This is a genomic window from Desulfoluna butyratoxydans, assembly GCF_900699765.1.
Classification (GTDB): domain Bacteria; phylum Desulfobacterota; class Desulfobacteria; order Desulfobacterales; family Desulfolunaceae; genus Desulfoluna; species Desulfoluna butyratoxydans.
Genome location: NZ_CAADHO010000009.1, coordinates 57,672 through 252,265, shown reverse-complemented (window position 1 = coordinate 252,265; position 194,594 = coordinate 57,672). Strand labels below are relative to the sequence as shown.

Annotated in this window: 134 protein-coding genes, 3 tRNA genes, 1 pseudogene and 1 riboswitch (1 of these 139 only partly in view); of the genes and pseudogenes, 95 read left to right on the top strand and 43 right to left on the bottom strand. The window is 59.0% G+C overall.

Annotated elements, in window-relative coordinates; all coding sequences use genetic code 11:
- Positions 1-1,057: 1,057 nt before the first annotated feature.
- Positions 1,058-2,155, bottom strand: a complete 1,098-nt coding sequence (locus MSL71_RS21170) for an ABC transporter ATP-binding protein (protein ID WP_180144485.1) — start codon at positions 2,153-2,155, stop codon at positions 1,058-1,060.
- Between the two features lie 428 nt (positions 2,156-2,583).
- Between MSL71_RS21170 and ugpB the strand changes: the two genes are divergently transcribed.
- The 4 genes from ugpB to MSL71_RS21150 all read left to right on the top strand — a co-directional run bounded on the left by ugpB (position 2,584) and on the right by MSL71_RS21150 (position 6,524).
- On the top strand, positions 2,584-3,900 hold the full coding sequence (ugpB, locus tag MSL71_RS21165; RefSeq protein WP_180144482.1) for a sn-glycerol-3-phosphate ABC transporter substrate-binding protein UgpB: 1,317 nt from the start codon (positions 2,584-2,586) through the stop codon (positions 3,898-3,900).
- A 101-nt stretch (positions 3,901-4,001) separates the two neighbouring features.
- Positions 4,002-4,892, top strand: coding sequence for a sn-glycerol-3-phosphate ABC transporter permease UgpA (ugpA, locus tag MSL71_RS21160; protein WP_180144479.1), 891 nt, complete (start codon positions 4,002-4,004; stop codon positions 4,890-4,892).
- Between the two features lie 12 nt (positions 4,893-4,904).
- A complete protein-coding gene (locus tag MSL71_RS21155; protein WP_180144476.1) occupies positions 4,905-5,825 on the top strand; it encodes an ABC transporter permease subunit in 921 nt (306 codons plus the stop codon).
- 99 nt (positions 5,826-5,924) lie between these two features.
- Positions 5,925-6,524, top strand: coding sequence for a histidine phosphatase family protein (locus MSL71_RS21150; protein ID WP_180144473.1), 600 nt, complete (start codon positions 5,925-5,927; stop codon positions 6,522-6,524).
- A 28-nt stretch (positions 6,525-6,552) separates the two neighbouring features.
- Here MSL71_RS21150 and MSL71_RS21145 read toward each other — a convergent pair whose 3' ends face one another.
- Both MSL71_RS21145 and MSL71_RS21140 read right to left on the bottom strand, forming a co-directional pair.
- On the bottom strand, positions 6,553-7,044 hold the full coding sequence (locus MSL71_RS21145) for a dihydrofolate reductase (RefSeq protein ID WP_180144470.1): 492 nt from the start codon (positions 7,042-7,044) through the stop codon (positions 6,553-6,555).
- Positions 7,045-7,180: 136 nt separating this feature from the next.
- The gene (locus MSL71_RS21140) at positions 7,181-7,540 is read right to left on the bottom strand and encodes a hypothetical protein (RefSeq protein ID WP_180144466.1); all 360 of its coding nucleotides are present in this window, start codon (positions 7,538-7,540) and stop codon (positions 7,181-7,183) included.
- Between the two features lie 692 nt (positions 7,541-8,232).
- Between MSL71_RS21140 and MSL71_RS21135 the strand changes: the two genes are divergently transcribed.
- A complete protein-coding gene (locus MSL71_RS21135; RefSeq protein WP_180144462.1) occupies positions 8,233-8,838 on the top strand; it encodes a hypothetical protein in 606 nt (201 codons plus the stop codon).
- Between the two features lie 10 nt (positions 8,839-8,848).
- Here MSL71_RS21135 and MSL71_RS21130 read toward each other — a convergent pair whose 3' ends face one another.
- Complete coding sequence (locus MSL71_RS21130; RefSeq protein WP_180144459.1) at positions 8,849-9,319, bottom strand: polyhydroxyalkanoate synthesis regulator DNA-binding domain-containing protein; 471 nt, start codon at positions 9,317-9,319, stop codon at positions 8,849-8,851.
- 548 nt (positions 9,320-9,867) lie between these two features.
- Here MSL71_RS21130 and MSL71_RS21125 point away from each other — a divergent pair.
- Together MSL71_RS21125 and MSL71_RS21120 are read left to right on the top strand one after the other, a co-directional pair.
- Complete coding sequence (locus tag MSL71_RS21125; protein ID WP_180144456.1) at positions 9,868-10,485, top strand: TetR/AcrR family transcriptional regulator; 618 nt, start codon at positions 9,868-9,870, stop codon at positions 10,483-10,485.
- 117 nt (positions 10,486-10,602) lie between these two features.
- Positions 10,603-13,275: a hypothetical protein gene (locus MSL71_RS21120; protein ID WP_180144453.1), complete on the top strand. Its 2,673-nt coding sequence runs from the start codon at positions 10,603-10,605 to the stop codon at positions 13,273-13,275.
- A 95-nt stretch (positions 13,276-13,370) separates the two neighbouring features.
- On the opposite strand, the gene queF is transcribed toward MSL71_RS21120, so the two are convergent.
- From queF to MSL71_RS21095, 5 genes are all read right to left on the bottom strand, one after another.
- Complete coding sequence (gene queF, locus MSL71_RS21115; RefSeq protein WP_246317854.1) at positions 13,371-14,189, bottom strand: NADPH-dependent 7-cyano-7-deazaguanine reductase QueF; 819 nt, start codon at positions 14,187-14,189, stop codon at positions 13,371-13,373.
- Positions 14,190-14,420: 231 nt separating this feature from the next.
- Positions 14,421-15,080, bottom strand: a complete 660-nt coding sequence (queC, locus tag MSL71_RS21110; RefSeq protein ID WP_180144450.1) for a 7-cyano-7-deazaguanine synthase QueC — start codon at positions 15,078-15,080, stop codon at positions 14,421-14,423.
- A gap of 3 nt (positions 15,081-15,083) precedes the next feature.
- On the bottom strand, positions 15,084-15,713 hold the full coding sequence (locus MSL71_RS21105) for a 7-carboxy-7-deazaguanine synthase QueE (protein ID WP_246317845.1): 630 nt from the start codon (positions 15,711-15,713) through the stop codon (positions 15,084-15,086).
- Positions 15,714-15,723: 10 nt separating this feature from the next.
- The gene (locus tag MSL71_RS21100) at positions 15,724-16,122 is read right to left on the bottom strand and encodes a 6-pyruvoyl trahydropterin synthase family protein (RefSeq protein ID WP_180144435.1); all 399 of its coding nucleotides are present in this window, start codon (positions 16,120-16,122) and stop codon (positions 15,724-15,726) included.
- Positions 16,123-16,506: 384 nt separating this feature from the next.
- Complete coding sequence (locus MSL71_RS21095) at positions 16,507-17,745, bottom strand: CinA family nicotinamide mononucleotide deamidase-related protein (RefSeq protein ID WP_180144432.1); 1,239 nt, start codon at positions 17,743-17,745, stop codon at positions 16,507-16,509.
- 841 nt (positions 17,746-18,586) lie between these two features.
- Here MSL71_RS21095 and pta point away from each other — a divergent pair.
- From pta to MSL71_RS21060, 7 genes are all read left to right on the top strand, one after another.
- Entirely contained in the window at positions 18,587-20,695 is a 2,109-nt protein-coding gene (gene pta, locus MSL71_RS21090; RefSeq protein WP_180144429.1) for a phosphate acetyltransferase, read from the top strand.
- A 155-nt stretch (positions 20,696-20,850) separates the two neighbouring features.
- A complete protein-coding gene (locus tag MSL71_RS21085) occupies positions 20,851-22,056 on the top strand; it encodes an acetate/propionate family kinase (protein ID WP_180144425.1) in 1,206 nt (401 codons plus the stop codon).
- Between the two features lie 271 nt (positions 22,057-22,327).
- Positions 22,328-23,140, top strand: a complete 813-nt coding sequence (locus MSL71_RS21080; protein ID WP_180144421.1) for a DUF2628 domain-containing protein — start codon at positions 22,328-22,330, stop codon at positions 23,138-23,140.
- Positions 23,141-23,445: 305 nt separating this feature from the next.
- Positions 23,446-25,263 carry an acyl-CoA dehydrogenase gene (locus tag MSL71_RS21075; protein ID WP_180144418.1) on the top strand — a complete coding sequence of 606 codons (1,818 nt, stop codon included), beginning with the start codon at positions 23,446-23,448 and terminating at the stop codon, positions 25,261-25,263.
- Positions 25,264-25,432: 169 nt separating this feature from the next.
- Positions 25,433-25,948: a hypothetical protein gene (locus tag MSL71_RS21070; RefSeq protein ID WP_180144415.1), complete on the top strand. Its 516-nt coding sequence runs from the start codon at positions 25,433-25,435 to the stop codon at positions 25,946-25,948.
- A 92-nt stretch (positions 25,949-26,040) separates the two neighbouring features.
- A complete protein-coding gene (locus tag MSL71_RS21065; protein WP_180144412.1) occupies positions 26,041-26,775 on the top strand; it encodes an AzlC family ABC transporter permease in 735 nt (244 codons plus the stop codon).
- Entirely contained in the window at positions 26,762-27,085 is a 324-nt protein-coding gene (locus MSL71_RS21060) for an AzlD domain-containing protein (RefSeq protein WP_180144408.1), read from the top strand. Before MSL71_RS21065 ends, MSL71_RS21060 begins: the two co-directional genes overlap by 14 nt.
- Here MSL71_RS21060 and MSL71_RS21055 read toward each other — a convergent pair.
- The 3 genes from MSL71_RS21055 to MSL71_RS21045 all read right to left on the bottom strand — a co-directional run bounded on the left by MSL71_RS21055 (position 27,078) and on the right by MSL71_RS21045 (position 29,492).
- Positions 27,078-27,887, bottom strand: coding sequence for an MBL fold metallo-hydrolase (locus MSL71_RS21055; protein ID WP_180144406.1), 810 nt, complete (start codon positions 27,885-27,887; stop codon positions 27,078-27,080). The two genes, MSL71_RS21060 and MSL71_RS21055, sit on opposite strands and share 8 nt — an antisense overlap.
- Before the next feature lie 8 nt (positions 27,888-27,895).
- Complete coding sequence (locus tag MSL71_RS21050; RefSeq protein ID WP_180144403.1) at positions 27,896-28,831, bottom strand: 4Fe-4S dicluster domain-containing protein; 936 nt, start codon at positions 28,829-28,831, stop codon at positions 27,896-27,898.
- Positions 28,832-29,054: 223 nt separating this feature from the next.
- Positions 29,055-29,492 (bottom strand): MarR family winged helix-turn-helix transcriptional regulator, encoded by a 438-nt coding sequence (locus tag MSL71_RS21045; RefSeq protein WP_180144396.1) that lies wholly within the window; start codon positions 29,490-29,492, stop codon positions 29,055-29,057.
- Between the two features lie 560 nt (positions 29,493-30,052).
- On the opposite strand from MSL71_RS21045, the gene MSL71_RS21040 reads away from it, so the two are divergent.
- From MSL71_RS21040 to MSL71_RS21010, 7 genes are all read left to right on the top strand, one after another.
- Positions 30,053-32,371: a sigma 54-interacting transcriptional regulator gene (locus MSL71_RS21040; RefSeq protein WP_180144392.1), complete on the top strand. Its 2,319-nt coding sequence runs from the start codon at positions 30,053-30,055 to the stop codon at positions 32,369-32,371.
- 372 nt (positions 32,372-32,743) lie between these two features.
- Positions 32,744-34,105 carry a thiolase family protein gene (locus MSL71_RS21035; RefSeq protein ID WP_180144389.1) on the top strand — a complete coding sequence of 454 codons (1,362 nt, stop codon included), beginning with the start codon at positions 32,744-32,746 and terminating at the stop codon, positions 34,103-34,105.
- Between the two features lie 36 nt (positions 34,106-34,141).
- The gene (locus MSL71_RS21030) at positions 34,142-34,996 is read left to right on the top strand and encodes a 3-hydroxyacyl-CoA dehydrogenase family protein (RefSeq protein WP_180144386.1); all 855 of its coding nucleotides are present in this window, start codon (positions 34,142-34,144) and stop codon (positions 34,994-34,996) included.
- Positions 34,997-35,025: 29 nt separating this feature from the next.
- Positions 35,026-36,198, top strand: a complete 1,173-nt coding sequence (locus tag MSL71_RS21025; RefSeq protein ID WP_180144382.1) for an acyl-CoA dehydrogenase family protein — start codon at positions 35,026-35,028, stop codon at positions 36,196-36,198.
- Between the two features lie 73 nt (positions 36,199-36,271).
- A complete protein-coding gene (locus MSL71_RS21020; protein ID WP_180144379.1) occupies positions 36,272-37,249 on the top strand; it encodes a CoA transferase subunit A in 978 nt (325 codons plus the stop codon).
- A complete protein-coding gene (locus tag MSL71_RS21015; RefSeq protein WP_180144376.1) occupies positions 37,246-38,055 on the top strand; it encodes a CoA-transferase subunit beta in 810 nt (269 codons plus the stop codon). The genes MSL71_RS21020 and MSL71_RS21015 overlap by 4 nt, the downstream gene beginning before the upstream one ends.
- A 471-nt stretch (positions 38,056-38,526) precedes the next feature.
- Positions 38,527-39,957: a glycoside hydrolase family 5 protein gene (locus MSL71_RS21010; RefSeq protein ID WP_180144373.1), complete on the top strand. Its 1,431-nt coding sequence runs from the start codon at positions 38,527-38,529 to the stop codon at positions 39,955-39,957.
- A 118-nt stretch (positions 39,958-40,075) separates the two neighbouring features.
- On the opposite strand, the gene MSL71_RS21005 is transcribed toward MSL71_RS21010, so the two are convergent.
- Positions 40,076-41,431, bottom strand: coding sequence for a sigma-54 interaction domain-containing protein (locus tag MSL71_RS21005; RefSeq protein WP_180144370.1), 1,356 nt, complete (start codon positions 41,429-41,431; stop codon positions 40,076-40,078).
- 759 nt (positions 41,432-42,190) lie between these two features.
- Positions 42,191-44,101: a TonB-dependent receptor plug domain-containing protein gene (locus MSL71_RS21000; protein WP_180144367.1), complete on the bottom strand. Its 1,911-nt coding sequence runs from the start codon at positions 44,099-44,101 to the stop codon at positions 42,191-42,193.
- Positions 44,102-44,371: 270 nt separating this feature from the next.
- Positions 44,372-44,564, bottom strand: a riboswitch (cobalamin riboswitch).
- 1,092 nt (positions 44,565-45,656) lie between these two features.
- On the opposite strand from MSL71_RS21000, the gene MSL71_RS20995 reads away from it, so the two are divergent.
- Both MSL71_RS20995 and MSL71_RS20990 read left to right on the top strand, forming a co-directional pair.
- A complete protein-coding gene (locus tag MSL71_RS20995; RefSeq protein WP_180144364.1) occupies positions 45,657-47,654 on the top strand; it encodes a HAMP domain-containing methyl-accepting chemotaxis protein in 1,998 nt (665 codons plus the stop codon).
- Positions 47,655-47,940: 286 nt separating this feature from the next.
- Entirely contained in the window at positions 47,941-49,101 is a 1,161-nt protein-coding gene (locus MSL71_RS20990; RefSeq protein ID WP_180144361.1) for a succinylglutamate desuccinylase/aspartoacylase family protein, read from the top strand.
- Between the two features lie 130 nt (positions 49,102-49,231).
- On the opposite strand, the gene MSL71_RS20985 is transcribed toward MSL71_RS20990, so the two are convergent.
- Together MSL71_RS20985 and MSL71_RS20980 are read right to left on the bottom strand one after the other, a co-directional pair.
- Positions 49,232-51,034, bottom strand: coding sequence for an SUMF1/EgtB/PvdO family nonheme iron enzyme (locus tag MSL71_RS20985; protein WP_180144358.1), 1,803 nt, complete (start codon positions 51,032-51,034; stop codon positions 49,232-49,234).
- Between the two features lie 83 nt (positions 51,035-51,117).
- Positions 51,118-53,430 (bottom strand): autotransporter outer membrane beta-barrel domain-containing protein, encoded by a 2,313-nt coding sequence (locus MSL71_RS20980; RefSeq protein ID WP_180144348.1) that lies wholly within the window; start codon positions 53,428-53,430, stop codon positions 51,118-51,120.
- 550 nt (positions 53,431-53,980) lie between these two features.
- Between MSL71_RS20980 and MSL71_RS20975 the strand changes: the two genes are divergently transcribed.
- Positions 53,981-54,556, top strand: a complete 576-nt coding sequence (locus MSL71_RS20975; protein ID WP_180144345.1) for a porin family protein — start codon at positions 53,981-53,983, stop codon at positions 54,554-54,556.
- A 255-nt stretch (positions 54,557-54,811) separates the two neighbouring features.
- The gene (locus MSL71_RS20970) at positions 54,812-55,936 is read left to right on the top strand and encodes a DUF6765 family protein (protein ID WP_180144342.1); all 1,125 of its coding nucleotides are present in this window, start codon (positions 54,812-54,814) and stop codon (positions 55,934-55,936) included.
- A gap of 107 nt (positions 55,937-56,043) precedes the next feature.
- Here MSL71_RS20970 and MSL71_RS20965 read toward each other — a convergent pair whose 3' ends face one another.
- Positions 56,044-56,232 carry a hypothetical protein gene (locus tag MSL71_RS20965; protein ID WP_180144339.1) on the bottom strand — a complete coding sequence of 63 codons (189 nt, stop codon included), beginning with the start codon at positions 56,230-56,232 and terminating at the stop codon, positions 56,044-56,046.
- Positions 56,233-56,513: 281 nt separating this feature from the next.
- On the opposite strand from MSL71_RS20965, the gene mgtE reads away from it, so the two are divergent.
- From mgtE to MSL71_RS20950, 3 genes are all read left to right on the top strand, one after another.
- On the top strand, positions 56,514-57,893 hold the full coding sequence (gene mgtE, locus MSL71_RS20960) for a magnesium transporter (RefSeq protein ID WP_180144336.1): 1,380 nt from the start codon (positions 56,514-56,516) through the stop codon (positions 57,891-57,893).
- Positions 57,894-58,356: 463 nt separating this feature from the next.
- Positions 58,357-59,985: an ABC-F family ATP-binding cassette domain-containing protein gene (locus tag MSL71_RS20955; RefSeq protein WP_180144332.1), complete on the top strand. Its 1,629-nt coding sequence runs from the start codon at positions 58,357-58,359 to the stop codon at positions 59,983-59,985.
- A gap of 279 nt (positions 59,986-60,264) precedes the next feature.
- The gene (locus tag MSL71_RS20950) at positions 60,265-60,888 is read left to right on the top strand and encodes a flavin reductase family protein (RefSeq protein WP_180144329.1); all 624 of its coding nucleotides are present in this window, start codon (positions 60,265-60,267) and stop codon (positions 60,886-60,888) included.
- Between the two features lie 403 nt (positions 60,889-61,291).
- Here MSL71_RS20950 and MSL71_RS20945 read toward each other — a convergent pair whose 3' ends face one another.
- Complete coding sequence (locus tag MSL71_RS20945) at positions 61,292-65,500, bottom strand: acyl-CoA dehydratase activase (RefSeq protein ID WP_180144326.1); 4,209 nt, start codon at positions 65,498-65,500, stop codon at positions 61,292-61,294.
- 1,100 nt (positions 65,501-66,600) lie between these two features.
- On the opposite strand from MSL71_RS20945, the gene MSL71_RS20940 reads away from it, so the two are divergent.
- From MSL71_RS20940 to MSL71_RS20810, 27 genes are all read left to right on the top strand, one after another.
- Positions 66,601-67,017, top strand: a complete 417-nt coding sequence (locus MSL71_RS20940; RefSeq protein ID WP_180144322.1) for an ATP-binding protein — start codon at positions 66,601-66,603, stop codon at positions 67,015-67,017.
- On the top strand, positions 67,014-68,576 hold the full coding sequence (locus MSL71_RS20935) for a formylglycine-generating enzyme family protein (RefSeq protein ID WP_180144319.1): 1,563 nt from the start codon (positions 67,014-67,016) through the stop codon (positions 68,574-68,576). Before MSL71_RS20940 ends, MSL71_RS20935 begins: the two co-directional genes overlap by 4 nt.
- A complete protein-coding gene (locus tag MSL71_RS20930) occupies positions 68,573-68,905 on the top strand; it encodes an STAS domain-containing protein (protein ID WP_180144317.1) in 333 nt (110 codons plus the stop codon). Before MSL71_RS20935 ends, MSL71_RS20930 begins: the two co-directional genes overlap by 4 nt.
- A 4-nt stretch (positions 68,906-68,909) precedes the next feature.
- Positions 68,910-69,650, top strand: coding sequence for a sugar transferase (locus MSL71_RS20925; RefSeq protein ID WP_218951096.1), 741 nt, complete (start codon positions 68,910-68,912; stop codon positions 69,648-69,650).
- A 1-nt stretch (position 69,651) separates the two neighbouring features.
- Entirely contained in the window at positions 69,652-71,139 is a 1,488-nt protein-coding gene (locus MSL71_RS20920) for a nucleotidyltransferase family protein (protein ID WP_180144314.1), read from the top strand.
- A gap of 130 nt (positions 71,140-71,269) precedes the next feature.
- Positions 71,270-72,616 (top strand): O-antigen ligase family protein, encoded by a 1,347-nt coding sequence (locus MSL71_RS20915; protein ID WP_180144311.1) that lies wholly within the window; start codon positions 71,270-71,272, stop codon positions 72,614-72,616.
- A 46-nt stretch (positions 72,617-72,662) separates the two neighbouring features.
- The gene (locus MSL71_RS20910; protein WP_180144306.1) at positions 72,663-73,703 is read left to right on the top strand and encodes an SLBB domain-containing protein; all 1,041 of its coding nucleotides are present in this window, start codon (positions 72,663-72,665) and stop codon (positions 73,701-73,703) included.
- A 45-nt stretch (positions 73,704-73,748) separates the two neighbouring features.
- On the top strand, positions 73,749-75,920 hold the full coding sequence (locus tag MSL71_RS20905; RefSeq protein WP_180144303.1) for a GumC family protein: 2,172 nt from the start codon (positions 73,749-73,751) through the stop codon (positions 75,918-75,920).
- A gap of 1 nt (position 75,921) precedes the next feature.
- Positions 75,922-76,506: an acyltransferase gene (locus MSL71_RS20900; RefSeq protein ID WP_180144300.1), complete on the top strand. Its 585-nt coding sequence runs from the start codon at positions 75,922-75,924 to the stop codon at positions 76,504-76,506.
- Positions 76,503-77,693 (top strand): glycosyltransferase family 4 protein, encoded by a 1,191-nt coding sequence (locus MSL71_RS20895; RefSeq protein ID WP_180144297.1) that lies wholly within the window; start codon positions 76,503-76,505, stop codon positions 77,691-77,693. Before MSL71_RS20900 ends, MSL71_RS20895 begins: the two co-directional genes overlap by 4 nt.
- Complete coding sequence (locus MSL71_RS20890; RefSeq protein WP_180144293.1) at positions 77,690-79,270, top strand: lipopolysaccharide biosynthesis protein; 1,581 nt, start codon at positions 77,690-77,692, stop codon at positions 79,268-79,270. Before MSL71_RS20895 ends, MSL71_RS20890 begins: the two co-directional genes overlap by 4 nt.
- On the top strand, positions 79,255-79,863 hold the full coding sequence (locus MSL71_RS26750; RefSeq protein ID WP_281374539.1) for an acyltransferase: 609 nt from the start codon (positions 79,255-79,257) through the stop codon (positions 79,861-79,863). The genes MSL71_RS20890 and MSL71_RS26750 overlap by 16 nt, the downstream gene beginning before the upstream one ends.
- Positions 79,860-82,076, top strand: coding sequence for a glycosyltransferase (locus MSL71_RS20880; protein ID WP_180144290.1), 2,217 nt, complete (start codon positions 79,860-79,862; stop codon positions 82,074-82,076). Before MSL71_RS26750 ends, MSL71_RS20880 begins: the two co-directional genes overlap by 4 nt.
- Positions 82,057-82,368, top strand: coding sequence for a hypothetical protein (locus MSL71_RS20875; RefSeq protein WP_180144287.1), 312 nt, complete (start codon positions 82,057-82,059; stop codon positions 82,366-82,368). Before MSL71_RS20880 ends, MSL71_RS20875 begins: the two co-directional genes overlap by 20 nt.
- A gap of 3 nt (positions 82,369-82,371) precedes the next feature.
- The gene (locus MSL71_RS20870) at positions 82,372-83,334 is read left to right on the top strand and encodes a glycosyltransferase family 2 protein (RefSeq protein ID WP_180144285.1); all 963 of its coding nucleotides are present in this window, start codon (positions 82,372-82,374) and stop codon (positions 83,332-83,334) included.
- 68 nt (positions 83,335-83,402) lie between these two features.
- Entirely contained in the window at positions 83,403-84,233 is an 831-nt protein-coding gene (locus MSL71_RS20865; RefSeq protein ID WP_180144283.1) for a DUF4114 domain-containing protein, read from the top strand.
- A 117-nt stretch (positions 84,234-84,350) separates the two neighbouring features.
- On the top strand, positions 84,351-86,291 hold the full coding sequence (locus tag MSL71_RS20860; protein WP_180144281.1) for a tetratricopeptide repeat protein: 1,941 nt from the start codon (positions 84,351-84,353) through the stop codon (positions 86,289-86,291).
- Positions 86,288-87,112, top strand: a complete 825-nt coding sequence (locus MSL71_RS20855; protein ID WP_180144279.1) for an exosortase/archaeosortase family protein — start codon at positions 86,288-86,290, stop codon at positions 87,110-87,112. Before MSL71_RS20860 ends, MSL71_RS20855 begins: the two co-directional genes overlap by 4 nt.
- Entirely contained in the window at positions 87,109-87,642 is a 534-nt protein-coding gene (locus MSL71_RS20850; protein WP_180144277.1) for a hypothetical protein, read from the top strand. Before MSL71_RS20855 ends, MSL71_RS20850 begins: the two co-directional genes overlap by 4 nt.
- On the top strand, positions 87,630-88,217 hold the full coding sequence (locus MSL71_RS20845; protein ID WP_180144274.1) for an exosortase-associated EpsI family protein: 588 nt from the start codon (positions 87,630-87,632) through the stop codon (positions 88,215-88,217). The genes MSL71_RS20850 and MSL71_RS20845 overlap by 13 nt, the downstream gene beginning before the upstream one ends.
- A complete protein-coding gene (locus tag MSL71_RS20840; RefSeq protein ID WP_180144271.1) occupies positions 88,207-90,069 on the top strand; it encodes a diguanylate cyclase in 1,863 nt (620 codons plus the stop codon). Before MSL71_RS20845 ends, MSL71_RS20840 begins: the two co-directional genes overlap by 11 nt.
- 41 nt (positions 90,070-90,110) lie before the next feature.
- Positions 90,111-90,707, top strand: coding sequence for an acyltransferase (locus tag MSL71_RS20835; protein WP_180144260.1), 597 nt, complete (start codon positions 90,111-90,113; stop codon positions 90,705-90,707).
- A gap of 136 nt (positions 90,708-90,843) precedes the next feature.
- Positions 90,844-91,353, top strand: a complete 510-nt coding sequence (locus tag MSL71_RS20830) for a serine O-acetyltransferase (RefSeq protein ID WP_180144257.1) — start codon at positions 90,844-90,846, stop codon at positions 91,351-91,353.
- Positions 91,350-92,342, top strand: a complete 993-nt coding sequence (locus MSL71_RS20825) for a glycosyltransferase family 2 protein (protein ID WP_180144254.1) — start codon at positions 91,350-91,352, stop codon at positions 92,340-92,342. The genes MSL71_RS20830 and MSL71_RS20825 overlap by 4 nt, the downstream gene beginning before the upstream one ends.
- Before the next feature lie 68 nt (positions 92,343-92,410).
- Positions 92,411-93,973 (top strand): WecB/TagA/CpsF family glycosyltransferase, encoded by a 1,563-nt coding sequence (locus MSL71_RS20820; protein ID WP_180144252.1) that lies wholly within the window; start codon positions 92,411-92,413, stop codon positions 93,971-93,973.
- A 109-nt stretch (positions 93,974-94,082) separates the two neighbouring features.
- Positions 94,083-94,904, top strand: coding sequence for a cytidylate kinase-like family protein (locus tag MSL71_RS20815; protein WP_180144248.1), 822 nt, complete (start codon positions 94,083-94,085; stop codon positions 94,902-94,904).
- Positions 94,905-95,101: 197 nt separating this feature from the next.
- Complete coding sequence (locus MSL71_RS20810) at positions 95,102-95,923, top strand: cytidylate kinase-like family protein (RefSeq protein ID WP_180144245.1); 822 nt, start codon at positions 95,102-95,104, stop codon at positions 95,921-95,923.
- Positions 95,924-96,018: 95 nt separating this feature from the next.
- Here MSL71_RS20810 and MSL71_RS20805 read toward each other — a convergent pair whose 3' ends face one another.
- From MSL71_RS20805 to MSL71_RS20790, 4 genes are all read right to left on the bottom strand, one after another.
- Positions 96,019-98,076 carry an alpha-amylase family glycosyl hydrolase gene (locus MSL71_RS20805; RefSeq protein WP_246317844.1) on the bottom strand — a complete coding sequence of 686 codons (2,058 nt, stop codon included), beginning with the start codon at positions 98,074-98,076 and terminating at the stop codon, positions 96,019-96,021.
- Complete coding sequence (locus MSL71_RS20800; RefSeq protein ID WP_180144239.1) at positions 98,054-99,568, bottom strand: glycogen synthase; 1,515 nt, start codon at positions 99,566-99,568, stop codon at positions 98,054-98,056. The genes MSL71_RS20805 and MSL71_RS20800 overlap by 23 nt, the downstream gene beginning before the upstream one ends.
- A gap of 191 nt (positions 99,569-99,759) precedes the next feature.
- Positions 99,760-104,025 carry an amylo-alpha-1,6-glucosidase gene (locus MSL71_RS20795; protein ID WP_180144236.1) on the bottom strand — a complete coding sequence of 1,422 codons (4,266 nt, stop codon included), beginning with the start codon at positions 104,023-104,025 and terminating at the stop codon, positions 99,760-99,762.
- 120 nt (positions 104,026-104,145) lie between these two features.
- Positions 104,146-106,605 (bottom strand): glycogen/starch/alpha-glucan phosphorylase, encoded by a 2,460-nt coding sequence (locus tag MSL71_RS20790; protein WP_246317843.1) that lies wholly within the window; start codon positions 106,603-106,605, stop codon positions 104,146-104,148.
- Positions 106,606-107,488: 883 nt separating this feature from the next.
- Here MSL71_RS20790 and MSL71_RS20785 point away from each other — a divergent pair.
- From MSL71_RS20785 to trpA, 7 genes are all read left to right on the top strand, one after another.
- Positions 107,489-108,967, top strand: a complete 1,479-nt coding sequence (locus MSL71_RS20785; RefSeq protein ID WP_180144233.1) for an anthranilate synthase component I family protein — start codon at positions 107,489-107,491, stop codon at positions 108,965-108,967.
- Positions 108,968-109,025: 58 nt separating this feature from the next.
- Positions 109,026-109,595 (top strand): anthranilate synthase component II, encoded by a 570-nt coding sequence (locus MSL71_RS20780; RefSeq protein WP_180144230.1) that lies wholly within the window; start codon positions 109,026-109,028, stop codon positions 109,593-109,595.
- A 109-nt stretch (positions 109,596-109,704) separates the two neighbouring features.
- Positions 109,705-110,721 carry an anthranilate phosphoribosyltransferase gene (gene trpD, locus MSL71_RS20775; protein WP_180144228.1) on the top strand — a complete coding sequence of 339 codons (1,017 nt, stop codon included), beginning with the start codon at positions 109,705-109,707 and terminating at the stop codon, positions 110,719-110,721.
- A 200-nt stretch (positions 110,722-110,921) separates the two neighbouring features.
- Positions 110,922-111,713 (top strand): indole-3-glycerol phosphate synthase TrpC, encoded by a 792-nt coding sequence (trpC, locus tag MSL71_RS20770; protein ID WP_180144226.1) that lies wholly within the window; start codon positions 110,922-110,924, stop codon positions 111,711-111,713.
- A 285-nt stretch (positions 111,714-111,998) separates the two neighbouring features.
- Positions 111,999-112,679, top strand: a complete 681-nt coding sequence (locus MSL71_RS20765; protein WP_180144223.1) for a phosphoribosylanthranilate isomerase — start codon at positions 111,999-112,001, stop codon at positions 112,677-112,679.
- Complete coding sequence (trpB, locus tag MSL71_RS20760) at positions 112,654-113,859, top strand: tryptophan synthase subunit beta (RefSeq protein WP_180144220.1); 1,206 nt, start codon at positions 112,654-112,656, stop codon at positions 113,857-113,859. The genes MSL71_RS20765 and trpB overlap by 26 nt, the downstream gene beginning before the upstream one ends.
- Positions 113,859-114,653: a tryptophan synthase subunit alpha gene (trpA, locus tag MSL71_RS20755; RefSeq protein ID WP_180144217.1), complete on the top strand. Its 795-nt coding sequence runs from the start codon at positions 113,859-113,861 to the stop codon at positions 114,651-114,653. Before trpB ends, trpA begins: the two co-directional genes overlap by 1 nt.
- Positions 114,654-115,089: 436 nt before the next feature.
- On the opposite strand, the gene MSL71_RS20750 is transcribed toward trpA, so the two are convergent.
- Together MSL71_RS20750 and MSL71_RS20745 are read right to left on the bottom strand one after the other, a co-directional pair.
- The gene (locus MSL71_RS20750) at positions 115,090-115,734 is read right to left on the bottom strand and encodes an NAD(P)H-binding protein (RefSeq protein ID WP_180144214.1); all 645 of its coding nucleotides are present in this window, start codon (positions 115,732-115,734) and stop codon (positions 115,090-115,092) included.
- Between the two features lie 123 nt (positions 115,735-115,857).
- A complete protein-coding gene (locus MSL71_RS20745) occupies positions 115,858-116,490 on the bottom strand; it encodes a nitrite/sulfite reductase domain-containing protein (protein ID WP_180144211.1) in 633 nt (210 codons plus the stop codon).
- Positions 116,491-116,994: 504 nt separating this feature from the next.
- Here MSL71_RS20745 and MSL71_RS20740 point away from each other — a divergent pair.
- The 7 genes from MSL71_RS20740 (at position 116,995) to MSL71_RS26745 (ending at position 130,227) form a co-directional block, all read left to right on the top strand.
- Positions 116,995-120,033: a ligand-binding sensor domain-containing diguanylate cyclase gene (locus tag MSL71_RS20740; protein WP_180144208.1), complete on the top strand. Its 3,039-nt coding sequence runs from the start codon at positions 116,995-116,997 to the stop codon at positions 120,031-120,033.
- Positions 120,034-120,355: 322 nt separating this feature from the next.
- The gene (locus tag MSL71_RS20735) at positions 120,356-122,938 is read left to right on the top strand and encodes a molybdopterin-dependent oxidoreductase (protein WP_218951095.1); all 2,583 of its coding nucleotides are present in this window, start codon (positions 120,356-120,358) and stop codon (positions 122,936-122,938) included.
- Between the two features lie 4 nt (positions 122,939-122,942).
- Complete coding sequence (locus tag MSL71_RS20730; RefSeq protein WP_180144195.1) at positions 122,943-123,671, top strand: 4Fe-4S dicluster domain-containing protein; 729 nt, start codon at positions 122,943-122,945, stop codon at positions 123,669-123,671.
- Positions 123,668-124,816, top strand: a complete 1,149-nt coding sequence (gene nrfD, locus MSL71_RS20725; RefSeq protein ID WP_180144192.1) for an NrfD/PsrC family molybdoenzyme membrane anchor subunit — start codon at positions 123,668-123,670, stop codon at positions 124,814-124,816. The genes MSL71_RS20730 and nrfD overlap by 4 nt, the downstream gene beginning before the upstream one ends.
- Positions 124,817-125,025: 209 nt before the next feature.
- On the top strand, positions 125,026-125,691 hold the full coding sequence (locus MSL71_RS20720; protein ID WP_180144189.1) for a TorD/DmsD family molecular chaperone: 666 nt from the start codon (positions 125,026-125,028) through the stop codon (positions 125,689-125,691).
- A gap of 292 nt (positions 125,692-125,983) precedes the next feature.
- Positions 125,984-127,678 (top strand): hypothetical protein, encoded by a 1,695-nt coding sequence (locus tag MSL71_RS20715; protein WP_180144185.1) that lies wholly within the window; start codon positions 125,984-125,986, stop codon positions 127,676-127,678.
- A gap of 422 nt (positions 127,679-128,100) precedes the next feature.
- The gene (locus tag MSL71_RS26745) at positions 128,101-130,227 is read left to right on the top strand and encodes an HRDC domain-containing protein (protein ID WP_180144182.1); all 2,127 of its coding nucleotides are present in this window, start codon (positions 128,101-128,103) and stop codon (positions 130,225-130,227) included.
- A 535-nt stretch (positions 130,228-130,762) separates the two neighbouring features.
- Here MSL71_RS26745 and MSL71_RS20705 read toward each other — a convergent pair.
- A complete protein-coding gene (locus MSL71_RS20705; RefSeq protein WP_180144179.1) occupies positions 130,763-131,488 on the bottom strand; it encodes a class I SAM-dependent methyltransferase in 726 nt (241 codons plus the stop codon).
- Positions 131,489-131,708: 220 nt separating this feature from the next.
- Between MSL71_RS20705 and MSL71_RS20700 the strand changes: the two genes are divergently transcribed.
- Positions 131,709-132,698, top strand: a complete 990-nt coding sequence (locus tag MSL71_RS20700) for an HDOD domain-containing protein (protein ID WP_180144495.1) — start codon at positions 131,709-131,711, stop codon at positions 132,696-132,698.
- 6 nt (positions 132,699-132,704) lie between these two features.
- Here MSL71_RS20700 and MSL71_RS20695 read toward each other — a convergent pair whose 3' ends face one another.
- Positions 132,705-135,857, bottom strand: coding sequence for a caspase family protein (locus MSL71_RS20695; protein WP_180144176.1), 3,153 nt, complete (start codon positions 135,855-135,857; stop codon positions 132,705-132,707).
- Between the two features lie 487 nt (positions 135,858-136,344).
- Between MSL71_RS20695 and MSL71_RS20690 the strand changes: the two genes are divergently transcribed.
- On the top strand, positions 136,345-137,334 hold the full coding sequence (locus MSL71_RS20690; RefSeq protein ID WP_180144173.1) for an HDOD domain-containing protein: 990 nt from the start codon (positions 136,345-136,347) through the stop codon (positions 137,332-137,334).
- Positions 137,335-137,478: 144 nt separating this feature from the next.
- On the opposite strand, the gene MSL71_RS20685 is transcribed toward MSL71_RS20690, so the two are convergent.
- The 7 genes from MSL71_RS20685 to MSL71_RS20655 all read right to left on the bottom strand — a co-directional run bounded on the left by MSL71_RS20685 (position 137,479) and on the right by MSL71_RS20655 (position 146,316).
- A tRNA-Glu gene (locus MSL71_RS20685) sits at positions 137,479-137,556 on the bottom strand.
- 26 nt (positions 137,557-137,582) lie between these two features.
- Positions 137,583-137,660, bottom strand: a tRNA-Asp gene (locus MSL71_RS20680).
- 24 nt (positions 137,661-137,684) lie between these two features.
- Positions 137,685-137,760, bottom strand: a tRNA-Phe gene (locus tag MSL71_RS20675).
- Between the two features lie 113 nt (positions 137,761-137,873).
- The gene (locus MSL71_RS20670) at positions 137,874-139,397 is read right to left on the bottom strand and encodes an arylsulfatase (RefSeq protein ID WP_180144169.1); all 1,524 of its coding nucleotides are present in this window, start codon (positions 139,395-139,397) and stop codon (positions 137,874-137,876) included.
- A complete protein-coding gene (locus MSL71_RS20665) occupies positions 139,387-139,788 on the bottom strand; it encodes a DUF4345 domain-containing protein (protein ID WP_180144166.1) in 402 nt (133 codons plus the stop codon). The genes MSL71_RS20670 and MSL71_RS20665 overlap by 11 nt, the downstream gene beginning before the upstream one ends.
- A 520-nt stretch (positions 139,789-140,308) precedes the next feature.
- Entirely contained in the window at positions 140,309-142,468 is a 2,160-nt protein-coding gene (locus tag MSL71_RS20660) for an amidohydrolase family protein (protein WP_180144164.1), read from the bottom strand.
- A 671-nt stretch (positions 142,469-143,139) separates the two neighbouring features.
- Complete coding sequence (locus tag MSL71_RS20655) at positions 143,140-146,316, bottom strand: hypothetical protein (RefSeq protein ID WP_180144162.1); 3,177 nt, start codon at positions 146,314-146,316, stop codon at positions 143,140-143,142.
- A gap of 403 nt (positions 146,317-146,719) precedes the next feature.
- Between MSL71_RS20655 and MSL71_RS20650 the strand changes: the two genes are divergently transcribed.
- Complete coding sequence (locus MSL71_RS20650) at positions 146,720-147,088, top strand: hypothetical protein (RefSeq protein WP_180144160.1); 369 nt, start codon at positions 146,720-146,722, stop codon at positions 147,086-147,088.
- Between the two features lie 51 nt (positions 147,089-147,139).
- Here the strand turns inward: MSL71_RS20650 and MSL71_RS20645 are convergent, their stop codons facing one another.
- Both MSL71_RS20645 and MSL71_RS20640 read right to left on the bottom strand, forming a co-directional pair.
- The gene (locus MSL71_RS20645) at positions 147,140-149,128 is read right to left on the bottom strand and encodes a methyl-accepting chemotaxis protein (protein ID WP_180144158.1); all 1,989 of its coding nucleotides are present in this window, start codon (positions 149,126-149,128) and stop codon (positions 147,140-147,142) included.
- A gap of 142 nt (positions 149,129-149,270) precedes the next feature.
- The gene (locus MSL71_RS20640; RefSeq protein ID WP_180144156.1) at positions 149,271-149,450 is read right to left on the bottom strand and encodes a hypothetical protein; all 180 of its coding nucleotides are present in this window, start codon (positions 149,448-149,450) and stop codon (positions 149,271-149,273) included.
- An 806-nt stretch (positions 149,451-150,256) separates the two neighbouring features.
- Here MSL71_RS20640 and MSL71_RS20635 point away from each other — a divergent pair.
- On the top strand, positions 150,257-151,939 hold the full coding sequence (locus MSL71_RS20635) for a sulfatase-like hydrolase/transferase (protein ID WP_180144154.1): 1,683 nt from the start codon (positions 150,257-150,259) through the stop codon (positions 151,937-151,939).
- A gap of 349 nt (positions 151,940-152,288) precedes the next feature.
- Here MSL71_RS20635 and MSL71_RS20630 read toward each other — a convergent pair whose 3' ends face one another.
- Entirely contained in the window at positions 152,289-152,705 is a 417-nt protein-coding gene (locus tag MSL71_RS20630) for a ribosomal maturation YjgA family protein (protein WP_180144152.1), read from the bottom strand.
- 1,626 nt (positions 152,706-154,331) lie between these two features.
- On the opposite strand from MSL71_RS20630, the gene MSL71_RS20625 reads away from it, so the two are divergent.
- From MSL71_RS20625 to MSL71_RS20605, 5 genes are all read left to right on the top strand, one after another.
- Positions 154,332-154,619 carry a hypothetical protein gene (locus tag MSL71_RS20625; protein WP_180144150.1) on the top strand — a complete coding sequence of 96 codons (288 nt, stop codon included), beginning with the start codon at positions 154,332-154,334 and terminating at the stop codon, positions 154,617-154,619.
- 422 nt (positions 154,620-155,041) lie between these two features.
- Positions 155,042-156,169, top strand: coding sequence for an ABC transporter ATP-binding protein (locus MSL71_RS20620; RefSeq protein WP_180144148.1), 1,128 nt, complete (start codon positions 155,042-155,044; stop codon positions 156,167-156,169).
- A gap of 9 nt (positions 156,170-156,178) precedes the next feature.
- Complete coding sequence (locus tag MSL71_RS20615) at positions 156,179-156,835, top strand: ABC transporter permease (RefSeq protein ID WP_180144146.1); 657 nt, start codon at positions 156,179-156,181, stop codon at positions 156,833-156,835.
- Between the two features lie 6 nt (positions 156,836-156,841).
- Entirely contained in the window at positions 156,842-157,573 is a 732-nt protein-coding gene (locus MSL71_RS20610; RefSeq protein ID WP_180144144.1) for an ABC transporter permease, read from the top strand.
- A gap of 22 nt (positions 157,574-157,595) precedes the next feature.
- Positions 157,596-158,507 (top strand): glycine betaine ABC transporter substrate-binding protein, encoded by a 912-nt coding sequence (locus MSL71_RS20605; RefSeq protein WP_180144141.1) that lies wholly within the window; start codon positions 157,596-157,598, stop codon positions 158,505-158,507.
- A 116-nt stretch (positions 158,508-158,623) separates the two neighbouring features.
- On the opposite strand, the gene MSL71_RS20600 is transcribed toward MSL71_RS20605, so the two are convergent.
- Complete coding sequence (locus MSL71_RS20600; protein WP_180144139.1) at positions 158,624-159,325, bottom strand: NYN domain-containing protein; 702 nt, start codon at positions 159,323-159,325, stop codon at positions 158,624-158,626.
- 288 nt (positions 159,326-159,613) lie between these two features.
- On the opposite strand from MSL71_RS20600, the gene MSL71_RS20595 reads away from it, so the two are divergent.
- Together MSL71_RS20595 and MSL71_RS20590 are read left to right on the top strand one after the other, a co-directional pair.
- Complete coding sequence (locus tag MSL71_RS20595; protein ID WP_180144137.1) at positions 159,614-160,252, top strand: sulfite exporter TauE/SafE family protein; 639 nt, start codon at positions 159,614-159,616, stop codon at positions 160,250-160,252.
- 48 nt (positions 160,253-160,300) lie between these two features.
- On the top strand, positions 160,301-160,447 hold the full coding sequence (locus MSL71_RS20590) for a hypothetical protein (RefSeq protein WP_180144135.1): 147 nt from the start codon (positions 160,301-160,303) through the stop codon (positions 160,445-160,447).
- A gap of 501 nt (positions 160,448-160,948) precedes the next feature.
- On the opposite strand, the gene MSL71_RS20585 is transcribed toward MSL71_RS20590, so the two are convergent.
- The 3 genes from MSL71_RS20585 to MSL71_RS20575 all read right to left on the bottom strand — a co-directional run bounded on the left by MSL71_RS20585 (position 160,949) and on the right by MSL71_RS20575 (position 165,410).
- Positions 160,949-161,821, bottom strand: coding sequence for a methylenetetrahydrofolate reductase (locus MSL71_RS20585; RefSeq protein WP_180144132.1), 873 nt, complete (start codon positions 161,819-161,821; stop codon positions 160,949-160,951).
- 366 nt (positions 161,822-162,187) lie between these two features.
- Entirely contained in the window at positions 162,188-163,906 is a 1,719-nt protein-coding gene (locus MSL71_RS20580) for a methyl-accepting chemotaxis protein (RefSeq protein ID WP_180144129.1), read from the bottom strand.
- A 577-nt stretch (positions 163,907-164,483) separates the two neighbouring features.
- Positions 164,484-165,410, bottom strand: a complete 927-nt coding sequence (locus MSL71_RS20575; RefSeq protein WP_180144127.1) for a transposase — start codon at positions 165,408-165,410, stop codon at positions 164,484-164,486.
- Positions 165,411-165,600: 190 nt separating this feature from the next.
- Here MSL71_RS20575 and MSL71_RS20570 point away from each other — a divergent pair, with 190 nt between their 5' ends.
- The 15 genes and pseudogenes from MSL71_RS20570 to MSL71_RS20500 all read left to right on the top strand — a co-directional run bounded on the left by MSL71_RS20570 (position 165,601) and on the right by MSL71_RS20500 (position 191,917).
- Entirely contained in the window at positions 165,601-167,130 is a 1,530-nt protein-coding gene (locus MSL71_RS20570) for a DUF2868 domain-containing protein (protein ID WP_180144125.1), read from the top strand.
- Between the two features lie 71 nt (positions 167,131-167,201).
- Positions 167,202-168,602 carry a GTPase/DUF3482 domain-containing protein gene (locus tag MSL71_RS20565; RefSeq protein WP_180144123.1) on the top strand — a complete coding sequence of 467 codons (1,401 nt, stop codon included), beginning with the start codon at positions 167,202-167,204 and terminating at the stop codon, positions 168,600-168,602.
- A 326-nt stretch (positions 168,603-168,928) separates the two neighbouring features.
- Positions 168,929-171,205 (top strand): mechanosensitive ion channel family protein, encoded by a 2,277-nt coding sequence (locus tag MSL71_RS20560; protein ID WP_180144121.1) that lies wholly within the window; start codon positions 168,929-168,931, stop codon positions 171,203-171,205.
- 281 nt (positions 171,206-171,486) lie between these two features.
- Positions 171,487-174,201 carry a response regulator gene (locus MSL71_RS20555; RefSeq protein ID WP_180144119.1) on the top strand — a complete coding sequence of 905 codons (2,715 nt, stop codon included), beginning with the start codon at positions 171,487-171,489 and terminating at the stop codon, positions 174,199-174,201.
- A 313-nt stretch (positions 174,202-174,514) separates the two neighbouring features.
- Complete coding sequence (gene gap / locus MSL71_RS20550) at positions 174,515-175,507, top strand: type I glyceraldehyde-3-phosphate dehydrogenase (protein ID WP_180144117.1); 993 nt, start codon at positions 174,515-174,517, stop codon at positions 175,505-175,507.
- A 235-nt stretch (positions 175,508-175,742) separates the two neighbouring features.
- The gene (locus MSL71_RS20545) at positions 175,743-176,945 is read left to right on the top strand and encodes a phosphoglycerate kinase (RefSeq protein ID WP_180144111.1); all 1,203 of its coding nucleotides are present in this window, start codon (positions 175,743-175,745) and stop codon (positions 176,943-176,945) included.
- 223 nt (positions 176,946-177,168) lie between these two features.
- Entirely contained in the window at positions 177,169-178,734 is a 1,566-nt protein-coding gene (locus tag MSL71_RS20540) for a glycerol-3-phosphate dehydrogenase/oxidase (protein ID WP_180144109.1), read from the top strand.
- Between the two features lie 216 nt (positions 178,735-178,950).
- Complete coding sequence (pyk, locus tag MSL71_RS20535; RefSeq protein ID WP_180144106.1) at positions 178,951-180,354, top strand: pyruvate kinase; 1,404 nt, start codon at positions 178,951-178,953, stop codon at positions 180,352-180,354.
- Between the two features lie 122 nt (positions 180,355-180,476).
- Entirely contained in the window at positions 180,477-181,751 is a 1,275-nt protein-coding gene (gene eno, locus MSL71_RS20530) for a phosphopyruvate hydratase (RefSeq protein ID WP_180144104.1), read from the top strand.
- 953 nt (positions 181,752-182,704) lie between these two features.
- Entirely contained in the window at positions 182,705-183,412 is a 708-nt protein-coding gene (locus MSL71_RS20525; RefSeq protein WP_180144102.1) for an MIP/aquaporin family protein, read from the top strand.
- 163 nt (positions 183,413-183,575) lie between these two features.
- Positions 183,576-185,068 (top strand): annotated as a pseudogene (glpK, locus tag MSL71_RS20520) (glycerol kinase GlpK).
- A 233-nt stretch (positions 185,069-185,301) separates the two neighbouring features.
- Positions 185,302-186,048 (top strand): triose-phosphate isomerase, encoded by a 747-nt coding sequence (tpiA, locus tag MSL71_RS20515; RefSeq protein WP_180144100.1) that lies wholly within the window; start codon positions 185,302-185,304, stop codon positions 186,046-186,048.
- A 15-nt stretch (positions 186,049-186,063) separates the two neighbouring features.
- Positions 186,064-187,581 (top strand): 2,3-bisphosphoglycerate-independent phosphoglycerate mutase, encoded by a 1,518-nt coding sequence (gpmI, locus tag MSL71_RS20510; RefSeq protein ID WP_180144098.1) that lies wholly within the window; start codon positions 186,064-186,066, stop codon positions 187,579-187,581.
- A gap of 399 nt (positions 187,582-187,980) precedes the next feature.
- Complete coding sequence (locus MSL71_RS20505; protein WP_218951094.1) at positions 187,981-189,684, top strand: ABC transporter substrate-binding protein; 1,704 nt, start codon at positions 187,981-187,983, stop codon at positions 189,682-189,684.
- Between the two features lie 10 nt (positions 189,685-189,694).
- Positions 189,695-191,917 carry a methyl-accepting chemotaxis protein gene (locus MSL71_RS20500; RefSeq protein WP_180144096.1) on the top strand — a complete coding sequence of 741 codons (2,223 nt, stop codon included), beginning with the start codon at positions 189,695-189,697 and terminating at the stop codon, positions 191,915-191,917.
- Positions 191,918-192,431: 514 nt separating this feature from the next.
- Here the strand turns inward: MSL71_RS20500 and MSL71_RS20495 are convergent.
- The 3 genes in view from MSL71_RS20495 to MSL71_RS20485 are tightly spaced (at most 60 nt apart) and all read right to left on the bottom strand, a layout consistent with a single transcriptional unit that may run on beyond the window.
- Positions 192,432-193,124, bottom strand: a complete 693-nt coding sequence (locus MSL71_RS20495; RefSeq protein WP_180144093.1) for an aspartate/glutamate racemase family protein — start codon at positions 193,122-193,124, stop codon at positions 192,432-192,434.
- Between the two features lie 60 nt (positions 193,125-193,184).
- Entirely contained in the window at positions 193,185-193,787 is a 603-nt protein-coding gene (locus tag MSL71_RS20490; RefSeq protein ID WP_180144091.1) for a hypothetical protein, read from the bottom strand.
- A 24-nt stretch (positions 193,788-193,811) separates the two neighbouring features.
- A protein-coding gene (locus tag MSL71_RS20485) for a DMT family transporter (protein ID WP_246317840.1) crosses the window boundary here: on the bottom strand, positions 193,812-194,594 show its 3' portion. It continues 135 nt past the right edge of the window; the window shows 783 of its 918 coding nt (coding positions 136-918); the start codon falls outside the window, past its right edge; it ends in the stop codon at positions 193,812-193,814.

Genomic DNA, 194,594 nt, shown 5'->3' with positions numbered 1-194,594 from the left:
TATCCCAGTTTCTTTCTCGAGTTCCTTTACAGGAATATTCTCCGGTGGCGACATACGTTGAATGAGCTCTGCCTTGTATGCTGGGGAATAGTGATTCATAACTTTTCCAAATCCGCCTCGCTTTGTTTTATACAATTTCATACGAGGCGACAACTACCCTGACACAGGGGGATGGATGGGGCGTTTGCGGTGCGCACGGCGCACCCTACGGGACACCGAGCAGCATCGCGGGCTGTAGGATGCGGCTCCCTCACCAGGTGGCGTTTCGAGGGGCAGTAAATCGGTGACGCAAAAAAACAAAGGGCGCCATGACTTCGGTCGGTTTCTATGGATGGAGCGTTTGCGGTACGCACTGCGCACCTACGGGACACCGAGCGGTATCGCGGGCTGTAGGGTGCGGCTCCCGCACCGGGTGGCGTTTCGAGGGGCAGTAAATCGGTGACGCAAAAAACAATAGGGCGCCATGACTTCGGTCGGTTTCTATGGATGGGGCGTTTGCGGTACGCACGGCGCACCCTGCGGAACACCGACCGGCATCGCGAGCTGTAGGGTGCGGCTCCCGCACCGGATGGCGTTTCGAGGGGCATTAAATCGGTGGCGCCAAAAACAAGGGGCGCCATGACGTCGGTCGGTTTCTGTGGATGGGGCGTTTGCGGTGCGCACGGCGCATCCTGCGGGACACCGAGCAGCATCGCGAGCTGTAGGGTGCGGCTCCCGCACCGGATGGCGTTTCGAGGGGCAGTAAATCGGTGACGCAATAAACAATAGGGCGCCATGACGTCGGTCGGTTTCTATGGATGGGGCGTTTGCGGTGCGCACGGCGCACCCTGCGGAACACCGAGCAGCATCGCGAGCTGTAGGGTGCGGCTCCCGCACCGGATGGCGTTTCGAGGGGCATTAAATCGATGACGCAAAAAACAATAGGGCGCCATGACTTCGGTCGGTTTCTATGGATGGGGCGTTTGCGGTGCGCACGGCGCGCCCTACGGAACACCGTGCGATTTCAGGGATATGGGCGTGACGGCCCCTATTCCCTATTCCCTATTTTCCTACCCCCTCAATAAATCGCCTTGGTGGACTCAGCGTCAAAGATGTGCAACTGATTGAGGTTGGCTTCCACGCGCACAGCGTCTCCGGGGCTGACGACCCTGCGGCCGTCGCATTTGGCAAGGACCCTGGCGCCGCCCAGGTCCACGTGGACGTGGGTTTCGTTGCCCAGGGGCTCCACCACATCCACCACGCCGGGGAGTTTCCAGTCGTCCGGGAAGCGACCCTCACCGCTTTCAAGGGTCAGGTCTTCGGCGCGGATCCCCACAACCACCTCCTGACCGGGGGCAATGCCTGCGCCTTCTTTTTCCGGAATGGGAAGGCTCACCTCACCCTCAAACACAAGGGAGAGGCCCCCTGCCACGCCTTTGACCACTGCGGGGACCAGGTTCATGGGAGGGCTGCCGATAAAGCCCGCCACAAAGGTGTTCACGGGATTTTCAAAGAGCTCCAGGGGCTTGCCCTGCTGAACGATATGCCCGTCTTTCATCACCACGATGCGGTCCCCCAAGGTCATGGCTTCCACCTGATCGTGGGTGACGTAGATGATGGTGGCATCCACACGGCGATGGAGTTTCTTCATCTCGATGCGCATCTGGGTCCTGAGCTTGGCGTCGAGGTTGGAGAGGGGCTCGTCAAAGAGAAAAATATCGGGCCTGCGCACAATGGCCCGGCCCATGGCCACGCGCTGGCGCTGGCCGCCGGAGAGCTGGGAGGGCTTGCGGTAGAGAAACTCTTCCAGCCCCAGGATGGCCGCCGCCTCTTCCACGCGACGCTTGATCTCCTCCTTGGGCCTTTTTTTGATTTTCAGGCCAAAGGACATGTTGTCAAAAACGTTCATGTGAGGGTAGAGGGCGTAATTCTGGAACACCATGGCCACGCCGCGATCCTTGGGGGCCAGGTCGTTGATCACCTTGTCCCCGATGGACATGGTCCCGTCCGAAATCTCTTCGAGGCCGGCGATCATCCGCAGGGTAGTGGACTTGCCGCAGCCGGAAGGGCCCACAAACACCACAAACTCCTTGTCCTCGATATCGAGATTGATGCCGTGCACCACCTCGGTCCTGCCATATCTCTTCACCACATCTTTTATCTGAAGACGAGCCATATCCTGTCCTGTTCTGAAAGCACCCCGCACGGGTCGGAGCTTCTTGTCATCGGCCACCGGCACAGGCCCGCTTGCGCCGGCCGCCATGCCATGGAAAAAGATCCCGCATCTCTCCAAGGGGTCTTAGCAGGAATGGCGCAACCGAAACAATAAAAAAATCACGTCCCCCCGCACCACCCGCATCCCGAGCCCCCCGGAGGGAAGACAACTGTGCATACGAAATTTTTTACCACCCGAAAACAAGGGAGCGGATTTTAAAATCAATCCCTGCCGCGGCCCCCGGCCCGGTGCGGCAACAGGGCCCTTCCGGGGCTGATTATGCCTTGACGCTCCCCCAAAATCGCCATACCCTGTGTGCGGCATAACCAGTAGCGGTTACAATCAATCAGGCGTTATTTCAGAACGACCCACGATGAGGAGGAGAAGAGATGGTTCTTCGAAAATGGTTAGCAACACTTACTGCGGCACTGATCCTTGCCCCCGCAGCAGCCATGGCCAAACCCGTCACCATTGAATGGTGGCATGCCATGAGATCTGCTCGCGGCGAAGTGGCCAACGAAATCATCAAGCGATTCAATGAGTCCCAGGACCAGTACCGTGTCGTGGGCACCTTCAAAGGGAACTACGACGAGACCCTCAACGCAGGGATCGCCGCCTTCCGGGCAAAAAAACAGCCCCATATCATGCAGGTATTCGAAGTGGGCACCCAGACCATGATGCTCTCCGGCGTGGTCTACCCCGTGTTCCAGCTCATGAAGGACACAGGCAACGACATCGACTGGTCACGGTACCTCCAGCCCATTCTCTCCTACTACATGAACGCCGACGGCGAACTGGTTTCCATGCCCTTCAACTCGTCCACACCGGTCATGTACTACAACAAAGAGCTCTTCAAAAAAGCGGGCATTGACACCGTCCCCGTCACCTGGGACGACATGGGCGTGGCCACGGGCAAACTCCGTGCCGCAGGGGTCGACGCCGGTATGGTCACCGCCTGGCAGTCCTGGGTTCAGGTGGAGAACTACAGCGCCATCCACAACATCCCCTTTGCCACCAGAGCCAACGGCTACGAAGGCCTTGACGTGGAGCTCACCATCAACAACCCCCAGATGGTCAAGCACGTCACCCGCCTCCGGGACTGGGCCAAGGACGGCCGATTCGTCTACTCCGGCCAGAAGTACCAGGGCCCCAAGGCCGAGTTCCTCGCCCAGAAAGCCGGGATCTACATGGACTCCATCAGCGGCATCGCCAAGCTGAAGAAAGCGGCCCAGTTTGACTGGGGCGTGGCTCCCCTTCCCGTGGAAGCGGACATGAAAGAGCCCCAGAACAGCATCATCGGCGGGGCCTCCCTCTGGGTACTCAGGGGCCACACCAAGGAAGAGTACAAGGCCACGGCCGCCTTCCTGAAGTTCATCTCCACCAACGAGATCCAGGAGTACTGGCACAAGCAGACCGGCTACTTCCCCGCCACCATCGACGCCTACGAAAGCCTCAAGGCCAAGGGCTACTACAAGGCCGACCCCAAGCAGGAAGTGGGCATCAAGCAGCTCAAACGACGGGACCCCACCAAAATCTCACGGGGCCTGCGCCTCGGCAGCTTCACCCAGATCCGCAACATCATCAACGAAGAGCTGGAGCTGGTGTGGAACGGCAACAAGACCCCCCAGGAAGCCCTGGACGCGGCGGTCAAGCGTGCCAACATCAAACTGAAATCCTTTGCCAAAACCTACAAGAAGCGGTCCTAACCGCATCTAAAGGTTTAACAGACACCGCCCCGGATCCGGCCCCTGCGGCCGGGCCCGGGGCCTTCGTGCGTTGACGTATTACCCCAAAAGCCACAGGCCCCATGCAAAAACGATCGGTTTTCAATTCAAGGTACCTGCCCTACGTGCTGATCCTTCCACAGGTTCTGGTCACGTTGACTTTTTTTTACTGGCCCGCCGCCCAGGGACTGGTGCAATCCTTTCTCCTGAGCGACCCCTTCGGGATGTCCAACACCTTCGTGTGGTTTGAGAACTTTACGGCGATCTTCACCGATCCCCTCTACCTCAAGTCCATCGGCATCACCATTGTCTTCAGCCTCACCACCGCCTTTGTCTCCATCTCCCTGGGGATGATCATCGCCACCCTGGCCAACCGGGCCACGCGGTGCAAGGCCCTGATCCGGACCATGCTCATCTGGCCCTACGCCGTGGCCCCGGCCATCTCCGGTGTCCTCTGGCTTTTTCTTTTGCACCCCTCCTTCGGGGTGGTGGCCCTGGCCCTGAAAAAGTGGTTCGGGTTCAACTGGAACCCGGTGCTCAACGGCAACGACGCCCTGGCCATGGTCATCATCGCCAGTGCCTGGAAAGAGATCAGCTACAACTTCGTCTTCTTCATGGCCGGACTCCAGGCCATTCCCCATTCGCTCATCGAAGCGGCCTCCATGGACGGCGCCTCCCCTTTCCGGCGGTTTTTCGCAATCACCCTGCCGCTGTTGTCCCCCACCCTCTTTTTCCTGACCGTCATGAACATCATCTACGCCTTCTTCGAGACCTTCGGGGTCATCCATGCGGTCACCCAAGGGGGCCCGGGCGGGGCCACCAACACCCTGGTCTACAAGGTGTACCAGGACGGATTCGTTGGGCTGGACATGGGCTCGTCCGCTGCCCAGTCCGTGATCCTGATGATCCTCATCGTCGGAGTCACCGTGTTCCAGTTCAAATTCATCGAAAAAAGAGTCCAATACGCGGGGTAATAAAGGCACATCATGGTTGAAAAAACACCCATACTCGATTTTCTGACCTACGTTTTTCTGATCCTGGGCATCGTCATCGTCGGCTTTCCCATCCTCTACGCAGGCATTGCCGCGTCCCTGCCCCTGGAAAAGGTCTCCATGGTCCCCATGCCCCTGGTTCCCGGGGATCAGTTTTTCGTCAACATGAAGCTGGCCTGGACCCGCGGGGATCTCTCCACCCAGCTCTTCAACTCCCTGATCATGGCCTCGGGCATCACCCTCGGCAAGATTTCCGTTTCCATGCTGGGGGCGTTTTCCATCGTCTACTTTGACTACAAGCTGCGCACCGTGGCCTTTGTCACGGTATTCTGCACCCTGATGCTGCCGGTGGAGGTGCGCATCCTGCCCACCTACGAGATGGCCGCCAACCTCTTCGGCCCCCTGCAGCCCCTCTGGGACATGCTGCACCTCAACAGCGTGGTGAGCTGGTTTGCAGGGCACGATGTGGAGGTCTCCCTCAACTGGAGCCTTCTGGACAGCCACACCGGCCTGATCCTGCCCCTGGTGGCCTCTGCCACCTGCACCTTCCTCTTCCGGCAGTTTTTCCTCACCGTGCCGGAAGAACTCTGCGAAGCGGCCAAAATGGACGGGGCCTCCCCCATGACCTTCTTCTGGAAGGTGCTGTTGCCCCTGTCCAAAACCAACATCGCCGCCCTGGTGGTCATTGAGTTTGTTTACGGCTGGAACCAGTACCTCTGGCCCCTGCTCATCACCACCAACCCCAAGATGCAGACAGCGGTCATCGGCCTGCAGAACCTCATCCCCCTTGCCGACGACCTCCCCGAGTGGAACATCGCCCTGGCAGGGGCCCTCATCGTCATGCTGCCGCCCATCGTGGTGGTCCTGGCCATGCAGAAGTGGTTCGTCAAAGGCCTGGTGGACTCGGAAAAATAGCCCCGGACCTTATCCGTCACAAACTCCCAGGGCGCGGCACACCATTCGGTATGCCGCGCCCTGCTTCTTTTTTCTCACACAGCATAAAGGCAACCCCACATGATCACCCTTCCCTTTCACACCAACCGCTACTTCATTTTACGCCACGGCCACAGCACAGCCAATGAACAGGGCCTCATTGTGAGCAGCCCGGAAAACGGTATCGGCAACTGGGGGCTCTCGGAGACCGGCAAGGAGGAGGTGACCCGCTCCGTAACCCGTGCCGCCGACGAGGGGCTCTTCAACAGCCTCATCAAACCCGTGGTGGTCTGCTCGCCCTTTCTCCGCACCATGGAGACCGCCGACATCGCAGCCAAGATCCTCAAGGCGGAGCGGTTCTCCGACGCCAACCTGCGGGAGCGCTTTTTCGGGGAGTTTGATTTAAAGGAAAGCGGCCTCTACGAAAAGGGATGGGCCTTTGATGAGACAAACCCGGATCACACCGAGTTCGGCGTGGAGAGCGTCAGCTCCGTTGCCGCCCGCATGGTGGAGGTGGTGAAACGTACGGGGCGCCGCTACAATGAAAAGGACATCATCCTGGTCACCCACGGGGATCCGGGCCAGATCCTCCAGTGTGTGTTCGACGGCATCGATCCGGCAAAACACCGCAGCATATCCCCCCTGGAGACCGCCGAAATCCGGCCGGTCCCCAGCAGGTAAAACACACCGCGCAAAGTGCCGGGGCCCATCAGGCGCCGGCGGCTGCGGGGTCTTTCTGGTAGATGGTATAGGTGTAGGGAGTCTCGGCGGGATACGCCTGGGAAAAAACCGGTGTGAAGGTGTCGGGAATCTCGGGCATGAAAATATCCCCGGCGGGTGTGGCGTGGATATGGGAGATGTGAAGGGTGTCTGCCAGGGGAAGGGTCTCCCGGAAGATTTCGCCGCCCCCGGCCACCATGAGCCGTCGCCCCCCTGCGCAGCCCGCCTCAACGGCCTCCTCAAGGGTGGTGCACACCAGGCATCCGGGGGCTTTGTAGGAGGCATTGCGCGTCAGGACAATGATCTGCCTGCCCGGCAGGGGGCGCCCGATGGTCTCCCAGGTTTTCCTGCCCATGAGCACGCTGTGATGGTAGCTCACCGCCTTGAACAGAGAAAGCTCCCCTTCGATATGCCAGGGAATATCGGCACCGTTGCCGATGATCCCGTTGTCCGCCACCGCGACGACAATTGAAATTTTCATGTGTACCATCCCTTCATCACCCGTATAAAGCCCAACAGCACCCTTGACGGGCCCGGGAACATCCCGCGCCGTGTGCCGTCTCTCCCCTATACCACCCGGGCCGGGCCGTGTCGAGGAGACGGGTCCGTGATACCGGCTATTTGATGATCTGGATCCCCATGGTGTGCATCCGGGCCATGCGACGCTGGCCTTTGTTTCCCCGCGTCACGGACAGCACGCGGTTCACCAGCTCCAGCAGTTCCCGGCACAGGGGCCGAAACGAATGGATGGAGCAGGTCGACGGATCCAGCAGGGTGCCGTAGCGATGCAGCAGGGTGATTCCTTTCACCCCTTCGGTGAGCTCGTCGATGGACTCCACCACCTCTTCGGCGACATCCTGAAACAGATCGATGTCCACCACATCGTAGAGGATCGACACAAGCTGCTCCCTGAGCTGCTCGAAGTCGCGGCGTTTTCCTGTGGCCAGCTCCAGTGTTCGGTAATATCGTGTCTTCACATGTCTTCCGACGCTATCGGATAAAATATCCATACGGCCTCCCGTCCGGGGCGAGGTTGTCTGTGATGCATGGGCCGTTTGCACGGCTCGCGGCATCGGTACCGGCATGAACGTCAGCGATGAGTGGCTTACACGAATGGGAATGGGGAAACGGATACGTTTGAACAAATAATGGTCGCGAAAATACTCAGCGATTGCTCTTCAGGGGCCTGGAAACGCACAAGGATTTCCACGCCCCTCGCTGTCGCGGGCCAAACCATATATCGAACGTTGAATGCAAGTGCATGGTGATGGGGGTACATCCGGCGGTCTATGCATACAGTATACGTCGGAAGCGGAACGTTAAGCAAGGCCGCAAAAAAATCTGCGGACTAACCCGGATATTTCACGAGTCGAGTGCACCGCATATTCAAGGCCTCAGAGCTGCAGATATCGTGGTTTACCTCAAAGCTCTGATAACGCAGAAGATGGGTGCACTCGGTCCGCCCGAAGGGTGAGAAAATCAAACAGCAAACGTCGATTTACAGTTTCAAAACAGCCAACATTTTCATTATAGCCACCTGAAACAACGGTATTTTTTCTTTGGCTGGTTATTTTCTCATGAAATGTCCGGACTAAAGCTGGCCCTCTCCCCGGCCGAGATGATAACAAAGGGAGCCGAACCGACAACCGCAAGCCGTGGGATAAAAAAGATGACAACCGAGAAGAACGAAACCGCAGACGGCCCCAAACCCAAAAAGCGCAAAAAAAAGATACTCCTGCCCATTGCGGTCGTGCTGCTCATTGCGGGCCTCGGTGCAGGGGGCTGGTTTGGATACACCACCTTTTTCAAATCTGGCTACCCCCGTCAAACCCTGGAATACGTGGACCTCGACGACAGTGTCCTGAAATTCTCCTGGGCACGGCTCCCCGATGTCTATCACCTTATGGTCGACGTCAACGCGGAGATGGCCCTCATGAAAAATGAAATCAAGCGGATCAGACGGGTGGGCAAGGCCTACCCCAGGCAGGAAAAAATCGTGGCATCGGAGATCAAACGGTGGGAGCGGAGTGTGCAAAAACTTTCAGGACAACTCCGCAGGTTCCAGGGCCAGGTGGAAGCCCTCTACGTAACATTCCGGGTAAACCCTGAAAAGGGACAGGCCGCCATACGGGAAAAGGGCCCGGCCCTTGCCTCGGCCTTGCAGGAGGCTGTCAACGGTGTGCGAAGCCAAACCGCCGCCCTTGGAGCGGCCCGGGTGGCCCCCACGGGGATCAAGGGGGTCATTGCACAGATCAAAAACCGTTTTTTTCACTAGGGTGTCCGCTTCAGGGCTCTCCCTTCTCCCCGGGCTCTTTTCTGCCTGTGTGGAAAAAGGGAAAAGGTGAGGCTTTGGCCAGATCGTCCACGGATCGCCTCGCCATCTCGGTAAACTCCGAGCTGAAATGGAGCACCTTCTTGAATTGATCGTCAAAGGCTTTCCGCTGCTTGACGTAACTGTCGATGGTCTGAGACAGGTGGAGGTCGAAAAAATCCCCCATCATGTTGTCACCGTACCGAAGCATCAGGTGAAGCAGATGAACGGGGAGAAAAAACTTTTTGTTCTTTGCTTCTTCCACAAGGATCTGGGTGAGGATATAGGCCGTTACGTCATCCCCTGACCCGGCCTCCACCACCTTCACATCCCTTCCGCTCCGGATGATCTCGGCAAGCTGCTCCAGGGTGATGTACGAGCTCTCGGATGTGTTGTAGAGGCGCCTGTTGCTGTACTTTTTCACCACCACGGTCTCTTCAGCCATTGTCTCTCCCGCCTGGGTTATCGGTCGATAAGTGCTATACCCTAAAATTAAAATAATGACACACAACGACGCTCTGCATCAAACGCGTTATGTGTTGAAGCAACGATCAAAACATCATGCTGAGGACTTATGGGATAATCCCGTCCTGGGTAATTTAATCCTGGCATGGCCCTAAGTTGAAAGGCCCCCGAATCGGCGACCCTTTGTGTACTATATGTCAGCCCATCGGGGAATGCAATTGACATCGGCGGCCTGTTTCCTTTATTGATAAAAGAGTGTTTTAATAAAATTACTTCGTTTGTTTTAAACAATTTTGTTTTTACCTATCGCAAATTCCTTTATAGTGAAGCACAAACGCCCCTGACCGTCTGCTTATTGAAGCGGCCGGCAGGCGAAAACCCGCCTAACAGACGGTACCCTCCCGAATAACAGACACCATGCGGGTACCTTGAAGCACAGTTGATCAGGAACCGGATGACGAAACAGCCTTCCTCGCGAAAACAATACCATGTCAGCCCACTTGGACCCCGGAACAGGAGAAACCGACCATGGCGAAATCTGTCCTGAAGCAGCTCAAAGAGCATGAACGTGAAGTCCGAAGACAATTGATTATCAACGCAGCAAAAAATCTCTTCAGCCAGAACTCATTCCACGAAATCGGTATGAGGGACATCGCCAATGAGGCGGGAATCTCAGTTGCATCGCTTTATCAGTACTTTCCAAGCCAGGACGACCTGTTCGTGGAGATCCTTACCAACGACATCAACAAGATCAAATCGCGCCTCTGGGAAAGCCGTCGCGAACTGGACGATATCGCCATCGACATCGTCAACTTCCTTGTGGACAACGAGGATATCTTCCAGATGATGAGCCATTTCATGATCAAGGGCGAAAAAAACCCGGAGACACTTCGCAAGTTCAACGTCATCCAGGTCCTCTTTCTGGACATGCTGGACAGGGCCCTGGCCAAGGCCGGTGAAGCCCATCCGGTCAGCTACTATTCCCATGCCTTTTTTGCCTCCCTTTTCGGCAATGTCATCACCTTCCGAAACTATCCGTCAAGCGACGCCTCTTCCCACAGGGAAAGCCTTTATCACGTGGCAAGGATTACTGCCAAAGCCTTCCACGACACCCTGGTCACAGAGGAAAAAGCCATAACCTTCTGAGGACGTGTATAAATGCAATGATCACACATCAAACCTCTTTTATTAGAGTAAACATTGTTATATAATCGATTTTCTTCAGTGCCGACGTACCAAATCTACCGGACAAGGAGAAAATCCGTGACCATACGCCTGATCCTGCTCACAGCTGCCGCCATCTGTCTCCAAGCCGCCACCGCTTTCGGGCTCTGGGACTATGAGCCCCCCGCCGTCTCCACGCCACCCCTTATGGGTTGCTGGTCCGATGATACCGTCTCCTATGCCGTGGGGTTCGACGGCGCTGCCTTCCGCCATTCAGGGGGCTCCTGGTCGGACATCTCCGACGGCACCCTCTCCGGTGCCGTGCTCTTTGCCGTCCACGCCACCCCATGGGGAACCGTGTATGCCTCAGGCTACCGCCTCGGCCCCCCGCTGTTCGACTCCAACAACGACGGAACCATCAACGCCGTAGACACCCAAAGCAAGTACGGCGTGATCTTTCGCTACACCGGATCCACCTGGGAGGAGCTCAACACGCAGTACGGACCGGAGTCCCCCTATTTTGCATCCTCCTTTACAGGCCTGTGGGTTGACGAAAACGGTGTGGTCTACCTGTCCGGGGGGAAACAACGCTCGGCAACCGACACAACACCTGCCGGGGTTCTCCTCTCCTTTGACGGCGCCTCTTTCCCCCCCCTGATCGGGGCATCTCAAGAACTTCCCAACATGTACGCCATCAACGGCTTCGGTTCCAAAGCCTATATTTCCAGCGCCGGAGGCCTTGTCATTGAACTGAACACCGGCACAAACGCACTCACCCCCTTAAACAGCGGCGGGCTCAGCCTCGACTTTCGAGGGGTCTGGCAAACAGCGGACAAAACCCTTTATGCCGTGGCCGAAGCCACCTACGGGTACATCCTCCGATACCACGCCACCAAGGGCTGGCAGCAAATGGCCATCGACAAAGAGGATCGCCCGCCCCTGTTGTGCATTAACGAGGGCAACGGGCTCCTCGTGGCTGCCGGGAGCTACGGCAAGGCGTATTATCTGGACACCGACAACGACGTATGGAAGGAGATGCTCACAGGCACACAGAACGACATCAACTGCCTCAGCGCAGCAGAGGACGGCCTCCTGGCTGCCACCAACACGCCCTCCGGCTCCACCACCACCCCAACGGGCGCCCTGTACCGCATGACGGAAGCAGAGCCGAACACCGCTTACATCCTGGCGGATCAACCCACAGGCATCGGTGTCAAAGTGGACGGCACCTACACCCATGAGGTCATCCTCTACGACTTTGCCCTGGGGGACATCTGGAAGCGGGAATGGCGTTTCAACACCGGCATAGATGACCCCGTGCCCTCTTACGGGGTTCTCTACTCTTCCACCCCGTCAGGGGCCACCACCGCCCTCTACATTACCGGCGAAGGCGGAGAAGAGAGCAACCGGGAGCTGCGTATTCATCCCTGCACCGGATGCACGCCCCACCTGGAGGTCTCAGGGGATGTCATCCACCTGACCGTCAACTCCGGGGTCACCACCCAGAACCAGATCAAAGAGATCCTTGAACAGAGCCACGCGGTCTCTGAGGTATACCCCCGACACGGCACCAGCCCCTGGGAGGTCTCATCCAAGGATTACGACAGCGTCCAGCTTACGGGAGGACGCAATAACGAGGACATCTTCGTCAACGAAGAGACCAAAGGCGATGACTACTACCTTGCCGTCCACCGGTTCAAGGGAGTGGGAGAATGGCACCCGGAGCTCATCGTGTATCGGGAAAACATCGCCTACATTGACGGTATGATCAAGCTATGGGGGCACAGGACCCAGGAGCCGGGGCCCACCGTCACTATCCAAGACACCGGGGAAACACCGGCGTCGGAATCTGCAACGGGCGTCCTGGGCGACCTTATCAATATCACCGCCCCTCCCGGCGTAAGGGGAAACATCGAGGTACGTCTCGAAAGTCCCGCACCATCAGATGAGGTGACCTCCACCTTCTCTTCAGTGTACAACACCCTTACTGTCCACATCCGTAACGGTACCACCACCATCCAGGCCATCATCGACCACCTGAACACCCTGGACGATACCATTGCGTCGGCGTCCTTTAAATCGGACAACGGCAACATTTCCGACAGCAGCAGCCCCTGGCTTGACGAATACGAAACAAGCGTCACCCTGGCAGGGGGGACCAACCACGCAGAGGGCGAGTACGACGAGGCAAGCAACACGGTCACCCTCACCATTGACAGCGGCATCACCACCACCACGGACATGGCCATCGCCCTTTCCGAGGTATGCAGGGCCCCCGAAGACAAAGAGACCCGAATCTTTGATAAAGTAAACGATCTGGTTGCCTACAAAATCTGGGACACTGACGAACGCACCGACACAGTGAGCCTTACCGGCATCTCCACGAAACCCGCCAGCACCACCGTCCGGGTCTTTCCCCCGGAGGACCTTGATTTCAAGCATACCCCCGAGAGCGCCAACCTCTCGGCAACGGTCACCTTTACAGACAAGTCCAACCCGGACCTGGGCATCTCAAAATGGCAATGGGAAATTTTGCGCATCGTGGACGGCGAATACAAAACCGAAGCCCACGCCACCAGTGAGAGCGGCTCTGCGGAGATATCTGTTTCGGAACTCGGGAAATACGACATCAGGATGCGTGTTGTGACCAAGGACGGGTCCTATCTTGAACAGGTCAAGGAAGATGCCCTTAAAATAAACGGAAAACACGCCGGAGACTCCAGCCTGGGCGGCGCCAACGGCTGTTTCATCGGATCGTTACCCCGCTTTTGACACAACGATTTATCACACCGACACATAAAAAAAGCCCCCCTTACGGAGTCGCTCCGAAGGGGGGCTTTTCATGTCGTGAAAAGTGGGTTTATGTCCTACTGACGCACAAGGCGGCGGTTGGGAAACGCCGTGGGTGAACTGCTCCGGCACGGGTTGATGTCCAGGCCGCCCCGTCGGGTAAACCGCCCCACCACCGTAAGGGCCGTGGGGGCCAGGCGGGCCATGATGTCCGTGTAGAGGGTCTCCACACAGTTCTCGTGGTAGCCCGTGTGGGTCCGAAACGAAACAAGGTAGGCAAATAGCGCGGTCTCGTCGATCTTTTTCCCGGAGTAGGTGATCTCCACCGTGGCCCAGTCGGGCTGGCCGGTCACCGGGCAGTTGGTGCGCAGGATATGGGAGCACAGGGTCTCGTCCGTGACGTCACCGTCCCCGTGGGCCAGAAGGGAGGCGTCCACCTCATAGACATACGAATCGGCTTCATGGTGATCGATGCACCGCCCACCTGCGCGATGCGTCCCCAGGGCTTCGGTGTCGTCGCACCCGAACAGGGAGACCGTCACCTCCCCTTCCGCCACCCTGGAAAGATCGCCCGCCATGGCCTTCCTCACCGCCTCAGGGCTCTCAAACCGGCTCATGTTAAAGGAGTTCAGATAAAGTTTCAGGGACTTGGACTCCACAATGCACCGACTGGTGGCCGGAACCCTGATCTCGGCCACCGAAGAGACGGGTTTGCCCTTACCGTCCAGCCAGGAGAGTTCCCAGGCCGTCCAGATGTCTTCGCCACAAAAGGGAAGCGCCTTCCCGTCCAACCCCAAAGCCCCCCGGCCCAGGGACCGCTCCACCGGAAACAGCTGGGACGGGTCGTAGGTAAAGGTGTATCCGATTTTCTTCCCCAAGGGGTTTTCCGTTCTCATACAAACTCCCATCATGGATAAAAAAAAGCCTCCGGCGGCCCTGCCGGGGGCCAAACGTTTAAAACGTCTGACAAACAAGTTCTAAGGACGATGTTGGTTCACTCGAGCGTCATTGGTAGCCACGGGCACAGCCCGTCAGCGAATGTGTAAGGGTGAGGAACGATCCCTGGAGCATTCGCGAACCTGGGGTGCAGGGGCTCAGCCCCTGCCCGCCGGAGGCATCGTTTCCAGCTATGCCAGGTATGTCGTCGGATCGAGGCCTTCGTCAAAGCGCAGGGCATACTTGCGCTCGTCGCAGGCGCCGCAGGTGCCGCAATGGGCGGTGCCGCCTTTGTAGCAGGTCCAGGTGGCGGCAAAGTCCACGCCCAGGGTGCGGCCCAGATCGCCGATTTCCCGCTTGTCCAGCTGGGCAAAGGGGAAGGCGATGGTCACCTGGCCGTCGGTGCCGAGGTGGATGGCCTTGCCCAGGGCCTCGTTGAACTCGGGGCGACAGTCCGGGTAGATGAAGTGATCCCCTGCGTGGGAGGCCAGGACCACCTGGCGCGCGCCCACGGATTCGGCGTAGCCCGCGGCAATGGAGAGCATGATGCCGTTTCTGAACGGGACCACGGTGCTCTTCATGTTCTCGGAGTCGTAGGCGCCGTCGGGCACCTCCTCCCCGGATTTAAGGAGGCTGGAGTCAAAGAGCTCGTTGATGAAGGGGAGCGGCACCAGGGTGTGGGTCACCCCCAGATGATCGCACATGGCCTTGGCCATGGGAAGCTCGCTGGCGTTGTGCTTGGAGCCGTAGTCAAAGCTGATGGCCACGCATCGCTGGCCTTTGGACAGGCAATGGGCAAGAAGGACGGCGGAGTCCATGCCGCCGGAGAGGACCACAACGGTTTCATACATGGGTCAGATTCCTTTTTTGGTATCAAAGGCGAGGATGTGAAGACGGCTTGCCATGCGATAGCCCATCTTGACGCAGTGGTCCCAGACCAGGGGCATGTTTTCAACCTGCTCGTCCCGGGTCATGCCCAGGGGCATGAGCCACACCCGGTCTTTATCCAGGGCGTGGTCCGCCACAAAGGCGTCAATGAGGCCAAGGGTCCCTTGGCTGGCCACGAACTTGAGATGCCGCGCCCGGGCAACGCTTGTCCGGTCCACGTGCCAGGAGCCCTCCAGATACTTGGGCGAGAGGATCACCTCCCCCCTGATGTCTTCGGGCACAGGCACCTTGCCCGAGGTCTCGTACTGCACGGCAAAGCCCAGCTTAGACAACACCCGGTCCAGCTCCCAGAGGCCTTCCTCCCACTGACGCAGGGGCTCGCCCCCGGTGATGACCACAAAGCCAAGCCCACTCTCCTTGGCAGCCGCCGCAAGGTCCGAAACCGACACCTCGGTGCCCTCGTCCCAGGCCCCTTTGGTGTCGCACCAGGGACACAAGGGCGGAACGCAGCCTGCCAGGCGGATGAAGAAAGCGGGTCGCCCGGTGTGGGGTCCCTCTCCCTGGAGGGAGGCAAACATTTCATGGAGTCTCAGCATGGGCATCGCCTTACGCCGTCACCGTGGCCCAGGAGTCCGGGGTCTCGTAGAGCCGCACCTCTTTTAAGGTGAGCCCGTGGAATTCCGGCGCCTCGGACAGGGTCTTGAAGATATGGAGCACCATGTTCTCGGCCGTCACCGGCAGGTTCTCGTACTCGGGGAGTTCGTTTAAATTGGCGTGATCGTAACGGTCCACGATGCGCTCCTTCACCAGGCCCTTGAGCTCGGTGAAGTTCAGGATCATGCCCGACGCATCCAGGGGACCGGCCACCGTCACCCTGAGGGTGTAGGTGTGTCCGTGAAAGGCCGCGCACTTGCCGTAAAGGGCCTTGTTCTCTTCTTCGGAAAAATCGTGACGGCAGAGCTTGTGGGCTGCGTCAAATCGGAACTCTTTGGTAATGGAAAGCATGGGCCACCTTGGTCACCGCCACACGTGCAGGAAGAAGCCCGGCAAACCATCCTATGATTGGATCAAGAAAGGGTTACACGAAGGGGCCACAACCGGCTGCGCGGTCAGTGAGGGAGAATTTATTGTGCGGGATGCCTCTCGTCCGCATGGGCTTATTTCTTGTAAAAAAAGCCCCATCCATAAAAACCGCCGAGGCCAACACCACGGCAGATCCATTCTTTACTATACAACAACGCGCCTTTGTATCACAGCCCGGGCCAATTGGAAATGGGGAAAAAGCAGGGGATAGGGAAAATTAGGTCATAGGTTAATTAGGTTATGGATGCTCATTTTTATGACCTGCCCCCCCCCCTATGACCTGTTTTCCCTATCACCTGCTTTCCCTCATTTCAGGGTCCGCCTCACCAGGTCCAGGGCTTTAAACGCAAACACCCGCTTGTTCATGTGGCGGTCTTTAAAAGGGGAGACAAACCGGTGCGTCTCGGTGCCCGCCTCCGTGGCAACACCGATCCAGACGGTGCCCACGGGTTTTTCGTCGGTGCCGCCGGAGGGCCCTGCGATGCCGCTGGTGGCAACGCCGATGTCGGCGCCGGAGACACGCCTTGCCCCTTCAGCCATCTCGGCCACGGTCTCGGCGCTCACCGCCCCCCAGGTTTCAAGGGTATGCCCTGAAACGCCCAGCACCTTCTCCTTGGCGCTGTTGGCATAGGTGACGGCCGAAAGGAAGAACCAGTCCGAGCTCCCCGGAACATCGGTAAGGAGGTTTCCGATGAGGCCGCCGGTGCAGCTCTCGGCCACTGCAAGGGTTTTCCCGGCCCCTTTCAGAGAGGCGGCCACGGCCTCGGGCATGGAGAGACCGGCCTCCGAGACCACATACCCATCCAGGCGCTTCAAGGCTTCTGCCGAGGCAGCCTCCTGGCGTTGGGCCAGTCCGGCATCTGCCCCTGCAAACGCCCAGATCTTCACCTCAATGACGGGAAAGGAGGCCCGATAGCCCACATGGACCCCGGGAAACCCGGCCTCGATGCCGGAAATCCGCTCCCCCACCACAGACTCGGGAAGCCCGAAGGTGGTGATGGCGGTCTTGACCAGACGGCTCCCTTTGGGCTGCATCCCGGAGATGGCGGGCGTCACCGACTCGGTCATCAAAAATCGCATCTCCCGGGGCACCCCGGGCAGAAACCAGAACCGGGTGCCGGAGAGCTCCAGGGAAAAGGCCGGGGCCGTGCCCACGGGGTTGGGAATACAGGCAGCTCCCTTGGGAAGGCGGGCCTGCTTGAGGTTCGATGCGGGCACCGGCGCCTTGCGGCCTTCAAAATAGGCGGCAACGGAGGCTGAGGCCACAGGGTCTTCCACCAGGGGGACCCCGGCGGATTCGGCAGCGGCCCGGGTGGTGAGATCATCTTCCGTGGGCCCTAGGCCGCCGGTCACCACTGCCACATCGCACCGCCCCGCCACCCGGGAAAAAACCTCTTTCAGGGCGGACAGATTGTCCCCCACGGAAAGGTGCCGCACCACCTCCACGCCCAGCTCGCACAGCTGCTCTGAAATCCAGGCGGCGTGGCTGTCCACCACCTCCCCTTTGAGAATCTCCTCACCGGTTGTGATCACCATCGCTCTCATTCGTGTCGTCTCCTTTCACCGGTGGCACGGGCCGCCCTTTTAGATGGGGGAGACCCGGCACCTGCCCGCAGGCATCTTATTCGTGCAAAATCACAACGCCACTGCCCTTTGGCGTGGGCGCTCCGGTTACTTTATGCCAACCGTGGCGGGGACGCAAACCCCAATAACGGCCCTGAGTTCCCCCACCGGGCATAAGGAACCGTATCCTCCGATTTCGGTTGGTCATCCCCCCGTTTTATGGTAAATTGCCCCTCGTTGGTTGATTCCGGCGTGCATATTTTACCGAACGTTCAATATTTTAGGATTGGGCACCGGTGGCACCCGGTGGACCCCGACTGCTTTACCGGGTCGGCCCAACCCCCCGTTGGGCCGACCCGGTAGAGCGCACAAAACGCGCCACAGGTTGACCATCCGCTGGTCGCATCCCCTCGCGAGGACTTTGCCATTTGAATGTGGAAAACCGCCTGCATGACGGTGCTCCCATTTGACGCAAGCCCCCCTGGCTTTCGAACACAACGGAGATCTTTAGCCGGTGACGCCAATAATAATCAGGCTGTCATTCAACGGAAACAAACGCTTGCAAGGGTTCCAAAAGGTGGACTCCGTGTCCGTATTTTCGCACTATCCTTTGCCTTTTTAGCGAGTTACCGGAAGCTCACTGGAAAATTGTTGCTTGTTTCGACCACATGAAGTATGAGACTATTTTCCCCTGAGGCGTTGTCAAAACGCCCCGAACACTCGTGTTAAGGTTCCGTTTTTAAATTGCAAAATACGATTGATACGGCACGTCGTGCCTTTACATGTATAGTGTTGCGTTACCAGTAATCAAGGAAATAGGCGTATGGCAAAGAGTCTTTACATCAGCACAACCAACGCCAGGAGCGGAAAATCAACCATCGTTCTTGGTATCATGCAGCTTCTCTTGAGGGACCTGCACAACGTTGGCTTTTTCAGGCCCATCATCAACCCCGTGGACGGCGAGCGCGACTACGACACCGATCTGGTCCTCTCCCACTTCTACCTCGGCATGAGGTACGAAGACACCTACGCGATGACCCTGGACGAAGCCAAAAAACTCGTCAATGCCGGCAAACAGAACCAGATGATCGAGATCATTCTCAACAAGTACAAGCAGCTTGAAGAGAAGTATGATTTCGTTCTCTGCGAGGGCATCGATTTCGTGGTGGGCAACGAAGCCTTCACCTTCGACATCAACGCCGTGGTTGCCGCCAACATGGGCTGTCCCGCCCTGGTTGTCACCAACGGGCACAGCGCCACCATCGATGAAATCGTGAGCCTGAACCACCTGGCCATGGAAGATCTCGAGGACAAGGGAGTTGATATCCTCGGCATCATGGTCAACCGTGCAGATGCCTCACAGACCGAGATCATCCTTGAGACCCTCCAGAAGGACATCAAGGTGGACAACTGCTCCTTCCACGTCATCCCGGAAGACAGCAACCTCATGAAGCCCACGGTGGCGGATCTGCAGAAATGGCTGGGCGCCGATGTCATCTACGGCAAAAAGGCCATGGACAAGATGATTGACGGCTACGTCATCGCCGCCATGCAGATCAACAACTTCCTCAACTACATCAAGGAAGACAGCCTCGTGGTCACCGCAGGAGACCGGACGGACATCATCCTGAGCGCCATGGCGTCCCGTCTCTCCAATGCCTACCCCAACATCTCCGGTATCCTCCTCACCGGCGGCATCGCCCCGTCCGAGAGCATCCAGAGGCTGGTGGAAGGCTGGGAAGGGATCCCCGTTCCGATCCTTCTCGTCAAGGACCCCACGTACCCCACCATGCGGAACCTGAACCACGTGCACGCGCGGCTCGAGTCCAGCAACCCCAAAAAGATCGCCTCCGCCCTGGGCCTCTTTGAAGCCCATGTGGACACCCAGGAGATGCGCAGGAAACTCATCGAGCGCAAATCCGTCAACGTCACCCCCCAGATGTTCGAGTACAACCTCATCCAGAAGGCCAAGAAGAACAAGCAGCACATCGTCCTGCCCGAAGGCACCGGCGAGCGTATCCTGAACGCCTGCGACATCCTCCTGCGCCGCGACGTCTGTGAAGTGACCCTCCTCGGCAAAGAGTCCGAAATCCAGGCCAAGATCTCCAAGCTCGGCCTCGACCTGGCCGGGGCCCACATTGTGGAGCCCACCAAGAGCCCGCTCTACGAAGAGTACGTCAACGATTTTTATGAGATGCGCAAGAACAAAAAGGGCATGAACCAGGATGTTGCCCGCGACCTCATGAGCGACGTGACATACTTTGCCACCATGATGGTGCACAAGGGCCACGCCGACGGCATGGTCTCCGGTTCCGTGAACACCACGGCCCACACCATCAAGCCCGCGTTCCAGATCATCAAGACCAAGCCCGACGCCTCCATCGTCTCGTCCATCTTCCTGATGTGCCTGAAGGATCGCGTCCTGGCCTTTGGTGACTGCGCGGTCAACCCCACTCCCAATGCAGAACAGCTCGCTGAAATCGCCATCGGATCCGCCCAGACCGCCGAAATCTTCGGCGTCGACCCCAGGGTGGCCATGCTCTCCTACTCAACCGGGTCTTCCGGCAAAGGTGCCGAAGTGGAGAAGGTGATTGAAGCGACCAGCATCGCGAAGGAGCGCTGCCCCGATCTGCTTCTCGAAGGTCCCATTCAGTACGATGCCGCCATCGATCCGTCTGTGGCGCGAACCAAACTGCCCGACAGCAAAGTCGCCGGTCAGGCTACGGTCTTCATCTTCCCTGATCTCAACACCGGGAACAACACCTATAAAGCGGTACAACGCTCCTCCGACCAGGTGGTTGCCATCGGCCCCGTACTCCAGGGCCTCAACAAACCGGTCAACGACCTGTCCCGAGGCTGCACCGTACCCGACATCGTCAATACCGTGGCCATCACCGCCGTTCAGGCGCAGGCGGCCAAAGGTCTGGTTTAGGTTACAGGACCGGCACACCATGCACGGGCAAGGGCGCCCATAAACCATGAACGCCCTTTACCCGCACGGTCCGCAGTTCGAGGAACATCCCCCAGGGTGCCATTCACCCGGGCGTTCCATTCAACGATTTTTCTGTTACAAGGTAAAATTCTATCATGAAAGTATTGGTTATTAACGCTGGCAGCTCATCCCTCAAATACCAGCTCCTCGACATGGAAAATGAAGCCGTTATGGCCAACGGCATTGTAGAACGTATCGGTGAAACCGTGGGCAAGCTTACCCACAAGGCCTTCCCCGACACCGACAACGAGAAAAAAGTGGTCAAGGAAGAAGAGATCAAGGATCACAAGATCGGCATGCACATGGTGCTGGACCTCATCACCGGCTCCGAAGCCGGCGTGATCTCCGACCCCAAAGAGATCGACGCCATCGGCCACCGCGTGGTTCAGGGCGGCGAATCCTTCACCAGCGCCTGCGTGGTTGACGGCCCCGTCAAGGTTGCCATTGCGGACAACAACCCCCTGGCACCCCTGCACAACCCCGCCAACCTCATGGGCATCGAAGTGGCCGAAGAGCTCTTCCCCGGCACCCCCAACGTGGCGGTATTCGACACCGAGTTCCACTCCTCCATGCCCAAGGAAGCCTTCCTCTACGCCCTCCCCTACGACTACTACAAAGAGCTGCGCATCCGTCGTTACGGTTTCCACGGCACCTCCCACAAGTACGTCTCCCGTAAAGTGGCCGAGTGCATGGGCAAAAAGGCCGAGGACATCAACGTCATCACCGTGCACCTGGGCAACGGCTGCTCCATGGCCGCTGTGGAAAAAGGCAAGTGCCAGGACACCTCCATGGGCATGACCCCCCTTGCAGGCGTCATGATGGGCACCCGAAGCGGTGACATCGACCCCGCCATCGTGGCCTACATCGCTGAGAACAAAGGCATGAGCGCTTCCGAGGTGGACTCCCTGCTCAACAAGCAGAGCGGCCTCAAAGGCGTATGCGGCCTCAACGACATGCGTGACATCCACTCTGCCGTTGAAAATGGCGACGAGATGGCCAAGCTGGCCCTCGACATGTTCGCCTACCGCGTCAAAAAGTACATCGGTGCCTACACCGCCGTTCTCGGCAACATCGATGCCATCGTCTTCACCGCCGGTATCGGCGAGAACGACGACATCACCCGCGCCCTCATCTGCGAGAACCTCTCTGGCCTGGGCATTGACATGGACTTCGACAAAAACAACGGTCGCAAGGGCGAGCCCACCGCGGTTCACACCGACGCCTCCAAAGTTCAGGTCTGGGTCATCCCCACCAACGAAGAGCTCCAGATCGCCCAGGAAGCCGTGGAACTGCTCAAGTAAGTTTCCGCTTCCCCGTCACATGACGGCGGCATGATCAAAAGAAAAGGCTCGAAAGGACCCCTTGTCCCTTCGGGCCTTTTTTTATGCCCTGCCCGTTACGCCGTAAGGAGCACTGCAGGGTTGACGCAAAAAAGACGTTGGCATACATACAGATCACTTTGTACAATAAAAGACGCCGTGCCAGAGGGGAGAGTTCCCTGTGGCGCATCGCAAAACCAAACGCCAGGGTCGTTCACCGACGAGCGCAGACACACCGATGGGAGGAAACACGTTGAAAGAGCTCTATGTGGTCCTGTTTGAAGGAAAAGTCAGGGAGCGTGAGAGCAAACGGGAGGTCAAAAGCAGGCTGATGGACTGTTTCAACATGGGCCAGGCAGCCATAGACCGCCTCTTCTCCGGACAGCGCGTCATCGTCTTTCGGAGTGAGGACCGAGCCAAGACCGACGACTTTGCCAAGCGCTTTGCAGAGACCGGCGCCCTCTGCCGCATCGAGGTGGATTTCCGGGAAGAGGCGGAAAAAGAGCCCCCCCTGGAAAGCAGCCAGCAGCCCGAAGAGGAGCACCGGGCCGAGGACGTTCACTGGGAGGACGACGGGGCCGCCTCATCCCTGGACGCCTCCCCCCTGCTGCCCCTGTGGCAAAGCTTTGCAGGCCCCCGCGGGGAGTGGTATGCAGAAAAATTCAAGCTCTTTTCCAAGGACGGGCGCACGGCCTTTGCCCCCTCCTGGAACTGGGGAGCCTTTCTCTTTGGTATTGTTTGGCTCATCTACCGTAAAATGTACGGCCTGGCCATTCTCTTTTTCGGCATCTCCGCAGCCGGTATCGTCATCCCCGGTGGCAGCCTTGCTGTCTCCTTTTTTTTCGGGGCCTTTGCCAATTTTCTCTACTTTCTCCACGTCAAGAAAAAGGTCGACGCCATCATCTCCGCCAGCGACCAGATCGACCCCAACCTGGCCATGGAGCGTATCGGAGGTGTCAACCCCATCCCCAAGGTCCTGGCCATCTTCCTCATCATGATGGGTGTCATGGCCTTTATAGGAACCTACCTCTTCGACCTGAGCGAACTCACCCCCCATCTCCAGTAAGGAGTCCGGTGCCCCCCTGGGGGTGCCGGGCCGACACTTCTTCCTTGACAGAAAAAATGAAAATCCTCTAGTCTGATATCAGCGCCATACGGTCCCCTTGCGATCCCATTGCACACCTCCCCGCCTCCCCCGGAAGAATACGCGGCATCCGCCCAGGACGAACCTCTTCCTGACCTTCAGGTCTCCCCACATTCAATGATACCGCTTCCAGGCTCTTCCCCAACAAGACCCGATGCGCATTGGCACCCCCGCTCCAGGGTGGCTCAGGCCCTCTGTTTTTATCATCCATTTCCCAGGAGGTAAGCATGGCAGCTCAATACGTTGCAGACAGACGGGACATCGATTTTGTGTTGTTTGACCAGTTTGACGCAGAGTCGCTGACACATCACCCGATATACGCCGACTTCAACCGGAAGACATTTGAAATGGTGATCAACGAGGCCAGGAAATTCGCCCTCAAGGAGCTGCTCCCCACCTACGGCCTGGGGGATCGCCAGGGGGTGCAGTTCGACCGGGGAACGGTCACGCCGCCGGAGTGCTTCCGGCGTCCCTTCGAGCTGTTCCGAGAAGGTGAGTGGCTGGCCCTGTCCGAAGAACCGGAGGTGGGGGGCCAGGGACTCCCCTTTCTCGTCAGCAACGCTGCCGGGGAGTACCTTATCGGCACCAACTTTGCCTTCTCCAGCTATGCCATGCTGGGCCACGGCGCCGGTAAAATGATCGAGCGATACGGCACCGAACACCAGAAAGACCTCTTCATGAAAAAACTCTACTCCGGGGAGTGGACGGGCACCATGCTCCTCACCGAACCGGACGCGGGCTCCGACGTAGGTGCCCTCACCACCTCAGCCACCCCCAACGACGACGGCACCTGGTCCATATACGGCACCAAGGCCTTCATCACCTCGGGGGACCACGACCTCACCGACAACATCATCCACCCGGTGCTGGCCCGTATCGAAGGGGCCCCTGCCGGAACCAAGGGCATCTCCATCTTCCTGGTCCCCAAGATCTGGGTTAATGAGGACGGATCCCTGGGCGAGCCCAACGACATTGTCTGCACGGGCATCGAAGAGAAGATGGGACTCCACGGCAGCGCCACCTGCAGCATGTCCCTGGGAAGCAAGGGCACCTGCCGCGGCCTGCTCCTGGGAGAGGCCAACAAAGGGATGCGCATCATGTTCACCATGATGAATGAAGCCAGGCTCGGTGTGGGGATCCAGGCCTTTTCCCACGCCTCGGCCGCCTATCTACTGGCCCTGGAATACGCCCGCACCCGCAAGCAGGGGCGCGCCGTGGAAGAGGCCCTGGACCCTACGGCCCCGTCCGTGCCCATCATCGACCACCCGGATGTCCGGCGCATGCTCCTTGAGATGAAATGCTGCGTGGACGGCATGCGGAGTTTTGCCTACTACATCGCCCTGCTCATGGATCACCACCGCATGGGCGCCTCCCCGGATGACCAGGAGATGGCCGATGACCTTGTGGGGCTTCTCACCCCCGTGCTCAAGGCCTACAACGGCATCAAAGGCTACGACGTGTGCACCAAGGCCATCCAGGTGTACGGCGGGGCCGGTTACCTCCGGGACTACACCGTGGAGCAGATCTCCCGGGACTGCAAGATCGCCTCCATCTACGAGGGCACCGACGGAATCCAGGCCATGGACCTGCTGGCGCGGAAACTCGGCATGAAAAAAGGGCAGGTTTTCATGGAGCTGTTGGCCCGCATGAACCGCACCGTCGAAGAGGCAGCCGAACTCGACGCCACCCGGCCCCTCACCGAGGGGGCCTCCAAACTCGTCAGCCGACTGGGCGATTGCGCCATGGCCATGGGTAAGAGCCTCCTTGAAGGCAACCTCCGAACAGCCTTTGCTCACTCCGTGCCCTTCCTTGAAATCATGGGTGATGCGGTCATGGCCTGGATGCTCCTCTGGCGCGCCGTAGCGGCTGCCAGAACCCTTAAGTCCGGGGCCAAAAAAAAGGATATCCCCTTTTATAACGGCCAGATCAAGGGAGCCGAGTTCTTTTTCAGCAACCTCCTGCCCGTGACCATGGGCAAAATGGAGGCCCTCACCGCCCTGGGGGATGCGGCCGTCACCATGGAAGATAAAGGCTTCGGAGGGTAAGAGGCAGGCGAAACCTGCCGTCTCTTTTCCATGGCGCCTGTGCTCAATTCCTGTGACAGGCCGGCGCATTGTCTGCTATGGTTCAATCACTACCCAAAAATAAGGAAAACGCCTATAATCAATGTCGTCAGACGTGCTTCAAACCAGGCTTTCAGCCGGAAGGGACCCGATGAAAACCAACAGAATCAGTGCATCTCAAGAGCGCCTTTTACTATTCATCACTGCTGCGGGAACTTTTCTTATTTCCGGCCGATTCGACCTGTTTGAGCGTATTGTGGACATCACAAACACCTATGAGGCCTTTGAACTCGATGAATTCATCATGGTGTGCATCGTGCTGGTGTTCTGCCAGGCCATCCTCCTGCACCGTAGATGGTCCAGCCTGAAGCAGGCCAAAAAGAGCCTTGAAAGCCGGAATACGGAACTCCGGGAAGCCCTGACCGAGATCAGGCAACTCAAGGGCATCATCCCCATCTGCGCCTCCTGCAAGAAGATACGGGATGACCAGGGCTACTGGCACCAGGTGGAGGCCTACCTCAGCGCCCACTCCGAAGCGCGCTTCAGCCACGGCATCTGCCCGGCCTGCATGGACACGCTCTGCAGGACCATGGACGAGGAGACCGTTCTCCCTCCCGGCTCCAAACCGCCCCCCACAGATCAGCACGCATCCCCCGCCAAGGATTGACTTAGGTACCACTTTCGATTATGTAGCTTTTTTATAGCAATCAAGCCGCCCGTCGGGCGGCTTGCCACGTTTTACAGCAGGTAGATATCATTATGAGTGTTGCATTACAGGACGAAGAGTCCGGCGTCTCCCCGGTAGAAAAGTCCGCGTTGGTCCAGGGCCTCCTGGCCATCTGGCCCATCTGCGTCGGATACATCCCCCTGGGGCTGGCCATGGGGGTCCTGGGAGAAAAGGCGGGGCTCACCCCCGTTCAGGTCTGTTTCATGTCCCTCTGCGTCTTTGCAGGCAGCGGACAGTTCATCGCGGTCTCCATGATCACGGCAGGGGCCTCCATCCCCGCCATCGTCCTGACCACCTTTATCGTCAACCTGCGCCACCTGCTCATGAGCTCCTCCCTGGCCGTCCACTACCGGGGGGCCTGCCGCAAGAAGATCACCATGCTCAGCTACGGCATCGTCGACGAAACCTTTGCCGTCAACTTAAACCAGCTGAAAAACGGCCCCTGGGAGGTCGACAAGGCCATCGTGGCCAGCTACGCGGCCTTCTTCTCCTGGGTGGCGAGCACCACCGTGGGATGCTTTTTCGGACGCTTCATCCCGGAAAACGCCTTTGGCCTCAACTACGCCCTGACGGCCATGTTCATCACCCTGCTCATCTACCAGCTCAACGGCCCCATCTTCACCCTCACCGCCGTGATCTCAGGGGTCGTAGCCGTGGGACTCTCCCTGGTCATGCCGGGCAACGCCTACATCATCATCGCCACCCTTTTTGCCGCCACGGCCGGGGTGATCATCAAAAAACGGAGGCCCGCCCGTGGAAACCACTAGCTTTGTCCTTCTTATCCTCGGCATGGGCCTTGTCTCCTTCATCCCCCGATGGGTGCCCCTTTTCTTCCTCTCCAAGCGGCAGCTGCCGCCCCTGCTCATCGAGTGGCTGGAGCTGATCCCCGTCTCCATCTTAAGCGCCCTGCTGGTCCCGGCCCTGGTAACCCAGGGAACCCCCAGGGTCTTTGCGCCCTTCTCCATTGAGATGGCCGTGGCCGTACCCACTTTCATCTTTGCCTGGTACACGAAATCCTTAGGGGGAACCCTTGTGGTGGGAATGCTTCTCTACTGGGGTGCGGGCCTGGTTATGTAAGGGTGCAGGTGAGGCACTGCCGCACCAGATTCTCACTGCTCATGTGATTGCAGGAAATATACCCCACGAGCCCTTTTTTGCCGAACAGGGTCCGCGTGATCTCTGTCGGAGAGTGCCCCTCGTCGTGCAGCCCCCTCACCTTGTGGATGAGCTCCAGGTAATACGTCAGCTTCTTTTCCAGCATCCGGTGCCCGTCGGCCACAACGCCCTTGTGGGCGCAGAAAAGGGTCTCCACATCGTAGTCCAGAACGGCCTTCAGGCTTTTCAGATGCCCGGTAAGATCTTCATCGGCCCTGAACATCCTGACCCTGGGTGCAAGGAAAAGATCCCCTGTAAAAAGCCACTTTCTGTCCGGTTCCCAGAAACAGACATGGTCCGGAGAGTGCCCCGGGGTATGAATGGGCACGAGGGTGTGGCCGCCATCCGTTGCTACGGCCTTGGCCAGGGGCTCCGGCGATACCCTGGGGGTGCTCCCCCAAAAAACCTTCTGGTACATCCGAATGGAAAACCCCTCCCGCAACAAATCGAAACCTGCCGGGTGCGCATAGACAGGTGCGCCGGTCATCCGAGAAAGAAAGGCCGCGTTGCCGCTGTGATCCTCATGGTGATGGGTGAGAAGAATCTGACGGACCGGCCTCCCCTTGAAAAACCGGGCCACAGCCTTCTGATCGTTGGGCGGGCCTGTGTCGATCACCGTCTCGCCCAGGCAGAACATATGCACCGTTGAGTTGTCTGCCAGATTGTATTTGCCGACCTTTACGCCGGTCACGGAGTCATGGGTAAACGTACGGATAACACTCATAAGTCACCTCATTTCTGCTGCATGGACAGTTCGAAGACATCGCTGGCATTGGGGGACGCCTGCTCCATCAGGTGCTGCTTGCTGCCTGCAACCAGCCTGAACAAAAGAACAGAGGGCACCATGACGGCATGGATGTACACAAGGGACAGGGCCAGCCGGACGGGCCCGGGCTCACGGTCCTGCCTCACGCGATGGGGAGTAAAGGCCATCTCCAGGCAACCGGACGGGCAGGCTGACGCGCAGTGACTGCACCCCAGACACCTGTCCGGATCGACCCGAACACCGCTGCCTGACACCTCCAGAGCTCCCACAAGGCAGGCCGACGAGCAGGAAGCGCACCCCGTGCAGGCAGCCGAGTCACAGACAGGAAGGTACGGACCGGAATGATAAATGGGCACCCCGTACTCATACCGCATCTTCATGGCAATGCAGCAACAGGTGCAGCACATGCAGATATTGTTCTGGTACGGCTGGATGCAGGACTCCAGGGAGAGGACCAGCCCCTTGTCATAGGCGTTTCGTAGAATCGCAAGGGCATCGGCCCTGGAGAGGCTCTTGCCGCCTTTCATCTCTTTTCGCAGGGAGGCCGTGTGGTTGATGCGCAGGCAGGTATAAATCGGGGCACTGCAGCTCTTCTCCTCTGCCACCACTCGGCAGGGGCAGGGATCCACATACAGGTCGGTGGCCGTTTCGATGACGGCTTCCATCTCTCTTAAGGGAAAGACAAGGGAGTTGGTATGAAGGTAACGGTAGTAAAGATGAAGCCCTTTTTTGACAAACCGGCCCACCACGGGAAGCTGCGCCAGGGTCCCGGTGAAATGGTAGAACCGGATGGCATCCATGGTACCGGGCAGGTACCGTTTCAGAAAGTTCGTTCGAACCTTGCCGGTGTTGTCCACAACGTCCAATGCTTCGGATGTATGAAGTCGTCTGATTGATCCCATCCCATGCCCTCCCAAACATGAATAGTTCATGAATAAGCGCGATTCAGACAAATATACCGCCTTGCAACAACGTGTTTCGACCAAGGCCATCACCAACGGCAGTGCATAAGCTGCCGCTGTCAATACCCAGCACCACAACATATCCGGGCAGGAATCGTGAAATCATCCCTCCCATCCCTTCAATTTGTTTTGTTACAAACAAAATAACCCCAGACCCCACGGATCAGCTCCGCTTCAGGTTGCCCTCGATCTTGTCCATGAGAAGGAAGAGGATGTCTCTCTCCTCACGGCTCATGTCCTGAAAGAGCCTCTCCTTGAGCCCGGCAGAGATCCGGGCCATGCTCTCCATGTGCTTTTCCGCCTGCAACGTCAGGGACACCCGCACCTTGCGCTTATCGGAGGGGTCCGGTTCTTTTTGAACATACCCCTTGATTTCAAGTTGATGGATGATGGTGGAGACCGTTGATTTGTCCTTGTAGGACTGTGCGGCAATGTCCTTGACGGACACCGGCCCCCTGGTGTGGACGATGTAAAGAATATCGCCGAAGGACGGGGGAAGATCCTTTACCCCGGCCCTGGCCATCTCCTCTTCCAGGAATGAAAAGGCGAGCTTGCGGATGACGCTGAGCTTGTAGACAAAATGCGAATCTGATGTTTTCATAATTTGTTTTGTACCAAACCAAAAGAAAGGCCGTCAACGGAAAATTCGCCGGTACCCGCCCCCCACCCTGAGCCCCAGGATTGAAAGCGGCGCCACACGTGGTCGAATCACCACATATCGTGCACGCTCTTTTCCCAACCCGCAATACACCATGATTCAAGCATGTTGCATCCAGAAAGTTCTCCCCGCAGCCCAGAGGGCCACCGACCATGGGGCGATCTGTTCACATGACCTGCCCCTGTCCCGGGCACGCCAACGCGGCCCGGGCCCCCGCCACATGGCACCCCTGGGGTCGCCCCCCACCTGTGGAATACTATTTGCTATGCTTATCAAACAGTGTTTATGATATGTTACACGGTTTCAACACCGACGCGCCCCATATCCTGCATGGTGCCGTCCTGCCCCATACAGGAAGCCGCGGCCAGCTCTTCGCCTCCCTTTACAACGCCTTTTTCCGGCAACACAACGCTCCCAGGCCGCACCCGCCGTCCCGTGACGGTGCCCGACACGACCCGACCATGTGTTCTCGCTCTTTTCAACCCCACGGTAAGGATTCCACCATGATCACATCCGTTGATGTCAGCAAGAATGACCTGATGAAGGAGTTGGGAAAGATGAACCGGTTTATCAAGATTCTCAGCCGGTGCAAAAAAGCCTTTATCCATGAAAAAAACGAACAAAGCCTGTTAAATGAAATCTGCCGGATCATCGTGGAGGTGGGCAGCTTTCCCTTTGTATGGATCGGGTTTGCCGAAGCCGGTGAGAAAAAACCGATCCAGCCCGTGGCCACCTGCGGCTACGAAGAGGGGTTCCTCGGCTCCATTGCCCCTTCCTGGGCCGAGGGTATCGACAACCCGCCCCCCATGGGAACAGCCATCCGCACCGGCAACGTCTGCACCATCCCGGATATCCGGGCCACGGACACGGCCCCCTCCTGGCAGTACGAGGCCATCTTAAGGGGGTTCGGTTCCGTGGTGGCCTTTCCCCTGATCTCCGACGGCCATACCCTGGGGGCCATCTCCATCTATGCAGGGGATGCCCACGCCTTTGAGCCGGAAAAAGTCGACCTGTTGCGGGAACTGGCCAACGACATCACATGCGGGGTCCTCAACCTCAGGTCCCGGGCCGAGGGAAGCCACATCAAAGAGGTGCTCAAGGAGACCGAGGCCAAATACAGCGGAGTCCTGGAAAACACGGGCACCGGCACGATCCTTATTGAGACCGACAGCATGATCTCCTTTGCCAACGCCACCTTTGAGACCTACAGCGGCTACACCGCCGAAGAGCTCATCGACCGGATGAAATGGTCCGACGTGATCCACGCCGACGACCGGGCCAGGCTCTCCCGTTACCATGTCTGGCGGCGCAGCGAACCGGGACGGGCGCCGGACGTCTACGAATGCAAAATGATCACCAAGGACCGCACCGTCAAAAACATGCTGATGAAGGTGGGCATGGTCAAAGGCACCCAGATCAGCATCGCCTCCTTCATGGACATCACCCACGCCAAGCTGGCCGAGGATCGCCTTAAACAACGGGAGTCCCAGCTCCGGGCCATCATCGAAAACTTCGACGGCATGATCTACATCCGGGACAAGGACCACCGCATCGAGTTCATGAACACCCCCCTCATTGAATTCCTGGGAGAAAAAGCCCGCGGAAAGCAGTGCCACAAGGTGATCTACGGCCTGGACACCCCGTGCCCCTGGTGTGACAGCCGCTCCCTGCTCAAGGGAGAATCCGTCAAGAAAGTGCTGAAATGCCCGAAAAACGATCGCTGGTACGACTCGGTCATCTCCCCCATCCACGGTTCCGACGGCTCGGTGACCCGCATCCAGGCCATCATCCGGGACGTCACCGAACAAAAAAACGCGGAAGAGGCGCTTTTGGAGAGGGAAAAAGGCCTCAGGCAAGAGAACATCCGCCTGAAATCCACCATGAAGGACCGCTACAAATTCGGAGACATCGTGGGCAAGAGCCAGGCCATGCAGGATGTCTACGAGCTCATCCTGAAATCCGCGGCCAGCGACGACCATATCATTATCTACGGAGAGTCCGGCACGGGCAAAGAGCTCGTGGCAAAGGCCATCCATGACGCCAGCGGCAGGTCCGACAAGCATTTCGTGCCCGTCAACTGCGGGGCCATCAACGAAAACATCATCGAGAGCGAGTTCTTCGGCCACAAAAAAGGGGCCTTCACCGGCGCGGACCGGGACCATGAGGGATTTCTGGACAAGGCAGACGGGGGCACCCTCTTTCTGGATGAAATCGGAGAGATCGGGCTCAACATGCAGGTGAAGCTCCTGCGGGCAATCGACGGGGGCGGGTTTACCCCGGTGGGAAGCAACACCCTTAAGAAACCCAACATCCGCATCGTCTCCGCCACAAACCGCAACCTGTTGGAAGAGGTGAAGAAAAACAGGATGCGAGAGGACTTTTTTTACAGGATCCATGTGATCCCCATCCATCTGAAGCCCTTAAGGGAGCGCAAAGAGGACCTTCCCCTTCTCATCGAGCACTTCCTCAAGCACTTTTGCCCCACCAGCAAGGTCCCCCCGGTCACGGGGAAATTCCTGGAGGCCATCACCCACTACGACTGGCCCGGCAACGTCCGGGAGCTCCAGAACGCCTTGCGCCGTTTCATCTCCCTGAAAGAGCTTAACTTCAGCAGCGGCATCACCCCGGCCGGTTCCCCTGGCCAGGCCGGCCCCCCCGATGACTTCACAGACTTGAAAACCGTCATGGATGCCTTTGAAAAGCAGGTGCTCACCCAGGTTCTGCAACAATGCCACTGGCACCGGGAGCGTGCCGCTGCAAAGCTCAAGATCCATCGCAAGACCCTCTTCGGAAAGATGAAAAAATACAGCCTCATGGTTTGAGCCCCCCTTCAGGGCTGCCGCACACCCTGCGGCAGCCCCCTCCTTGTCCCTACCGACAACTCCCCCGTCACCCCCGGACACCTGCCACCCCATAACGCCCGAAGCCCCGCCACGCACCAAAACCTCGTTCTTTCAAGACGTTGAATCCTAACAGCACACCTGTCCCGTGGCATAAACACCCCGAAGCGCCCCGGATAGATTCCGCCCCAAAATCCACAGTAAAACCTTATTATCACAGCGGATCCATACAAAGACCAAACAATTGGCACGGGTCCTGCTCTTTCTCAGTGGGCAACGGCTCCCGCGATCCACACCCCGGGAGGACCGCATCAAAAAAGAACATCCACCCTCAACCCCAAACAGGAGCGGGATATGTCTGACTTTGTCCAAACACTTGAAATCAAGAGAAAAGACGTTTACAGGGACGCCCCCATCGCCGGATTCGGCCAGCGAAAGGCCGAGTTCAAGGGCACGGGCAAAAAAATCGACAACCGGTTCAAGCATCACCGGGACGTCGTCATCGTGGAGGCATGCCGGACCCCCTACGGGGTCATCGGCGGCCAGCTGAAACAGTACGATGCCCCGGAGCTTGGTGCCATGGCCATCAAGGAGGTGCTGAGGCGCATGGAGGGCAAGGTGGCCCCCGAGGAGATCGACTACGTCATCATGGGCCAGGTGGTCCCAGCGGGCTGCGGCCAGGTCCCCGGGCGCCAGGCCACCATCCTGGCCGGACTCCCGGAGTCCGTCCCTTCCATCACCGTCAACAAGGTCTGCTCCTCGGGCATCAAGACCATCGACCTGGCCGCCCAGATGATCCAGCTGGGCCGGGCCGACATCTGCATCGCGGGGGGCCAGGAGAGCATGAGCAACTGCCCCTACGCCCTGCCCAACATGCGGTTCGGCCAGCGTATGGGCCTGCCCAGCGGCGAGACCCGGGATCTCATGGTCTACGACGGCCTGTGGGACGCCTTTTACAATCGGCACATGGCCATCCACGGCTCGGAAACCACCGATGAATTCGGGTTCTCACGGCAAGAGAACGATGAATGGGCCCTTCACTCCCAGACGGCGGCGGTTGCCGCCATGGCAGCCGGAAAGCTCGACGACGAGATCTTCCCCGTGGCCTACCGAAACGGCAAAAAGCCCGATGTGATGACACAAGACGAAGGCCCGCGCCCCACCACCACCCTGGAAGGCCTGTCCAAGCTGCCCCCGGTCTTCGGCCACACAAGCACGGTCACCGGCAAACCGGGGAGCGTCACCGCGGGCAACGCCCCGGGGGTCAACGACGGAGGAGACGTCTGCCTTCTCATGAGCCGGGAAAAGGCCGACGAGCTGGGCCTCAAGCCCCTCTTCTCCATTGTCGACTACGCCGAGGTCTCCCAGCCCACCAAAGACATCGCAACAGTCCCGGGGCTTTCCATCAAAAAGGTCCTGGACCAGAACAACCTCACCTGCGACGACGTGGACCTCATTGAGATCAACGAAGCCTTTGCCGCCGTGGCCCTGGTGAGTGCCCGCTCCATTCTGGGCCTTTCCAAGGAGAAGATGCTGGAGAAGGTCAACGTCAACGGCAGCGCCATCGCTTACGGCCACCCCATCGGGGCCACCGGAGCCCGCATTGTCATGACCCTGGCCTACGAGCTGAGACGAAGGGGCGGCGGTATCGGCGTCTGCGGCATCTGCTCCGGACACGCCCAGGGCGATGCCATGCTGATCCGCGTGGAGCCCTGACACCTGTTCACATCCAACCAAACGGAGGTTTTACCCATGGAAATCAAAAAAATCATGGTCATCGGCGCTGGCCAGATGGGGGGCGGCATTGCCCAGGTCGCAGCGCAATCGGGATTTGACACCGTGCAGTACGACATCAACATGGATCTGGTGGACAAGGGCATGACGGCCATGGACAAGAACCTGTCCCGCAGCGTGGCCAAAGGCAAACTAACCGAAGAGGAGAAACAGGCCGTGCTCGGGCGCGTCACCTGTTCCACCAGCCTGGAGGATGCCGCGGACTGCGACCTTGTCATCGAAGCCATCGTGGAGAATCTGGAGATCAAGGCAAAGGTGTTCGAAGAACTCGATGCCACGGCCCCGTCCCACGCCATCCTGGCCACCAACACCTCGTCCCTTCCCATCACCCGCATCGCCGCCTGCACAAACCGGCCGGAAAAGGTCATCGGCATGCACTTCATGAACCCGGTGCCCGTCATGAAACTCGTGGAGATCATCCGAGGCGTCGCCACCACCGACGAGGTGTGCCGCACCATCATCGAGACCTCCGAAAAGATGGGCAAGGTGGCTGTGGAGTGTAAGGACGTGCCCGGTTTTGTCTCCAACCGGGTCCTCCAGGTCATGATCAACGAAGCCCTCTGGGAACTCTACGAGGGCGTGGCAACGGCCGAGGGCATCGACAACATCATGAAGCTGGGCATGAACCACCCCATGGGCCCCCTGGCCCTGGCCGACCTCATCGGCCTGGACACCATCCAGGCCATCCTGGGCGTGCTCCAGGATGGCTACGGGGACCCGAAATACCGCCCCTCCCCCCTGCTGACCCAGTACGTCAACGCGGGCTGGCTCGGCAGAAAAACCGGCAAGGGCATCTACGACTACGCGGACTGACCCGTCACCTTCAGCAAAAAGGAGTCACCATGGGATTTCAACTCAGCAAAGAGCAGCAGATGATCCAGCAGATGGCCAGGGAGTTCGCCCGGAAGGAGCTGGCGGAAAAAGCCGCCGAGCGGGACAAAACCCATGAATACCCCGCAGACAGCCTGAAGAAAATGGGGGAACTGGGACTGCTGGGCATGCTTGTTTCCGAAACATACGGCGGGGAAGACATGGGCACCGTGGCCTACTCCCTGGCCCTGAGCGAGATCGCCTACGCCTGCGCCTCCACGGCCGTGATCATGTCCGTACACAACTCCATCTGCTGCGGAAGCATCGAGCGATTTGGCTCCGAAGAGCAGAAGGAGACCTTCCTCCGGCCCATGGCACAAGGTGAATTCATCGGGGCCTTTGCCCTCACCGAACCGGAAGCGGGATCCGACCCCCAGTCCATGAGCTGCACAGCGGAAAAAAAGGGGGATGAGTACATCATCAACGGCACCAAGCGATTTATCACCAGCGGCAAAAACGGCGGAGTCACCATCCTTCTTGCCCGCACCGCCCCCACGGGCAGCAAGGGGATCTCCGCCTTTCTCATCACCCCGGACCTCCCCGGCTTTGAGGTGGGGCGGGTGGAAGACAAGATGGGCCAGTGCGCCTCGGACACCGTGGACTTAAACTTCACGGACTGCCGCGTGCCCGCATCGAGGCTGCTGGGCAAGGAAGGAGAAGGGTTCCTCGTAGCCATGTCCGGCCTGGACGCCGGTCGCATCGGCATCGCCTCCCTGGCCCTGGGCATCGGCACGGCGGCCCTGGACGAGGCCAAAAAATACGCAAAAAAAAGGGAGCAGTTCGGCAAGCCCATTTCCGAATTCCAGGGGCTCCGGTGGATGCTGGCCGACATGGCCATGGATGTGGAGGCGGCCAGGCTCCTGGTCTTGAACGCCGCCGCCACCAAAGAACGGGGTGAGCCCTGCACGGCCCAGGCTTCCATGGCCAAATGCTACGCCTCGGAGATGGCCCAGCGCGTCACCGGCCAGGGAATCCAGATCCACGGCGGCTACGGCTACACCAAGGAGTATCCGGTGGAGCGTTTCTACCGGGATGCGCGCATCACCACCATCTACGAGGGCACCAACCAGGTGCAGCGCATCGTCATCGCCGATGCCCTGATGAAGGACAAGAAGAAAAAACGGACGAGCAAAACAGCGGCGTAAGACCCAAAAGGGGCGATCCCGCATGCCGCGGGACCGCCCGTGCCATCACCCCGTTCATCGCAAGGAGAGTACGATGGGTAAACCACAACACATCGGTTTGACCGAGGCCGTCGGCCTGATCCGTGACGGCGACATGCTGACTTTCAGCGGGTTCACCATCTGGCGCCGCCCCATGGCAGCCATCTACGAGCTCATCCGCCAGAAAAAACGGGACCTGCACCTGGTGGAGGTCAACGGCGGCACCCACAGCGACCTGCTCATCGGCGCCGGGTGTGTCAAGATCTGGGAATCCTGCTGGATCGGCCATGAACTCTACGGCAAGATCGGAGCCAACCTTGCCCGAAAGGCCGAAGCAGGGGAAGTGGTCATCGAAGACTACTCCCACGTCCAGATCCTGGCCCGCATGACCGCAGGCTCCATGGGCCTGCCCTACCTTCCCACCTATGCCAGCCTGGGCACCGACATGCTCAATCCCGCCTACGATCATTTGGGGCAATTGGGACTCCGGGACGGCACCCACGATAAAATTCCCAAGCTCAAAGCAGCAATCGTGGACGACCCCTTCTACGACAGCCAGCTCCTCCATGTGCCGGCCTGCAACCCGGACTGGTGCATCGCCCACGTGCAGATGGTGGGGGACGAAGGCACCGTCCGCATCGACGGGCAGACCTACTCCGACGCCGAAGCCATCAAGGCCTCGGACAAGGTCATCGTCATCGCCGAGCAGGTGGTCACCGAAGAGTTTATCCGAAGGGACCCCACCCGCAACCTCGTGCCCGGTCACCAGGTGCACTACATCGTGGAACTCCCCTGGGCGGGGCACCCCACGGGATGCTACGGCCAGTACGAGACCGACGGCGAATTCATCCGCGATTTTTTCAACGCCACCCGCACCCAGGAAGGCCTCGACACCTGGGTGGAGGAGTGGGTCACGGGGGTCGACGACTTTGACGGATACCTTGAAAAAATCGGTGTCCGGCGGCTCAAAACCCTGAAGGCCAACCCGGCCTTCGGCTACTCCACCCGGGTCAAAAGGGGGACGCGATCATGACAGCACCCAACTACGTCAAAAACGGGGAATTCAAACCCATGGACCTCCTTGCCGTGGCAGCGGCCCGGGAGGTCAAAGACGGAGACATCGTCTTTGCCGGGACCGGCCTGCCCATGCTGGCCATCATGCTGGCCCAGCACAACACCTCCCCCAACGCGGTGTGCATCTACGAGGCGGGCAGCGTGGACGGCCGCCCCATCTCCCTGCCCACCTCGGTGGGGGACGCCCGGTGCAGCTACCAGGCCTCCATTGCCTCGGGCCTCACCGACGTCTTCAACCAGCTCCAGCGCGGGGTGGTGGACCTTGCCTTCCTGGGCGGTGCCGAGGTGGACCGATACGGCAACGTCAACACCACGGGCATGGGCGCCTACGGCATGGTCCCGGAAAAGCGACTCACGGGCAGCGGGGGGAACTCGGACATCAACGGCCTGGCCCGCAAGACCGTCTTTATCATGCCCCAGGAGAAAAGACGGTTCAAAGAGCGCATCGACTACATCACCTCACCGGGGTGGCGCATCCCCAAGTGGCCCTCGGGCGAGCTGGTCCCCAAAAAAGAGGTGTACAACCGGGCCTTTCGCGGAGGGCCGTCGGCGGTGATCTCCAACATGGGGGTCTTCCGCTTCGATGAAAACGGCGAGATCTATCTGGACACCTACCACCCCGGCACCACACCCAAAGAGGTGAAGGCCCACTGCAGCCTGGACCTGAACATCTCACGGGTGAGCGGAGAGACCGAGCTGCCCACCTACGAGGAGCTGGAGCTGCTCTACAACGTCATCGACCCGGAAGGGATCTTCCTTCAGTAGTGAGGGCCGGTGCACGAGCCCCCAAAAAATGTGCCGCAGCGATGGTTTTCCACGGAGGAAACGAACCGCTGCGGCACGTTTTTCGTCCCCGCCCGTATCCTTTGGCGTCCGCTATACCAAACACGCGCCCGCACAAAAAAACAAGCCTCACCACTTGCGACAACCCGGGGAAACGGTTACATTTTTTATCAACAATCCATAAACAGATCATCTCATTATTTCGCCCTTAAAATCCGTTTCCGCCCTGCCTGCCCCATTCTTCATTCGCCCATCCCCACACAAATCGACAGAACGCGGTATTCCAGACACGATCTCTTTAAAGACACTCCTTGCGTCCCTTGAGCCCTTCGTGAAGCCGGGCTCCGGCACGCTGCCCGTCCACGGCCCCATGGGCCTGCCGAGGCTGCTTGCCCTGCCCCCCCTTGTCCGGGCCACCGACCCGGATCAACACCTTCTTTCAAGGAGAACACCATGCCGTCAAAAAACACCACCCAGCTTGAGACCTCTGTGGAGGTTGCCAACCAAAATGAAAACTGGACCCTCTTTGAGGTGACCGTCACCAACACCCTTTCCACCCCACTGGACGCCGAGGACTGCACCCTGGAGGTGACGGCAGACGCCGCCATCATCCAGGACTTTAAGTCGGCCTGGGTGGAACTGGACATGGAGGTCTACGCCGCCACAGCCGGGACCACCCTCACCATCACCCTGGAGGCTGAGGAAGATCCCGTCATCATCGCTCCCGGCGACTCCTTTGTCATCGGCTTTGACTTTGACCAGGGTGACCTCACCGAAGAGGATCTCACCTGCACGGCCACAGCGGACCAGGGAGCAGGCGAGTCCCCCGTCCCGGACACGCCCTCCACCCGAGGAGCCCTCTTTGTGGGGACCGACGGGCGCCTCAAGGGGGAAGACGGTGATGACATCCTCCTCCTTGGCATGAGTTCCCACGGATACACCTGGTACGGCGAGTTCCTCAACCCCCACAGCATGGAACAGATTCCCTCGGTGTTCAGCGGCAACCTCGTGCGCGTTGCCATGTACACGGCAACCGAGGACGACACGGGATATCTCGACTTTGCCCCTACGGGCCAGGCGAACCTGCGGGAAGAGATCAAAACCAGGGTTCAGGAGGCCATTGATGCGGACCTCTATGTCATCATCGACTGGCACCTGCTCTATGACTTCACCTACGGGGTCCAGCCCTTTCCGTCCCGGGACTTCTCCGGCACCGTGGAGATGGACCCGGAGGAGTGGAAAGCCCATGCCATCGGCTTCTTCGAAGAGATGGCCCGGACCTTCGGAGAGAGCCCCAATGTGCTCTTTGAAATCTTCAACGAACCGAACTACTCCACACCGGACAACTCGTCGGGCGCCCCCCTTTACACCTGGGAGGACATGAAAGGGACTGCAGAGGAGATCATCGACGCCATCCGGGAAACGGGGGCGCAGAACGTCATCCTCGTGGGCACGCCGGAATGGTGCCAGCGCCTGGACCAGGTCGTCGACAGCCCCATCGAGGACCGGGAGAATATCATGTACAACCTCCACTTTTACGCCAAAGAGCACCTGCCCGAGCCCGGCCAGCACGTCTTCAACATGTTCCAGACAGCCATGGACGACGCGCTGCCCGTTTTTGTGACCGAATTCGGCACCACCATGGCCGACGGCGGCCAGGGGGTGGGCAAAGCCGAAACCGAGGGCTGGCTCAGTGCGTTGAACGACAACAACGTGAGCTACGCAAACTGGAGCCTCAGCAACAAAGACGAGGATTCGGCGGCCCTGGCCACTTCGGCAGAGCCGGACACGTGGGGAGCGGGCGACCTCTCCCCCTCCGGAGGAACCATCGCCGAACTCTACGCGGCCAGGCCATCGGGAGGCGTGATAAAGCGGGCTGTTTAGCCAAACACAGCCCCTCCCAACGGGCAGGGGCTGTCACCAGATTGTGACGAATCGAAAGAACCGCCAGGAGAGAGGAAGGGGCGGTGGCCACAGGGCAGAATGAGTCGACGAGCCGGGGTCACCGCCTCTTTTTGCGGCCCATGGAAAGGCCGTGTTTTTGGAGTTTTCTTACCACACTGGACTGGTCTATCCCCAGGTAGTCTCCCACCTCGCGGGTGGTGCGGTGCATGTCCACCGCCTGACGAAGAATCTCTTTTTCGTAAGCATCCATCTTCCCCTTCAGGTCCTTTGGGGAGTCGCCGGAACGTTCCGGCCCCTTCAGGACCCACGGCGACCCTTGCTGCAGGTCGCATTCGCCGAGGACAACGATCTGGCGTGCGATGTTCTTGAGTTCCCGGACGTTGCCGGGAAAAGGATAATCATACAGCTGGTCGAGAAGGCACTGGGAGGGATAGCGGCACAGCCGGTATTGCCTGTTGTACCGTTCAATATAGTGGTCCAGGAGCCCTGCGATGTCTTCGGGGCGCTGACGCAGGGAGGGAATGGTGAGGGAAAACCCGTTGAGGCGGTAGTAGAGGTCCTCGCGAAAGCACCCCTGTTTCACGAGGGTTTTGAGGTCACAGTTGGTGGCGGCCACCACCGTACAGTCCACCTTCTGCACCCGGGTACTGCCCAGGCGCGTTACCTCAAAGTCGTCAAGATACTTAAGGAGCTTGGCCTGGAGGGGCAGAGGAAGGGTCCCGATCTCATCAAGGAACAGGGTCCCGCCGTGGGCGGCCTCAAACAGGCCCTCTTTACCCTGGGCCCTGGCGCTGGTAAAGGCACCTCCGTCATACCCGAAGAGTTCGGACTCCAACAGGTTTTCGGGTACGGCTGCGCAGTTCAGCTGCACAAAGGGGTGCTCTCTGCGCCTGCTCTTTTCATGGATCAACCGGGCAAGGAGCCCTTTGCCGGTCCCCGACTCCCCCAGGACCAGAAGGCGCGAGACCCCGGCATCGGCCAGCTTGAAACTTCGCTTCAGCAGGCGACGGTACAGCGGGCTCTTTGCCACCACCTCGTACCTGCCGAGGGACACCACCCCGGGGTCTTCAAAGGACTCGCCGAACCCGGCCCGAATCCGGTTCACCTCGGAAAGGGCCGCCTCATCGCTTAGGTGGGAGATCTCCTTCTCCTTGACGACGATGCGAACGATCTCCCCCCGGTCGTTGACATATGGAGTCCCGGTGTTGATGGTGCGCACCCCCGTCCGCAGGGATGCCGCCTGGGTCACCCCCTGGCTCCGGCTCCGAAAGATGTCATGGGCCACGGAGCGATCGTAAAGGCCGTTCTGGATCAACTCAATATAGCACCGGCCGATAAGAGAGTCCGCCCGGATGCCCCCGAGTTCCTCGGCTTTCTTGTTCACGGCGATCACGCGGCCAAAAGCGTCCCAGATCCAGATTCCGTCCGAAGACGAATGCAATATGTCCTCCATCCTCACCATCCCCAGCATCAAACGAGGCAGGACTCCCCCAAATCCGGCCCATCAAACAAAAAAAGTCAAAAAACAGATCTCCATAAGGCAGGCAATATATCTACTTCCGTCCGCAGAGTCAATCGCCCCTTCCTTACCCGGTAACATAAAAATCCATGCAAGCAACACACTGATTATAAAGATGGTTCCCTGAACCATCACTCTTCCCGACACCGTCCTTTGCCCTCCCCGCAATTCTTGACAAAAACCCTCAAGAATTACTTTTTCTGACGCACCCCACACACACGCCAAACAAGCCCCAGCCCATCCCCGCCAAAAAGCAGGGTATTCCGTGGCAGCCCTTTCCGCACGCATCAACATGGCATGGAGAAGCCTGCGCCCACAAAGGGCCTTGCCCTTGACGTCGGTGGATTGAAAAGCGTTTATCGGAGTTGAAAAAAGGAAGAAGAGGGAGGGCATCCCGGGGCGGAAAGCGGCCAGGACGGAGCCCCCGCCCAAGGCACGATGCCCTGGGCGGGGACGCCAAAGAAGAAAGGACGAACCCGAATAGTTCACGGGTCAAGGGCACCCATATTCGGGTCAGGGCCATGCCAAGAATAAATGACACATGACGGGATCATCCCATAGGTCCTCAGCATGATTTTTTGATCGTTGCTTCGACACATAACGAATTTATGGCGGAGTATCGTTATGTATTATTATTTTAGGGCATAGCCCTTATTCTCTTTCATGTGATCGTTTTCCCATGAACGATCCGGGTTAAAAGATCAACTCATACCCGAGCTTGTAGGTCCGCTCCAGGTCATAGTACTCGTAATGCCTTGTCTTGCCGGGCGTGTTGTCCCCCCAGGTCACCACGGTGTCGTCGAACATGTTGTCCACACCAAAGGTGAGGTATCCCTTCCAGCAGGCCAGCTTGCCCGCAAAGTGAACCGGGTTGTAGCTGGGGAGGTTCCTCTCCCGCTCCCGCAAGATATCCACGGCAAGATTAAGGATCAGCGGTTCGGTGACATAAGAAGCCCCCACCGAGGTCTGGAACTCAGGGGCAGCCTGGTACTCTTCCCCATCGGTGTCTTCGGCCGTGGTATCAGCCAGGTAGCCAGCCACGTCAAAGGATACGGCATCCAGAAACGAGGCCTGGTTCACAAAGGGATAAAAGGAGGTCTCCCACTCCACCCCCGTGGACTCATAGTCTCCCACGTTGAACTTGGTGGCATCATCGCCCACGGTCATGGTCTCGATCTTGTCTTCGTAGGTCATGTAAAAGCCCGCCAGGCGAACCCTCATGTAGTCGTTGTCGTACTTAATCCCGGCCTCGTAGGTCCACCCGCTCTCGGGATCAAGATCCGGGTTACCCGTCAGGGCATCACCCTCATAGTACAAATCGTTAAAGGTGGGGGCTTTGAAGGCCTTTCCGGTGTTGGCAAAGAGATTCAGACCGGATGAGACCCGGTACGTCACCCCGGCAGAAGGCAGAAAGATGTCGTAGTCTTTGTTGTCGCAATCCCCGTAAATCAGCTGCTCACGGAACCCCAGCACCACGGTGAGGGCATCGGCAAAGGTCTTTTTCGCCTGCACAAAGGCTGAAATGTCGTCCCGGTGATGCCTGCCGTATTTTTCGCTGTAATCGGCACCCCGATAGACATAATCCGCCCCGGTGGTCAGCTCCACACCTGCCAGATTGGCCCGGTAATCCCCCTGCACCCCGTAATTGTAGTTCTTGTTGCGCTCCTCGGTGAGCCCTTTACTGGTAAGCTCTTCCCGGTCCAGCTGGTCCAGGTATCCGAAGGCCTTGAGCCTGACGTGCTCCTTTTCAAAGCGAAGATCGGCAAAGTGCTTGAGGTGCTCCTGCTCCGTCTCCTTGACCACCCCACCCGCATCCTTGTTTTTGGTATACCCGGTGGTGCTGATGCTCCCCAGGTAATCAAAGTAGAGACCGTCGACCAGGGTGGCGTTGAGGTTCAGGCCGCCGCTGTCCACGGCGTCCCGCGCGTAGGAATAATTTTTGGCAGGGGACTCGGGATAGGTGGTCTGTGAAATCTTGTCCACAGCGTCCAGGTGGGCATAAGAGACCCCGACATTCACACGGGGGCTGCTCACCTCGGCGCTGGCCGTGCGATGCCCGTGGGACCCTGCCTCCACGGCAACGGATGTTCTTGTATCCCCGGCGTTCTTCTTGGTGATGATGTTCACCACGCAGGCCATGGCGTCGGCTCCATACAAGGTGGAGGCGGCGCCTTTCATCACCTCCACCCGCTCGATCTGCTCCAGGGGAATCATGTCCAGATCGTACCCCTGACCGGCGGCGCCCTGGACCGGACAGCCGTTAACCAGAATCAGGGTGCCCTTGGAGATTCCCCGGGCCGTGATCTCACTGTTCATGCCGCCGAAGGAGACCCCCTGGGGCCCGAAGGATTTATAGGAAAATCCGCCTTTCCGCCTCAGGGCCTGGGCCAGGTTGTCCGCCCCGGTCTCCATGAGCTCTTCCGAGGAGTACATGGTGACAAACCGCGGGCTCTCCTTTTCCCCGGTGGGAAACCGCTCGGCGGTAACCACGAGTTCATCCAGGGACTCTCCTGCGTTTGCGGCTGCGGGCACAAACCCTGCGGCGCATAAGGCAATGGCTGCCACACCCGTACAGGCCAGGTGCTTCACATGACGTTTCAACATACCTCGTTCCTCACATCCTTTGATGGTTAAATCAGCATGCATGGAGAAAAGAGGCGTGCGTTTCCATCCGGTCCCCATACATACCCGGGAAAAGAGCGACTCGCCCCCTCCCCCAAACACCCGTGGCCCAAAAGCCACATACCGTGCAGGTCTTTTTCTCCCCGGTGCAACCAGCGCCGGGGAACAAAAAAACCCACACAGAGCAAAGCCTGTGTGGGATACCGTTTTCATTCCACAATGCACTTTTCCACCCTTTTCCACGAGTGAAAAATCTACCCAGTTATTCAGGTAAGTCTTCTGACTTCCGGATCGATCTAATGGCCGCGCCTTCCCGTTGATTTTCAACAGTGGCATGTCTGCGGCGTTCGTCCCCGGTTACAGCGGCGGGCCCGTTCCTGATTTGCACAGGATTCCTTGTTATGCAGACCATGCACCGGCCCGCACCTGAATAGTATGTCCGAAATGACCAGGGCCATTTCTATAGAATGTGAGCAAAACTATCCTACCGTCATCGAGATGTCAATGCATTCGTGCAGTACTTAAGGAAAACAGGCCATGGCAGTGCCCTTAAAAATAATAGTAACTATTCAGCTTATGTTTGCCTCCGGCGGCCCTGCCGGGGGCAAACCTTTTGAAAAGTTTGACAAACAGGCCTTGACAGCTTTGGGATGAATTTCAGGGATTTTGACTGTTCTAATCTTTCAACCGGAAAGTTTTTTGCGGAGCTTTTTTTCAAAAAAGCGACCCGCCGGAGGCAAGCTGAATAGTTACAAATAATACATAACGATACTCCGCCTTACATTCGTTATGTGTCGAAGCATCGATCAAAAAATCATGCTGAGGACTTATGGGATGATCCCGTCATATGTAATTTATTCTTGGCATGGCCTTATGGGAAACGCCCCTTACCTGTCAATGTGCCCTTCCACATTGACGGGTGCAGCGTTGAATCCAGCCAAAGCGCGCACTCACCCCGCCTATCCAACTGAATAAAAAGCGAAAACCGCCAGAGCAGACCTCGTTTCCAATGTTACTTACAATGGAATAGGAATATCGGCCCTGTCAAATCCTCACTTTTTTACTTTTTTCTATTTGACTGTCACCTCGAGTTGGGCTATTAGCTCTCCTGATTTTTATAAGATATTTCATAAAACAGAACAAACCCTACGAAAGGACACAACAACCCCTGGCCGGGAATCTGGGTAAAAGATCGAAACACAGACCGCAGCCGCCTGTCTGCCATGTTCCCACACGCCTGCCCATTAATTCTTCACGACTCGTCAACCAACCCTGGGAATCAAAAACCACACCGCCACACCGCTTAATGGCTGCCCCGCGAAGAACGCGTTGCCTGCCTTTTCTTCGGATACCCGTGTCTCGGTTTTTCAACCCTTTGACAGCTTTTCAGTAAAAAAACGATGGACACCGCCCTGTCTCGAGCCATGGCATCGGCACGCGCTTCGACAGCCACCCCGATCTGCGGACGTGTGCGCGGAGTGTGTAACCGCTCGTTTGCTGGTCTGCGGAACACCCCTTGATTTAGGAGAATATCCCCATGAACACCCTGAAAAACATGACCCTTCAATCCAAGCTCATACTGGGATTTACCACGGTACTGGGCCTGCTGGCCGCCACCACCCTGATGGGAATCGTCGCATTGAACAATGCATCCAGCGGCTTTACGGAATACCGGGAGATGGCCCGCAACGCCAACCTTTCAGGCCGCATTCAGGCCAATATGCTCATGACGCGAATGAACGTCAAAGAGTTCCTTATCTCCGGAAACGAGACCAACCGGGAAGAGTTCATGGGTTACTATGAAAAAATGGATGATTTGCTGGAACGGGCAACCGAGACCATCAACCACCCTGACCATGCCGCCAAAATCCGGGAAATCGACGCCTCTGTCAGCCGCTACAACGAAGCCTTTATCAAGGTGGTCGATCTCCAGAAGCAGGAAGAAAAAGTCATCGGAGACGTCCTGAACCCCAGGGGCAAGGCCATGGAAACCCTGCTCGCAGAGCTTCTGGAGTCGGCCAACCGAAAAGGCGACACCGAAATGGCCTATGGTGCAGGGGTTGCCATGGAGCACATGCTCATCGGAAGGGTTCACAGGACAGCCTTTTTCGTCAGCAATGCCAGATCCGACGCCGACCGGGTGGTCTCCGAATTTGATTTGATGCAAGGGGCCCTGGACCGCCTGGCAAAAACAGGGGCACCCACCACGGATCTTTCCAATATCCAAAGGGAAAAAGACCTTTACCTGAAAGGCTTTTCCCAGGCCCTCTCCCTTCGAGACTCCCGGAACCAGGTCATTGAGGGCACCCTGGACCGTATCGGTCCTGAGGTGGCTCGCCTCATCGATGAAATCAAGCTCGACATCAAAGGGGTCCAGGACCAGATCGGCCCCCGCCTGAAGGTTTCCAACCACCGGGGGATCGTCCTGATCATCGCCACCAGCGCAGGGGCCCTCATCATCGGCATCCTCATTGTCATCGGCCTGACCCGAAGCGTCCTGAGGCAGCTGGGCTGCGACCCCGCAGAGATTGCGGAGGTGGCCCGCAACATTGCCGGAGGCAATTTCCTCATCACCTTTACCTACGACAAAAACAACAAGCTCCACGGCGTCTACAAAGACATGGAGACCATGGCCATCAAACTCCGGGAGACCTTCACCAACATCCGGTCCGGGGTGCACACCCTCACCTCCGCCACCGAGGAGCTCGGCACCGTGTCGACCCAGATGGTGTCCGGCTCAGCCGAAACCTCCGGCAAATCCAACGCCGTGGCCGCAGCCGCCGAAAAAATGAGCGCCAACATGAACTCGGTATCGGCTGCCACGGAACAGTCCGCCACAAACATCAACATGGTGGCCGCCGCCTTAGAGGAGATGACCGCCACCATCAATGAAATCGGCAGCAACACGGCCACGGCCCGAGGGATCAACGACGACGCGGTTGTCCTCTCCCGCACGGCTTCCACCAAGGTCGATGCCCTGGGAAAATCGGCCCATGAAATCGGCCAGGTCACCGAAGCCATCAAAGAGATCTCCGAACAAACCAACCTTCTTGCCCTGAACGCAACCATCGAAGCCGCACGGGCAGGCGAAGCGGGCAAAGGCTTTGCCGTGGTGGCCGGTGAAATCAAGGAGCTGGCGGTGCAGACCTCCGAGGCGACCCACAAGATCAAGACCCGCATCGACGGGATCCAGGGCGCCACCCAGGACGCCATCATTGAGATCCAGGGCATTTCTGATGTCATCACCAAATTGAACGAGCTGGTCACCACCATTGCCTCGGCCATCGAAGAGCAGTCGGTCACAAGCAAGGAGATCGCCGACAACATTGCCCAGGCCTCCAGGGGCAATCAGGACATCACGGAAAGCATCGCCCACAGCGCCGCTGTCGCAGGCGACATCACCCATGACATCAACCAGGTCGACCATGCCGCGGGCGTGATGTCAACCAACAGCACCCAGATCGGCGACAACGTGGAAAAACTGAAAAACCTCTCCGACCAACTCAAGCAGATGGTGGACGTGGTCAAATTCTGATCGGCGCAAAAAAGCGAAACGGGGAGGCAAGGCCAAGCCCCTCCCCGTTTCGCAAAGCCCTGCCACAAACATCAACATCCCGAAAAAGAATAGACACTTCCGGCAGAAACAGGGTACAAAAGGACACGTTCCCGGTCCCGCCGCCGGCCAGTACCACACGCGCCCACGGCCCCCTGTCACTCAAAAAAGCGCCACGCAGTCCCCACCCGCCTGCAAACTGGACGGAATCGGCTCCCCCGCCACTGCCGTTGAACACGAAGCAACACCTGAAGCATCAAGGAGGATTATGAAAACCCACTGGCTGCTTTTCCTGATTCTGTGCCTTGCCTTTCCCGCCCTTGCCACAGAAACCATCACCGACAAGAGCGAGGCCGAGCCCCCCGCAGCGCCCCCTCCGGCCCATGAAGCAAAACCCATCAAGGAGACATTCAAGGCCCCCACGACCAAGCCTTTCAAGATCATCGGCGAGACCGTCGAGCCGGGCACCATGAAAACCCTGAAATGGTTCTCTGTGCAGGCACCGGGCGGGGTGACGGTGGGAACCCCCGTCATCGTCATCAACGGTGCAAAGCCGGGCCCTGTCCTGGCACTGACTGCCGCCATCCACGGTGACGAGCTCAACGGCATCGAGATGATCCGCCAGGTGGTGCACAACATCGACCCAAAAAAATTGAACGGGGTGGTGGTGGGGATGCCCATCGTCAACCTTGAAGGGTTCTGGAGGCGGGACCGCTACATCGGCGACCGAAGGGACCTCAACCGCTACTTTCCCGGCAACCCCAAAGGATCCTACCCAAGCCGTGTGGCCTACGCCCTGTTCACGGACATCATCGACCGGTGCGACATGCTCATCGACATCCACACCGGTTCCTTCTTCCGGGAAAACCTGCCCCAGCTCCGCGCCGACTTTGCCATGGACGAAGTGGCCGATCTCACCAAGCACTTCGGCGACCTGACCACCCTTCAAAGCATCGCCCCGGAAGGCAGCCTCAGGGATGCGGCCACGGACTCGGGCATCCCCGCGGTGGTCATGGAAATCGGCGGCCCCTTGAGCCTGGAGCCCGACAAGGTAGCCACCGGCGTCAAGAGCATCCGGACCTTCCTGAAAAACGTGGGCATGGTGGAAAAATTCAAATTCCTTCCCTCCCCACAGCCTGTGTTTTACGGCAGCGAGTGGGTACGGGCCGAAGCCGGGGGGATCCTCATGAGCAAAGTCAAGCTCGGGGCATCCGTCAAAAAAGGGGACCTCCTGGCCGAAATCATCAACCCGGTCACCAACGTGGTGCACCAGACCCTCTCCCCTCTCAACGGCACCATCCTGGGGCGTGCCCAGAACCAGTTCGTCAGCCCGGGCTTTGCCCTCTTCCGGGTGGGTATCCGTCACACGCCTGAGGAACTTAAGGAGCAAAGCCGCGCGGAGTCGGCGGAGGTCGATACAAAGGAATAGATGAAAAACAAAAACACCCCGAAAGCGGATTGCTCATCCTGACAAAAAACACCGCAATCGGTTGAGAAAGGGGAGCAGCCCCGTTCGTTTTATCAAGAGTATTGGGTACCCCCCTTTTGACTTTAAGAAGTTATCTCAAATCTGCTGCAAGCCGAAAGCCAACCAAATAGCTCCCAGCCCCACTTCCGGCACGGCTTGCAGAACGACTGTATCTCTGACCCTGGGACCAGTTCCCCCCCCGAACACAATGCTCCTCTCCAGTCGTCACAATATCATCTTCGGGAAACCTTTTCGGCTCCGTCCCCAAATGTTCTTGCCAAGTGTCTACAACCCATTCTGCTACGTTCCCATGCATATGATAAAGGCCCCAGGAATTTGGTTGAAAGTCTTTATCTTTCACGTTACTGGGACCTGTTCTGTCAGCAGGACTGCCCCCGAACCGAGCCTCACCAATCTTAAGCTCATATCCATCGCCTATGGCAAAAGGAGTGACTGTCCCTGCCCTCGCGGCGTACTCCCATTCCGCTTCTGTGGGGAGCCTGAATGTGTACAGAGTACTTTTCGTATTTAACACATCGATGAATGCCTGAACCGCCTCAAACGAAACGCTCTCCACGGGACATTTTGTTGTGTCATCGGGATAAATCACCGACGGCCCTCCTGGCCAAAAAGGAGGCAAATTATTTTTTGATTGGCACTCTGAAGGATTTTCACCCATCACAGCCTGCCACTGTTCCTGTGTGACTTCTGTCGTCGCAATGTAAACCCCTTGGGTGAGTTCCACCTCATGAAGGTCTTCCTGATCATGCCTTCCTGATTCACTCACGGGCGACCCCATCCTGAATGTGCCCCCCGGAAGTGCTGCCATTTCAAATGCTACAGAAAGTGCATTCGTGGGAGGATCTAAAAAGATAGTCACGGGTTCATGGATAATTTTCTCCCCCAGAAAAAAAACAACCATGGCACCACTGGGTTCACTTTCCGATCCCCACCCTGACGCGACAACAACAAAATAGTAGGTGGTATGTTTTTCGAGGCCATCCACGATGGTACAGAAACTCTTCGTTGTCTCTACAGCATTTTCGCTGTCAATCCCCGCCCCCTGATCTTTGGACCAGTAAATGGTGTAATATTCTGCCCCGGGCACGTCATCCCAAGTAAGCTCCACAGCATCATCCACCGGCTTAGCAAAAACATGCCGCGGGGCTTGAAGGATCCCGGATTTAGCCGTCGCATCAACCCTGTCGACACGGGTTGAATAATCGACCTTCTCGTCCCCCGTCACAGCAATGTCATAATAATACGTCTTGCCATACTCCACCTTCTGGTGAAGCCACTCTGTCTCCGTGATATTCGATTCCATTTGCCACTCGCTTTCCGCCAAGTCCGGATCATCGGACCAATACACGGTGTAGCTCCGGGCACAGGGCACCGCCCCCCAACCGACCGCAATGCCGTCACCCTGTGAAACGGCTCTAAAATGCCTTGGAAAATCCAATGTGCCGGCACTGGCAACGGTCGCAATAACGTCAGAGGGTTTGCTGTTATATGAACCGTCTTCCGCCACAACCACATAGTACAGCTGCTTGCAGAAACAGGTATTTTCATGGATCCAGCTCGTCCCTTTGATGCCCCTGACCGGAATCCATTCAGCGCCTTTCGTGCTTTTTACCCCACCAAAGGGCCCTGGAGTCTCCGACCAGTAAACCGTATACTGGGTCGCGCCGGGCACGGCTTTCCAGGAGAGGCTGACAGCTGACTCCTTTTCGGCCACCGTGACGTCCTTAGGCTGTTCGAGCACCGACACCCCACTGCCCGACTCCGCACCGGGAGTGGCCCCGCGGCCACACCCTGTAATTAAAAGAATTGCCAACGTCAGTATCAACCGCATCGCTGTCATGTATCCGCGATATTTCATCCTTGTTCCCTTCATTCTACCTTCCTTCAATCCCACATGCTGTGGGCATCCATTTCAAAACGATGCTTGTCTGGATCCCCTGGCCTGTGTCGTACCTGTTAAAACGCCACCTGAAAATTCACCCACCCGCGGTGCCGGGTCATCTCATCGTTGATGCGGCCGGAGTAGCCAAGTGCAAGGGACGTATCACCCCAAGTCATCTCAGCGCTGAACTGCGCCCCAAAGGCAGAATTGTCCTGCCGATCTGAAAGGGTTGCCTGCTGATCTGCAAGGGCCATTGTTCCGGTAACCTTTCCACCGGTGAGGACCTGCTCGGCAAAAAGACGGAGCCGGGGTTCGATGGCGATGTCCCCTGCTTCCAGAAGCCCCCTCCAGTTGATGGCGGTTTCCACAAAGAGTTCCTGCTCGTCCAGCACTCCGTAGCGTGTACCCATCCAACTCATATGATCCATGACAAAGGCGTCCTGGTGCGCCCACTCATGCCGGAGACCGATTTCAGGGGCCAGAACGCTCCCTGGAGCAGGTCGAAAAACGTAAGTACCAGCCAGGCGAGTGATCACCCCCTGGGTTTTGTAGTCGCCTTCTTCCTGGTTTTCAGGGGCTTTATCCTCAAAATCATGGGTGGAATAAAAAAAAGTGGAGGAAAGGCGCAAAGAGGTATTTGCGGTAATCCGGCGAAGCCCCTGAACCCCGAGGGCTGCATGGGTCATACGGGTCTCCCTGTCCTGATACCTTGCCGGGTCAAAATCCAGGGATCCGCGATCGAGGACAAAGTGGACCCCTGCCAGGGTGTCCCGCCCCCAGGCGCGGGTCCCGCCGCCGCAAAGCCCTCCGTCCTTGGCGTCATACCCGTCGCCATGGCCCTTGCTGGCGTATGGCATGACAAAAAGGGTGCGCGCCCGGGGGCCGTCACCTCTCTTTCGCGTCCCCTGCCCCATGCCCGCGGCCATGAAGGCTTCGTCCGCCATGGCTATGCCTTGGTTCATCACCTCCAAGGTTTGCCGGAAAGACTTTATGGCGGGGTTAAACGCTGGGGCATAACGAAACAGGATGGATTCGTTTCCGTTGAGGCCCACTACGGCAATGTCTTCGGAGAACAACCCTTCAACACGAGAAAACCTGTGGGTTTCCCCCGAGACAGCCCCATCGATTTGATACGGGGTTTCAAAAAGCGTGCTCTCGTCGATACGGACATGAAGGGCAGCATCCGAAAGATCAAACGAACCGGTGGCAGAATGACCCCAGACACCATTGAGCACCGACGTATCCTCGGAAAAGAGGACTTCGTACTCCTTGACCACCAGCCTGCCGTCTGCGGCGTAGACAGCATAAGCCCGGGCATCGCCCGAATCCGAGGCGGCCCGGGCATCCACCATGCCGGTGGAATAGAGATCCGCATCTCCTGTGGACACAATCCCATAGGACCGTGCCTTTCCGCGGGATTGAGAGAAAACAGAAATCGAGCCGGTGTTGACAATCCGGCTGCCTGTGCTGCCCATAAGACCGTAAGCGAGGGCCTCAGGGTTGTCCCCGGTGTCACCGCCCCGGGCCGTTACCGAAACCTCTCCGGTGTTGACAACCGCAGCCCCTTTGTCGCCAAAGAGCCCCATGGCCTGACTTCGTACTGTCCCCGACGCAGACGGGGTTCCCAAAGCCCCTGGGTCATCAAGACGTTCCCCGGATACAAAAGAAACAACGCTGCCGGTGTTAAGCATCATCGACCCGGCCTCGCCATACATACCGCAGGAGACAACATCCGTTTCCATGGGTGAGGTGTTGGAATGAAGACGCATGCCTCCGGTGGCCGTGGCTGAAATTCGCCCGGTGTTCACGCCGACGGCGCGCGTATCACAATACATTCCGTATGCACGGCCCCGGGTCCGATAGGTGGCATCCGGGCCTGCGGCAAGATCTCCCAACCCAGAGGAAACAGCGATATCCCCACGGTTCAAGGCCAGGCATACAGAGGCCCCTTCCCCGGGATCTGCTGCGGGGATTGAAAAAGCGAGCTGGCCGGAACGGGTTGCCCAGATCCCGCAGGATAGCACCACCAGATTGGCCCCCACGTCGGCATGCCTGCCATCCGTAGACAGCCGCACCGACTCGCCGGAGGCACCGGCATCAATACGCCCCTCATTCAGGGCGATGCCGCCGTTCAGCACGCTCAGTCCAAAGGCCTTGGCCACCGAATCCACCCGCCCAACGTCCTCCATGGCAGGGTATTGCGCCCTCAGGGTGACAGACGCGTTGTTCTCAACAAGAAGATCATCCCCCCCAACACAGATGCCGGACGCATACACAACCCCTTCGCTGGTCCGAGCCCCAAAAAGCGGGACCCCTTTTTTTTCTACGGCAATGTCCTCATCGTGAATAAAAACACGGCCGAAATACGCCCCATGCAAAGCCGACAAATCAGTATCCGACGGCACAAAATCAGACCACTGCCCGGGAAGCAGCGGATCACTGCCTAAGTATTGCTCCGAGGCACTCCCCGGGGTGCAAAGAAGGCAGATACCCAACGCAGCGACAAGACCCAACGCAAACCGATTCGACAAACGGCCCCCCTCTTCGTAAAAAGTTTATTACAACAAATTAAGTCAAAAACTGACGTTGTATTTCAGAGAGGACTTCCCGTGTCAACAAAATACTAACTATTTTTTAGATAAATATTGAGACCCCATTACAAAGCACCTGATTTCCAGAACCTTACGCCGTAAAAAATTAAATTTTAACCAAATTTTGGCGTTTTTTTGGCGAATTTTTAACAAACAGAGCACCAAATGAAATATTACTCAAAACCCAAAATGAAACATTGCTTCGACTTACCTTTTTTGCTATCACCTCCTTTTTTACGAAGTTAAAGTTTACTGATAGGAAATATCAAAAAACAGCAAGTCACATCACACCGGCCTCAGCCATGTGACCGCTGACATGCAATCAACCACCAAAAAAAGGTCACCCATGAAAAAAAGTTTCAAAAGCCTGCTGCTGTCGTTCTGTGCCATCTTTGTCATCTCTCCATGTTACGCCATGGAAGAAACCACATCACCGTGGTCCTTTGGGGTCGGAGGATCAAACCTGCATGAGAACATTGATACCGGATCAAACGGCATCGATTTCGACGAAAGCGTAGGGTTTAATGTCAGGCTGGGATATCGGGTAAGCGATTCCCTTGAAGCGGAAATCGACTACCTATACATCGACGGGTTTGACGGCAGTGTTGCAGGTATCGAAGCCTTTGAACTGGACGGCTATGCAATCACCGCAAACGCAAAGTGGTACCCGAGCAAAGGAAAGGTACAACCCTATTGCCTGGTTGGAGCCGGGTTTGCCGATCTCACAGCCAGTGTGGATTTTCTGGATACCCATGATGCAGAATCGGACTGGGGAACCGTGCTCCGTGCGGGAGCCGGGGTGGACGCCTACATCTCTGAAAAAGTGTTCTTCTTCGGGGAGATCTCATACTACCTCACCTGCGGGGACATTGACGACAACGACTTCATGCCCATGACCATCGGCGTCAAACGGACATTTTAAAAGCACCCCAAGGGGTGCTGGTGCCCAAAGAGCAAGCACCTCCTTTTTCACCTGGCCCCCCTTGGTTTTCACAAAACGTTACACCCTCATCCCCCCATCTGAATTCAGTGAAGTCCTTGAACCCCACTCCCCCCTCCCCATGCCATACCACTTGACCAGCGAATCAACTCACAGAATTTGCAAAACAGGATTGACACAAAAAGAACATTGATACCATAACGGTCACATCATTAACTTTCTTCCACCGGAGAACCCATGAAAATTGACGCCCACTACTACGGCATCCTGGCCTTCTGCAGGGCCTGCGGCTTCACCAAAGAGGCCGCGGGAACCATCGCCTATGCCTCCCAGTACGTCGACGACGCCAAGATCAACCACATGGTCCTGGCCAAAAAGCCGACGGATGTGGAGCCGGAAACCATCGACGGCAAACCGGCCTTTTTCAACATGGCCACCTGCCACTCTTACGCCCGGCTTGCCACCTACAACTACGACTCCATGACGGGCAACACCTGCGCCTTTCACTTTGTGCCGGGATGCGATGGGAAAAGCTTTACCCGCAAGCTGAGGTGCAAGGAAAACTCCCCCATCATCAGGCCCATCCTGGAAAAAGCCAAAGAAGAAAACGACCTTGTAAAGTTGGGCATGGTCCTTCACGCCTACGCCGACACCTTCTCACATCAGGGGTTCTCCGGACTTTTGAGCAAGGTCAACAGCATCGAAAACCTCTCGGCCACCACCAAAATGCCCCTTGTGCCGGTGCACGTCTTTAAAAAATGGGTGATGCAGCTCCAGAAAAGCAAACTCGGGGACACCTTTGACCGGGCCCTGCACGCCATGGCTCCGGCCTACGGCCACGGCAGGGCCTTGAGCTGCCCCGACGAACCCCACCTCACCTGGACCTACCACTACGACTACAGCGACAATTTTTCCTCCCAGTTCAAACAATCCAAAGCAATCAACCCCGACCGCTTCGAAAGGGCCTTCACGAAGATCCACGGGCACCTTACGGACTACCTTGAAAAGCACCCTGAATACAAAGACCCCGGGGTCGGCCTCACGGACCTCACGCCCCTGTTCGACACCCTCCTTGGCGTGCACACCGACAAAAAACGGGTCAAAAACTGGCAGAAGACCATGGTCCGGCTCAACCTTCTGGACGCATCGGACCCCATGCTCAGCTACGATAGGTTCCGCTGGCTCAAGGCGTCCTTTTCCAATTTCTCGGTAAAAGCCTACGACAAACGGAAGGTGGAAGGAGCCATCCCCGCCCCGGACTTTGCCGAGGGCAACTGGTACCGCTTTTACAAAGCGGTGCACTGGTACAAGGACCATTTTTTCAGGCTTGCGGAAAAAGAAGGGGTGACCATCCCCAGATAACTAAGGAGCCCCCGGCGCCCTGCCGGGGGCCAAACTTTTGAAAAGTTGGACAAACAGGTTTCGTTTTTTGGGCGCACGCATCAACCTTGCATACCCCCCCTTCTTTATTATGTTTTACCGAAAAGTTTTTGCAGAGCTTTTTTCAACAAGCGACCCGCCGGAGGCAACTGAATTGTTACATGCGTTGGCCCTGCGAAAAACAAAGGTTTGGGTTGCAGAAACCGGTGCATGGTGCTATGGTCGCCACCGTTTTTGCCCGGTGGTGTGTTTCCGGCAGGGGTGTCCCCTTCCTTCATGCAACCTTTTTTCCGGGCACGGGCGGTTTGCCCTACGGCAGGCCATCATCACGTGACCATGCACACTCTGCACGACAGAGCAACAGATCACTTCACAGGAACAGGAAATGAACGATTCGGAAGGCGGCAGTCAGCCCGCTCCTGAAAAGACATCACCACGACTCCGACCGCTCTGCGATCCCTTTCCAAAGGCACGCCCCGTCACGCCCTTAGCGTAATTCCCGGGTGACCCTTTCTTCAGGGTAACGCGCGCGGCGCGGAACCCATCAGGGAGGTCCACCATGAAAAACCCGCTCCTCGTCCCTGAGCTGCGAGATTACCTTGAATCCGACAACCGTGAGGCCCTGGGCCTCTTTCTGGAGAGCGGACACCCGCGCGTCATCGCCGACTTTCTCTCCGCCCTCACCCCCAAAGAGGCCTGGCAAATCCTTGAAGCGGGAGAGCTATGCCTTGCCGCCGAGATCTTCTCGGAAATGGATGACTGGTTCCAGGCGGATGTTGCCGAAACCCTGAGCCGCCACGAACTGGCCTGCCTGGTAACCGAGATGTCCCCGGACGACCGGGTGGACCTTCTCAGCCGTATTCCCGAAAACAGACGACTCCGAATCCTCTCCGCCCTGGCGGTGGCCGAGCGGGAAGACATCCGAAAGCTCTCCTCCTACCACGAGGGAAGCGCAGGCTCGGCCATGACCTCGGACTACGCCACCCTCTCCCCGGACCTCACGGCGGCCGACGCCATCGACAAACTCCGAAGGGAAGCCCCGGACAAGGAGACCATCTACTATGCCTATGTGGTGGATGAAGAGCGCAGGCTCATCGGCTTTGCATCGCTGAAGGACCTGATCCTGGCCCCGGCCCATGAGCCGGTAAGGGAGATCATGAACGAAGGGGTGATCTCGGTGCGGGCCACGGACGACCAGGAGTTTGCCGCGCGCCAGATCCAGAAGTACGGGCTCATCGCCCTGCCGGTGATCAACGGCGGGGACGCCCTGGTGGGCATCATCACCCACGACGACGCCATCGACATCATCACCCAGGAGCACACCGAAGACCTTGAAAAATTCATGGCCATCCAGGGGAGCCACGATGCGGCCTCCTACCTGCGCACCCCGGCCCTGACCCATTTCAGGAACCGCGTCCTCTGGGTGGTGGGCCTGGCCGCAGCAGGCCTGGTCTCAGGAGGGATCCTCCATCACTTCGAGGCCACCTTGAGCCACCTCATGATCCTGGCCCTCTACATGCCCATGCTGGCCGACACCGGCGGCAACACAGGCAGCCAGTCCGCCACCGTGGTGATCCGGGCCCTGGCGTTGGGAGAGATTACATCCAGGGACATCCTCAAGGTCCTGGGCAAAGAGTTTAAAATCGCCCTGATGCTGGCGGCCGTGCTGGCCGGTGTGGCCTGGATAAAGATCCAGCTCCTCTCCGGCGGCAGCCCCATCCCCGGAGGCTTTACCCTGCCCCAGGTGGGCGGTGTCATTGTCCTGGCTCTCTCCGTTCAGGTGCTCACCTCCACCCTGGTGGGCGCCCTCCTCCCCATGGGCGCAGCCGGTTTGCGCCTGGACCCGGCCGTGGTGGCCAGCCCGGCTTTGACCACAGTGGTGGATATCACCGGGCTCTTTATCTATTTCACCTGTGCACGGGTGCTTTTGGGGGTGTAAGGCAGGCGATAGGGAAAACAGGCCATAAGAAAAGCAGGTGATGGGTTATAAAAAACGCACAGTAACGATTCAGCTCAAAAAAAAACAGCCTCCGGCGGCAAGGTGTGCCACCTTGAAAGCAGATAGCAGCTGTGTTTTGCCCCTCGTTCCTCGGGTCAAATCACATCCGCCTTTAAAGTAAAAATTCACGCAAAAAGATTTTTTAAAACCTGTTTGTTAAACTTTTTAAACGTTTAGCCCCCGGCAGGGCCGCCGGAGGCATGGGCTGAATAGTTACAACGCACATTCCCTATTTCCTATGGCCGATTCCCTTTTTTTCCTGTCACCTGGCTTGCCTTGCCCATTGCGGCGCTTCATGGTACGCTCCGCATCCTTGTAAAATGACGCATCATCCCGGGATGATCGGCGGGCGTGCCTGCCCTTTGACCCGGCTTTCTGATACACTGAACCACGGACTCTTTCCATGATCCACTTAACCAACATCACCCGGCAGCACGGCAACCAGATCCTCTTTGACAAGGCGAGCCTCCAGATCCTCTCCGGCTCCCGTACGGGCCTGGTGGGCCCCAACGGGGCAGGCAAATCCACCATTTTCCGCCTGATCACAGGGGAAGAGGAGGCCGACGGGGGCGAGATCTCCATCGGGAAAAAAACCACCATCGGCTACTTCTCACAGACCACCGGGGAGATGGCGGGCCGTACGGCGTTGGAAGAGGTACTCGCCGCCGCCGGGAACATTGCCGAGCTGGCCGCGTCCATCGCCGAGATGGAGGAGGCCATGGCCGTTCCCATGGGCGACGACGAGATGGCCGCCCTCCTGGAGCGCTACGGCAATGCCGTGGAAGAGTTCGAAAACCGAGGGGGCTACGACCTGGAGCCACGGACTCGGGCCATCCTCACGGGCCTGGGCATCGGCCCTGCGGACCATGACCGAAGCGTGGAGGCCTTCAGCGGTGGCTGGAAGATGCGCATCGCCCTGGCCGGTATCCTTCTTGTCAACCCGGACGTGCTGCTGCTGGACGAACCCACCAACCACCTGGACGTGGAGTCCATTGTCTGGCTCGAAAACTGGCTGGTCTCAGAGTTCAAGGGTGCCCTTCTCATGACCTGTCACGACCAGGAGTTCATGAACCGCGTGGTAAGCCGTACCGTGGAGGTGGCCAATCGCACCCTCACCACCTACGGGGGCAACTACGACTTCTACTTAAAGGAACGGGAAATCAGGCGCGAACAGCTCATGGCAAGCTACCGCCGCCAGCAGGAGATGCTGGCCAAGGAGGAGGAGTTCATCGCCCGGTTTGCCGCCCGCGTCTCCCATGCCGCCCAGGTGCAGTCCCGCATCAAGAAGCTGGAGAAGATCGAGCGCATCGAGCTGCCACCGGAGCAGCGCACCATGACCTTCGAGTTTGCCGAGCCGCCGCGCTCCGGCGACGACGTGGTGGCCATCGACAACCTGGCCAAGTCCTGGCCCAAGGAGGACGGCTCCGAGCAGTCGGTCTTCGGCGGGGTCTCGGGCATGGTGCGCAGGGGGGACAAGATCGCCGTGGTGGGTATCAACGGCGCCGGGAAATCCACCTTTTTAAAGGTCATGGCAGGCCAGACCGAGGCCTCGGCAGGCGACCTCACCATCGGTGCCAACGTACACACCGGCTACTTCAGCCAGCACGCCATGGACATCCTCGACCCGCAGAAGAGCGTCTTCGACACCGTGCAGGATGCCCTTCCCACCGCAGGCATCGGGGTGATCCGAAACCTCTGCGCCGCCTTTCTCTTCTCCGGGGACGACGTGCACAAAAGAATCGACATGCTCTCCGGCGGTGAAAAGAGCCGGGTGGTCCTGGCCACCCTGCTGGCACGCCCGTTGAACCTGCTGATCCTGGACGAACCCACCAACCACCTGGATATCCAGTCCCGGGAGATCCTGCTGGAAGCACTCAAAACGTTTACGGGCACCGTGGTCCTCGTGAGCCACGACCGCCACTTCCTGCGTGCCCTGGTCAGCCGGGTGTTTGCCATCGACCACGGGGAGATGATCCCCTACGAGGGCGACTACGACTACTACCTGGGCAAGTCCGCCAGTCAGGGAGAATAAAAAGCCTCCGGCGGCCCTGCCGGGGGCCAAACTTTTAAAAAGTTTGACAAACAGGTCTTAAGCAAGCCTTTCCAGGCTCCGCCGGAGGCACGCTGAATAGTGACAAAAAAATTTGAATACATATCATTTTTAAAGGCGGATGTGATTTGACCCGAGGAACGAGGGGCAAAGCGCATCCGCAACCTGCTTTCAAGGTGGCGCACCTTGCCGCCGGAGGCTTGTTTTTCTATCCACGTTAACCATAGAGGGCACCACCCCAACCCACGCAAAGGTAACCCCATGGCCAAAGTAAGCTGGAAACCCGGCACCATGATCTACCCCCTTCCCGCCGTCATGGTCAGCTGCGGCGAGACCGAAGCAGAGTACAACATCATCACCGTCGCCTGGACCGGGACCATCTGCTCGGACCCGCCCATGTGCTACATCTCCGTCCGGCCCAACCGCCATTCCTACGAGATCCTGAAACGCACCGGCGAGTACGTCATCAACCTCACCACCGAAGAGCTGGCCAAGGCCACGGACTGGTGCGGGGTCCGCTCCGGCAAGAAATTCAACAAGTTCGACGCGATGCACCTCACCCCAGGCAAAGCCGAAAAGGTGAATGCCCCCATCATCAGCGAGGCGCCCTTGCACATCGAGTGCCGGGTCAAGGAGATCGTACCCCTGGGCACCCACGACATGTTCATCAGCGAAGTGGTCAACGTCATGGCCGACACCCGCTACCTGGACGAAGAGACCGGAGCCTTTCACCTGGACTGGGCCAAGCCCATCTGCTACGCCCACGGCCAGTACAGGGGCCTGGGGAAAAAGCTCGGGAAATTCGGGTTTTCCGTGGAGAAAAAGAAAAAAAAGATGGGGTCTCCCCTGCAAGGGGTGAAAAAAAGGGGGAAGGCTAAGGGCTAAGGGCTAAGGGCTAAGGGCTAAGGGCTAAGGGCTAAGGGCTAAGGGAAAAATAGCCATGGAGGCTTTGTGGCGCAAGGCAGAAAGGGTGCTTAATCCGGTAAGTGTCACCTCGTAAAATTCAGCCCAATATAACACAGACCGCAGGGATGACGTTGACCGGTCTTGTTGTGGCGTTTGTAGGGTGTGCTTGCGCACCATGTGCTGGGAAAACCGACGTCTTTTGCCTTGTCCATGCTGCGTAAAAAGCCCACCCGCCAATGATTTTTCATGACCGTTGCGATGTCTCTGCGGTGCGCTAGCGCACCCTACCTCACATCCCCGACACCGTAGGCACGCGTTAAAACGAAAGGCCGCCGTTTGTGTCCCGCCAGGGACACACGGCGGCCTTTTTGTTTTCAGGTTATCAGGCGCTGGCCCGCCGAGTATTTTCGGCTTTCCTCGGGTACTTCAGGTAGGGGATGATCTGGCGGTTCTTGTTGCCGCCGGTGCCGTCGTAGGTCACGCAGACCACGGGCACGCCGGTGACCGCCTCAATGGTCTCGGTCATGGACTCGGTGACCAGGGAGGCGCAGCAGAAGGCCGGGCTGGTCTGGACAAAAAGGCCCACATCCGGGTAGTGCTTCTTGATGTAGTGGACTTTGAGGATATTGTCCATGGACTCCCCGGTATTCTCCATGGAGAGCTTGTACCGGGCCAGGATCTTCTCCGGGTCGTCGGTGTAGGTGTGGTGCACATCCGGCAGCACCCGCTCAAAATACCGGAGGTATCGCCGTTCCAGGGTGTTCATGGCCGCCAGAAGGGGCTTGTAGGAAATAAGGCTCATGTATTTGCCTTCGGCAAACCACTTCCTGAAATACTTTTCCGCGATCATCTTGGCGTACTCGTTGTACGGGGTGGTGATGGCCTCGCCGCCGTGGGCTTCAATGACCCGGATCAGGTCCTGGTTCATCACCTTGTTGTCCCGCACGTAAAGGTCTCCGAAGATGGCCACCTTGATGCGCTCTTCCTTTCGGGTCTCGATACCTTCGAAAAGCTCGGTCACCTGGATGACGGCGCTCTCCTTGGTGCGGTATCCGGCCATGGCGTCGCAGAGGATCTCCATGGACCGCTCGGCCACTTTGTCCGTTGCCCCCTCTACCGCCTCATAGGGCCGGACCCTGCAGATCATCTTCCGCAAAAGCCCCCCGAACAGATAGGCAAAGTAGGTGTTCACCCCCGCACGGATGGAGATATCGATGAAGGAGAGCTCTCCCACAAACACACCGGCCTCTTCCATCCCCCCGCCATGGGCCTTGAGGTGGCTCTTGATAAAATGGGGGTAGAGCTTGATGTTACAGGCCAGCTCCGAATGGGACATCCAGAGCACGGTGTCGGCCGGGTTGAGTCGGTTCTGCTCCATGCACTCGATGAACCCCTGGGCGATGGCGTTCACCGGAATACACTGGCCCGTGTTGAACTTCAGGCTCTGCTGGATGGTGGCCGGGGTCTCCTCGATGAGGTAGGTGGTGTACCCTTCCCGCCTCAGGTTCTCGGCCAGGAGGCGGCAGGTGATGGCGTCCCAGTTGGGGATCACCACGTTCTTGTTCCGCATCTCCTTGGTCAGGTCCGGGTTCACCACGGAGTAATCTCCGGAGCCTGCCCTGTGGGCCTGGGTGTAGTGGTTCTTAAAGGAGCGGATGGCCGCTTCGATGCGGGTTTCATACCCCACGCTGGAATCGTGCTCGTCAAGCTCCAGGATCAGGTACGGCTTGTTGTTGGCCTCCATCACCTTTTTGAAGGCATCGATGATAAAGGAGTCCGGGGCGCACTTGAAAGAGGTGACGAACACCGGGTAAATACCGGGGATCCCTGCGGCGGTCTCCGCGGCCTCCAGGATCTTGGCCGCGTAGTTCCAGTGCAGTTCGTCAAGCATGGGACGAATTTTAACCGGGTCTCCCTTGGGCAGCATGTCCTGGTAAAAGGACTTCACGCCCCGCTCGGCAAAGATATCGGGAATGCGGTTGTTGGCCTGGCGGGACAGCACCGTGTAGGGTCGCCCCAGGAGCACCACCGAGAGGTTCTCCCGGGGTTCAAACTCTTTTTCGTAGAGCCCTTTCAGGTTTTTCCGGGCCTCCTTCATGAACTCAGTGGCCTTGTTGTACGCGGTGGAGACCTCGAAAAAACTCACGGGCTGTTTCGTCACCTGCTTGAGCATCCGGTAGAGCCGGTACCGGGTATGGAACCCCGAATAGAGGTACTTCAGCGTGGGAGTCAGCAGCTGGGCCTTGCCCCCCAGGGCCGAGGCCGAAAGCACGGCCGGAGAGAACTGGGTGTAGTAGCAGTACTGGCGCCTGCCCCCCTTTTCCGGGTTCTTGTTCTCGATGTAATAGGGCAGAAAAATAAAATCCGCCTTGTCCACCAGGTGGGACACATGGCCGTGCAGGGCCGTCATGGGCGCACAGAATTCGGCACCTGTGAGGTTTTTTCCTTCCTTGACCGCCGCTTTAAACCCTTCGCTGGTCACGGTGCGAATGGAAAGCAAAGAGAAAAACCGCTTCCAGAAAGGCAGGTCTTCCCGCAGGTGAAGGGCTGCCGGGATGCCCACGATCTCGTCATGGCGATACGAGGTGGGCGACTCCACCCGAAGCAGCTTTTTGCGGGCCTTGAGGAGGTCAAACCCTGCCTTGTTGCTGCTCACAAAGGAGGTAGACTCGTAATCGCGGCCGCAGAGGAACCCGTAGGCCACCTTCTCCCCGGCCACATCGGCCACGGTGATCTTGCACTTGTTATTACAGAGGGAGCACACCTCGGAGGTCACGGCAATGTGCTCTTTGTGGAGCCCCGTGCCCCGGAAGGTGGTGGCAGACGCGCCTTCGTCAAGAAGGGTCAGGGCCGTGCCCAGGGCCCCGGTGAGATGGCAGAACTTGGACACCAGGATCTTCTTGTTCAGGCGCTGCTCAAAGGCCGCCACCAGGGCCTTGTTCTTGGCCGTGGCGCCCTGGAAGAAGATCACCTCGCCGATGCGCCCCTCTTCCGCCACCTTGATGAGGTAATTTTCACGCACGGAATGCAGGGCCGAGGCCAGCACCTCGTCCACGGAAAACCCGCAGGCCAGGTAGTGGTTGATGTCCCGCTCCATGAAAACCGTACAGCGATCGCTGCTCATGGGGGCGCGAACCCCCAGGGTCCGCCGGGAGTAGGACCGCACGTCGCACCCCAGTTTCAAGGCCTGCTCCTCGATGAAGCTGCCGGTGCCCGCCGCGCACACGTTGTTCATCACTGAGGAGGTGACCATCCCGTTTTTCAGGGTGGTGAACTTGGCGTCCTGGCCCCCGATCTCGATGATGGTGTCCACCTCGGGGTTGAGTTCGCAGGCAGCCCGGGCATGGGCGGTGATCTCATCCAGGGCCAGGTCCGCTCCCACAATACGCCCGATGAACTTACGGCCCGAACCCGTGGTGCCCGCCCCCTTCCAGTCAAAGGCGACCCCAAGCTTTTTCTCTACTTCTTCCACCGCCTCAAAAATGCCTGACACCGCATCCACAGGGCGGCCTGAGGTGCGGGTGTAAAACCCGGCCACCACCTGTTTTGACTCATCCACCACCACCGCCTTGGTGCTGGTGGAGCCGATGTCGATGCCCAGGAACGCGGGCAGGGTTTTCTCCGTCGGCGTCTCGTAGACATCCACCTCCACAAAGCTCTTGAGGCCGTCATGTTCAAAGGGCAGATCGTAACTTGAAACGCTTGAGAAATCTGGATAATCAGACAGGTGCAGTTCCAGGGGCGGGTAGTGGTACTCCTTCACAAAGGACTCCTGCTGCTGCACGCCCCCGGGGATAGAAATAGGCTCGGCGTCGCAGGCAATGGCCCCAGCGGCCAGAAACTCCAGGGCAGCGCCCACGGCGCCGTAGTAAAGGGCCATCTCATCGGTGACAAAGGGGACCCCGGCGATGGACTCCAGGTGACCGGTCACCGCGCGGTTCAGGGCCACGCCCCCCACAAAAAGCACAGGGTCTTTTTGCTCGCGTGAGGCAAAGACGGTGTCGGCGATATTTTTGGCCAGGCCGTGGCAGAGGCCGTCGCAAATCTCAGCAAGGGAATACCCCTCCTGCTGGGCATGGATAAGATCGGTCTTGGCAAACACGGCGCACCGGGAGGCGATCTCGGGAAACTCTCCGTTGCTCTCTTCGGCGATGCGGGAGAGCTCCTCGATGCCGGACAGATTGAGGCGCCCGGCCTGCTGGTCCAGAAAACTCCCCGTACCCGCGGCACAGGACGTATTGCCACGGGTGTCCACGTAATTGCCCTTGTCGTCAAAGCGGATCAGGGCAAACTGCTCGCCCCCCACGGAGAGCACGTTGCGTGCTTCGGGGTGAAGGTGTTTTGCCGCATGGATCAGGCTGATACGCCCGTCAAACCGTCGATTGGCCTTGATCAGGGAGGGGGTGGTGTCTGTGGCTGCCACTGCGGCAATGCGGCTATCTGAGAAGGCCTGCAAAAGGGTCTCCACTGCCGATGTCATCTCGCCTTTGTGCTGCAGGCTGACTTTTTTCACAATCTGCCTGTCGGGAGTCATCTCGACGGCTGTGGCCGATACGGATCCGATATCCAATCCAAGAATGTTCAGTGTCATATGTGTGGTCCCCAGCGTGAATGGTTCGTTCTGTTCCAACGGGATAAGGAACGTTCAACCCGGACATCTCACAGCAACACACCGTAATAACGCCATGTCACTTCAGATGAATCGTTTTCTCATGAAGTATCCGGGGTAAGGGCTCGGGCACCCCCTTGTTAAGGAAGGATTCTCTTCTCCTGCCGTCGTCGCATCGCAAGAAACCAGCAAAACGGACAGAGGAAAACCCTGCATGGAGATAAAGGGAGGGGTGCTTGCGTGTTCGAGTGTGAGCCCTCAAGTCTCTGCAATCGTCTGTTGCCGGCGCCGTCGGTGATATGACGGCCGCAACAAAGGGCGCCCCGTAAAATAAGGATTCATGGGCCGTACGAGAGAATACGTACCACTTTTAGAATACGTATTCTACACTCCGGCACGTATCTGCACAAGCTCTTATCGGGCTCAGAGCCCCCGAAAGAGGCTGCCCGCCAGCGACAGCCCCATGACAACATCTTAATTTCACGGAAAATTACAACAAACACCACCGCCCTGCGGAAAAACCTCTTCCCTGCCTGTGGAGGTATGCTTGCAGGCAGGGTATACGTAAAGTCGCCGTACATTCCCGAAAGGGGTCGTCCCACCCACAGCAAACAATGATGCATTGACCGACCATACCGAAAGGTTGATTTATGAAGAAATTGCCAGTAATATAGAGACATTCGTTTATCAACCCATCATCATCCATTCTGATATACCTTAATACCCGTTGCCCGCAGAAACCATAGTAGACATCGCCCCTTTCACCCGCGGCAACCCCACGTCCTCTTTCCATGATGCGTTGGTAATCAATGTTCTTTTGCTCTCCGGTCAGTTTCCTTTTTGGGGCAAGGCCCCGTTAAGCACATAAACACATGCATTCCGACACGCTTGAAAAACCGCCTATGTCTATCTGGCCACCAGATCCGAAGGCTTTTCCCAGGGGCGAGTCCCCCTTGTGTAAAGCAAAGGGCGGAGCTATAGTCATTGATCATGCCTGCAAAAAGGCGCAGTCATTCTGGCACAGTGCCCCAGACAATCGCCCATTCACCCATCAGCCCCATACGCCACGGACATAAAATGCGATGCCCGGACCGGGACCCATCATCAACGAACAATGCCTTGACGTCACCAGCGACCTGAACGTCCTTTCCGACGTGCGCCGCTTTCTGAGGGACGTCTTCGCCGGCATCGCCGACGACCCCGTCAACCGCATGGAGCTGGCCGCCAACGAGGTGGCGGCCAACATCATCCGGCATGCGTACAAAGGGGCACCCGGCCACGCCATCGTCATCCGGGCCCAGGTGGGCCCGGACCGCATCTGCGTCAGCTTCTTTGACCACGGCGCCCCCTTTGACCCGGAACAGGTCCCGGCGCCCCTCTTCGACGGCTCCCAGGAGGGGGGATTCGGGCTCTTTATCGTCTCCGAGGTGGTGGATGAGTTTCGATATCTCCCAAGCGCGGAGGGAAACCGCACCACCCTCTGCATCTTTCTGCCATGACCCGATGCCCAAAGGCCCTCGCCCTGTTGATCCTTATGTGTCTCTTCGCCCCGGAGAGCCCGGTGGCCGACACCGACCGCCCCCTTTCCGACGAGGAGATCCTTGAGGCCATCGACATGCCGGAGGGGACCTTCCTGGGCCATGCCTCGGAAGCCCAGGCCCGGAAGCTGGCCGCCCTTTTGTGCAACCATCACAACAGCGCCATGGAGCACCTGGCAAACCTGGAAGACGCCACAAAACACACAGAGGTCAAGCGCCTTATCCGGGAAAACCTCATGGTTGCCCAACGCATCCTCGGACACATCGAAAAAACGGCCAAGCACCAGGGCACCGGCGAGCTGACTCTTTTTTACGACACCGGCGCCGACAGCTTTGCCGAAAACAGCCTCCAGCACAGGCGCCTGGTCCGTTTTCTGGATTACCTGGCACGGGAGAGCAAAGGACGCTCCCTCCTTTTCATCAGCATCGGCAGTGCGTCGACACCGGGCACAGAAAAGGAGAATCTGGCCCTCTCCGCCAGGCGTGCCCACTTTCCCAAACGCTTTATCGACCACTACCTTGTGAACACCCCCCACGGATTTTACGAAATCTACGGCACGGGGGAAGCAGGCAGCCCGGAAACCGGGACCCCGGCCATCCACAGCCGACATCAGCACACCCGCCTCATCGCCTTTTATGCCAAACGTGCCCCCCAGGGACCTGCATTGTCGGCGCCCCCTGTGTCCCAGGCATCACCCGATGCATCCCAGGCCGCCCCGGACACCGCCGTACGAACCGACACCGAAGAGCGATCTTCCACGGAAGCCGACGCCAGCACTCTCCTCGGCATGGAGTTCGCCTGGATCGCCCCGGGCACCTTCACCATGGGCAGCCCCAAGGATGAACCGGGGCGGGACCCCGACGAAACACAGAACCAGGTGACCCTGACCCGGGGCTTCTATATGCAAACCACGGAGGTGACCCAGGGCCAGTGGGATGCCCTCATGGAACACAACCCCTCCTACTACAAGGAGTGCGGAGCCAACTGCCCGGTGAACCGCGTCTGCTGGACAGACGTCATGGAGTTTATCCAGCGGCTCAACGCCATGGAGGAGGCGGAAGGATTTTACCGGCTCCCCACGGAGGCGGAGTGGGAATACGCATGCCGGGCGGGAAGCCCGGAGGCCTTTGCCAACGGCCCCCTGCTGGAGCTTGCCTGCGCCTACGACACCAACATGGACCACATGGGCTGGCACATCGGCAACTCCGGAACCCGTCTCCACATGGTGGGCCTGAAGGCAAAGAACAGCTGGGGCCTCTACGACATGCACGGCAACATCTGGGAGTGGTGCATGGACTGGGAAGGTCCCTACGGCGACCAGCCCCGCATCGACCCGCAGGGACCGTCCACGGGAGACCGCAAGGTCATCCGGGGGGGGAGCTGGAGCAGTGACGACCGGGACTGCCGATCCGCCAACCGCCTCTTCGTCACCGAGTGCAACCGCAACGCCGGCATCGGTTTCCGGCTGGTGATGGATAAACAAGAGTCATCTCTCACACAACAAAGAAGGGCCCCATGAAAATCCATTCCGAACCCATCAACGATGTCGTTGTGGTGGACATCCTGGCCGACTCCCTTGACGCCGGGAACACCCGTGAGTTCAGGGAAGCCATCACCCCCCTGATCACCTCGGGTTCCACCCTTGTCCTCAACCTTGAGAGCGTCCGGTTCCTGGACAGCTCCGGGTGCGGGTCCATCCTCTCCTGCCTGCGCCAGCTCAACGCCAACGACGGGGACCTCAAGGTATGCGGCCTCCAGAAACAGGTACGCGCCGTCTTCGAGCTGGTGCGTATCCACCGGATCATCGACATTTTTGAGAACCGCGACGAAGCCATCAGACAGGCGTAAGCCCATGGACGCCTCCCCGGACACAGACGGAAGACGGCGCACCGAACTCATCGAAGAGCTCTATGGCCTTTACGGCAAAGGGACCCTTCGCATGCGCCTGCGTTTTGCCCGAAAAAAGTACGCCTGGGTGACCGTCACCGGCGGGGCCAGGGCCATCAAGCGCGGCTTCGACCTCCTGGTCGCCCTTTCCGCCCTGCTCCTGCTTTCGCCCCTTTTTCTCGCGGTGACCGCGGCCATCCGGCTCACGGACAACGGGCCGGTGCTCTACTGGCAAAAACGGGTGGGCAAGTGGGGGCGGGAGTTCCCCTTTCCCAAATTCCGATCCATGGTGGTGAACGCAGACACCGCCAAGGATGCGATCCTGGACCAAAGCGATCACGAGGAGAGCATCACCTTTAAAATGAAAAAAGACCCCAGAATCACCGGCATCGGCAGGATCATCCGAAAGCTCAGCATTGATGAGCTTCCCCAGCTCTGGTGCGTCCTCAAGGGAGAGATGTCCCTTGTGGGGCCCAGGCCGCCGTTGCCCCGGGAGGTTGCCCTCTACACCCTGGCCGACAGGCGACGCCTGGACGTCACCCCGGGCCTCACCAGCATCTGGGCAGTGAGCGGTCGGGGAGACATCCCCTTTGACCGCCAGGTGGAGCTCGACCTTCAGTACATCGAGAGCCGCAGCATCGCCACAGACCTGAAAATCCTGCTCAAAACCATCCCGGCGGTCCTCTTCGGGCGAGGGGCGTACTGAAATGAAGGCCCTTGTCATCGCCACGCGCGGGGTGGACCACGCCCCTGTGCTCTCCGAGCGATTCGGGGCGGCCATGCTGCCCCTTCTTGACCGCCCCTTCCTTCAGCACCAGGTGGAATCCCTGGTGCGGTGGGGTGCCACGGAGATCGAGTTTGTCCTGTCCCACCGTCCTGAAAAGGTGGAGGCCTTTTTCGGCACCGGGGAGCGTTGGGGGTGCCGGTTCCGGTACCACCTCGTGCGGGACCCGGAGCACCCGTACCGCCCCCTGGTCGATGCCCTGGCCTCGTCCCGTGAAGAGCCCCTCATCCTGGCCCACGGCGAGGCCCTCCCGCTGGTGAAAAAGCTGCCTGAAGCCCAAGACGCCCCCTTACTCCTCATTCACGGAGAGGAGCCCGGCATGCAGTGGACGGGCTGGGCGGTGTTTCCAATCGAATTCGGTATGGTCATGGAGGTTCCCACGGATGCCACCGCCCTCGAAGCGGCCATTCTCAATGCCGGGGCCAGGGAAGAGACCCTTGCCACCGTACTGACGGTGCGGGACCCGGCCACGCTCCTTGGGGCCACCCGAACCCTTCTGGACCGGGGCGTGCCCCACCTCATGCACGGCGCCCGGGAGGTGGAGGACAGTGTCTGGCTCTCCCGGGATGTGGGGATCCACCCCACGGCCCGCATTACCCCGCCGGTCTACCTGGACGAGGGGTGCCGCATCGGCAGGCTGGCTGAGATCGGCCCCTACGCGGTCCTGGCCAAAGGATGCGTGGTGGATGAAAAAACACGTATTACAGGTTCCATGGTCCTGGCCATGAGCTACATCGGCAAGGACCTTTCACTGGAAAACTCCGTGGTGGACAAAAACTGCCTGGTCAACACCTCCATCGGCTCGGAGCTCACCGTCACCGATGCCTTTATCATCGGCAACCTGGCCGAAAACGAACTCCGGCATCGCCTATCCAGGCTGGGATCACGGCTGGCGGGCCTTCTGCTGCTGGTACTTTTTGCCCCCCTGCTCCTCATCACCCTGATGATCCTTACCCTGTCCAGAAAAGGTCCCTGCCGACCGCATCGAAACGTGGTGAGCCTCCCCACCCTGGCCGACGAAACCCACTGGCACACCTTTGCCTTTGCCACCTGCGAGGCCCAGGGACCGGACCCCGCCACCTGGGAGGCCCGGTGGTGGCACTTCTTCCTTGTCTTTCTCCCCGGTCTCATCCACGTGGCCGGAGGCCGCATGCGACTGGTGGGCATAGGCCCGCGAAGCACCGACGCCATCCGGGCCCTGCCCGAGGACTGGCGCCAGATCACCCTCACGGGCAAAGGGGGCCTTGTCACCGAGGCCATGCTCCACTTCGGGCCCTGCCCCGACGAAGACGAACTCTACGCCGCCGAAACGGTCTACACCGTCTCCTCAGGCTTCCTCTACGACGCAAAACTCCTGCTCAAATACGCAGGCCAGCTCCTGGGCGTCATCCCACGCCCCAGCTCTTCCTGACCCTGAACACCTCCCCATTCCCCTTCACCTCTCCCGAATCTCTATCCCCCTGTTCCCCCATCGTCTGTTTTTCCTATTTCCTATTTCCTGTTTTCCCTATCACCTGACTTACCTGATTTACCCACTTCCCATGGATAAAACCGTCCTCTTTCCCCTGATTGTCAGCGCCATCCTCCTTGCGTCCCGCTCGCCCCGGGAGGTCTTCATCCTCTCGTTCCTGCCGGCCCTCACCTTCTTTCCCGCCTACTTCAACGTCAAGGTGGTCAGCGGGGTACCCGAGCTCTACTTCTGGTCCGCGGCCCTGGTCCCCATCCTGGCATCCTGGGCCATGAAGGGGTTTGACGGGTACGATTATCACTGGATGGACCTGTTTATCTTTGCCTACGTTTTCGCCATCTTCTTTGCCCAGTGGAGCAACAGCACCTACAAAATTTCCCAGAAGATCCTCTTCAACAACGTCATGGGGATCTGTGTTCCCTACATGCTGGTTCGAAGCTACGCCGTGGACCGAAAAGCCCTTATCTCCCTCATCCGCGCCATGACCGTGGTGGGGGCCGTGGTGGCCTTTTTCAACGCCATTGAATTCCGTATGTTCGTCAACCATTTCGACGAGCATTTAAGGCGCCTCTGGCCCACCTACGTGGTCTGGGACACCGGCATGGTCATGAGCCGGTGGGGTTTTAAACGGGCCCTGGGGCCCTTTTCCCACCCCATCGTGGCCGGGTATGTCTTTGCCCTCATCGCCCCTTTGGCCATCTGGTGCTACAACCAGGGTCACTACCCCACCAAACGCAAAGGACAGATCATCGTGGGGCTCAATGTTCTGGGGATGCTCGTCTCCATCTCCCGGGCCCCCATCATCGGATTTATCCTGGGCCTTGCCGTCATCTACTACGGGTGGAACAAAAACCGGGCCGCCATCCTCACGGTGGTCTCCATCGTCGGGGCGATCCTTTTGATGGTCATCGTACCCAAGTTCATCGACTACATCTCCGTCACCCGCGCCACGGCCACCACCGAGGCACAAAGGAACGTGGCCTATCGAAAGGAGATGTGGGAGGCCTACAGCGAGGTGGTCATGGAGCGTCCCTACGCAGGGTGGGGCCGCTTTTCCGTGCCGTCGGTGAAGGGAATGAAATCCATTGACGCCGAATACCTGGGCGTGGCCCTGGCCTCAGGGGTCATTGCCCTCTTCTTCTACCTCGTCTTTCTCTTCGGCATGCTGATCCGCATGATCCTCTACGCCCAGAAGACAGCCTGGGACGACCCCTGGGGGCGGCTGGCCTGGTGCCTCATTGCCGGCTGGGTCTGCGCCATCTTCTCCCAGGGCACCGTCTATTCCGGGGCCCAGAGCGTCCAGTACCTTTACATGCTGGCCGGCATCGGCCAGATCCTCATCCTCACCCGACCCCGGGAAACAGCACCGGAAGCCCAGGAATCGGTGCCCGCCCGCTTCGGTTTTGCCCGCATCATCTGACTCAAGCGCCCCGCCGTCCATCGAACCTGTCCCGAAAGGTCCCCCTATGCCCCAGGCCCCTCGCCGCCCTTCCGCAAACCGCGCTCTCCTGGCCGCAGCAATGCTCCTTGTCTCGATCTGCGCCTGCGGCCCCAAGCCTTTGGAAATCCCCGACGACACCCCCTTTTCCCGCAGCAGCTTCCGCACGGAGATCCCCTTTGCCGACCCCGAGGTGATCCGGCTCCACGAGGCCAACCTCACCCACGAGTACATCATCGGCTCCGGGGACCTGCTCACCGTGGACGTCTGGAACCGCCCCAAGCTCTCCGGGGAACACGTGGTGGGGCCTTACGGCAACATCACCCTGCCCATGCTGGGGGAGTTCAAGATCGGAGGCATGAACCGAAAAAAGGCCTCCACCATCATCACGGATCTCTACCGGGAGTTCTACGAAGAGCCCATCGCCACGGTAAAGATCATCAAATACATGAACAACCGGGTCTATGTTCTCGGAAGGGTAGCAAATCCGGGGGTCATTCATTTCAGCGGCCAGGCCACCCTCCTGGAAGCCCTGGCCATGGCAGGGGGCCTTCCCACCCGGGATAAAACCATCTTTCTCTCCAAATGCTACATCGTCCGCGGCAAAAATCAGATCATCTGGATCGACCTGTTGAAGCTCCTGCAGCGGGCCAACCTCAAGCTCAACATCAGCCTGGCCAACAACGACATCATCTATATTCCGGAGTCCATGGACGCCGCGGTCTTTGTCATGGGGGAGGTGGAGAACCCCGGTTCCTACCAGATCCAGACCACAGGCCTCTCCATACTGGACGCCATCAACCTGGCGGGTGGCCCCACCGAGGACGCCCAGACCGACGAAATCCGTCTCATCCGGGAGATGGAAGAGCAGGAGGGAGTGAAAACCATCGACATGGACATGATGCTGGCCACGGGCAACCTGAGCGACAACTTCCTGCTCCTGGACAACGACATCATCTATATCCCGAGAAAAGGGATCGCCACCTTCAACTATTACCTGCGCCAGATCGACCCGTTCCTGCGTACCTTCATCAGCGGCACCATCATCCACGACACCTTGACAGACTGACCCCACGTCCCATGCCCCACCACACCCATCGAGGCCGCCCCTGCCATGGATACACCGGAAAACAAACCTGTCCCGGCCTTTCCCGCCAAGCCCATCGATCCGGTGGGGAGCCTCCTCAACCACCTGCCCATGGTGTGCCTTATCGCCCTGACCATCCTGGCCCTGGGCGTTCCGGCGGTCTGGCTCAAGGTCAAGCCCGTCTATTACAGCGAGGCGGTCCTGAAGATCGAACCGGTGATCCCGAAGATCCTCTACGGCAAGGAAGAGGCCTCCATCACCCCCTACTACGACGACTATGTGCGGACCCAGATCAACATCGTCAAAAGCTACGCCGTCCTCTCCATGGCCATCGAAGAGGTGGAAGAGACGGGCACAAACTGGAAATTCCCGGATGAAACCATGCAGCAGGCCGTGGACCGCCTGGCCATGCGCCTGGCCATCAAGCAGCTCCGGGACACCCAGCTCTTTTCCCTCTCCATGTTCAGCCGCAGGGGACGGGGGCTTGCCGAAATCCTCAACGCCGTCTCCGCGGCCTACATCGAGCACACGAGGTTGGAACGGTTCAACAAGGACGGCTCCAGACTGGGGTTTCTCAAGGGCAGGCGCGAAGAGCAGGAGAAGGTCCTGGCGGAAAAGTACGCCGTGCTGGAAAGCATCTCGGCCAAGTATGCCGTGGGAATCACCGATGAGAAGAACATCTACGTCTACCTCCAGGCCGTGGTGGATCTCACCCAGCAGCTGGTAAAGGCCAAGACGCGGCGCATTGAGACCCAGACCCGGCTGCGGGAGCTGCAAAACCAGATGGTCAAACTCCAGCAGCTGGACATCTCGGCGGATGTGGACGACTGGGTGGAAAAAGACTGGGCCACCCGGGACAACCGCATCCAGCTCTCCCGAAAGCTCCAGGACATGCGCCTGACCCTGTCCGGGGTCAACGAGAACCACCCGGACAGAAAAGAGTACGAAGAGAACCTTACCCGGCTCTACGAGGTCCAGGAGAACCTCCTCAGGCGTGCAGGAGAGGTGGGGGAAAAGGTCATCCGGGGTAAGCTCCTCTCTGACCAGCGAAAAAAAATCCTGGAAGAGGAGATGCTCTTTGCCTCGGCCCTGAGCGCCGAACAGCGGCTCATCGAGGAGCTCACCGCCGCGGAGCACAAGGCCACGGATGTCAACACCCAAATGATGAAGGCCTCCACCCTCAGACGGGAAATCGACCGCCTCCAGGACGCCCTGCTCCGCATCGAAGAGCGCATCGACCAGATCGAGGTGGAGTCCCGCTCACCGGGCCGGGCCAGCATCCTTACCCGGGCCAAGAGCCCTGAAAAGCCCGACACGGGCAAGCGGGTCAAGATGGCGGTGATGGTGATCCTTTTCAGCTTCTTTGCCGGCATCGGCTACGCCGTAATCAAGGATAAAATCGACCCGCGCCTTCGAAGCATCCAGGACATCCAGCGGATTTTGGGGTTTCCCCCCACCGGGCACATCATGGACGCCGTCCAGGACCAGGGGGCAGCGGAAGACCGCCACAGAATGTGCCTGGACACGCCATTTTCGCGAATCTCCGAGCAGTTCAAGGAGATCGCCTTCTCCATCGCCAAAGAGAACACGGAGCACCAGTCCCGGGTCTACAACGGCCTCTCCCTCAACGGCAAGCAGGGGGTCTCCACCTTTCTCCTCAACACCCTCACCGCCCTGCCCGGCATGGCCAAGGGCAAGATTTTTGTGGACCTCAACGTCTGGAGCCCCGTGAGCCGGGACCTGTTTCCCGAGGACACCCTGGGGCTGTGGGATGTGCTGGAGGGCCGCTGTGATCTGCAGGACGCCATCATCACCGACAGCGATTTTCCCTTTCATATCCTCCCCTTCGGCAACTGGCCGGGCACGGACAAAAGCATCTTCCAGGAGATCGGCATGGCTCCCATGATCGAGAGCCTTCGGTGCGATTACGACTACATCATCCTGGACTCCTCCCCCTTGTGGCTCTCCACGGACGCCCGGTTCCTCACCCACATCTCGGACGTCACCATCCTAGTGGTGGAGTCCGGCTCCGTGGTGGAAAAAGAGCTCGCACGGGCCGTTCATACCCTCGACCGTCTGGAGGTCAAGGCCATCTCCGTGGTCCTGAACCGCGTCAGCTTCCAACGGGGACGGTACTACCGGGAGGCCATGGACAACTACTACCGCCAGGTAAAAACCTCGTTTCAAGGGACGGGATAACATGAAGACCCTCATCGACAAAATCCGCCTTCGGTTTTTCATCCCAAGCGGCTTTCCCTACGCCCGGTACCTCAAAGAAAAGGGGGTGCTGAGGCGCCAGGGATCAGGCTGTTTCATCGCCAAAAACGCTGGTCTGCCGGACGGCTACCTCACCGCCGTCGGCGACAACGTCTGGATCACCGACGGCTGTCAGATCCTCTGCCATGACGCATCGGTGATCATGCTCAACGCCCGGGACGCCTCCCACCTGGACCGTGTGGCCCCCATCACCATCGGGGACCACGTGTTCCTCGGCAACCGCACCACCGTGCTGCCCGGCATCACCGTGGGCAGCAACGTCATTGTCGGGGCGGGCTCCGTTATCACCCGGGACATCCCCGACGGGGAGGTCTGGGCAGGGAACCCTGCCCGCCGCATCTGCACCACGCAAGACTATCGGGATCGAATCCACACGGCCACCGAGTCCCTGCCCTGGTCTTCCCTCCTTGCCGGGGAAGGCCCCCACATCTATGACCCGCACCGTGAGGCCGCACTTCGCAAAGCCCGCGTGGCCCATTTCTTCACCGATGACGAGGCGCCCCAATGACCCATTCCCCGCAGCCAGACCAGGACCTGCGCCAGGCCCCTGCCCGGCTCCGCATCGCCGTGGTCAGCCCCGGAGATCCCCGGGACCGGCGCACCTGGTCCGGCTCTACCTACTTCATCGTCAAGGCCCTGGAGCCCCTTGCCCAGTCCCTGACCTGGATCGGCCCCCTGGCCGTGCCCCATCAGCGCATAAAAAAACGGCTGGCCGCCATCCGCCGCCGCATCACCGGTCTCCGCACCTACCCGGAACGCACCGTCAAGGCGTCCCAGTACTTCGGCAGGCGCATCGACCGGCACCTGGACCGGGGAGAATTCGACCTGCTCCTGGCCCCTGCGGCCAGCGTGGAGGCGGCCCACATCGAAAGCGACATTCCCCTGGTCTACATCTCCGATGCCACCTTTGCCCTCATGCAGGAGGTCTACCCCATTTTTTCGTCCATGGGAAAAGCCGCGGTCACGGAGCACCGATTTGAACAGGCCGTCATCGACCGGGCCGACCTGCTGGTCTATCCGTCCCACTGGGCCGCACGGTCGGCCATGCACTCCTACGCCGCGGACCCGGACAAGGTGCGGGTCATCCCCTTCGGCGCCAACCTGGACACCTCGCCCGTAAGGGAAACCTGCCTCGGCAGGCACATCAAAGACCGCCTGGAGCTTCTCTTTCTGGCCAAGGAGTGGGAACGAAAGGGAGGGGAGATCGCCTTTCAGACCCTGCTGGATCTCCTCGAACACGGCGTGGACGCCCGGCTCACGGTCTGCGGCACCGTGCCCCCTGCCCCCTTCCGCCACGAGCGCATGACCGTGATCCCGTATTTGAACAAAAACATCCCGGACCAAAGGGCCCGATTCGACGAGGTGCTGAGCCGCTCCCACCTCTTGCTTTTGCCCACCCGGGCCGAGTGTTACGGGGTGGTCTTCTGCGAGGCCGCCGCCTACGGGTTGCCCGTTTACGCCACGGATGTCGGGGGCGTGGGCACCATCGTGGAAAACGGGGTCAACGGCCACCTGCTTCCCCCGGCGGCAGGCGGCGCCGACTTTTCCCGCCTGATCCGGGAGACGGCCCTGGACCCTTCCACCTACATGCGCCTGAACACCGAAAGCAGGCGGCGCTATGAAGAGCGCCTCAACTGGGATGCCTGGGGACACTCCATGGCAGCCGAAATCTCACGGATCCTGTCCAAACCATGAACGACAAAGAGAACCTCGCCAGAACCGTCTCCCGGAACTCGTTGTTCACCATCATCTACAACGTCTGGTACTTAGGGAGCCGCCTTGTCCTGACCCCTTTGATCCTCTCCTACATCACCATCGAGGAGTACGGGCTCTGGGCCTACTGCTTTGTGGTGCTCTCTTACCTGGCCTTAACCGCCTTCGGCTTCAACAACACCTACATCCGGTATGCCGCCGATTACCGGTCCCGGGGGGAAGACCACAAGGTCAACCAGCTCCTCTCCACGGGTATCGTCTCCATGCTGGGGGTGGGGCTCCTCCTGTTTCTCCTCTTTCTGCCGGCCCTTCCCTTCCTCATCCCCGCCCTGGGCATCGACCCGGAGCTCAACCAGACAGCCCACCGCCTCTTTGTGGGCACCGCCGCCATCTTTGTCCTCAACTTCAGCCTGGCCGGGTACCAGTGCGTGCTGGAGGGCGAACAGAAGATTGCCCTGGTACGGAAAATCCACCTGGTCGCCTCGGTGGTGGAGCTCATCCTCCTGCTCCTCTTTTTCCGCATGGGCATGGGGGTCTTTTCCCTGCTCTGGGCCTATGGTATCCGCTTCGGTCTCATCATCCTCTCCACCATTGTCTTTGCCCACCGGGTGTTTCCTTTTCTCTCCGTGCGCTTTCGACACCTCCGCCTAGAAGCCCTCAAGGCCTTCGGCAATTTCGGCGGCAAGATGAGCCTTCTGGGCCTTCTGTCCCTTCTCATCAACTCGGTGGACCGCATCTTTATCACGCGGATGCTCCACCTGGGCCCTGCGGGCCTCTACGAGATCGGGCGCAAACTCCCCAACATCGGCATGATGCTCCCGTCGGCCGTGGCCGGGACCCTCATGCCCGCCGCTTCTCACCTGGAGGGAAGCGGGCTCCACAGAAAGCTCCGAGGCATGTACCTGCGGGCCACCCGTTACATCATGCTGCTTTCGGCCCTGCCCTACGCCTTTCTCATCTTTTTCGCCCCCCAGATCATCGAGGTGTGGGTGGGGCCGGGGTACGAGGGCCCGGCGCGGGTGATGCAGATCCTGGCTTTGGGAACCCTCATCAATCTCTTCACCGGCTCCGGCACCGCCTGCGTCCGGGGCATGGGGCTCCCAGGCTACGAGATCCGGTACATGGCCATCTCCGCCGCCATGCTCCTTGCCCTCACCCCGGTGTTCATCCACCTGGCGGGCCTGGAAGGCGCGGCCTGGTCCTACACCCTGGCCCAGGCCACAGGCTCCATCTACTTTTTGTTCGTGGCCAACAGGCTGTTCGAAATCCCCTGGAAAACCTTCATGTCCCAGACTGTGCCCCCGGTGCTGATCCTCTTTGCAGCGGGGATCCCCGGCCTGTTTCTCTGCCAAAACATCTGGGCTTACGGGGCCTCCTCCCGGTGGTCCGGCCTCTTTCTCCTGGCCCTCTTCGGCTGTGTCCACCTGCTCCTGGCCGTGCTGTTGCTGCTGCTGGCGCGCCACCGCCTGTTGACCCCGGAAGAAAAAGCCAGGCTGGCAGAGATCACCCCCCCGAAACCCATGATCCCGTTGTGGAGCCGACTATGGAGTCCCCCATAAAACAACACCTCCGAAACATCTCCCTGGGCGTGCTCAGCCGCCTGATCCGCTTCGCGTCTCCCACAAGCCTCGCCCTGCCCCGCCACCTCTACACGGCCCGGTTCATGGCCCGGATCCCCGGCACCGACCCGTCCACCCAGTGCGACGGACCCGTCCGCGTCATCGGTACCGGACGCATCGCCCTGGGCAAAGGGTGCCGCATCGGCAGGGAGTGCGAGTTCACCACCGAAGAGACGGGAAAAATCATCCTGGAAGACAACGTCCGCATCAACCGGGGTACCACCCTCGCCAGCTATGCCCAGGTCCGCATCGGCACCTTTGCCATCATCGGCGAGTTCACGTCCATCCGCGATGCCAACCACGGCACGGAGATGGGCACCCCCATGCGCCTGCAACCCCACACCGCAACGCCCATCACCATCGGCCGGGACGTCTGGATCGGTCGGGGGTGCTGCATCCTGCCCGGGGTCACCATCGGCGACGGCGCCATCATCGGCGCCAACAGCGTGGTCACCAAGGACATCCCCCCTCACACCCTGGCAGCCGGGGCTCCGGCCACCGTGCTCCGGGAAAGACAAAAAGGGTCCCCATGAAAGACAAGATCGCATACCTGGCCCCGGAAATCCCGGCTCTGTCGGCCACCTTTGTCACCGGAGAACTCCTGGAGATGGAGACCCAGGGATTTTCCGTGTTGCCCATCTCGGTGCACCGCCCCACGTCCCCGGCCACCGGCCGTGACGCGGAGCGGCTGGGCCGCGTCACCTGCTATCTCTACGACCAGTCGGGATTTTCCCTGTTCTGGTCCCACCTCAAACGGGTGGCAACCCGGCCGGTGAGGTACGCCAAATCCATCAACCTCCTGGTACGGGACCTGATTCGGGTGGGCCCTTTCTCCCGGACGGCCGCCGGGCTCTGTTACCGCTGGGCCAGGGCCTCCAACCTGGCCGACATCCTCGATGCCAACCGGTGTGAGCACCTGCACACCCACTTTGCCCACATCCCCACGGACCTGGCCATGTACGCCTCGGTCATGGGCAGGGTCCCCTTCAGCTTTACGGCCCACGCCAACGACCTTTTTGAACGGGCCTGGCTGCTGAAGGAAAAAGTCACGCGGGCCGCCTTTGCCGCCACCATTTCCGAGTTCAACCTGCGCTACCTCATCTCACGGGGAGCGCCGGAAAAGGCCATCCACGTCATGCGCTGCGGGGTCGATCCGTCCCTCTTCGAGGCCAGGCCCCCCAAGGAACTTGCCGCGCCGCCCCTTTTGGGCAGCATCGGCCGCATGGTGGAAAAAAAGGGGTTCCACCAGCTCATCAAGGCCTGCGCCATCCTCAAGCGACAGGGCATCGCCTTTCACCTGGAGATGGCTGGCCACGGCCCCATGAAGGAAGCCCTCCAGCAACGGGTGCTGGACCTGGGCCTCTCCGCGGAGGTCACCTTCAAGGGGGCCCTGCCCCATACGGAGGTGCCGGGCTGGCTGGCCGGTCTCGACGCCTTTGTGCTCCCCTGCAGGCGGGACGAGCAGGGAGACATGGACGGCATCCCCGTGGTGCTCATGGAGGCCATGGCCTCCGGGGTTCCGGTGGTTTCCACGGCCATCTCAGGCATCCCCGAGCTCATCGACGACGGCACCTCGGGCCTTCTCTGCGAACCGGACAATGAGGACGACCTGGCCGAATCCCTCAAGCTCCTGCTGGCCCACCCCGAGCTGCGAAAGAGCCTTGCCCAAAACGGCCGCGGCAAGGTGGAGGCGGAGTTCCACCAGGAGGCCAACACCGCCGCCCTGGCGCGGCTGATCCGGCGGGCCTCGTTTCCCCGGCCCTTTCCCCCCCGGCAAAAGGGGCCCATCGGCAACCCGCCCCGCTACATCGTGGTCTCGCCGGTGCGCGACGAAGAGGCGTACCTTCCGGCCACCATCGCCAGCATCGCGTCCCAGACCATTCCCCCTACCGAATACATCCTGGTGGACGACGGCTCCACGGACAGCACCGCCGACATCATCCGGGAAGCGGCCAAAACCCACCCCTATATCCGGTACGTCAGGCGATCCAACCGCGGGGAGAGAAAAGTGGGAGCCGGGGTCGTGGAGGCCTTCTACGACGGATATGCGGCCATCGTCGCCACATCCTACGACTTCATCTGCAAGATGGACGGAGACTTGACCGTCGGCCCCACCTATTTTGAGACCCTGTTCAACCGCTTTCGCCAGGATCCTTACCTGGGGGCGGCCAGCGGAAAGCTCTTCCTTGATCTGGGGGACGGCCGGATGGTGGAAGAGCGCATCACCGACGAAAGCGTCCTGGGCGGGGTCCTGTGCCTCAGCCGCAGCTGCTTTGAAGCCATCGGAGGCTTCACCCGCCAGGTGATGTGGGACGGTATCACCTTCCACCGGTGCCGCATGGAGGGCTACCGCACCCGCAGCTTCAACAACCCGATCCTGCGGATCACCGACCACCGGATCATGGGATCGTCCCACAAGAGCATCTACCACGGCCGCCTGCGCTGGGGCTGGGGCCAGTACTTCATGGGCACCCATCCCCTCTACATCCTCGTTGCCGGGCTGTACCGTGTCATCGAACGCCCCTTTGTCATCGGAGGGCTTCTCATCATCGCCGGGTACCTCCAGGGCTGGGTTACACGGACCCGCCAGTACAACCACCCCGGATTCAAGGCATCCTTAAGGGCCTGGCAGATGGAACGCCTCAAGCTGGGCAGACGTCTGGAGGTGCTGCCGGAACCCAGCGGCCCCATGCCGACGGACCCCGTGGGCCAGCAGGAGACCGCCGATGCGAACCATCCCTCCTGAAGCGGACAGACAGCCCCCCGCAGCGGACCAGCCAGCCGAGCGGGAGCTCATCTTCCGGCTCATCCTCCCGCTGAGGCTCTTTGGCGACGTTTTTTTCCTGGGAATCCTCATGGGGCGCGATCCGGGCCCGGGAGTCTCTCCCGAGCAGGGGCGGCTCAAGGGGAACATCACGGCCGCCGCCATCCTCATCCTGCTGTTGTGTGTGGTTCTTTCGGGGAGTTTTTTTCTGCTCTATCTCATCAAGGCCCTGCTGGGCCTCGACCTCTTTACCGACGCCCACCTCCTGGAGTGACCCATGGCACAAAAAACAGACCTGTCCATCATCGTCGTCTCCTTCAACACCTGCGAACTGACCCGGAAGTGCCTGGCCTGCGTGCGGGACCACGGCGGAGAGGTCAGGCGCGAAATCATCGTGGTGGACAACGCCTCCACCGACGGCTCCCCGGAGATGATCGAGGCCGAATTCCCGGAGGTCACCCTCATCCGGCTGCCCGTCAACGTGGGCTTTGCAGGGGGCAACAACCCGGGCATGAAAAGGGCTTCGGGGCGCTACATCCTGCTGCTCAACTCCGATGCCTTCATCGAAGACGGCGTCCTTGAAAAAACCATGGCCTACATGGACGCCAACCCCCGCACCGGAATCCTGGGATGCCGCCTCACCAACCCGGACGGCACCCTGCAGCCCTCGGCACGGAGCCTGCCTGGGCCCATCAACAAATTCTTCCACATTTCAGGGCTTGCCGCGCGATTTCCAGCATCCCGCATTTTCGGCAAAGTGGACTACACCTGGTGGGACCACAGCACCCCCCGCAAGGTGGGCTGGGTGGTGGGGGCCTTCTTCCTCATCCGCAGGCGAACCATGGAGACCATCGGCTTTCTGGACGACGGCTACTTCCTCTACTTTGAGGAGATCGACTACTGCCTGGCCGCCCAGAGGGCTTACTGGGACGTCGTCTTCTACCCCCACGCCTCAGTGGTCCACATCGGGGGGCAGAGCACCCTCAAGACCCCCGGGCGTATCTCCACCCACGGACGCCAGAGCCTTGCCATCCGCATCGCCAGCGAGTGCAGGTATTACCAGAAATGCTACGGCCGGATGCGCCTTTTGGCCGCCATGGCCGTGGAGTACCTCTGGAACGGCCTGATCCGCCTGAAACACACCCTTTCTCCCACACGGGAGTCGCCGCAGAAAAAAGCCGATGCCGCGGCCATCATGGAGCTGATCCTCAATCAGTTGAGACGCCCTTTCAAACCTTAAAAGAAACATCCGGGTTCCCTGAGCGTTACCCGACCCAAGCCATAAACACACGTTTTAAGGATACCATCATGAACCATATGACACGTTGCGCCATCCTGGGCCTGCTCCTGCTGGCCCTGCCCACCCCAAGCCCGGCCAAGGAGTCTCCTATCCAGTCCTTTGCCAGGCCCTTCGGCCTGGACATCGCGGGCCCCGTCATGCGGGCCGCCTCCGATGAGCGTTCCACCCTCTTTCAAACCGACGTCCTGCCCTCCATGAACGCATGGATCAACACCAACCTGGGGGAAAACGTCACCATCAACGACACCACGAGCATCGCCCTGGATCCCTCAAACCTCGCCATTTCCACCGAATCTGAGGCCCGGATTTACTTCGTGGGCGAAGGGGCAGGGTACAAAAACACCCTGGGTTACAATACCGAAGGGAGCGGCATCAGCTCCGGGGACCCCCAACTCATCTTCCCCGACGCCACCAGCCGCATCTCCTCCTACGACCCGGGCCCGGGAAGCTCCGAATCCCGGAGCCGCTGGTACCCCCTGTATCCCGGAGACTTCGTGGACATAGGGAACCTTGAGGCCAACACCCAGCTCGACTTTTTCCTCATCGCCAACGGCGCCAGGGGCGGCACCATGACCTACTCCACGGACACCTCCATCAACCCCGACGGCATCGACCACGTGGTGGCCTACGCCATGCCCTCCAGCCCCTACCTCCTCGTGGGGTTTGAAGACCTGTACGGCGGCGGAGACCGGGACTTCAACGACCTGCTCTTTGCCGTGGACATCGGAACGGCCAACGTGGCGGCCCTGGCCTCTGTCCCGGAGCCCGCCACCCTCCTGACCCTTGTCTCGTTCCTGATCATAGCCTTCACCGTCCACCGCAAAAAGCAGGCCGCCTGACCACAACCCGATGCACCCCGTCAGCATGGCCGGTCCCGTAAATTCGTGCGAGACCAGGGACAGCGAGCCCCCATCACCCTTTTGCCTGTTGCGTAAAGCCTTTCACACGGAGGCGTCATGAAAAAACGAAACACAGTGATCTCTGTCGTTGGTGTCCTTGTCCTTCTGATCATCCTGGTGGGACTCGGCAGCGCTGTCTGGCGCAGCCACGCGCAGGAGAAACGGACCACCGAGACCCTGAAACGGGCCGAAGCCCTCCTCACCGAAGAGAAGCCCCTGGAGGCCCTGGCCATGATGCGGCGCGTCCTGCCCCAGGACTCGGACAGCCTGCAGGAGCAAAAGGCCACCCTGGAAATCAGGGCCCACCTCGCCATGCGAAACGTCCCGAGGCTCCTGCACCTGTACGACCGACACCCCCACCTCTTTCTGCCCCATGAGGAGGCGGCCCTCTTTGTCTGCCGGGCCCTGCTCCAGACGGGCAACAAAGAGCCCTACGATGCCCTCCGCAAGGGCTGGAAGGGCCGGGAAACCAATGCCGGGGCCTGGCTGGCCCTGGACGTGGACGCCCTTCTGGTGGAAGGAAAACGGGACGCCGCCCTTGCCCTGCTCAACGAAGAACGCCCCGATGTGGACACCGAAACAGTCCGGCTGATTCGCCTGGCCCTTCTCAGCGCCCCGGACCATTTGGAAGAGGCCTGGGGCTACCTGGAAGAGGCCTCCCTGCTGGCCCCTTACAACAGCGACATCCGCCTCTTCCGCGCCCAGATCCTGGAGCAGCTCGAAAAACCGGCCGAGGCGCGGGTGGAATATGTGGCGGCCCACCTCGCCGAACCGGACAACCCACGGGTCAGGGACCAGCTGGCCGAATTCTACCGACGCCAGGGCAACCCGAACCTGGCCCTGGCCACCTGGGAAGCGGGCCTGAGCCCGACGGCTCCGGGCTATCTCTGGCTCAAGGCCATGTTCTGGAGTCGCATGGTCACCCCCCTGGACCGGGACTGGACCCAGGCCACCTACCCGGAGGAGCGTCTTACCCCCCTTCTGGTCTGGTTCGGCAACCTGCCTGCCACAAGCCTGTGGAGCAACGAAACCTTTTTCCAGATCCCCGATCGCAACCTCTTCCTCTCCACCCGCCAGGAGCTCTTCTGGATGCGGGTGGTGGACCACCTTGCCCGTGACCAGGAAAACCAGGCTCTGCTCCTGCTGGAACGAAACCCCTTTAAAGCCCGCTCCTGGAACCCGGAAATAGAAGAAGCCCTGGTGGCGGCCCTGCGGTTTCGAAAATGGAGCACCTTCCCCCGAGAGCCCATGGGGTCGCTGTCCGCCGACAGCCCACATCCCCTGTTCCGTCAACTGGGCAGCGACACCGCCGAGCCCTCTCCTGAGCTGGCGGCTCTCATCAAGAGCCCGGAAGCATTCTCCGCCATCTTCCTTGCCGGTGGCTGGCTGGAGGCGGCCCTTCTCCTTCACCGCATGCCTGAGATTCCCGAAAATTTTCCGGGCTGGGTCGCCTACGGCCTGACCCAGGCCATCCGTTACAACCGAAGCACCGAAGAGGCCTTAGCCTTTGCCGCCAGGCAACCCCAGAGCCCGGCACTCACCGTCCTGACCGGTGAGCTGCTCTTGTCTGAAAACCGAACCGACGACGCCATGGAACGCCTGACCGAACTGGCAAAAGCCCCTTCGGATGCGGGATTTCGTGCAGCCTGGCTCAAAACCATGGTCCATCTGGACCGGGGAGAAATTGAGGCGGCCGAACAGACCCTCTCCGACCAGCCGAGCCTTGCCGGGAGCCTTACCGGCCAGGAACTCCTGGCACGCATCGCCATTGCCAAAGGCGACCCCGAACAAGCCACACGCCTCTACACCGAGGTGATGACGGAATCAGCCGAAGCCAAAGTGTGGCTTGCCAGACAGGCCTTTGCAGACAAACGCTGGGATGAGGCGCGTCGCCTCACCACCGAGCTCAACGCCCTTTATCCCGACAGCCTTCAGTTCCGGGCAAACCTCGCCGCCATTGCGGAGGCCGAAGGAAAAAGCGATGAGGTAGAGCCATGAACCGACCTCGCACCCGCCCTGTCATTCCCATGCTCCTGGCCCTCTGTTTTGTCCTGATCTGGCTCCAGGACACAGGGTGGGCTCAGTCCTTCTCGGACACCGTGCCCGTCCTGGCTGCCCTGCCCCTGTTTTACTGGCTGGGCAGGCCCTGGCAGCTTTCCGGGGATCCGTCACCTCCGTCAAGTCCCTTTCTTCTTGTGGGTATTGCCCTTTTTGCCCTTGGGCTTATCACCGGAGTCGCCCTGTTTCCCGCCCTGGGCTGGACAGCCTTTCTCTGGAGCTGGCTCTCTCCCCGCCTTGACCCGTCAGCCCGGCGCAGGGTGATGAAACTCATGCCCCTTCCCATCATGGCCTTTCCCTGGCTCCTGCTGGACGGACGCCCCGTGGGGTGGTGGTTCCGCCTGAGCGGTGCCGAAGCCACCGAGGGGGTCTTCACCCTCCTGCAGCTGGATGTCCTCCGCCAGGGAACCCGGCTCCTCGTGGAAAATCTTCCCGTGGATGTGGCCCCGGCCTGCTCCGGCCTCAACACCCTCCAGGCCATGCTCATTGCCGGCATCGCCCTGGCCTATCTGGAGTTGGGCGCAACCCGTCTCTACTGGGTCGCCCTGCCCCTGCTCGTGGTGGCGGCCTGGGCGGCCAACACCCTGCGCATCATCGCCATCACCGGAACAGCCCTGGCCTTCGACCCGGAAACCGCCATGGGCGTCTTCCATACCCTGGGCGGGTGGCTGGTCCTGATGGTGATGTTCCTGCTCTGCTTTGGAACGTTTCGCTTCCTGGCAACCCATGCGCCCCTGGCTGCCGGGGAAGGCGCCCCATGAAACAGCCCCCCGATGCGTCAGGTACCGCCAAGGACAACGGGCTCTGGGACCTCCTCGTTCGCCTGCGCCTCGCCGAGGCCACGGTCTTTGCCTACTGCCTGTGGCACGCACGGGACCTGCTTGCCGCCTGGCAGCGAAGCCCCCATGATCGCCTAGGCTGGCTGGCCCTGTTTATCTGGGGCCTCCCCATCCTCTGCCGGGGCCGTCACCTGGAAAAGGGCCGACCGCTGGGCCAGCCCCATCTCCTTGCCCTGGGTCTTTTTCTCTCCTTCATCGGGGAACTCGGTTCCCTCAACCTTCTCAACCACCTGGGACTGGCCTCGGCCCTTGCGGGCCTTGTGGGCCTCACCCCCCGGCAGCTCCCCTGGGTCGTGGCCGCCATCAGCTGGATGCCTCTGCTGGGATGGGTGGGCAGCCATCTGTTTCCTTTCATGGTCCTGCCCATGCGACTGGCCCTTGCAACGGCAGGGACCGGTTTCTTTTTCCTTTCCCCGGCCCCCCCACCGGAGGCTGCGCCGTGTCCAACCTGACCCGTATTCTCCTTGTTCTGGCCGTTGTCATCGCCCTGGCCTTCGGCCTGGCCTCGGCAAAACACGCCCACCGGGAGCAGCCCTCCCGCCTGGACCATCTGCCCATCAACGGATCCGGGTATGCAGGAAGGGACCTCTCCCTCACACCGACGGAGCAGTCGGTCTTCGGCAATGCCCGTGTGGTCAAGCGGCTTTATCACTTCGGCAGGTTCCCCTTTGTGCTCATGGCCATCGACGGCTCCAGGTACCGTCACGCAGTCCACGACCCCACCTACTGCTTCCGGGGCATGGGCTGGGAGGTGGCGCACCGCAGCCCCATCCCCATGGAAGGGGGAGAGGCATGCCTGCTCACCCTTGCAAGGGACGGAAAAAAACGGCGGGTCCTTTACTGGTTCACCAACGGGGCCACACGCCACAGCTCCGTGGTCCGGTACTGGATCCAGACAACCCTGAGACGCCTTACCTTCGGCCTTTCCGGACCGGAACCCCTCTTCGTCGTCATTCAGCCCGCAGGGGATTCAGCGCCCCCGTGGCACCGGGTCATCCATCATTTCGGGCCGGTCCATGACCTCTGATAAAAACGTCTCCACATCCACCGACATGCCAGAAAAGCCTATGCGCATCAAAAAATTCAGCGAATGGCAGATTCTCAGCAAAATCATGGCCATCTCCATCATCAGCGTCGCCCTGCTGGTCCTGGTCATCCTGGGTTATTTCATGCCCCTTGCGGAGAAAAAAATGCTCGCCGAAAAAAAAGAGGGGCTCAAAAACGTCGTGGATACCACCTTCGGCATGTTCCAGGAGTATGCGGACCTCATCAGGGAGGGAAAAATCAGCAAAACAGAGGCGAAAAAACAGTTTGCCCGACGCCTCAGGCCCCTTCGATTCAGTGAAAACAGTTATTTCTGGATCAATGACGTTGACTCCACCATGGTGATGCACCCCATCATGCCGGAACTTGAGGGAAAAAACCTCAACGACCGGAAAGACACCAAAGGCAACCTCCTGTTTCAGGACTTCCTGCGGGTCAGCAAGGCAAACGGTGCCGGATACGTGGACTACATGTGGGCCAAGGCAGGAAAAGAGAAGCCGGTTCCCAAGCTTTCCTATGTCCGGCTCTACGAACCCTGGGGCTGGATCCTCGGCAGCGGCATCTACATCGATGATGTCTACGAAGACATCAACCAGCTGCGCCTCTTCCTGCTGACCAGTGTTGTCCTGTTCGCAACCCTCACCATCACCCTTGCGGTTTTCATCGGCACCGGCATTACCCGCCCGCTCCAAAAGGTCATCGAAGGGCTTCAGGACATTGCCGGGGGCAAGGGGCGTGCCGGTCTCACCAAACGCATCGCCATCACCTCCATCGATGAAATCGGCATGCTCTCCACGGAGTTCAACAGCCTCATGGACGCCATCAACAGCCTGGCGGTCTTTAAAAACGTCATTGAAGAAGACGACTCCCTGGAGGAGGTTTACCAGAGGCTCGGTGACCTGTTCACGCAGACCATCGGCATCCCCCGCTGCTTTATCTTTCAGGTGGTCAGTTCAAAGAGCAAACTGGAGCTGACCTACCCCGGCCCCTTTGACAGGGAGGAGATGGTGTGTGCCCAGCAGATCCTGGATGACAATTCGCTCTGCAAGGCAAAGCGCACCGGTCACCTGATCACCTCCACCCACTTTCCCGCCGTGTGCAGGCAGTTCGATCCCCAGGCAGAAGAGCACCACTACTGCATTCCCATTGTGGTGGGCGGCGCCACCGTTGCCGTGGTGCAGCTTCTCTTCCCGGAACCCATCGGCCAGGAGGAGATCAAAGAGAGGGAGACAAAACTCTTCAAGGCAGAGCAGTACATCAACGAATCCCTTGCGGTCATCGAAACCAAACGGCTGATGAACTCCCTTCAGGACGCGGCCCTCATCGACCCCCTCACCGGGCTTTACAACAGGCGCTACCTTCAGGAATACACGGAAAAAATCGTGGCGGGCGTCCTGAGGCGGGGAAAAAACATCGGGCTGATCATGTGCGATCTCGATTACTTCAAGCAGGTCAACGACACATACGGCCACCACGCAGGGGACCTCGTCCTGCAGGAGACCGCCAAAACCATCGCTCAAAGTGTCCGGGACTCAGATATCGTCATCCGTTTTGGCGGCGAGGAGTTCCTGGTGGTCCTCCTTGACATCAACGACGGCGAGAGCATCGACATTGCGGAAAAAATCCGGTTGAAGGTCCAGCAGGTGAAGTTCCGGCTCCCCGATGGTGTCATTCAAAAAACCATCAGCCTCGGCGCAAGCGAATTTCCCAAGGACACGGACACGCTGTGGAGCTGCATCAAATATGCAGATGTGGCGCTCTACCGGGCCAAGGAAGAGGGTCGCAACCGGTGTATCCGGTTTCTCGCGGAGATGTGGACAGAGGACCAGATCTGACAACAGGCCCATGCCGTGGCGGAACCAGAAGGACATGCCCCATGAAATTCACCCAGAAAATCATGCATATGACGCGCAGGTTGAGACTCCTGGCCGACAAGGGGTATTACCCGGCCTACCTGAGGCACCAGGGGGTGCGCATCGGCAAAGACGCCGTGATCCTCTACCCGTCTTACATCGACGGCCGCATGCCCTACCTTGTGGAGATCGGGGACAACGTGGTCATCAGCCTCAATGTCACCATCCTGACCCATGACGCCACCAGCGCCTGGGCCGGTGACCTCATCAAGGTGGGACGGGTCACCATAAAAGACCATTGCTTCATCGGAGCCGGGAGCACCATCCTCTGCAACACCACCATCGGACCCAATGCCATCGTGGGTGCAGGCTCCGTGGTGAGCCGGGACATCCCGCCGGACACGGTCTACGCAGGCAGCCCGGCCCGGTTTGTCTGCTCCATGGAGGAGTTCACCCGCAAGAGCCGAGAGGCCGCAACGCACCGCCCCCTTATGGAGGGACGCCATTTTCAGCACCCCTATATCCCCCAACAGCAGAGGGACGCCCTGAAACAAAGCCTGGACGAGGGGTTCGGGTATTTCTGTGCGAGGTTGCCGGATACAAAAGAGGCTAAGGGCTAAGGGCTAAGGGCTAAGGGCTAAGGGCTAAGGGCTAAGGGCTAAGGGCTAAGGGCTAAGGGCTAAGGGCTAAGGGAAAATAGCGGGATAGCCGGAGCTGTCAAGGAAAACCGCACGAACCCGACACAGGCGGAATATCATGTTTGACAACATCCGGGCGGACCTTGCCGCCCACAAGGGAGACTGGGGATCCCAGGGTTTCTGGGCCATGGTCATCTACCGTTTCGGGAGGTGGCGATACACCATCGGCAACCGCTGGCTGAGGATGCCCTTCTCCCTGCTCTACAAAATCGCCTTCAAGGCCGTTCAGGTGGTGGCGGGCATTGAGCTGCCCTGCGAGGTCAACGTAGGCAAAGGGTTCCGCATCGACCATTTCGGCGGGGTGGTGGTCAGCGGGTTCGCCTCCTTCGGAGACCATTGCGTCATCCGCAACGGGGTCACCGTGGGGCTGCGGCGCACCGACGAGCCCGCGGCCCCGTCCATCGGAAACCATGTGGATATCGGCACCGGAGCCAAGGTACTTGGTGCCATCACCATCGGCGATCATGTGGAGATCGGAGCCAACGCCGTGGTCATCCGGGATGTGCCCTCCCACGCCATTGCCGTGGGAATACCCGCCCGCATCATCAAAAAAGGAGGCACCACATGACCCGTCCCCTCCCCAACATCGGTGTGGTGATTATCGGCATCAACGTCTCCCGGTATATCGACGGATGCATCCGCTCGGTGCTCTCCTGCGACTATCCCGCAGAGAAACTGGAGATCATCTATGTGGACGGCGGCTCCGACGACGGGAGCCCGGAGCTGGCCGAAACCTTTGAGGCCGTCAAGGTGATCCGGCTGGACCACCCCCACCCCACACCGGGCCGCGGACGAAACGCGGGATGGCGGGCATCCTCCGCGCCCCTGATCCAGTTCATGGATGCGGACACCACCCTGGAGCCGGGCTGGTTCCGGGCGGCCCTGCCGCACCTGAAGGACCGGACCCCTTGTGTCTGCGGATTCAGGCGGGAACGCCATCCGAAACGCAACAGGTACCACCTCCTCACCGAGATGGAGTGGGGCTACGAAGAGGGGCCCTGCCGCTACTTCGGCGGTGAGGTGCTCCTCTACCGATATGCCCTGGAAGAGACCGGCGGGTTTGATGAGGAGCTCGTGGCCGGAGAGGACCCCGAGCTGAGTCGCCGAATTCGCAAAACAGGCTGGGAAATCCTGCGGCTTGCCGCCCCCATGAGTACCCACGACATCAACATGAGCACCTTCGGGCAATACCTCAGGCGAGCCTATCGAAGCGGCCACGCCTACGCCGAGATCGGCCTGAAGTTTGCCGCCAGCTCCGACCCCCTCTGGCTGCGGGAACTCCTTCGGATCTCGGTACGGGGAGGGCTTCCACCGGCTCTCATGGCAACGGGCCTTCTTACCGGGTATCCCCTTATGGGCCTTGCCGCGGCCCTGCTCATTGCCGCCAAGCCATTTTATACCCTGAACCGCATTGCCCGCAGGTTCCGCTGTTCCATGCCCCAGGCCCTTGTCTATGCCGGTCACTCTGCCTTTGTGGTCTTTCCCCAGTTTGCCGGGGTCATCCGCTACCTTGCGGGCCGCCTCCTGGGCCGCCCCCTGCACAACACCCGCGGCTGACCCCCACTCACCACTCACCTCTCACCACTCACTATTCACTGTTCACCATTAACCAACCAAAGGTCACCATGCACCCCACCGACACCGTCCTGATTTTAGGAATCCCCCTGGACAACCTCACCATGGAGGAGACTGTCGACCGTATCCATGGCATGGTTGCCGCCTACCGCGGCGACGGGAAACCCAGGCTCGTCGCCACGGTCAACGTGGATTTTCTCGTCAACACCCTCAGCTGGTTTTCCGACGCACCCCGCCACCCCGAGCTCCTGGGTATCCTCCAGCACGCCGACCTCGTCACCGCCGACGGCATGCCCCTGGTCTGGGCCAGCCGCCTTCTGGGCAACCCCTTGAAGGAGAGGGTCACCGGGGCCGACCTCGTTCCCAAGCTGGCCCTTGCCTCCCCCGGAAAAAAACTCTCTCTCTATTTTCTTGGGGGACGTGGCGAGGTGGCCAGACAAGCCGCCGAATGCCTGAAAAAGAAAAACCCCGGCATGATCATTGCCGGGGTGGACTCGCCCTTTGTCCACATTGAAGGGGAAAAGCTGGCCGAGGCCGATGAGGACGACACCGAGGTCATCGAGCGCATCAATGAAGCCGAACCGGACATTTTGCTGGTGGCCTTCGGAAACCCCAAGCAGGAGGCGTGGTTCCACCGCAATCGCCATCGCCTCAAGGCGGCCGTCACCATCGGCATCGGTGGCACCTTCGAGTTCATCACCGGCAGCGTATCCCGGGCACCGGTGTGGATGCAGAACGCCGGGCTCGAGTGGGTGTACCGCTTCATCCAGGACCCCAAGCGCCTCTGGAAACGCTACATCATCGGCCTGTTGAAATTCTCCGTGATGGTCCTGCCCATCATCATACAGGACCGATGGAAACGACTCCGGATGGGAGGCCCGAAAAGCGACGCGTCCGAGCCCCCGGCGCCCCAGGGAGATACCCCCCTTAAAAACGAACTCAACGTGGTGCCCCTGCCCAACGAACTCGACGCATCGGTGGTGGCCGAGCTGAAGCAACAGCAGGAAGAGTGGCTGGCCCACGGCAACGGCCTGGTCCTTGATTTCCGCAATGTCCGGTTCATCGACTCGTCGGGGTTGGGGTTTCTTCTGGGCCTCTGGAAAAAAGGCTCTGCCAGGTACGCGGGGTTTCACATGGCCGGGGTGCAGCCCCCTGTGATGAAAACCCTCAAGCTCAACCGGGTGGCGTCCCTGCTCTCTGAGCACATGGTGGACGACCTCGAGGAGATCGTAAACTCCCAGCAGTCACCGGCCCTGCACCGACCGTTTTACCATACCCTGACATCCTCGAAAAAAGCCCGTGAACTCCAGCTCTACGGAGCCCTGGACGCAGCGCAGATGCAGGGATTCGACACCAAAAGGCTTCTAAAAGCCGTGGCCTCCCGCCACCTCATCATGGACCTGACCCACCTCAACTTTGTGGACAGCACGGGCCTTGTTCTTCTGCTCAAAATAAAAAAAACCGTTGCGTCATCCGGCCACACCTGTCTTACTTGTGGTGCCAATACACATGTTACCCAAATGCTCCGTGTCACGAGACTGGACCATTTTTTCCCCTCTCTGCAGGACATCCGGAAGGCAAGGGCCGTCCTGGATGAAACCATCCTCTCCTGAGACCGTACTCCGGGCCCTGCACCCCGGGACCCCAGCCTGAAAACACAGCGCCCTCTCACAGGCGGCAGTCCTGTCTGTCCCGCCTTAACCACGCATGCAAGGAGGTGCCATGTCCATCATCACAATATCCAGGTCGTTCTGCAGCAAAGGGAGTCTTGTTGCGGAAAGAATCGCCGCCGCCATGGGGTATGACTGCATCTCGCGGGAGATCCTCCTGGAGGCATCCGAACAGTTCAACGTCCCGGAGATCAAGCTGGCCCGGGCCATCCACGACGGGCCGTCCGTGTACGACCGGTTCTCCCACGGCAAGGAGTGCTACATCGCGTTCATCAAAGCGGCCCTGCTCAACCGCCTTAAAAAAGGAAACGTCGTCTACCACGGGCTGGCCGGACATTTTTTTGTCCAGGACATTCCCCACATCCTGAAGATACGCCTCCTTTCGGACATGCAGACACGCATCGCCGATGAGATGGCCCGGGAACAGGTCACCGAGGAGATCGCACGTAAACGGATCGCAAAGGATGACAAAGAACGCTGCAACTGGAGCCACCACCTGTACAAAATAGACACCCGGGACCCCGAACTCTATGACTTAAGCATCAACCTGAGGCATGTCTCCGTGGAAGATTGCGTCACCATCATCCGAAACACCGCTGACCTGGCCTACTTCCGGGAATCCGGCGAAACAAAAAACCGGTTGGAAAACCTGGCCTTGGCCGCTACGGTCCGGGCTTCCCTTGTGAATCGGTATTACAACGCCGAGGTGACCACCCGAGAAGGAAGCGTGGTCATCAAACTGCCCGACCCGGTGACCAAGGTCGACAAGACAAAGGAAGAGATCAGGGCCCTCCTGACGGAGATCAAAGGCATCAAGGACATCTACATGGACATCAAGTCCAGCTCCATGCCGCGGACAGCCATGCACAAATAAGCGCGGAAAAACCACCGAGCCCGGGTATTTCATGCAAAAGGGTGCAACCGACTCGTGAAATATCCCGGCGAGGAGACCCGCCGTTTGCAGGGCGCTGAAAAAAAGCGAAAATTTTCCATTGAAATTACCGTGTTCCGCGCCTATGATGCGCCCCTTGATAGACAAGCAAACTCATTTCTGACCCTTGGAGACGCACAATGCCCATTGTTACCCTGTCCAGTACATCCCAAATAAAACGCAAACTTATCGCGGAACGCATTGCCGAAAGGCTCGGCCACACCTGCATGTCCAGGGAGGTAATCCTCGAGGCATCCGAACAGTACAATGTTCCGGAAATCAAGCTCGCCAAGGCCATCCACGACAGCCCCACCATCTTTGAGCGACTGTCCAACGGCAAGGAACGGTACATCGCCTTTTTCCGAACCGCCCTTTTGAACAACCTGAAGCAAGGCTCCATTGTCTACCACGGCATTGTGGGGCATTTTTTCGTTCAGAGGGTTCCCCATGTCCTGAAGGTGAAAATCATCGACAGCATGGAAAACAGAATCAAAGAGGAGATGGAGCGGGAAGACGTGCCTGAAAACGTGGCGAGAAAACGTGTTCTCCAGGAAGACAAGGAGCGCTACAACTGGTGCTCGTCCCTGTACAAGATGGATACCCGGGACCCGGAACTCTACAACATGGTCATCAACTTAGAGCGCATCTCTGTGGATGACTGCGTGGACATCATCTGCCACACCCTTGAAAAAGAGTCCTTCAAAGATACCGAAGATGCGGAAAAACAGCTGAGCGACATGGCCCTGACGGCCACGGTCAAGGCAGCCATCGTCCAGAAATACAGCGAAGCCAAAGTGACGTCCCACAACGGCAACGTGGTCATCACCATGGACCCGCCCGTGGCACAGATCCCCAAAAAGAAACGGGACATCCGCGCCCTGACCTGCGGCATCGAGGGGATCAAACACCTGGAGCTGGACCTCAAGGCCAAGACGATTCCGCGAACGCCGATGCATAAATAATTTAGTGAATAGTGAATTATAGCGTGGAGGGTTACTAAGCGATCTTTTTTTTTGCATTTACCTGCTTTTTCCACTCACTACTTACCACTCACTACTCACTGTTTTTTCAGCACCATCGCCGTCCGGGCGGGCAGATAGGTATAGATCCGGTGCCCGCCCTTGGCGTCGGGGAACGAAAAGAAACGCTGCTCCTCTTCGATGCGGCCCTGGCCCCCGAAATGACGGGCGTCGCTGTTCAGGTGCATGTTGTAATCACCGGGGCTCACGGACACGGGATGGTCCACCCAGGACTCGGTGGGATGAAAGTTGAAGATATAGACCATGGCTCCCCTTTCAAAGGCGAGCCATTTTTTTATGCGCGAAATCCCCAGGAGCCGGATGGGGGCCTCGCCAAAAAGACCGCCATCTTGGATAAGGGCCGTCATGGCCCGGTCAAAGCTTGCCAGAAAGGGGTATTTCAGGTCCGTGTTGTCCACCAGGCTCCACTGCCGCCTGGCATAATGACCGGACCAGTCGTTGCCGTGGCGGGGAAAATCGATCCACTCCGGGTGACCGAACTCATTGCCCATAAAGTTGAGATACCCGCCGCTGGCCGTTGCAAAGGTGATGAGGCGAATCATCTTGTGGAGGGCCATGGCCCGCTCGATGAGCGGATCGGTGTCGTCTTTTCCCATGTGATCGTACATGGCAGCCCCGGCCATGCGGAAAAAGTGGGTCTGGTCCCCCACCAGAGCCTGGTCATGGGATTCGGCATAGCTGATGGCAGGCTCCCTGTGGCGCCCGTTGGTCAGTTCGTACCAGATCGTGTCGAGGTTCCAGGACTCATCGGGCACCTCCTTGATTAGCTTGGTCCAGAGATCGGGAAGCCCCATGGCAAACCGGTAATCAAACCCGGTTCCCCCGAGCTCCCGGGGAAGGGCCAGGCCCGGCATGCCGCTCACATCTTCTGCAATGGAAAGGGCCGAGGGACGAATCTCGTGGATCAATCGGTTGGCAAGGGAGAGATAGACCAGCGCCTCTTCGTCCACTTCGTCCCCGTAATAGTCGTCATACGACGTGAAGCACCGGTTCATGCCCCGGTGGTGGTAAAGCATGCTGGTGACCCCGTCAAACCGAAACCCGTCCAGGCGATACGTCTCCAGCCAGTACCGGCAGTTGGAGAGAAGAAACCGGACCACCCCCTCTTTTCCGTAGTCAAAACAGCGTGAATCCCACCCCTCGTGATGCCCCCTGCTGCCGTCGTGAAAATAGAGATGCGAGGAACCGTCCTGGCGGCTCAAGCCCTCCACCTCGTTGCCCGCCGAGTGGGAATGAACCAGGTCGATGATCACCCGGATCCCCATGCCGTGGGCGGTGTCCACAAGGCGCATAAAGGCTTCGGGGGTTCCGAACCGGGACGAGACGGCAAAGTAACTGGTCACGTGATACCCGTAAGACCCGTAATAAGGATGCTCCAGGATCCCCATCAGCTGAATCGTGTTGTACCCCGCCTTTTTGATGCGGGGCAGCACATGATCCGTGAAATGGTCGAAGCCGGCCACGTCGCCTTTCTCCCCGGCCATGCCCACATGGGCTTCGTACACCAGGGGGGGGACGCCCTCTTCGATCATGGGCCGGTTCCGCCACACATAGGGCTCCGGGCGCCATGCCTGGGCGTTGAAAAGAAGGGTCTCGGGATCCTGAACCACCCGATGGGCATGGGACGGAATGCGGTCCCCTGAGCCCCCTTCCCAGTGGATGCGGAACCGGAACAGGGTGCCGTGGGGCATCTCCTCTTCGGGAAGAGTGATCTCCCAGATATCCGACCCGTATCGGCGCGTGAGGGCATACTCGGGCCTCTCCTGCCAGTCGGAAAACGCCCCCACAAGATACACGGCCGTGGCATTGGGCGCCCACTCCCCGATTCGCCAGGAGCCCCCTTCGTACCTCGGACCATAGACAAGGTGGGTATCGGCAGCGTCCCTGAGGCTCCCGTGCCGGGACAGAAGCTTTTGGGCAAGGCTCACCTTTTCCAGGCGTCTCACCAGTACCGATCCGTAGGGTTTCAGCCAGGGATCCAGGCTGATGAGGGTCGCGGCCAGTTCTCCGGCATGGTCCAGGCCCGTACAGCTGTACCCGTTTCCCGTTTCGCTACACAATAAAGGGCCGTTCAAGCATCGTCTCATAAAGGTCAATGTACCTGTTCGCCGTTACGGTGTGATTGAAGGTCCTGCGACTCTCATCCATGATGCGGACAATCTGGGATCGTTTGAAGGCCTCGGGTTTCCGCCAGAAGGCCATGGCCTCATCAACGGCCCAGCGCAGACCGCAGGAGTCGTAGGAGTTGAACAGAAATCCATTGCCCGTTCCCTCCTCGGCATTGAGGTGGGTCACGGTGTCGTGAATCCCGCCGGTGTCGCAGGCCACGGGCAGGGTGCCGTACAGGGGGCCGATCATCTGGGGCAGACCGCACGGCTCGAACCTTGACGGCATGAAGAGAAAGTCCGACGCCGCATAGGCCAGCCGGGAGAGGGACTCCTCAAAGGGGGCCAGAGCCACCCGGGACTGCAGGTTAAAGGTCCGGATGATCCTCTCGAAATGGGGCTTGAACGCACCGTCGGCAACCATCACCACCTGCATGCCGTCATGCCAGTAGTGGGACAGGGTCTCGTAGAGGATCTCCGCCAGGAGACCGCATCCCTTCTGCAAAGGATCCAGCCGGGACGGCCAGAAAAAGAGGGGCGCATTGTGATCCGCCGTGAGCCCCAGCTTCTCCTGGAGGTGGATCTTGTTGGACCGCTTGCCCGCCTTATGGCTTTCTGCGGTATAATTCCGGAAGATGGCCGTGTCGGTTTCCGGGTCGCAGGTGTCGTCCGGGGCGTTCAGGATCCCGGCGGCACATCCCGCGTGCCACTTGTTGGCCAGCTCCTGCCGCAGCTGACTTGTGACCATGTCGTGGCCGCCATGGACAATCTCCCGGAAAAAGGTGGGACTCACCGTGTTCACATAATGGGAAGCAAACACCCCGCTCACCAGGTAATCCACGGGGATGGTGTCCCGGGACGCCTCATAGTTCCCCGGAGGCCGGGTAAAATAGAGGTGCTGCCAGAAGTCCGCCGTATCGATGCCCCGGTCTTCGATGGTGGCCATCACCGTCTCCCGGCTGTGGACATTGTGCAGGGTAAAAAGGCAGGGAATTCCCACCCGCCTGGCCATGGCGGGAATCAGCCCGGTCATCCAGTCGTTGCAATGGATCAGGTCCGGCTTCACCCTCGGGATCACGTTGTTGATCACCTCTCGCTGAAAGGCCAGGGAGATCTTCACGTCTTCCCCGTTGTACCCCGAATAGATCTGATCAAGGTAGAAAAAAGCCCTGTCTTCGGCCAGATGGATCCGGTCGCTGGTGATGGAGTTCCGGATCCGATCCACCTCCTCGTCAAAATCGTTTCGCAACTGATCCCTGAAAATCGCCCTGTAGTTGGGCAGGGTCACGTGGACATCTCCCCCCTGTTCGTAGAGCGCCCGAATAAGGGAAGACGAGACATCCGCCAGCCCCCCGGCCTTGGCGTGCATTTTGTCCGCCCCCTCCCCCATGCCTGCGGGAAGGTACGTAATCTCAGGCGTAACAATAAGCACCCGGGGCGTTTTATTCCGAGATGTGGGCATGTTGATTTTCTCCGGCGGCGGCGAAGGGAGCCACCTGGGCAATGGGTTTGGAATCACGTTTTGGAAACCGCCCTGCCGATAGTGACGATGCGCAGGGGCAGCATTCATGCAAAGGTTGGTCAAACCATATCCTCCTGGGCAATGGGGCCGATACCCTCCGGTGAGGTCCGATCCCCCTGATAATAAAGGTGTCAATCGCTGCTGAGCAGAGTCTTGACCCGGAGCCACTCGCTGACGCTCCAGGCCTGGGCGTCGCAACCGCGTTGGACGTGGGGTACGCTGCCGTCCATGATCTCCGGGAGATGGCCGTAGCACCCGGACAGGACCTGGTGCAGAGGTTCGTGAAGCAGGGACAGGGCTGTTTTTCGCCCGCCATCCCCAAACGCGCAAAACCAGGCCTCGCAAAAGAGAGGATACAACCACCCCCATGCGGTGCCGTTGTGGTACGCGGGTTTGCGCTCCCGCTCTTCGTCTCCCTGGTACACCCCCTGGTAGGGGCGATGGGGATCGTTGAGGGGCAGGCCTTCCCAGGTAAGGGGCAGGGGATAGGCCACATGCCGGTCCGCAAGGCTCCGCATCGCTCCGGGTACCACCAGTTCCCTGCAGGCCTCCACCACCTTCCGGGCCCGAACCGGGTCCTCCACCACCCCCAGGGTAACGGCCAGAAGCTGGTTCGGACGCAGATGGTCGTCAGCCGCGGCCTGCACCGCAGGCACGGGCGTCTCCGCATGCAGACAATCGCTGAGCGCCCCTGTGGCGTTGCATGTAAACAGATCGAGAACCGATGTCTGAACATTTCGCGCCAGGGCCAGCCAGGCCGCCCCCCCCTCTTTGTCCATCCGCCCCAGCCCCGTGAGTGTCCGGTACCAGAGGGCCTGTATTTCAATGCAGTACCCGGACCGGGGCGTGCACGCAGGATGATCGGTGTCCATCCAGGTAAAATGGGCGGGACTGAAGACCAGGCCGGACAAGGGATCCGTGACAATGCCGTTGGGTGTTCCGTCTGAATAGTGCCGGGCGATGGAGAGCAGGATCTCCCTCAGGGGGCGGCCCCCCATGTCCAGCTCAAAAAAGCTCTCGTCTCCGACGGCCTCGGCCGCTTCAAAGGCCGCCACGGCAAACCACAGGGGCGCGTCGGTGGTATCCCTGTTGCCCGTGTTTCGCCCCAGGATCATGTTGGGCAGGGTCCCCTTCTCCTCGAACTGCCCGAACTGGGTCAGCACGGCCGTGGCGTCCCCGTGACGCCCTGCTGCCAGGAGCCCCCGCACACAGATGAGGGAATCACGCCCCCAGTCCAGGAACCAGGGGAACCCGGCAATCACCGATTTGTGCTCTTCACGATGCACCAGGTATGCGGAGAGGGATCGGTCCATCAGCGCATCGGGGGTAAGCTCGAGTTCGCCGTCATCCATCACAGGCCCCGCCCGGGAATAGAGGGGTGACGCGGCCTTCGGCACCACCTGACCGTCCACCACCGTGCTGTCTCCCTGGCAGAGCATGGTCTCCATGTACCCGGGACTGAAAAGGTCGGTGGTGGCATCGAGTCCCCGCTCCTGCTCCAGGGGCAGGGGTACCATGTAGTCCCACTTGGGCGATGCATGATAGCTCCCGTCACTTAAGGTCAGGGCAAATCGGTGTCCCCCTGCCAGGTCAAAGAAAAACCCTCTTTTTTCCGTGACGATCCGACTGGGCCACTGGGTTTCCGGACCGGTGTACGCCTTGGTGGTGTGATGAAAGCTGCGGTCCTCGATATCGGGCCTCAGGATCAGCCCCACGGGCTCTTCCGCCTCCAGCATCCGGCCAAAGGAAGCCGCTGTCCGGCGAAAGCAGAGGCGGGTGCGGTTCTCCCCCTCCACGCCTTCGATGCGCATCTCCACCTGGACCAGCTTGCCGTTGCCCACCGGCACCAGGTAAGTCCAGAGCCCCACCATGCCCTTGCCCGTCCTGAACCTCTCCAGATACTCCAGGGCCAGGGGAAAGGAGAAACCGCCGTAGGTCACCCAGGCCCTGCACCGCGTCCAGACCACCCGCCGGTCTTCGGGACACGCCGGGTTGAGGTTTGCCGCCAGCAACGCATCGTACTTGCTTGTCAGGCGTTCCCTTTCAACAGGAACGCGGACCAGCGCCCCCCTGCCGTTGGACCCGATGACGATGGAGGGAAAAGGATGGTCCCCACGGACAAACTGGAGGGGAAGGCGCTTGGGCTCCCGGGCGGTGAGGTAACGGATGCCGCCGGTTCCGTTGTGTATCCCGTCGGGGGCGTAAAGGGTCAGGCAAAGCCGCCCGTGTTCGGTTTCCCCCCTGTCCCGCCTCGGCATGAAAAGGGCGGTCACCTCCCCGGAGGGCAACCGGATTCCCGTCTCCGCACCGCAGGTCTCTGCCCCCACCTCCCGCACCACCCGGAACGGATGGGGACAACACACCATCAGAAAGTGATCGGGGGGCACCATCACCTCCCGATGCCTATCCATGGGCCAGCGCCACACCACGGTCCGCGTCTCCATGGAAAAGGGATTCTCACGCCTCAGGTACCCTTCGGGATCCCGGGTAAAGTGCCCCACAGCGTCGTCAATGGAAAAGTCCGAGCAGTCCGTCAGGCCATGGTAAAAGGTGTGAACCTTCAGGCAGGCCGCCGCCAGAATCTTTCGGTGCAGGTGCTCGGGCCACACCGAGGGTGCCCGGCCATGGGTGGCCACGGCCTCCACATCCCCTGCGTCCGGTGTCAGGCAGAGCACTTCCCCCGGGGCCAGGTCCAGGGCAACCCCTCCGGCCCGCGGGGTGACAACCACCCTCTTCCCGGTGAGCAGGTCCCAGAACGGCCCCCGGGACAACGTATCGGCCGACCAGGAGGCCATGGCAGGCGCCCTGCAGTCGGTGTTGGCCACCACCCAGAGGCTTTTGTCCGTTGCGTCATGGTCTCGACGCACCACCACGGTCTCCTCGGATGCAGAGTCCAGCACCGAGAGTTCCGTGCCTTCGTAGTAGCAGGGATGGTGTTTCAGAATCGTTGCAAGACGCGCCAGGTGATCCACCAGGTTTTCCCGGCTCCCCCAGTTGAGCCCCGAGGAGCCGTGCACGTCGATCTTCTCCGTGGCCAGCCACTCCACCCCGTTGGCAAACCCGAAGCTGCCGTTGCAGGAGAGAAGAGCGCACAGGGCGGTCCTGTGTCGGGCGTAGCACGAGGAAACCGCGGCCAGGCGATTGTTGTCATGGGTCTCGGCAAAATTGACCAGAAGCCCATCTTCCCGGGAAATCCCGGCAAGTTCCCGGAGGTAGTTTTCCACGGCCCTTTTGTCTTCGTTCTGGAAGAGCTCGGAGTAGCCCCAGTCAAACCCGCAGCGCCCCAGGATCTCCCGTGTGGCGTCGATGCCCCCGCCCAGCCCCTCCAGCAGGAAAATGGTATGGGGATAGGCCGCCCGCACCGTGCGCACCACCTGGATCCAGATCCGCGGGGGGATCATGTACCCGGCATCGCACCGGAACCCGTCCACACCCCGGTGGCACCAGGTGAGAAAGGCCTCGGTGAGGTGATCGGCCACCCCGGGGCTGGAGTGATCCAGCTCTGTGAGGTCCGCCCAGACCACCCCCCAGGCACCCGGGGAGACGATCTCGCCGTCGGCCCTGCGAAGCAGCCACTCCGGGTGTGCTTCATGGACCCATGCAGCCCAGCCCGTATGGTTGGCAGCCAGGTCAAGGATCACCTTTGCACCGCGTTCGTGGATGGCATCCGTCAGATCCGTGAACTGCTCCACAGGGGTTCTTTTGCGATCGAATTCCGCCAGAGAAGGCTCCACCCCCGTAAAACTCAAGGCAGCGTACGGGCTGCCGAAGCGCCCCATCTTTCCGAAGGTGGTGGGCAAAGGATTCACCGGCAGGAGCTGGATCACGTTGCAGCCCAGCCTGCCGATGATAAAATCGAGGTGACGCGCAAAAGACCGGAAAGTCCCGGACGGAGGGATCACGGTGTGGCCTTCCCGCTCCAGGCGGGCCGTGGCCTCGGCACAAGGCTCTGATGCCTCGCGTTCAAGGAGCATGGAGGGACCGAACTGTCGCAAAAAAGCGTTGTATATAATGGAGGAACAGCATGTGGCAGCCGGCTTGGCATGAATCTTCACGTTGCCGCCCTGCACCCAGAGGATTCCCCCCGCCTGCTTCACGCAGCAGGTGGCCTCGAAGTACCCGGCTTCGGTCACCGGCAGGGTGAGGACAAAACGGCCCTTGCCCGCCGGAATCATGGGAATGTCCCGCCAGGCGTTTTCCGGATAGGCGGGGCAGGCTTCCTCCACCTCCGGAGCGGTAAACCCCAGGTTTGTGCGCACCACCCCTTCCCCGCCTTCCCCCTCGCCCAGACGAAGGTCAAAGACAAGGATCTCCCCTTCGTAGCGTACCAGGGAACTGCCGGGTGTCGGTGTCTGGGTCAGCGGACCGACCGATTTCCTTGTACCGGATAGATTCATGACAGCCTCGGATGCGGATCGTTGGGTCGCGGGATCGACAGGTTGAAGGTGAACAGGGTGACGGCTCGGCCCGTTTGGAGAGTCCACAAAAGCACGGGCAATTACGCGGGACACATCAGGTTACTGGGCAGGGCTCACCCCCCAGATGTCCCGGGCGTACTCCAGGATGGTGCGATCGCTTGAAAAGGTTCCGGTGTGGGCGATATTCTTCACCACAAGCCCGGCCCACTTTCGCGTATCGAGAAAGCAGCGGTCCACCTCCTGCTGGATCAACAGGTAAGACGAGAGATCGGCCAGGTGATAATACATGTCCCGACCGTAGAGCAGGTGCTCAAAAATCCAGGTAAACAGGCCGGGGTCCTTGGGGCAGAAAAGATTCCCGGTGAAGGCGTCGAGGATCCGCTTGACAGCCGGATCGTTTTCGTAGATGTCCCAGGGGTTGTACTCCCTTCCCTCGCGAAGGGAACGGATCCCTGCCACATCGTGGCCGAAGATGAAGATGTTGTCCCGGCCCACCTCGTTCATGATCTCGATGTTGGCCCCGTCGCAGGTGCCCACGGTAAGCGCCCCGTTCATGGCAAACTTCATGTTCCCCGTTCCCGATGCCTCGGTGCCTGCCGTGGAAATCTGCTCGCTCAGATCAGCCCCGGGGATAATCGTTTCCGCCACGCTCACCCGGTAATCAGGCACAAAGGCCACCCGTAAAAACCTGCGGGCTTTGGGGTGGGCGTTCACCACCGAGGCGATGCTGTTGATCAGCTTGATGATCTGCTTGGCCACCTGGTACCCCGGGGCCGCCTTTCCCGCGAACACAAAGGTGCGGGGCACCTCAGGGCATTTATCGTCCTCGGTGATCATCAGGTACTGGTGGACAATGTGAAGGGCCTTCAAAAGCTGCCGCTTGTACTCATGGATCCGCTTGGCATGGACATCGAACAACGAGTCCGGATCCACCCTTATGGTGGTGTCGCTCCAGATAAGGGCGGCCAGTTTCTCTTTGTTCGCCCGCTTCACCTGCATGAGCCGATCCAGGAACCCGGCATCCTCGGCCCAGGCTTCCAGGGCCTGAAGCTTGTGCAGGTCCCGGATCCATCCGTCGCCGATGGTCTCGGTGATCAGGGAGGCAAGGCCGGGGTTGGCCTTGAGCAGCCAGCGCCTCGGAGTCACCCCGTTGGTCTTGTTGTTGAATTTTTCCGGCCAGAGCCTGTAAAAATCCGGCAACAGGTGGTTCTTGAGCAGCTCGGTGTGCAGGGCGGCCACCCCGTTCACCGAGTGGCTCCCCACCATGGCCAGGTGGGACATGCGCACCTGCTTCTCCTCTCCCTCTTCGATGAGGGAGACGTTTCGCACCAGGTTCTCGTCCCCGGGCCACCTCAGGGTAATCTCCTCCAGAAAACGTCGGTTGATTTCGTAAATGACCTGAAGATGACGGGGCACCACGAACTCCATGAGGCTCACCGGCCACTTTTCCAGGGCCTCGGGCAGCAGGGTGTGGTTGGTATACCCGAAGGTCCGCTCCGTGATGGACCAGGCCCGCTCCCAGGGCAACGCCTTTTCGTCCACGAGGAACCGCATGAACTCGGCAATGGCCAGGGCCGGATGGGTATCGTTGAGCTGGATGGCAACCTTTTCCGGGAACAAATCAAGGTTATCGTAGTTGCGCAAAAACGTCTGGGAGATGTCGCGGATCGAACAGGCCACGAAGAAATACTCCTGCACCAGGCGCAGGAGCCGCCCTGCGTGGAAATAATCCGAGGGATAGAGCACCTTGGAGATGTTCTCCGAGGAGATCTTGTTTTTCACCGCCTCGTGGTAATCCCCGTCATTGAAGATCTCCACGTCGAACTCCTCCGACGACTTGGCGGAAAAAAGGCGCAGGGTGTTCACCGTCTCCCCGCCGTATCCCACGATGGGCATATCAAAGGGCACCCCCACCACCATCTCCCAGTCCCGCCACATGGGGTTGTAGTCCCCCTTTTTGTCGCGGGTATGGTCGATGCGTCCGAAAAACGGTACCAGGCACGCCTCTTCCGGGCGCGAAATCTGCCAGGGATTGCCCCGTTTTAACCAGTTGTCCGACGCCTCCCGCTGGTACCCGTTGCAGAACTGCTGCCTGAAATGCCCGAACTCGTAGTTGATTCCGTATCCGTAGCCGGGAATGCCCAGGGTGGCCATGGAATCGAGAAAACAGGCAGCCAGTCGCCCCAGCCCTCCGTTGCCCAGGGCCGCGTCCGTGGTGCACTCCTGAACCTCATCCAAATCCACCCCCATCTCTTCCAGGGCAGATTTGAAGGTGTCGTAGAGCTTCAGGTTGCAGAGGTTGTTGCCCAGGGCCCGGCCCATGAGAAACTCCATGGAAAGATAGTACACCCGCTTGACCCGCCCCTGGCTGTAACGCTTTTCCGTTTCAAAAAGCCGCTCGAACAGCCGATCCCGCACCGACAGGGAGACCGCCCAGTAAAGGTCCCGAACGGAGGCTTTTTTCCAATCCCGGCCCAGGGTGTACCTCAGGTGATGGATCACCGACGCCTGAAGCGCTTCCTGGGTGTTCATGAGACGCATGCCGTCAAAAAGTTTCATCGTATCTGTCCATGGGGTACGGCCAGGGGAACGCACCCCTGCCATAGGGAATATGGGTTAACGACCTGGTTCCTTCGGCACAAACCCCGTGCCGAAGCGACTCGTTGCAAGCCGGACGAAAACATGCGGGTTCCGTGGTATCGCATCACCCGGCAGGGTACGCAGGAATAAAAGCGTAACTGGCTCAAAATAAGACAAACGGATTTTCGGGAAAAATCGACCGCAGCCAAAGGTGGGCTGCCTGGGTATGTCACATCATCTGGATTGGCTTTCTGGACATGACGCATGCCGGTCCGACATAATCCCCCTGACGATGAGGGGCAAGGGAGCCGGGCTGTCGAGGAAAGCCCTGTACGGGTGGATTGCGCCGTTGCGCTGGAAGTCGGTTCTACAAGTTGTCAGATTATCTCAAAATTTCCTTTTTATTTCAACACAAGGCTTTCCCTCTGCGGGAAAAACGTTTCTGTACGCAGAAACATTCCTTGACACCAAATTCCCTGCCGTGTATAACAGCCGCAACGATGCTTAATAAATGCATGGAAAAAAAAGCCCCCCCGAAGGGTCGGCTTTTTAAACGTAAAAAACACCCTTTTATCTAAGGAACCTCGTCAGCATGGCACTCAGCAACCGAACCCTCACCCTTGCCGCACCCTTCTTCTGGTGGTGGCGCACCCGTATCAACGGTCTGCCCACGCACCCCTTGCCTTGCTGAACACTGAATTTCAATAGAATCCGACAGGGACCGTGAGCACACCTCACGGTCCTTTTTTATTTTAAGGGCCGAACGCAACGACGTTACCGGCCCTTTTTTTATATCCAGACCCGAGGGCCGCACGTCTCTCAATGATCAATTGCAAGCAAACACCTGCTTAAGGAAAACACCATGTTTCTCTCAGAATTCCCTTCACGCGACGCCTTCATCGCCTTAGCCGAGCAAGCCGATGTCATCCCCCTGTGCCGGGAGATCCTGGCCGACCAGGAGACGCCGGTCTCCCTTCTCACGCGGTTCTACACCCCGGACGCCCCCCTCTTCCTGCTGGAGAGCGTGGAGGGCGGAGAGCGCTGGGGACGGTTCAGCTTCCTGGGTGTGTCGGCGCGCATGGAGGTGCGGGTCTTTCTCGATGACGTGGAGACAACAGCCGGAGAGACCGTGGCCAGGGTCGCCCACCACGGCAAGCCCCTTGAGGTCCTCCGGGACATCATGGCCGGATGCAATGCCGCGGAACTCCCGGAGCTTCCCCGCTTCCAGGGCGGACTCACCGGGTTCATGACCTACGAGATGGTCTCGTTCTTTGAAAACATCCCCCACGATCACCCCAAGGAGAAACCCCTGGCCCACTTCATCCTGGCAGACGAGATGATCCTTTTCGACAACATCCGCAACACCATGGTGGCCATGGTGCTCTGCTTCACAGAGGACTTCCCGGACTCTGCGGCCCTCTACGAAAACGGAACAAAGCGCCTGGACGCCCTCATGGACAAGGTGGAGCACGGCAACGGCAAGACCCCGGGCAAGAAACCCGACGTGCCCCTCTCCCCCGCACCGGTCATCTCCCACGAGGCGTACCGGGCCAGGGTGGCCAAGGCCCGGGAAGCGATCTTCGAAGGTGAAATCATCCAGGCCGTCATCTCCCAGCCCTTTACCTGCCAGGCGCCCCCCTGTCCCGTAGAACTCTACCGGGCTCAGCGCTACATCAACCCCTCGCCCTACCTCTACTTCATGAACCTGGGCGACACCTGCCTGGTGGGCTCCTCCCCGGAGGTGATGGTGCGCCTGGAGCGGGGTACGGCCACGGTCCGTCCCATCGCCGGAACCCGGCCCCGGGGCGCCAGCCAGCAGGAAGACCGACGGCTGGCAGACGACCTGTTAAAAGACGAAAAAGAGCGGGCCGAACACCTCATGCTGGTGGACCTGGGCCGCAACGACCTGGGCCGCGTGGCCACCACCGGCACCGTGCAGGTCACTGACCTCATGGTGGTGGAGCGCTACTCCCACGTCATGCACCTGGTCTCCAACATCTCCTGCGACCTCAAGCCGGGCCTCGACGCCTTCGACCTGGTGAAAGCCACCTTCCCGGCAGGCACCCTCTCGGGCGCCCCCAAGGTACGGGCCATGGAGATCATCGCCGAACTGGAAGAGTCCCCGAGGGGACCCTACGGCGGCGCCGTGGGCTACATCTCCTTCAGCGGCAACATGGACCTGGCCATCACCATCCGTACCGCCGTCATCGAAGGGGAGACCCTCACCGTCCGCGCCGGGGCCGGTATCGTGGCCGACTCCGACCCGGAGACCGAACGGCAGGAGACCGTCAACAAAGCCATGGCCATCGAAAAAGCCCTGATGCTGGCCACCCGGAGTTAACGCTTCACCCATGGGCACCAAAACGCCCGTAACGTTTTTAAAGCACAGGTGACACACCATGATTCTGATGATCGATAATTTTGATTCGTTTACCTACAACCTCGTCCAGTACCTGGAGATGGGGGGCGCCGACGTGACGGTGTACCGCAACAACGCCGTCACCGTGGAAGGGATCAAAGACCTCTCCCCTTCCGGCATCGTCATCTCCCCGGGGCCGGGACGGCCCGCGTCCGCCGGGGTCTCTATGGACGCCATCCGCACCTTTTCCGGCCAGGTGCCCATCCTGGGGGTCTGCCTCGGCCACCAGAGCATCGCCGAGGCCTTCGGGGGCACCATCATCCGCGCCAAGGCCGTGATGCACGGCAAGGTCTCGGAGGTGGAAACCGATGGCGAGGGCATCTTCTCCGGTATCGCCTCCCCCATGAAGGCCATGCGCTACCACTCCCTGGCCGTGGAAGAGTCAAGCCTGCCCGAAGAGCTTGTGGTCACGGCCAGGACCGCCGACGGCGAGATCATGGGGCTGAGGCACCGGACCCACCCCACCGAAGGGATCCAGTTCCACCCGGAATCCATCATGACCACCACGGGGAAACGGCTGCTCCGTAATTTTATCAAGCGCACCGGCTGATATCCCCCCACCGTCCATGGCGCATGGTTTGAAGCGGTTGACAAAAAAATACCAATTACATTTCACGGGCGCGGCCCACAGGGAATGAGACAACTCATAAGGGGAAAAAATGTTCAGCGACATCCTGAAAAAAATCGTGGCAGGGGAGAATCTTTACGAAAACACCATGGCCGACGCCATGGAAGAGATCCTTGCAGGGCGGGCCACCGACGCCCAGATCGGCGCCCTCATGGCCGGACTCGCCGCCAAGGGAGAGACCTTTGAAGAGCTGGCCGGGGCCGCCCGGGCCATGCGCAAAAACGCCACGCGCATCCACGCGGGCGGCGCCTGTTTCGATACCTGCGGCACCGGCGGGGACGGCCTGTCCACCTTTAATATCTCCACCATCACCGCCTTTGTGGTGGCAGCAGGCGGCGTCACCGTGGCCAAGCACGGAAACCGAAGCGTCTCCAGCACCTGCGGCAGCGCCGATGTGCTGGAAGCCCTGGGGGTGGACTTAAGCGTCTCCCCGGACGTGGTGGAAGAAGCCATCGCCGAGGTGGGCATCGGCTTTCTCTTTGCCCCCACCTTCCACGGAGCCATGCGCCACGCAGCCGCCGCCCGCAAAGAGACGGGCCTTCGAAGCATCTTCAACATGGTGGGCCCCTTGACCAACCCGGCCGGGGCCTCCCGCCAGCTCCTGGGGGTCTACGCCCCCCACCTCACCGAGATGTTCGCCGAAGCCCTGCGCCTCCTGGGCACCCGCAGGGCCCTGGTGGTCCACGGCCACGACGGCTTAGATGAAATCAGCGTCTGCGCCCCCACCCGGGTCACTGAACTCAACAACGAACTCATCCGTACCACGGACATCGACCCCACGGACTACTTCGGGGAACTGGCCCCCCCGGACGCCCTCAAAGGGGGCAGCCCGGAAGAGAACGCCCGCATCGCCCGGGACATCCTCTCCGGCGACGAACGGGGCCACAGACGCAACGTCGTCCTCATCAACGCCGGAGCCGCCCTCATGGCAGCCGACAAAGCCGACACCCTCAGGGACGGCATCTTCCTCTCCGAAGAGGCCATCGACTCCGGCAACGCCATGGCCAAGCTGGAAGGCCTGGCGCGCTATACCACCGAAAACGCATAAGCACGCAAAAACCCTCCGGCTGCAAGGTGTGCCACCTTGAAAGCAGGATGCGGATGCTCTTTGCCCCTCGTTCCTCGGGTCAAATCACATCCGCCTTTCAACCGAAATTGATTCACCAAGAGCATTTAAGACCTATTTGTTAAACTTTTTAAAAGTTTAGCCCCCGGCAGAGCCGCCGGAGGCAAAGAGGGTTAAATAACATGAGCGGATTTTTAGAGACCATCGTCACCCATGTGAAGGGCGTGGTGGCACAGAGCAAGACAAGGGTTTCCATGGCGGACATGCGGCGTGCCGCTGAAGCGCCCCGGGTGGTGAGGCCTTTTCGAAGGGCACTGGAGGAAAAAACCGTGGCGGTCATTGCCGAGGTCAAACGGGCCTCGCCCTCCAAGGGAGACATTGACCTCGACCTGGACGCGGCCCAAACGGCCCGGCGGTATGAGCAGGGAGGGGCCGCTGCCCTGAGCGTGCTCACCGAAGAGACATTTTTCAAAGGCAGCCTCAATGACCTCAGGGCGGCCCGGCAGGCCGTTGCTCTTCCGGTGTTGCGCAAGGAGTTCATTGTGGACCCGTACCAGCTTTACGAAACCGGGGCAGCAGGGGCCGACGCCGTGCTCCTCATCGCCCGGATCCTTTCTCACTCGCAGCTGGGTGATTTCATGGCCCTGGCCTCGGAGCTTCGCCTGGAAGCCCTGGTGGAGGTCTTTGACGAGGCCGACATCGAGAAAGTGGCCCCCTTTGCCCCGCCCCTGGTGGGCATCAATAACCGCAACCTGAAAAGCTTTGAGACGGACACCACCCGGGCCGGGCGACTGAGCGGCCACCTGCCTTCGGGCACCACGGTGGTGGCGGCCTCGGGCATCAAAGAGACCGAGGACATCCGGCGCCATCTGAACACCGGCATCTCCTCCTTTCTGGTGGGGGAAAGCCTTGTAAGGGCCGAAGACTCCGTCGGGTTGCTCCGGTCGTGGTGCAACGTGAATGGTGAATGGTGAATGGTGAATGGTGAATGGTGAATGGTGTACAAAATGAAGGGATATCCCCTGTGTCAAGGCCTTTGTGAATGTGATCACCCCGAAAAAGGAAAGGTGCCTCCGACGGCCCTGCCGGGACCAAACGTTTGCCTGATTTATAAAAAACAGGTTTGACAAACAGGTCTTACGAATGACGAGACAACCGGAAAGTTTTTGCGGAGCTTTTTTCAAAAAGCGACCCGCCGGAGGCAACTGAATAGTTACGAGTAATTTTTATCACGATATTTGAACAACATGGAAAACATCATGCACACCCCTCGCATCAAAATCTGCGGCCTGCTCTCCCCTTCCGAGGCGGCCTTTTGCGCAGAAGCCGGGGCCCATGCCGTGGGCCTGGTCTTTTTTCCCAAGAGCCCGCGCAACGTGAGCCCCCTGCAGGCCCGGGAGATCACCCGGGAGTTGCCGCCTGAGGTGGCCTCGGTGGGGGTTTTTGTGAACGCATCCTTTGAGGCCGTCATGGCCGTTTCCGAGACGGCCGGGCTTTCCGCGGTGCAGCTCCACGGAAACGAGCCGCCGGAGCTGGCCGAAGCCCTCCATGGCCAGGGGCTTACCGTGCTCAAGGCCTTTTACGTCACCGCCCCGCCGCTCATGGAACGCGCTTCGGCGTACCCGTCGGCCACGGCCCTGGTGGAGTGGGGCAAGGGGGTCCTGCCCGGGGGAAACGCCATAGCCTGGGGGGACGAGACCCCGCCCCTTCCCCGGTGCAGCCCCCTGGTCATTGCCGGGGGCCTGGGCCCTGACAGCGTGGCCGATATCATCCGGCGCTTCCGGCCCGACGGGGTGGATGTGAGCTCCGGCGTAGAGACGGAACCCGGAAAAAAATCCTTTGATAAAATACAAAAATTCATACGGATCGTGGGCCAATGCCAGGTTCCCGGTCCCATAAAGGAGCCTTTTAGACATGACGAAGCAAAATCCCCCCAATAACCTGGGCCACTTCGGCCCCTTCGGCGGCATGTACGCCGGTGAGACCCTCATGAGCGCCCTTTTGGAGCTGCGGGAGGGTTACGAAAAGATCAAAACCGACGCAGCTTTCCAAAAAGAGCTGGACAGCCTCCTTGTAACCTACGTGGGCCGCCCCACGCCCCTCTTTTTTGCACGGCGCCTCACCAAGCACGCGGGCGGCGCCCGTATCTATTTAAAACGGGAAGACCTGGCCCACACCGGCGCCCACAAGATCAACAACACCGTGGGCCAGGCCCTTCTGGCCAAGTGGATGGGCAAAAAACGGCTCATCGCCGAAACCGGCGCAGGCCAGCACGGCGTGGCCACGGCCACCACCGCGGCCCTTTTCGGCATGGACTGCACGGTCTTCATGGGGGAAGAGGACATCCGTCGCCAGGCACCCAACGTCCGCCGCATGGAGCTTCTGGGGGCCGAGGTGGTCTCGGTCTCCTCGGGGTCGGGGACCCTGAAAGACGCCATGAACGAGGCCATGCGCCACTGGTCCTCGACCGTGGAAGACACCTTTTACGTCATCGGCTCCGTGGCCGGGCCCCACCCCTACCCCAGCATGGTCCGGGACTTCCAGCGGATCATCGGTCTGGAGGCCAAAAGCCAGATCCGAGAGGCCGAGGGCCGCCTGCCCGACCTCATCGTGGCCTGCATCGGGGGAGGCTCCAACGCCATGGGTATCTTTCACCCCTTTGTGGACGACCCCGAGGTGGCCCTCCTCGGCGTGGAAGCCGCAGGGGAAGGCATCGACACCGACAAGCACGCGGCCACCCTGAGCAAGGGCACCGTGGGGGTTCTCCACGGATCCAAGAGCTACGTGCTCCAGAACGACGACGGACAGGTCCTGGAAGCCCACTCCGTCTCCGCCGGGCTGGACTACCCGGGGGTGGGCCCGGAGCACGCCCTGTTTAAGGAGACCGGGCGGGTCACCTACGACTCGGCCACGGACGAAGAGGCGATACACGCCTTTAAAACCATGTGCAAACTCGAAGGGATCATCCCGGCCCTGGAGAGTTCCCATGCCCTGGCCATGGGCATCCGAAAAGCAGGGGAGATGGGCAAGGACAAGGTGATTGTCATCAACCTCTCCGGCAGAGGGGACAAAGACATGGCCAGTGTGGCCGACTACGATGCAAAACGGGAGGGGATGTAATGAAACGGATTGACGATCGATTTGAAACACTCAAAGAAAAGGGCGAAAAGGCCCTGGTGGGATTTGTCACGGCCTGCGACCCGGACTACGACACCTCCCTGGCCCTGATCAAGGAGATGTGCGATGCAGGCTTAGATGTCCTGGAGCTGGGGATCCCCTTTTCCGACCCCACAGCCGACGGCCCGGTGATCCAGCGCTCGTCGGAGCGCGCCCTGAAAAACGGGGCAACGGTTAGGCGCATCCTGGAGCTGGTTCAGGCCATCCGGGGCTTTACGGATATCCCCGTGATTCTCTTCTCCTACACCAACCCCCTTCTGGCCTTCGGCTACGAAGCCTTTGCCCGAAACGCGGCCAAGGCCGGTGCCGACGGGGTCCTTGTGGTGGACATGCCCCCCGAAGAGTCGGATGAGCTGAACCGCGCCCTGGAAGCAGAGTCCATGAGCCTTATTCGCCTCATGGCCCCCACCACGGACGGCCAGCGCGCCCCCATGGTGGCAGGCGCCGCCTCGGGCTTTCTCTACCTCATCTCCATGGTGGGGGTCACCGGCAGCGGCGGCCTCGACGCCAACGCCGTGGAAGCCCTCTACACCAGGGTAAAGGCCCTGAGCCCCGTGCCCGTGTGCGTGGGTTTCGGCATCTCCACACCGGACGACGTGGGCGCCATCGCCAGCTTTGCCGACGGCGTGGTCATCGGCAGCGCCTTTGAACGCCTCATCGAAACCAACCTGGACAACCCGAAACTCCCCACCCTCATCGGCGACCAGACCCGGGCCTACAAAGCCCGGACCAGATAAAAAAACAGGCCTCCGGCGGGCAGGGGATAAATCCCCTGCACCCCAGGTTCGCAAATGCTCCGTCCCTTCGTTCCTCAGGGACGTCCCATTTGCTGACGGGCTTCGCCCGTGATGAATACGGAAGGTATCGAACAATAAACCGTATCAGGGAATCTCTCGTTCCCAGGCTCTGCCTGGGAATGAGACACGGAGGCTCTGCCTCCACCATTGAGATCGTTTCACCCGATGATTTTTATCCATTATGCCGCTTTGCTTCACACCGGCAAGTCGAAACCCGAAAACGATAAAAACCATATTGCCATTGCACGTCGTCCCTCAGGAAAAAGTGCAATATGATTTACACGGACTTGCGCCGCCTCATGGTGCACCCCCGACACCTGTTGTTCCCTATTCACTACTAACCATTCACTACCAACCATTCACCATTCACTATTCACTATTTACCCACCAACGCCTTCCCCCCATACACCCTCACCCCCTCCCCCGGCTCTTTAATCACCGCATGGATCTTTTCGGCAAGGGTATCGGCATGGACGGGACGGTAGGCGGCGGGAAGCAGAAACGAAACCGGGAAGAGCAGCCGGGCGGCCAGGGATTCCCCGAACCGGGTCTCCCCGCGATCCCCCATGAGAAGGGAGGGGCGCAGGATATGGCAGGCGGCATACCCCAAGGCCGTCACCCGCTTTTCCATCTCCCCTTTGGTGCGGAGATAGTGGGAAGAGGCAGTGGCAGAGGCCCCCACGCTGGAGATCACCACCAGGGTCCGGGCGCCGCACCGAAGGCCATAGGCAGCGGCAGCTTCGGTGTAGAGGCAGTCCACCTCAAAAAGCCGCTCTTTGCTCCCCGCCTTTTTCAGGGTGGTCCCCAGGGCGCAGACCATGACGTCCACCCGGCAGGGTGGGGCCAGGGAGTCCAGGGCGTTAAAATCCGCCACAAGGGAGGTCACCTTGTCATGGGACTCAAGCTCGGAAGCAGCCCGCCGACCCAGCAACACAATCTGGCCAATGTCCGCATCGGCAACGGCCCGCTTAAAAAACGCACCACCCACAAGGCCCGTGGCCCCAGCCATCATCACCTGCATACGCCCTCCTTGTTCGTTTTGGTTAAGGGACAACACAAAGCTCAAAAAAGCCTCCGGCGGCCCTGCCGGGGGCCAAACGTTTAAAAAGTTTGACAAACAGGTTTTACGTACATTTTTTTCAGGCTACGCCTCCAGAAAAGCCTTTAGCTCGTCCACACCCTTGCGGGTCACAAGACGGGCGGAGCGCTCCATCTTTCGTGCGTTCTCGGTATAGTAATCAAGGGCTTTGAGGGTCCATGCGATCACCTCGTCGTCGGTGAGCCCCTCGGCAATGACATCACCGATACGGGGCCGCCCACCGGCGTTGCCGCCGAAGACCAGGGTCCATCCGGATTTCTTCCCGAAAATACCCACATCCCGGAGATAGCCCTCACTGCAGTTGAAGGCACAACCGGAGACCCCGACCTTTACCTTGCCTGGAAAAACGCGGTCTGCCAAGGCTTTGCCCAGTTTTTCCGAAAGTCCCAGGGAGTCCTGACAGGCGTATTTACAGCTTCGCCGCCCCGGGCAGGACTGAAGGGTATGGGGTCCGGTCTTCACACCCACGGGCTTGGGCATGGCACCCCCAAGTTCCGCCATAAGGGCCGGAGCATCCTCTTTATCCACACCGTAGAGCTTCAGCCTCTGGGCGGCTGTGATCTTGATGGTTTCCACATGGTATTTTTTCGCAACAGCTGCGATCTCTTCCAAACGGTCCGGGGTGGTCATCCCCAGGGGAGACCCCGGTACGACAACGCCAATTTTTGAATCACTCATGCTCTTCACTGGTCCTGATTTTTATGGTGGATGGATATCACGCCACCGGATAGACAAAGCGCCCGGCAGCACCTGAACCACGGGTTTTACTACGTCCCACGCACCGTGTATACATCTAAAATTGTTATCATAACGTTCACCCAAACTTTCGTTCCCCAAGCGTTACACCAGGCAAGACAAACCCCTCGAACCAATTCTCAGAAAAAAAGATCTCTCATTCCTCAATTTTCACCCCCCTCAATTCAAGTTCTTCCCTGGAAAACCGATATGAACCGTGGGACATCACACAGGGTCCACGGGTGGTTCGTTTTGTCACGGTTCAACGAAAAAGCTGCCCTCTATGATCAAGTCTGTAAAAAGCCGCCTCTGCCGGAGGCAGGTTTGACAGTGACCGTTTTTTAAGGCCTGCCACCATGCAGCCGAAGGCCAAGGCGGCTGCTCCGGTTCATCCGGGAGCACCCCCACGGAGACTTTTTTTTGTTTCATTTATCTGGATATTTCACCATGCGCCCGCCCCTTCGGGTCATCTGCCTGGGACTCCTTTTTTGCCTGGCAGCCCTGGCTCCGGCATACGGAGGCACACCCACCCTTCTCTTTCGCCACATCGATGAAACCGACTGCCTCCCGGACAACACCGTCTTCCAGATCATGCAGGACCGCGACGGCGCCATGTGGTTCGGTACCCGTAACGGGGTGGCCCGATACGACGGCGTCACCATGAGGGCCTTTCAAAACGACCTGAGCAACCCCAAGAGCCTCTCCCACAACGACGCCGGAGGTGTTATCGAAGACCGGGAGGGTGCGGTCTGGGTTCGCACCTGGGGAGGCGGGCTCAACCGCATCGACCCGGACACGGGTGAGGCAAAGGTGTTCCGGCACGACCCGTCCGATCCCCGGAGCCTCAGTGAAGACCGGATCCAGATCCACTACGAAGATTCCCACGGGGTGATCTGGGCCGGTAGCTTCAGCTCGGGCCTCAACCGCTTCGACAAAGAGACTGGCGACTTTACCCGGTTTACGACGGACAACGGGCCCGGTGCCATCAGCCACAACCGCATCTGGTCCCTTGCCGAAGCCCGGGACCGCACCCTCTGGGTGGGCACCGGCCGGGGCCTGAACCGTTTCAACCGGGCCCGTAAAACCTTCACCGCCTTTCGGCACGACCCCAAGGACCTCGCGTCCCTTCCCCACGACCAGATCCGCACCCTCTACCCGGCCGGGGGCTCCGCCCTCTGGGTGGGCACCCCCAAGGGATTTCGCCTCTTTGATCCGGACCAGGGCCGTTGCGTGCCCTTCCCCGGCATGGACGCCCTTCCCCCGGAGGCCGGCGGCACCATCAACACCCTCTACGACGACGGCCGCACCCTGTGGGTAGGCACCCAGAACCACGGTCTCCTCATCCTGGACCTTGAAACCGGCAGATCCACCCTGCACCAGAACGTGCCGTACCTTGACGGGTCCCTCTCCCACAATGACATCCGGTGGATCCTTGAAGACCGTTCCGGCGTCATCTGGATCGGGACCCGCGGAGGCGGTGTCAACGCACTGAGCAAAACCCTGTATCGGATGCAGCTCTTCCTGCCCGGGTACTCCGGGAACGACATCCCCAACTCCGTCCATGCCGTGGCCACCGACAGCGACGGAACCCTCTGGACGGGGAGCTGGTACTCCGGCCTCAAAAAATCCACCCCGGGACAAGGACGTTACGAGGCAGCAAAAAACGCCCCCCCTCCCCTGGGACCGGGAAGCCTGGACATCAACGCCCTCTCCCCTGCTCCGGACGGTTCACTCTGGGTCGGAACATGGGGCGCCGGTCTCCTCCTCAGGGACCGCCTTACCGGAGCGTACATCCCCCGGGGCGACAACCCACCGGCACAGGACACCCGCATCATCACGGCCCTGAGCACAGAGACCCCCGGCGTCGTCTGGGCGGGTACCCGCAACCGCGGCCTGTTCCGCCATGACCTGAAAACCGGTGACGTCAAACAATTCAGCAAGGGCCCGGTCTCTCAGCAAGGCCTCAGCAGCAACACCGTCCATGCCCTTGTGGAAGCCAACGGAAACACCTTGTGGGTGGGCACCGATATGGGACTGAACCGCATCGATCAGGACGGAAACCGGGTCACCCAGTTTCACCACCGCAAAGGAGCGGCAGAGAGCCTGTCCAACAACATCGTTACCTGCCTTGCCACAACCCCCAACGGAGCGATCTGGGTCGGAACCTACAAGGGGCTTAACCGCCTCAACCCCGAGACCGAAACCGTCCGGTCCTACTTCAAGGAAGACGGGCTCTCCGGGGACATCATAAAAAGTATCCTCTTCGACGGCAGAAGGCGCCTTTGGGTGGCCACGGAAAAGGGTCTCTCCGCCCTGGACATCAAAACCGGGGCCATCTCCCGCTTTCCCATGCCCCTGCGGTTCGTGCAGGGAGCGGCCCACCGGTCCCCGGACGGCAACCTGATCTTCGGAGGAGAAAACGGCTGCCTTCTCTTTGCGCCGGGCGAAATCCCCATGAGCCACCCCACGGGCTCCATTCACCTCACCGGGCTTGTGCTCAACGGCACCCCGGTCCACCCGGGAAGCCCTGAAGGCAACCGCATCAACCTGGGGGCCTCCCTGGACGAAACCCAAGGAATCACCCTGACGCACCGGGAAAACAACCTCACCTTCTCCTTTGCCCTCCACGACTTCAACAGCCCCTCGGAGAACCGGTACAAATACAAACTCACAGGATACGACACCTCCTGGGTGGAGGCAGGCAACACCCCCTCGGCACGCTACTCCCACCTGCCCCCCGGCACCTATCACCTCCAGGTCATGGCCTCGGGGAGCCACGGCACCTGGAACCGTGACCATGGCGGCCTGGAGGTACGAATCACCCCACCGTTCTGGCAGCGGACCTCCTTTCGCGCGGCGATCTGCCTGGTCCTGGCCGGTTTCATCGGCCTGCGGCTCACCGCCGCCCGAAAGCACACCCGGAAGCTGACGCAGCTCGTGGCCCAAAGGACGCGTGAACTTGAAACCCTGGCCCGCCGAAATGAGCGGCTCTCCCTTACCGATCCCCTTACAGGCCTGCTGAACCGGCGTGGCGTTGAAAAGCAAACCATGGAATTCCCACCCCGGGCCCGGCGGAACCAAGGCCCCTATGCCCTGGTACTGGCCGATCTGGATCGCTTCAAGGGAATCAACGACACCTGCGGCCACGACTGCGGAGATTATATCCTTCAACGGGTCAGCAGGCTTCTGGAGTCCAACCTCAGGGCCCACGACATCCTGGGTCGCTGGACCGGCCAGCAGTTCATCCTCCTGCTCCCGGACACCACAGGAGAAGACGCAGAGACCATGGCGGAGCGGCTCCGCAACCGCATCGCCTCCTCCCTGTTCGACTGGAAAGGCACCTACCTCACCGTCACCATGACCATGGGGGTCACGGACTGCCCTGCCTCGGAGACCTTTGAACACAATGTCAGCAGGGCCGACGCAGCCCTCTGCAAGGGCAAGCACATGGGACGAAACCGGGTGATCTTTGCAAAGTCAGGATAAAGACGGTGCCCTCGGCCTCCCAAGGGGACGGGTGAATTCATGCCCGTCCCCCCGTCAATAAGCAACCGGGCATGGATACGCGACACAATTCCATGCTAATATGAACATATTCACAGACACCGCCCTCCCGCGCAAGGGATCGACCCTGCTCCCGTTCAACGCACACCAAATCTGATCCATCCACCGAATCTCACGTTATCCGTCATCCCTGCACCCTTTGGCCCCCCTTTGATTCGGAGCATCCGGCCACGCGCCATGTTTCAGTGTATCCCCAAAAAGACTCATGACATATCCGATCTAACGCCATGTGGCGGAGGTAGCCATGAACACTCAGAAACACGCCATGATCACCAAACTGATGTCAGACCTCAGCATGTCAAGAAGGCGTTTCCTCAAGGCATCCGCTGCCGGAGGCACCCTGCTGGCAACCGGCATGGGGCTGAAACCGGAACTGACGGCCCTTGCAGAGGCTCAGGACACGCCCCAGAAGGAGAAAGGCACCTGGCATGCCGGCACCTGCCAGGGATGCACCTCCTGGTGCGCCAAGCAAGTCTATGTGGTGGGCGACCGCGCGGTAAAAATCAGGGGAAACCCCCACTCCAAGGTCTGCGTGGGGGCCAGCTGTGTCCGGGCCCATATGGCGCTGCAGCAGGTCTATGACCCGGATCGCATCAAAACCCCCATGAAGCGCACCAACCCCAAAAAAGGGCGTCACGAAGACCCCGGCTTTGTCCCCATCTCCTGGGACGAGGCCCTTGACACCCTGGCCGACAAGATCATGGAGCTTCGCGATGCAGGTGAAACGCACAAATACATGCTCATGCGCGGCCGCTACACCTACATGCGGGATATCCTCTACGACCGCATGACCAAAATCATCGGCTCGCCCAACAACATCTCCCACAGCGCCATCTGCGCCGAGGCGGAAAAATTCGGGTCCTACTACACGGAAGGGTACTGGAGCTACCGGCAGTACGATGTCACAAAAGCCCGGTATGTCCTCATCTGGGGGGCCGACCCCCTGGCCGCCAACCGCCAGGTACCCTTTTACTCCAGCGTGTGGGGAGATGTGGTGGACCGGGCCCGGGTGGCGGTGGTGGAGCCCCGGCTTTCGGCAACGGCGGGCAAGGCGGATGAGTGGCTGCCCATCGTGCCGGGGCAGGACAGCGCCCTGGCCCTGGCCATCGCCCACGTCATCCTCGCCAGAGGACTCTGGTCCAGGGAGTTTGTGGGGGATTTCAAAGATGGCACCAACCGGTTCGTTCCGGGGCAGACCGTGGATGAATCGACCTTTGACGAAAGATTCACCCACGGGGTGGTCGCCTGGTGGAACCTCGAAGTCAAAGACCGCACCCCGGCGTGGGCAGCCGAAAAAACAGGCCTGCCCGAGGCGCAGATCCTCCGGGTGGCCGAGGATTTCGGCAAGGCGGCCCCCAGGGCCATCTCCTGGGTGGGGGGCGGGCCCTCCATGCAGGTCCGGGGCGGATACGGCAGCATGGCCTGTCACGCCTTGAACGGACTGGTGGGAGCCTGCGACAACGAGGGGGGCACCCTGGTCAGCAACAAGGAGTACACCCGAAAATTCCCGAAACCCGACGCCTTCATGGACGACATCGCCAAGAAAGGGAAAAAACACGAAAAAATCGACCAAAGGGGCCGTTTGACGTTTCCCGCCCTGAAATCGGGCAAACCCGGCTCAGCCGTCCTCACCAACAACGCGGCGGACGGAATCCTCAACGAGGATCCCTATGAGATCAAGGTCGCCGTGGGCTACATGAACAACTTCACCTTCTCCTGCACCCAGCCCGACCGCTGGGAACGGGCCCTGGCCAAGATCCCCTTCGTGGCCCACCTCACCACCCACGCCTCGGAATTTTCCTGGTTTTCAGACATTCTCCTGCCCAACACCCATCACCTCTTTGAAAAGTACGGATACGTGAAATCCATTGCCAACGGATACCGGCATGTCACCTTGATGCAGCCTGTGATCAAACGCATCGGCGACTACAAAACCGATGAAACCGAGGTGCCCTGGCTCCTGGCGGAAAAGCTCTCCCAACGGGGGTTCGACAACCTCTTGCGTCACTACAAAGAGTACCGGGACCCGGAAACCGGCAAAGAGCCCACCACCGCCGACGAGTTTTCCCTCTACGCCCTGAAATACGCCACCCAGTCCCTGTGGGACCCGGCCCAATACAAGGGCGGAGACAGGTTCAACGGCTGGGAGGACTTTCTCAAGACCGGGGTCTGGAATTCCGATCCCTACCCCTACCGCAAGCGCTGGGGGAAAATGAAAACCGCCACGGGAAAGTTCGAGTTTTACAGCGTCACCCTGAAAAAGGCCCTTGAAAAGCACGCAAAAAAGCACAAGACCACCGTCGATGAGGTTCTGACGGCCTGCAACTACGAAGCGCAAGGGGAACTTGCCTTTATCCCCCACCACGAAGACCCCTTCACCATCGGAGACGCCGACACCTACCCCTTTGTGTTCGTGGACCACAAATCGCGGCTGAACCGGGAGGGCCGATCGGCCAACTGCTCCTGGTATTACGATTTCAAGGACCTGGACCCCGGTGATGAGCCCTGGCAGGACGTGGCCAAGATCAACCCTGCAGATGCCCAAAAAATCGGGGTAAAATCAGGAGACACCATTCGCATCACCTCCCCCACCGGCGCCATCGAATGCACGGCCAAGCTGTGGGAAGGGATCCGGCCCGGCACCGTCGCCAAATGCTTCGGCCAGGGCCACTGGGCCTACGGTCGGGTGGCCGCCGGCGTTTTCGGGAAAACCCCCAGGGGCGGTAACAACAACGACCTGATCCCGGCCGAATACGACCGGTTGAGCGGCAGCACGGTCCGGCATGCCGGCACCCGCGTGAAAATCGAACGCATAGAGGAGGGATAACGCCATGCCACAATACGCCATGGTTATTGACCTGCAGCGATGTGTGGGATGTGGAGGCTGCAGCGTCGCCTGCCGAAGTGAAAACAACGTGCCGGACGGAATCTACTGGTCCAACAAGATCACCGAGACCGTCGGCACCTTTCCCGATGTCAGGTTCCATTACCTCCCCACCCTGTGCAACCACTGCGAAAACGCTCCGTGCGTCCGGGGCTGCCCCACCGGGGCCATGCACAAACTGTCCAACGGCATCACCATGCACGACCCGGACAAATGCATCGGCTGCAAGTACTGTGAATTCAACTGCCCCTACGGCGTCATCTATTTCAACTGGCGCAGCCCTCACCCCTCCTGGCGTAATGCCGACCCCCTCATCAAAGGCGGCACCTTCTCCCCGTCGGAGGTGACGCAAAAAGCAGGGGGCAAGGCCATCCCTTATTACAACCCGGATCGGGACGAGACCCTTGCCGGCATCCGCCCCAAAGGCGTGGTGGAAAAATGCACCTTCTGTGATCACCGCGTGCAGAAAAAGCTCCTGCCATACTGCGTGGAGGCCTGCCCGGCCGATGCACGGATCTTCGGGGACATCAGCGACCCCAAAAGCAAGGTCAGCAAGCTGCTGGGAAAATTCAAGTCCTTCAGGCTGAAAGAGCATCTGGGAACAAACCCCCGGGTCTTTTACATCCGGGGGTACGACCCGGCCCACTACGAGGCCTCCAAGGGGGGGTACAAATGAACGGAAAAAAAGCACGCTATGCAATCTGGCTGGGCGGACTCGGGGCCTGTATCCTGGCGGGCCTGTACGCAACGATAACCCTCTTTCGGGAGGGGCACTGGCTTTTTGCGGCCAACGATGTCGTGGTCTGGTCCCTTCCCCTGGGCATGTACCTCTTCCTTGCCCTCAGCAGCTCAGGACTCGCCATGCTCTCCGCGCTGCCGACCCTCTTCGGCATGAAGCGCCTGGCCCCCAGTTCAAAACGACTGGTGTTTCTCGCCCTGGCCACCCTCTGCGGGGCATTTGTTGCCATCGCCCTGGAAATCGGGAATATCGGGAGCATGATCTACTTCATCATCTCCCCCAACCTGGCCTCCCCCATCTGGTGGATGGGCGCCCTCTATACCGCCGAGCTCCTTCTCCTTGCCGTGAAGTTCGGATGCCTCCATATTAGGGACAGGCAAAGCGCCCTGCACAAAACGGCAAGCTCCCTCTCCTTTCTCTGTGCCATGGCGGCCCCCATGGTCCTGGGAGCGGTCTTCGGGACCACCGAGTCACGGGCGGTCTACTTCGGCCCCATGCTCTCCATCTTCTACCTGGTCATGGCCCTTTTCAGCGGCACCGCACTGTTTCTCCTCCACACCGTGATATGCCACAGGCTTGAAGCCGGTCGGTTCTCCTCATATCGTCCCCCCGTGGACGAGGTGTTTTACACCCTGCTGGCCTGGTCGGCCGCTGCGGCCATTGTCATCACCGGAGTCAAATCAGCCGTTGCCGCGTCCACCGTGCTCCCGGAGTTCATGGCGCATCGCACCGTCAACACACCCTTCGGGAGCCTGTTCGGGTTTCCCCTGGAGGTCATCGTCGGCCTGGTTGTCCCCTTTGCCCTGCTCATGAGCCCTGCGGTCCGCAAAACCGCCACCGGCACCCTTGCGGCGGCCCTGATCGCCTGGATCGGATCCCTGGTCATCCACATGAAGCTCCTCATCAACGGCCAGCGTTTCCCCGTCGGTCCCAAGGCAGAACAGTTCCCGGACGTTGTCACCTACGCCCCAAGCCCCTGGGAGTGGCTGGTGGCCCTGCTTGCCATCTCGGTGATGCTGCTTCTCTACACCCTGGGTGAGCGGTATCTCAACCTGGGCACCGATGGCGCGGCCACCCGTTGAAAAAAGTGACGGTTCAGCCTTGCCTCCGGCGGCCCTGCCGGGAGCCAAACTTTTGAAAAGTTTGACAAACAAGTTTTAAACATTGTGTTTTTAGAAGAATAAAGCGGGCCTCTCCTGCAAAGACGGTTGCCTCATGCCATACATCACGCGAATGCTCCGAGAACAATTGCATAATGGCTGCCTCCATGCATTCGCCATACGGAGTTACCATGAACCCAGACGACATCATCCGTTTTGAATCGGTACGCCAAGAAGTCTACAGGGGCTTCTCAGCCTGCTTTTGCCTGCCGGGCCCCCCGCTTGTCCACATACCGGAGACCCTGGTCCACCTGTTGGCGGCCCAGGATTCCGAAGCCGTGGCTCCCATGACCCGCATGGCTTCCGCCATGGAATCGCTCACGGATTTTTCCGGGCTGCGAGTCGAGTTCACCCGACTCTTTGTCGGCCCCTACGGCCGCCTGGCCCCGCCCTGCGGGTCCGGCTACATGGACGGAGCCGACACCATGATGAGCGACTCCGCCATGGATGCCGAGGCCAGGTACCGCAAGGCGGGCCTTGTGGTGTCCGACACCTTCAAAGAGGCCCCGGATCACATCGTGGCCGAACTGGACTACCTCAGCTTTCTCGTCGGCAAAGAGATCGACGCCCTGGCCCCGGACACGACAGAGGTGCCCCAGGCAAGCCTCCATGAGCAGAAAACGTTCCTCGAACGTCACCTCGCCCGCTGGGTCCCCCCCTTTGCCGAGAACATCATGCGCCACGCAACGGAACCGTTTTATCAGGACCTTGCAACGGCCACCCGCCTTGTCATCCGCGAAAGCATGGACTACCTCAGCATCCCGGGCCTCTCGGAGCATGATGTCCCTCCCCGATAACCCACCGCACCAACATCTCATTGTTGTTGGCTGGTCGGTCTCCCAAGAAATATCCGGGCTGGTCAAAGGGCCTCTATTTTCCTTGCCCCGGGCTTTGCCTTCTATGTATATACTCATGGTAAGCATATCATCAGCCCCGGAGCCTGGGTCTTTCATCCCTTTTTCGTCATGATGCATCCGAAACACCGTCGAGGAGAGACCCCGCCCACCGAGGCATGTCGGCCGGTGATCATCCGCGCCGTCACTCACCTGTTTTGGACAGGGACCCTGCCAAAGGCCCTGAAAACAAGCCATGCGCGCTCTCTTATCTCGATCAACCGTTGCCCTCCTGCTCCTTCTTCTCTTGACTGCCTGCGATGAAACAGACACCAGCCAGCCCCTCACCATCAGCGGCCACATCACCACGGACAAGGCCGTGGTCGAAGGCGGGGGGGAGATGTATGCCTCGGTCCTGAAAGGCAGCGGCCAGGAGATGATGTCCCGGGACCTGTCGGAATCCTTCGAAGCCATGACCTGCACAGCCCCGGACGGCAGCTTTACCCTGGACCTTTCCGGCACCGGGCTGGTCCCCGGGGACACGGTGACCCTCATCGGCTTTCTTGACCGAAACGGACATGGAGGGATTCCCACCCCGGACGAAGGCGACGCCATGGGGTTTTTCATGGAAGAAGGGAGCTTCACGCCAAGCTACACCCTGAAGCCAGGAGTCAACAGCGGAGCCGACATCCGCATCAGCCGACAGGTCTATGACTTCCACAAGGAGATCTCAGGGACCATCACCGGTGGCTACACAGGGCTGGTCCACCTGTTTGCCTATGCAGGAGATATCAGGAGCCTCGATCTCTCTGCCCTTGATGTGGACAGTATCATCGGGTACGCAAGCGTTGAAAAACGCGAACATTCCCTGGACTACCGGATGACGATCCTCCCCTACGGCCATGACCTGCCCATTGCCGATGTGACGATCATGGCCATCTTCGACGCCAACGAAAGCGGAAAACTCGATCCCGGCGAGGCCGTGGCTTTCCATTCCCAGCGCCCCAAAGGCCTGCCCACTTTAGTAACCCTGACCGAAGGCGCTCAGGGCGACATCAACCTGGACGCAGACCACGCCATGGTCCTGCCGGTCCCGGCTGGTGAAACCATCACCCTGTCGGGTCGGGTGGAACCCCCTGTCGGCTACGGCGAGAACAGCGCCCCCCTCTTTGTCCTGGTGGCTGAGACAAACGACCCCAACCTTCTTCTCACCCACCCTCTGTCCGTGACCCGGGCCTTTTACCGGCTGGATCCCGGAACCGTGGATTTCAATCTGGACGTGAGCGCCACAGGCCTTGCCCCCGGAGACACCGTCATGGTCCTGGCCCTGTGGGACAAAAACTTCAAAGAGGCCCCGGACACACCCACCTACACCTGTTTTCCCGATGCCAACGCCGGGGATCTTCTGGGCTATTACCAGAACAAAGCCACCTTCACCGTGGCCCACACCCTCCACGAAGGAGAGAACACCTTTGTCCCCGAGGCCGGGGGAAACCCCGCCCTGAGGTTTGACGTCAACCGACGGGTGGTTAACCACAGCGCATCCCTGGCGTTCAAGATTCAAAACGGAGGCGGGGTCACCGTCAACACCGGAGACGCCCTCCTTGTCATCGCCATCCAGAAAGATGGCCTGACCATTTCCCTCACCCCCGAATTAACCGACCCGGATCGCATCGTTGCCATGGCCTCGGTGACCGCCACGGGCGATGCCGACCACACCTACGCCGTCCCGGTCATGGGGGCTTTGCTTGACGAGATCATCAAAACGCCCTTTGGCGTAGATGAGGTGTATGTCATAGCCGTCCTGGACGCCAACCAAAACGGAAAACCCGATACGGGTGAATCCCTGGCATACTACCCGACGATGCTCTCTTTACCGGCCACCACCGATATCAGAGACGGCATCAACACCCTGGATAAACCCGTGACATTTTCCATGTTCACCCTTTAACCAAGCCTGCAAGAAAAACTCCCGGAATTGGAAGGTGTAACAAACCGCAAAGGAAGACAAAACCTGTTTGTCAAACTTTTTAAAAATTTGGCCGCCGAGGTTATTCCAGTTAAAGTCACCCACATCCCAAAAGTTCTTCATCGTGTTTTAGAAGAATGAAATGGGCCTCTCCCGCAAAGACGGTTGCCAGATGACACACATCAAGCGAATGCCCCGATAACGAAGGCAGAATGGCTGCCTCCATGCATTCGTATCAGGGTTTCAAGGTGCCCCCACCTTGCCGCCGGAGGCAAAAAATAAATGCGTTTGCCTTGGCATCAGCCCCGGGCTCCCTTTCCATTTAAGACCACATGGGGTAAAACGTGGGCAGGCCGCTGGCAGCGGGCCTTACATTACACAACATCCCATGGGACCCACTGGCAATGCATCACAATCACGAACTGGAACTGGCCTTTGAATTTGTCCAAGGCACCCAGCGCAATCTTTTCCTCACCGGCAAAGCGGGCACGGGCAAGACCACCTTTCTCCACCGGGTAAAGGACAACATTCCCAAGCGCATGGTGGTGGTGGCCCCCACCGGGGTGGCGGCCATCAACGCAGGCGGCACCACCATCCACTCCTTTTTCCAGATGCCCTTCGGGCCCCTGCCCCCGGACACCACCATCCAGAACCGCCGGTTCAGCAAGAAGAAGATCCACATCATCCAGTCCCTGGACCTTCTGGTCATCGATGAGATCAGCATGGTGCGCGCCGACCTCCTGGACGGCATCGACCAGGTGCTGAGGCGCTACCGGGACCGCACCAAGCCCTTCGGCGGGGTGCAGCTCCTCATGATCGGGGACCTCCACCAGCTGGCCCCCATCATCAAGCCCGACGACTGGGAGCTTCTCTCCCCGTATTACGAAACAGGCTACTTTTTCAGCAGCCGGGCCTTTCAGGAGGCCTCGGTCCTGGGCCTGGAGCTGACCCACGTCTACCGGCAGAGCAACGAGGCCTTTATCAAGATCTTGAACGAGATCCGGGAAAACCGCCTGTCCGAGGACTCCCAGGCCAAGCTCAACACCCGGTACAAGCCCTCGTCCCTGCCGGGCAGCAAGGAGGGGTACATCACCCTCACCACCCACAACGCCAGCGCCGACCGCATCAACGATGACAAACTCGTCGCCATGGACGCCCCCACTGTTGCCTTTGACGCCGAGGTGAGCGGCACCTTCCCGGAATACGCCTACCCCGCCGATGAGCTCCTGCAGCTCAAGGAGGGGGCCCAGGTGATGTTCGTGAAAAACGACAGCTCAACAAAAAAGGCCTATTACAACGGCAAGATCGGCACCGTCACCGAGATCGACGATGAGGAGATCCAGGTGCAGTGCGAGGGTGAATCCGCCCCCATCACGGTGAACCGCGAGACCTGGGAAAACATCACCTACACCCTCAACGAGGAAACCAAGGAGATCGACGAAGAGGTGGTGGGACGTTTCTCCCAGTACCCCCTGCGCCTGGCCTGGGCCATCACCATCCACAAGAGCCAGGGACTTACCTTTGACAAGGCCGTCATCGACGCCGGGGCCTCCTTTGCCCACGGCCAGACCTACGTGGCCTTAAGCCGGTGCAAGACCCTGGAGGGAATTGTCCTGAGCAGCAAGATATCCCCGTCGGGCATTATCTGCGATGCGTCGGTGAACCGCTTTACCCGGGATATTGAAGAGCACCCGCCCACAAAGCAGGACCTGTCCGAGGCCCGGCGCACCTGCCAGTTCGCCCTTTTGGACGAGCTCTTCGGCTACCGGGCCCTTCAGGAAAAAGTCAGCCACTGCCACACCACCCTCCACCACCACAGAAAAGCGGTCCAGGGCTCCCTCCTCGACATCCTCACCGAGATCCTCGCAACCACCCTGCCCGAGTTCATCCGCATCGCAGGGGCCTTTTCCAGGCAGGTGGCCTCCTTGATGGAAGACGATCTGGACTTGGAGGAGAACGAGGTGATCCAGGACCGCATCCGAAAGGGCTGCGCCTACTTTTCCGAACAGACCCGCCACGCCGTGTCCGAGCGCCTTGACGAAGCCAGCTTCGACACCGACAACCAGTCCGTGAAAACCCTCATCGGCGAGGCCCTGGTGGCTGTAAGGGAAGAGCTCATCGTCAAGGAGATCTGCCTCAAAGGCTGCAGGGAGGGATTCCGGGTGGAGACCTACCTCTCCGTAAGGACCCGGGCCTTTTTCAAAAAGCAGAGCATCACCGCAAGGGCCAAAGCCAAGGTAAAAAGCCTCTCCAGCGAGCACCCCCGACTCCTGAACCAGCTCCGGGAGTGGCGAAAAGAACGGGCCAGACAAGACGATATCAACCCGTCCCGCGTGGCCACCTTAAACTCCCTGGTCACCATCTCCACCGAGCACCCGGACACTCTCACCAAACTGCGCACCATCCAGGGCATGGGCGCCAAACGGGTGAAAACATACGGGGCCGAGATCATCGAGATCGTCCGGGCCTATACGGGTAACGGAGAAAAAAAAGCAAGGGCGGGGGTCCAGCAGAGCCTGGACCTGGGGTAAGGCCAGTTCAAAAAGCGTGCCTCCGGCGGCGAGGTGAGCCACCTCGAAAGCATATTGCCCTTGCGCTTTGCCCTTCGTTCCTCAGGGCAAAGCACAAGGGCCTTCGACTCGGGCTTCGCCCGACATGAACGTTGATGGATTGTACGGGCAGGCTCATATGCTTCGAAGTAACGGGATACGCTGTCGCTGCTTGTCCATTGTCGATTTAACCGCACGGCCTCAGGGCATTCGCGTGATGTGTGACATGTGGCATTTCGTAGGGTGTGTTTGCGCACCGTTTGTTCGGGAACCCAACATCTTTTGAGATGTATATACTTCGTGAAGGTGACCCGTATATGGGGTTTCATGACCGTTACGATTTTTCGATGGTGCGCAAGCGCCCCCTACTCGCATCCTGCGCCGTGGGCGACGCGTCACACCCGACATAAAGAGGTGCTTACCCCGCCTCTTTTCATGTGGCATAAGCTGAGTAGCGGCCAATCGTATCTTATTTTGCGGCCGAACCCCTGGACGCCGGAGACCTCCTGATAGTAGCTTATTTTCTTGCAACCACAGTAACGACCCCGCCCTCTTCGGTGACATCCACCGAGCCAAAGCCCGCCCCTTCAAGCTGTGCGTGCACCCATGCCCCCGACAGGCGGAGTTTCTCATAGCAGCTTGCCTTCAGGGTCCAGCCCCCCTGCCCGTTGGTGTGGACAAGGTCGTGCACGGTCACGGTCTCGGCCCCGTACTCCAGAAAGCAGGTCAGGATGGTATCTTCGTCGCTTTTCACCGGGATAAAGCGGTCCACGCCGGTCAGCTCACCGGAGAGGTCCCGGAAGGTCAGGATCAGGGTCCCGGCATCGTCCAGGGCCGCTGCCACTTTGCCGAAGAGGACCGCCACCGCCTCCCTGGAAGGCAAATGGAGCACGGTGTCCGTCATGCACACCACCAGCTCCACCGTCTCTTTCACATGGTCGTCAAAGCATGTGAGGTCCCCTTCCACCGTCTCGATGGGTAAGGACCCGGCGTTGCCTTCAAGCTCCCGTAAAAGGGGCCCGCTCAAGTCAATGGCCGTCACCTTGAATCCCAGACGGGCCAGGGGAATGGATTGAAACCCGCACCCCGCCCCCAGGTCCAGGGCCACACCCGACTGTACGGGGCGTATGCCGCGGGTGTTGAAAAAATCCGTGTTTCGCGTCACCCCTGAGGCGAAGCCCCCGAACATCCACGAATAGACATCTGCCAGCACCCCGTCGTAATGCTCTTTCACCGTCGCCATAACGTTCTCCCAAACATGATAAGGTTCAGGGATCCGGCCACATCCCAACTTAAGACCCCTCAAGCCGTTCCCCTCACGGACACGATTTCCAATAGCTAACCAGTAGAGCTATTGAAAACATTCATTTCTTTCTTTTTTACTGAAAAAGCTTGAATTGACGTATGGATATCTATATTTAAAGATTTTTATTAATTCAGCATATTTTTCAGGAACCAGGCGTATGAAGATTCAGTGCCCGGGCTGCAACAAAGCATACCGGATAAATGACGAGATCGTATACAAGGTACACAATAAAACCGCCAAGTGCACCCAGTGCGGGCAGGTGATCCCCATCGCGGACTTCCTCCTGGACAAAGAGGCCCTGGCCCCCTTTGCATCCGGAGAGGAGCTCAAGCTTGAGGTGGTGGCCAACCTCAAAAAACTGTACCCCATGCCCCACATCCTCTTGAAGGCGCGCAAGCTCCTTGCCGGCAACGGAAACTTCGACGAGCTCGGAAGCCTCCTCAACACCGACCCCGCCCTGGCCAGCCGGGTCCTCAAAGTGGCCAACTCCGCCTACTACGGCATGAGCGGCAAAGTCTCTTCCCTGCACATGGCGGCCACCCTCCTGGGCAGCGGCACCCTCATGCAGATCCTCCTTATGGTGGGCAACGCCAAGGCCCTGGGACGATCCCTTGACGGGTACGGGCTGGGGTCGGGACAATTGTGGCGTCACTCCCTTGCCGTGGCCGTCTGCTCCGGGCTCATCGAAAAAAGACACCACGCAGGCGACGAAGAAGAGGCCTTCTTCACAGGGCTCATGCACGATTCAGGAAAGATCATCCTCGACGCGTATGTGTTGGAGAGAAGAGCCCTGTTCACCCGTTATGCGTCCCTGACCCGTGAGCCCCTTTTTGCCGTTGAACAAAAAATCCTCGGCCTGACCCATGGAGACATCGGCTACGAGCTGTGCCGCAAATGGAACCTGCCCGACCACATGGCCACGGCCATCCGGGACCACCATACCCCGGTCGCTTCCGAGAACAACCGGCTCGCCCACGTGATTCATCTGGCCAACCACATGGCCAACCGCGCCCTGGGCACAGCCACCAAAACACCGTCACTGCCCCAGGCGACCCTCTCTTTTCTGAGCCTCACCGAAGCCGAAGTGGAAACGATCATCACCGAGGCCCAGACAACGGTGGAGACCATGGAAGAGGACACCTATTAACCGGCATCACAGCCTGTCCACGTCGAAATCGATGCCGAACTTGCTGATACTGGGTTGCTGAATGGCCTTGACCGTGTCGTCGATGTTCCGGAACTGGCGCTGCACCTCATCCCCGATTTCATACACGCTCACCCGCTTGCTGTTGTCGGTGTCTGGCTCCGCCTGAAAGGACCGTTTCAGAAGGTGCACCAGCAGGCCGCTTCCTCTGTAGTTGTCCACGGATTGCTGAGCGGCCTGGGTGGAGGAGAACAGGGTGACCCCTGCCTTGTGGGTAAACGAGGAGATCCTGGCGTCGTAAAAACCCGTCATGATGTCGTTTAAGGCCCCGGAGTGGCAGGTATCAAACACCACGAGCTGCTTCTGGGCCGGGATCTCTTCCAGGGCAGAGATCAGGGCGGATGAGGGGAGCCAGCTTCCAGGGTCAAATCCCCCGTTCTTCCCTGCGTAGGTGTGCGTGATGATGTAAAACTGATCGGCAACCTCTCCGTGGGAAGCCACAAACAGCAAAAACACATCCTCGGGGTCGGCCTCGGACTTGACGTTTTCCAAGGCAGCCAGGATCTTTGCCCGGGTGGCGTCATCATTGAAGAGTCCCACCACTTCGATGCCCCCGTAGACACGCGAGAGATGCTCTTCCACAATCCCTTTCACTGTCTCGGCGTCGTTCACCGCATTGGCAAGGTTCAGGGCCTTGTTGAGATACGTATCGATCCCCACCACCAGGGCGTAGACCGTTGGTTTTTTCGGTGGGGCCGTGGACAATGCCACCTTTTCCGTCATCACCCCCTGCACGGTATTCTTCCCGTTGAAGGCCACCGCCCGGACGGTATTCTCCCCTGCCGTGGCTTTGACCGAGAGCATGCCCGACACCTCCGCACCCGCCCGTGAAGAAACACGAGCCCTCGCCCTGCGGGGGGACTGCCAACCAGCACGTTTCAATCCCCGGAGTCGCCGGGGGACCTCGTTGGTTGCAAACACCTGCGCCAGGGAATCTTTCTGGAGGCCTTGCCCCGATTCACCGTGATTTTCTTCATGGAACAGCTTGCCGTTGATGTAAAACCGTATCGCCCCGATACCGCCCCCTGTATCGGTCACCGTATAGCGCACAGCCATCATTCCGGGGGAGGTCTCCTGCACGGCCAGGCGGGTAATCTCCGGCGGCGGGCAGTGAATCACCTCATCGATCCGCACCGGAGCAAGCTCCGCCATGGCGTCGAGACGCTGCAACCGGCCCCGGACGATATCCGGACGATAAAACAGGTCGTACACCTGGTTGAGTCCGAGCCAGCGGGCGCCACCGCTCCCCTTCTCTCCGTTGACGTGGAGCCACACCTTGGGCAGCAGGGCATAGGAACCGGCAAAATAGCCGTCGTCGGCAATGACCAGGTAACGCCCGGCCTCGTCCACCACAAAGGTGAAGAGGGGATGCACAGTTGTAACCCCTGAAGGGTTGCGCTCATCGACCGGGGGAATCTGCCACAGAAGGATCTCCCCTGAAAGGTCGGAGGTCACCAGGGTGGAGCCTGAAATGGAGACGGACCGCACCGTGGAGGTGTGCCCCACGAAATTCACCGATTTCTTTCCTTCAAAATCATAGGCCACCAGTTTACCCGAGCGGTTGCCGCTGACGATGAGATCCTCGGTGAGCCCGAACGCGTGGGGAACCCAGCCGTCTTCCGGTGGGATGTCCACGTACAGGACGGTCCGGCCGGACGCCTTGTCCTTGAGCCGGTAGATGAGGTCCGGGTTGAAGCTGTTGGTGGGGCCCAGTTCCAGGCGATAGCGATCATTCGTAACGCTGACCCGGGAAAAGTCCGATGGGTTCACACCGCCCGTGAGTTTAAGGGTGTTCAAGTCCAGAGCGTTTTCCAGGTCCAGGCAGTTTTCGTCAAACCCGTCGCCGGAAAAGCCTCCGTCGTATTTGCAGCAACGGGTTCCCCAGGCCAGGTAATTGCCGTTAAACGAAACGCTGCGTTTGGGGGCGATGGGAATATCGGTGCCCACCGTTGAAAGCCCTTCGGTTCCGGGCTCCATAAAGGCCCATCGATGGAATGTCCCGTCGTCGTGGCCAATGCCCGCAAGGGTCTTGGAGTCGATGAATGCCATGGGCCACAGGGGCTGCGTCCTGTGAAGATCCAAAGCGGCCACTCGACGGTACGAGCCGGTTTCGTATACTTCGGCACACATCTCATCATCCCAGCTCTCCACAGCCAGGAATTGCCCGTCCGGAGAATAACACAGCTGCGCAATGTTGACGGTGCGGGTGCGAATCACTTTTTTCAAGACCAGCATCCCATGGGCATGACGGCGGGGATCCAGCCCGAAAACCCAGACAACGTTGTTTGCCCGGCTGGACACAGCCAGTTCCCGGTTCCCGGGATTTGAGGCGATGTCGCACATTTCAAAGAAGTACCTGAAATCGGTACCGTAGATTCCTGAATCGCCTCCTGTCACCGGCACCTCATGGCTCTTCAGGGGTCCCCCTGCCTTGCCCTTGAGGGGATCGGGATCACTGACATGGATGGACTCGTCCAGGCTCACATCAAAGACCACATACCGATCATCCAGCTTAAGGAGCGCCAGCTCCACAACATCCCGCCCCTCCGTTGGCATCGTACGTACCGGGGTTCGGGTGGCCATGTCCCAGAGGGTGATCCGTCCCTTCCGGGCGGTGGCCAGAAAGGCATTGTCGGGGCTGATGTCCATGGCACCCACACGGGCCCCCACAGGGACCTCCGCCTGCAATTCACCGGAGCCGAAGTCGTAAAAAAGCAGTTTTTTGTTCACAGCCGCCACAAGCAAGGCGTCATCATGGCTCACCGCCATGCTGTCGCAGACTCCGGAGTCATCGGTGACATTCCACAGAAACTTTCGTTTCTCGCGGCCGGTGGCCGAGTCAAAGGCCCGTATGGTCTTGTCCCCGGAACAGGTGACGATCTCCTTTCCGGAGGCCGTCACGAGCAGCTCGTCCACCGTCCCTGAAAGAACACCCCGGTCAACCTTGAGGTGAAAGCGAGGCTCACCCGGTACCCGATGGGAGGAAAAGGGTTTTCGAATGTTGCCCTCATAATCGACAGCAGGATTTTTTGCGGGGTAACGCGCCGAAACACAGCCGGAAACGACGATGGAAGCGGCAAGCAGTACAAAGATACGTCTCATGTTCATCAATTCATCATCCCAATCATCACACATGCCCCGCGATCACCCGGCCCGGTTCCTGCGGGCGTCTTACAACATGGTGCGAAAAGCGGGGCGAAGCCAGTCAAAGGAGAACCGTACACCAACAGAGACGGCCATGGCAACTCGCACAGGAAAGGGGAACAGGGTCAACGCATTTAAAAATTCAGTTGCCTCCGGCGGGTCGCTTTTTGAAAAAAGCTCCGCAAAAACGTTTGAGTAATCAAGGCACTTATCTCCGGCCCCGCAACCATTTATCACCGGTTCTTACACATCTGTGATCAACCCCGCTCAACGCATCCTCACCACCGGAGAGCGTTGACACCGCACGTTTTGTGCATGACATCCGGCCCATGCAGGTGTATACCTGATTCGATTATTTGAGAAAGAAGAAAACAGAGCCCATGCCCGGCCCGTAAACCCAACCCTGGGATGGAAAAAGCCCCCCGGATCGCCCACAGGAAGACACATGAACATTACCTGCGCCCATTGCTCAAAAACCTACCGGATCAGCGACGACCTTGTTCACCAGATCTGCCGTATTCAATTGATGTGCACCGCCTGCGGAAGCGCCATCGCCATTGAACCCCAGATCCTCTCCGAAGAAGCCCTCCAGGCCCATCCGTCAGGGGCGGCCCTCCGGCAGGAGGTGGTGGAGAATCTCAAAAAACTCTACCCCATGCCCCACATCCTTCTCAAAGCACGCACGCTGCTTTCCGGGCAAAAAAACTTCAAGGAACTCGAGCACCTGCTCAACACGGACCCTGCCCTGGCCGGACGCGTCCTGAAAATCGCCAACTCGGCCTACTACGGCATGAGCGGCAAGGTCTCCTCCATCCAGATGGCGGCCACTGTGCTGGGAACAGACACCCTGCTCCAGATCATCACCCTGGTGGGATACTCCAAAATGCTTGGCCGCACCCTTGAAGGATACGGCCTGGACTCGGGTGAACTCTGGAAACACTCCCTTGCCGTGGCAATCTGTGCAAGGCTCATCGAAGAGACCCTCCAGGCAAAAAACGGTGATGACGCCTTTCTGGCCGGATTGATGCACGACGCGGGAAAAATCATCCTGGACACCTATATTCAGGACAGGCAGCAGCTGTTCTCCAGGTACACCCACCTCACCCACGCATCCACAACCGCCACGGAAGAAAAAATCCTGGAGTTTACCCATGCCGACATCGGGGGAGAACTCTGCAGGAAATGGAATCTCCCGGAAACCATGGCCACGGCCATCCAATACCATCACACCCCGGCAGACTCCGGCGGCAATCGACTGGCCTACGTTCTCAACCTCGCAGACCACATGGCAAAAGGCCTTTCAACGGCAGTCGACGAGCCGCCCGACCACTTGAAAGAGACCTTGGCTTACCTGCCCATCCCGGAGATCGCCTTAAAGGACCTGTCCCGCAAAGCACAGGACGCCCTTGAGAGCCTGGAAGAAGATACGTATTAAGCGTAAGGCGACAGGTAAAACAGGAGACGAAGCAAAGGAGAATCTGAAACACCGGTACAAAACGGGAGGTTCAACACAAAAAGGGAGAAAAAAAGGAAAACGTTCAGTGAACGTCTGAGGAAGGAATGGAGAGAAGAAGAAAAATGGCGTCCCCAAGGGGATTTGAACCCCTGTCGCCGGCGTGAAAGGCCGGTGTCCTGGACCAGGCTAGACGATGGGGACGCAATATTTTTCTTCCTTCAAGGTTCTGGCGGGAGTGACGAGACTCGAACTCGCGGCCTCCAGCGTGACAGGCTGGCGTTCTAACCAAACTGAACTACACCCCCGTAACCTTGAAAGGGGTTGTCGGGTGGTGCCCAGGGGCGGAATCGAACCACCGACACGGGGATTTTCAGTCCCCTGCTCTACCGACTGAGCTACCTGGGCGCACCAAACGAGAACAGGTTCTAAAGAAATCCGTCGGACGTGTCAACCAAAAATTACATGATGGGCAAAAAAGAATCCTACGGCTCCGGGCCCCAGCCCGCCCGGTGTCTGCATCATTTTGTGCTGGGCAGGCCAAGGTTGTCGTAGGTGAGCTTTGACGGGTTGTTCGAGATGCCGTTTTGAAACGGATACTTGGCCAGAGAATCCCGAAACGCCGCCACCACACCGCCGCTGGGGGCAATGAGCCACATGTTGTCCGCCATCCAGCGGATATACATGCCGGCCTCCTTGGGTGCGGTTTCATAGGGATCGGCCTTCAGGTTCACAATCTCCGGCAGGGCCGACGTTCTGCGCCACGCGCTGAACTGGTTCCCCGTCTCCAGGGAAAAATTCAGCTTCCAGTCCCGCCAGCGAACAGCGTTGAGTTCCCCGGAGGAAGAAAAGTACAAAAACGATTCCCGGGGCGGCTTCTTGGCTTCACCTGAAAAGAAGGGCAGGAAGTTGTACCCGTCCGGATGGATCTTCCACTTTTTCCCGTTGGCCTTGTGGCCTTTTTTCAACTTGGCGACAATATCCGGCTCTCCGGCGGCGGCCAGCAAGGTGGGCATCCAGTCCTCATGGGACATGAGGGCGTTGATCTTTGTCCCCGGCTTGATGACACCGGGCCAGCGGCACACAATGGGTGCGCGGAAGCCTCCTTCGTTTGTGGTGCCCTTCTCCCCGTTAAACGGATTGGTGGCTCCGTCCGGCCAGGCCACCTTCTGGGCTCCGTTGTCCGTGGAGTAGATGACGATGGTGTTGTCCGCAATGCCGAGTTCATCGAGCTTATCGAGCAAGGTGCCGATGTGGGTGTCGTGCTCGGTCATGCCGTCGGCAAAGACACTGACGCCTGTGATGCCGCGGTATTTTTCCTGAAGGCGGGTCCACACATGCATCCTCGTGGCGTTGTGCCACACAAAAAAGGGCTTCCCTGCCTTGTGGGATCGCTCGATAAAATCAAGGGACCCGGCAAGAAGCTCTTCATCCACGGTCTCCATGCGCTTTCTCGTCAGCGGCCCCGTATCCTCTATTTTGCCGTCGGCCGTGGACTTGATCACCCCCCTCGGCCCGAATTTCTCGTGGAATTCCTTCTCCTTGGGATAATAGTAGGTCTCCGGTTCCTCTTCGGCGTTCAGGTGATAGAGGTTGCCGAAGAATTCATCAAACCCGTGGTTGGTGGGAAGGTGAACGTCCTGATCCCCCAGGTGATTCTTACCAAACTGCCCCGTCGCATACCCCTTGTCCTTCAACAGATCGGCAATGGTCGGTGACCAATCGGGAATGCCATGGGTTGAGCCGGGCAGGCCAATGGATAGCAGACCGGTTCGAAAGGGGCTTTGCCCCAGAATAAACGCCGCCCTGCCGGCAGTACAGGATTGCTGGGCATAATAATCCGTAAACAGGGCCCCTTCACTGGCGATGCGGTCGATGTTGGGGGTCCGGTACCCCATGATCCCGTGACTGTAGGCACTGATGTTGGTCTGCCCCACATCGTCCCCCCAGATCACCAGGATATTGGGCGGTTTTGTTTCAGCAAGCCCATGCCCGCCAAAGCCCAGAACCAGCATCAGAAGAAAAGCTACGTGTCTAATGTTCATTGGAGGCCTCCATCGCGTCGAGTTTTTTCAGCATGACCACCCCTGCGGCCGCAAAGAGAAATTCAAGGACCATGTAGAGAAAAAGGAGCCAGTGGGGCATACCGTCTACGATCAGGCTCAGTGCCCTGCCCAGGGCCAGCCCGGCCATGAACACCACCAGGGTGTAAAGGGCGGGACGGGTAAGGGCTTTGTTCCGGGCCCCCATGACCCAGAACACGACAAACCCGAAGTAAAGGCACATGACAGCCCGGAATATGTGCGTCAGGTTGACGCCCTGAACCGGTATATCAAACAAAAGTCTCATGCTGGCCTCGGGGGCGACCCCGTAAGACAAGGCAATGGGGGTCAGGCCCGCTGCGGCCACAATCAAAAAAATCTGAGCCATATTCATGTCCCGTTCTCCTTACTGCCATGTACAAAAAACATGGAAAGAGATTGAAGCGTGCGGCCCCGCCTGAACAACGGCGCCGTAAATACCTGGAATAATATGAATACGCCAACCCTTGACTCCGAATGGTCGAGGGCACAGGCTACACGTATACCGGCGTGCTTGGTCTGAAAGGCTCTGCAAAGTAGAAGGCACAGACCCTAAGGATCCGACGGAAAATCCTGTTCCGTCATCGCGGCCTGAAAAGGGGTGTGGTTCCGGTGCGAAAATAACCGTACCGAAGGTAACGCGGAAAAGCGGCACCGATGACCCGGTGCCGACGTTTTACATCATCATGATATCAACCAGTTGTTTTGTCAAGGAAATCAACAAGGAGCCCGAGGGCAACGGTTTCCCCTCTCAACCGCCTCTTTGATCACGAACGAATTAGCAGCCATTTTCCCCGAAGTGTTCTGAAAACGTTTTAAAACATCATGTGATCAGTGGGCCCGGCAAGGCTCTCTGCCTACTTTCAACAACATTATTAAGGCATAGGGGAAAGAAGCTGATCCGTCCCAAACCGAACATATTTTTGCGGGTAAACAAAATAAGAGGGACCGCCTCCATTTTGGTTTTGCACGTGCTCCACAGGCAGTGTGAACCGTGAATTCATCCCTGTCTCCCGCACTTGTTCCACCCATTCCCACGCATCACTCGAAGCAAGCCCCCCCTCAACCAACGATTCATATAGCAAGACATACTCCTGTCGTAAATCCGTTGCAAAGGTCAAGGGATCGTCTGACCCGATGCACAGGGCCACGGAAGGCCCGTCGCTTTTATCAACAGGCGATTTCAACCGCCAAAAGGGGTGGTGGGCAAGGTCTGTAAGATTGCCGATCAACAAATTTGAGGTGGGATTAACCTCCACCACGATGCCTTCGGACGCCACCTTTTCCCGGATGTATTTCTGCAACTGTTGCATGGGCTCCACCTCGGGTCCCAGATGGACCCATTCGGTTTCATGTCCCCTATCAAAACAGAGCTTGCAGGTCAGGTAATGAAACAAAAAAACAAGACGTTCTATTTTGCTCTTGTCTTTTTTATCTGGGACCCGGATTTTTTCGCACTCAGGGTACCCAACATTTTTCATCATCTGCTCGTCGTGGAGGTCGTCGAGCAACAATGCCATCTCATAGGGCGTTTTGCTCTCAGGGAAGATCTTCGTCGAGAGACGCGCAATCTCCCGTTCAAGAAACGAGCTGCGCGAGCCGGGACACGGGAGTTGGCCAGTGCTATAACGCCCCCACTCCCACACCAGGTCGAAGAGCCGGTCCTCACGAGTCATGACCACCCGGTCCTTTTTGGCGACCCAGGCTTCGGGATCAGTCCCCAGGGCCATCCCATGGCCAATGCGATCCCCAGGCCCCAGGTCAAAATAACGAAGCGTCTCTTCCACGCGCCGGAGCCCGCCCAAAAGATGCACAAAATCTTCCCCCGTATGGATGGTCGTTCGCAACGGGGGAACCTCTTTTCCATAGGCGGACCGCAGATAGATGGACGTTTCGTTTCCGGCGTCCCGAATATACCGAAAAATCGGAACAAAGACCCAGGACGGCACTCCAAGCTCGTCCGTGCAGATATCCATGCCCCGAATAAGTTGCAGGGAAAAGGGAAACCGAACAAGGGTCCTGGCCAGGGTCATACCCCTCTGCCTTTGTTGACGGTAGTACCCAGAATAACGACTCCGTCGCGTCTCGTTCATCGGTGCAGGGTCGGCGTGAGTACCCTTCCAATTGCCATGGGGAATCCCTTTGACAGCCTCCTTGCCCCGCGCCTTGGCAAAATGGATGACAAGGCCGAATTCGGGAGGGCCTTCCCGCCCGGATGCGGCTGCCATGCCATTGACGGCTGTGACGCACCCCTTCAATAGGCTGAGCATCGCCCGGACCGAGTCCTTGGGAACCGTCCGCACCTCAAGGGACCGCAGGCCTTTGCCAAAACCGCAACTCTGCGCGGCAAACCTTACGGCCAAAGCCCCAGACGCCCAGTCACGGCCCGGCTTGTTCCGACCGTAGTGCCTCACGAACCACAGCAACCCGGGGGTCATGGGACGTTGGACAACATGACGGTAATAGATACACCGAAGCCTCAGAACCTGAAAAAAAAGGCGTGAAAAGAGAGGGTCCGGTTTAGCTGAGTCCTTGAGGTACTGCACCCCTCGTTGAACAAAAAGAATCTCAGGCGAAGGGTCCCTGCCCGGAGAATACATCATAAATCTGGCAATGGGGTCCCACAGGAAGAGACGCTCCGGATCGGTCGGAAGGCGGGACGGTGTCCCTCCCCACCCCAGTTGCCTGTAAAGTTCGCTCCAGAAGCTCTCGACAAAACCAAAGGCCCCCTTGCGCCCAAAAGACATCTCCCGAAGAAGCAAAGCCACCCTGTCCCGGCCCATTATCCCGTATTCACCCATGAGCCCCGGTAAGAAGAGCCTCTCCAGCCACGCCAAAAATGTTACCGAACGCGCGGTACCGCGACTGAATAAAAAACGGGCCAAGAGGATCCGCACCAGAGCCCCCCGCAGCAACCACGGGGACAGCCCCCTCCCCTCGCCAAATTCCGCGCCAGGGCTTTTGAAAAGGTTCTCTGGAAGCCCCCATTGGGCCAAACGGTGAAGGGTCAGTACCCAAAACTCGGGAAAGGCCATGGCCCCACCCAAGTGCAGGTGGGGCTCGGCGACCCCTTTGTCCCGAAGCATGGTAAGGATCTGTGGGGCAAGGAACCCTACCTCACACGGGGGCCCACCCTCCGCCTTCAACGCCCCCAAGAACATATCCACGGGAAAGGCAAAAGAAAACCAGCGAAGGGTCGTGTTCAACCGAGTTCGAAACTCCCCGTGGTAATTGGAAGCCACCGAATCTGATGGACTGACGAACCGAGGTTCGGCCCGTTGACCCACCGGATTTAAAAAGGCCTCTGCAATGCGGGCGAGGTAGGTGTGCAGCCCCTGTTTCTCCTGACTCCCTTCACGTTCGCCATACCAGAACTGATCCCGGATCCCCACCACCATGTCTACGGAGACATCCGGTGCCATCCTCAAAATATGCTTTTCCGCGTCACGCCACAAACGCTGCTGAGCATTGCTCTTCAACCTGGGGTCCAGATCATCCACAGGGCTCGTGAAGGAGCAGACCGAGGCAAGGGGAAACGCCAGGATCTCAGACAAGAGATAATCCACCACAAGAGCGGAGTTAAAACGGTTCTCGTTGGATACCGACATACGCGGGCCCTCCTTGGCAAGGCATGCAAGGTTTCAGACAGAACACCACCCACCATCGGGCAAAACGTTATGGATGTCGTCAACCCCTAAAGCAGAGCTCACAGAGAAGGAGAGCACTCCCCACCCCCTTTAATCCTTAAGAATACGTCCAACTTCCTTGCCTGCGCCTTCCGTTCAAGATCCGGCAGAGAAGAGGCCCGAACTATATCTTCGTAAAAGGGAGAGAAATCCCTATCGACCAACCTTTCCCGGTGGGTCGCAATGGACGAAGCAAAAGATCGCCGAATCGGTTTATAAATAAACCGGAGTTCACCAAAGAGGCCCTGATCAAAAAAGCGTGCAGCCGTTTTAGCCCTCCGCGCCCTCACCTCAGCAACCATATCCGGTTCCAGAAGGATCTCTTTGATGATGTGTGGCGCTTCATCCAGACATCCCGAACTGCCGTTACCATTACCTCTATTACCGACATCACCAACGGAATTGAGCTTATCCAAAAATGCTTCCCATTCCTCTTTCTTCCCACCGGACTCCGGTGCCATAAGGCACACGATCCCTGCCAACCAGGAACGAATTAGAGTCTCCCTGCGCCCGTGGATGTATCCACAAGGACAGCCATCCTCTTGTCTTGATTTCTTTTCTTTGTCGACACAAAGTAATTCGTTTATCTCATCCAAAATCTCGTTCATCAGATTTTTCGGGGCAAAGTGTTTCTTCCAAACCTCTTCGATGTCCTTGGCGGTCTCGGATTCATTGGTATTTCTTAGTCTTCCGGCCACATCGGGCAAAAAAACAAGGACATGCGTTTTGATGAATTTTACCAATTCGAGATACTCTCCATCTTCTGTCCTTGAATTGCCTCCGCCCGTTTGCTCGCTGCAGAAGTTATTCTGCTTTTCCAATTCCTTATAGTAGCCTGAAAGTATTTTTTTTCTGCATCCTTCCTCTACATTCGCGAACAGGACCTTCCATGACGCACCACGTTCACATTTTAAATAATCTATCAGGCTCTCTTTTGTATGGTTCCCCTGCCGTAAGTGGTACAATGTTAGAGAGGCAAGAGGAACAAGTTCAGCTTTTTTCTCCTTCCCGGAAAAAATCCCGCATCCGATCTTTACCCACAGATACTTCAAATAAAGGTTAAAGGGCTCCTTTCCCTTCGATATCAAATCCTCAATGGCGTACTTGGTCTCTTTTTCCTCCATCCACTCCCACACCTGCGCCCAGCAGCGGCTGAAGAGATCATGGGCCCAGAGGCTCCGCAACGGTGGGAGCGGCCACGGCACCTTGACCCCGGTTCCGTTGCCACCCGGCCACAGGCCATGGGCCCAATCAGGCGGGTCCAGCTTTTTCATCAGACTCCTGCCCACGATGCCGCTGGGCTCGGCCAGGACCAGGTGGTCGTGGAGAAACATCAGGGCAGCCTTGGCACGGGATGAAAGGGTGACAGTATGGGGAGACGGATTGAAGGGGCACGCCTCCACAGTTGCCGACACCCGCCAACTCTTGGGCTGGGTCACGACCACCTGCCCCGGAGTACTCGGGTTCGAAAAATGAATTCGGGGCCCGGTGATCTGGTCGATTTCCAAACAATGCGTATCGAGTTGGAGCTTTCCGTAGCAGTCCTCCTGGATGGCCCCCATAACCGTGTCGCAAAGCTCCTTGGAAAAAAACTCACCGTCGTTTGCGCTCTGCAAAAAAAGCTCCCTGGCAATCTCCCTGACGCAGGCGACCCAAAATTTTTTGCTGTCGGAATTTTGAGTTCCCTTTTCGTTCTCTTTTTCCTTCTTCTTCTGAACATATCCATCCAGCATCCGCCACATGTCATGGGCATGCCGATGATTCATTTTAAAAAGGACAGGCCCAGTGTACACCATGTCCTCTCGGGTCCTTTTTTCCAGTGTCAAGGAGGCGGGCGACGTTGCTTTCAGGGCCTTTCGCTCATCAAAGACAAGGCCCCTGACTTCGATATCAAAAAAAGCCTTTAGGCTCTTTACATTATACCCGGCCACATATTGATCCCTTTGTTTACCGTCATCTCCACGATCCCCTCCGGGGATCGTGTTGATTTCAAAGGGAATCGCCCCCAGCATCTCCCCAATCGTCTTTTCCTTGCCGCTATCATCGTCTGGTTCTTCAGTAGCCTCACCTTTGGTCGACGATTCCTCACATTCTTGAGAGCTGTCCATGGCCCGATCTTGAGAAAACTGAAACACCTCGTCCCAATCCATGGGATCCAGCTTCACGGTATGAGATTTGGGGAACAACTTGCGCATGGCACTGGAGGAACTTTCATGGGCCATACGCCCCACAATGGAGTGCGCGGAGCTGCTGCCCCAATCCACCGGGTCGTTGGTGCGTTCGTTGATATGAAGAAGCTGATCCCTGGCGTCGAGGTTGAACACATCCTCGGCAACCTCGATGTCCCCGGCCACTAAAGTGAAGAGCTGAGGCTCGGAGATGAGGCGGATGAGCTTGATCAGCTTGACGCTGATCCGGGGGTTTAAATCGAAATCGTCCAAGGGTAGCACAAAAAGGTATTTTTTGTCTGAGCATGGAGAAAAATGATGTTCGGTTAATCCTCTGAGAACGTTACTAAACTCTTCCATGGTTTTTAAGCGCGCACGCTCGGTATCCAAGACATCGCTGATGTAAGAGTCGGGGTCCATCCTGGCAGCATGCTGGGCCAAGTTTCCGTGCCATGCCTTGACAGCATTTTTTTCGAACCGCCGAAATCTCTCACGTGCATTTTCCGAATGGTCTCCCCCGCTGTAAAACATGGGCGGATAGGGCGGGGCACCCTCCCCTTTCAAAGCCACTTGTTCATCAAACCAATTCAGAGCCTCGTTGACCCGTGCCAGAATGGACGCCATCATGTAATCCGGGGTCGGCAGGCTGTCCATCTCAATGGGACGCAGCCAAATGATTTGAGGTGTTAAGCAGCCCAACGCCTTGCGGAGCTTGTAATCCATTTTCGTATCGCCCCCACTATTCGTTTTTTCGCCCTCCCTGCTATTCATCAATGAATAAATCAGGGAGGTCTTTCCGCTGCCCCTACCACCGGAGAGAAACGCCATACGGTTGACATTATCCTTCTTGGGCCGAAAGCCCCGTTGTTTAGATTTGTCGCAGCCCGTAAATTTCTGGTTCGCTGAATTCAATTTATCCACCGCACTCTTCATTAACCCTACGATGGACGCGAACGCCTCTTGCTGGCTGTGGGAAAGTTTTTCAAAGGAGTAGACTTGGGCTTCGGGTCTCAAACCGGGGAATTGCATCGTTATCCTCCATGATAGGCCATTGGGTTGATGGGATCGATGCCCGATTAGCTGATGATCGAAAGCATCGGCCACGGGAAACCCGTGCGATAGATAACAGGCTTACATGACAGGTCTGACGGAAAAATCGGAAAAAGTAAGGATCGTAGAAATGATAACCGCTGTGATGGAACCATCGTTCATCTCAAAAGGCAAATAAAACATACCACCTAAAACACCATAAGAATTTCAATATATCTTAACATTTTAGCCAAAGAATTAGAACAAATTATTTATCCCTTTCAACAGCGCAGTTAAAAAAGATCTATCGCCAGTCCTCAACAAAAATTGCATAATGCCCTGAGTCAATAATCAAGCTGTCTGCCTACTACAACACGTCACCCAAGTTCCATGGAGGACACCCATGCCCCGTCTCATTCGTTTTTTTATCATCCTTTTCTGCGCCACCCTGCTCTGCGGGTGCCCGGGCAAACCGGAACCCCAGGAGCCTCCCCATAACGTGACACAGGAGACCGGAATGGCGGCTCCCGACCAGGAACATGGTCATGTCTTTGATGTGGAGGGGCTGGTGGTTTACAAGGAGATCGAAGGCGGGTTTTTCGCCATACAGGCAAAGGACGGCAAAACATACGATCCCGTCAACCTGCCCGAGACCTTTCGGAAAGACGGGCTCAGGGTCAGGCTGACGGCGCGAAAAAAAGAAGACATGGCCGGTATTCACATGCACGGAACGATCATCGAAATCGTGGATATCAGCATCGCACCGGAGTAATGGAAAAAACGGGTGAGGCACCGTTGGCCCGGGGCCTCACCCGCCCATAGATCAAAACCGGACGGCCGACACCTTACCTTCAAGATGGTCCGCAAGGCCTTTCAAGGCATCGACATTGCCGCCCACCAGGGTGCTGGAGTTCAGCATCTCCCTTGCCGCCTGGTCCACCTCGCTGATGTCGTGGGCGATCTCCCCGGACACCGCAGCGCTCTGGGAGATGCTCTCCTTGATCTCCTCGGTCCCCATGGAGGCCTGGGAAATGTTGCCGGCAATCTCTTTGCTTGTAACGGACTGCTCTTCAATGGCCGAGGCAATGGTTGTCACCAGCTCATTAAGTCGGTCGATGATATCGGAAATCCCCTGAATTTCGTTAATGGCGTCAACGGTGGCGCCCTGGATTCCGTCAACCTGGCCTTTGATTTCCAGGGTTGCATTGGAGGTTTCTACGGCCAGGCTTTTGATCTCTCCGGCAACCACGGCAAACCCTTTGCCGGCCTCTCCGGCCCTCGCCGCTTCAATGGTGGCGTTTAGCGCCAGGAGGTTGGTCTGCTGGGATATTTCGTTGATGGTCTCCGTCACCTTGCTTATTTCGTTTGCGGACCTGCCCAGGGTGTCGACCTTGGCCGAGGCCTGCTTGGAGAGAGCCACCGCTTCATCGTTGATATTCCTTGCCGTTGAGGTGTTCAAGGCGATTTCATTGATGGTGGAGGTCATCTCCTCAAGGGCTGCTGCCACCATGTTGATGTTGGAGGCTGCCTGCTCCGTTGCCGCGGAAACGGATGTCATGTTGACGTTCATCTCTTCTGCTGCGGCCGCCACCGTATTGGACCGATCCGAGGTCTGGGCGGAGCCGGAGACCATCTGCCCCGAGATATCGGTCAACTCCGTGGCAGATGCGGTGAGGGTATGAACCCCGGAGTTGATATCGGTAAACAACTCCCGCAGACTGGCCGCCATGATTTCCATGTCCTTGTATACCCCTTGGATTTTATCCTTCCCGTTCCGATCAAATGCCACCAACAAATCTCCGTTGGCAATGCTGTGGGCCACCTCGGCAATCTGGGCAGGGTCGCAGCCCAGCTGGGAAAGAACGCTTCGGGTCAGAAAAATCACCACAGCGATCCCCGCCACCAGCGCCGCAAGACTCAGGACCGCGATAAATGTCTGGCCTTTGCGGTTGGATGCCTGAAGCCTGGGACCGATTTGATCCTGAACGCCCTTGATGTCCAGCTTGATCTCCTCGATGGATAAGGCCACCACAGGGCCGATCCGGTCCAGAACCCCCGTAACAATGGCATCCCTTTTCGCCTGAATTGCCTGGGCCCTGGCATGACCGTCCATATAGAGCCCAAGATTATCGCCGATGGCGGACACCGCTGTTTTCTGGGATTCGTCCGTAACAAGGCGCCCCAAGGCATCCAGGGCATCTTTCATGGATGCAAACTCGGCGGTCACCTGCCGGGCATCGTCGTCAGAATGGGTGGTGAAAAAGCGCCCTTCGTAAACCTGGGCAGCCAGCAAGTGCTTCATGGCGTTGCCGGCATGGTAGACGGCACTGGCGGCGTTGTTTCCTTCCGCAGCATCCATGACCCCGGCAAGAAGAGCCTCCACCTTGGGGCCATAGACGTTCAAAGACTCCTTCTCCAGACGGTGAAACGCTTCGGTGAGCGACACAACCTCGCCAAAGGCCTGGTGGTATCGTTCCACGTCTTTTTTTATCTGGGCAATTTTGGCGGCGCGCTCGGGATGTTCGATATCCTGGCCCGCCCTTTCAAGAAAGGCATACATTTTCTTGTAGTACGCCTGAAACTCTTCCCGATCCGATTCGCTTCCATTGATGAGGTACCCTTTGACGCTCATCCGGGCCATCAGCATATTGGCCTGAACACGCCCGGACAGGTTTGTATCGCGAGCCATGTCGCGATAGCTGGCAAACCCCTGGGAAGAGGTTCTCAATTTTGAAATCCCCAAAAGGGATGTAAACGCAAGCAGGGTTAAAATGGTTGCAAATCCAAGGGTGAGTTTGGTTCGAAGTGTCATTTTCTTTACCATAGCCATCGTATCAACATATCCTTCGCAAAATATTTATCAGCGTCCCTGCTTTTGCATGAAAACCCAAAGGGGGCTCTCCGGCACACGGGTCACTGCGTTCAGCGTATACATTCTGTTCAACCACATGAAATCAGGGCCGGGCATTTGCCACTGCCTTGGCAAAAAGAGCCGTTCTTTCTCCCGGCAATCCTTTCGTCAAAAGCCATGCATCAAAAATCCCCAAAACGATTGTGACATCGGTAAACAACAACGTGTCGAACGGGGTGGACATCATCTTCACCCAAGTCCCCGTTCCCCCAATGATCAACATGGCGGCGGCCCTGGAAGGCGTCCCCCCCTCGGGCCATTGGAAGTCCGTGCTCCCGCCGCACTGGTGATGGATCTGCTCTTTTCAACATCCATGCCAACCAGCAAAACCCCATGCCCGACGGACGATGAGAAGCGCTGGCCGTGACATCCCAAAGCAAAGGAAAAAATGGAAATTTACTTCTTAAAATCAAAATTCAGCAACGTCACCCCAAGAAATGACATATCGCCATTCACCTGTCTCACAACATTCCGAACAGCCAGATCTGTATCACGTTTCAAGGGACAGGCCCTTTACGGTTCAATGAAGCGAAACCCCTCACTACAAGGCGATCACGCTGCACGACCAACAAACAAGGAATCATTTCACAAGAAAATAAGCGGGCAGAAAACAAAAAAACAGTGAAGAGAAAAACAGCCGGGCACGGGCCCACATGCACAGACACTATAGGTCACCGGCACCCTGGGAACCCACGTTATCTTTCGGGTAACGGCCGGAAAATAGGTTTTGATTTCAGGCACGATATGGTAGCCTGTATCTGTTTAATTACAGGCCTTTGGCATGCCGCCACACAAAAAAGCGAAGCCTATGGCACACTCACCGGAACCGCCCTTTGAGCCAGCCCAAGCCCCCGCAATCCAACCATGACCACCCTGCTTCCTTATGTACAGGCACACCCTGCGCATGCCGAAACACCCACCCAAAAGACGCAAAGCAGCCATAGCCATGGGGCCGCCCCCATGGGTCCGTCACCGTTGTTTGAAATGCATCATCAACCGTAACGCATCCACTCAATCGGGAGAAAGGCCATGAACAGATTCATAATCGTGACAATTGTCCTCCTTGTGTCATGCCTGTCCGCCAGCATGGTTTCCGCCGGAGCCAAAGGCAAAAAAATCATCCACGACGCGGAATACGCCATCCTGGAAGCCCAGAACGGCAAGCAGTGGGCTGAAGACGACAAGGCCATCGACAAAAAACTCGCGGAGCTTCGCAAGAAAAACGGAGGCAAACCTCCCAACTTCATTTACATCCTGCTTGATGATGTCGGGTTCGGGGAAATCGGCATGGATGAGCTGAGTGTCATTCGCGGTTACAAGACACCCCATATGTCAAAACTTTCAAAGGAAGGGATGAGCCTCCAGAGGATGTACACGGAGCCGTCCTGTACGCCGACTCGCGTGGCCATGATGACAGGCCGCTACCCCACGCGGACGGGGACCACCGAGGCCAAGGCCACCCTTGCAGGGGACGGACTGAACGCCGAAGAGATCACCATTGCCGAAGTCCTTAAGGACGCGGGGTATTTCACCTCCCATGTGGGCAAATGGCACCTGGGTGATATTGAGCAGGCATACGCCAACAACCAGGGATTCATGCATGCGGAGTTCCCCATCCATCAACAGGGACAGCTGGCCATTATGGGGCGGGACATGGAAACGGTGGACATTATCCGCGGCGTGGACCCAAGTCGGCAAAAGCAGACCTTTACCCTGGACAAGCTGTTTGTCCCGGACCCCGCACACATGGTGACAGGGGTGGAGCTGCGCGACGGAAAGCTCTACGAAGTGGATTTGAAAGAAGGTGAGGAGTGGAACCAGAAAAAATACCGGGAAATGAACGAGCGATACCAAAAACACGCCTTGTCTCAACTGCGCACCCTTGCCGGACAGAACAAGCCATTCTTCCTCAATTACTGGCCGCTCTTCCCCCTCTCCTTTGTTCAGGAATTCAGGAGTGAATACAACACCCTCAACGGCGGGACCATGGCGGACATCCTCGTTGAAGTGGATGAGTGGATTGGCGATATCATCCAAGAAGTGGACAAACTGGGCATTGCAGAAAACACCGTCATCATCGTCATGGGCGACAACGGCCCCTTCTTAGCTTACGAAGGGCCCACCGGCCAGAGCGACCGCATCTATCGCGGCGGCAAAACCGACCACCTGGAAGGGGGCGTACGCGTCAATGCCTGGGTCAAGTGGAAAGGGGTGATTGAAGCCGGAAGCTTTGCCGGGGACATCTTCCACGTCAGTGACCTGTTCACAACCCTTGCCCGCCTGGGCAATGCCATGGACGGCGTGCCAAGGGACAGGGTCATCGACGGGGTGGACCAGACCGGGATCCTGCTTTTGGGAGAGGGCCACGGACGCCGCGACTATGTCCATATTTATGAAGGACCTACGCTGAAATCGGTAGTCAAGAACAAATACAAGATGCACCTTCCCGCCCCGGGCGATAACCCCATCGCCGCCCCCATCTTCGACCTCTACCGGGATCCCCGGGAAAAACGCCCCATGGACGCCATCAAATACGGCCCTTGGGCAGGGGGACAGTTCGCCGGTATGGTAAAGCGCCACATGGCGTTGAAACAGAAGTACCCGGATAGGCCTCCCGTTTTTGACATTCCATACAAAGGAATTGAAAACCTCAGGCCCGAAACCCAGAAATTGCTTGAAGTCTTCATGCTCGGGCTTCCCCAGAAAAAATAGCCTCCCAAATTCATTCAACCTGCCACGGACACGCCGTTTTTCTGTGGCAGGTTTCGGGCAAGGGGCAACGCAAAAACAAAGCAAAATAAAATAAGCCCCCGGCAACCCTGCCGGGGGCTTATTTTTTGAAAAAAGGAAGTAACAATTCAGCTCAAAAAAAACAGCCTCCGGCGGCAAGGTGTGCCACCTTGAAAGCAGATAGCAGATGTGCTCTGACCCTCGTTCCTCGGGTCAAATCACATCCGCCTTTAAAGTAAAAATTCACTCAAAAAGATTTTTTAAAGCCTGTTTATTAAACTTTTTAAAAAGTTTAGCCCCGGCAGGGCCGCCGGAGGCATAAGCTGAATAGCTACAAAAGGAACAGACAGGAGTTAAGCGTTCGAATCCACTTTTTCCGAACCGACGCCCACACGTCAGGAACCATCAGAGCACCTGCTCCCAACGTGTAGGCCAGCAAATCCATCACATCGAATGTGGAGCCGATAACAACCCTTGCGACCCTGTTGCCCTGGAGCCCAAGGACATCTACCAGGTTAAAGTACTGCCCCACCTCAACAGCCCAGGCAAAAACCAGGACCCCTGTCACCAGCTTTGCCTTGTCACAGACCAGAAAAGAGCGAAAAAAAAGGTAGAGAAGAACCACGACCAAGGCATCCCCCACAAAGGGACGAATGAACGCATCCCGGACAAACAGTGCAATCACCAACTCCACCAGAAACATACCGACAAAAAGACGTGCGTAGCGCCAATCAATTTTTAATTTCATACCCACCTGTCACGCGGATCTCTCCGCCCTCCATCGTCACTGCAAGGTCACTCCACTCTCATCAAATTCAAAGGCCCTTACGATAAAACAAAAACAGTAAAATATCAAAAAAGGATTTTTCTTATCCCACAAGTCAAGAACGACGAAACCGACATCGCAGAACCTCTTATGGTTTCGAGCGGACGGGGCGGGCAAATGGGGATGACTCGCGTAATCTGTAAAAATGAATATGAGGAAAAAGGATGTGTCGGAGGAGATAACCGGAGTGTTCCGGTCTATCAAGGGAGGTGCGGGCAAGGGACGGATTGAAGGAACGTGAGCCGAAGGAGAAAAAAACGCAGATCGAGCCGGAGCGTGAGAATGAGTCTCCGTCCCTTGCCATACAAAGGCAAGCAAAACACACATCGTAAAGCCTGCTGGGTGTGCAAAGCAGTAAATCGATAAGCAGACTATCTCACACTTCTTTTTTGATGTCCAGACGATTCAATCGCAGACCTGACATTTTTATTTACACTGGCAATAGAAAGAGTATTTAAAAGACTCTTTTTCGCCTTAAAAACAGAACCATAAAAGACAACAACTTTTTCGCAGCCCCCAAAGCACAAACAAGCAATATTAAAAAAATTCCGCACCCCCATGGCTGCAACGGCGGTCCATCACCCGGTACCCAAAAGGATGACCGGGACGGCCGGGCCAATGGCCCACACCCTAACAAAAACCAAACAATTAACCACCGGATTTATCAGATAAAAACTATTGACATGGCGAATCGATGAAATTATGGTGGGGTGTAATAACTAGTTATTAGATGCATGAAGTCGACCCGACAGGATGTCGGCAAACACCCTGTCAGGCCTAACCAGTACAACCTTTACCGGAGGTCGTCATGGCTAAACGATTTTTTACCCCACACCCACATCCATTTCAAGTCGATTTATCCTCCACCCGCGGAACCCCGCATCCTCTCAACCTGCTATACTGTCGTTACAAATGGCCAGAAAACACCGGCGTTTCAGAATAACGGGCGGCACGGCGCCCCAACGGGATACCCATTCATATTCTCCGAAAGCCCACGCACGGGCTACTCTTCTGCTGTCTCTCGACATGGCCTCACCCAAGGGGCGTTTTTCTCGTTTCACGCATGAGAACGGGGCTGAGTATTTTTTTCTAATGGTAGTCATGTTTCTTAACAAAATTTAGAATTCTTCCAGCAACCGCCCAGCTCGTCCTAAGGCAACAAAAAGAGCCAAAAGCGGGGCATTGCATGTTGCATGGCTGAACCTTCTAAATTTTCATGAATACCCAGACGCAGCGCCCTGGCCTGATCGTTTTCCCACACATAGCCGGGCCAGACGACATGACACCCTCGGCATCAGCGCGACCATCGCCAAAGGCGCACTGCCGCCCCCCGTTTCAATGCCAACAGGCAACACACCCGTGGTGCGCACTTTTTTTGGAGCGTTCCGGCGGCTCGGTTCCGCAGGGAAAGCCCGGTCTCCCCACGGGCTGCCATGCGCCGAACCCCATCGGGAGCCCGCTCTCCATGAATACGCACGTTTCCCCGGTGAGAGCCTCGTGCGCAGCCGCACAGTCCATTACGCACAATGCATCAAACAAGGAGCTCCCATGCCCTCATTCACAACCCAGACTTCAACTGTCATGTTCTCACGACCCGAAATCTCAGAACTCTGCGACGCCATCAAGGACATCCATCGCACCCTCCACGCCGTGGGCAGACTGTATTCGGAACTATGCGGCACCGAGGCCCCCGGCGGCAACGGCCTCCAGATAGACTTTAAAAAATGGGGGATTCGCACGATCACCGAAGATCTCCTCAGCCGCCAGTACGATTCCATTGATCGCATGGTTGAAATCTACAGGGAGGAGCAGGAAAAAATGAAGAACACCCGCTGACAGCATCAGCATAAGCCTGCCCAAAAAAAACCAACAATCCAACCCATGCCTCCGGCGGCCCTGCCGGGGGCATGTTTTTTGGCCAGTCATTGCCCTAAACGCCATGGCCTCCCCGCCAAGAATCAGTCATCCATTGAACCCAAACCTTTTTACGCCATGTGTTCCCTGTGCAATCATAAAAAAGCTTCGAACTAAATACATATATCGGACACCCGCCAGCCAGAAAAATACCCAAAATCATTCCACTTTTTCGACATACACACCCACAGAATGAAATTTATCCTATTGTGTTCAATGGATTTTATATGGTATGAATGGCTTCCATGATCCATTGAGTTGTAAATAAATTTCGGAAACCATTCCCTCAAAAGAGACGTCGCATAGGCGAATCAGCACGATTTGTTTTACGCCGCAGGAACCAGATGATTGAATACAGAAATGTAAGAAAAGTATACGGAAACGGCCAGGATGCCGTACCGGCCGTTCGAGACATCAGTCTGCAGATCAAACCGGGAGAAGTCGTTGTCTTTCTTGGCCCCTCCGGGTGTGGCAAGACCACCCTGCTCCGCATGACCAACAAGCTGGAAGAGATCTCCGGCGGGGACATCCTGGTGGACGGCCGCAGCATCCGCGAACTCAACCCCGTTCAGCTCAGGCGCAGCATGGGCTACGTGATCCAGCAGATCGGCCTGTTCCCCAACAAGACCATCTATGAAAACATCGCCATGATCCCCCGGGTCCTCAAATGGGACAAGGCGAAAATCGACGACCGGGTGGCCCACCTTTTAAAAATAGTCAAGCTCGACCCGGAGACCTACAGCGACAGATACCCCGCCGAACTCTCCGGCGGACAGCAGCAGCGCGTGGGTGTGGCCCGCGCCCTGGCCGCGGACCCGGACATCCTCCTGATGGACGAACCCTTCGGGGCCATCGACCCCATCAACCGCGATCAAATTCAGGATGAATTCATGCGGCTCCAGGCCCGCCTGAAAAAAACCATCGTCTTTGTCTCCCACGACATCCACGAAGCCATCAAAATGGCGGACAGAATCGCCATCTTCCGGGCCGGGCAGCTGGTACAGTTCGATACCCCGGAGATGATCCTCACCCAGCCCCGGAACAAGTTCGTCTCGGACTTTGTGGGGGCCGACCGCGCCCTCAAGGTCCTGGGGCTGATCCGCGCCCGGGAAGCCATGAACTCCTCGCCGAAAAACGTGATCCCGGCAGAGATGAAGAGCCCGGAAGCCCTGGACCGCCTTATGGAGAAAAACCGGAAGGTGGGAATTGTGGTGGAAAACGGCAAGCCCGTGGGCTACGTGACGCCCAAACTCCTGAAGTTCGAAACCGGACCGGTGACGGACGTGGCCGAGCCCTTCCAGATCTTTGTGGAAGACGACGAACCCCTTCGGGAGGTTCTCTCCTCCATGCTCATGGACACCATGGACTTTTACTGCGTGGTGGACGACAACGGCCATTTCAAGGGAACCATCACCTATCAGAACATCCAGGACAAGATCATGGAATTCTATGAAGACGACAGCAACAAGTAGGGGGCTTTTGTGAGCATCATAGACTTTATCCAACAAAACCTGGACCAGACCCTGACCCTGGGGCTCGAACACCTCTATCTGGTGTTCCTCTCCCTGTGCATCGCCATGGTCACCGGCATCCCCACGGGCATCGCCATCACCAAGAACGATGCCCTGGCCAAAAAAGTGATCGACGTGGCCAACATCCTGATGACCGTGCCCTCCATCGCCCTGTTCGGCATCATGCTGCCCATCCTGGCCCCTTACGGCCTGGGCCTGGGCAAGGTCCCTGCGGTGGTGGCCCTGGTCCTCTACAGCGAGCTGCCCATCATCCGGAACACGTACACCGCCATCAAAAACGTGGATTCCAGCCTTGTGGACGCCGGCAAAGGCATGGGCCTGACCCGCTGGCAGCTCCTCAAGGAGGTGGAGATCCCCCTGGCCGTCCCCGTGATCCTGGCCGGACTGCGCACCGCCGCCGTCATGAACATCGGCATCGCCGCCATCGCCGCCTACATCGGGGCCGGAGGCCTGGGGGTCTTTATCCAGCAGGGCATCTCCCGGTCCTATGAAGAGATGATCATCACAGGAGCCCTGGGCGTCTCCATCCTTGCCATCCTGGTGGATTCCGGCATGGCCCTCATCGAACGCCGGCTTACATCCAAGGGCCTTAAAATCGAGGCATAAGAAGTCATGACTTTGGCAACAAAACTTTATCGTTTCACACTTTTCGGCATCCTCTTTTTCTGCGGGGTCAAGGCCCAGCAGATCGGGCTCATGGAGTACCTCTCCGATCCCTTTGAGATGGAATATGTCATGGAGCTGGTCCGCCAGCACCTGGTACTCGTGGGCAGCAGCATGCTCATGGCCACCATCATCGGGCTGGGCACAGGCATCCTGCTCACGCGGGACCGCATGAAAAAGCACACCCCCGCGGTGATGTACGTCCTCAGCCTGGGGCAGACCATTCCGTCCCTGGCCGTCATCGCCATCTCCCTGAGCTTCCTGGGCATCGGCACCAAACCGGCGATTTTCGCCCTCACCATTTACTCCATCCTGCCCATTGCCAGGAACACCCTGGCCGGAATCCAGGCCGTGCCCTCGGGCATCACCGATGCGGCCCGGGGCATCGGGCTCACCCCCTTTCAGATTCTTATGCAGGTGGAACTCCCCAACGCCGCCACGGTGATCCTCACGGGCTTTCGAATCGCCCTGGTCATCAACGTGGGAAGCGCCCCCTTGGGCTTTCTGGTGGGAGCGGGGGGCCTGGGAGACCTGATCTTCACCGGCATCGACATGATGATGCCCGTCAAACTTTTGGCCGGAGCCATCCCAACCACCCTGCTGGCCCTTGTGGGCGATTACGCCTGCGAGATGCTGGGACTCCTGGTGGTCCCCAAGGGGCTCAGGCTTCAAAACAGTTAAACACCCAACACAGGAGACACCCATGCAGACAGCCAAACGCGCATTTTTAAGGCTTGCCCTTGCCGCCTGCCTCGCCCTGGCCTTCACCACCCAGGCCATGGCCGCAAAGGAGATCGTCCTCGGCGGAAAAAACTACACCGAGCAGTACCTGCTCACAGAGCTTGCCAAGCAGATCCTTGAGAGCAACGGATTTCAGGTCACCGTCAAAAACGGGGTGGGCTCCTCCATTGCCCGCCAGTCCCTGGAAAACGGCCTCACCGATCTCTACTTCGAGTACACGGGCACCGCCTACACCGTCTATCACAAGGGCACCGACCCCGAGGTGATCAACAACTCCCAGAAATCCTATGACTACTGCAAGACAAAGGACGCGGAAAAAGGGTTGATCTGGCTCAAAAAAACGTCCTTCAACAACACCTACACCCTCATGATGCGGGCCGACGAGGCTGAAGCGGCCAACATCAAGACCATCTCCGACTTAGGGGCCCGCTACAAAAAAGATTCCAAGGCCTACACCCTGGCCGTGGGCACCGAGTTCTGGGAGCGCCCGGACGGCATCAAAAAAATGATGAAGGTTTACGGTTTCAGGATCTCCGGCTCCCGAATCAAAAAAATGGACGTGGGCATCACCTACCTGGCCCTTAAAAACAAGCAGGTGGACGTGGCCATGGGTTACTCCACGGACGGCCGCATCGCCGCCTTCAACCTCGTCAACCTGGACGACGACATGCACTTCTTCCCCGTCTACAACCCGGCCCCGGTGGTTCGCAAGGACGTACTCGCCAAGTACCCCGAAATCGAAACCCTCCTGGCCCCCCTGACGGATAAACTCACCGCCGACCAGATGCAGACCCTGAACGCGAAAGTCGACGTGGATCATCAGAGCGTCACCGAAACCGCCTCAGCCTGGCTCAAAGCCAACAACCTGTTGTAGGCAAAAGGGCTTCGGCCTTCAGACCTGTTAAACGCAAAAAAGCCCGGTGCGGCATAACGCCACCGGGCTTTTTTTGTATCCTCAATTCTATCCGTTATTCCGGGGACTCAGTCCCTCTATTTTTTCCGGTTGTCCCTCACCTCAAAGGACTTCTTCTTGTCCCGCCTCAGGTCAAAAAGCCCGATGGCCTCCATCAGGTCGCTCAACCGGGCATAGCCGTAGTTCCTGGGGTCAAAGGAGGCATGGTTGCTGATATGGGAACCGACCTTGGAGAGGTTTGCCCACCCGTCACCGTTCTCCGAGCCGGAAATGGCATCACGGAGCAGGTTCATCAGCTTGGCATCTCCCCGCAGTTCTTTGGCATCGACCCGGGTTGTTTTCACCGCCACCTCATCATCCACATAGAGAAAGGTGGAACACGCATTGATAAACACGGGCGGTGTTTTTCGCTCCCCGAACCCGATCACCGATTTTCCCTCGGAGATGATCCGCGTGGCAAGGGGCGTAAAGTCACAATCAGAGGTCACAATGCAGAAGGTGTCCACCTGCTTGGTGTAGAGAATGTCCATGGCATCGATGGCAATGGCGATATCCGTGGCGTTTTTCCCCTTGGTGAGGTCGTACTGCTGGAAAGGCTGGATGGCATGGTCCTGCAGCACCGCTTCCCACCCTTTGAGATTCCCCGTGGTCCAGTTGCCGTAGGCTCGCCGGATGTTCACCTTCCCGTGCCGCGCAAGTTCCGAAAAAATCTTCTGGATGGACTTGGCCGGTGAATTGTCCGCGTCAATGAGCAGGGCAATGTTCTTGGTATCTGTCACAATGGGCCTCCAATGAGTGGGTTCACAAATCTGCTCAACACCGAAGATCGCCTTATGGATCAGGCATCGTCGCCTTCGGCATAATAATAACCGAAGGCAGTCTACCACAACAAAGGAGGTGGCGGTGCGTAAAACATCGGAGGGCAAGGCCGCAAATCCTTTCACAAGTAAACCCCAGAGCATTTAAATATATCTTTTACTCACATAAAAAGATATTAAAAAACAGAAGAAGCCACAACGCAATACATACAGCCACCATCCCGCCACCACACCAACGTAAGGAGACCCATGATGTCGAAAAACTCATTTATCCCCGGGTTTGACTTCCGGTTGGCCATCCTTGGGTTTCTTGTGGCCCTGTTCAGCGCGGGGATCGGCATCGGCGGCGGGACGCTTCTGGTCTCCATACTGACATCGTTTTTCGGGTTTGATTTCAAAAAAGCGGCGGGCATCTCCCTGGCGACCATCATCCCCATCAGCTTTGTCGGGGCCGTGAACCACCTGATCCTGCTCCCCGGCCCACCCACCCTTCGGTTTTACCTTCTCTTTATCCCGGCATGCGTCTGTGGAACGGTGCTGGGTGGACGCATGGTGCAAAAGCATCACACGGGGTGGCTGAAACTTGCCTTTGCCCTCTTCCTCCTCGTGGTCAGCCTTCGAATGCTGAAGATCTGCGATTTTCCTTTTCTGATCTACACCGGGCTGCATGCCCTTTTGCTGTCACACGAATCCTTTCTCGTCATCCCCGTGGGGATCCTCATCGGCATGATCGCAGTGCTGTTGGGGATCGGTTGCGGCTTGCTTATCGTGCCTTTTTTCGTGATCGTGCTCCAACTGGATATACACCAGGCCATCCCCCTCTCACTGACCACCATGTTCTTTCTCTCGGTCTCTGCCACCCTCATCCACAACAAGCTGAACCTCTAAGACAAGTCCCCCTTAAAAAGCCTCATCGCTCCGGCCCTGACCGGAGCAGTGGCCGGCGCCATCATCTCAAGCCACCTGCCTGCGTTTATCCTCAAGCAGCTCTTCGGTGGGTTTCTCCTTCTGATCTCCTGCAACTTTATTGTCCAGGAACTGAAAAGCTACCACCAACGGACACGGCCCATTAAAACCGAATGACCATCCGAAGCCATAAAGACAGTTTTAAGTGGCATCACCCAGAGCAACGAATAGCCAACGTATTCGTAACACCTTTATGATGCTGTGTCCCTGTTGTGGCGTTGAGCTATATTTGACCGCTTTTTCGCTCCCAGGCTCTGCCTGGGGGTGTCGATTGCAAGGCTCCGCCTTGCCGGTGTGATGCATAGCGACTTCATCGACAAAATTGACAGAGCTTAACGATTTTAACCGTGGAGGCAGAGCTTCCCTAGATCATTCCCAGGCGGAGCCTGGGAACGAAAATAAAGCTGGTTTTCAAGGCCTACAAGGCTCAGACCACTCTCCTTTGATGAGCCGCCTTCGCAAAAGATGATAATCGCTGTGTGGACTTGAAGGCGAATACCCCGACAATGTACAAGGCACGACACACCCCACGCATTTGCAACATAATTTCCAGGTGCCCCCACCTGGCTGCAGGAGCCCCGCTTTTGTGTCCTTGAACAGCAGAGTCTGCTGTCAAACCTACAGCAACGTTTCATCCCGCAACCGCTTGACCACCGCCATGGTCGAAAAGGTGCGGTCCATGGTGTAGAGGTGGATGCCCGGCACACCGGCTTTAAGGAGGCCCCGGCACTGGTCGGTGGCAAAGTCGATGCCCATGGCAAGGACGGCCTCTTTGTCGTCGGGGTCCACGCTTGTGAGGCGGGCTTCGAGATCGGGGGTGATTGTGGTGCCGCAGACCTTGGCGAGGATCCGGGCCATCTTGACGCTGTAGACGGGCATGATCCCGGGGATGATGGGAACGTTGATTCCTGCGGTGCGACACCGCTCCACGTAATCGAGAAAAAAAGAGTTCTCGTAAAAATTCTGGGCCACCACGTACTCGGCGCCGTTATCCACCTTGGCCTTGAGATGCTCGATGTCCTTTTCAAGGCTTTCGGCCTCCTGGTGGCCTTCGGGGTACCCGGCGCAGCCCAGGGTAAAATCGTAGCGCCTTTTGATAAAGGCGATGAGGTCCGAGGCATAAGAAAAACTGTCCGGATGCGGGGTAAACCCCTCCTGTTGGGGCTTGTCGCCCCGGATAACAAAGATGGTTTCGATGCCCATGTCCCTGTAGCGATCCAGCACCTCGGCAATCTCCGACGGTGCCATGCCGTACCCGGCGAGGTAGGCCACGGTGGGGATGGATTTGTCCAGCATGGTCCGGACGGTCTGGTACGACCCATCCCGGTTGGAACCGCCCGCTCCGAAGGTGACGGACATGTAATCAGGGGCCATGGAGAAAAGATCGTCCACCACGGCGCCGAACCCCTCTTCGGCTTTTTCGGTTCGCGGCGGAAAGAACTCCATGGAAAGGACGGGGGACTGGGTCTCGTAGAGGTGAGTGACGCGCATGGGATAGGCTCCTGGTACAGGTGGATAATGGAAAAATACGGCAGGCCCTGCCGGAGGGCCACCCCTTTGAAACGTTGGACAAACAAGAAAAGGTGCCCGCCGGCCTGCTGTCGGGAAATGTCTTTTTCTGTGATACGAAATTTACTAACTATCTTCAAGGAAGAATAAGAAAAGGTGTCCCGTGGAAGGTTATGAAAATGGGCTTGTCGGTGATATGGTAATACGTGAGGGGTAGTGGAATCACTTCGGTCGGCCCGGGAAAGCCGCACCGAAGTGCGGCGCTCCATATTGGGCTGCCATGGGCCAAAGGCGCTGACGGCCAATGTGCCCGGCCCTTGGGACCCGGCACATTGGCAAAATCGGGTATCAGACGGAAAACTGTGCTGCAGTGTCCCTGAGCTGGGCGGCCATGGTGTTCAGGCCGTCGGCACTCTGGCGGATCCGGTCGCTGCCGTCGGACATGTCCCCTGCCTCGGTGTTAACCGCGGAGATGTCCCGGGCAATCTCTTCGGCCACGGCAGAGCTCCGGCTGACGTTGTCATTGACCTCCCGGATGCCCTCGGAGGTCTGATGAACATTGGCGGCGATTTCGCTGGTGGAAGCGGACTGCTGCTCCACGGCAGCAGCAATGGTGGCGACAATCTCGTTGACCCCGTCAATAACCGAAGAGATCTCCTCAATCTCGGAGCTGGTGGACGTGGCCGTCCCCTGCATCTCTTCGATGCGGGACCGGATGTCCAGGGTGGCTCCGGCGGTCTGGTTGGCCAGGTCCTTGATTTCGCTGGCCACCACGGCAAACCCCTTGCCCGCTTCACCGGCCCTGGCCGCCTCGATGGTGGCGTTGAGGGCCAGGAGATTGGTCTGCTCGGAGATGTCGGTGATGGTCTCGGTTACCTTGCCGATGGCCTCTGCCGCATTGCCCAATTCCACCATGCGGGCGGCAGCACGCCGGGACTTTTCCACGGCCTCCCCGGAGATGCCCCGGGCCGATTCCGTATTGCCTGCGATGTCGCCGATGGTGGTGGTCATCTCCTCTGTGGCCCTGGCCACCTGGTTTGCATTGGTGGCGGCCTGCTCCATGGCCGCTGCCACAGAGACCATGTTGGTGCTCATCTCCCGGGCAGAGGCTGCCACGGTGTTGGATTTTTCAAAGGTAAGGCCCGCCCCGGTGGACATCTGCTCGGAAACCTCGGAAAGCTCCGTGGACGAAGCAACAAGGGTATCGGTGCTCTGCTTCATCTCGGTAATCATGGAGGAAAAGGCCCCGACCATGGTGTTGAGAACGCCCCCCAGCCGAGAAATCTCATCGCCCCCCTCTGCACGGAAGGCCACGGCCAGGTTGCCGGAGGCCAGGATGTTCACCTTCTTTGCCATCTCCTTCAACGGGCCTGCGATATTTTTGACCACAAACAGGCTGAAGGCCATGGTCAGGAGAAAGAACATTGCGGCAATGACCACCAGGGAGATAACGGCTTTTTGAATGACAGTGCGGCTGAGCATGGTAGAAAATTTCGTCTCATAGGCCTCGATGTTGTCCAGATAGACCCCGGTGCCGATCCAGTAGTCCGTGCCTGCAATCATCTCGGAGTATCCCAGCTTCAAGGTATCCCCTGCCCCGGGCTTGTTCCACATAAACTCCACAAACCCGCCGCCCCGCCTGGCGTTGTTGTAGAGTTCGCCCACGGAGCGCACGCCGTTCTTGTCCACCACGTGCCCAAGGTCCTTGCCTTCGAGATGGTGTTTGATGGGGTGCACGGCGTTGCGTGTTCCCTTGTAGATAAAGTAGTACCCGGACTTGTCCTCTTCAAAACGTACGGGATAGATCATCCGGCGCATGGCATCGACTTTCTCCTCTTCACCCTCAACACCTTCAAGGGCTTTGGAGAGGGCCACAGCCACGCTGTGCACCGAAGCCTTGAGCTTGTCTTCCTGGGCCCTGTAGAGAACCTTTTTGGCGCCTTCGATGCCCACGTCCCGGGTGACGCCGATGTAGTGCACCGCGGTTACAGACAACGAGAGAAAAGAGACAGATACCATGATGAGAACAATAATCATCTGGGTCTTGATCTTGAAACATCGAAGCATGAATGGGGGGTCCTTCCGCTGATTGACGTACCAGCACGCGCACGCAGGGAAGAGCCCGACAGACCAACACCGACGCGAACACATGGATACAACTTCACATTTGTGTCAAATGATTCACAGCACACCGGGCATGACTGTCTGACGGCATGCTTACCTTACCAAGCCTGATTGTTGAAAAATGAACGACCCTTATCTCATGAAAAACTCAATTTTTCAACGCTTGGATCCCATGGTTTCTCAGCAGGAGACCGCGCACGGCCACCCGGCAGCATGTATGTCTCTGCGCGTTACCCTGTCCAAAGGCGCGGGCCTGGCAATGAAATACCCCTGGGCGTGGGTACACCCCGCACTACACCGTAGGGACAGGCTCTTTATACAATGACGGAATTACGTCCATGAATAACCACTCTTTCATCCTTGAAAGATCATTTTCTCCACAACCTGTCATTTCATTGACCGAAAAAATCGGAACCCGAAATCAGAAAACACACACAAAAAGCACGGATGCGACGAATCAAGACGCAACTCACCACCACGCCGCACGTAAACAAGAGGCTCGAGCAAATGACTCAGCGTTTCAGATATCAGCCAGCCGTTTCAATGAATACATACCTTCAATACCCCTGACCCGTTTTGGAATCTTCTCCCGCGTTGTATGAAACCGATCTTTGAAAACGTCATAGCACGCTTCAACAAAGGCCCGGGAGCCGATGACTCCAGAGTCCGTAAAATATCGGGACCTGTACCGAAACCGCCTCACGCGGTTCAACTCAAATCCTTCGGCGGCCTCCGCGTCCAACACCTCTTTGGATATCTTTGCGGCTCCCCTCTTCTCAATGGCACCCAGATGATAGAGGTATTCCCGATATGTCCTGATCTGACTGACACCATCGGATTTTGGCACGTCCGGCATGCCAAAATCCGATGAGAGAAACCCGTCTGTATTTCCCGCCTGCATGTGGTACCCAATGGAGCACCAGCGGTAATCTTCCGGGCGCGAGACGATCCCGGCACGAACGGCGTTGAGGTCGATATATGCGAGGCAATGGACCAGGGTGTCTCCCTGCTGAACCAGTACGCTTTTGAACCGCTCCCCCCAGAGGGTTCCTCGACGTTTTTTTCGCTTATTGTAAAAGCAGGAAAAGCTCTGTTTGATGTCTTTCACATAGGCGGAAAGGTTGCAGAAGCGTTCTCTGTACTCATCCAGACACCCCTCGGGAAATGCTGTCCCTTCCCTGTAGAGAAGCTGATAGCGCCTCCGAACCTCTTCATCGGAGACCATGGAACCGGGATGCACCTCCACAAGCAAATGAAAATGATTTCCCATAACGGCATACCCAAAAACCTCCACACAATAGATGCTGGAAAGCCTTTTGATAATGCGCACCAGTTCGTCTTTCTCGACATCACCGAACGGAAGCCCGTCCAGTGCGGTTCGGCTGATCACATGATATGCAGCTTTTTGACCGGGATCGGTCACAACCATTCGGGGAACACGTGGCATGGCAACCTCCTCACAGGGGTATTGCGGAGTCACATTACGGGTTGAAAAGCTAAAAAGAATTTTCATATGAATCAAACAAGATAGGATCGTTTTCACCATGCCACAATTGCATTGGGCGAGTCCAGCATAAAGAACCTGTCCCCAGATGGATTGCTTGCCATTTTTTTGCTGCTGGGGTACATCTCAAGGCATGGAAAAATCGTTTCACATCCGCGACCTTCTGGACACCCTGCACTTCCTTTCTGTAGACGAAGAGAGAGCCGAAATCTCGGGCCACGCCGAAGTAGACGAATCAAACCGACGACTGGCCGAAAGCCAGGCCCGTGACGACGACCCGGCCCGCCTGGCACGCTGGCTCTCTGCACGCAGAGAAACCGCAAAGGAAACAAAGCGACCCGGCGATCTCTTTGTCACGGCCTCGGCCCTCCTCTCGCTTGCCCTCATCGGAATCGGCGCCATCACAGGCTACGGCGGGGTGTTTTCGTTCCTTGCCTATTCAGGGACATCCCCGGTTAACGTGCTGGTCTTCTTTGTGTTGTTCATCCTCATCCAGGCCCTCCTCGCCACCGGAAGCGCCCTGCCCCTGCTCATGAAGATCAAAGCCCCCGAAAGCCTCAGCCCCTTTGGCGTCATGATAGGACACCTCTTCTCCCGGGCCATGGAAAAGGCAATGAAGCGGCTCCCCGCAGAACGGCGAACAGACACCCAGGGGCTGTGGAGGCGACTTCAGGCAGACTCCCGGGCCTTCGGGCGCACACTCTTCTACCTGATCTTCTCCCGGGTCCAGCTCTTTGCCCTGGCCTTTGCCGCCGGGGCTCTCACCGCCTTTGCCACACGCATCCTCTTTTTTGACACAGCCTTCGGATGGCAGACCACTATAGGCGAAGGGGCAGCCCCCCAGGTGGTGCATCGCCTGGCCCAGTGGGTTGCTCTCCCCTGGGCCTGGTGCTTCCCCGACGGCGTGGGCGTCCCAACCCTTGATGCCGTGGCCGGAAGCCGCGTCCTTTTAAAGGAGGGCATCAAAAATCTCTCCGGGGCCCACCTCACGTCCTGGTGGCCTTTCCTCGCCATGGGCCTGATGGTGTATGGACTCCTGCCCCGTCTCTGTCTCCTTATCGTCTCCCAAAGGGGCCTTTCGCGGGCTGCGAACCGGGAACTTCTGGCCGCACCCCAAATCCGGGTCCTGATGGAGGCCCTGCGCGCCCCCTCTCTGGCCACCAGAGTGACCGAATCCCACCGGGCCGAAGAGGCCGAGGCCGAGCTGACACGGCGCAAAACTGCGACGCCCCCCGACACCGGCCAAGGAACCGCCCTGAGTGCCCCGGGCCCTGGGGTTCTTGTTCCCGAAGAACTGGCAGACCTGATCCCGGACCTCGGACGCCATCTGGCCGGTGCCATGGCCTCCCCTGAGATCATCCCCGTCTCCATGGAAGAACCCGCCCGGTTGCCGGACCACCACGGTCGCCTCTACCTGGTCCAGGAGGCGTGGCAGGCACCCATCCGGGAGACCCTGGACTGGATTGAAGCGCTTTCCAGGGCGTGCACCGCCCCCCTGACGATCCTTCTCATCGGAGAGATGGCCGAAGAAACCCTGGCCCCGCCTGAAGAGAGCCATGTCCATATCTGGCGAAAGGTGATTGCAGCCCTTGCCCTGCCGGGCTTGAGGGTGGAGGTAATCGAGCCCGGGGCAAAAGGCAATGGACCGGAACACACGGCATAACCACCTCGGACAAAAAGGCAATACGCTGCCCTGGTTTGATAAAGCCATCGGCCCCATGATATAAGGCAACCATGACCAACACGACCATCCCAGAATTTGCCATCCTCGGCCATCCCAACGAGGGAAAATCAACCCTGGTCTCCACCCTCACCGAGGATGACACCGTGCGGGTAAGCCCCTTCCCCGGCGAAACAACGTCCAGCCGTACCTACACGGTGACCCTGGACGAAAAACCCCTCATCCGGTTTGTGGACACCCCGGGGTTCCAGGCACCGAAAAAGACCCTGGCCTGGTTCCGGGCCTACACCGGAGCGCCGGAACGCATCCTTGAGGCCTTTCTTGCCGAGCACCAAAGCGATAAAACCTTTGCCGATGAGTGCGAGCTCCTGGCCCCCGTGGCAAAGGGGGCAGGCATCATCTACGTGGCGGACGGTTCCCGGCCCGTGCGCCAAAACGACCTGGCGGAGATGGAGATCCTTCGCCTCACGGGCCTGCCCCGCATGGCGGTGATCAACTGCAAAGGGGCAAACGAAAAACACCTGGCCGCCTGGCGGGCCGAGTTCCGCAAGACCTTCAACGCCGTCCGGGTGTTCAACGCCCACACCGCAGCGGTCAAGGACAGGCTGGACCTGCTGGCGGCCCTCATGACCGTGGACCCGGAATGGGAGCCCGCCCTTACCCATGTGGTGACGGCTCTGAACGAAGAGTGGGGCAACCGTCTCAGGCGAAGCGTCGATGCCATGGCCGAGCTGTTCCGGTTTGCCCTCACCCACACGGTGTCTGCCTCCCTTGGCCAGAAGGAATCAAAGGAGGAGGCCGAACACAAGCTGGCGCTCCGCTTCCAAGAAGACCTCCGGAAAAAAGAGGCCCGGACCCGGGAACACATCCGCCGCACCTTCCGCCATAGTCTCTTTGATGTCACCATGCCCGAAGGATCCGTCCTTCGCCAGGACCTCTTTGACAAGCGCACCTTCAAGCTCCTGGGCCTCACCCGCACACAGCTGGCCACGGCCGCCGCCACCTGCGGAGGGGCGGCAGGGGCCGTCATCGACCTGGCCGCCGCAGGCCACAGCCTCGGCCTCTTTACGGTCCTTGGATCCGTTGGCGGCGCAGCCTCCGCTTTTCTGGGCGAACGGCGCATGGCACGGGCCAAGGTCTCCGGCATTCCCCTGGGCGGCCAGGAGCTCACCCTGGGGCCCTGCCGGAACCTCCAGATGCCTTTTGTCCTGCTGGACCGGATCCTCCTCTACTTTACCCTCATCACCTCCCGGGCCCACGGGAAACGGGATGAAGCGGCCCTGGCTGTGGAAGAGGCCGCCCTTGCAGACGGCGGCGCCTCCCGCCATCTCTCCGCCTCCGACAAAAAAGCCTTCCAGGCCCTCTTCACCGCCGCAGGGAAAAAGGACGCCCCGGGCATTGACGCCGCCCTTGCGACCATCCGGGAAATCCTGTTTGCACGCATCAATGGATGATCGACGGCAATGCCTCCGGCGGCCCTTCCGGGGGCCAAACGTTTGACAAACAGGTATTGTTTTTTGAGGATGCACCCCTACAAGGCATAGCCCCTCTTCTTCATTTTTTTTTACCGGAACGTTTTTGCGGCTTGTCACGGCGTGGCCGAAGGCGAAGACGGAAGCTTTTTTCAAAAAGGCGACCCGCCGGAGGCCACTGAATGTTTAAATGCGTTGGCCCTGTATCGACACCGTCGCCCCATTGCCTACCCGGCCCCGGACTGATAAAGTAAACCATTGATCCATGGTTTTTCATCCGGTTTCACACTTCCCTCTTTAAGGTTGCCATGAAACGTTTTGCCATCACACTCTCTGCCCTTCTGCTGCTCCTCATCACCGCCACCCTTTGCGCGGCCGAAGACAAGGCATGGTACATGGTCGATGAAATCCGCCTCAACGCCATCCGCGTGGAGGTGGGGGGCTGGACCATAGACCCGCCCGCCCCGGAGGTGATCAACAAGCGCCTGGCAACCCTCCAGACCCTCATGGACAATGCCTCCTCGTGTGTAGAGGCTACAGAAAAAGAGCTCTCCCAGGTGGAGATAAAAGCCGCGGTGCTGGGGGACCCCGACGCCTCCGATGACTCGGAGCTGGCCAGGCGCCGAAGCACCCTTGAAACCGACCGCAAGAACCTGGAGCAGCGGCTGGCCATCTGCAGGCTCCTCAACTTAAGCGCCCGGGAGTTGCAGAAGCAGATCATCACCTGGCGCCAGAAAAATTTCACCAGTGCCCTGCTCGACAGGCAACAGCCCGTCTGGAAGTCCATCGTGGCCCTGCCCGCGCTCATTGCCTCCCCCCGGTCGCTCTACGAGTTCAGGGCCACTGCCCACCCGGACACCAACCTCATGCTGCTGGCTGGTTTCTTCCCCCTGCTCCTTTTGCTCCCCCTGATCCTCACCCTGGACCGCCGGATCAAAAGCTGGTCCGCGGAAGACCCGGAGCTGAAACGCCACAAGGCGGCCCTCATGTTCACCCGGCGACTCCCCGCCATTGCCCTGCTCACCTCCACGGCCTCGGGGTTTTACGCCGGAGGCATCATCACCCTTGCGGCCCCGGTGGGCGCCCTGGCCATCGCCCTGGCCGTCAGCCCCCTTGTGGAGCGGTACTTCAGCAAAGAGACCCTGGGCGTCCCCGCATCATTTTCCCTGCGGGTCTTCATCACCCTGGTCCTGCTCATCGAAGCCCTTGTCATTGCCGACATCGAGAGCCGGATCCCCGAACCCCTGGCCGCTGTGATCCGAAGCGTCCTCATGCTTCTGCTGCTTGGGGCTTCGGTGCGAGTCCTCTGGGCCCTCTCCCGCCATCCCCGCCTCTCCCTGCTCAGGAGCATCCGCATCCCCCTCACCTTCTGCCTCGCCTTCGGGCCCGTGGCCGAATGGCTGGGGTACCGCCACCTGGCAACGTTCGCCATCGTGGGGGTTCTGGGCACCCTCACCGGAGGCCTGGTGGCCTGGGCCATTGTCCTGGGAATCCACAGGATCCAGGATCTCCTCACCGAGATCCCCGCCAATCCCGGGGCCCTCAAGATGCGCCACACCCTGGGGTACGGGCCGGAAGAACAGATCAAGGGGCTCAAGCTGGTCACCCGCAGCCTCACCATCGTGGTCACCCTGGCCTTCGGCCTGCTTGTCCTGAAAATCTGGGGGCAGACCGCCATCCAGGCCACCACCCTGGGCACCTTCTTCCTTGAAGGGTTCCGCGTGGGCAACATCGTCATCGTTCCGGTGAGGATCATCATGGCGGTGTTCCTCTTCTTCCTGATCCTCAACATCTCCCGATGGCTCAAGCACCAGATGGGGGAAAAGTGGCTCACCCACACCAACTTCGACAAGGGCGAAAAACAGTCCATCGTCACCCTCACAGGGTACGTGCTCACCGGCTTTGCCCTCTTTTATTCCCTCTCTATTGCCGGGCTGGAGTTCAAAAACCTGGCCATCATCGCAGGGGCCCTCTCCGTGGGCATCGGCTTCGGCCTTCAGAACATCGTCAACAACTTCGTCTCCGGCCTTATCCTCCTTTTTGAACGGCCCGTCCGCCCCGGGGACTGGGTGGTGGTGGGGGAGACCGAAGGGTATGTCAAGCGGGTAAGCATCCGCTTCACCCACATCCAGACCTTTGACCGGGCCGACGTGCTGGTGCCAAACTCAGACCTCATCGCCAACCAGGTGACCAACTGGATGCTGGGGGACCCCTTCGGCCGGGTCATGGTCCAGGTGGGTGTGGCCTACGGCACCGACACCCGAAAAGTCCACGACCTTATGATGCAGATCGCCGAGGAGCACCCCATGGTCCTCACCAACGGCCGCCTGGTACCCAAGCCCAGGGTACTGTTCAAGGGCTTCGGCGACAGCTCCCTGGACTTTGAGCTGCGCTGCCACATCCGGGACATCGATTACCGCATGACCGTCCGGAGCGAACTGCTCTTTGCCATTGACGACGCCTTTCGAAAAGAACACATCGAAATCCCCTTTCCCCAGCGGGTCCTCCACCAGGCTGCAGAGCCCCGGGACGAGAAGCAAGACGAGGGGGAAGGCCCCGCCCCTGCCCCTGAGGAATCGCCCTGACCCCGGGGCCGTGGCCCCTGGGGAAAACCCCTTGATATGCATTGAAAATTTGTAACCCATCCACCCCCTGTGGTAGGATAGAGAAATCACACGCCCCCGTGTGACGTGATCTGCCCACCCACACCACGCAACCAGATCACCCGTTTACCCCGTTTCTTTCGCCTATGGTCTGATACACCGCCTCCCCCGAGGCACCGGGCCGTGTCCGGCCCTGCATATCGCCACAATCCAGGCCCCCGGCACGTTTCCCAAGGCACCCTATGTTCAAAGACCTGAAAATCATGCATCGCTTAGGAATCGGCTTCGGCACCATCCTGATCCTGATGATCAGCCTGGGCTCCGTTGCCCTGCACCAGATGGGGCAGCTCTCCGACCTCACCCGGAAGATGTACCGCCATCCCTTTCAGGTCAGCAACACGGTCCAACGGGTGGACTCCAACATTATACGACTTCACAACGCCATGAAGGACGTGGCCCTCTCTCGCATTCCCCAGGAACTCCAGATAGCCGTCCTCACCATGCAGGCCCTGGAAGAAGAGATCGAAAGGGATTTTAAAGCCATCAAACGCCTCTACCTCGGGGAACACGCCATGGTGGACCACGCCCTGGCCCTTTATAAGGAGTGGCTGCCCATCCGCGACGAGATCATCATGCTTGTCAAGGACGGCGAGCCCTGGCGGGCGGCAGAGATCGCCAAGGGCCGGGGTGCCGCCCACATGGAACTCATCACTCAGAGCATGGCCCTGCTCAACGAATCCACCCAGTACGAAGCACAGATCTTCTTCAACCACACCCGAAAGGTAAGGCGGCAGGCCTTTATCCTCATGTACTGGGCCCTGGGCCTGGCCTTCACCGCCGGTCTCTACTTCACCTGGCTGGTGACCCGTTCCGTGGCCTCACCGGTCCAGGAGATCGTGGAAGTCTCCGACGCCATTGCCAAAGGGGACCTCCACCGCCAGATCACCTACCACTCCGAAGACGAGGTGGGCCAGATGGCCGCAAGCCTGAGGCACATGCTCTCCGGGGTCATCGGCGAGGGCCAGTCCATCAAACGGGGCATCCCCATCGTCCTGTGGACCGCGGACACGGAGCTGAAGATGACCTACATCAACCGGGCGGCCGCCACCCTGGCCGAAGAGCTCACCGAGGTGGAAGCCGAAGGTCTCGTGGGGGATTACCGGGTAGACGAGGTGATGAAGGATGAGGACGGCCTCTGCGGGATCATGGCCAGGAAAAGCCTGCTCTACGGCATGCAAAACGACATGGAGCTCTACTTCCGATGCGCTGACGACGTGCGCTGCCTGCGGTGCGTCACCTCCCAGCTCAAGGACCTCACGGGCCAGGTGGTGGGGGTCATGGGGGTGGGCATCGACATCACCCAGCGCATCAAGGCCGAAGAGCGCCTCATGGAAAGCGAGGCGCGCCTGGAAGAGGCCCAGCGCATCGCCCATCTCGGTCACTGGGAGGTCAACCTGGAGACCGGCCTGGCCACCTGGTCCCAGGAGTTCTACCGGATCTTCGGCCTGGAACCCGCAGGCGAACCCATCAGCCGGGAGGGCCTCAAGAAAATCGTCTCCCCCGAGCACTTCGAAATCATCGACCGGATCCTGGGCGCCATTCTCAATGAAGGGCGCACGGTCTTTGAAGAACGCATCACCCTCCCCGACGGCACGACCCGATGGGTGGTGGGCAAAGGACTGCTTGCACGCAGCGAAGAGGGCACCCCCCTTTCCGCCTTCGGCACCGTTCAGGACGTCACCGAGCAGAAACAGGCCGAAGAGTCCCGGCGGACCCTCGAAGGCGAGCTGCGCCAGTCCCAGAAACTCCAGGCCATCGGCACCCTGGCCGGGGGCATCGCCCACGACTTCAACAACATCCTGGCAGCCATCCTGGGGTTCTCCGAGCTCCTCGAAGACGAGGTTCAGAAAGAGAGCCTGGAACACCAGTACGTGGAAGAGATCCTCAAGGCGGCCAGGCGGGCCCGGGACCTGGTCAAACAGATCCTCAACTTCAGCCGACAGGCGGACCAGACCCTGACCCCGGTGTTTCTCCGGCCCGTCATCGGCGATGCGGTGAAACTGCTCCGGGCCACCATCCCCAGCACCATCACCATCGACATCTCCCTGGGCGAAGGCCCGGAAAAACCGGTGATGGCCGACCCCACCCAGATCCACCAGATGGTGATGAACTTAGGCGCCAACGCGGCCCACGCCATGAAGCACCAGGGACGGCGCATTGCCGTTACCCTCACCCAGGGCCCCCTTCCCGCCGAGGTCATGGGGCGCCACACGGACCTGAAACCGGGGGAATACCAGTGTTTCACCATTGACGATCAGGGATGCGGCCTGGCACCGGAAACCCGGCAGCGCATCTTCGACCCCTTCTTCACCACCAAGGAACCCGGGGAAGGCACCGGCATGGGGCTTTCCGTGGTCCACGGCATCGTCAAGGCCCTGAAAGGCACCATCGAGGTGGAGAGCGTCGTGGGCCAGGGAACCCGCTTTGCCATCTACCTGCCCACGGTGGACGCAGCCCCCCCGGACGCGGATGCCCCGGACGAAGCCGCCCTGCCCACGGGGGGAGAGCACATCCTCCTGGTGGATGACGAAGAGGCCATCCTCTCCGCCACGGTCTCCTCCCTTCAAAGCCTGGGCTACCGCGTCACCAAAAGCCAGGCAGGAGACGAGGCCCTGGGCCTCTTCCAGAACGCCCCGGACGATTACCACCTGGTCATCACCGACATGAACATGCCCAACTTAAACGGCGCCCAGCTCTCCGAAAAGCTTCTGGCCATCCGGCCGGACATCCCCATCATCCTTTTAACGGGCTACAGCGACCAGATCGACGAACCCCTGGCCAAAAAAATAGGAATCCGCAGCTACCTCCTCAAACCCCTGGCCCGAAACCAGCTGGCCCATGCGGTTCGGGACGCCATGGGCCCTGGCTCGCAACCGGTGGCCGTAACCATGGAAGTCCCAGAAAACAAAGTCCCTTAAGCCCCGGTTGCGGCACCGGCCGCCCGCCTCCCTGTCCCCATGGCCCAAAAATGTTCACTTTAGAATCCCACCCCCCCAAAAAACCCCTCAAAAATCTTCATATCTGAACTTTTTATGTTCGATAGTGAAAATTTTACTTGCTTTTTACGGCATGCATAGCCTATTGATTAAGTGCGTTGACGACGTTGTTCGAAACTGAACATGCATCAGCACCGTGCAACGACTGAAACCCACCGCAGAAACAGGTTCCGAACACGGGCCACCGCTCCGGAACGGAACCGTCAAATCAAACAAACCGCTTCAGGAGGGCAACATGATCAAGATAGGCATCAACGGATTCGGACGTATCGGCCGACTGGTCTTCAGGGCAGCAGTAAACCGCAACGACATGGAAGTCGTTGCCATCAACGACCTGATCGATGTGGATTACATCGCCTACATGCTCAAATACGACTCTACTCACGGCCGCTTCGACGGCACCGTTGAGGTTGCTGACGGCAACCTGGTGGTCAACGGCAACACCATTCGAGTCACCTCAGAGCGCAACCCTGCCGACCTTGCCTGGTCCGACGTGGGTGCCGACTACGTGGTAGAGGCCACCGGCCTGTTCCTCACCGAAGAGAAAGCCTCCGCCCACTTAAAGGCAGGCGCAAAGAAAGTGGTTCTCTCCGCCCCCTCCAAGGACGCCACCCCCATGTTCGTCATGGGTGTCAACCACACCGATTACGCGGGCCAGACCATCGTCTCCAACGCTTCCTGCACCACCAACTGCCTGGCCCCCATGGCCCATGTCGTCCACAAGGCCTTCGGCATCAAGGAAGGCCTCATGACCACGGTCCACGCCACCACCGCCACCCAGATGACCGTGGACGGCCCCTCCCGCAAAGACTGGCGCGGCGGCCGCGGCGCTGGCCAGAACATCATCCCCAGCTCCACCGGCGCAGCCAAGGCCGTGGGCAAGGTCATCCCCGACCTGAACGGAAAACTCACCGGCATGTCCTTCCGCGTCCCCACCCCGGACGTTTCCGTGGTGGACCTCACCTGCAGCCTGGAAAAACCCGCCACCTACGATGAAATCAAAAAAGCCCTCAAAGAGGCCGCCGAAGGCGAACTCAAGGGCATCCTCGGCTACACCGAAGACGCTGTGGTCTCCACCGACTTCGTGGGCGAGTCCTGCACCTCCGTCTTCGACGCCGAAGCCGGCATCGCCTTAAGCGACACCTTCGTCAAGCTCATCGCCTGGTACGACAACGAATGGGGCTACTCCTGCAAGGTGCTCGACCTGCTCAAGCACATCGCCGAGTAGGCCTTGTTTTCCGGCCCGTATCCGACACCCTTCAGCCTGGCCCATGGACTGAAGGGGCCCTTCGGATACATCGGCCGGGCCATGCGCTACGGGCTGCCGGGGTCCTTTCCGACCATAAACAAACAACCCACGGAAAGGCCCCGAAGGCCCGAAGGCGCCACACTCTTGCCCCCTGTGTCGCCACCATGCCGCGGAGGCAACGAACACAACCGTGACGATGGATGAGGAACCGACGATGAACAAGCTTTTTATTGAAGAGATCGACTGCAAGGGAAAAACGGTGATCGTACGGGTGGACTTCAACGTGCCCGTCAAAGGCGGCGCCGTTGAAAACGACAAGAGGCTCCGGGCAGCCCTGCCCACCATCACCCGCCTTGCGGACAGCGGAGCCAAAGTGGTTCTCATGAGCCACCTGGGTCGCCCCAAGGGCCAGCGTGTGGACGCCATGAGCCTTGCCCCGGTGGCCAAAAGGCTCGCCGAGCTCCTTGAAAAGCCCGTGGCCTTTGCCGAAGAGTGCATCGGCCCCAAAGCCCAGGAGGCGGTAAACGCCCTTGCGGACGGCGACGTACTTCTCCTTGAAAACCTGCGATTTCACAAGGCCGAGACCGACAACGACGACGCCTTTGCAGCCGAACTGGCCAAGCTGGCCGATCTCTACGTCAACGACGCCTTCGGCACCGCCCACCGCGCCCACGCCTCCACCGAGGGTATCACCCGGCACATGGACACCTGCGCCTGCGGCTACCTTATTAAAAAGGAGCTCGATTTCCTGGGCAGCGCCCTGGCAGAGCCCAAGCGCCCCTTCACCGCCATCATCGGCGGGGCCAAAATCTCCGGAAAAATTGATGTCATCAAGGCCCTGCTCCCCAAGGTGGACACCCTGATCATCGGCGGCGGCATGGCCTGCACCTTCCTCAAGGCCATGGGCCGCGAGATCGGCAATTCCCTGTGCGAAGAGGAAAAACTCCCCCTGGCCAAGGAGCTCCTGGAGCTGGGCAAGGGAAAAATCCTCCTCCCCTCCGACTACCTGGTCACCGACCGCCTGGATTTTGACAACCGGGCCATCGGCTCCGCAGACTTTGTGGCGGAAGATGCCATTGCAGCAGGCCAGATGGCCGTGGACATCGGCCCGAAATCTGTAAAAGTCTTTTCCGAGGCCATCGCAGCCTCAAAAACCGTCGTCTGGAACGGCCCCATGGGGGTCTTTGAAATCGAGGCGTCGGCCAAGGGCACCTTTGCCGTGGCAGAGGCCCTGGTCACGGCAACGGCAAACGGCGGCACCACCATCGTGGGCGGCGGGGACTCCGCGGCCGCCATCGAAAAGGCGGGCCTTGCCCACAAGGTCTCCCACGTCTCCACCGGGGGCGGCGCCTCCCTGGAGTTTTTGGAAGGCAAAAAACTGCCCGGGGTGGAAGCCCTGGGAGCACCGACACGCTGAAAAAAAAGCACGGCACAGACACATAATCACTGCGTTTCACCCTGTCAGATGGCTTGAAAAAGGATGAAACACAAAATCCGTTATCCGCGGGCCAAGCCCCGTGAACGTTTATGCAGCGCACCCTCGCCCTCTTCCCACGGCGAAAACCCGAGCGCAGCCATACGCCTGAGAAAACCGCAGGGACAGGCGAGGGTTCGAAGCATGGACACACCAGGAGTATGTCATGAAACGTGAACAAATGATTCGGCAACTGGAAGACCCCTCACGGGTCTGGGACGTTATCATCATCGGCGGGGGAGCCACGGGCTTAGGCTCCGGCGTGGACGCAGCCTCCCGAGGCTACAGCACCCTGGTGCTGGAGCAGGGCGACTTTGCGGAAGCCACCTCCAGCCGCAGCACCAAGCTGGTCCACGGCGGCGTGCGCTACCTGCAGCAGGGCAACATCGCCCTGGTCATGGATGCCCTGAAAGAGCGCGGCATCATGCTGAAAAACGCCCCCCACCTTGTTTACAACCAGGCCTTTATCGTGCCCGACTACCGCTGGTGGGAGCGCCCCTTCTACGGCATCGGCCTGAAACTCTACGACATGCTCGCAGGCAAGCTGGGCTTCGGTCCCTCCAAGCTCCTCTCCAGGGAAGAGACCCTCACTCGCATCCCCACCCTCAAGACCGACGGCCTCAAAGGGGGCGTGGTCTACCATGACGGCCAGTTCGACGACGCGCGCCTTGCCATCACCCTGGCCCGCACCATGGAGAGCCTCGGTCAGTTCCCCGTCAACCACATGGAAGTCACCGGGCTGCTGAAAAAGAATGGCGGCGTGGTGGAAGGGGTCACCGCCCGTGACCGCCTCACCGGCACCGAGTACACCCTGAAGGCCAAATCCGTGGTCAACGCCGCCGGCATCTTCGTGGACAACATCCGCGCCATGGACAACGAGAACACCAAAAAACTCATCGCCCCCAGCCAGGGCGTGCACCTGATCCTCGACAAGTCCTTTGCCCCCGGGGACACCGCCGTCATGGTCCCCCACACCGACGACGGGCGCGTCATCTTCATGGTGCCCTGGCACGACCACGTTATCGTGGGCACCACCGACACCCCCATCAAGGACCCGGTCATGGAGCCTGTCCCCTTGGACGAGGAGATCGATTTCCTCCTCAGCCACGCAGGCCGATACCTCTCCAGGGTTCCCTCCAAAGGGGATGTCCTGAGCGTCTTCACCGGCATCCGCCCCCTCATCTCCGGGGACGACTCCGACGGCAAGACCTCTTCCCTCTCCCGGGACCACCACCTCACCATCTCCCCCAACGGCCTGGTCACCATCGCCGGGGGCAAATGGACCACCTACCGCAAGATGGGCGAGGACACCATCGACCGCGCCGCCCAGATCGGCGGCCTGCCCCACCGCGACTCCCAGACCCGGGACCTCAAGCTCCACGGCTGGTGCGTAAACGCCGACCTGAGCGATCCTTTCCACGTCTACGGCAGCTACGAAGGTGAGGTCAAAGAGCTGGCCCAGGAGAACCCCGAGCTGGCCGAGCCCCTGCACCCCGCCCTGCCCTACACCGGCCTGGAAGTGGTCTGGGCCGTTCGCAACGAGTGGGCCTGCAACGTGGCCGACGTGCTGTCACGCCGCACCCGCTCCCTGCTGCTCAACGCCGCAGCCAGCGTCTCCGCCGCCCCCAGGGTGGCCGCCATCATGGCAAAAGAGCTGGGCAAAGATCAGGCGTGGATCGACGAACAGGTGGAAGCCTACGGGAAGCTGGCAGAAAACTACATGCCCAGATAAGGGGCCAGGGGCAGGCCAACGGTGTTCCGGCCTGCCTGACCATCCCGTAACACAGCCCTTGGACGCCCGTAACACAAACCGGGTACCCAAGACACAATATGAACACAGCCTCCCTGAAATGGCCGTCCCCGCCCGCCGCAGGTTTCCATGACCTCTGAAGGCGGGGCCGGCCATCTCATCAACCGGGAGAGACCTTTTCAAGCCCAAGGAGAGAACATGCGCAGGACCAAGATTGTCTGCACCATCGGCCCCACCAGCGAGTCCCCGGACGTGCTTCGAAACCTCATCGAAAGCGGCATGAACGTGGCGCGACTCAACTTCTCCCACGGAAGCCACGACGAGCACATCAAAAAGATCCGTACCATCCGCGAGCTGTCCCGGGAGACGGGCAAACCCGTTGCCATCCTCCAGGACCTCTGCGGCCCCAAGATGCGCACCGGTAAAATCGAGGAGCCCGGCATCGAGTTGGTCCCCGGTGCCGAGCTGATCCTCACCGCCGAGGAGATCATGGGCGGCGGGAACCGCGTCTCGGTCTCCTACAAGGACCTGCCCCAAGAGGTAAAGGCCGGCGACGTGATCCTTCTGGCCGACGGCCTCATGGAGCTCACCGTCAAAGAAGTCAAGGGACAGGACATCGTCTGCACCGTGGTCATCGGAGGCCTTCTCACCTCCAACAAGGGCATCAACCTGCCCACCAGCGTCCTGAAAATTCCGGCCCTCACCGAAAAAGACAAAGACGACCTGGCCTTCGGCCTTGAAAACGACGTCGATTTTGTGGCCCTCTCCTTTGTGAAGACCGTGGACGACATCAACGAGATCAAAGAGCTCATCGCAGCCGCAGGCAAGGCAACCCCGGTCATCGCCAAGATCGAAAAACACGAAGCCATCGCCAACATCGACGAAATCATGAAGGCCACCGGCGGTATCATGGTGGCCAGGGGCGACCTGGGCGTGGAGATCCCCTTGGAGGATGTCCCGGGCGTTCAGAAGATGCTCGTGGAAAAATCCGTGGCAGCGGGCAAGCCCGTCATCATCGCCACCCAGATGCTCCGCTCCATGGTGGACTCCCCCCGCCCCACCCGCGCCGAAGCCACCGACGTGGCCAACGCCGTGCTGGACGGCGCCGACGCCGTCATGCTCTCGGAAGAGACGGCCAACGGCAATTTCCCCGTGGAGACCGTCCGCTACATGAGCCGCATCGCCGCCAAGGCCGAAGAGACCTACCCCCACAAGCAGTTCATGAAGAGCGTCTGCAAAGAGCGCGTCTCCGATTCGGTATCCTACGCCGCCTGCGTCCTGGCCGAAAAACTGAGCACCTCGGCCATTGTGGCTCCCACAACCTCCGGGTTCACCGCCCGGCAGATCTCCCGGTTCCGTCCCGACTCCCCCATCATCGCCCTCTCCCCGGACGAGGCCGCCATGCGAAGGCTCTGCCTCTTCTGGGGCTGTTACCCCAGCCTGGTGGACAGCGCCGAGGGCATGGACGAGATGATCGAGCAGGGAGCCAGCGAAGCCCTGCAGACCGGTCTTGTGGACAAGGGCGACACCATCGTCATCACCGCCGGATACCCCACCTGGGTCCCCGGCACCACCAACATGGTGAAGGTAAAGGTGGCGTAAGCTGCTTTTCGCGATATCGCTCATCGTAATGGAAACATTTGGTGGTGGGAGCCGGGGGTGCCTGCTCATGGGCTCCCCGGCATCTCCCGTCGCCGCTTAATATAAGATAAAGAAGGTATGACATGACTCAGATCACCAACGTGGTTGCACGCGAAATCCTGGATTCACGAGGAAACCCCACCGTTGAGGTGGACATCACCCTTCACTGCGGTGCCACCGGCCGCGCTGCCGTTCCCTCCGGTGCCTCCACCGGTACCCGCGAAGCCCTGGAGCTCCGGGACAAGGATCCCAAGCGCTACCTCGGCAAGGGTGTCCTCACCGCCGTTGAAAACGTCAACGCCATTATCGCCCCGGCCGTCATCGGCCTGGACGCCTCAGACCAGGTGGCCCTGGACGAGGCCCTCATCGAGCTGGACGGCACCGAGAACAAATCCAAGCTGGGCGCCAACGCCCTGCTCGGTGTCTCCATGGCCGCGGCCCGCGCAGCAGCCGACGCCTACAGCCTTCCCCTTTACCGCTACCTGGGCGGCATGGCGGCCTGTGAGCTGCCCCTGCCCATGATGAACATCGTCAACGGCGGCTCCCACGCCACCAACAGCCTGGACATCCAGGAGTTCATGATCATCCCCGCTGGCGCGGGCACCGCAGCCGAAGCGATCCGCATGGGCGCCGAGGTGTTCCACCACCTCAAGTCCCTGCTCAAGGAGAAGGGGCTCACCACGGGCGTGGGCGACGAAGGGGGTTTTGCCCCCAACCTGGGCTCCAACGAAGAGGCCCTGGCCCTGATCATCGCGGCCGTTGAATCTGCCGGGTATGTCCCCGGCAAGGACGTGGTCCTGGCCCTGGACGCCGCAGCCAGCGAGTTCTACAAAGACGGAAAATACGTACTGGAAGCCGAAGGCAAGGCCCTCACCTCCGAAGAGATGGTGGCCTACTACGAACGCCTCGTGGCCACCTACCCCATCGTCTCCATCGAAGACGGCCTGGCCGAAGGCGACTGGGACGGTTGGGCCCTCATGACCCAGCGCATGGGCGAGAAAATCCAGATCGTGGGCGACGACCTCTTCGTCACCAACCCCGCCATCCTCGCCAAGGGCATCGAACTTGGGGTGGCCAACTCCATCCTCATCAAGCTCAACCAGATCGGCACGGTCACCGAAACCCTGCGCGCCATTGAGATGGCCCGTGCGGCCGGGTACTCCACGGTCATCTCCCACCGTTCCGGTGAGACCTCGGACACCTTTATCTCCGATCTTGCCGTAGGGATCTCCGGGGGCCAGATCAAGACCGGCTCCCTTTCAAGGAGCGACCGCGTGGCCAAGTACAACCAGCTCATGCGCATCGCCGAAGAGCTGGGTGCTGCGGCCCGTCTTTCCCGACCGGCCTTCGTCCAGTAACCGACAGTAACGGGACGTGGATAACAACAGGAGCATCCCGTTGCGGCCGTTGCATGCCGTCACACCGGAACAGCAAGCCCCGGTGTGGCAGCATCTTCCCGGACGACCGCATGGCGCACCTTAACTATTCACGCCCCGAGAGCAGCCTCCTGCGGCAGGGGCGGCGTACCATGGCACACCCTGAAGGTTCTCCTCACCACCTGCAGGGTTCCGTGGCCGCCCCTTGCCGGGCCGCTGCCACCCTTTTTCGGGATGCAGGCCCCCTGTACAGGGGTAGCTGCCCCATGCCCGAGACGGCCGGAAAATGCCTGGCGCAAGGCGTTTTCCGGGCGTTCAACGGCCATTTTCAGGGGAAAGGCACACATCGGTGCGGATGTGTCCGGCCCCCACCCAGGAGCGTGCAGCCGAGCTGCAACACCCGTCCGCCAGCTGCACGCCCGCCCTTTACCATCGTCCCTGAAAACGCATCGGTTCCCTTTGGAGCCGCTTTCAACGGCGTCCCCTTCACCCCGCGAGCCCTTTGCCTCACCCCAATTTCCTCCTTTCTGTTCGCGATTTTAAATTTTTCGCCCAAATGTTCACTATCGAACATGAAACCGAACGAAACTTTTCACAATGAAAATGTTCCCCCCTTGCGGCCGAACCTGAACACGGGTCACCCTCTTGTCATCCGTTTTTCCCAATAAATGCCAAAGACAAACCTTTTTTTCTGACGCATTGAATCCCGGCCCAAAGTCGCTCATTGCATACCAGTTCCCTTATAAGTCACCAAACATCAACGATAAAATTTTCACATTCGAATATTTTTAACTTGATTTATTTCGGTTTCGAATATACATCAAACAAACAGTGTTTCTCGCGCAACGCTACGTTTGACGGGAAGCCAATATGCCCGGCAATGGAGGCGGGCGAAATTCTTGACGTTCTTAAAGAGATGATTTGGAGGAAAGAGTATGTCTAGTTTTCTGGGAGAGCTGATTGGAACATTGATCTTGACCCTGTTCGGATGCGGCGTTGTTGGAGGCGTTGTGCTGAACAAATCCAAAGCTCAGGACTCCGGGTGGATCGTAATCACCCTTGGGTGGGGTTTTGCCGTAGCCTTCGCCGTTTACCTGGTGGGGAAATACTCCGGTGCCCATGTCAACCCGGCCGTTACCATCGGTCTTGCCACCATCGGCCTCTTCCCCTGGGCTGATGTTCCCATGTACATCGCCGGCCAGATGATCGGGGCCTTCATCGGCGCCACCCTGGTCTACCTGCACTACTACCCCCACTGGGCTGAAACCGAAGACAAAGAAGCCAAACTCGCTGTTTTCGCCACCGGTCCCGCCATCAACAACCCCATGGCCAACCTCTTCAGTGAGATCCTCGGCACCGCCATTCTCGTCTTCGGCCTGCTGGGCATCGGCGCCAACAAATTCTCCGAAGGCCTGAACCCCCTCATCGTCGGCTTCTTCATTGCCGCCATCGGCCTCTCCTTCGGCGGTACCACCGGTTACGCCATCAACCCCGCCAGGGACCTGGGTCCCCGCCTTACCCACTTCTTCATGCCCATCGCAGGCAAGCGTGACTCCGACTGGGGCTACGCCTGGATCCCCGTTGTCGGGCCCATCATCGGCGGCGTTGCCGGTGCCCTGCTTTACAAGGCCATCGTCATGTAGGAAGATCAGGAGGCCGATTCCGGCCCCTGCTGCACACCGAACAAAAGAGCAAATGAACACAGCGGACGGTTCCTCCGTCTAACCGAAACCACCCTGCGGCTGTCCGGTCCGCAGGGGGTTCCTCGGGGGCCCTCCGCGCACAACCCATACTGAGGAGTCAATCATGGAAAAAAAATACATCATCTCCATCGACCAGGGAACCACAAGCTCACGTGCCATCCTCTTCGACAAAGCAGGCGAAATCCAGCTGGTAACCCAGAAAGAGTTCACCCAGATCTTCCCCCAGCCCGGCTGGGTAGAGCATGACGCCCTTGAGATCTGGTCTTCCGTCCAGTCTGTCCTGGCCGAACTCCTTGCCAACAAAGACGTCTCCGGGACGACATCGCAGCCATCGGTATCACCAACCAGCGTGAAACCACCGTGGTATGGGACAAACACACCGGCAACCCCATCTACAACGCCATCGTCTGGCAGTCCCGTCAGACCGCAGGCATCTGCGACGAGCTCAAGGCCAAAGGCCTGAACGACACCGTTCGCGACAAAACCGGCCTGCTCATCGACGCCTACTTCTCCGGCACCAAGGTCAAGTGGATCCTGGACAACGTGGAAGGCGCCCGCGCCAAGGCCGAAAAAGGCGACCTCCTCTTCGGTACCATCGACACCTGGATCACCTGGAAGCTCACCGGCGGCAAGGCCCACGTCACCGATTACTCCAACGCTTCCCGTACCCTGATGTACAACATCTACGATCTTGACTGGGACGAAGAACTCCTGGAAGCCCTCACCGTGCCCGCGTCCATGCTCCCCGAGGTTCGCCCCTCTTCCGACGTGTACGGTACCACCGCTCCCAACGCCTTCTTTGGCTACGAAATTCCCATCGCCGGTATCGCAGGCGACCAGCAGGCAGCCCTTTTCGGCCAGGCCTGCTACGAAGAAGGGATGGCCAAGAACACTTACGGCACCGGCTGCTTCATGCTGATGAACACCGGCGAAAAAGCAGTAAAATCCGAAAACGGCCTGCTCACCACCATCGCCTGGGGTGTAAACGGCAAGGTAGAGTACGCCCTTGAAGGCAGCGTCTTTGTTGCCGGTTCCGCCATCCAGTGGCTCCGTGACGGCCTGCGCATGTTCGCCGACGCCAAGGACAGCCAGGCGTACGCCGACCGTGTGAAATCCACCGACGGTGTTTACGTGGTCCCCGCCTTCGTTGGCCTGGGCACCCCCTACTGGGACAGCGACGTTCGCGGCTGCGTCTTCGGCCTCACCCGCGGCACCTCCAAAGAGCACTTTGTTCGTGCCACCCTGGAGTCCCTGGCTTACCAGACCAAAGACGTGCTCTCCGCCATGGAAGCCGACTCCGGCATCTCCATCAAGACCCTCCGTGTGGACGGCGGCGCAACGGGCAACGATTTCCTCCTCCAGTTCCAGAGCGACATCTTGGGCGCCGATGTTGAGCGTCCCGTCATCGTTGAAACCACTGCCCTCGGCGCTGCCTACCTGGCCGGCCTGGCCGTCGGTTTCTGGAAGAACCGCGCTGAGATCGCTTCCCAGTGGAACAAGGACAAGACCTTTGAAGTTGCCATGGACGACGACACCCGCGACAGCCTCTACGCAGGCTGGCAGAAAGCCGTCAAAGCCTCCATGGCGTTCAAGTAACAAACGCCTTGCCTATCCCTGGTTGTCGCCCCGGAAAGACTGCTTGACATGGCCGGTCGATCCCGGGCGGCAACCACCGGGACCGCTGAATCCGTGGCGCCCGTGCAACGCACCTTCCCCTCTTACCCGGTGCAGTGCATTACCAGCAGACCCCTGCCCTTTGCGAACATCGCGACGCAGGCTTCGCCGGGCGCCACACCTGCCAGACCCGAACCACCCGTGAAAGGAGTGTCATGAGAACCCCCTTAATTGCCGGCAACTGGAAAATGAACAAAACCCTGGACGAGGCCATGGCCTTTGCCCGTTACCTGGGGGAAAACCCTGTAAGAGAAGGGGTCGACACCCTGCTCTGCGCCCCTGCCCCCCTGCTCTACCCCCTGGCCGACGCCCTTACCGGAACCGGCGTTGCCGTCGGCGCCCAGAACATGCATTACGAAGCCCAAGGGGCCTTCACCGGTGAGATCTCCGCGGCCATGATCAACGACACGGGCGCGTCCTACGTGATCCTCGGCCACTCCGAGCGTCGCCAGCTTTTCGCAGAGACCGACGCCTCGGTCAACAAAAAGACCATCTGCGCCCTCAAGGCCGGAATCACCCCCATCCTCTGCTGCGGCGAAAGCCTGGAAGAACGCGAGGAAGGCCGCACCGCAGACGTCATCAAGGCCCAGGTCGTCAACGGCCTTTTGGGCATTGCCGAAGCCGACGTCACCGGCGTGGTCATCGCCTACGAACCCATCTGGGCCATCGGCACCGGCAAAACCGCCAGCAGCGCCGACGCCAATGAGGTCTGCGCGGCCATCCGAGCCATCATCGCCGACCTGTACAGCCAGGAGGCAGCCGACGCACTGCGCATTCTCTACGGAGGCAGCGTCAACGCAGACACCATCGACGGGCTCATGGCCGAAACCGACATCGACGGTGCCCTGGTGGGCGGCGCCAGCCTCGACCCGGCAAGCTTTCACCGTCTGACCACCTTCTGAGCAGGAGCAGTACCCATGAACACACCGGTGACACTTGTCATTCTGGACGGCTGGGGAGAGGGGAAACCCTGCCGCTACAACGCCGTCCAGCATGCGGACACCCCCAACATGGATCGCTTCATGGCCGAAGCCGCCCACACCACCCTTGCCGCCAGCGGCGAGGACGTGGGGCTGCCCCCCGGCCAGATGGGCAACTCCGAGGTGGGGCACCTCAACATCGGCTGCGGCCGTGTGGTCCGTCAGTCCCTCTCACGCATCACCCACGCCATCGAGGACGGCTCTTTTTTCGAAAACAAAGCCCTGCTTGAAGCCGTAAACCGTGCCAAGGAGCCGGGCAAGGCCCTGCACCTCATGGGCCTCCTCTCCGACGGCGGCGTCCACAGCCACATGGCCCACCTCAAGGGCCTTCTGGACATGGCCGCCCGCAACAAGGTGGAGCAGGTCTTTGTCCACGCCATCCTGGACGGACGGGACACCCCGCCCCAGAGCGCCCTCTCCTTCATCGAAGAGCTGGAGCACACCTTCCACACCATGCGCGTGGGCACCCTGGCCTCCCTAAGCGGCCGCTACTACGCCATGGACCGCGACAACCGCTGGGAGAGAACCCGGTACGCCTACGACACCCTTACCGGCAACGAACCGGCCCGGGCCGCAACAGCCGCCCACGCCGTGGAAGCGTCCTACGCCAAGGGCGACACCGACGAGTTCTTCGAGCCCCTGCTCCTTGAAGGGACCGAAGGGGCCATCCGCGACGGCGACGCCGTGATCTTCTTCAACTTCCGCCCGGACCGGGCACGCCAGATCACCCGCGCCTTTGTGGATGATGAGTTTGAAGGGTTCCAGCGGGAAAAACGGGACATCCACTTTGTCTGCATGACCGAATACGATGCCGACATCAAGGGCACCTCCGTTGCCTTCGGGCCCGTCACCCCCAAGCGCCCCCTGGGCACTGTGGTGGCCGAGGCCGGACGCACCCAGCTGCGCATCGCTGAAACCGAAAAATACGCCCACGTCACCTTCTTCTTCAACGGCGGCGTGGAAGCTGAAGCCCCGGGCGAGACCAGGCTCCTGATCCCCTCCCCCAAGGTGGCCACCTACGACCTGAAACCGGAGATGTCCGCCGTCGAGCTCACAGACACCTTTGTGGAGCGCTTTGCAGCCACCCCGGACGACCTGACCGTGCTCAACTTCGCCAACGCGGACATGGTGGGGCACACAGGCGACATGAAGGCGGCCGTCAAGGCCCTTGAAACCGTGGACGACTGCCTGGGCAGGGTGGTTTCCGCCGCCACGGAAAACGGCGGAGCTGTCCTTATCACCGCCGACCACGGCAATGCGGAGATCATGGTGGACCCCATCACAGGAAACCCCATGACCGCCCACACCACCAACCCGGTGCCCCTGATCCTCCTGGGCGCCGACACCCCCTCTTTGCGGGACGGAGGTCGCCTCTGCGACATCGCCCCCACCATCCTGTCTCTCCTGGGGATACCCCAACCCGAGGAGATGACCGGTCAAAGCCTGTTGGCTTGATCCTGAGCCGGGGCGGACCCCAACGCCCCGGCACCCTCCCCGCACATTACCTACCACAAAAACACGTCCTTATTTATTCTTTACTTAAATTCTACTACATCAACCCCGTACAATACATAGAAATACACAACAACATAACAGCATACACCCCCTTGACAGATCCTTGATAAGTCCAATTGATCGATGATTTCATTGATTTTTAATTCATTATTGGGTAGTATTAAACACACACTAACATTAGCACAGACACAGCAAGTAAATTTAGCTTATCCAAACATAAGCTACACCATATAATTTTTCTAAATATGAGGTATCTGTTTTTTAGTACACGGTAATACGACGATGCCTTCGGGCCCTGCCGGACCCTTCGGCAACCTGAAATGGGAAAGGGAAAGACGTATGCGTAACACAAAGAAACACGGGTTCACCATCCTGGCCATGATGCTCCTGCTGGCCGCACACCCCGGCCGGGCAGAGGCCGGGAAGATCGAAACATGGGCCAAAGCGCTTCAACCCTCGGCGCTGTCACGGCAGGACCAACAAGACGAGCTCGCCTGGTTCGCCCGGACAGCCGCCCCATACAAGGGCATGGAGATCAGGGCCTGCGCCGAAGGGATCCCCACCCACAAGTGGGAGGCGGCGGTCCTGGCCAAGGCCTTCACCGAGATCACCGGCATCAAGGTCCGGGTGGACATCATCGGCGAAGGGGAAGTGGTGAACCGCATGACCCGGCAGATGGAGACCAACGAGAAGCAGTACGACATCTTCGTCAACGACGCCGACCTCATCGGCACCCACCTGCGTGCGGACAGTGCCCTGGACTTCAAGGCTTTTATTCAAGGGGAAGGGGCCTCGGTCACCAACCCTGGCCTGGACCTTGATGACTTCCTCAACCTGGAGTTCGGCCAGGATTACGAGGGCCATCAGCTTCAGCTCCCGGATCAGCAGTTCGCCAACCTCTACTGGTTCCGCTACGACTGGTTTACCAATCCGCAATTCAAAAAAGAGTTCAAGGCGCGCTACGGCTACGAACTCGGGGTGCCCATCAACTGGCAGGCCTACGAAGACATCGCCGAATTTTTCACCGGCAAGACCATCGACGGCAAAAAAGTGTACGGCCACATGGACTACGGCAAAAAATCCCCGGGCCTGGGGTGGCGCTTCACCGACGCCTGGCTCTCCATGGCAGGGGCTGGAGACAAGGGCCTGCCCAACGGGCTTCCCGTGGACGAATGGGGCATCCGCGTGGAAAACAAGATCCCCGTGGGGGCCACCGTGGCCCGGGGCGGTGCCACCAACGGCCCGGCCGCAGTTTATGCCATGGAAAAATACATCCACTGGATGAAGGCCTACGCCCCCCCGTACGGGGAGTACATGGACTTTTTCGTGGCGGGCATTGTTCCCTCCAAGGGCCGCATCGCCCAGAGCATCTTCCAGTACACCACCTGGCTGTCGGAAGACGCCTACACCAACCCGGAGAGCCGGGTAACGGACAGCAAGGGCAACCCCCTGTGGCGCGTGGCCCCCTCCCCCCACGGCAAGTACTGGGAAGAGGGCATGAAGGTGGGCTATCAGGACACCGGCAGCTGGACCATCCTCAAACACTCGGTCACGGGCAAGCACCGGAAGGCGGCCTGGCTCTGGGCCCAGTTCTGCGTTTCCAAATCGGTGTGCATGAAAAAGTTCCTTGAAAACAAAACCCCCATCCGCAAAAGCACCATCTTCTCGCCCAAGCTGGACCGTTACGAAGGAAAATTCGGCGGCCTCATCACCTTCTACCGCTCTCCGGTGGAGAACCGGTGGACGGACACCGGTCCCAACGTTCCCCACTACCCCTCCCTTTCGGCCCAGTGGGCCAAAAACGTGGGCATGGCCGTGGCCGGAGAGATCACCGCCCAGCAGGCCATGGACAACATCGCCCACGCCATGGAAGACCTCATGGCAGCCATGGATCTTCCCCGGTACTCGCCGAAACTCAACCCCAAAAAATCCCGCGACTACTGGCTGAACCAGCCCGGAGCCCCCAAGGCGCCCGTGCCGGATGAAAAGGGAAAGACCATGCCCTACGACAAACTCATCGAGACCTGGAAACACAGGGGATAAGGAGGCAGCCATGAAAATGATCTACAAACTGGGCGGAGGATTCGGCATTGTCATCTTCCTGCTCTTAGGTGTCATCGGTATCTACCAGTACTGCGTCCGCTCCACGGTAAAAAGCGTGGGAAACCTCATGGAGGTGGAGCTGAAAATTGCTGAAAACGCGGCCGACGTCAAATCCCTGCTCATCGAAAGCCGGGAACTCCAGAGCCGATTCCTCGCCAGCCGGGACGAAGCTGCCCTGGCAACCCTGAAGGAGGGCATCGCCCGGCTCAAGGACGAAGCCGAAGCCATCAACACCCTGGCCAGGCAGGCAGGCTACCTGAAAAGCGCCGAAAAATCCGACCGGGTCAAGGACCTGGCCGAACACTACCTGGCCTCTTTCCTGGAGCTCGCCTCGGCCTGGGAGCGCAAGGGGGCCGATGCCCACTCGGGCCTCCAGGGGGAACTCAACAAGGCGGGTGCCATCCTGGAAGAGAAGATGAAAGGCCACCAGGTGGAGACCCTCTACCTTGCCTTTCTGCGGCTCTGGATCTGCGAGCGGGAGTTCAAGCAGACCACCTTTGCCGACGCCAGGGAGAACCTCGTCAACAGTATCGATGCCTATGAAGCGGCCCTGAACCGCTCCACCTGCAGCGCCGAAAGCAAGGCCTACCAGGCCAAGCAGCTGGGCCTTTACAAAGGGGCCCTGGAGCAGCTGGACGACGACGAGTACTTCTACGAGATCATGGTCACCACCCGGGAGAACATCGAAGCCTCCTTAAACGATGTCTACGTGCCCATGGCCGGAAAACTCCTCCTGGCCATCCGCACCCATGAGAAGAGTTACCTCCTCTACGGAGATGAAAAGGATGCCGAGGCCACCCGCACGGCCGTTACCACCCTCTCGGACCAGCTCAAGGGCGCCGGTATCACCCAGACCCACGTCACCGAGGCCACCGAGCAGCTGGATGCCTACGCCAATGCCTTTGCAGAGGTCATTGGCGAAGAGAGAATCATCGAAGAGGCCGAAGCCACCATGGGCGCCTCGGCCCGGGAGATCGGCGAGGCCGTGGAGGGCATCTACCGGGAGGCCATGGACATCGCGGGCTCTCGCTCCCGAACCCTTGGCGACTCCGCAGAGACCCTGTCGCGCATCGCCATGGTCGTGGGAGCCATAGCGGTCCTCATCGGCATGGTCCTGGCCTTTTTCATCACCCGCTCCATCACCGTGCCCTTAAAGCAGGTCATCACCATGGTGGCGGACATCGCCCAGGGCGACGGGGACCTCACCGGTCGCCTCTCCTACGGGGCTCGCGATGAAATCGGAGAGCTGGCCACCCTCTTTAACTCCTTCCTTGAAAAGCTCCAGGGCATGATCCGGGACATCGCAGACGGCTCGGGTACCATCGGATCGGCCTCCGGGGAACTCCTCTCCATCTCCGGGGAGATGACCAAGGGAGCGGACGGCATGTCCCACCAGCTCCACTCCGTGGCCACGGCCGCCTCGGACATGAGCGGCAACATCGAGAGCATGGCAGAGGCCCTCAACGACGCCTCGTCCACGGCCCACCTCGTGGCCTCGGCCACCGAAGAGATGACCGCCTCCATTGCCGAGATCGCCGGAAAAACGGAAACCGCCCGCAGCATCTCGGAGACCGCCGTCAGCGAGACCCACCGGGCCAAGGAGCTCATGGAAACCCTCGGCAGAGCCGCCAAGGAGATCGGCGAGGTATCCCAGACCATCGACGACATCTCCGGCCAGACCAACCTGCTGGCCTTAAACGCCACCATCGAAGCGGCCCGGGCCGGAGAAGCCGGTAAAGGCTTTGCCGTGGTGGCAAACGAAATCAAAACCCTGGCCCACGAAGCCGGGGCAGCCACCACCCGCATCAACGAACAGATCGTGGGAATCCAGAACGCCGCCAAAAACACCACCGCCGGTATGAACGCCACGGCCCAGACGATCCACGAGATCGACCAGATCATCCAGACCATCGGCACCACCATCGAAGAGCAGTCTGTGACGACCCGGGAGATCTCCGGCAACCTGGCCCAGTCCTCCCAGGCCATCGCCCTGGTCAACGACCAGGCCCGAGACGGCGCGCGCTTTGCCGACCAGATCGCCCGGGAAATCACCGAGGTCAGCCACACCGCCGCCACCCTCGTCTCCAGCAGCGACATGGTCAACGCCCACGCCGAAGATGTCACCGGACTGTCCGGCGGCTTACAGGAACAGGTGGGCAAATTCAGGATCTAACCCGGATATTTCATGAGAAAACAACCGCACAAAAGAAAAACAATATGATTTCAGATAGCTACAATAAAAATGGTGGTTATTTTGAAACTGTAAAATATCCAGGCTAAGACAACACACCGCATCAAGGCAATAAAAAAGCCCCCGGCAACGTTGCCGGGGGCGAATCCTTAATGTATGTGGGGAGGGGATATGCAAGGCAGGGTGCGCTTGCGCACCACCAAAGGGTGGCGCCCCCCATAAAAACCCATGCACAGGCTCCCCTTACGAAACACAGAATCGGCAAAAGGGTTGATTTTATAAACCCATGGTGCGCAAGCGCACCCTACAGAAGCCCACATATCAAGCTGTAAAACCAACCGGTTTCCTGATAAACGGAAAGGGCCTATCCTGTAACACCGGTTGCCCCATATCACACCCCACGCGAATGCCTCGAAAACCTTTGCATAATGACGACCCCCATGTATTCGCCACAGGGTTTCCAGGTGCCCCCACCTGGCCGCCGGAGGCGCTTTTCTTACCCGATGGCACACGCCACGGCTTTGGCCGCATGGATGGCCGCGGTGTCGTAGAGGGGCACCGGGGTATCTGACGGCCCCACCAGCAGGCCGATCTCCGTGCACCCCAGGATCACGGCTTCGGCCCCTTTGCCTTTAAGCTCTTCAATAATCTCCACAAAGCGTCCCCTGGAGGAGGGGTTGATCTCTCCACGGCAGAGTTCCGAGTAGATCACGTTGTGGACATCCCCACGGCCCCGGTCGTCCGGGGTGACCACCTCAAGGCCAAACCTCTTGTTGAGCCTTTCTGTGTAAAAATCTTCTTCCATGGTAAAGCGGGTCCCCAAGAGCCCCACCCTGGAGATCCCGTCGGCGGCAAGGGCCTCGGCCGTGGCATCGGCGATGTGAAGAAGGGGAATGGAGATGCGCGCCTCAACCTCTTCGGCCACCTTGTGCATGGTGTTGGTGCAGATCATGAGAAAGTCCGCACCCGCAGCCTCCACCGAGGCGGCGGCACGACCGAGAAGCTCTGCGGCAGCGTCCCAGTCTCCGGCATCCTGAAGGGCTTCCACCTCTTCAAAATCCACGCTGTACAGGCTAATCTTGGCCGAGTGAAGGCCTCCCAGGGCCCCCTTGACCCCTTCGTTGATGGCTTTGTAGTAACTGGCGGTGGATTCCCAGCTCATCCCGCCCAGCAGTCCGATGGTTTTCATGGTCTTTTCCTTTCATTTGCCTCCGGCGGCCCTGCCGGGGGCATCATTCTTGTCTGTTCCTTAGTCGACGATGACCTCGCAATCTCCGCCCGCATTCCTCCTGACGGCACCCACAAAGCCGTACACGACAAAACAGAGGGACCCCCCCTGCTGAAGCGCTAAAATGGGTTTATCCTGAAGCAGCATCAGGGTGCCCATGCTTGCGTTCATCAGCATGAAAAACAGCCACCCCACGTGCATCTCCTTTGCCAGGAGATAGCTGCCCAGCAGGAACCCCACCATCACCCCCATCTCCAGAGCCTGGGACACCGAGGTAAGGCCGTGGTAATCGTACAGGCTGAATCCCACGCCAAGGATCATGAACCCGTAAGTGCTGACCGTGGCCACCCCGTCAAGGACCCCGTGATTTTTTCCGCTTCCCTGATACACACGAAGCAGGCCCAGCACCATGGCAGGGACGCCTCCGGCTTCTATGGAGGCGGCAATCCAGTTGTGCTTGAGGATCAAAATCGTCACCCAGGCCGGAACCCCGAGAATGTAGATCGCCCAGCCCCACAGCTTGAGCTGGCGTGCCACGGCATCACCAGCCCCTTCGGCAAAGGAGAACAGCATTTTGTTTATGAGGTAGAACGAGCCTCCCCACAGCTGGAGCAGCATGTCCATGGTTCATTGGTCCCTTCTAAAAATTCAGGCTGTCAGAGTATCAGGGGAAGTGGTGGGAGGTGTTGCGGCACGGCCTGCCTGACACGTTTTCTTTTCCTCTTTTCGGTTGAGCAACAGGAGATTCCCCAAAAGAATCAGGGCCACACCGCTGAAGGCATACCCGCTCCACCGGTACCCTTCCCAGATGGTGGAGATCACCAGGGCCACCACCGGAAAGACCAGGGTGGCATAAGCCGCCCGATCCGCCCCGATGCGGCCGATAAGGGAGAGATAGCAACCAAAGGCCACGATGGACCCGAAGACCGCCAGGTAGACAAGGGAGCCCACATAGGCCGTGCTCATCTCAAAGGCAAAGGAGCGCCCAAGAAGCGCGGACAGCCCCAGCATGATAAGGGCCCCGTAGAGCATGCCGAAGGCGTTGGTCTGCACCACGGGGAGCCCTGCTTTCTGGTTGCGTGCGGACAGGATGTTGCCGATGGAGGCAAGATAAGTAGCTGCAAAGCAGAGCAACAGCCCCTTGGCCCCGCTGTCCCCGAAATGAAACGAGGTAAGCTCCGGCCGGAACACCAGGCCGATACCCACAAGGCCCAACGCGCCCCCCGCCACCACCCTGGCGTCCACGGGGCTCTTGAGAAACACAGCCCCGTTCACCACGTTCATCACCATCACCGTGGAAAAAATCACCGCGGCAAGGCCGCTGGCGATGTGAAGCTCCGCCAGGTAAAACAGCCAGTAGTTCAAGGCAAACAGGAAAACACCCTGGGTGGCCATGGCCAGGTGCTCTTTCCACGTAAATCGCATGGGCAA

Excerpts from the sequence above, each read along its gene's own strand:
- MSL71_RS20930 (WP_180144317.1), top strand. The coding sequence starts at position 68,573 with ATGAAAATCCATTCCGAACCCATCAACGATGTCGTTGTGGTGGACATC.
- MSL71_RS20695 (WP_180144176.1), bottom strand. The coding sequence starts at position 135,857 with ATGAGACGTATCTTTGTACTGCTTGCCGCTTCCATCGTCGTTTCCGGC.
- MSL71_RS21135 (WP_180144462.1), top strand. The coding sequence starts at position 8,233 with ATGACAACCGAGAAGAACGAAACCGCAGACGGCCCCAAACCCAAAAAG.
- trpC (WP_180144226.1), top strand. The coding sequence starts at position 110,922 with ATGAGCGGATTTTTAGAGACCATCGTCACCCATGTGAAGGGCGTGGTG.
- MSL71_RS20965 (WP_180144339.1), bottom strand. The coding sequence starts at position 56,232 with ATGAAGGAAGGGGACACCCCTGCCGGAAACACACCACCGGGCAAAAAC.
- MSL71_RS20835 (WP_180144260.1), top strand. The coding sequence starts at position 90,111 with ATGAAATTCACCCAGAAAATCATGCATATGACGCGCAGGTTGAGACTC.
- MSL71_RS20785 (WP_180144233.1), top strand. The coding sequence starts at position 107,489 with ATGTTTCTCTCAGAATTCCCTTCACGCGACGCCTTCATCGCCTTAGCC.
- MSL71_RS20865 (WP_180144283.1), top strand. The coding sequence starts at position 83,403 with ATGAACCATATGACACGTTGCGCCATCCTGGGCCTGCTCCTGCTGGCC.
- MSL71_RS20940 (WP_180144322.1), top strand. The coding sequence starts at position 66,601 with ATGCCCGGACCGGGACCCATCATCAACGAACAATGCCTTGACGTCACC.
- MSL71_RS20810 (WP_180144245.1), top strand. The coding sequence starts at position 95,102 with ATGCCCATTGTTACCCTGTCCAGTACATCCCAAATAAAACGCAAACTT.
- MSL71_RS21065 (WP_180144412.1), top strand. The coding sequence starts at position 26,041 with ATGAGTGTTGCATTACAGGACGAAGAGTCCGGCGTCTCCCCGGTAGAA.
- MSL71_RS20660 (WP_180144164.1), bottom strand. The coding sequence starts at position 142,468 with ATGGCCTTTCCCGAGTTTTGGGTACTGACCCTTCACCGTTTGGCCCAA.
- MSL71_RS20715 (WP_180144185.1), top strand. The coding sequence starts at position 125,984 with ATGCGCGCTCTCTTATCTCGATCAACCGTTGCCCTCCTGCTCCTTCTT.
- MSL71_RS20950 (WP_180144329.1), top strand. The coding sequence starts at position 60,265 with ATGGCCAAAGTAAGCTGGAAACCCGGCACCATGATCTACCCCCTTCCC.
- MSL71_RS20985 (WP_180144358.1), bottom strand. The coding sequence starts at position 51,034 with ATGAAGGGAACAAGGATGAAATATCGCGGATACATGACAGCGATGCGG.
- MSL71_RS20635 (WP_180144154.1), top strand. The coding sequence starts at position 150,257 with ATGAACAGATTCATAATCGTGACAATTGTCCTCCTTGTGTCATGCCTG.
- MSL71_RS20650 (WP_180144160.1), top strand. The coding sequence starts at position 146,720 with ATGCCCCGTCTCATTCGTTTTTTTATCATCCTTTTCTGCGCCACCCTG.
- MSL71_RS20505 (WP_218951094.1), top strand. The coding sequence starts at position 187,981 with ATGCGTAACACAAAGAAACACGGGTTCACCATCCTGGCCATGATGCTC.
- trpD (WP_180144228.1), top strand. The coding sequence starts at position 109,705 with ATGTTCAGCGACATCCTGAAAAAAATCGTGGCAGGGGAGAATCTTTAC.
- MSL71_RS20955 (WP_180144332.1), top strand. The coding sequence starts at position 58,357 with ATGATCCACTTAACCAACATCACCCGGCAGCACGGCAACCAGATCCTC.
- MSL71_RS21010 (WP_180144373.1), top strand. The coding sequence starts at position 38,527 with ATGCCGTCAAAAAACACCACCCAGCTTGAGACCTCTGTGGAGGTTGCC.
- MSL71_RS20790 (WP_246317843.1), bottom strand. The coding sequence starts at position 106,605 with ATGAAACTTTTTGACGGCATGCGTCTCATGAACACCCAGGAAGCGCTT.
- MSL71_RS20990 (WP_180144361.1), top strand. The coding sequence starts at position 47,941 with ATGAAAACCCACTGGCTGCTTTTCCTGATTCTGTGCCTTGCCTTTCCC.
- tpiA (WP_180144100.1), top strand. The coding sequence starts at position 185,302 with ATGAGAACCCCCTTAATTGCCGGCAACTGGAAAATGAACAAAACCCTG.
- MSL71_RS20665 (WP_180144166.1), bottom strand. The coding sequence starts at position 139,788 with ATGAATATGGCTCAGATTTTTTTGATTGTGGCCGCAGCGGGCCTGACC.
- MSL71_RS21105 (WP_246317845.1), bottom strand. The coding sequence starts at position 15,713 with ATGCTGAGACTCCATGAAATGTTTGCCTCCCTCCAGGGAGAGGGACCC.
- trpB (WP_180144220.1), top strand. The coding sequence starts at position 112,654 with ATGACGAAGCAAAATCCCCCCAATAACCTGGGCCACTTCGGCCCCTTC.
- MSL71_RS20700 (WP_180144495.1), top strand. The coding sequence starts at position 131,709 with ATGAAGATTCAGTGCCCGGGCTGCAACAAAGCATACCGGATAAATGAC.
- MSL71_RS20905 (WP_180144303.1), top strand. The coding sequence starts at position 73,749 with ATGGATACACCGGAAAACAAACCTGTCCCGGCCTTTCCCGCCAAGCCC.
- MSL71_RS20915 (WP_180144311.1), top strand. The coding sequence starts at position 71,270 with ATGGATAAAACCGTCCTCTTTCCCCTGATTGTCAGCGCCATCCTCCTT.
- MSL71_RS20815 (WP_180144248.1), top strand. The coding sequence starts at position 94,083 with ATGTCCATCATCACAATATCCAGGTCGTTCTGCAGCAAAGGGAGTCTT.
- MSL71_RS20840 (WP_180144271.1), top strand. The coding sequence starts at position 88,207 with ATGACCTCTGATAAAAACGTCTCCACATCCACCGACATGCCAGAAAAG.
- MSL71_RS21150 (WP_180144473.1), top strand. The coding sequence starts at position 5,925 with ATGATCACCCTTCCCTTTCACACCAACCGCTACTTCATTTTACGCCAC.
- MSL71_RS20880 (WP_180144290.1), top strand. The coding sequence starts at position 79,860 with ATGAAAGACAAGATCGCATACCTGGCCCCGGAAATCCCGGCTCTGTCG.
- trpA (WP_180144217.1), top strand. The coding sequence starts at position 113,859 with ATGAAACGGATTGACGATCGATTTGAAACACTCAAAGAAAAGGGCGAA.
- MSL71_RS20995 (WP_180144364.1), top strand. The coding sequence starts at position 45,657 with ATGAACACCCTGAAAAACATGACCCTTCAATCCAAGCTCATACTGGGA.
- MSL71_RS20500 (WP_180144096.1), top strand. The coding sequence starts at position 189,695 with ATGAAAATGATCTACAAACTGGGCGGAGGATTCGGCATTGTCATCTTC.
- mgtE (WP_180144336.1), top strand. The coding sequence starts at position 56,514 with ATGAAAAACCCGCTCCTCGTCCCTGAGCTGCGAGATTACCTTGAATCC.
- MSL71_RS20855 (WP_180144279.1), top strand. The coding sequence starts at position 86,288 with ATGAACCGACCTCGCACCCGCCCTGTCATTCCCATGCTCCTGGCCCTC.
- MSL71_RS20490 (WP_180144091.1), bottom strand. The coding sequence starts at position 193,787 with ATGGACATGCTGCTCCAGCTGTGGGGAGGCTCGTTCTACCTCATAAAC.
- MSL71_RS20740 (WP_180144208.1), top strand. The coding sequence starts at position 116,995 with ATGCGCCCGCCCCTTCGGGTCATCTGCCTGGGACTCCTTTTTTGCCTG.
- nrfD (WP_180144192.1), top strand. The coding sequence starts at position 123,668 with ATGAACGGAAAAAAAGCACGCTATGCAATCTGGCTGGGCGGACTCGGG.
- MSL71_RS21005 (WP_180144370.1), bottom strand. The coding sequence starts at position 41,431 with ATGGAGGACATATTGCATTCGTCTTCGGACGGAATCTGGATCTGGGAC.
- MSL71_RS21095 (WP_180144432.1), bottom strand. The coding sequence starts at position 17,745 with ATGAGAGCGATGGTGATCACAACCGGTGAGGAGATTCTCAAAGGGGAG.
- MSL71_RS20545 (WP_180144111.1), top strand. The coding sequence starts at position 175,743 with ATGAACAAGCTTTTTATTGAAGAGATCGACTGCAAGGGAAAAACGGTG.
- MSL71_RS20625 (WP_180144150.1), top strand. The coding sequence starts at position 154,332 with ATGCCCTCATTCACAACCCAGACTTCAACTGTCATGTTCTCACGACCC.
- MSL71_RS20820 (WP_180144252.1), top strand. The coding sequence starts at position 92,411 with ATGCACCCCACCGACACCGTCCTGATTTTAGGAATCCCCCTGGACAAC.
- eno (WP_180144104.1), top strand. The coding sequence starts at position 180,477 with ATGACTCAGATCACCAACGTGGTTGCACGCGAAATCCTGGATTCACGA.
- MSL71_RS20900 (WP_180144300.1), top strand. The coding sequence starts at position 75,922 with ATGAAGACCCTCATCGACAAAATCCGCCTTCGGTTTTTCATCCCAAGC.
- MSL71_RS21085 (WP_180144425.1), top strand. The coding sequence starts at position 20,851 with ATGAAAGTATTGGTTATTAACGCTGGCAGCTCATCCCTCAAATACCAG.
- MSL71_RS20750 (WP_180144214.1), bottom strand. The coding sequence starts at position 115,734 with ATGCAGGTGATGATGGCTGGGGCCACGGGCCTTGTGGGTGGTGCGTTT.
- MSL71_RS20570 (WP_180144125.1), top strand. The coding sequence starts at position 165,601 with ATGGAAAAATCGTTTCACATCCGCGACCTTCTGGACACCCTGCACTTC.
- MSL71_RS20560 (WP_180144121.1), top strand. The coding sequence starts at position 168,929 with ATGAAACGTTTTGCCATCACACTCTCTGCCCTTCTGCTGCTCCTCATC.
- MSL71_RS20630 (WP_180144152.1), bottom strand. The coding sequence starts at position 152,705 with ATGAAATTAAAAATTGATTGGCGCTACGCACGTCTTTTTGTCGGTATG.
- MSL71_RS21000 (WP_180144367.1), bottom strand. The coding sequence starts at position 44,101 with ATGTTGAAACGTCATGTGAAGCACCTGGCCTGTACGGGTGTGGCAGCC.
- ugpB (WP_180144482.1), top strand. The coding sequence starts at position 2,584 with ATGGTTCTTCGAAAATGGTTAGCAACACTTACTGCGGCACTGATCCTT.
- MSL71_RS20830 (WP_180144257.1), top strand. The coding sequence starts at position 90,844 with ATGTTTGACAACATCCGGGCGGACCTTGCCGCCCACAAGGGAGACTGG.
- MSL71_RS20975 (WP_180144345.1), top strand. The coding sequence starts at position 53,981 with ATGAAAAAAAGTTTCAAAAGCCTGCTGCTGTCGTTCTGTGCCATCTTT.
- MSL71_RS20850 (WP_180144277.1), top strand. The coding sequence starts at position 87,109 with ATGAAACAGCCCCCCGATGCGTCAGGTACCGCCAAGGACAACGGGCTC.
- MSL71_RS20595 (WP_180144137.1), top strand. The coding sequence starts at position 159,614 with ATGATGTCGAAAAACTCATTTATCCCCGGGTTTGACTTCCGGTTGGCC.
- MSL71_RS20870 (WP_180144285.1), top strand. The coding sequence starts at position 82,372 with ATGGCACAAAAAACAGACCTGTCCATCATCGTCGTCTCCTTCAACACC.
- gap (WP_180144117.1), top strand. The coding sequence starts at position 174,515 with ATGATCAAGATAGGCATCAACGGATTCGGACGTATCGGCCGACTGGTC.
- MSL71_RS20705 (WP_180144179.1), bottom strand. The coding sequence starts at position 131,488 with ATGGCGACGGTGAAAGAGCATTACGACGGGGTGCTGGCAGATGTCTAT.
- MSL71_RS20825 (WP_180144254.1), top strand. The coding sequence starts at position 91,350 with ATGACCCGTCCCCTCCCCAACATCGGTGTGGTGATTATCGGCATCAAC.
- MSL71_RS20800 (WP_180144239.1), bottom strand. The coding sequence starts at position 99,568 with ATGCCCACATCTCGGAATAAAACGCCCCGGGTGCTTATTGTTACGCCT.
- MSL71_RS20575 (WP_180144127.1), bottom strand. The coding sequence starts at position 165,410 with ATGCCACGTGTTCCCCGAATGGTTGTGACCGATCCCGGTCAAAAAGCT.
- MSL71_RS20730 (WP_180144195.1), top strand. The coding sequence starts at position 122,943 with ATGCCACAATACGCCATGGTTATTGACCTGCAGCGATGTGTGGGATGT.
- MSL71_RS21020 (WP_180144379.1), top strand. The coding sequence starts at position 36,272 with ATGGGTAAACCACAACACATCGGTTTGACCGAGGCCGTCGGCCTGATC.
- MSL71_RS20860 (WP_180144281.1), top strand. The coding sequence starts at position 84,351 with ATGAAAAAACGAAACACAGTGATCTCTGTCGTTGGTGTCCTTGTCCTT.
- MSL71_RS20920 (WP_180144314.1), top strand. The coding sequence starts at position 69,652 with ATGAAGGCCCTTGTCATCGCCACGCGCGGGGTGGACCACGCCCCTGTG.
- MSL71_RS21050 (WP_180144403.1), bottom strand. The coding sequence starts at position 28,831 with ATGGGATCAATCAGACGACTTCATACATCCGAAGCATTGGACGTTGTG.
- MSL71_RS20555 (WP_180144119.1), top strand. The coding sequence starts at position 171,487 with ATGCATCGCTTAGGAATCGGCTTCGGCACCATCCTGATCCTGATGATC.
- MSL71_RS20525 (WP_180144102.1), top strand. The coding sequence starts at position 182,705 with ATGTCTAGTTTTCTGGGAGAGCTGATTGGAACATTGATCTTGACCCTG.
- MSL71_RS20765 (WP_180144223.1), top strand. The coding sequence starts at position 111,999 with ATGCACACCCCTCGCATCAAAATCTGCGGCCTGCTCTCCCCTTCCGAG.
- MSL71_RS20605 (WP_180144141.1), top strand. The coding sequence starts at position 157,596 with ATGCAGACAGCCAAACGCGCATTTTTAAGGCTTGCCCTTGCCGCCTGC.
- MSL71_RS26750 (WP_281374539.1), top strand. The coding sequence starts at position 79,255 with ATGGAGTCCCCCATAAAACAACACCTCCGAAACATCTCCCTGGGCGTG.
- MSL71_RS20670 (WP_180144169.1), bottom strand. The coding sequence starts at position 139,397 with ATGAACATTAGACACGTAGCTTTTCTTCTGATGCTGGTTCTGGGCTTT.
- MSL71_RS20640 (WP_180144156.1), bottom strand. The coding sequence starts at position 149,450 with ATGTTGATCATTGGGGGAACGGGGACTTGGGTGAAGATGATGTCCACC.
- MSL71_RS20580 (WP_180144129.1), bottom strand. The coding sequence starts at position 163,906 with ATGCTTCGATGTTTCAAGATCAAGACCCAGATGATTATTGTTCTCATC.
- MSL71_RS21130 (WP_180144459.1), bottom strand. The coding sequence starts at position 9,319 with ATGGCTGAAGAGACCGTGGTGGTGAAAAAGTACAGCAACAGGCGCCTC.
- MSL71_RS21045 (WP_180144396.1), bottom strand. The coding sequence starts at position 29,492 with ATGAAAACATCAGATTCGCATTTTGTCTACAAGCTCAGCGTCATCCGC.
- queF (WP_246317854.1), bottom strand. The coding sequence starts at position 14,189 with ATGAGAACGGAAAACCCCTTGGGGAAGAAAATCGGATACACCTTTACC.
- MSL71_RS20935 (WP_180144319.1), top strand. The coding sequence starts at position 67,014 with ATGACCCGATGCCCAAAGGCCCTCGCCCTGTTGATCCTTATGTGTCTC.
- MSL71_RS20620 (WP_180144148.1), top strand. The coding sequence starts at position 155,042 with ATGATTGAATACAGAAATGTAAGAAAAGTATACGGAAACGGCCAGGAT.
- MSL71_RS20720 (WP_180144189.1), top strand. The coding sequence starts at position 125,026 with ATGAACCCAGACGACATCATCCGTTTTGAATCGGTACGCCAAGAAGTC.
- MSL71_RS21170 (WP_180144485.1), bottom strand. The coding sequence starts at position 2,155 with ATGGCTCGTCTTCAGATAAAAGATGTGGTGAAGAGATATGGCAGGACC.
- MSL71_RS21055 (WP_180144406.1), bottom strand. The coding sequence starts at position 27,887 with ATGAGTGTTATCCGTACGTTTACCCATGACTCCGTGACCGGCGTAAAG.
- MSL71_RS20690 (WP_180144173.1), top strand. The coding sequence starts at position 136,345 with ATGAACATTACCTGCGCCCATTGCTCAAAAACCTACCGGATCAGCGAC.
- MSL71_RS20795 (WP_180144236.1), bottom strand. The coding sequence starts at position 104,025 with ATGAATCTATCCGGTACAAGGAAATCGGTCGGTCCGCTGACCCAGACA.
- MSL71_RS20645 (WP_180144158.1), bottom strand. The coding sequence starts at position 149,128 with ATGACACTTCGAACCAAACTCACCCTTGGATTTGCAACCATTTTAACC.
- MSL71_RS20565 (WP_180144123.1), top strand. The coding sequence starts at position 167,202 with ATGACCAACACGACCATCCCAGAATTTGCCATCCTCGGCCATCCCAAC.
- MSL71_RS20945 (WP_180144326.1), bottom strand. The coding sequence starts at position 65,500 with ATGACACTGAACATTCTTGGATTGGATATCGGATCCGTATCGGCCACA.
- MSL71_RS21015 (WP_180144376.1), top strand. The coding sequence starts at position 37,246 with ATGACAGCACCCAACTACGTCAAAAACGGGGAATTCAAACCCATGGAC.
- MSL71_RS20540 (WP_180144109.1), top strand. The coding sequence starts at position 177,169 with ATGAAACGTGAACAAATGATTCGGCAACTGGAAGACCCCTCACGGGTC.
- MSL71_RS21155 (WP_180144476.1), top strand. The coding sequence starts at position 4,905 with ATGGTTGAAAAAACACCCATACTCGATTTTCTGACCTACGTTTTTCTG.
- MSL71_RS21030 (WP_180144386.1), top strand. The coding sequence starts at position 34,142 with ATGGAAATCAAAAAAATCATGGTCATCGGCGCTGGCCAGATGGGGGGC.
- MSL71_RS20655 (WP_180144162.1), bottom strand. The coding sequence starts at position 146,316 with ATGCAATTCCCCGGTTTGAGACCCGAAGCCCAAGTCTACTCCTTTGAA.
- MSL71_RS20970 (WP_180144342.1), top strand. The coding sequence starts at position 54,812 with ATGAAAATTGACGCCCACTACTACGGCATCCTGGCCTTCTGCAGGGCC.
- MSL71_RS20910 (WP_180144306.1), top strand. The coding sequence starts at position 72,663 with ATGCCCCAGGCCCCTCGCCGCCCTTCCGCAAACCGCGCTCTCCTGGCC.
- MSL71_RS21035 (WP_180144389.1), top strand. The coding sequence starts at position 32,744 with ATGTCTGACTTTGTCCAAACACTTGAAATCAAGAGAAAAGACGTTTAC.
- MSL71_RS20780 (WP_180144230.1), top strand. The coding sequence starts at position 109,026 with ATGATTCTGATGATCGATAATTTTGATTCGTTTACCTACAACCTCGTC.
- MSL71_RS20895 (WP_180144297.1), top strand. The coding sequence starts at position 76,503 with ATGACCCATTCCCCGCAGCCAGACCAGGACCTGCGCCAGGCCCCTGCC.
- MSL71_RS21145 (WP_180144470.1), bottom strand. The coding sequence starts at position 7,044 with ATGAAAATTTCAATTGTCGTCGCGGTGGCGGACAACGGGATCATCGGC.
- gpmI (WP_180144098.1), top strand. The coding sequence starts at position 186,064 with ATGAACACACCGGTGACACTTGTCATTCTGGACGGCTGGGGAGAGGGG.
- MSL71_RS21025 (WP_180144382.1), top strand. The coding sequence starts at position 35,026 with ATGGGATTTCAACTCAGCAAAGAGCAGCAGATGATCCAGCAGATGGCC.
- MSL71_RS21100 (WP_180144435.1), bottom strand. The coding sequence starts at position 16,122 with ATGCTTTCCATTACCAAAGAGTTCCGATTTGACGCAGCCCACAAGCTC.
- MSL71_RS20890 (WP_180144293.1), top strand. The coding sequence starts at position 77,690 with ATGAACGACAAAGAGAACCTCGCCAGAACCGTCTCCCGGAACTCGTTG.
- MSL71_RS21125 (WP_180144456.1), top strand. The coding sequence starts at position 9,868 with ATGGCGAAATCTGTCCTGAAGCAGCTCAAAGAGCATGAACGTGAAGTC.
- queC (WP_180144450.1), bottom strand. The coding sequence starts at position 15,080 with ATGTATGAAACCGTTGTGGTCCTCTCCGGCGGCATGGACTCCGCCGTC.
- MSL71_RS21040 (WP_180144392.1), top strand. The coding sequence starts at position 30,053 with ATGATCACATCCGTTGATGTCAGCAAGAATGACCTGATGAAGGAGTTG.
- pta (WP_180144429.1), top strand. The coding sequence starts at position 18,587 with ATGGCAAAGAGTCTTTACATCAGCACAACCAACGCCAGGAGCGGAAAA.
- MSL71_RS21070 (WP_180144415.1), top strand. The coding sequence starts at position 25,433 with ATGAAAACCAACAGAATCAGTGCATCTCAAGAGCGCCTTTTACTATTC.
- MSL71_RS20735 (WP_218951095.1), top strand. The coding sequence starts at position 120,356 with ATGAACACTCAGAAACACGCCATGATCACCAAACTGATGTCAGACCTC.
- MSL71_RS21075 (WP_180144418.1), top strand. The coding sequence starts at position 23,446 with ATGGCAGCTCAATACGTTGCAGACAGACGGGACATCGATTTTGTGTTG.
- MSL71_RS20495 (WP_180144093.1), bottom strand. The coding sequence starts at position 193,124 with ATGAAAACCATCGGACTGCTGGGCGGGATGAGCTGGGAATCCACCGCC.
- MSL71_RS20585 (WP_180144132.1), bottom strand. The coding sequence starts at position 161,821 with ATGCGCGTCACTCACCTCTACGAGACCCAGTCCCCCGTCCTTTCCATG.
- ugpA (WP_180144479.1), top strand. The coding sequence starts at position 4,002 with ATGCAAAAACGATCGGTTTTCAATTCAAGGTACCTGCCCTACGTGCTG.
- MSL71_RS20610 (WP_180144144.1), top strand. The coding sequence starts at position 156,842 with ATGACTTTGGCAACAAAACTTTATCGTTTCACACTTTTCGGCATCCTC.
- MSL71_RS20925 (WP_218951096.1), top strand. The coding sequence starts at position 68,910 with ATGGACGCCTCCCCGGACACAGACGGAAGACGGCGCACCGAACTCATC.
- MSL71_RS26745 (WP_180144182.1), top strand. The coding sequence starts at position 128,101 with ATGCATCACAATCACGAACTGGAACTGGCCTTTGAATTTGTCCAAGGC.
- pyk (WP_180144106.1), top strand. The coding sequence starts at position 178,951 with ATGCGCAGGACCAAGATTGTCTGCACCATCGGCCCCACCAGCGAGTCC.
- MSL71_RS20875 (WP_180144287.1), top strand. The coding sequence starts at position 82,057 with ATGCGAACCATCCCTCCTGAAGCGGACAGACAGCCCCCCGCAGCGGAC.
- MSL71_RS20745 (WP_180144211.1), bottom strand. The coding sequence starts at position 116,490 with ATGAGTGATTCAAAAATTGGCGTTGTCGTACCGGGGTCTCCCCTGGGG.